Source organism: Candidatus Nitrospira allomarina (genome assembly GCF_032050975.1).
GTDB lineage: Bacteria > Nitrospirota > Nitrospiria > Nitrospirales > UBA8639 > Nitrospira_E > Nitrospira_E allomarina.
In genome coordinates this window covers 3,056,156-3,286,841 of sequence record NZ_CP116967.1, presented here as the reverse complement: position 1 = coordinate 3,286,841, position 230,686 = coordinate 3,056,156, and the positions used below count along the sequence as shown (strand labels likewise).

Below are 230,686 nucleotides of genomic sequence, written 5' to 3'. Positions count from 1 at the left end.
AAACGATTCAGTGATTTGTTAATTGAATTGAATCTCCTGCAGCCACAAAACGGTACCGCCCGGTCCTCACATGAAGCTCATATTATAGCCGTCAACATTGGTTATCCAGTGATGGTCCGCCCATCGTATGTGTTGGGGGGGCGTGCCATGCAAATTGTGTATGATGCCGACGCATTAGACGAATACCTTCAGAGACACGAGATGGATTTGGGAAGACATCCTTTGCTAATTGATGATTACCTTGAAGATGCCATAGAAGTTGATGTGGATGCCATCGCCGATGGAACAGACGTCGTGGTGGCTGCCATCATGGAACATGTCGAGATGGCAGGCATTCATTCAGGAGATTCAGCGTGTTCCTTACCTGCCCATTCCCTTAATGCCGATATTCTGAAGGCGATCAATCACCAAACCATACTTCTGGCCAAAGAATTACACGTGGTGGGCCTAATGAATATTCAATATGCCGTCAAGGGTGGGTCGGTATATATCTTGGAGGTTAATCCTCGCGCTTCCCGCACGGTCCCTTTTGTCAGTAAGGCCATCGGTGTACCTTTGGCCAAACATGCGATGAAAGTTATGGCAGGGCGAACCCTGAAAGACTTAGGCTTTACGCAGTGCCCACTTTTTTCCCACATTGCCATTAAAGAGGCCGTCTTTCCATTTACCAAACTTGGCGTCGCCGATGTATTGTTGGGGCCCGAGATGCGTTCGACGGGCGAAGTCATGGGGATTGATCGAAGTTTCGGTTGGGCGTTTGCCAAATCACAGGCCGCATCGGGAATGCCATTGCCTTTGGCAGGGACTGCCCTTCTCAGCGTGAAAGATGGAGATAAACCCGCGACGCTTGCTATCGCACAGCGACTTTCGCAGCTCGGCTTTTCACTGAATGCCACGAAGGGAACCGCCGCCTTTTTGCGGACCCATGGGATCACCGTGGTTACGGTGAATAAAATCAATGAGGCTCGGCCCCATATCGAAGATCTACTCAAAAATAAAGAGCTGTCATTAGTCGTAAATACGGTGGGAGGTGCCTCTTCACAGGATGATTCCGCGCCGATACGAAGGGCATCCGTCTTCGGCGGAATTCCTTATTTTACGACCATTCAGGCTGCGCAAGCCGCCATCTCAGGAATAGAGGCGATGAAGAAAACATCCATGGAGGTTCGCTGTCTGCAGGAATATCATTCTGCGATGCCAGGCAGGTAAGCCTAAATGGACGTGACGCGATGTTGGATGATTGACATCCGATTTCCATGCTTTAGAGAGGGGAGTGAGGGTTCATGAAAATTCCTATGACCAAAAAAGGGTATGAGGCACTGCAAGCAGAACTGGCCAGGCTGCGGCGGGAAGATCGCCCTAAAAACATTCAAGCTATCACCGAAGCTCGTGAACATGGTGATCTCAAGGAAAATGCCGAATATAAAGCCGCCAAGGAGCAACAACAATTCATTGACACACGGATGTCCGAACTTGAGCATAAACTTAGTATTGCTCAGGTGGTGGAAATTTCGCCCGGGCAGAGTGACACAGTCGTGTTTGGGGCCACAGTCACCATTTTAAGTTTAGAGTCACAAGAAGAAAAACGCTATACCTTGGTGGGACAAGAAGAAGCCGATATCAAAAATGGCTCGATTTCGGTTCAATCGCCTATTGGGCGTGCGCTGATCGGGCATCGAGTCGGGGATATTGTTGAAGTGCATCGACCCGCCGGAGTTATTGAATATCAAATCCAGTCCATTTGTTTTGAGGAGCTATAATCATGACTTCCGCCATTTCTTTGGTTACGTTGGTCACTGATTTTGGGGATGTCGATTATTTTGTTCCAAGTATGAAGGGCGTAATGCTCGGCATAAATTCTCAAATACGCATCGTCGATCTGACACATCGAATTCCGGCGCATGGGGTTGAACAAGCGGCATTTTTTTTGAAATCATGCTATCAATATTTTCCAGATGGAACGGTACATGTGGTGGTCGTAGACCCGGGGGTGGGGAGCTCTCGAAGACCAATTTTGGCCTCAACTTCCAGGCATTTTTTCCTGGCTCCGGATAATGGGGTCTTAACCTACGTACTTCAAGAGGAAAGCGCGGTTCAAGTTCGATCGATTGAAAATAAACAATATCGATTGGACTCCATGGGAGCGACGTTTGATGGACGGGATTTATTTGCGCCTTCAGCAGCCTGGTTGACGAAGGGGCAGGTTCCCGGTTCGTACGGGCGCCTCATTCATGATTATGTCAGACTTCCCCTTGATCCCCCACGTATGGAAGGGCATGCCCTACATGGGCGAATTGTCTATATTGACCATTTTGGCAATGCCATAACGAATGTGACCCTGACCGACATAGAGATGTTTCGATCAGTGACCAAGAAAGAATACTCCGGGCTCAAAATTGGAGAGGTGGTCATCAAGGGAATAAAAACACATTACGAAGAAGGTGCCTTGGGATACCCGGAAGGTCTCATAAATAGTAATGGGCATATCGAGATTTTTGTGAAGCAGGGACGGGCCGTGGACCGATGTCAATTGCGCATTGGTCAGACGGTTGAGCTGATCTAGTCCAAGGGCCGCTTCAATGCTTCCGGAGGTGATGGTATGGAGAAAGATGTGCCGGATGCACGGACCACTGATATGGCCAGTCTTAAAATAGACACCATTTGATCGAGTTCTTTGATACTTGCCGAAAGGGGAGGAATGAGAATCATAATGGTCCCGATGGGACGGATCAGCAGTCCTAATGTTCTCGCGGTCATGGCTATTTTCTGGCCAATACGTTCGGAGGCCGGGAACGGCATTTTTTGGGATTTTTGTTGAACTAATTCAATCCCAACCATAAAGCCACATTGCCGGATATCCCCAACCCAAGGGTCTTCGGTCAGGGAGGCTAGAGCTCTGCGAAATTTAGGGATCCGTCGTTGAAGCTTTGCGAGAGTTCGTTCACTTTTAAAGATGGCAAGGTTGGCCAGAGCCGCCGCGCATCCCAAGGGATTCCCCGCATAACTGTGTCCATGGAAAAATGTTTTGTTTTCGTGCCCTTCTCCCAAAAATGCCTCATAAATGGCGTTTGTCGTCAGTGTGGCGGCCAATGGGAGATAGCCTCCCGTTAAACCTTTGGCAATAGCCATGATATCCGGAGAAATGCCTTCATGCTCACAGGCAAACATCCGACCTGTTCGTCCAAACCCGGTGGCAACCTCATCGGCAATGAATAGGACATTGTACCGCGTGCATAACTCCCTGACACGTTTCAAGTATCCTGGAGGCGAAGGAATGATCCCGGCGACCGCTTGCACCATGGGCTCAAGAATGAGACCTGCAATTTCTTGATGCTGTGTGGAAAGAAGTTTTTCAAGCGGCTCAAGACAGGCGAGCCGACAGTGAGGGAAATGCAATTGAAGGGGACATCGATAGCAATAAGGGGGCTCCACGTCATGGCTTGCAAAAAGGAGTGGAGAAAAAGATCTGCGGAACAATTCGACTCCGCTGAGGCTCATTCCTCCCACCGTGTCCCCGTGATAGGACATGCCAAGATGGATAAACCGGGTTTTTTGTGGTTGGGGATTCGGACATTGTTGCCAATACTGAATAGCCATTTTGGCCGCCACTTCAACAGCGGTGGAGCCGTTGTCGGAATAGAAGACTTTTTGTAACCCTTTGGGCGCCAGGCGAATAAGAGCCTTCGCCAATTGAATGGCCGGTGGATTGGAAAGTCCCAGCAACGTCGTATGAGCTACCTGGGTAAGTTGATGACGAATGGCCTCATCAATGCGAGGATGTCGATGCCCATGAATATTGACCCAGATGGATGCTGTTGCATCGAGATAGGGGTTGCCATCCATATCATAGACATACGAACCTTTTCCGCGTCTGATGATGAGAGGAGGCTGCCGTTCCCATTCCTGCATTTGGGTAAAAGGGTGCCACACGTACTCGCGATCGTCTTTCTCTAAGGCTGTGCGGGTCGTCTTGAGAGTCATGGTTGTTTTAAGGGAATAACCTAGCGGAATCCATTGAATTTTGACAACCTTTTAGGGTCTCATTACAATCAGAGTCACTTCGAATGAGTAAAGCCTTTCCTCAAATCCACATCCGCAATTTTTCAATTATTGCTCATATCGACCACGGCAAATCCACTCTTGCCGACCGGTTTTTGGAGATCACCGGTGCCGTGTCTCCACGCGAGGCCCGTGCTCAATATCTGGATGCCATGGACCTGGAGCGTGAGCGCGGCATTACGATCAAAGCGCATGCTGTCACAACACGATTTCGGAGTTCGGATGGACAGGAATACCAGTTTAACCTCATTGATACTCCTGGACATGTAGATTTTGCCTATGAGGTCTCACGCAGCCTGGCTGCCTGTGAAGGAGCACTTCTGTTAATCGATGCCACCCAGGGAGTGGAGGCCCAGACGATCGCCAATGCCTATCTGGCAATTTCGAATGATTTAGTGATAATTCCTGTCATTAATAAAATTGATTTGCCGAGCGCCGATGTCGAAGGGGTCAAAGTCCAAATTCGAGATGTGTTGGGGTTGTCGAGTGAAGAGGCATTTTTAGTCAGTGCCAAAGATGGACGAGGGGTGAGGGAGGTGCTTGAAGGAGTGGTGAAGATTATCCCGCCTCCCGTCGGTTCAATTGATCACCCATTAAAAGCCCTGATATTTGATTCCTGGTTCGATAATTACCAGGGCGCCGTGGTGCTTCTTCGAGTCATGGATGGAGAAATCACCCCCAATATGATGATTAAGCTCATGTTTTCCGGACGCGAATTTGAAGTCCTGGAGGTGGGCGTTTTTTCACCGAAACGAACCAAGGTGAATCGCCTGGGGCCTGGGGAAGTCGGATACATTTGTGCCGGGATGAAAGAACTATCTGACACTAAAATTGGCGATACCATTACGGATTCAAAGCGCCCAACAAGCATGGCCTTGCCCGGGTACCGGGACGTCAAACCGGTAGTCTTTTGCGGGTTATATACCACCGACAATGCCAAGTTTGAGGACCTGAGGGATTCTCTGGAGAAGTTACAGCTGAATGATTCCTCCTTTGTCTATGAACCGGAAACATCCCTGGCCTTGGGATTTGGGTTTCGATGTGGGTTTTTAGGGCTTCTCCACATGGAAATTATCCGAGAACGTTTGGAGCGGGAATATGGACTGGATCTGATCAGTACCGCCCCGACGGTGGTTTATCGTGTGACGACCACCAAAGGCGAAACCCTGGTCATCGACAATCCCTCAAAACTTCCGGATCCTTCACAGATCGAACGGATTGAAGAGCCTTATATTAAAGCCACCATGATTACGCCTGAGCGCTATATCGGAAATGTCCTTCAGTTGTGTCAGGAACGTCGTGGCATTCAAGTCGGGCTGCAATATCTGGATCCAACCCGATCCATGTTAACCTATGAGATCCCGCTCAATGAAATTGTGCTAGACTTCTATGATCGCCTGAAATCTCGCACGCAAGGGTATGCATCCTTGGACTATGAATTGCTCGGCTATCGCGAGTCTGAATTGGTGAAATTGGACTTATTGCTGAATGGGGAGACAGTAGATGCGCTCTCCATTATCGCACATAAAGATAAAGTGCAAAGCCGCGGGCGACAATTAGCCGAAAAAATGAAAGAACTCATTCCCAAGCAAATGTTTGAAATTGTCATTCAGGCGACCATAGGCAAACGCATTATTGCCAGGGAAACCATTGGCGCACTCAAGAAAAATGTGACGGCCAAGTGCTATGGTGGGGATATTTCCCGAAAACGCAAATTGTGGGAAAAGCAAAAAGAAGGAAAAAAACGGATGAAACAATTAGGACGTGTCGAAGTCCCTCAAGAAGCTTTTCTGGCTATTTTAAAGACCGATCCGAATTGAACCGCTGATGACCACTCAAGATCCGCAACAACCCAAAATGACCGAATCTTCCGAAAAAAATCTTCAAGAGGAATCTTCGGTTACTTCAAGTTCACAGGATATGGAGATATCCAAAAAATCCATTTTTCGAGAATATGCTGAGGCCTTAATCATTGCGATTATTTTGGCACTCACCATTCGGGTCTTTGTAGTCCAGGCCTTTAAAATCCCATCAGGGTCGATGATTCCAACTCTGATGATTGGCGATCATATCCTCGTTTCCAAACTGGCCTATGGGTTTCAGGTGCCAAAAGACTGCGAGTTTCAGGTTTCGTTCCCCCCTGTGACGTGTTTTTCTTCTACGATCGTGATGAATTTTGATCCTCCGTCGCGTGGAGATATCATCGTGTTTCGTTACCCGGAGGATGAAAATAAGGATTTTATCAAACGGGTGATCGGGCTTCCTGGTGATACCATTCATATTCAAAATAAACACGTGATTGTGAATGGACAGCCTTTGTTGGATGAGGGTTTCACGCAGAGGGTCGACCCTGGAATTATTGATGGCCGCATCAATCCTCGGGATAATCTTGGGCCCCTAACCGTCCCTCCGGACTCCTACTTTGTGATGGGTGATAACCGTGACCAAAGTTTGGACAGTCGGTTTTGGGGGTTTGTGCGAATGGATAAAATTAAAGGCAGGGCCTTCCTCGTGTATTGGTCATGGAATGGGCAGGGAGCTTGGACCGATTGGATCCGATGGGAACGAATCGGGAAGATCATTGAATAGTGAGGACCAACTCACTCGACTCAACCAAACTTCAGGCTTGTGCTGACTCAAGGATGAAACCGCTATCTGTTGTCCCATCGATTTCCTCTCGGAAATTCAAGGAGTATATTCAACGCTTCTCCCGTGCTCGCATTCTGGTTATCGGAGATCTCATTCTCGATCATTATGTCTGGGGAAAGGTGCATCGCGTCTCTCCGGAAGCGCCCGTACCGATTGTTCATGTGGACTCTGAATCGTACAGAATGGGTGGGGCAGCGAATGTGTATCATAATATTCTGACATTAGGTGGACAAGCTGAATTGTGCGGCATGGTCGGTGCGGATCATGTTGGGAAACAATTCCTTGCTGACATTCGACGATCGTCCCCGTTTACTGCCGGTGTGTTCGTCGACTCTAGTCGCCCTACCATTAAAAAAACCAGAGTGGTAGCCCACAATCAGCAAATTGTTCGATTTGATGTGGAACAACGCCATGACATTTCGTCTCGACAGACCAAGAAAATGATAAAACATGTGGCTTCCCGTCTTCCTGAAGTTTCCTGCCTGGTGATTTCCGATTATGCGAAGGGCATGATCACCGTTGACCTGATGAAAGCCATTCATGTTCTGGCTAATCAATTCGGCGTTCCGGTCGTAGTGGATCCGAAGGTTGAGCATATGGCGTATTATCAGGGAGTGACAGTTATCACACCCAATCATTTCGAAGCCAAACAGGCAGCAGGATTCCTTCCAAGCCAGGATGTTCCGGTTGAACAAATCGGCCTGGCTCTCCAACAACAATTACAGTGCCAGTCAGTCGTGGTCACGAGGGGAGAAGAGGGAATGAGTATTTTTGAAAAGACGGGCCAATCATGGACCATCCCGGCCGTGGCTCGACAAGTCTATGATGTCACCGGAGCAGGCGATACGGTCATCAGTACTCTTGCATTAGCGTTAAGTGCAAAAGCCCCACTTCCTGAAGCTGCGGTATTAGCCAATCAGGCTGCAGGTATTGTGGTGGGCATGGTGGGTACCGCCACAGTGACGCGGGCGCAACTTCAAGAGGCTTTGTTCCATGGCCACAAATGATTCCCACGTCAGCCTGTGTATTCCTGCTCGTTACGGATCGTCACGATTTCCGGGGAAGCCACTCGCCCTCATAGCTGGAAAGCCCCTTATCCAGCATGTCTATGAAGGGGTTCAACAGGTTTCGCAGGTGGGGCAAATCCTGGTTATTACCGATCAGGAATCCATTGAACAAGGGGTTAAGAGTTTTGGTGGAGAAGTCTGTCTCGTTAAGGAATTCTGTCGAACCGGAACGGACCGGGTGGCGAAAGTGGCTTCCCGATTGAAATATGACGTAATTGTGAACTTACAAGCTGATGAAATTCCGCAACACCCTGGGTTGCTGGATGATCTCATTCTTCCTTTTTTAGCTTCTCCTGCAGGGATGGGGACGTTGAAAAGACAGCTACACCGCACACAGGATCTAACCAATCCGTCAATCGTAAAGGTGGTAACCGATATCAACGGGCAGGCCCTGTATTTCTCACGGAGCCCGATACCCTGCTGGCGCGATGGGGTACCTGCTGGGAATAATCAAATCGCCTATATGCATGTGGGAGTATATATTTTCAGAAAATCAGATCTATTACGATTTGCCGGGCTGCCATCGGGATATCTAGAAGAGGCGGAAAAATTGGAACAATTGCGGGCGTTGGAACATGGCCTTCCGATAATGGTTTGGGAAACGGAACACGAATCGATTCGTATAGATACTCCTGAAGATGTTTTGACTGCTGAGGGTCTTTTATCCAAGAACTTTTGTGAGCCGAAAGAGAGACTATTGGACCGGAGAGAGGGTTGAAAATAGATAGAACAATATGGTGGAGTCGACAGATCAAAGGAAGGCCCTGTGGGTCATTATCCAACTAACCAGAAAACATTATGAGTAAATTTCTTTTTGTGACAGGTGGAGTAGTTTCGTCCCTAGGGAAGGGATTGTCTTCTGCGGCGATCGGGCATTTATTGGAAAGCCGTGGCATGACAATCACCTTTCTGAAGCTGGACCCCTACATTAATGTCGACCCCGGTACGATGAATCCCTATCAGCACGGGGAAGTCTATGTCACCGATGATGGAGCGGAAACTGATTTGGACCTGGGGCATTATGAGCGATTTACCACCGTTCAGTTGCATCGGGAGAATAATTGTACGACAGGACGGATTTATGAATCGGTGATTCAAAGGGAGCGAAGAGGAGAATATCTTGGAGCGACGGTTCAGGTCGTCCCCCATATTACGGACGCCATAAAGCAGACAATTCTCAATGTGGCCCATGACGTGGATGTGGTGATCGTGGAAATTGGCGGGACTGTTGGTGATATTGAAAGTTTGCCTTTCTTAGAAGCCATTCGACAAATGCCCTATGAGGTTGGTCGGGAAAACGTCATATATATCCACCTCACTTTAGTGCCCTATATCGGAACGGCCGGTGAACTCAAAACCAAACCCACGCAGCATTCCGTCAATAAACTTCGTGAAATCGGCATTCAACCCAATATCCTGTTGTGTCGGACCGATCGATTTCTCCCTCCTGGCGTGAAAGATAAAATTGCCATGTTTTGTAACGTGGATAAAGGTTCTGTTATCACGGCCAAAGATGTGGATTCCATCTATGAGGTACCGATTATCCTGAGAAAAGAAGGCCTGGATGAACTTATTGTTCGTTTACTCCATCTTGAAACGCGCCCACCGAATCTTCGGGATTGGGATATTTTAGTCCAGAAGATTAAGCGGCCACGACATGAAGTCACCATAGCGCTGGTTGGCAAATATGTAGAGTCTCGAGAATCCTATAAAAGTGTGTCGGAAGCCTTAACTCATGGCGGATTACACGATGAAACAGGGGTTCATATTCAATGGGTGGAGTCGGGGGACATTGAAAAGGACGGCCCTGAGCGTTTGTTAGCTGATGTGGATGGAATCTTAATTCCTGGAGGGTTTGGCCTTCGAGGAATAGAAGGAAAAATCGATACGATCCGGTATGCCAGGGAGAGGCATCTTCCCTTCTTTGGCATTTGCTTGGGTATGCAATGTGCGGTGATTGAAATTGCCAGAAGTCTAGGCGGACTTCAGCATGCCAATAGTTCGGAATTCAATCCGGAGACGCCGTATCCCGTAATCGACCTCCTTCCCGAACAACGATCCATTCAAGAAATGGGGGGGACGATGCGATTGGGAGGCTTTCCCTGTCGGTTGACTCCCAATACGCTTAGCTTTGCAGCCTATGGGCACTCGGACATTCGTGAACGACACCGCCACCGCTATGAATTTAACAATGAATATCTGGAAGCTTTGACCTCAAAGGGTCTGACGGTTAGCGGGACATCCCCCGACGGAAGACTTGTAGAAATAATTGAATTGCACGGGCATCCCTGGTTTGTGGGTACACAATTTCATCCTGAGTTTCAGTCTCGACTGTGTTCTCCTCATCCTCTTTTTTCTGCATTTATTGGCGCCGCACTTCAAAGAAAATTCGGCACGTAACGAACTGGATTTATCATGGCTCAGCCAACTCAAGTCGACATTGGCCCGTTCTCCGTGGGCGGGAGTTGTCCCCATTTTTTAATTGCGGGACCGTGCGTGATCGAAAGCGAGAAATTGGTTATTGAGACCGCTGTTGCAATTGCGGAAATTGCCAAAGATCTCCGCATCCCATACATCTTTAAGGCGTCCTATGATAAGGCCAATCGCACTTCGATTTCTTCATTCCGGGGGTTGGGCCTCAAGGAAGGATTGAAAATCCTCAAGAAAATTAGCCGGGAGTTAAGTATCCCCATTCTAACGGATATTCACGAAGTTCAGGACGTGTCTCAGGTTGCTGAGATTGTAGATGTATTACAAATTCCGGCTTTTTTATGTCGACAGACCGACTTGCTAATTGCTGCCGCACAATCCGGTCGGGTGGTCAACGTGAAAAAAGGACAGTTTCTATCCCCTTGGGATATGGCGAATGTTGTCCATAAACTGCAAGAGGCCGGGAGTAGAAAAATTTTCTTAACTGAGCGGGGGGCTAGCTTCGGCTATCAAAATCTTGTCGTCGATATGCGCTCATTACCCGTTATGAGAAATCTGGGATATCCGGTGGTGTTTGATGCCACTCATAGCGTGCAATTGCCTGGTGGGGGGGGGACGGTTTCTTCAGGACAACGGGAATTTGTGGCGCCATTAGCCCGTGCAGCCGCTGCGGCTGGATGTGACGGATTCTTTATGGAAGTCCATCCTCGTCCTGAAGAGGCACTATCTGATGGGCCAAACATGATAAGATTGAGTGAGTTGCGAGGTTTATTAGCACAACTTCAAGCCATTTGGCAGGTAACCGGAAAGGGAGAAATCTCTCCTCTTACTTGAGTTTTTATAAAGAAATTTTTTAAATTTCATGAATCAATCTGAAGTAGTCAAAGAAAAATCTGAACAAAATGATGTAATTATGGGAGAAGTCTATCTCAATCTTCCAAATTCTCTGACTCTCTTGCGCATCCTGTTAATTCCTGTTTTTGTCTGGCTTTTCTCTGAATCTAGTCCTGACCGGGCACTGGCAGCGGCCCTTGTGTTTGCTTGTGCGGCTTTCACGGATTTTCTTGACGGGTATTTGGCCAGAAAAAGTGGTCAGATCACCAATTTAGGGAAATTGCTGGATCCGGTCGCCGATAAACTCCTGGTGGCCTCTGGACTTATTCTTCTTGTGCAATTTCAGCGTGTTGCGGTGTGGTTGGCTATTGTGATGATTGCACGCGAAATGATTGTGACAGGAGCCAGGGTGGTCGCAGCGAAAGAGGGATTTGTGGTTCCAGCGGACTCTCTTGGGAAATTCAAAGTCATCGGGCAAATCGGAGGGATTCTGTGCCTTATTCTTCAAGGCGTTTGGGCTCAAAGTGAGGGACCATTGGCTACTATTGGAACCGGACTTTTGTATATTGCCTTGTTTTTCTCTTTATTTTCCGGCTGGCGATATCTCATGCAAATCTTTAAGAAAATTAGTTCACAATATTGGTAGGAGTGTTCATAAGTCGCTCGGAATGGAACTATATTTATTAGGAGTGGTCGGCGCCTATCTCTTAGGATCTATCCCATTTGGCCTAGTCATTTCTCGCATTTTCGGAGCAGATGACCCCCGCACACATGGAAGCCAGAACATCGGTTTTACCAATGTTCTGAGAGTTTCAGGGAAAAAAGTAGGTATATTAACTCTCATTGGGGATTTAGGGAAAGGAACGGTTGCGACCGTTGTCGCTGGATTCGTCGGATTTCCTTGGCTCTGGATTCTTGTCATAGGCTTTTCGGTCATTCTTGGTCATATCTTTTCTATTTTTTTAGGATTTAAGGGGGGAAAAGGAGTCGCAACGGCCTTAGGAGCCATTCTTGGCATACATCCTCTGATTGGATGGCTTCTTGTTGGTATATGGTTAGGAGCAGTCTTGGTTTTTGGATATTCCTCAGGTGGCGCACTGCTGGCTTTTAGTGTATTTCCATTCTTGGCCTATTTCATGACTTTCGACTTCTATTTCTGCTTGTTTGCTTTCGGAGTGTCTGCTGTCATTTTTTTCTGTCACAAAGAAAACATTCTCCGTCTTAGGCAGGGGACCGAAAGCAAAATGAGGCTATTTTCTATTTAACATAATATTTATTATCCGACTCTGCACAAATGTAAGGTTTAGCATGAATTTTGTTTATTTTTCACCAATATTTTCATTATGTTGTCTTCTTTTGTGTATTTCTCCGTCAGCCGCAGTCAGTCAAACAGCCAAAGAACTTAGAGGACTAGAGCTTCTTGAAGATATCGAACAGGCCATCACCAGCCTGGCTGAACGTGTGACCCCTACGGTAGTCAATATTACACCGATTCGTGAAATCGCTCAGGGACAAGGGTTTCAGCGACGGGCGCCATTTTCTCAAGGGAGTGGCTCGGGTGTTATCGTGAGGGAGGATGGCATTATCGTAACCAACAACCATGTAGTTGGGGAAGACGCCAGGGAGGCAGATGTCCGGCTATCCGATAAGTCCAACATGGTTGCTCGGGTGATTGGACGTGATAAAGAAACCGATATAGCGGTCCTCAAAATTGAATCTGACCGGAAATTTCCAGTTGCTCATTTTGGGGACTCCGATGCCTTAAAAGTCGGTCAATGGGTATTGGCTGTCGGAAATCCGATGGGGTTAGACCGCACAGTGACCTTAGGTGTGATCAGTGGGATTGGAAGGGAACGACTCAATTTATCCCGGTATGAAAATTTCATTCAAACGGATGCCGCAATCAATCCAGGGAATTCAGGAGGGCCGCTCTTTAACCTTCGAGGTGAAGTGATCGGGATCAATACCGCCATAATCCATATGGCACAAGGCATAGGATTTTCCATTCCGGCCGATATGGTTTCGCGGGTGGTGGATCAACTGGTGTCCCGGGGACGAGTGGTTCGTGGGTGGCTTGGTGTCGGTATTCAATCTCTCACGAAAGAACTTGCGGAACAATTTGGGATTAAGGAAGGCCATGGGGTCCTCGTCAACGAAGTGTATGAACACGATCCCGCCCATGTGGCCGGGATTAAACCAGGGGATATCATTGTAGCGGTAGACGACAGCTCGGTTGATTCGCCTAACCAACTGTCGAGACTTGTTGCGCGTGTTGGACCTGGTGAGAATGCCAAAATTCTTGTGTTACGGGACGGAAAAGAATTGACCTACTTGGTGCCGATAGTGGAAAGACAGGAAAAATCCACGTTGGCCTCACTCCCCTTGGAAAAATCAGAGGTCTCCCTAGGGCTTGACGTCCAAGGGCTTACAGCTGCACTCGCTGAGCAATTTGAATTAGAAGAAACCGTGGGCGTGCTTGTGACCAAAGTTGAACCAGGTGGTCTCGCAAACTCCGAGGGGATTCAGGAAGGAGATTTGATTAACGAGGTTAATCGGAAAACGGTCCGGACCGTTACGCAATTTTCCGAGGAAGTCGCCAAAGTGAAGCCCGGTCAAACTATATTACTTCGAATTATTCGAAAGACAAGGGCATTTTTCATTGTGATCAAAACGCTGCCTTAAAACCTCCCACAGTATGACAGGGGGTCAGTGGGACGAAACAGTTTCCTTTTTATGTTCTTCCACAATACGATTAAGACAATCCTTCGGTACCTCCTCGTAGCCCGAAAACTCCATCACATAACTACCCTTTCCAGCCGTCATGGACGTCAAGGAAGGAGCATACTTCAGCATTTCCGCTAACGGCACAAAGGCCTTCACAATTTGATTGTGTCCCTTAGTCGCCATTCCCTGTATGCGTCCACGGCGCGAGTTAAGGTCTCCAATCACGGTTCCTACCAAATCATCCGGGACTAGCACATCTACGGACATGATGGGTTCAAGAATCGTGCAGTGAGCGGCCTCCAGGGCATGCTTGAGGGCCATTGATCCGGCCACTTTAAAGGCCAATTCCGAAGAATCAACTGGATGGTGAGATCCATCATAGACAGCCACGCGAATGTCCACGATGGGAAATCCGGCAACAATCCCATGTTGCAGAGCCTCGATCACTCCCTTTTCCACCGCAGGGATGAAATTCCGTGGTATGACCCCACCAACAATTTTGTTGTGAAATTCAAATCCAGCCCCTCGGGGAAGAGGCTCAATTTGTAGCCAACAATCTCCATATTGTCCATGTCCACCGGTTTGTTTTTTATATTTTCCTTGGGCCTGAGCCATACGATGGATCGTCTCCTTATAGGGGACTTTCGGCATGTGCAAGTCCACCTCAACACCATACTTGCGTCTCAGTTTGTCTAAAGTGGCATCGATGTGGCTCTGCCCTACTCCACTTAACAGCATTTCCTTTGTCTCTTCATTCCGGAGAAACTCGAGAGAGGGATCTTCTTCAACTAATTTATGAAGACCTAAACTGACTTTGTCAATTTCATTCTTGCTTTTTACCTCTAAGGCATACGACATGACCGGCCGCGCTATTTTCAGTCCTGGGAAAATAATGGAATGTCGTTCATCGCAAAGGGTATCGCCGGTTTGAGTATCTTTTAATTTACCAATGGCCACAATATCTCCGGCGGAGACCTGATTAACCTGGTGATGCTTCTTGCCCACCGAGAAAAAAAGATGTCCACCCTTCTCCTTGGTCTGCCGGGAGGCATTATAAAATCCTGAATCTGCCTGTAAGGTCCCGGACAGCACTCGCACAAATGATAGACGCCCCATAAATGGATCGATGGTGGTTTTAAAGACGAAGGCTGAAAATGGATCATGAGGATCAGATTTTCGTTGACCTTCGTCATGGGTCTGAGGTTGCAGGCCGATGTTGGGATGAAGACTGGAACGATCGGAAGGAGACGGGAGATAACGTTGTATCGCATCGAATAGGGTTGTGGTTCCAATATTGCGAATAGCAGATCCGCACAACACCGGAACAAACTTCCCGTCTAATGTGCCGAGCGTCAATCCATCCTGTAAGTCTTCATTTGAGATCTCACCTTGGGAGAGATATTTTTCCACCAATTGATCATTCGTTTCTGCCACCTGTTCCATAGCTCGGCGCCGGAATTCACTAGCCATGGATTGGTGTTCTGGAGAAATCTCTGTTTGGTGGGTTTTGGGCGTGCCGGAGGCCGGAGTTATGACACTCCTCGAAATGAGATCAATTACCCCAGTCAGCGTGCCTTCTTTTATAACAGGAATGGTGATTGGAACTGCGGTGAATCCCAATGTTTTTTCACACTCTGCCAAAGTCGAGCGATAGTCTGTTCGTTCTTTATCCAGTTCATTAACAAACAGGAGACAGGGAAGTTCGTGTTCCTGAATAAGGTCCCAGACTCGTTCGATTTCTGACCGTAGCCCTGTACTGGCCCCTACAACAAGCACCACGCCATCCACCGCCCTGAGGGCGGATTGAACCTCAAAGCCATAATCGCTCATTCCCGGTGTATCTATAATATTGACTTTTGTGCCCTGCCATTCGAACTGGCAGATGGTCGAACTAATGGAATGATGCCTGTGGACCTCTTCGGGTTCAAAATCACCCATGGTATTTCCCTGAGGAATGGACCCCATGGTCGGGATGACTCCCGTGGAAAAGGCTAGTGCTTCACAAAGGGTGGTCTTTCCTGCCCCCGGGTAGGAACAAATGACCACGTTACGGATGGGTGGGGCGGATTCGTGTGGCATGCGAACCTCCTCTCAATTTCCTTGAATTTTAGGTAGGAGAGGAAGGAGTGTCAATGAAAAAGAACAATGTCCTGTCAGGAGATCAACGCTCTTTTGATTTTATCGTCAGTAGACCGACAGATAAGACTTCAAAAAATCTGCACGGTGATTTGCGGTAAAAAATATTCAGGCAAAATTTTCCTAGTAAATTCTGAGATTTTCCCTTGAAAATGGATTCGAGCCTTTTGTTCGAAAATTCTGGCATTCAGGTTGCTCTAGTGTCGTATCCAAGAGAGTAAAATTGATGCCAATTCCGGGGTGGCCCATACACCGGTATCAATGACGATACGATGTAAGTCGTTTCATCTCTCGCCTGTCTACTAGTACAGGCTGATGCAGACATCAGGATCTAGTGGGATCCAGGGAAAGTCTTGCCTTAAAAAGTAGGTAATAACACTTATTTTCAGCGGGGGATCGCATGAGCACATTGACACCAGAGTTGGCAGGAATAACTTCAATGCATCAATTTGCTGGATTGAAGCAGGTATCTCAGGAGTTAGTTCCTGGTGATCCTTCTGGAATACGTGACCTCTCGCCACTTCCCTTCTCTTTGCATTGCCTGGGAGGGGTTTGGGACGGGTATCTTGTTGGAGGGCACAAAAACAATATGCTATTGCGTTTGACCGGATTCCCTCCCATAGAACTCTCGCAGATCATTGAGTTGGAATATGGCATTTCAGGTCAAGATCTCCCTCTCAAAAAGTTTCATGGAATGATTAAAGATATACAGGTGGAACCAGGTCAAACCGCTTGGGAAGGGACAACTAACATTCTTTTAGACTGCCCAACAGAGAATGATGCCATGGGTTCCTTTTCGTCCGGTACGAGAGTTCTGCTCCCTGAAGAAGAGAGTCTCATGGTACAGGGACATGTTTTGAATGGTTCGTTCAATTCATCCTGGAAAATGCTTAACCACGAACTCTCCGACGCAATATCAATTGTTTCTTTTCGTGAGAAGGAAAAAGAAGTGAAGGGTGGGTCCCTTATTCTTCAAAAAACGGGCGTATCCAGCAGTCGTCTCACCATTAAAAAAGGCAATGGGCAGCGGATTAGTGCCTACCATGACCAACCGATTGAGGGAAATTCAACAGAAAGACCTGTCGTCGTTATTGCCCCGGGGTATGGGGAAACAAAACGGGATTATTTGACCTTGGCGTATTACTTTGCCAGTAATGGATTTCAAGTCGTGCGCTATGACCATACCAATCATGTCGGCGAGAGTGATGGACTGCACTATCAGGTATCCCTTTCATCAATGAAAAATGATTTTCAGACTGTAACCCGATATGTGAAGGCTACTTGGCCGCACTCAGCCATAATCGGTGTGGCGGCCAGCTTGGCCTCGCGGGTCGCTCTCAGAGCCGAGGCCGAATGTCCATCATTATCCCTGTTGATCATGCTCATGAGCATTGTCAATGTCCAACGGTCTGCAGCCACGGTTCATCAGGAAGATCTCTTTGCAGCCTATGGGAATGAGCAGTGCCCTGCCTCGGCAAATTTTTTGGGCTTCAATGTGGGCAATCAATTTTTGGGTGATGCCATTGCCAACAAATTTGTCACGCTTGAGCACACACTGTTTGATGCGAAATCCCTAACCTCCCCTGTCATCCTGGTTTCCGCTGAAAAGGATGCCTGGGTTGCTCCCGATGATCTTCAAGCGTTTCGGAATGCATTGGATCGACATCTTGAGCATTGGATGGTGGTACCAGATGCCTTGCATCGCCTACAAGAAAACCCCAAAAGAGCCCGTGAAACCTATCAACGACTCATTGCACGATGCCATGAGCAAGTGAATCAGAAAGCAAAGCCGGATGTGATCCACACCCCCAATCGATTAGACCTGGGACGCCAAAATCGACGGGAAAAATCTGCTCAACAACAACAGGCCGAGACCGACGTCGGCACCGGCTTTTGGCAGGATTACTTGGGCCACTTCCAGTCGGTAGCCCAATGCCGGGATTATGTGAAACTTCTTGATCATGTATTTCATGTCTTAGGCCCCATCACTCCTGGCCAACGGTTTCTGGATGCCGGATGTGGAAATGGCAATGCCGGCTTATATTTTTTGAATAGGCTTTCCTCTACCATTTCGACTGGGATCCCGTTCCTAGAGAAGTACATTCAATATGTGGGGATTGATGTCGTTCCTGACGCGTTGAAACGGGCTAACAACGCCATGCGTGCCGCCACCACAAATTGCCAACATGGCATGACCTCGCCGACACCCTTCGTCTCAAAGGCATGGGCGCACGTAGATTTAGGTCAGCCGCTCCCCTTTCCCGACAACCGATTCGACCGGATTGTCTCCAATCTGGTGATTGGATATGTCCAGGATCCAGGCGCTACCTTACGAGAACTGTATCGTATTCTCGCTCCAGGGGGACGAATCGTTATTTCCAATTTAAAACCGAATGGGGACTTTTCCGGCATCTACCAGAGTCTGGTCAGTAGTGCTGTTCTCCCACAACAACGAGAGGAAGCACGGGATCTATTGAATAATTACGGGAAAATCCGACAGGCCGAAAAAGAAGGGCAATTTTGTTTTTATGATCAAACCCAATGGGAATCGATCATCGCCACCCTGGGCTGTACGAATGCGGGTATTTTTTCAACTTTTGCAGGACAAGCGTATCTCGTTGTTTTAGACAAACCTATTGTCTGCACACCAGCGCAAAAGCCAATCATCCAAAATGCAGAACCATGCTCTATCCGAAACCAGCTGCCAGAGATTCTGAAGCAAGTGGCATAAGATCGCCCCTTTCTATCTATCAAATATTTTTTAGGAGAACCGCATGGCGTGGATATGACCTCAGTATGACAATGACGGCCTTTGATTGTACAGAAGAGTGTCGTTCATGGAAGTATAAAGAAGAGACATCCCCCGACGACATTTCTGAACTTCACTCTTTTGACTTCTGCCTGCATTTATTGTCCAATAAGCCTTCAAAGATGTCAGAGCCAATGATTCTAGGGTAATCTCTCATCTGTCATTGTTTTAGACGTGAATTTTTACGCCTTCAGCGGACTCCTGAATGGTCTGGCCGCCACAGCCTCCGGCCTTATTGTCTATGCCAAAAATCCTCATAGCTCCAAGCATCAAGCCTATGCCCTGTATTGTTTAGCTGCCGCCATTTGGGGATACGGGTATTGCGCATGGCACCTTTCCTCCACTCACGACCTTGCCCTGCTCTTTGTTCGATTGTTAATGGCCGGAGCCATTTTTCTTCCCCCAGCCTACCTGTGGCACGTCCTGACCTTATTGGATGATGTGGAAGCAAACAGATGGATTATCCGTTTTGGATGGGGAGCAAGTCTTATTTATTTCGGCGCGAATTTTACCACCTATTTCGTGGCTGATGTCCATCATGTCGGTGATTTTCCATTTTGGCCGAAACCCGGTCCCTTTTTTCATGTCTATCTCCTGGGATTTGGCTTATCGACTATTTATGGCACGTGGTTGCTTTATCGGGGAGCTCGGACCAGAACTGGTCCTGAACGTTCCCGATTTTTCCTTCTCACTATCGGATCAGTCATTGCATACTTAGGGGGAATGACGACTTTTCCGCTCTGGTATGGAATTGAAATCCCACCAAACGGCACAATCCTACTGACGGTTTATACGTCGGTCGTCGCCTATACGCTCCTACGATACAGACTCATGGATCTCGGGACGGCTGTTGAAAGAAGCATCACGGGAGGCCTCTTGTTGGCACTCGTGGCTTTCCCTGCCTATCCGATCCTCCTCCTTGGCCAGAGTCTGTATTTTGGACAAATTAATATCGCCTATTCTTTTGTAGAACTTACCGTGTTGCTCATCTTGGTGCTTGGAGCGTCCTCCTTGAAGCGGGAAGCAAAAACATTAATCACGAAATCACTGTTCAAGGAACGATATAATCGACATGAAACTGTGGTACATTTCTCTAAGTCCCTCCTCTCCATCTTGGAATTAAAAGATTTGACGGCAACTATCGTGGAATCCATTTGTCCCACATTAGGATTGCAATGGGGAGTTTTATATTTACGAAGCTCCAGCAGTCAGGATTATCGACCGGTATCCAGCTTTGGAAAATCCACCACAGATCTTCCAGTTCTCTATTTGCATAAAACGCCTACGTTGCTCGAAATGTGGAGACAAGGCACGTCCTGTTTTGTCATCCATGAATTGGAACTCTCTACCATCAACTCCGACTCGGAAGCCGTCATCGCGCAGCTCGCCCATATTGGAACAGAAGTTTGTTTGCCCTTGGTTAACAAAACCCGGCTATTAGGTTTTTGTGTGTTTGGACCTAATACAAAAAGTGGAGGGGGGTACACGACCCAGGATTTGAATTTATTAACAACCTTATCCCAAGAAGCGTCCGTAGCGTTAGACAATGCCTTGCTTTATGAAGAGCTCAAGCGCTCCCAATCGTTAGTTCGTCGAACGGATCGCCTTCGTTCTCTGGAGACCATGGCCGGCGGATTGGCTCACGAAATTAGAAATCCCTTGACCTCGATTAAAGCCTTTGTGGATCTGGCACCTGAACGAAAGGATGATGAACAGTTTCTGGTTCGATTCAGTAAGGTCGTCAAAGAAGATGTGTTTCGAATTGAGCGGCTCACTCGAGAGATCTTGGATTATGCCAAACCCATCGAACCGTTTCTCAAGGAAGAAGATCTCAATGATATTGTGGAATCCTGTCTGTATACCCTCAGAATTCGACCCTCTCATGAATTAATTGTTGTCGAGACAGATTTGGCTCATGGGTTGCCAAAGGTATTTGCCGATCGGCAGCAATTGAAGCAGGTGTTCCTCAATCTGTTGTTTAATGCCGTGGAAGCCATGCTCCCGGAGGGTGGGGTGTTAACGGTGCGGACTCGAAAGATTGGATCAGGTGTGGCTCAGGGTTGGGTGCAGGTGGACATACACGATACTGGGAAAGGGATAAATCCGGAAGACATCGACCATATATTTGATCCTTTTTTCACCACAAAGCACTTGAGTCAGGAACATGAGGGAACAGGTTTAGGATTGGCCATTGCCCATCAAATCATTCAAGAACATCGGGGAAGTATTGAGGTCCAAAGTGTGAAAGGAGGGGGAACCACGTTTCTTGTGAATCTCCCAAGTTCTCCAGCACCCACATCAGTTTCTCCAGCCCAGAGTGTGTCCCCAACGTCCGAACTCCCCAATCTTGATTGAAACACCCCTATAAAATTACGAGAGGGAAGGACTCTGAATCAAGGCATATTCACGCTTTATAGGCCATAAGGAATTGGGATATGAATGGATATACAGAACGGCTATCCAGAACGCGGAAGGCGTCCTTCAACCAATTGACCCTCCCAATCCCCTGTTCCCTTTTTCAGATGAAGAAGCCGTGAATGAGTGAGTCCAGCTCTTTGAAGCCACTCTCGAACATTTCGCACGGAATAGGTGTTGCCCCGTTGGGTATAGAGCAACATGGAGACGGCAAAGAGATTGGCTTCAAGGGGCTGAAGTTCGTTTGGATCCTGCAAAAAGGTATCTTGAATGAGCAGCCGTCCACCAGGATTGAGAATTCGTTTAATTTTTTTGAAAATTTTCAAGTTGTCTGCAGGAGAATAGATATGAAGGACATTGGAATACCAGACAACATCATAGGTTCCTGAGATGCGTGCTGTTAAAAAATCACCAGCTTGATAGGTCAAGCGACTACCCAAAGAAGACTGTTCCGCCAGCGTACGCGCGACGTCCAGAGCGGCAGGCCTATCCATCACTGTAACGTGAAGTGTTGGATTTTGCGCTAAGAAGGCCAGAGCATAGGTGCCAGGTCCCCCGCCTAAATCCAGTAGGGTGCGATCCGCCTTCAGAGAAATCTGTTGGGCAACCTCCCTGGCCGGTTGGATCGACCGGTGATGCATGGCCCAGGAAAACGATCGTCGATATTCCGTGGTTTCCGGTTCCTGGCTGTCCAGTGGCTGACCGACACGAATCACTTCCGTTAAATGAGACCATTCGCTCCATTGACGCTGCATGAGCGCCAGATAGTCTCCTTGAAAGTCCCTGCTGGATTCCTGGAGATAGCGTTTGGAAAACGGAGCAAGACGGTATCCTGATTGTGACTTGACCAATAATCCGACACTGGCAAGATTCCGGCACAAGATTGCGAGTCCACGTTGGCTCACCCGTACTCGTTTGGCTAACTCCGGAATCGTCCAAACCCGATCATTCATCTTCGTAAATAAATTTAAATCTAATGCTGAGAAAATAATTCTTGGCAATCGAAAGGCATACACGGCCTCTCGAAATTGCTTGAAGGATTTAATGGAAATTGGAATCGGTTTCACAGAGATTTGGCTAATCTGAGTGAATGGCTCGCTGTGCGAATCGGATATGTAGTTAGTGCGTTGAGAACCATGTCAGACAGGTCTTGATTTGTTGATGGAGGTCAGCAAGGTCTCCGAAGTCCACCGGGCGTTCATAGTAAGCGGCCACATGCGACTCATTCATCTCAATCCGTTCGGTGAAACCGAGACGCATGAGCTTTGGCCGGTATTTGGAAACAGTCTGTTGTAGGTAAAATTTGGCTTGTTTGGCAAGTTCGTCGGTTCCTAAATCCTCTGGCGTCCCATCCGACAGCATGCTTTTCATATCCTCCAGGTCGTATCCCGCCATGCACACCAGCTTGCCGTCGGCAGTAATTTCAAGCAACCAGTCCTCGTCCGGTAAGGGAAGGGTTAAAGCTTCCATAGCATCGATATCCATCCACCCGTGAATTTCATCCACAAGATAAATTTTGGCATCAGGCCATAGAGTTGAAGGAGTGCAAGACTCACTCATGAGTTGTTCCAGTTCTGGCGCTCAGCTGGAATTCTAAAGCCCGTAGTCGCTGTGTATTTTCGTTGAGTTTTGGCAGTTGATATTTTTGGTCTATGCGTACAACTTTTTGTAAGTAATGCACGGCTTGGCTCCATTGACCTTGGGCTTCATGGCAACTGGCAAGAACATACCAGGCACCGCCCATTCGCAGTTCATCTTTCAACCGTCTGGCAACATCCAGGCTGGTCAAGATACAGGATTGCGCCTCCTCAAATCGTCGTTGACTTAAATATAACCGTGCCATCATACGAAAGACATCGGATTGTCCGGCCTCATTCCCGACCCGACGCATTAAGATCAAGGATTCCTGGTAAAAGGCGAGCGCATCCTCTTCCTTGCCCGTTTCCCTCGCGACTAATCCCAAATCGGAGAGTAACACTGCCTTTCCGGCATAGTCGGACAACTGATTCATTAAATCCAAAGCTTCAAGATAATACGCCCGGGCGCGTTCCCATTCGCCAGCATCGGCCGACAGGTTACCCAAATTGGCTAAAGTCGTACTAATCCCCCGTTCATCACCCAGAATTTTTTGCAGCTCTAACACCTCACTATAATAGGCTCTGGCTTGTTCCCGACGACCACTCACGGCGCAAATGTTACCCAAATTGCCCAGTGTGGTGGCCAACGACCGTTGGTCTCCATTTTGACGATCAACTTCTAGTGCTTGCGCATAACATTGAAAAGCCTCGGTATAAAAACCTTTGGAAAAATGGCGATTGCCTAAAGAGTTGAGATTGGCGGATTGAGACCAGGCCATGGGTGCTCACGTGTGGTCACAGTGCGGATGAAAAACCTTGCAGGCCATTTTGAGGTTTTCCATTCATTCATTTGCCAATAATTGTTCAAGTGCAGGCTTGGCTCCGGTTAGCAGGGATGTTCCATCTCCCACCAGGAGGCTATCAAAGGTATACTTTAATAATCGACGAAGACTGCCGCGGGCTTGAACAATATCAACATATTTTTCCGAAGGCAGAAGCCGGAGCGAACCTGGAGGATCTCCAATAATTCCATCTCCCACAATAAGTATCCCTTGACCCTGCTGCAAAAATAACGCACTTTCTCCTGGAGATTTTTGATGCGAAAGCTGAACAACCCAAATTCCCCCTGGAAGCAATTCCCCATCTTTAAAGGTTTTATCAACGGGAAGGGTCATCTCCTTGGCATCTAATTCCGGCGCCATTACCTGACAGTTAAACATTTTCCGGAAATTGGCTGCTTCCCGTTCATGGTCTCGATTGGTCAAGATTATATAATCTAGAGCCCCTCCCCGCTGCGTCATGGCCCTATCACTGTCATTCATGGGAGGTGGGTCGACTAATATTCGATGTTCCCCCACGGCCAATAAATGACCGTTAAAATTAAGCTGTTTTTCCTCAGAGAACCAGGACCATTCAGAAATATTGGGCAGAATGGTTTTCATAAGGTTTCCAGTGTTTCTTGGAGAAGGGCTGTGGTTTTGGCCTGGACCCCTGGTTCTTCTGGAAGATCCAACATGTCATCCTCATGGACCGTAATAAATTTACGATTGGAGCCTTTAGTAAGGGAAATGAGTAAAAGACTGCGCGAAGGAGTGGTGGGAATAACGACCTCAACGCCCGCATCAAGAGATTTCACGATCTCAAGAAATTTTTGTTTTCCGTCTTCTAGTTCGTCCATAGTGCCCTAACGTTCGGGTCAAGAATGTGAAAAAAGTAGTCCTCGACCTACATGGCCGAGGATGCAGGCGGTGCCTCCAACAATTTCTCTACTTCCTGAAGAATCGCTTCATGTCCGGCTAATGTACCGTCAGTAAAGAAATTCCCAACACGCTGCCAACGAATCAGGCCATTTTGATCAATGACATACACATTGGGAATAAATTTTCCCCCGCCATAGAGTTTATCTGTTTTCTTTTCGGGGTCAAGAAGATAGGGATATGTAATTTTCAAGGGAAATCCTTGTAGGAATTCCCGGACATCTTCCAGCGAATCTCCAGATGAATTAACTCCGATCACCGCTACAGGCTTGTCTTTTATGGCATCATGTACCCTCTGGAGATTAGTGCTCTGGATTAAACACGGCTCGCAAATATGAAAGAGTCCCAGAACCACCACCTTACCCTTAAACTGGTCAAGAGAGAGAGGTTGTCCATCCAGACCTGTCAGTGAGAAATTAGGAGCGGACTCCCCAACTTTAAAGAAGCTTCCCGCCTGTACGACAAAACCGGCACTCAGTATTAAGATGATTACGATCAATACCTGAAGAATATTCCTTTTCATAGGCTCCTCCTGTTCATGGTGCCTCCGAAGGCTTGTAACCAGAGATTGAACCTTCAATTCCTTGAAAGCCTAACACACGAATTTTTGGGGCGGCAACAAAGGGGAAATACATTTAAGAGCGAGAAAGTTGATCCGGTTCAAATAATCCGAGTTGCAGTTGTTCGGCTTTGGTCAACATGATGGGATAGTTATCAGTAAAACAGGCATTGCAATAATGATGGGAAAAGCCCGGAGCCATTGCCAACATACCTTCTAGACTAAGGTACCCCAAACTATCAGCCGTCACATAACGACGAATTTCTTCAATGGTGAGATTTGATCCTATGAGTTCTTTTTGAGTCGGCGTATCAATGCCATAATAACATGGGGCAATGACCGGTGGAGAACTGATGCGCAGATGAATTTCCCGAGCACCGGCCTGTCGAAGCATTTTGACAATTTTCCGACTGGTGGTGCCACGAACCAGGGAGTCATCCACAACCACAATCCGTTTCCCTTCCAGGACATCCGGGACCGGATTCAGTTTCAGCTTTACGCCAAAATGGCGAATGGCTTGTTGCGGCTCAATGAAGGTCCGTCCCACATAGTGATTTCGGGTTAGTCCGATCTCAAACGGTAACCCCATGCCTTCGGCATAGCCCAAGGCGGCAGGAACACCGGAATCCGGAACAGGAATGACCATGTCTGCGTCCGCTGGACACTCCTTAGCCAGTTGACGCCCAAAGGCTTTACGAACCGGATATACGGCATTCGGCCCAAAAATTTTCGAATCCGGTCTCGCAAAATAGACGTATTCAAATACACATTGGGCACGCGAACGTTGGAGAAACGGATGATAGGAGGTCAATTCGGTACCCTGAATGACAATAATTTCTCCCGGTTCAACTTCACGGACGAACTTGGCATCAATCAGGTCGAAGGCGCACGTCTCGGATGCCACGACCCAACTGCTTTTATACCGCCCTAAACACAGCGGGCGAAATCCAAACGGATCCCGGGCGGCGATTAATTGATCATCTGTCAACAGCACCAAGGAATAAGCCCCTCGAACCAGACTTAATGCGTCAATCACCCGATTCACAATTGTATCTCCCTTGGAGTGAGCAACCAGGTGAATGATGACCTCGCTATCGGAGTCCGATTGAAAAATAGCCCCATAGGCCTCGAGTTCTCCTCGAAGCACCCCGGCATTCACTAAATTTCCATTGTGGGCCAACGCCAAATTGCCAAACGCGAAGTTGACGGACAAGGGTTGAACATTTTGCAACTGTCCACTGCCTGCCGTAGAATATCGGTTGTGCCCGATCGCCTTTGTTCCCGGAAGTTCGCGTAACGTTTTTTTTGAATAAATATCAGCAACAAGACCTAGGCCTTTTTTTTGGAAGAACTGCTCTCCATCGGAAGAAACAATACCTGAGCCTTCCTGCCCCCGATGTTGTAGGGCATAGAGGCCCAGGTACGTAAAATTCGCAGCTTCTTTCGATCCCGCAATTCCAAAGACAGCACATTCTTCATGAAACCCGTCCGGGGAAGGCAGAGACTCTACCATCGGTAACTTTTTCATTGTGTCCTCAAACAGGCCAGATCGTTCTGAGCGGCCCTAAAAACCGACCAATTCAGATTTAAGGAATAACCAATCCTTGCTCATGATGCTTCCGCTCCAAGTTGTCGTGCAAGAGCATGGTGCCATTGGTCTGCCATTTCTGAAAGGGGCAGGCTTATCTGACACACTGGCTGGTCATGAGCTCCGCGAACAGTAATGTCCATATCTTCTTGAGTGACGTGGCCTAATTCTGTGCATGGCACGTCAGACCCTTGAACTAATTCCATCAATTGCTTGACATGCTCCGATTTAACCGAGACGACAACCCGTGAAGGACTTTCTCCAAAAAGTAAAGCATCTAGACGCAAACGATCCTGCTTTAGTATAACAGTTGCTCCGAATAGGGCGGAAGGATTGGTCAGACAGCATTCGGCTAATGTCACGAGTAACCCGCCTTCTGAGCAATCATGCGCTGATTGTATAAACCCCTTTTTGATTAAGGTGAGTAGAAATGAATAGAGAGCTTTTTCTCTATCCACATCCAACCAGGGGGGATTACCTTGTTCGCGAGAATGAATGACCTTGAGATATTCCGTCCCGCCTAAGTCCTCTTTCGTCTCCCCCAACAGGAAAATATGATCGCCTGATTGTTTGAACCATTGAGTGGTAATGTCCTCTGGGCGCTCAATAAGTCCCACCATTCCCAAAATCGGTGTTGGGTAAATGGACAGGCCATTGGTCTCGTTATAAAAGCTCACGTTTCCACTCACGACAGGAATTTGGAATGTTCGACAGGCATCAGCGATACCTTCGACGGCCATAATGAATTGCCACATAATGTCGGGACGCTCCGGGTTGCCGAAATTTAGGCAGTCTGTTACTCCGATCGGTTGAGCACCCGCACAGACCAAATTTCTCGCGGCTTCAGCCACGGCTAATCCTCCTCCTAAATAGGGATTTAGCAGACAGTAGCGACTATTGCCATCCGTCGTCATGGCCAAGGCTTTGGTGGTCCCTTTAATGCGAACCACGGCGGAGTCGGAGCCGGGACAGACAACGGTATTGGTTCCCACCATATGATCGTATTGTCGAAAGACCCAACGTTTGCTCGCAATAGTGGGTGAGGCTAATAATTTCAATAGCACCTCGGCAGGATTTTTGACATCTGGAAGAGTATCGATATTTAAGGATTGCAAAAACTCTTGATAAGGAGGAGGCGCAGCAGGCCGTTCATAGCGTGGACCTTCTTCAGCAAGAGCATGCGCGGGTATTTCCGCCACAATCTGGTTGCCCTCTCTAATTCGTAGGAATCCATCATCTGTCACCTGCCCGACCACGGCGGCATCAATTCCCCATTTTCGGCAGATTGCGAGCACTGACTTTTCCTTTCCAGGTTGAGCCACCAGGAGCATCCTTTCCTGGGATTCCGATAGTAAAATTTCATAAGGAGTCATGTGCGGTTCACGGCGAGGCACCTTAGCCAAATCCATGTCGATACCGGTTCCAGCGCGTGAGGCCATTTCGCAGGAGGAACTGGTCAGCCCGGCCGCCCCCATGTCCTGAATCCCAACTAAGAGGTCCTGTTCTAAAAATTCAAGGCACGCTTCAAGTAATAACTTCTCTAAAAAGGGATCACCGACCTGTACATTCGGACGCTTCCGGTCAGATGCATCGTCAAAACTATCCGAGGCCATGGTGGCGCCATGAATCCCGTCTCGTCCTGTTTTCGCACCAATATACAGCACTTGATTTCCGGTACCTTTAGCTAAGCCACGCAGGAGACGATCTTTTTTCACGATACCCAGACAAAAGACATTAACTAATGGATTTTTTGAATAAATATCGTTAAACGTAATTTCTCCACCAACCGTTGGCACTCCCATACAGTTCCCATAGGAAGAAATTCCAGAAACGACTCCTTTAAGAATATGCTGATTTTTGGGAAGGTCCAATTCACCGAATCGCAGGGAATTCAATAATGCGATCGGGCGTGCTCCCATGGTAAAAATATCGCGTAGAATGCCACCCACACCTGTTGCCGCCCCTTGAAACGGCTCAATATATGACGGGTGATTGTGCGATTCCATTTTAAACACTGCTGCAAGTCCCTCTCCAATATCCACAGCACCGGCATTTTCTCCCGGCCCTTGAACCACTCGCTCACCCTCGGTCGGAAATCGTTTTAAATGAATGCGTGAACTCTTATAACTGCAGTGTTCACTCCACATCACAGAAAAGATACCCAACTCAGTGAGATTCGGCTCACGACCAAGATGCTTGAGGATTTGCTGATACTCATCCTCGGACAGACCATGCTGTTCAATAATTTTTGAGGTAAGAGGTACCTGTGGCAAGACTTTTGATTCCGGGGTCATGGCAAACAACTCATTTTGTGTGAAAATCATTCCCAATGAGCAAAAAGGGGATGAAAGAGGTGAAAATCGAATGGGTCGCTATAATTTTCGGAACAAATCCACGAGGTTGGCTCCCTTAATGGTTCAGAAATGCACATTGGAAAGTCAGGAGAGTCCTTATTTCCATAAAAAAGAATTTAGCATAAACACCGTCATACTGTCCTGTGGGTTAACGACCTGAAGGGAGGCGAAGGGGCAAATGGTCCGTGACATACGAAGCATAGCGCAACGCCGTGAGCACTTGTTCATATGTCAGATTCAATGCTTCCTGAACATCATGAAAAGATTTTCCGATCCCAAGGGTTCCGACCACGGTAGCCACATCAACGGCTGTGCCTGCCACACATGGTTTTCCGTGGCAGATGTCTGGAGTCATCGTAATTCCTGGAAAAACTTCCATGATGGCTTTGACCCACAAAGGAGGGCGGATAATGGCAATCGAATCTATACCAGTTGAGGTGTTTTTTTGTGTGTTTCCAACGCTGAAATCATGGATCGAAAAATATATCGTCCATCCTCATTATTGAGCAGGTGTTCTGCGCCTCGTTCTGGATGAGGCATCAGGCCAAGGACGTTGCCGGCCGCGTTGCGAATTCCCGCAATATTATCCAGCGATCCATTGGGATTGGCTTGAGAAGTCACTTTGCCTTCACGATCACAATATCGAAAGACGATTTGCGCATTGGCCTGCAAAGCGGACAACGTCACAGGGTTGGTATAATAGTTTCCTTCAGCATGGGCAATCGGGAGCTTTAGAATCTGTCCGGGTTTACAGTCATGAGTAAATGGAGTATTCGCATTTTCTACGCGTATATAGTGATCTTCACAAATAAAGGAAAGATCCCTGTTGCGCAACATGGCACCGGGTAATATTCCAAGCTCTAAAAGCATCTGAAATCCATTACAGATGCCGAGGACCATTCCTCCCCGCCCAGCAAAATCAACGACGGCCTCCATGATGGGAGAAAATCTGGCTATGGCACCCGTGCGTAGATAGTCACCATAAGAAAACCCCCCTGGCAGAATGATGGCATCCATGCCTTTGACGGATCTTTCTTGATGCCAGATAAACTCAGCCGTTTGTCCCATAATTTCCGAAAAAACATGCGCACAATCCCGATCACAATTGGATCCGGGAAAGACAATGATGCCGATGTTCATATCGCTCTCTGCTCGTGGACATTCATAATAAAATAAGAGCTATCAGGAAAGAAAAGATCGCATGTAATCAGAGGGAGCAATGCAGCGCCCATTATGCCTCAAGGATCTCGTATTGATATTCTTCAATGACCGTATTGGCAAGAAGTTTTTCGCACATCGCTTTGATGGTCGTTTCACCGGACGTCGCGTCTGTTTCACAAAGATCCACCTCGATAAATTTTCCAATTCGGACCTCTCCAACCGATCCAAAACCAAGGGTTTGAAGAGATTGCTGAATAGCTCGACCTTGGGGATCAAGAATACCGTTTTTGAGTGTGATGTAAATTTTGGCTTTCATAATTTTCCGGAAGAAGTGACATGCACCCGGTGAATAAACGCTTTCCGATATAGATCTGTCACCAAGATAGTCGGTGGCAAAGCATGAACACAGGGCTCCCTACTTCGTGAATTATCCGCAAACACGCTTGAGAACTTCTTGATAGGTTTCCTCGATCCGGCCCAAATCCTTTCGGAAACGATCCTTATCCATGCGTTCTCCGGTTTGGATATCCCAAAAACGGCATGTGTCCGGAGAAATTTCATCTGCTAAAATAATCTGACCATTCCATAATCCAAATTCTAACTTAAAATCCACCAGAAACATGCCCTTTTTCTGAAAAAAAGGTTTGAGCACTTCGTTGATTTTGAGAGCCTGGTGTCGGAGTTCCTCGATTTGCCCGGGTGTGGCCAATTTCAACAATCGAATATGGTCTTCAGAGATAAGAGGATCGCCCAGTGAATCATCCTTATAGAAAAACTCGATCAAGGGAGGATCAATAATCATGCCTTCTTCTAAACCTAAACGTTTAACAATGCTGCCCGTGGCTCGATTACGCACTACCACTTCAACCGGAATAATTTTTACCCGGCGCGTTAACATCTCCCGGTCATTGATTTGCTGAATGAAATGACTTGGAATTCCGGCGTCGGCAAGATGTTGGAACAATTTTGCGGAAATCGCATTATTGACAACGCCTTTTTCCAGAATCGTTCCACGTTTTTCGGCGTTAAAGGCAGTGGCATCGTCCTTGAAGTACTGAATGAGCTCGTCGTCCTTTTCGGTCAGAAAAATCTTTTTGGCTTTTCCTTCGTAAAGCATATTTCCTTTAGTCAATGTATTTTCCTCTTTTTTGAAGTTTTCCTTGAAGGAGTAAGCCGGATTGGTGTTGAGCTCTTTCGTCGAACTTGCCTCCCAAACACGCGCGTAAAAATCTGCTGTTGATGGCGCAAGTAGGTTTTGGGATTAAAGCATGTCGCAATCTCTTTGGTACTGAGATGTTTGGCAATAAAGGGATCCTGCTCAATAAGGCCTTGAAAACTTCCCTCCCCCCTCCAGGCAGCCATGGCATGTTGCTGCACATGCTCATAGGCATCTTTTCTGATTGCACCTTTATCCACCAGCGCCAGCAGTAGTCGTTGCGAATAGATGAGGCCACCGGTTTGATTGAGAGTGGCCATCATTCGTTCGGGATAGACCACCAGTCTGGATAACATGTTCGTTAAACGGACCAACATGTAATCGATCAGAATCGTGCTATCGGGAAGGATGATCCGCTCCGCAGATGAATGACTTATGTCTCGTTCATGCCACAAAGCAACATTTTCCATGGCAGCCAGACTGTTACTGCGAACCACTCGAGCAAGACCGCATAAATTTTCCGAGCTGATCGGGTTTCGTTTATGAGGCATGGCAGACGAGCCTTTTTGTCCAGGCTCAAAGTACTCTTCCGCTTCCAAGACTTCCGTTCGTTGCAAATGACGAATTTCCGTAGCCACCTTTTCAATACTGGCCGCCATCAGGGCCAACGCCGAAAGGAAGGCCGCGTGCCGGTCCCGCTGAAGCACCTGATTTGAAATTGGCGCCGGCTTCAATCCTAACCGTTGACATACCGTTTTTTCTATCGAGGGAGAAAGATGGGCAAATGTTCCCATGGCCCCTGAAAGCTTGCCAACTGCAATGTCGGCTATTGCCGCTTTTAGGCGGAGTTCCTGCCTTTGAAACTCCTGATACCAAATGGCCACCTTCCATGCGAAGGAAATAGGCTCTCCATGGATCCCATGCGAACGCCCCACCATGAGAGTATTCTGATGCGCAAAGGCTAAATCCCGCAAGACACTGAGCAATCCCCCGACATCCTCACGAATCACATGGGCTGCTTCTGCTAATTGCAACGAAAGGGATGTGTCGACAATGTCCGAGGAGGTGAGCCCAACATGGAGAAATCGACTGTCCTTCCCTGCCTGCTCGGACACCGATTCCAGAAAGGCAATAACATCATGCTTAGTAACTTGTTCGATCGCCGCGATTCGTAAAGGATTAATCGTGACTTTTTTTCGAATGCGGGTTGCCACGCCATAAGGGACCTGCCCCATCTGTTCCATGGCTTCGCACACGGCAAGTTCAACCTGCAACCACAACTCATATTTGTGGATCTGAGTCCAAACGGCCCCCATACGGGGTAACGTGTAGCGGTCAATCATGGGACAGGGTAATTAAGCGGTAGGTGACGGATCAGAGAATTTCGGCGCAGGATTTTTTTGTTGAATCTGGCTTCGCTTGATGGCAAGCCTTGGTTCAGCCCGGAGCACATGGTCTAACAGTCCATTCACGAATCGTCTGGCCTCATCATCTGCAAATAACTTAGCCAATTCAACCGCTTCATTGATGGTGACCATGGCCGGAATATCGGGCTCCCACAATAATTCGTAAATGGAAAATCTGAGAATATTCCTATCCACGACCGGCATCCGCTGCAAAGACCAGCCGATGGCAAAATCACGAATAATCCGGTCAATTTCGGACTGATTCGTGATGACACCAAGAAAGAGGTTAGAGGTAAATGTTTGGACTTCCGGTGAAGCCGATTGACTTGCCCAAAACTTTTCTTGCCATGTAGGATTTTGATCCTGGAATTCATGTTGGAAAAGCATTTGCAACGCAAGCTGGCGGGCCAGGCGTCTGGATGGGCGCCCATGGGCTTGATTGGCTTGCGGTGTATCGGATGGAACAGTCATGGTCATGATGTGGTGGACTCCCTTAAAAAGCCAGACTGACGGAGGCTCGTTTTACTCAAACGTTTCATTAGGACGGCCATTTCAAGAGCCGAACGTGCTGCATCAGCCCCTTTATTTCGTTCAGGTGAACCAGAACGTTCCATTGCCTGATCAACCGTATCCGTAGTCAGCACTCCGAAAATAATTGGAATGCCAGTTTCCAGAGCTGCTTGACCGATGCCGCGACTAGTTTCGGCACAAATATATTCGAAATGTGGGGTGTCTCCGCGGATCACTGCCCCTAAACAGATAACGGCATCAAATCGATGAGATTGGGCCAGTGTTTTTGCAATTAAGGGAATCTCAAAGGCTCCAGGAACCCGAATGACCTGCCTGTGGTCTGGTGGGGTGCCTAATTGGGTCAAGGTGGATTCAGCTGCAGCCAATAAGCGGCTGGTCACAATCTCGTTAAACGTACTGACCACGATCGCAAATTGACAGTCTGCCTCCTCACCACGCTCCTGATTCGTCATGTTGGTTTAGTTATTCCTTTGAAACTCACTCTCTCATTGCAAAAATCAAGAGAGTTGCGATCCGCGATTCAGTGTGTACCACTTGCCAGAAAGAACCGCAAGACCCCACTACACATTATTCAAGAGGTGGCCTAATTTGGCCTTTTTCGTGCGCAAGTAGTGCACATTTGACTCCTGGGGAGTGATCTCAATGGACACTCTTTCCACCACTTCCAACCCATAACCCTCAATTCCCACAATTTTCCTTGGATTGTTGGTGATGAGTCTGATTTTTTTAAGACCTAAATTAACTAAAATTTGGGCGCCAATTCCGTAATCCCGTAAATCAGCCTTAAACCCCAATTGTAAATTGGCTTCGACTGTATCACTGCCCTGGTCCTGAAGGTGATAGGCCCGAATTTTATTGGTGAGTCCGATTCCCCGTCCCTCCTGATTTAAATACAACAGGACCCCTTTACCTTCCCGTTCAATTATTTCCATTGCTCGATGGAGTTGCTCTCGACAATCACAGCGCAATGACCCAAAAACATCGGCTGTCAGACAACCTGAATGGACTCGCACCAACGTTGGAAGATCATCGATCTCCCCTTTCACCAAGGCGATGTGTGTTCCGGCATCAAGTTCGTTTTCAAAAACGACCGACTGAAAATGACCAAATCGTGTGGGAAGATTTGCGGTGGCAACTTGCTTCACAAACGTTTCTCGATGCAATCGATATTGAATCAGGTCTTTAATTGTGATGATTTTCAGGCCATGATGCTTTGCAAATTTCATTAAGTGGGGAACCCGGGCCATCGTGCCATCATCATTCATAATTTCGCAGATCACTGCCGCGGGATACAGCCCAGCCAGCCGGGCAAGATCGACAGACCCTTCGGTTTGTCCGGCACGGCGCAATACTCCGCCTTTATTGGCTTTTAAAGGAAAGATGTGCCCAGGTCTGGCAAAATCAGTTGGCTTGGCTCTTGGATCTACGGCCAACTGAATCGTGGTGGCTCGATCAGCAGCGGAGATCCCAGTGGTAATATTCTTGGCGGCATCAATCGATACGGTAAAGGCGGTGCCATAAGGTGCGGTATTTTCATTCGTCTGTGGGGGAAGTTTTAACTCCTCAACTCGATCGGGGGTGAGGGCCAGGCAAATTAATCCTCGGCCGTATTTCGCCATGAAGTTAATATGTTCGGGCGTGACCTTTTCAGCTGCCATGACCAAATCGCCCTCATTTTCGCGATCCTCATCGTCAACAAGAATGATGCATTTGCCAGCTTGAATATCCTGTAAAGTTTCGGCAATGGTGTGAAATTGAGGTTTGTGTATTGGGGCCGTTTCTTTTTTCATAGGTAACTCCCTTGACGGGCAAACGTTTCAGGCACGCTCGTTAAATTTCTGGAATGGATTTGTGTTTGGTGAACCGAGTCAAACGCTGAAACATCATAACACTAATGCCTGCCAATCCCGAAACCATGCCCAGGGTAAAAAATCCTGAAGAGAAGGTTCCGGTTAGTTCCTTCAACCATCCAAACCCGTATGGTAGGAGGAATCCTCCAAGGCCTCCTGCCGCACCAACAAAACCGGACGCCGTACCCATTACGGATTTAAATCGATAGGAAACAACCTGAAAAATGGCTCCATTTCCAAATCCGAAGCAAAGCATAATTAGAAGAATCATGGCATAGCTCAAAACAAAACTATCAAGATTCCCCGATATCAGGCATAGGGCGGCTATTATCAGATAAAGCCCTTGCAATAAAGCAATGCCTCCGTGGCGATCCGCAAGAAATCCTCCCAGAGGGCGGACCACACTTCCTACTAGAGCGCCAAGTGCGGTTAATGTTCCAGCCTTTACCATGCCGATGTGAAATTGATCGTGAAGAAAAATCGGGAGATAACTCGAAAGCCCTACAAATCCTCCGAAGGTCACACCATACAAAAAACATAACCAGTACATGACTGGGTCCTGAATCCCTTTTCGCAAAAATACACCAATGCTGTCAGTTTTTGAAGGAGCGGTTTTATTCTTTACCGGAACTGATTGAACCAACCAGAAGAACAGGAGCGCTGTCCCCATAACAGGTAGGAGCATGATGCCGAAAACCTGATGCCATCCAACCCCTTCCGCAAGCCGTGGGGCCATAAACGCAGCCAACAGCACACCACTATTTCCAATCGCCACAACCCCCATGGCCAACCCCTGATGGGCTGCGGGATAGGCTTGGCTAGCTAAAGGCAGAGCAATCGCAAAGCTGGCTCCCGCAAATCCTAAAAAGAGTCCAATTCCCAGCATAGACTCGAAACTGGTTCCACCTAACCATCCCAACAGTAGCCCGATACCTTCCAAGCCCAGAATGCCTAATCCCACAACTTTAGCCCCGAATCTGTCCCCTAGCGGCCCCACGATAATTCGAAGCAATGCGCCACCCAGCAATGGGAAGCCGATTAAAAGGCCTTTTTGAGACGCTGAAAGAGAAAATTCTTCAGATATGGCAATACCCATGGCGCCAATAAGAAGCCACACCATAAAACTTATTTCAAAGTGGAGCCACGCACCAAGGAGAGTTGGCCAATGCCCGGAACGAAGTGACTGGCTTACCTCTTTTAACATAGTTCTTTCAAGGGCATGGGAGGCCTTTCTGTTGAATTTTTCAAACCTGCACGCAAGACCAGACTATAAAAAGATTTTCCTGAAATAGACAATATTTCTCTGAATTAGAAATTTCTGAGACATTTTTTTCATCTCGGAATTGGAAAAAATCGTCAATGCGTTTGGTGATCCAAGAAAAATTCATTACAATATATCAGAAGAATACGGCAAACCCTGCCTTCTTAGATCAGTAAGCCAAAGCATGACACAGAAATCATCCAAAAAGCGGAATCCCGATGTGATCGATGTCGTGGTCAAAAAATCGGTTTCTGAACTACCTAATGAAGAGGTCCGTGAAGAAATCATTCTTGATGATGCCAAGGAACAAGATAACCACCCTGAAAGTGAAGAGAACTCCAAAGACCAGTCGAAATGGGATCCAGTCTCAACGGCGCTGACTCCGACCACAACACTCAGTCGATACTTGGCCGAAGTCCGCCGGTATCCATTCCTTTCGAAAGAGGAAGAACTTCAACTCTTTCATGAATATCAGACGCTAGGGACACGGGAGTCTGCGGTGAAATTAATTTTAGCTAACCTTCGTGTGTGTGTCTCCATCGCCTCGGAATATGGTCTTGCCGGTATTGATCAAATGGACCTGATCCAGGAAGGGAATGTGGGGCTTTTGCAGGCCATGAAGAAGTTCGATCCGACAAAAAATGTTCGCTTTTATGCCTATGCAGCCTGGTGGGTTCGGGCCTTTGTGCTGCGGTATCTCCTCAATAATTTTCGTCTTGTCAAAATAGGGACAACCCAGGAGCAACGACGCCTTTTCTATAACCTTCGTCGCGAAAAAGCCAAGCTGGAACGACAAGGCTATGTCCCCGATCCAAAGTTACTGGCAGACCGGTTAAATGTGCGTGAACGAGATGTTGTGGAAATGGATCAACGTTTAGGAAGCTGGGAACTTTCCCTCGATCAGCCAATGACTTCGGACGGAGAAGGCACCTTTCATGACTTACTTCCCTCTACCCAAGCTCCCATTGATGACCAATTGGCTGATACACAGTTGCGTCTTCTCTTCCGAAAAAAGTTAGCAGAATTTGCACAAACACTATCAGAGCGAGAGGAGGATATTCTTCGCAATCGACTCCTATCCGAATCTCCCGTGACTTTAGAAGACTTAGGGAGAAAATATCTGATTACCAAAGAGCGGACTCGTCAACTGGAGGCTAAAATAATTAAGAAGTTACGAGAGCTTATGAAAAAAGATATTCAGGATTTTGAACATCTCAGGAAATAGTGCTTTAAGTTCATATACGTACTAAATCTTTTATCTCAAAAATTAAAGGTGCCTTCTTTATCTTAAAGGGGGGACCTCCGCCTCTCGTCCTTATTGAAAATCTTATCTTTCCCTCTTGACTTCAATTCAACCAGACTTATCTTTCCCTCCAAGTTGACACATTTTTGAATTATCAAACAGGTGTGCGTCACCCTAAAAGTTAGTACTCACCATTTTTTTAATCAATTAGCAACAACCAAAGAAGGAGGCAGACATGGCAGCCACAAAAGAGAAGGAAAAGAAGGAAGCCAAAGAAGGTAGCAGCGCGAAGGGATTCCGTCCTTTAGGGGATCGTGTGTTCGTAGCCTACACCGAAGAATTAGAGCGGACAGCAGGCGGAATCTACGTGCCGGATTCAGCTCGTGAAAAACCACAAAGAGGTACTATCGAAGCCGCAGGGCCTGATGTTGAAAATGTGAAAGTTGGCGATCAAGTCCTGTTTGATAAGTATTCCGGGACCAAAATTAAGGTTGAAAACGATGACTGTTTAATTTTGAAAGAAGAAGATATTTTGGGCGTCTTCGAAAATTAACACCACCATCAAGTTCGAACTCACTTTTTTAAGTGGCATTCCACATCACTAAAATATGTTTTTAAAGGAGGATATGTATGGCTAAGCAGTTGCAATACAGTGAAAAGGCACGTGCGTCTATATTGAGCGGAGTGAATCAATTAGCAGATGCCGTAAAGGCGACATTAGGGCCAAAAGGCCGAAATGCGATTCTCGATAAGAAATTTGGTGCTCCAACCATCACCAAAGACGGCGTGACGGTAGCCAAGGAGATCGAGCTAAAGAATCCGTATGAAAACATGGGCGCACAGCTTGTTCGGGAAGTGGCAAGTAAAACAAGTGATACTGCTGGTGATGGGACCACGACTGCGACAGTATTGGCCCAGGCCATTTACCGTGAAGGAGTCAAAAATATCACGGCAGGCGCCAATCCAATGGAGATTAAACGGGGAATTGATAAAGCCGTTGAAGTAGCAATTGAAGAATTGAAAAAGTTCAGCAAGCCCTGCCAGACAAAAAAGGAAATTTCTCAAATTGGTTCAATCTCCGCAAATAATGATCACACCATTGGTGACCTGATCGCCGAAGCAATGGATAAAGTGGGAAAAGATGGTGTCATCACCGTAGAAGAAGCCAAATCCATGTCGACCTCACTAGATGTAGTCGAAGGAATGCAATTTGATCGCGGGTACATCTCTCCCTATTTCGTGACCAATGCAGATCGCATGGAAGCTTCATTGGAAGACGCGTTTTTACTGATTGTGGAAAAGAAAATCAGCGCTATGAAAGACTTACTCCCTATTCTGGAGCAAGTTGCGAAAATGGGGAAACCGTTAGTCATTATCGCTGAAGATGTTGAAGGCGAAGCCCTGGCAACACTGGTAGTCAATAAACTTCGTGGCACACTGAATGTGGCAGCGGTTAAGGCTCCTGGCTTTGGTGATAGACGAAAAGCCATGTTAGAGGATATTGCCACTCTGACAGGCGGGCAAGTCATTTCTGAAGAAGTAGGCCTCAAACTCGAAAGTGTGAAGCTGACGGACCTCGGTCGGGCCAAACGGGTGAACATTGACAAGGACAATACCACGATCGTGGAAGGAGCTGGAGATCCGAAAAGAATTGAAGGTCGTGTCAAGCAAATTAAAACACAGGTTGAAGAAACCACATCCGATTATGATCGGGAAAAATTACAAGAGCGATTGGCCAAAATGGTTGGAGGCGTTGCTGTAATTAATGTAGGAGCCGCAACGGAAACAGAAATGAAGGAAAAGAAAGCTCGTGTGGAAGATGCCCTTCATGCGACCAAGGCCGCAGTGGAGGAAGGCATTGTTCCTGGCGGAGGCGTTGCTCTCCTTCGTTGTGTTCCGGCTCTGGAAAAAATGAAATTAGACCACGATCAACAAGTTGGAGTGAATATTGTCAAGCGTGCCCTGGAAGAACCAATTCGACAAATTTCCATCAATGCCGGCGCTGAAGGTTCTATTATTGTGGAAAAAGTTCGACTTGAATCCACCAATCGAGGATACAATGCCGGCACCGGAGAATTTGTGGATATGGTTGAGGCCGGTGTGATTGATCCAACCAAAGTGGCACGTTGCGCTTTGCAAAATGCTGCTAGTGTTGCGGCTCTCATGCTCACTACGGAAGTTATGGTCACTGAAATCCCAGAAGCGAAATCAGAAGGTGCTGGGATGCCTGGCGGCCATGATCACGGCATGGGTGGCATGGGCGGCATGGGCGGATTCTAAAATCCGACTCCCGAATTTAGTGCCCCCCTGCAGGATCCAATCCTGCAGGGGGGTTTCTATTTCTGAAACTTTAATTCCTTCGCCGGTCAGCCAGTAACCATCTAAGTTAATTGATAATTGCACTCCATAAAGTAATAGTTTTTTTGACAGATTGTTTGGGTGATGTGGTATAAGGAAATCCATCATTATGACATTATGAAACTTTTCTATATTGGTGTAGCTTTCCTCATCCGTTGATCTAGTTTCAGCAAACTATGAATTTATACTCAAACACAATCAAGCTAATTTTTGGTCAAACAAAAACCTATCGGATATTGATGTGGGCAATTGTGGTTTTTCTCGTGACCGAGAACGGCTTGCTTGGACTTATCAATAAGGGTGAAGCAACCGATGCCCAGTCGCGAACAGAAACGAATTGTACCATTGGTATGGTAAAAGGAGAGGCCAAGGCTGAATGTCGAGTTCCCATTCCCAATGGCTGCGCTGTTGCTCAGTTTCCTGGATATCCCGAACCGTGGGTGGATATCTCCAAAGGAGGGGGAACCTTTTGCCAATTTGACGAGAAACAAACCGACTGGAAAACTACAATTGTTGGTTCATGTCAAGCTTGCACCACCGAGCAATGTACGGGAAGATTTATCGTGATGTTTAATTGTGCGAACAATGTTCCTGCTGCTAATCCGGGAACCCCCGGACAAAATTAAATCTCGTTTTTATCCGGAGGAGAAGTAGCACTCATGTCTCCTCACTCGATCCCGACCAATGCCATCAAAGAAGAGGCCATCCGTTTAGGTTTTGATTCGGTTGGAATTGCTCGTCTGCCACCGCCTCTACTCGACACACCTTTCCCTCCAGCTCAAAATACGATTTCCCAAGAAGAGGAATCGATTACTTGGCGCTTATGGAAACGCCTAAAAAAATGGCTGGACTTAGGCTTTCAAGGAACTATGGAATGGATTGCCAAAGATCCAAAACGCCGCTCCAACCCAGAGGAAGTTCTTCCAGGTTGCCAATCCCTGATAGTCGTGGGGATGAATTACTACACCGGGCATACTCCGGATGAGTCAAAGGCTGCTGGACGAATTGCCCGATATGCCTGGGGGAAGGACTACCACGGGTTCATGAAGGACCGGCTTAGAGAGTTAGAAAGTTTCCTTCACTCACAGGTACAGGATATTCAGACCCGGAGCTATGTGGATACCGGGCCCATCATGGAAAAACCGTGGGCCCAGGAGGCCGGCATTGGCTGGATCGGCAAACACACTAATCTTGTTTCCACCGAGTTTGGATCCTGGCTGTTGCTCGGAGAAATTCTAACGACCATGCCGTTGGATCGTGACGAACCCGCCATGGATTTATGTGGAACATGCTCGCTCTGTATTCAGGCTTGTCCCACTGGAGCTATCGTGGAACCCTATCTCCTGGATGCGGAACGATGCATCTCGTATTTGACGATTGAATATCGTGGTAGTGCAGATGACCTGCCAGCCGAGCTGAGAAAAAAAATAGGCAATAGGATTTTTGGCTGTGACGATTGTTTGGATATTTGTCCGTTTAATGTGAATGCAAAAGCAACTACGGAGCCAGGATTCCAGCCATTTCCATGGACATTACATCCCCAATTACCTGAATTGGTTAAACTGACAAAGGATGAATTTCAATCACTCACGACAGGGAGCCCCTTGCGGCGCCCTAAGCATGAGGGCTTTATCCGAAATGTACAGATGGGACTCGATAATCACCCCCCACGGTTTCCTTTATCGTAATTCGATCACGGTCACACCGTCTCCTCCCTCCGCTGGATCACCGGGTCGAAAGCTTTGAATATAGGGAGAGGATTGACAAAAAGTTCGAATTCCTGTTTTGAGTGCGCCAGAACCCTGGCCATGGATGACTTTAAGATATTTGGCTTGGGTGACCAGGGCATGGTCTAGGGCCGCAAGTGTCATCTCCATCGCATCGTCCAACCGGAACCCACGAATACACAGTTCCTGTTGATATTGGCCGGTTGCCTGATGAGAGCTTGGGTGACTTGTCTCAGTGGAAATTGTGGAGAGAGACCGTTTCCGACTCAATTGTTGTGGACCTGACAAAGATTTATTGCTGGAAGAAGCCGTGGCTCGACGTACGGCTGAAGGAGCGGTTTTAATTGTCTGGGTACCCACACGAATGGATACCTGCTTTTTCCCTTCAAGACTTTCCTGCAAGATCCCTATCGTCCCCAATGGATCAATTTCCACAAGGTCCCCTTTTTGTGGAGGCTCAGATGATTCCAGGGAATTATTGGGGAGACAGGAGAGTATTTCTTGATTCACCGAACCAATGGTTTGCTGGATAGAACGAACCTTCGAGAGTGTTTTGTCCGTTTTTAAGTCATTGATGATTTGATTAAGTTGCCTTTGTGCTTTGGAAAATTCTTGTTGCCACTGCTTCCGATATCGTTGCCGGTCTTCTCGTTCCTGGGCTTGCAATTGATTGCGAGTGACTTCCGCCTCATCAAACAAGTGTTGGGCCTTTTGACGAAGGTGTTGGGCCTGCTCATATTCACGTTCTAATCGAGTATGTGTGTTTTGAAGAGCCCGGAAGATAGCATCAAGATCGTGGTCGTCTCTTTGTATCAAGAGTTGGGCGGATTGAATGATTGAAGAATCCAACCCTAATCGTTCGGCAATCTCCAAGGCTGAAGACCCCCCAGGAATTCCGTCTATGAGCCGGTATGTTGGAGCAAGAGTAACCATATCGAATTCCTGACTGGCATTCCGAACATGAGGATTTCGAAAAGCAAGGGTTTTCAATGTGGGATAATGAGTGGTCGCTATAATCATACATCCGAATTCGCAAAGACGGGTTAAGAAGGCTTCCGCTAACGCGGCGCCCTCAATGGGATCCGTCGAGCTCCCGACTTCGTCCAAGAGTACAAGGACATCCCTGTTCGCTGCGTTCGTTGGGGAACCAATATTTTTCAATAAGGCGATCATATTGAGAATATGGCCAGAAAAGCTGGATACATCTTTACGGAGATCTTGAGAATCCCCGATATCCGCATACACCTGTCCAAACAGGGCCATCTTAGAATCGGGGCCACAAGTCGGGAGAAGCCCAACTTTCACCATCATCGCGAATAATCCCACCAGCTTCAATGACACCGTCTTCCCACCCGCATTTGGTCCAGAAATGATGAGAACTGTGGTATCGCCCTCAATACGAATGGAATTGGGAATGACGTGTTCCTTGGTCAACGCCAGGAGTGGATGCCTGGCTTGTTGCAGATCAATACAAGGTTCTTGGGTCAGGTGAATGGGAGAGCCTTGAGTTTTAATGCTTAAGCGTGCTTTAGCCATCAGGCAATCGACATCGGCCAAGCAGGACAAGTTTTCACGGATGGCCCAAACATGGTCTGCGACACGACTGGACAAATCTTGCAGTATATGCCGTTCTTCCTGAGCCACCTGCAAATCGGCAAATTTAATGGAATTATTTAATTCTATGAGATGACGGGGCTCAATAAATACCGTGGCTCCACTACCGGAAATGTCATGGACAATCCCATCAATCGCATGTTGTCGTTCGGCTTTTACCGGAATCACGTATCGATTCTCACGTTCAGCAAAGTATTGTCCTTGAAGAAGATCCTCATATTCTTGAGAAGCCAACATCCCTTCCAACTGTCGACGCATGGTTTGACGGAGCCCCTGACGTTTCTGTGTCAATTGATAGAGCTCAGGACTTGCGGATTCTCGCAGACGGCCGTTGAGATCAATGCACGAATCAATCACTTGCCTGATCCACATCAGATCTTGAAGGTTTACACAACGAGCTCTGATCATCGGAAAGAGGGAGCCATGAATTTCCATGTGGCGTCTGATCGTATCCCCCAGGCCTATAACCAAAGCAATATCTCGAAGGTCAGGCCCGTCCAGAACGCCTTCTTTTTCAGCCCGTGCCAGCACATTTCTGATATCGGGAAACACCATGGAAGGCAGAGGATGAGTGCCTTCGAGGATATCAACCATTTCTGTGGTTTCTTGTTGTTGAATACGGGCAGTCTGAAGGTCAGCTGCGAAGACGAGCGCACGACAGCGTGCGGCCCCCATCGTGGAGGCGGCTTCATTGGCAAGACAATCGATTAAAGCAGGCCATTCCAAAACCTGTTCTGTGTATTGAACCATGCGAGGCACCATTTATTATAGCGCGTCAGGTCAAAAAGACGTTCCAATCGATGCAAACATTGGATTGAACCGTGAGATTTTCAGGAAAAAGAGTGAATAAGCAAGTTGTACGGGAAGGATATAAAAGCCAAGGGTCCCTGGCAAGTAATTTACTGCAAACGTGAAGACTACCCGAGAGTCCGGCGCAACGTTATTTTTTCATAGAATCAACCGAAAGCTTGAGATCTTCAATGGCCTTTTGAATGTTTTCCTTGATGTCCTGCCAAGCGGTTTCACTATTGTCACGAAGTTGCTCAATACGCGGGATGAGGGTATCTTGTTGCTTTTTAAAATTATCGAGTTGGGCTTGAAGTTTGGCTCGGGTTTTTTCTTGTAGCTCGATGCTTTGATCCCGAAGTTTCTGAATTTGTATTTCTAAATCAGTAATTTGTTTATTCAGACTTTCCGTCGATAATTCATCTCCTCTCGCTGCAACCGATCCCGTTTTCTTGCCAGGTGTATTCTCTGCCGAAACAAATGCCGCTCCGCTTCCCAGGAACAGACAGGCCAAAATCCATCCCATTCCCAGCATAGAGGCGGCACCTCTGGTTTTTAGCAAAAAGGCTTGGTGCATATTAAATCCTTTCCTTCCAAAACCTTGTTTTCTCGCAAGTTCAAATTTGATGATTCTCATGGTAATGAAAGCAACGAGGATTCCGAAAATTGCATGGAAATTGACACGATGCCTTGCTCCAATGACAAACTTACCTTAGAATGCCCTCCCGTAAAATAAGGATCCATATGACTCAAGAAGACGCTCGCGCCTATCTCAACTATCTCCTTACCCTCCATCTACGCCAGGAGGAGGCTTTTGGTCCGTTGGGTTTAGCATTTGTCAAGGAGAACGACCTGAACAAATTATCCCTCCTTCCTGAGGAACAATTTAATTTGTTGATGGCCATAGCCACGGTCTTCTCAGCTGAACCCAAACGTTACACCATGAAATTAGAATTACTGCAAAAAGCCTACCAACTCCTACCGCAAACACGCTACCACGATCCTGAATTAGGGCGGGACCTTGAGCATTTAATCAGAAAAACTCAAAGTGATCTTCATCGCTACAATGAAGCGATGAAGGTTGCCCGGCCACAATCACCAGATCGACAAAGCCTGATTGTCGAAACCGATATCCCTGAATATTTTCTCGAAACCGCACAAAAGCGGGCCTCGGCCTATTATCAAGAAAAATATCGATTAACCAAAGAGGCAAAAACTGCCCAGCATTTTGGTGGAGCGGCGAAAAAGTTTGAACCGGACAATCTGGCAATCCATAAAGAATTTCCTGGTGCTTGCGCTCCATTTATCAATGCCCGGACGAATGCTTTTCATATTGTTTTACCTTTTGACTTAAAAATCAGTCGAAGCCCGGAAGACCCGTTGGAAGCTGGGATTCGAATTTTCTATGGAAAAATGGGATATTCATTTCCTTTACGCTATGAGATGGGAAAATTATGCAGTTACCACGACGGCCAAGTACTGGATGTGGATCTCCACGATCCGAATCTTATCTTTTTCTCTGTATCGGGTATCAAGGACCCAGAGTTTATCACCCAAGCCTCTCAAACCGACCCCTCTCTCCCACCAGAACTGGTCTACCCCATGGCCGTCTTAGAACACACCGGTAGTTTGGGACCCTTTATTCAGGTTAGTTGTAATATCAAGGTGTGGTTCGATGCCTCTTTGGTTTCACTCCTCATTCAAGGTGCGCCGGATCTCCCCGATTATGGATTGCAAGGAGGAGCGGGCCTCATGACCAGAACGTATGCTTCCGATAAGGTTGAATCATATGTGCACAATTTATCTCAACCCTGGCAAGAAGGGTTGAGTTTTAACTTCATAAATCTCCATCTTCAATTAAGCCGTGGCATTGACAGTGCCGTTGTCCCCTGTGGAACACCGATCTTTTCAGTATATCCGGTGTTCAATCGACAGAGCTACCGCTTTGTCGACCGCCGAACGATGGACCAGGCTCCCAAGGGATCCATGGCTAACTGATGAGTCCAGGGGACTCATGCGCTTCCCAAGATTATAAACCTCGAAAAAACACCTTCCCTTCACACTCCGGCGGGGATTACGGAGCATGAATAATGGTATTCCAGTCAAAAGGATTTGTCTTATCCTGACTTTCCTGCTCACGGCTGGATGTGCAGGGGGCCAATCCCGTCCCGAGCCGATGATCTCGGAAACGTTTCAACGAGGAGAGGCTTCCTGGTATGGCCCAAGTTTTCATGGTAATCGGACTGCCAACGGTGAACCCTACGACATGTGGGCACTCACTGCCGCACATCGTACGCTACCCTTTGGAACACGGGTCCTTGTTCACAGTCTCGATACCGGGAAATCCGTGACTGTTCGCATCAATGATCGTGGTCCTTTTATTCGGGGCCGGATCATTGATCTGTCCTATGGAGCTGCCCGGGAGCTGGCCATGATTGGAAGAGGAACGGCGAATGTTAGTTTAACGATCCTCAAAGCGACAAACGCAAGTGCAGGCTATACGGGTGGAGGGCCTGAGAGTTACTGGGTGCAGGTAGGCTCTTTCACGACCTTAACCCAAGCGGTCGCCTTGCATAAACAACTGGCCTACCACTATCCCAATATACGATTGACGACCGTGGACCTTCCATCTGGACAATGGCACCGTGTCCAAATTGGGACATTTCCCTCTCAAGAGAAGGCCAAAATCGTGGCAATAGAACTGGAAAAACAATTCGACCTTGATTCTCTTCTGATACAAGGTAACTGACTGAAATAAAAGAGCTAATCTTAGAATTAATCCGGTATAATTGCCTTAAACCAATACCCTATGGTACCTTGGACCCAATCAAGCATTGAGGGCTCAAAACCTCTCATCAACAATGAGACTTTTGGCCTTATTATGAATCCCTCTCAAACTCTTCTGATACCAACTTCCCCCAAGACCAGACTTCCAGCTCTTGCAGCTAGCTTTGCTGTAACGACATATCTTTGTCACGTCGGAGCTCGCTAAGCCCTCTATGGATTTTATCGCCGTCCTTATTTGTCTAGGACTTTCCGCTTTTTTCTCCGGGGCCGAGATCGCATTTTTTTCCATAACGGAAAGCCGGTTGAAAGCCCTGGCCGATGAAGGCCATAAAGGGGCAAAACTTGCCCTGAAATTACGGTCAAATCCACAACGCCTTCTCTCGACAATTCTAATTGGCAATAATTTAGTCAATATCATGGCGGCCTCCATGGCAACCTTGATTGCCATTCGCATGTTTGGATCTGAGGCCGTGGCTGTGGCTACGGGTCTTTTGACCTTTATGGTCCTGTTATTCGGTGAAATTGTCCCGAAAACGCTTTGCGCCAAATATTCTGAAACGGCCGTGCAATTACTGGCATACCCCATATATCTCCTCGAACAATTATTTTTTCCGTTTCTCTATTTCTTGGAACCGTTTATTTTAAAACTCACAGGTGGTCGTGGCTTAACAGTTCCGTTTATTACGGAAGAGGAACTCAAAATTATGCTCGATGCCGGAGGAAAAGCGGGGGTCTTGGAAACAGATGAAGTAAAAATGATTAAAAACGTGTTTGATTTCAATGACGTGACGGCTGAAGATGCGATGACGCCGAGGATATATATGTTCGCGCTCGATGGCAATCAAACACTTGGAGAAGCCCGTGAAGAGTTATTTAAAGCGAAATATTCACGAATTCCCATTTACGAAGGAAATCCGGACAATATCACCGCCATTCTCTATCGCAATCATGCCTTAATGGAACTGGCTCAAAGTCATACAAACCTCACCCTCAAATCCTTAGCGAAACCGGCATTATTCATCCCCTCTACCAAAACGGCTGATGATTTATTGAGACAATTCCAGCAAGAAAAACGACATATTGCGATTGTGGTCAATGAGTTTGGAGGCGTGATGGGGCTAATTACCGTCGAAGATCTTCTTGAAGAGGTAGTTGGAGAGATTCTCGACGAAGGCGATCTCCATGAAGAATGGATTCGCCGGACGGGAAAAAATCAAATATTAGTCGATGGTCGCACTGAAGTCCGCCGTATCAATGAATTTCTTAAGGTTGAACTCGACGAAGAACAAAATACGATTAGCGGACTTATCCTCGAAGAATTAGGCCATATACCTGCTGTCGGGGAGAAAGTTCAAACGGACAATTGTCTTTTAATTGTCCAGGAAGCTGATGAACGTTCTATTAAAGGCGTCCAGATCATTAAGGAAGAACCTGTTCCCGAAACGCCTCCCACCGAACCGTCTACGGTGTCTTCAGAATCCTAACAAAAACTTCCCGGTTGTATCCTTTGTCCTGCTGATAAAATTTAACATCATCTCCCCTCTTACAATCCCAACAAAGAAATTGGTCTGCCCATTCTTTGCTACCCACTTTAGTTCATGAAGAGATAAAACCTTATTAATAATTATTCGATAGAAACCTTACTGATTGGATGATGAAGATAGACTGTTCCCGGATTGAATGATTATAGAGAATTCATTTTCATCTAAAATTTTAACTCCTAATGTGGTGGCCCTTTCATATTTAGAGCCGGGGTCTTCACCGGCTATAAGGTAATCTGTCTGTTTACTGACGCTGGCAGTGACACGTCCACCTAACTCTTCAATTTTGCGTGTCGCCTCCTGACGGGAATAGCCGTTCAACGTCCCGGTTAACACAAAAATCTTCCCCCTCAACGGTTGAGCATGCGGCTTTGGCATACTTGCTTCCTGTTGAATCCGAACTCCCAATGACTCCATACATTGCCAAACCTTTAAATTACGGGGTTCTTGAAAAAAATGGGTCACACTCGCAGCAATCTCCGGTCCAATGTCACGAATTTGTAAAAGTTCCTCTTCGGTAGCCTTCTTCAAATTATCGAGTGAACCAAAATTTTGGGCCAAAATTCTGGCGATATGAGTCCCCACATGACGTATGCCGAGGCCAATCAGAAGACGCGCGAAGGGAACCTCCTTACTTCTCTCGATTTCTCCCAAAAGTTGCCTCGCGGATTTATCTGCAAAGCCTTCTAATTGAAGAAGGTCGTCAATACCTAATGTATAAAGATCTGATAAGTCCTTGACGAAGCCCTTGTCGACCAATTGTGCTACCGTTTTTTTTCCAAGCCCTTCGATATTCAAGGCGCCTTTTGACGCAAAATGTTCAAGTGATCCTTTGAGTTGCGCGGAACATACCGTTTGGCCAGTACAATACAGAATCGGCCCTTCCTGAATCGTATGGGACTGACACACCGGACAGGTCGTTGGCGGCTGAAAAGGAGCCCCACGCTTTTCACCCGGCACAGGCACTCGTTCCACCACATCTGGAATGACGTCCCCTGCCCGTTCGACTTTTACGGTATCACCCACCCGTACATCTTTACGGGCGACTTCCTCCACGTTATGCAGTGAGGCCCGACTCACCGTCACACCACCGATTTCCACCGGATCCAGTAGGGCAATGGGAGTGAGCGCCCCGGTCCGACCGACCGACATGGCAATCTCCTGAACTTTGGTCAGTTCCTTTCTTGCAGGAAATTTGAAGGCAATGGCCCATCGGGGACTGCGTGACTTTTCGCCAAGAGCCTTTTGCCAATCGAACCGGTCAATTTTAATGACGATGCCGTCAATTTCGAACGGCAGGACGTCCCGTCGTTCAAACATTTCCCGATGAAATTCCAGAGCTTCCTGGATGGAGGGGCAGTGCCGACGAAATTGAGGGATCGGCAATCCCCATGCTTCTAAGCAGGTGACCGCATTATAATGGGTGCTGGGTCTAATTGATCCCGAGTTCATGAAATCGTAGCAGGTGATGGTCAACGGGCGGGTCGCGGTAATAGCCGGGTCCAATTGGCGCAATGTTCCGGATGACGCATTGCGCGGATTGGCAAAGGGTTCTTCCCCTTGTTCGGTTAAGCGTCGATTCAATGTGTGAAAATCCTGGAGTTTCATAAACACCTCACCCCGCACCACCATATGAGAGGGAAAAGTCCCGCCTTCCTTCAATTGTAATGGCAAGGCACGAATGGTACGAAGATTGTGCGTCACGTCCTCCCCTATAGCCCCATTTCCTCTCGTAGCTCCTCGTACAAATATGCCATGGTCGTAAGTGAGGGCCACAGATAATCCATCGTATTTGGGTTCAGCCGAATAGCTCGGTTGTTGCCCGTCTAATTCCCGGGAAACCCGCTGATCGAACGCCAAAACGCGCGATTCATCCATTTCCGAGTCCAAACTAAGAAGAGGAAATTCGTGTGTAATTTTATTGAATTGGGCAAGTGGCGCACCCCCGACCCGCTGGGTTGGCGACTCAGGTGTCCTGAGGTCCGGGTAGCGGCTCTCTAAGGATTGCAGTTCTCGAAAGAGTTGGTCATATTCAGCATCAGAGATTTCCGGTCGGCTTCGGACATAATACAATTCATCATGTCGACGAATGGCGTGTTTTAACTTTTCAAGCTTCAGTTGAACCTTTGCGGATGGCACAGCACGAGATTGAGGAGCCTTGGAAGAATCCTCTACTTTTGCCTCGTCAGGATTATTCTCGAATAAATTTGGCTGCATAACTTCGGATTTCGTGCCCATTTAACACGTGAAACTGCCGTAGACGAGCAATTGTTTGCCCTGAAAACCGATGTAAGGGAATGGGCAGGAGCTTCCGGCCGAAGCGACGGGCCATCTTTCGCCAGGCCCAAGTCAGCGGAACCGGCGAGACGACAGCCACAACGGGTTCTTGTGAATGGGCGCAGGCTCCCGCCAGCAATCGTTCTTCAAGCGACGTCGCAAAATCGAATAGGGGATTTTCCCATATATCAGGAATAAGCCGAGGGGGATACAGGAAAAGTGCGCCTCCATAGCATGCCTGTCCGATTCCTGGTCCGACCATATTCGGCGAAAAGGGGGTTGCGTAGAAACTGAGAGTGGACTCTTCTTGATGTTCGGCATACCAGGTCGTTTGCCAGGAAAACTTCTGAGGATCCGCCGGCACCTCAAAGAAAAACACCAACGATTCAATGGTTCCTCGCACGGGAGGAACCACTTTAACATGAATATCACGCACGGATCGTTGTGGGGTAATAGCCCACTGGCGCAAAGTCGCCCGCAGATCAATTCCATCTTCCAGCGAGTTGTTGAATCGTTCAATCCTGCCTAAATCTGCCCCCAAAACCTGTCGACTATGTTGTCGAACATGCGCCGCAAAAGATTCAATACGCTGATCTTCCGGAGGCCAGGAACACTGCCGATAAGGATTCCATTGTTGTGTCCAAGCCTGTGCTTTGGGCCTTGAGGGATCAGGCCGGAGGGTGACACGGCGCCAAATCAAAGGGTCTCCTTGCAGCCGATTTACAGCCGGGAGAATGTTGCCCCCAGGGTCTTGAAGTTCGCCAATTCCCATTAACACACCAGGCCTGGTATCCAATACGGATGGTTGAGTTTGGCAGTCATAGGTTTTGGCGGTTTCCAATAACCTGAGGGCAAATTCATCTCCAGCCATTTGCTTGGCAGCTAGAACCAAGGTATATAAATCCGGCTTCAGCCGATGCTCGAGAAGTGTCAGATTCCGCACATATTGAAAATAGCGTTGCAATAATTGTGGAGTGACCCAATTTGTTTCGTGCGCGATGGTGGTGGAACGAGACGCCAGCCACCTGGACCGTGCTTCCAAAACCAGTTCTTTGATGCCATCAATAGCCAAATGCGTATCGGCACGGGCTTCTTCCCGTCGTCGTTCATAGAGATGGGTGACATAGGGTAATTCGCTCAACGCAAAGTAGAGGGAAGACGATTCGACCTTCCACCACTCGGGAAGACTAATGTTCTGCTCGGGTGAAATATACGGCATCCGCTCATGATAGGCCTGACGCAACCAGGGCCAATCCGTCATTGGGCAGAGAAAAAGAATGGCCGAAAAGTCCAGTTCGAGTTCATGAAGTCGAAATGCCATCCAACGGATGCGTTCCCAACGAGAAGATGGGTCTTGAGGAGGCGGCAAAAAAGGCATAGTGGCAGCAGAGAAGGCTGCCAAAGGCATAGCCTTTAAAGAATAGGGATCAGGCCCGACCCAAGAGACGGGATGGTAGCGCCGGACCTCACGATCTATAAAGGCTCGCGGGATCATTTCCGACATGGCTGATCGAATCCCCATGATCACCGGTTGGCACGGATCAATCGGCACATAAGAGCAGCTCGAGGTTCCATCGTCATGTTGTTCTGGAAGAGCCACCAGACTGATGACAGGCAACTGGTCAATCCCCTTTTCTACGAAGGATTGCACCGATGGTGGTAGAGGAAGAACCACACAATCAATGTGGCGGGACACAATAATCTCGCGGACGACATGAGCCATATCTCCACTTCCATGCACCACAGGCAGGACGTGAATATTAGAAGAAAGAGCAAAGATCGTGTCTGGGGTCAACGAGGAGAGAGTCATGGTGCGTCCTGGGGGAAAAGCGGAAAGGCTTTCCCACTCAAGAATTAGAGGATGGGCCGTGCATCAGGGTCACCAAGGGTTACAGGTCTGAGGGCGGCCTACTGGTCTGGGTGCAGAGGATGATCCTCTTCAAAGAAGAAATCCCCCAATCCTTTCGGAAGAGCATGCCCGTGCAATGTTTGGGACCGGCGTTTCGCTAACACATCCAGATCTTGTGCTTCTTCTCCCAAAACATTGATCAGGGCTTCCCGCCAAGCCGGATCACGGGCCACGGGATGGTGAGGGTCTTGGGCCATCCGTTTCATCGCGTATTGCACCATGTGCATCCCGTCCCGAATGGAAAACGGGAGATCCAGTTGATGCGCTTTTTGAAGAAAATTCACCGTAAGTGTGATTAACTCCGCAGACGCAAACGGGAGGTGATACCGCAAAATGGCCAATTCATGTTCCTTATTAGGGAATTCAACTTTCAACGTCGGTTGGAGACGGGACAGGATATAATCCGGCACCTCATAGGTCGAGGCATCTTCATTCATCGTGACACAACATCGAAAATTCTCATGCGCATGAATTTGAACACCCGCCACAACCGAATCGACCGAGCGTCGATGATCAAGCAGGGAGGCAAGGGAGGCCCAACTCTTTTCATTCATCCGGTTGCCTTCATCGAGGAGACAGACATTGCCGGTCACCATAGCCGTGACTAAAGGAGAGGCTTGGTAGGTAATCGTGCCTCCCTCGGAAATGACCGGGGACACGAGAAGGTCTTCAGGTCTGGTATCAGCCGTACATTGATAAATGAAGAGTTCCTGCTTCCGCTCCTGAGTGGCCGCCATGGCGAGTGTGGTCTTCCCCACCCCCGGTTGACCGATAATTCTTGGTGATAAAGGCACATCTTTTTCATCCACGATAAACCAACAGGCGAGAAGCTGACGTAGAATTTCTTGATTGCCCATCCAGGCTTGTGTCTGTGTGAGGGGACGGGCCAGGCGAAGCGCAACCTGCCCGATGTGCATAACCGAAGGATCTGCAGAATGTGAAAATGGAGAGGTCATAGAAAAGGACGAAGGCAAATGGTAAGTGAAATTATCACAGCCATTTTTCCATGGTCAATGAATCGTGGTGTTCGGTAACTTCTACCGGTGTGCAAATAGTTGTTTGACATTATCCCTATTCCGAATTATTGTGTAGCAAAAGGTGACCAGATCGTAGAGATCTTCCCCTTCTCGTTATTGACCATTGTCCCTAAAGGAGGGATACATATGAACCTCAGAGGAGGAACGCGTAATATGGTGCAACCATTGTTCGGGGGACATCAAGGAGATCCCCAATCATCGGGCTGGTTTGGATACCTGAAAATTGCAGCTGGCGTACTGGTCTGTAGTGGAGTCTTGACCGGATGCGTCAGTACAGAAAAGTTCGAAGCCGAGAAGGCACGTGCGTTAAATTTTCAAAGGCTTTTAGCGCAAGAAGAAAAACGAACCGGTGAATTAAATGTGAAGTATCAAGACACGCAACGACAACTGGGGTCATTGGAATCGCAAAACCGAGATTTAAATGCCGAATTAGAAGCGTTGCGCGACCAATTGAACCGTTCCCATGACGAACTGTCCCGTGTAAGAGAGGGAGGGATGGGAAAATCAGATGATTTGAAACTTTCCGAACCTTCGATCTCTGAATTTGGGCTGAATGATCTTGACTTTAAAGATTCAGATATGACGAAACTTGATTCGGACTTGAATTTGGGGGACACCATTCCTTTGGATTCACCAAGTATGGATACCATGGGAAGTCTCGATGAAGGGTCACACATTGTAGCTAAAGGCGAGACCCTCTACCGGATTTCCAAAGAGTACGGCGTGTCGATCAATGATCTCAAAGCCTGGAATCAGTTGACGGATAACACCATTCACGTTGGACAAAAGCTTATCGTCAGCGGTCAGTAATTTCAGCTCCATTCATTCTTCAAGCTAAGGTCGGGATCCCAAGGAAAGCCGCTTCCTTCGGTTCCGGCCTTTTCTTGTTCTACCCTCGAGAAGACGTGTGTCTCACTGGCACTTTCGTTGACACCCCATAGGCCATATGCTACCGTCAAAATCATGAAAAATGCTTATTATTCAGTGAGTTTTGAGGAATTTTGCCAATTTGCCTCACAAGGAAACCTCGTCCCCCTTTATCGAGAAATTCTGGCGGATTTCGAGACGCCTGTATCCGCATTTTCCAAAATTAATACGGGACCCAATGCCTTTTTATTTGAAAGTATTGAAGGGGGGGAAAACTGGGCACGTTATTCCTTTCTGGGAAGTCACCCTTCCGTCATGTTGTGGGAGGAGAACGGCGAAGTGGTCACCCAAAAAGGCCGGAAACAGCACCGCGTCCCCATGCAGGGCACCCCTTTGGACCATATTCAGAATACCATGGCAGAGTATCATCCGGTTGTCGTTCCCGGGTTGCCTCGATTTGTGGGGGGTGCGGTGGGTTATTTGGGTTATGACGTGGTCAAGTCTTTTGAGCCAGTTCCGTCTCGAGCAAAACCCGGGATTAACACTCCCCTCTTTGCGTTTTGCATTACGGACACCCTACTCATTTTTGACAATGTCGCCCATACCCTCAAAGTTGTGGCCAATGCCCATATTACTTCTGCAAAGAAGACTCAACTTCGCCAAATTTATCAGGATGCTATTAAGCGGATTGAATCAATCATTGCCAGACTTCATAAACCAAGCCGGCGACCTAGGGCCTCGATTCGACGTGCACCACTCAAATTTCAATCCAACCTGTCTCCTGAGGACTTTGAAAAAATGGTGCTTCGGACGAAAGAATATATTCAGGCTGGGGACATCATCCAGGGTGTCATGTCCCAACGCTGGCACACTACCATCCACACTGATCCCCTGGAGATTTATCGAGCCTTGAGGGTGCTCAATCCCTCACCCTACATGTTCTATTTGCGCATTGCCGGCATCGAACTCGTGGGATCCTCTCCGGAAATCCTAGTGCGATGCGAAGAAGGCAGCATTGTGGTGCGACCCATTGCCGGAACCCGTCCCCGTGGAAAGACGCCACAAGCTGACAACGCATTGGAACAGGATCTCTTATCCGATCACAAGGAATTAGCCGAACATGTCATGTTGGTGGATTTAGGCCGCAATGATGTGGGCCGGGTGGCCAAAACCGGAACAGTCAAAGTTGAACGGTTCAAGAAAGTTGAACGGTATTCCCATGTCATGCACATTGTGTCTCAAGTCAAGGGAGAATTAGATCCGCGATACACCGCCTATGATGTCATGAAGGCGTGTTTTCCGGCCGGGACCGTGTCCGGTGCGCCGAAAATCCGAGCCATGCAAATCATTGAGGAATTGGAACCCACTCGTCGGGGACCTTATGCCGGAGCGGTCGGGTATTTTAGTTTTTCCGGGAATATGGATACCTGTATCAATATTCGTACGGTGGTCGTTCAAGGACAAAAGGCCTATATTCAGGCCGGTGCCGGAATTGTCGCCGATTCTGACCCTACCCGTGAATATGAAGAAACTCGAACAAAAGCCGGCGCCATGATGAGAGCCATTGAAATGGCCGAACATGGTCTAGCGTAAAAAGGCTTGAGAAGGACCCTATGATCCTGGTCATCGACAATTACGATTCGTTTACCTACAATCTTGTCCAATATCTTGGAGAGTTGGGAGCCGATCTCAAGATTTTTCGAAATGATGCCCTCACAATCGATGACATTCACCGCTTGGCACCTGAGCGAATATTAATATCCCCCGGCCCCTGTACCCCTAACGAGGCGGGCATTTCTGTTGCCATCATCAAGCACTTTGCCGGCCGTCTTCCGCTCTTTGGCGTCTGTCTCGGGCATCAATCCCTGGCCTTTGCTTTTGGAGGTCAAATTATTCGAGCCCCCAGGCTTATGCACGGGAAAACCTCCATGATCCATCATGACGGAAAATCAATTTTTGAAGGCCTCCCAAATCCCTTTGAAGCCACCCGATATCATTCCTTAATCGTCAAGCGTGAAACCTTACCCACGGACTTTGAAATTTCAGCCGAAACCGTGGAAGGCGAAATCATGGGACTTCGGCATACCCCAACCGGAGCGGAAGGCGTGCAATTTCATCCTGAGTCGATTCTCACCACGTCAGGGATGGACCTTTTGCGGAATTTTTTATTATTACCCGTCTGCTCCTCAACCGACCACTAGACCAAGATTCCCAGTCATCTGTCCATGAGCCTGTTCACATGCCCCTACTCAAAGACCACATCGCCAAATTAGCCGAGGGTCTCGACCTCTCGGAACTCGAAGCGGAAGAGGCCATGCGGGAAATCATGCAAGGAGAAGCCACTGAGGCTCAAATTGCAGCCTACTTAATGGGGTTACGCATGAAAGGCGAAACGATCGATGAAATCACCGGATCAGTGCGAGCCATGCGCGAACGGGCGATTCGGATCCCTATTGCCGATCCTCAGGTGGTGGATACGTGTGGAACCGGTGGGGACAAAAGCCACACGTTCAATATCTCGACGGCTGCCGCCTTTGTCGTAGCTGGAGGGGGAATGACGGTTGCCAAGCATGGAAATCGCTCCGTGTCCTCTCAATCAGGAAGCGCAGATGTATTGGCCGCCCTTGGCGTGAATATCGACTTGTCTCCTGAAAAGGTTGCCGATTGCATCAATGAAATTGGCATTGGGTTTCTCTTTGCACCGCTTTACCACGGAGCCATGAAGCATTGCGCCAAACCTCGGTCGGAAATGGGGATCCGTACCTTGATGAATATCATGGGACCGCTGGCCAATCCTGCACGGGCTACGATTCAGATTCTGGGAGTGTATGATCACGCTCTCAATGAAAAGTTGGCTCAGGTTCTATTGCGATTGGGCACACAGCATTGCTTTGTCCTTCATGGGATGGACGGGTTGGACGAAATTTCATTAACCAGTCGCACAGGGATTGCTGAAGGGAAAAAAGGACGAGTATTGAGTTATTCCATCGGGCCTGAAGATTTCGGTCTTCACCCGGTTTCGCCCAAAGACCTGTTGGGAGGAAACCCGGAAGACAATGCCCAGATCATTCGCGATATCTTTCGAGGACGAAAGGGGTCCAAACGGGATATCGTGTTAATGAATGCCGCGCCTGCTTTTATCGCCTGCCAGAAAGCGGCCTCGCTGAAAGAAGGATTCGAAGAAGCCGGTCGTGTGGTAGACAACGGAGCCGCATTTGAAATGTTGGACAAACTCATTTCCCTGACCAAAAAGTTGGCGGCATGATTCTTTCTCGCATTCTCGAACATAAAAAAGCCGAATTGCGTCGAAAACAGAGTCGGGGGTACCTGGCTGAACTCAAAGGCCGCATTGTTGATCGAACTCGACCTCTGGATTTTATTCAAGCATTACAGACAGGACTGACGTCAACAGCTCCGGCATTAATTGCTGAAGTCAAAAAAGCTTCACCCAGTCAAGGCCTGATGCGACCGGAATTTCACGATCAATTTGAGCCAGTGACCATCGCCTCTCAATATCGAGATCATGGAGCAAGTGCCTTATCCGTCCTCACCGATCAGGATTTTTTTCAGGGGAACTTGGAGTATTTGCACAAGGTCAAAGAGGCGGTTCACCTTCCTACGCTCAATAAAGAATTTATGGTTGAGGAAATTCAGTTTTATGAAGCACGGGCCTATGGAGCGGACTGTGTGTTGCTGATTGCGGCCGCGCTGGATCGATTTCAGCTTGAAGATTTTTTTACAGTTGCACGAGAGTTGTCGCTTGATGTGCTCATTGAAATCCATAATGAACGGGAATTAGATACCGTCCTTGAACGGGTGCCCTTGGCCAGACTTATCGGCATCAACAACCGGGATCTCAAAACCTTTCAGACTGATTTGAGTGTCACCGAGCGGCTGGCCAAACGTCTGCCGACGGACACACTAATTGTCAGTGAAAGTGGTATCCACAACCGTGAGCATGTTGTGCGGGTACTGGAAGCCGGAGCTAAAGCCATGTTGATCGGTGAGTCGTTATTGCGCGCAGACTCGATTCAAGCCAAAATTCAGGAATTATTACATCCCCCGTCACCTCCCAAAAAAGAAGAATCCACCACTCGTTGGGTCTAGGATTCAATTGCGGGGAAATCCTACTGCACCGGTTCTCTATTGCGAAAGACCGGCCGAATTTATTGAGAAGCCTCTCTAGGCAAGACAGAAAAATGAGCCTGAAGCCATATACCGTGGTATCTACGAACCTCCCCAACAAACGGCGAATCTTCCCATGGCCCCCAAAATAAAAATTTGCGGCATCACGAATCAGAAAGACGCTGAATTCGCAGTTCAGGAAGGAGCTGACGCGTTGGGTTTTGTGTTTTACGCCCAAAGCCCTCGATATGTCCAACCTGCTATCGCCCAACATATCATTGCCAGCCTTCCCCCTTTTGTGGTGACGGTGGGCGTCTTCGTCAATCACGATCTCGATATGGTGAGGCGCGTATTCGATGATTGCGGATTAAGTCTGGCACAACTTCACGGTGACGAATCGCCCAATTTTTGTGAATCGTTACAGCGTCCGGTGCTCCGCGCCATTCGGCTAAGAGATAAAAGCAGCTATCTCGCATTGGCAGAATGGAAAGGACGGATAGGCGTGAGAGGATTTATCATTGATGCATTTTCTACTACCGCGTACGGAGGAACCGGGCACACGACCGATTGGTCGCTTGCGGGCGAAGTAGCCAAAGCCGTTCCCATGCTGTTGGCAGGAGGATTAACTCCTGAAAATGTTCAAGAAGCCATTTGCCAAGTGCAACCTTATGGGGTCGATGTGAGTAGCGGTGTGGAACAGAGTCCTGGGCGTAAAGATCCGGCCAAAATTCGGGATTTTATCCAATCGGTTCGTCTTGTGTGTTAGCCATTCCATCGCTATACTCTTTTCTTTTTACCTCCTCTTTCAGTAGAACATTTTATGGCAATCATACCTGATAAACACGGGCGCTTCGGACAGTTTGGAGGCAAGTATGCTCCGGAAATCCTGATGCCTGCCATCCATGAATTGGAACAGGCGTATCGTGCCGCAAAAAAAAGCCGGCCCTTCCAACAAGAATTTCTGAATTGTTTGAAACAATTTGTCGGTCGCCCGACTTCCCTATTCTTCGCCGAACGTCTCACCAAAACACTTGGTGGAGCCAAGATTTACCTCAAAAGAGAAGACCTCTGTCATACCGGTGCGCACAAGATCAACAATACCGTCGGGCAAGCCTTGCTTACCAGACGAATGAAAAAGAAACGCGTCATTGCCGAAACCGGAGCCGGACAACATGGGGTAGCGGTGGCTACGGTAGCGGCCATGTTCGGTCTAGAGGCCGAAATTTATATGGGCACCGAGGATATGGAACGACAGGCATTGAATGTCTTCCGAATGCGGTTACTTGGATCAAAAGTGACGGGGGTGAATTCCGGAAGCCGCACACTCAAGGATGCCATCAGTGAAGCGATGCGTGACTGGACCACCAATGTCAGCACGACTCACTATTTGCTTGGATCGGTCCTGGGCCCCCATCCCTACCCCATGATGGTTCGGGATTTTCAATCCGTGATTGGTCGAGAAACCCGAAAGCAAATCCTTGCACTGGAAGGTCGTTTGCCTCACTGTCTTGTTGCCTGTGTCGGCGGTGGCAGCAATAGCATTGGATTATTTTATCCGTTTGTCAATGATACACAAGTCAAGATGGTCGGCGTGGAAGCCGGCGGGTACGGGATAGATAGCGGGAAACATGCCGCGCGCTTTGCAGGAGGAATACCCGGCGTTTTACATGGCACGATGACCTATCTTCTCCAAAACGAGGACGGTCAAGTCAATCCCACACATTCAGTGTCTGCCGGATTGGACTATCCGGCAGTCGGTCCTGAACACAGTTACTATCATGATACCGGACGAATCCGGTACACCTTCGCAACGGATGCTGAAGCCTTAGCCGCGTTCGACTTGCTCGCCAAGGAAGAAGGCATCATTCCCGCACTAGAAAGTGCCCATGCCATTGCAGAAGTCGTCAAGCTGGCGCCCACGATGAAAAAGTCACAGATCTTAATCATGAATCTCTCCGGGCGCGGAGATAAAGATGTTCAACAATTAGCCAAAATGCGCGGGATTCCTCTCTAGGAGCGGGCAAACTCAGTGGCCCGAGAATCACCAGGCCAGGAAAGCCGCCAGGTCTTCCATCACATTTGAAATGTTCTGATATGAGCAATCGCATTCAAGGCACATTTGCACAACTCCACTCCAAGGGCAAAAAAGCCTTTATCCCATACATCATGGCTGGCGATCCGACCTTGGCAATGACCGAATCTCTTGTATTAGCGTTGGAACAGGGGGGTGCCGACCTGATCGAATTGGGTGTGCCATTTTCGGATCCTATCGCCGATGGTCCGGTGATTCAACAAGCAGCAGAAAGGGCCCTGCACTCAGGGACAACGCTTAAAAATATCCTTGCCACTGTCGCCAACCTGAGAAAAACAACGTCTATTCCCCTTATTTTGATGACCTATTACAACAGCCTCATGGCCATGGGGATCCAAGATTTTTGTGCCAATGCCGTTGACGCGGGCGTCGATGGACTCATCGTGCCGGATTTGCCTCCGGAAGAATCCGACCTTCTTTATCACGCCACTCAAGCGGCGGGAGGACCGGTGTGTATTTTCCTGCTTGCTCCCACCAGCACGGCGGAACGACGACGTGCTGTGATCAAGCGATCACATGGCTTTATTTATTATGTCTCTCTTACCGGTATTACCGGTGCCAAGCTGACCGATCTCAGTGTGGTGCGCCAAAGCGTCCAACAGCTTCAACGAGCCTCACGAAAACCTGTGGCAGTGGGATTTGGAATTTCTTCCGCCGAGCAAGCCAGAGAAGTTGGACAATTTGCGGATGGAGTTATTATTGGAAGCGCCCTGGTTCGATACATTCATGAACACCATTCCGCCCAGACTTTTCTCACCGATATCCAGGGCATGGCACAACAATGGAAATCGGGCCTCTAGCCTATCACAGCAAATCGCCACCCGTGCTTAGTCAAAAGGCATAAGGTCCCCTGGCCTTCATAAATGCTAACTGGTTTCCACTAACACCTTCAATTCTCATATCGATATCTCACTTCTTATGTTCCGCGGCTTTTACTGCCACAATGTCTCGGAACTGAATCACCCCTTTCCTCATTCCTGGACTGATCTTTCCAACTCAGGGATATTGTATTTCCTTCAAGTATCCGCCAGGGAAAATTTCGCAAACATTCCACTCAAAGGTCCGAAAGAAAGGAGTCAGTGAGGGGCGCCCTGCATTTTTCAACTGATTATTCGCAGTTACGAACACCAACCCAACGGGTAGAGGGAAACACGGTCAGCTATCGAGAGACTACCAACAAATAATATTGAAACGTCCAACGATTCTACTCGGATTTTCACTGTATAACCAAACGAAACGTCCAATCCTCATTTGCCAGGGTGGCAAACACCTGGGCCAATGCCTCAGCCCATTTGGGCGGAGGGCAGTCTGCTGCATTAGGTTGCATTCCGATGGAGCCCTGCACCCGCACCACCTTAAGCTGAAGACCCCTAGGGACAAACCACTTTCCATCCCCTGATGAGGAACCCAAGGACACTGAACCGGTAGACTGCTGTCGAATGCCCTATTTCATTTCTCTCCTTCCGGAGCAAAGGAGAATATCGGCCCTCTTTTCCTGTTGTCATTATCCAGGGAAAATCCAGCAAATCGTTTTTACCTAGCCCTGGCAGTCCTTGCCCGGTGTCAAAATCCCCACAGCACAAAAAAGCTAAAACTTACCTGGTTTTCAAGTATTTCACCTATTTCTTTTCAGGAATTTCTGGCACGGTTCTTGGTCTATTGGAAAACAGACACATGGTTAAACGTTCAAAATTAACAAGGGGTTGTTCATGAGTGAAACTGAATACTTAGACAAGGAAGATCAGGAAAAAGCGGTGGAAATTCGCATTGAAGATGTCATTTATCGCTCTGATGAAAGCCCGGCAGTCGTGCTGGCGATCAAACGCACCTGTTCCCTTAGTGGAGAATGCAAAGTCGGACATGTCACGTTGGGACATGAAAATACCCTTCGTTTATATCTAGAAACCTAATCACGAATTCACCTCAATGCCTTTTTGTATTACGTCAATCGATCAACTCTATGGTCTTATCCTGGTTTCATGTTCACATCTCCAAGGGTTCTGGCAGAGCGAACCCCATTCCTCAGAGAGCAACCGGCAAAGCACTCAAGTCTCCAGGGTTTTAAGTGTCGACCAGGCCACTCCCAGAAGACTGATCACTTATCCCCTCTATCGCTTTATTTGGCAATCTTGATGATTTCAGGAGTAAGGCCGGAATCCGTCAAATGAAGACGGGCCACGGAAATTGGGAGAGTAAATCGACGAGGGCCGGCACTGCCCGGATTGAGATAGAGCACTCCCCTGCGTTTCTCGGCAGAGGCACGATGGGAATGCCCAAAAATGACCGCAGACAATTTCGCGGCAACCGGATCTAAATCCAAATGATCCAGTTCATGCACAACATACAAAACATACGACTGATGTTCGACGACATTCGTTAGGGGAATCCGCGCAGCCCAAGGGTCCTGATCATTATTCCCTCGAACGGCGACCACCGGAGCAATCGCCTCCAGTGTCTTCAGGACCTCAGGGCTTCCGATGTCTCCGGCGTGGATAATCAATTTCGCACCGGTCAAAGCCGCAATTACTTGAGGGCGCACCAGCCCATGCGTATCAGAAATGATCCCGATCATCTTCTCTCTCTTATTTTCGATATCCTCATCCTGCGTCTCAGGAGTCTATTGTCGGTCCGTCACCCGTTTTAAAAAATTCCCCGTAATGGCGTAGGCCACACTCCGGACAAAACCCATGCGTAAATTGGGCATTGGATCGATCACTAATAAATCGTTCGAGCGGTTGCCAGTTATTATTGTCGTCACGAATCTTTTTGCAAAAACTGCAAATAGGAAGACAACCCTCTAATATATTGACTCTGTTGGCTAATGCTCGTGTTTGCATAGCGGTTCGATTTACAAGGAAAGCGGCCCCACCAAGAACAAGGATTCTGATCACCGTGTTAATGGAGGCATCTAACAGGGTGAGGGAAACCGACCAAAACTGTATATTAAAAAGTAATCTGATCAGGGACAACGCCACGGCACATATCAGCCCCCATAAAAATCCCCGACACTGGAATAAGATACAAAATGGGAAATTGAATGTTGGGACCTGCTACGAAATCCCCAAGCAAAATTACAAGTGCTAACGCACTCAAATAGCCGGGGAATAATTTGGAATGCGTCCAAGCGTTGTTCCAAAAGCCTGTTTTGGCAGGAAGGAAAGAGAATGACTGAAAAGGCGGCATAGGCCTAAACAGAATCGTGTAAAAGAAAGTTTTTTTCTTATCATAGCATAAGTGTCATATGTCCAACATGGGGCTGAATCATAGCACCCTGCCCGCCTCGCCACCTGTCTATAGGAACTTGTATGGCAATTGTTGGGTCTACCCACGAGTAACCAGGTCGATCTTCTCGGGCAACAGAAAAAGATCTATTCCTAATCCGGGAATCTGACCACCCCCGTTTCTGAACCTTATTAAGACTTCCATGGCTCTTCAGTCGAACTAGCTTATTTTGGAATGATCACTCCATTTAAGAGACGCCTGTGTTCCTCCCTTTCGTAGGGTGTATCCGGACAGTCATTTGTGGATAGCGCTTATCCCTGGAAATGGTATAGTAATAAATAGACCGGTCACGGTTATAAAGGCTGCGACGCATGGTCGCAGCCTTTTTTATCAGGCAAAGACAATATGAGGAATCAAGTACCATTTCTCGGGTGGATGATGTTCACCATGGACCCTTGATGCGAATGACACGTCCGGAAAGGTAAGAGAGTCAGTGAAAACGTCCCATTCTGTGTTCGACCACGCCGATGAACTAAAAGAAAGTGCCCTCTTCCAACAGCCCAGTAATGGGCAAACGCGACCGCCGACGTTATTTATCATATTTGGGGCCCAGGGAGATCTCACGAAGAGAAAATTGATTCCCGCCTTATATAACCTGGCCTCAAGTCATCATCTCCCTCAAGAATTTGCCATCCTTGGGATAGATGGAATTCCCATGCATACGGATGACTTTCGGGAGAAGATCCGTCAGGACATCGAGGAATTATGTCCCCGTCCCATCGATGTCACCATCAAAGAATGGCTCCTTGATCGCCTGCATTATCTGGCAGGAGATTTCAGGGATTCTCAAACCTACGAACGCCTTCAGTCTCTGCTGACACAGCTAAATACCACACATGGGACTCAGGGGAATTACCTCTATTACATGGCCACGGCTCCAACATTTTTTGCGGAAATCGTTGCGCAACTTGGCGCCAAAGGATTAGTCGAACATCGAAAAGATTTTTCCCGTCGTATCGTCATTGAGAAACCCTTCGGTCATGATTTGCCATCGGCTCGATCACTCAATCAAGCCCTGAGACAGGTGCTCGATGAAAGTCAGATTTACCGGATCGATCATTACCTTGGCAAAGAAACCGTTCAAAATATTTTAATATTTCGCTTTGCGAACGGCATTTTTGAACCAATCTGGAACCGTCAATATATTGATCATGTCCAAATCACCGTTGCGGAAACCTTAGGGGTTGAGCATCGCGGGGCCTATTATGAAAAAGCCGGGGCGCTCCGAGACATGGTTTCCAATCACCTTCTGCAGATCTTGGCTTTCGTGGCGATGGAGCCACCGAATACGTTTGATCCCGAAGCGGTCAGGAACGAGAAAGCCAAGGTGCTCCGTGCCATCCAGCCAATGAACCCCGTCGAGGTCTTACAATCAACGGTTGCCGGACAATATGAGGCCGGATCGATTAATGGTCACAGTGTCCTTCCTTATCGAATGGAAAAGGATGTCCATCCAGCCTCCCTGACTGAAACCTTTGCCGCCATGACCTTAGGTATTGAAAGTTGGCGCTGGGAAGGCGTGCCCTTTTATCTTCGGACCGGCAAACGGTTACACACCCGAGTGACCGAAGTGGTCATTCAGTTTAAATCAGCCCCGCTGATGTTATTTCGTAAGACTCCAGTCGACAAGCTCACACCGAATGTGCTGGTCATTCGCATTCAACCGGATGAAGGCATTTCCCTAAGCTTTGGAGCCAAAATTCCAGGACCCAAGGTCAAGGTCGGGACGGTGGATATGGATTTCCAATATGCGGAATATTTCGGTGATGCCCCGAGCACGGGGTATGAGACGCTCCTGCACGACGTGATGGCTGGGGACGCAACACTTTTTCAGCGAAGTGATAGCGTCGAGGTGGGCTGGAGTATCGTCGATCCCATTGTCAAAGTGTGGGAGAGCCTAGGCTCGCATGCCATTCGTCCCTATAGCTCAGGGAGCTGGGGTCCCCCGGAAGCCGATGCCTTGCTGGCCAGGGACGGCCGAATGTGGAGAAATCATTGAATGCCCGAGAAATCCACGGGCTCTTACTAAAAAATTGCATTTATAAAATTGGTCCTCAGACACGACCAGTCACATTTTTCACACGACAGCCGGTTTAACCGGAGTCAGTATCATTTCTGAGCGTGGCCCCAGGCCGGATAAGACAACCTTTCCTTGTTCACACTTGAACGTGTGTCCAGTAAGCTGGTCCTCAAGCCATCGAGAGGTCTTCCCCACCCATGGGGTGATCATCATTATTATGAATAAGAATAAAGACAAAGGTTCTTTGCGTCTTTCTCACAAAGACACAACACTGGTGGTCAGAAAGTATCTGAACTACGGTCCAATCCCCTTCGCGTAACATGGGAAGAGATTTCCGGATGGCAATAAGCTGCTTGGTGAAATTCCGCAATTCATGATTCCAGTTGCGTTGATTCCATTCCATGCCCCGACGATTATCGGGGTCCTTCCCTCCCCTCATCCCGATTTCATCCCCATAATACACTGCCGGTATCCCTGGAAAAACAAACTGAAACAGCATGGCCAACTTCAGTCGTAAATCATTTCCCCGGGCTAAAGTATACAGGCGTTCAGTGGCATGGGACCCTATCACGTTCGTCATCTTTAAGGTCTTTTCCCATGGATACATCCGAAGAAGTTTGCTCACCCGTGACACGAATTGCCTGATTGAAATGGAACCGTGAATAAAGTAGTCCAAGACGATCTGACGGAGTACGTAGTTCGTTCCTCCGTCAAATTGTCCATCCCGAACCCAAGAACGACCAGGGCCCCAGATTTCTGCCACCAAATACGACGACGGGTTTATGTTCTTCACCTTCTGCCAGAGCGCCTTCCAAAACTGATGGCCCCGGACATCAGCCACGGCATCCAACCGCCATCCGTCTATACCCTGATTCGTCCAATAGGCTGCGACGTCCAGAAAGTACCGGAGAAGGTATGTCATCCTACCCGAAATTTTTATAGAACTATTATCATGGTCAATAACTGGAAAGAGAGTGCAACCCTATTGCGGAGGAGCAGCTCTGCCTTTCGGATCCTCTACGATTAACGTTCCGCCCATAATCGGATGAATTTGACAGTGGTATGAATAGCGTCCAGGGGGCAGCCCTGGAAGGGTGTACGTCTTTCCGGGTGCGACCTTCCCGGAATCGAACAGACACGGTTTCTCTGTTCCACAATCATCATGCTGGACAGTATGAGGAGACGCGGTCGCATTAATCCATTGAATGGGAACACCGGCCCAGACAAATGCTTCATGCGGATAATAATAGGGAGGGAAATGTTCCATCCGGATCGGTTCATTCACAAAATCGGTTCCTGACGTAACAGTGCCTAGCAGGGCGACATAGAGAAAAAGGACACACTGGAGTGTTTTCAGAGAATAACTCCTTTCCGATTGTATGGTTTTAGGGAATGTATGGTGTCTATTGATTTCAAACAAAATCTTTAATAAAGCAAGCAGTTGTAAGGAAGTTCCACGGCCTCTCCTCTCTCAAATCTTGAGCCATTAGCCATTTGATACCTTGTTCATTATAACTGACGCACCTCCGGAAGTTGGACTTAGCAAGGTCATAGAACTTCAAGAAAGGAATTTTCTCTGCCCTGGAAGAAAAAACGCTGCAGTCGTACCATTGGAAGTACTCCGAGTTCGTACGGTGGGAAACTCGAGATTACTCACGCTTGTGAGCCCGCTTCGCGATAAATTAAAAACTCACGCCCTGTCACCGCTCTGTTTTTTAATAGCAGGTCTTCCCATACGGCCTCTTTAGCTGTGCCTTGGTCAACTCAAAGATTTTCTTCCTCCCTGTTTTCTATTGGGCGAGATCCTTGAATCGGGAGGGAATACTTCACTTCGATTTTCTCCGGCCTCAATAGGTTGAAAGAGTGAAGATGGATTCCCGCTTACTACCGGGCGGATGACGACAATAGAGGAATGCCCGACTGAACATGTCGGGCATGACGAGGTTTCTGATGGGCAGATTTTGAAAGTGGGTCAGAATGAAACGTGTCGACCACTGGAAACGGATTTGAAACCTTAGAGAAACACAAAACGAGAAGGGAGATGATTACTTTCCCATGTCCACTCCCCATCTCTGAAAGAGAATCCCGACTTTTTTACTTCACTTGTTCTGGCTTATTACCTCAAGGGCATTAGGCACTTAGGAATATTTGCTTATAAGCCAACGTCCGGGCAGGTAAACCCTGATCCCATGGGCCAGGGGTCGGGCTGTTCCATTAAAACGTCCACTTGATTCCTAAGCCAAACGGAATAGAATAGTATCACCTTCGGCCAGAAAGAAAAGTAAGGACTGAACCTAGTGCTTCGCTTTCCTTTCAATATCTTCCAAAGAAAATTGCGAAGGATACTCGTTGCCTTTTTATTCGTTGGGATCTTCGTGATTGTGGATGGCAGGCCGGCTCCGGCTCAAACACCACCCATTACTTCATCCGGACTCAATACTCAGATCAGTGCGCCGAGGCATCTTCCCGGCGGAGCGGTTCAACATGATATTACCGGTGGAACAAGACCGGGTGGCGGAGGCAATCTCTTCCATAGCTTTGGGGAGTTTGGTGTTCCCACGGACAATATTGCCAACTTCCTGAACGATTCGGGGCTTCCGACTTCAAACATCCTTAGTCGCGTCACCGGCGGCAATCCATCCAATATTTTTGGAAATATTCAAACCCAAGGCTTCGGCAATGCCAATCTCTTTTTGATGAATCCCGCTGGAATAGTCTTTGGCCCCAATGCTGCCTTGAACGTGGGCGGGGCCACCCATTTTACGACCGCGGATTATGTGCGACTTGCAGATGGGGCACAGTTTACCGCCCTACCCGGTGCTCAGGATTCTCTTCTCAGCATTGCTCCGATTGCGGCCTTTGGATTTCTCGGTCCGAATCCAGCCGGTATTTCGGTTGAGGGCACCACGTTGTCGGTATCGGAAGGCCAAACGCTTTCGCTCGTAGGCGGCGACATCACCATTGGCCGTAGCAGTCTCACTGCACCCGGAGGGCAGATTGCCCTGGCTGGTGTCGGCTCGCCTGGAGAAATTCTGGCGAACACTTTGGAACAGACCTCCAATATTCATGGGCACACCATGGAGTCGGGTGGCACCATCCGGATCTCGGACCGGTCCGGCATGGATGCCGGCGGAGAACATGGTGGCACGGTGTTGATTCGGGGTGGTCGATTGGTCCTCGATCATGAATCCCAAATCCGTGCCAATACGCTGGGAGCGCAGGACGGTGGCCATGTCGATATTGAGGTAAGCGAGAATGTCCTGGTAGCGGGTACAGGCGTGCAAACGGACACTCCGAGCGGAATATTTGCCAGGACAGAAGGGACCGGGAAGGGGGGAACGATTACGATCAGTGCACATAATGTAAAGTTGACCGATGGCGGACACCTGTCAGTGAGCACCCGAGGGGAAGGTGATGCGGGAACCATTATGGTCACTGCCCCTGATGGCAAGATCATCCTATCCGGGAGTGATATGCGCTTGACTGATTTTTCGCCTGAGGAAGAAGCCGTTAGCGGCTTGTTTGCCAACACGGCGGGAACAGGTCGGGCGGGTACCATCACGGTGCAGACCGGGAATCTCACCATAAGTGAAGGGGCTCGCATTTCGGCCGGCACCTTTGGACGAGGCAGCGGCGATGCCGGAAAAATCTTTATTACCGCTACAGGAGACGTTCTTCTTTCAGGCACACATGCCAATGGCATCGCCTCATCGGGTCTCTTTGCTGGTGCCAGTGAATTGACTCTTCCCGGGAATGGACTTCTTGGTTCCGGCGGAACGATCAACATGACCGGTCAAACTGTCCGGATCCTGGATGGGGCAAAAATACATGTCGCCTCAATAGGACAGGAGCAACCGGACATGCACAGGCTCGATAATGCTCCATCTGCCGGGACCGTGAACATTAAGGCCACCACGCTGGACCTTACTGGAGCCGAAATAGACGGAACGGTCATCGACATTATTCCAAGTGAGATAACCGCCAGCGCGACTGGCCCGGCCTCGGCAGGACACATCCTGTTGGAAGCAGACAATATCACGATTAAAGATGGAGGGGTCGTCACGGCGGAAACGGAATCCACAACCAGAATAGAAAAAGCCGGGGGTATCCGGATACAGGCAAAAGAAAATCTTGTCATCTCGGGAACCGCGGTTCGAACGGAGTTTCCACCGAATCTTCTTCCACAAAACACACTTAACCCCCGATCCGTCGTTCCGAGTGCACTACGTGCTCAGACAAAGGGGGTGAATCGCGGAGGCGATATTCAGATCAGTGCGGAAAACCTATTTGTTGCCGGCGGAGGCCTCATTTCCAATGCGGCTCTAAATGGAGCGGGAGCTGGTGGAAACATACACCTTGACGTGGGAGATACGATTCGATTGTCAGGTGCGTACGAAAAAGTGGACAAGAACAGGACAATTTTTAGAAGTGAGATTTCCAGTGGCACAGAGGGTCCCGGTCGTGGTGGTGACATTACCATCACGGCCCAAAAATGTTGAAATGCTGGATGGTGCATGGATTTCATCAAGAACACGAGGCCGGGGAAGTGGTCATGCCGGCCGGGTGAGTATCACGGCCGAAGAAACTGTTTCTCTCTCGGGTTTCATGAGCGTGTATGATCCAGAAATCAATAACACCAGCAAAACCCAGGAAATATCAAGTCGAATTATTGCGCGCGCAGAGGAACACGACAATCGGCTAGCGGATTTACCTCTTGGTAATGCCGGTGATATTTCGATTACAGCGAAAAATGTGGTGATGAAAGATGGGGCGGAAATCATCGCCCCGTCATCCTCCGGTAGAGTCATCCCCATAACGGATGCCATAGAGGAAATCGTTGCCAACATGCCAAAGGAACAGCGCCCGCGTGCAGGAAATATCACTGTTAAAGCTGACACAATAATCCTATCAGGCGCGCGAACGGTTGGGGGATCGGGGAAATTCGGTTGGGCTCCAACCACCATCCGGGCTGGAGTAATCGGACCGGCAGGAACCGGAAACATTTCGCTAACAGCCAATACTATTGTTATCCGTGATGGAGCCGATGTCACCGCTGAATCTCAATCCGGTACTCCGGGGGTTCAGCGGGGGAACGTGACGATTACCGCCCATGACAGTTTAACTCTTTCCGGATACCTTATGCGTACTGAATTCCCGGAAAATCCAATAGGATCGGATCCCTTTCCTGAAGCCAATGGGCGGACGATTAGACCAACCAGCATTGGGACCAGAACGCACGGAATCAATCAGGCTGGAGATATTATTGTTTCGGCCAAAAATCTGACAATTGCAAATGGCGCGCAAATCACCAATGGCACGACCAATCTTCAGCCTGAGACTGCAGGGCCGGGCGGAAAAATTCTTCTCACAGCTGACAAGCTCATCATGTCGGGTATGGTCCCGTTCCCGGATGCCATCGGTAGACCCCTGCAAAGTAAGATTTCAAGCAGTACTGACGGGGCAGGTGACGCTGGGCAAATTGAGGTTATTTCGAAAACGATAGAAATAAAGAGCGGAGGGCAGATTTCCGCCAGCAGTATCCCTCGCGAGAATGCGATTGACGCGGGAGCAGGAGGCAATATTCGGATAGTGGCGACGGAAAGTTTCCTGGCAAAAGGAGTGGGAATTCTTGAGGGAACCAAGGTTGTCCGAAGTGGAATCTTTAGTAGCACGGAAGGACCTGGATTAGGAGGGAATCTGCGGATTACTGCCCCCGTGTTCAAAATGAAAAATGGAGCCGCGATTAGTGCATCCACGACCGGCACGGGAAATGCCGGAGATATTTTCATTACGGCCAGTGACTCAATCCTGCTTGACAAGGCTTCTGTGACAACAGAGGCGGGGTCGGCGGTGGGTGGAAATATCAAACTCACGGCCGATAACCGCATTGATGTGACCAATAGTCAGGTGACAAGCCGGGTTCAGGAAGGATCCGGGTCGGCCGGAAGTATCAATTTCGACCCCGACTTTATCGTACTCAAAAATAGTCAGGTTTTGAGTACCGCCGTTGCAGGATCCGGAGGTGATATCACCCTCACGGCCAATTCGGCGATTGTGATGGACCCATTCACGTTCTTGGATGCCCGTTCGCAGTTCGGGGGCAACGGCAGGATCAATATTGAATCCCCGGTTCAATTCCTCAGTAGTACCATTGTGCCCTTGCCGCAAAATCTGGTTCCAGTGACGACTTTGTATGGGACCAAATGTGTGGCGGAGCAAGGCCGGTTTAGTTCGTTTGTAAATACCAAGGCCGACACCATCGCGCCTACTCCTGGAACCTTGTTGGCCAGTCCCCTTCTGCCGTTTGCCTCTCATTCTGGTGCTCTGAATTCGTTCGATCTTCATGTAGGTTCAAACAATCGAGCCCAGGCTGTTCCCATTCGCGGGGCGGCATATTCCCCACCGGTTCTCTTTAGCCAAGCCACTGGTCAACGTGCAACATGCCCGTAACCATACTGAAACACTATCTCTCATAACACCTGCATTTCCAAAACTCCGAACTCCATCACCGTGTAGTGGCATGGCCGATACTTTTAATGGACTGATGCGGTCTTAGAAGAAGAGAACATGCAAAACCACAGCACAAAGCGAAATGGCGGAAAGGGCGATCGCCGCAAGACTGAGTTGCAAGGCACGCTGCTGATTGGATGTAGCCACTGAAGCGGCCTGTTCAATGGCCGCAACGGTGCGTTGCAATTGTTCGGCGAGTTCTTTGACATGTGTGGCATTTTGAGAGGCGGCTGCTTGTAATTCGCTAATTTGTTGCTGCAACAGATGCGTCTGATCGGTGGTGGGGGCCGTTCCTTTTTTTGTAAATGCGGGTGCGGTGGCCGAAATAATTGTCCCGATATGTGGAAGAACGGCTTTAAGTGCCGGAATGAGCCATGGTGCCATAAAAATGCCTCACAACAATAAAGGTCTGTCAGGTCGAATGAAGGACTAAAACCAATATGCTGAAAATGTAGACGTTTGTCAAAGACATGGGGATGAAGCTCATGAGACGTTCAATTCAGAATTGGTTGGGACGCGTGCAGTTACGGCGCGGCACCCATCCACTGCGGGAAACGTAAGCCATCCATGACGAATTCATTCGAAAACGGCGCTAATTTCCTATCCCCGTCATTCCAGCAGGGCACGCTCGGCCCGCTGGAGATCATCAGGTGAGCCGAATAACACCACGACATCCCATGCCTCCAGCCTGGCCTCACCTGACGGCATAAGCTGCCGTTGCCCTTGCCGCACCAAAGCGGCGATCGCAACGCCTTTAAGATTCAGTTCATGTAATGAATGTCCCACAAAAGAACTGTCCGGCGGCAGAACCACGGGGCGAAGGCGGTCGACATTGTGTTCTTCCCGTGTGTCAGCCAGAAGGCTATCGCCCAGAAAAAACTCACGTAATAAATGATACCGGCCATTGCGCTGTTCCCGCATACGGCGCGCCACACGGGAGATAGGCACATTCAGCAACACCAAGGCATGTGCGGCGATCATGAGACCTGCTTCCAGTGTCTCCGGCACCACCTCCGTCGCACCAGCTGCACGCAATTCCTCGACATGGGTTTCGTCGCGTGTGCGGACCATGATCGGAAGATCCGGACGTAAGGTGCGAAGATGATGGAGCGTTTTATGAGCCGAGGCCACATCTGCGTGGGCGATCACGACGAGCCGGGCGGTGCCAACACCAACCCCTTCAAGAATGGTGCGTTCCGAAGCATCGCCGTAAAAGACCCCCTCGCCGGCGATATTCGCGTCCTTTACTCTGGACGGATCCAGATCCAATGCCACATAAGGAATTTTTTCTTCTTCCAGTAAGTGGGCCACACTCTGACCGATGCGCCCGTACCCGCAAATAATGACATGGTCACGAAGAGGCCCGAGGGTATCGATACTGATTTGGGGCACCGCGTCCTTCCCCTCCCGGGCCGGACGCGGTGCGCACCAGCGGGCAAGCACCTGGTTATACCGAATAAGAAAGGGGGCAACAATCATTGAAAATAATACAGAGGTCAGCACAATCTGACCGATTTGTGCTTGAACTACACCCACATCCAGTGCAATTGAGAGCAGAGCGAACCCGAACTCCCCTCCTACCGCCAACAGCCATCCAGTCCGCCAGGCAGTCAAGGTGTCCATACCCGATAATCGTACCATCAGCGCCACCAGGGCAGCCTTGATGAGCAATAAGACTGTGGCTCCCACTAATGCCCAATGCCAAATGCCCGGGATTGACGACGGATCGACCAGCATGCCGATCCCGATAAAGAACAGACCCAGCAACACATCGCGGAAGGGGCGAATTGTTGATTCCACCTGATGTCGGAATTCGGTCTCACCCAGCATCATCCCTGCCAAAAAGGCACCGAAAGCCATAGACAGGCCAAGACTACTCGTGGTCCATGCCGAAACCAATGAAACAAACAGAACTGTCAGCGTGAACACTTCCGTAGAGCGTAGCTCTGCAACCAGATAAAATAAGGGACGCATTACCCACCGTCCGGCCAGAAAGACCAGTCCGAACGCAAGGGCTGCCTTTGCAAACGCCATCCCGAGTGAACCGGCCAGGACCACAACTTGGGTATTAGCCATAGCGAGCACAGGGATGACGACCACGAAAGGGACGGCTGTCACATCCTGAAAAACGGACATGGCGATCCCCAATCGTCCGTGCCGGCTATGCTCCTCGCCTTGTTCGATGAGTTGCTTGCTGATAATCGTCGTGGAAGACTGCGCAAAAACCGCTCCCACGACAAAGGCGGCGGCAATGGGTAAGTCCACGAGCCAAGCCAGGAAACCCACCGCAATCGTCGTGAGCAGGACCTGCCCCGTTCCCAGACCCAGTAACTGATGGCGCAAGGCATGGATTTGCGGCATCGAAAAATTCAGACCGATCGTAAACAATAAGAAGACAATCCCGAATTCTGCCAAGGCACGAACCGGTTGTGCCTCGATGACCGGCCCCGGGGTGTATGAACCAAGCAACACGCCAACGAGGAGATAGGCAAGTGGCGAAGGGATATGGAGTCTGTGGAATACAACCACAACGACCACGGCCGTGCCGAGTAAAAAAAGAGACTGGAGAAAAAACGGCTCAATCATTAGGGTCTTTCCGCAAACACAATGCCATACTGGAATGTCTTGGTTGTTGCGTCACCTGGGCCGGCCGCCAGAGACTTGAGGTGATGGCGCCGTTCCTCCAAAATCTATCATGAGAAAGCTCATCACAACTGACGGACGGTCATGCCTACTGGAATTGAACATGCAGCCCAAGAGATGCCACCCCATTCATAGTTACTATTAAGTATGATGTAATGGCAAGAGCCATGTTTTGAAAAAATCCCTTTCAGCAAAAAATTGATTTTGCCGTTCACTGGATATTCGGTAGCGACAACCAACGACGTGCCGAACCAATGCCCCCTGGTGATAGGATGGTGTCTCGCCCTGGTCCTATTTCTTCACAAAGAGATAAATGGCCAAACCCATGAGCATGACCGCAAAAATTTTCTTGAACAGGTCAGTGGGTAGACCTTCAACAAGGCGCGCACCGATTTGTGCGCCGATGATTCCGCCTAGACCGAGCAGGAGGCCATATTTGTAATCCACGTTGGCCATCCTCCCGTGGGCGATCAAGGCCGAGACCGCAATCACCAGGATCCCCACGAATGAGGTGCCGACGGCTTTTTGTGCCGTGAAACCGAGAAATAAGAGCAGGGGGACCATCAAGAACCCGCCACCGAGCCCGGTGAAGGAGGCACCCATACCCACCAATACTCCGCTCGCAATAATAGCTAACGATGTCCCATCCATGAAAATTTTCCTTTTTCGATCTTATTATGTGGAATAAAGAATCAACGGTAACAATGAACCGCCCAGTTGGATGCGAGCGTAATCAATGGGAACAGGTGATGTGCAAAATCCCTTTTCTCCTTCCTTCATCCCAGTAACCATGGCTTTCATAAAGGGGAAACAAGGGTGCACATGGAATGAGTATTAAGACATTCATCCGTTCCTGGCCCCTATCCCTGGAAAGAGACCACCGCATTCCCGTAAGATTGCAAAGCACAACAAGCAATAAATCGAGAGTTTCCGAATTTCAATCATACCCCACCCGACTGTTTGGCGAAATCTCAAAATAAATTCACTCTCTTAACCGAAACGAGGTTTTAATGATTTCTCCCGAATATGACTCACCCCAACCAGTTTCCATGGCTCAATTAGCCGACCCCCATCTTCTGTACCAAAAGAGCGTGCAAAGCCCTGAAGTGGATATACCGTTCCTCACCGAATATTTCGAGAGCTATACCAACACTCCCCTTCGCCAGTTTCGTGAGGATTTCTGCGGAACCGCCTTTTTATCCTCCCATTTCGTGACCCGGCATCCCGACAATCATGCCCTGGGCATTGACCTGGATTGGCCCACGCTGAATTGGGGTATCAAACACAACGTTTCTCATCTGACTCCCGAGCAACAGCAGCGGCTCACCCTCGTGAATGACAATGTCTTAAACGTCCAACACCCTCTCTCGCAACTCACCGTTGCCATGAATTTTAGTTATATGGTGTTTCGTGATCGCCCGACCCTTTTACAATACTTCAGGAATGCCAGACGGTCGATCCAGCCCGGCGGGTTGTTTATACTGGATATCTGGGGGGGGAGCGAAACGCAGGTGGAACAAGAGGAGCATCGAGACATCGACAATCCTGCTGACGACGGCATTGGCGATTTCATCTTCGTTTGGGATCAGGATGTCTTTGAACCCTCCACGTATTTCTGTACCACCCGGATTCATTTTCTCTTCCGCGATGGCAGTGAGCTTCGGAATGCCTTTGTCTATGATTGGCGCTTGTGGACGATTCCCGAAGTCACGGAACTCCTTAAAGAAGCCGGCTTTGAAGACGTGCACTTTCTCTGGGAAGGCCTCAATGCAGAAGCGAATGAAGGGACCGGCACGTATCATCGCGTCGAGAAAGGGGATTCCGACCCCTCATGGATTGCCTATTTAGTCGGAAAGAATCCAGAATAAGGGATGGTGTATCAACTTAGGCTAAGGCCTCATATCTCCAGGTCAATCTTTGCAACCGGCACAACCGCTGTCTGGAATGGTTCCGAAGAAATTGCCATATTCATTTCTTCTGTCCCCCATCTTTTTCCAGCCGGCACCACGTAACTATGGCTCTTTCCCTTTCTGAATGTGAGTCCATTGTCAGGGAATTACGCAAGGGTTTGGTCGGTGGGTTTATTCAGAAAATCCACCAACCCCGGGACTTGACCTTAACCCTCGATATTCGCTCCCAGGGACAGACAAGCCACTTACTTGTGTGCGCGGATGCCCGGTTTGCCCGCCTGCATCTGACCTCTCAGAAGTTTGAGAATCCTCCGACTCCCCTGCCCTTTTGTGCCTTTCTGCGTTCTTATGTGGAGGGTGGACGCATTGCGGAGATCAGCCAAGAGGCAGGAGACCGTATTGTGTTTATCACAATAGCCAAAGCCCAACAGATGTCTGTTTTGGTGATTGCCTTGACCGGCAATCAGGCGAATGTGCATGTCCTAAATGAGAAAAAACTGGTCTTGAGATCCTTACGGGATTCCCGCGTGAAGGCGGGAGAGCGCTATACACCTCCCACGATGCGACCGGGGCCCTCCTCGGAGGCTCTCCCTTCCTCCGCCATGGATGGTCGCATCTTTCAAGACGAGATCGTTATCCAGCAGGAAGGAAAAATTCGTGAACCGCTTTCTAAAGCTGCCACTCAGGGAACAGGTACCTTTGGCGAAATGTTTCCGTTATCGGCGGTACTGGAAGCCCGATATAGGCAGCGAGAACAGGAGGAAGGCCGGGAAACCATCCTTGAGCAGCAACTGGCGCAGGTTCGAAAAGCACTGAAACATGCCAAAAGAAAAATTCAGGCGTTACAAGAAGATTTCAAAAAGACCGAGCGGTTTCGGGAGTATGCCCGGTATGGAGAACTGTTGAAAAGTCATCTCCATGAGATCAAAAAGGGACAAGAGGCCATCACGATTGTTGATTATTATGATCCGGCCCTGCCGACCCTGACGCTCCCGCTTGACCCGGCTAAGGATGCGGTGTGGAACATGGAAGATTACTTTCGGAAATATCATAAATATATCGGGGCCCAGGAACATCTCCAACCCCGCGTAGAGGAGGCCCAAAAAGAGGTGGCCCGATTGGAGAGGAAGTTGTCTCAGCTAGAACAAGGGATTGTGGATCCTGAGGTCTTACCAGAAACGAAGAAAAAACCAGCTTCCTCGATTCCCCAGGGGACGGGGGTATCCAAAGGCCGACCGGCTCCAGCCCAGGGCTACCGGACGTATATCTCTGCCGATGGGCTTCCTATTTTAGTCGGAAAAACGGCGAAGGATAATGATCATCTGACATTGAAGGTCGCCAATCCGGATGATCTCTGGCTTCACGCTCGAGGGACACCCGGTTCGCACGTGGTTGTCCGCTTGGAGAAGGGCGCCATGGTGCCTCCGGAGACATTAAAGGATGCGGCGACGCTGACCCTGTGGTTTAGTGACTTGCGAAAATGCGGCAAAGGGGAAGTGATTTATACGTTGCGGAAATTCGTCAGGAAAGGCAAAGGCTTCAAACCCGGTTCCGTCACGGTGGAGAGAGAGAAATCACTCTGGATTGAATTAAAAGAAGATCGATTGAATCGGTTGAAAGGCGCCACCAACTAGAATATTTATTGGTTGGTAAAATAGATGAGCATACCAATGCGGCAATCGACTGAACGACGTGAGCCTGGGTTATTGAAAACGGATTGGATGAGTTGGTTGCCCGGAAAAAGTGAACTCACGAGGGAGTGATTGACCGAACAGCCTCCATTGAGGGCCTAAGGTAGACGAGCGGGGGGACTTTCATCGGATTCAGGGGAAACACCACCAGCGTCAGACCCATGATCACTGAGGAGCTGCTCGATAATGGTTTGAAATTTCGCCAGCGGTTGAGCTCCACGGATAATCGTTCCGGTGATGGAGTCTCCTGAGCCGCTTTTCCCAATAAAGAACGATGGGGTTCCTCTAATTCCCGCAGCTCCGCCATCATCAACGTCCTTCTGAATAGCAACTTGGTATTTCCCGCTATCTAAGCATTCCACGAACGTCGTAGAATCCAGTCCGAGGTCCGCCGCATATTGTTTCAACGAGGGAACGGTGAGATCATTCTGGTTTTGAAACAACGCATCATGCATCTCCCAGTATTTATTGAATTCTCCGGCGCAGTGCGCACTTTCATGAGCCTTTCCCGCTTGTTGATGAATGCTGCTCAAGGGAAAATCTCTGAAGACATACCGAACTTTTCCTGTATCAATATACTCACGTTTGAGCACAGGGAACACCGTCAATGAATACCGTTGGCAAAATGGGCATTGATAGTCCGAGAATTCCACGATCGTCACCGGCGCATCGGTTTCCCCCAGCATCGCACCCCCGGTCACACCCACGGTGCCAGTGCTTTTCTCGGGACTTGGCCGTTTTATCGCACTCTGAAGGATGCTCTTAATTTCAGCAAGATCCTTCTTCACCTGCTCCATATCCTCACGAAGGACTCTGACATCGTCTTCAACTACGGCCTGGCCGGGTCCAGGATTAATCATGAGCAGACCTACACACACCAGCAGGCCGATCAGTCCTCGGAAGATCCTGTTTTTTTCTCCTGGGCTGTTCTCCGGTTTCTTAATTCCCTGAATTCGTCGATTCATGTCCGCCTTTTCATAGCTTGCAATAAAGAGTTGCCCATTCATCGCACAGCCTGCCGTGCAAATGTTATTACAACCCACCTCGATTAAAACCCACTCTCAAAGAGAAGGTAACAAATCATGGGCTGAAGATCGAGGGATTCAATGAGATTGTTCATCACCGATTACACAACCACGGGAAAGCGAGCTCGACGAGAATTTCCTTGACTTTTCCTGCCGACCGATTAAAAATCCGGTTTATTCCGGTCAGATAGATGAACTTACAGGGAAGGCATCACATCAGATGCGTTGCACAATTGCGGATAAACGGCAATATACCAACAGGAAAAGCCTGATGAGTATTGTATAGAAAAAAATCCTGGTGCGCATCGGATTCGAAGCCTACGATCCGTTTACAAGGAAAAAAGCTGTAGAAAGATCATTAAGAAAGTGATCCACAAAAACCGGAAGCATTTCGAAGCGCTAGAATTTGTGGCTTAGGAATGTCCGGAATGGAGGTTGAATATGAAACACTTCATCAGTTTAGGCTTGGGTTGGCGGGAAGCGAGCCACTTATTTCTCGGATTGAGTATTCTTTTGGGTATCATGCTGGCGAATGGCAATGATCTCTATGCCGGCGACAGGGATCACCGTGACGGGATTTCTTCAAAGACCAATCCCAGTAACTATGGACATCGATATAGTAAGTCGATCCTCCGTGGCGTGAGACTCAGTGATGTATATACTTTCAATGATACGGTAACCACAGATTTTGGTCCTGCGTATGCGAATGTCTGGACGTCCGCAGCGAATTTTCTGCAATGTACCCCGCCATCCGGCAGACCATTTTCTTATGCCCTGTGCTATTACTCAGGCCCCGATGCCCCGACAGGGAATAGTGATGAAAACCCCTCTTTGCCCTGCACGCTTTCCCCTGATGGAACATTGGCTAATTGCACGTGTTTCGAAATCTCTACTGATGAGGTATCTCCTAAGATGTCCTACCTCGTCGATATTCATGCCATTTCCAATTTGGATATCTATCAGGAAACAGTTGAAGCCTGCGGAGAACAAGGAGCAGAATGCCTGAATAGCGGAAGAATCCCACCGGTATGTGAAGCGATCAATACCAATTTACTGGTTCCCGGCGCCGACCTGATATCCGTGTATTCAGAACGGTACAAACGCGATTACGTCAGCATGGGAGAAGACACTTCGACAGAGTGTACAGATAGAAGGGATCAAGGTGTCTATGCGGGTTGCATGACAGCGCCTTGCTACCGCACGGGAGAAAAAGATGCGGCCGGCCGTAACCTTGTGGAGTGCAAATGTCCGGTCTATGATGGACCGTTCCAAATTGGTCAAGGAGATCAAAGTTGCAACGCAAACGACCCGCCTCCCGTCACCACTTCCTCCCGTGCCAAAAAGCGCCATGGACGAGGCGACAATGTCTGGTCGGCAGCGTATAACCCCGCCGGTGGCCCAATAATACTCACCGACCTCCCCTGCATACCTGATTCACCTGGGGATAGTGGATGCCCTCTGTTCAACCCGGAAACAGACTACAAAATTGGATCCTGATGGGGCGCTCTGTCAAAGTGTCTGCGGTTATTATGAATCAAGCAACGAAAATAATCCCAATGATCCCAACATTCAGTTGGGGTATTCCTGCGATGCAACCTTATGCACCACCGTGGGGATCGGACAGAACGGCCCCCCGCCGGACCATCAAACTGAAGCTCAGTTATTGGGAGAGGCCTGCAGCGGCATCCAGGATATGAATGGATTGACAGAAATCACGTTGGTCGAGGCACTAGCCGAATGTAGTTGCTGTGCCAGCCAAATTTGTGGGTGCGATAATATCAACGACCAGACAAATGCGGCGATCGTGAACCTCAATGCCGAACAGACCAGCGCCGGCATTATGACCCAATGCGAAATTAATCACACCCTCTGTGGAAACTAATTCGCTGTCCGGAACGCCTAAATGATTCCGCGAACATAGTCTGGATGTAGAGGGACGGTATCCAACAAGGACAAATAAAAGATTTGCTCTGAAAAGGACGGAAACGAAATGTTACCATCGAAACATCTTGTTGCCATGGTGTCGTGTGCGGTCATTTTGGTCACCGCATTCTATGGTGAATCCACGGCAAAGGGTGGAGATTCGAAGCCACAATCTTCTCAGTGGGCCTGGCTGGGAGAAAACGGCGGCACCTACTGGTACGTGCCATCTGAGTATCTTAAGGCCTACACGTGGGACACGGATGATCCCAGCAATCCAAATACGACTGTGCCAATTGATGACCAGACGGTCTGGCATATCGAGAAATTCGATGACGGATTTTTCTTCGGGCCTGTAGTTGTCAAATTTGAAGGCCAGCCTCCTCTCTGTCAATACATGATCGGCTCGGTGACACCTGGACCACCGAGTACACCAGGTCAACCAGGCGGGCGAGTGGAAATCTCCTTCAATGGCATAACGGAGCTTCCCGGCCCGAAAAGCCCAACCATTACGACTGGCACCGGCGAACTCGTCAAACAGCGTGGCTCATGGACGTTCCTCATGCAAATGGCATCGGGAACTCAATCAACCCAGGTCGCACATTGGGCAGACATGCAGCAATGTATTGCCGGCGCTGATCAGCCATGCTGGGTCGACGTTTTGCCGGGCAAGGGGGTGGACAAAACGATTCAAGAGTTGCTCGCGGACTGCGATGCCATTTAGCGGAGACCGGTTTATCCAAAGCATAGTTGGGACATTAAAATGAGTCGCAGCAAGTAACGGGGGTAATGATTAGTAGGTTTAGCCTTGGCCTTTTCAACATTTTTACTGCTCTGCAAGAAACTTCGAAACTCTGGCACATGCCTATCGTTTTCGTTTGAGGCAAGACGAAGTTGGACAATCACTCTAAATTGAGGAAGTAAGGGAAGATGAACAGATTAAAGACCGTGCGAAGCATCATGATTTGTTGGCTAATCCTGAGTCTGTCCGGCTGCGCCATACCATCAAAAAAGGCGACGGATCCCCTGACACCCACCGAGCAATTGTTATTCAGCTCAGCAATCAACAAAGGCCTGAAGAATTATGATGTGGGCTTTCTCAAAGAAGCATCAATCCTCCTGACCGCTACAGATCTGAGGGTGGACCAGAGTTTAAATGGAGATGCCATCAATCATCACATGAGGCAGGTCGTGGCCGGTTGGCTAGGAAAACAGGGAGTGATCATTCGGGAAGAAGAAGAGGATGCAACCTATCGTGTGCATTTAATCGTTGAGTCTATAGGGACGACCCAAAACGCGAGGTTGTTGGGGCTACCGGCCACTCAGGCAACGATATTTCCCATAGCCACACCCGAATTGGCTTTCTATAAACGTGTGAAAAGCCAGGGCTATGTGCGCTTTTATTTTGATATTTTCGACAGAGCATCCGGTCGTTTTGTGCTCTCAACCGAGCCGCAGGTAGGATCGGTGACGCAAACTGTTTATACGGCATTTTTCTTTTTCAACTGGAGAGAAACCGATATGGAGGCCTCACCGCCGATATTTGAAAATAATTAGATGAAAAAATAAGAGTCAGGCCAATCTCACGACCATAGAGAGATTATTCACCTGGAGATTTTCCTGGCCCTATATGAGGGACAGGATCCGAATGTCAGACCAAAGCCGAAACTCAGTTTACCCGGCGATGACAGAGCGAATTTTCGGCTGAACCGTTTACGATGGTCCTTTCAGGACGTTGAGCCGGGTGAGCATTCCTCGATGATAGAGTCCATCATCCGCCACATGGGGCAACACATGGCAATGGAAGAGCCACGTGCCCAAATTTGATGGGACGAATTCGACCACTTTTATCTGAGCGGAAGCCAGGCTGACGACCCCATTGTAATCCTTGTCAATGGGAGTCAGATCATCCGGGTCAAGAACGGTCCATTTAACACCGTGCATATGGGGCGCATGGACCTCTGCACCGACATTGGCCATAACGAGGCGAACCGTCTCTCCAACCTTGGCGGTCAAGGGTTCTTCGTCCGGCGTGGATTTGGAATTGATCGTATGCGTGTCGTACCGTCCATCGCCATCTATGTCCCACTCGTCCCAAACTGTCAGTATTTCGCGGTCCACCTTAGGCCAGGCAGGATCTTCTACAATAAAAAAACCATACATCCCATGGTCCATATGATTAGCCGTATCGAAGTGACAGTGGTAGAGGTAATAACCTGGTGCAGCCGGAGTCCATTCATAGGTGTAGCTCTCTCGGGGCATCTGTAACTGTTCCTTGCCCAATTCCCGAATACCGTTCCCATCCATATTGAAGGGGTGTACCCCATGAAAGTGCATACTATGAGGCAACACATGCGTATTTTTAAAATGGACTCGCACCCTGGTCCCCATGGGTACTCGAATAACCGGACCCGGAACCGTGGCTTCCTGACCTTCAAATCCAAATGCCCAGACGGTCACTTCTTTTTTGGGTTGGCCTAACAGTTCAATGGTCTTTTCCTGAACAACCACCGTAAAATCTCTGACCGGCTGCGTTTTGGCGAGTGCCGTTCCATCAAGTGCCATCGCCAACAGCATACAACCGGTGAGGTGAATAGGCCGGAGCCACTTGTCCCACCACGATTTCAGTCCCATCGCCATGCCTCCTTTTCCTGGTTAGCTCATGCGCATACGGGCGCTGTGGATTGCACCACGCATGAGATCCACCGCTTCATTAGGTGAGCATCATAAGGATTTACAGGACTCAATGAAAGGGTGTTCTTACGCTCCAGAGTAATTAAGGGCACCGGCCAAGACAGAGGCATGTGTCCACCTCCACAACCCAATCATCCTTATTCTGACATGGCCTCATTGACTTGGCATCCCACCAAAAATAGACTCAGATATCCTTCGGACATTGACTTCGACTCCCCATTGTGGGGAGAGAAGGACCCTCCAGACGAATTGCGTTATGAAGAATGGCTCCGTCATACAACCATGTCGGGAATAGATGCCTTGTTGACATGTCGCAAGGAACGTGGCCCATTACCTTCCATCGGCCCTATCGGGCCAAGAAAGTTATGTTGGCGTGTTTGAGGTAGTACGGAAAGCCGGAACGACGGTCTTGATCGGCTCCGCGATCGCCGTGCTCCTATCTTTCATTCAAGTTACTGCAGTTGGAGGAACTGAAGGGGGCCCTCTGATTGGAGCCCTCTCTGACACAACGCCCGCCAACCAGTCAGGTCAACCCGATGAAGCGTCTCCGGGATTAAACCGGGAAATTTTAGATCAAGGAACCACCGAGCAGCGTGCGATCATGCGACCTGATGGATCAATACGCGTGCTGCGAAAAAGTCCTTTCACCATCGAAAACACGATTGACGGACCTCGATGGTTGCATCTGGGGGTTGAACATCGCACGCGGTACGAAACCTATAATGAGCCGTTTCGCCTCAATCAGGTTGGCAGCGATCAGCAGCTTCCCCTTCATACCCTCGTGCGATTGGGAATCCGATATGATCCGATCCGTTTCTTTACGGAATTTATCGATGCCCGCGCCTTCCTAACCGACAACGGATCCACAATTCCGAGCGGGACTGAAGATCAAACAGACATCCTCCAACTCTATGGAGGCTTGGGCTCGTCGAATCTCCTCGGACTCGGAGTCCCGGCCGAACTCACGGTTGGGCGTTTCACCATGGATTTCGGTAACCGACGATTAATCAGAAGAGGAAACTTCCGGAATGTCCCGGTTTCATTCACCGGCCTCCATTTGGCGCTGGGAGAAGAGAAATTACATCTCCGAAGCTTTGTCGTCGAACCGGTTTTCCAATTTGAAAATAAAGGCGATACTGAAGAACACGGAACGATGTTCTGGGGATTTTTTCTTGGGCAGCGACAGATCTCCTGGCTCCAAACCGATCTGTATGTGTATTTTCTCAATGAAACAGATCGCCCCCCCAATACCGACAGTCGAAGGCGTCATTTCCAGACACCGGGGTTACGCGTCTTTAAACCGAATGCCGTAGGACAGATGGATTACGAAATTGAATCAATCTGGCAATTCGGGAATCTGGCGGAAGCACCCGGGAGCGCTCAGACGCTTGATCATTTTGCCCATTTCCAGCATGTGGAGGTCGGCTATACCTTCGATATCCCTTGGACTCCCCGATTTTTGGTCCAATATGATTATGCCAGCGGTGACCGCAATCCCAACGACAATAAGGATCAACGATTCGATACCCTCTTTGGAGGTGTGAACTTCGAATTAAATCCGGCTGGTATTTGGGGCCCCTTCCGTCGTTCGAATATCAACTCGCCCGGTTATCGTCTGCACCTGACACCCAGTAAGGATTTTTCCTTCTTTGTGGCGCATCGTTTTTTCTGGCTTGCCCAGGCCAAGGACCAATGGGTCGGGACGGGCCTACAAGATCGCTCTGGCAAAGCCGGAAAATTTCTGGGACAACACTTCGAGGCACGAGCTCATTGGATCGCGACAGAAAACGTGGTATTTGAAACGGGCTTAGCGTATTTATTGAAAGGAAGTTTCATTGAAAACCTGCAACAACCGGGAAAACCCAATAACAAGAATTCAACGTATTTCTATGTTTCCACGACATTAACATTTTAATGCTGTCATGGCGGAATGTCCTTCGAGGACACGAGGCAGGTCGTTCAATTGGCTTGTAAAAATCATTGGCAAGAGATCAGGTTGGTTCTCACCTGAAGGGGCCAGGCCCTATTGATTCTGGATCAGAACAGTGGTGCCTTGTCCGGGTCATGCCCTTTCGGATAGTCATGAATTCGATCGGGAAAATCCGGACGAGGTTGGCTTAAAATAAATGCGGCTAGATCATAGGCCTCATCCTTCGTGAGCGTGTCTCCCTGGTCTCGCGGCATGTTGTGCCTGATGAATGCGGCCAGCGTGGGAATTCGTGCCATACCAGCCCCATTGTTAAAAGAATATGGACCCCATAAATGAGGAGCAACCGCGGTGTCTTCGCTATGAAGCCCATGACACACCGCACACTTCGCCGTAAACAGCTTCTTTCCTTGGGTTGGATCCGGCGGCCGGGTTGGCTCAATGCGTGGGAACCCGCGTTCTGGAATTTCAATCCCAACTGGAATTCCCTCAGACAGCCAGGCCATGTAACTAACCAGTGCCGTCATCTCTTTGCTGTCATATGGAAGAGGCTTGCCGTTCATGCTTCGTCGGAAGCAGGAATTAATTCTCATTTCGAGGGTCGTGACCTTGTCATTCTTTGTTCGATAGATGGGATATAGGGAATACAGCCCTACGAAGGGGGCGGCATGGGGAGTTCGCCCGGCACCAAGGTGGCAATTCTGACATGTCAGACTGTTTCCGACATACTCTTTTAAATGCTGCTGCGTGTGGACAATAAGTTCAAATCCGTACCGAATGGCCTCGCCCTTTGGGCCTGCAGGAACATCATCGACCGATGGAAGAGTACCCCTGTGTAAGAACTTCGCGGCGGGATCTCCGTGGGTGACATCCGTCACCTTCACAGGATTGCCTTCAGCTCCACCTGCAAAGGCCAATTGGAATGGCGAAAAAAGCACCACGATTAAAAGAGCAAGGAGAAGGACAGGAAGTCTCCATGCAGAAAGACCTGTGCGGACCATAAATACCCCATTCTTCTTACCGATCAACTAACGCTGATTGATAGTTGCTGAGTATAGACCAGGCTAAAAGCCCGGTAAAGTCACTTACCGCTTCGGTCCATTCCTGCCACACGTCAGCTTTTCAATACACCTGTTTGCTAGGCGAAGAAATTTCCCAACCAAGATGAAATGAAGAAGGTCCTGTCGGCTTACCGTCAAGAGGCAGCGGGAAGAACTTCCCAACAAACAATCCAGACCCTTAATGGAAGAGCGATTCCTCTTTGCTTATGAACGTACACGACACTTGGCAGCGCTAGTCCAACCACGCATACAATTCATGGGCGTCAAGGGCTTTCGCCCACAACCACCCTTGCCCCTTTTCAATCCCGATAGCCCGAAGAAAGTCCGCTTGTTCCGGGGTCTCAATGCCCTCGGCAACAATATCCACCTTGAGAATAGTGGCCAAGGCTGCAATCCCACGCACCAGACGTTCCGCCGCAACATTGGTTCCCAACTGCTGAATAAAGGATTGGTCAATTTTAAGGGTATCCACTTCCAAGTCAATGAGTTGTTGCAGTCCTGAATGCCCGGTGCCGAAGTCATCAATGGCCACTTTGGCACCCAATTGCCGAGCCAGGCGGATGGCATCCCGGCCTTTCTCATTGAGTGCTTGCCGTTCAGTGATTTCCCCGGTGAGCTGTGGGAGATGGGGTATCAAACCTAATTTTTCCAGCACCGGCAAGATCTTGTTTTTCCCCATCACAATGGGGGGCAAATTCACGCTTACTGAAAACGTGGGATGTTCGAGCAGCAGGGTGCCTAAATCCGCTTTAAGACAGGCAAACATACAGGTGGTTAACTCTAAGGCTAAGTCTTCCTGCGATTCGAACTCGTCAATGACGGGTTCTATACTGATCTCACGTCCGCCATCCGCTCGCCACCGGGCAAGGGCTTCACAGCCAACGATACGATTTGTGGTGAGATCAATGATCGGTTGATACTTAGCGAAAATGGAAGACCGAACGGTATGAGTAGAAAGAGTAGACATGACTGGTGAGCGTTTTTGTGTATGGATTGAACCCTCAAGATCCAGCAGATGATGAAATCACGGCTGGTCAAGTCCAGACAGTGTCATCCTACCTCAATTAGCTAGACGACTGCGAGCGAGCGATCTCTTTCGTCCTCAACATACGAGATAAAGTTGGAGGAGTCATACAGACACAACGCATGGTTTGTTCAGACTGGTCCATTCAACTAAGCGAGAGGCGAAAAGTTTGCTGTTAAAAACTTTGGCGTGATACCAGGAGAGGGTGTCTTACCTGAGTATTTGGTCGGGGCGAGAGGATTTGAACCTCCGACATCCTGCTCCCAAAGCAGGCGCGCTACCGGGCTGCGCTACGCCCCGACTCTTGTGCTAGATGGCGATGTGTGGTGAGAAGACTCTTGGCATTGGTCACCGCTTGAGCGCGATGGCTGATTCGATTTTTTTCTGCAAAGGTCATCTCGGCTAGTGTTTTTCCTAATTGAGGAACATAGAATACTGGATCATACCCGAATCCACCCGTTCCATGAAACTCCTGGGTAATAATTCCCTCTAACACGCCTTCAACCGTTTCCGTCTCACCATCCGGGTTGGCCAGGGCCACCACGGTGATAAAACGGGCGGTTCGCTGGTCCGAAGGCACCCCGTGTAATTCCTGCAACAGTTTTTGACAGTTATCCTCGTATGTTGCATGCTCGCCGGCGTATCGGGCCGCATAAACCCCTGGACGTCCCTGTAACGCATCCACTTCCAACCCGGTATCGTCCGCCAAGGCCCAGTGTCCGGTATATTTGGCTGTGGCCACGGCCTTTTTCACGGCATTGGCCTGACAGGTAAGCCCATCTTCATTAACAGCCGGAAAATCAGGAAATTCATTCAAGGTGAGCATGGGTATGCCCACATCATTGAGAATGGACTGAATTTCCTCAACTTTATGCCGATTCCCGGTTGCCAGAACTAAAGAATCAATGACCATCACCCTTATCCAACTTAGGCAATAGAGCCGATAAGCTCCTTCTGCAGGGTAATCAAGCGTTGAATCCCTTCCCATCCCAAGGCCAAAAAATCATCCAAATCTTTTTTGGAAAATGGAGATTGTTCGGCGGTTCCCTGCACCTCAACCATCCGCCCATTCCCGGTCATGACTAAATTCATATCCACGTCTGCTTGAGAGTCTTCGTCGTAGGCCAGGTCTAACCGGATCTCCCCGGCAATCTTTCCAATACTGATGGCCGCCAAATAATCCAGAAGCGGGCATTGCTTGATCAGCCCTTTCTCTTTCAAAGTCGTAAAGGCATCAGCCAGGGCAATGTAGGCACCCGTGATAGAGGCAGTCCTGGTTCCCCCATCCGCTTGAATCACATCACAATCAATCCAAATGGAGCGTTCTCCCATTTGATGCATATCCGTGACGGCCCTGAGCGATCTTCCCACCAGCCGTTGAATTTCCAGGGTTCGTCCACCCTGCTTGCCTTTGCTGGCTTCACGGGACATCCGGTCATGGGTCGACCGGGGCAACATCCCATACTCAGCGGTAATCCAGCCTTGTCCTTTGTCCCGTAAAAAAGGGGGAACCTTTTCTTCCACCGAGGCCGTACACACGACCTTGGTCTCTCCCATTTCAATAAGCACCGATCCTTCGGCATATTTGGTAAAGGGACGAGTAATTTTGACAGGCCGCAGTTCATCCGCCCGTCGATTATCTGTACGCGGGATTCCAAGTGTCGGTAACATTATTCCTCACATTAAAAAAAAGGGTTGAATTATAAAGAGGGCTCCTGCAAAACACAAATACACCACACACCTTGTCACATGAGGTTGAAAGAATGGCTGATCTATTTGGATGGCGAAGACGCACAATCTACATCGTTAATTTTGGGAGCCAGATGAATCATTTTTACGATCCTGAACGACATACCAGCGAAAGAACAGCAATCCCGCTATGATCAAACTCACCACGACAACAAACACGTCTTCATGAGGAAAGAGATACGGCATGGATGCTAGGCTGCGGCGGAAATGATAAAGGTTTTCTAGTTTGCATTCATTGACTGAGATGGGGACTCATGATAGATTCGGTCTCCCTGCCAGGCCACCATGCACGATATCCGAATCCTTAGCGACCAACTCGACTCTCTCCGCTCCCAACTCGGTGCCCGGGCTGGCGATATTCCCTGGGAAACCGTCCAGACCTTAGCGGCCCAACGACGTGTCCTCATCACCCAAACCGAAGAGCTTCGTCACCAGCTCAAAAAAGGATCGGATCAGATTGCCGAACTGAAGCGTAACAAACAACCGTGCGAGGATGCCACAACCGCTCTTCGAGAAATTCGCGACCGCATCCAGACCATGGACGTGGAATTGCGCACCACCGAAGAACAATTACAAGGCCAAGCTCTTAGGATCCCCAATATTCCTCACGAATCAGTTCCGCCAGGGAAGGACGAACACGAGAACATTGAAGTGCGAAAATGGGGAATTCCACCGGAATTTTCCTTTCCGGCCAAATCCCATCAGGACCTGGGAGAAGCCCTCGGCATACTCGATTTCAAACGGGCCACCAAAATTGCCGGAGCCAGATTTTGCGTGTCGATGGGCCTGGGGGCGTTATTGGAAAGAGCGCTGGCCAATTTCATGCTTGATTGTCACATCCAGGAACATGGCTACACGGAAGTGCTTCCACCTATGCTCGTCAACCGGCCCACGATGACCGGGACCGGCCAGTTACCAAAGTTTGCCGAAGATCTCTTTCATTTTCCTGAAGAAGATTTCTTTCTCATTCCCACGGCAGAAGTTCCCGTCACCAACCTGCTGCGAGAGGAAATCCTGGACGCAGAACAACTCCCATTACGCCTTGTGGCCTATACCTCCTGTTTTCGGCGGGAGGCCGGATCCTATGGTAAGGACACCCAAGGCCTGATTCGCATGCACCAATTCCAAAAAGTGGAACTGGTCAACTTTGTTCGTCCGGAGGACTCCTATGACCAGCTGGAACGCCTGACCCAAGCCGCGGAATCCATTCTCCAAAAATTGGCCCTCCCCTATCGTGTTGTCGCGTTATGCTCCGGTGACCTGGGATTTTCTGCGGCCAAAACATATGATCTTGAAGTCTGGCTTCCTTCACAACAGCGGTATAGAGAAATCTCCTCCTGCAGTAACTTTGAAGCGTTTCAAGCCCGTCGTGCCAATATTCGATTCCGCTCTAAAAAGGACAAACCTCAATTTCTGCACACGTTAAACGGATCAGGTCTGGCCATTGGACGAACAGTGGTCGCCATTTTGGAAAACTATCAGCAAGCCGATGGGACCGTGCATATCCCTGAAGCCTTGCAACCCTATATGAAGGGAGTCGACGTCATCCGTCCGGTTCCTTTTCCATAAGTGAAATTTTGATGAACCCTTTCCTCATGTGGGATCTTCGAGCTCGTGGATGACCCAAAAAATTTTAGTGGAGTCCCACCAAATTTCTTTATGCTAGAGAATTCACATTCCCGTTTCAGTCGGCTACTATAGCCTTGGATGGAGAGCTTTATGAGATTCATTGCATCCCGTGTCAAATGGAACGTCTTCAGGCAATTGGAGTTAGGGCCGCAATTGGGTGAAAATCAGTCCTACCAACAATCCTCAAGTTTTTGAATCTAAAAAATTCGGAGGGGTGCTAGAGTGGTCGAATAGACCGGTCTTGAAAACCGGCGTCGTGAAAGCGACCGTGGGTTCGAATCCCACCCCCTCCGCCAGCAACTAAACGACGTACTGAATTCTAAAATCACCAATTGGTCCAAGAGGCACGCAATAACTGAGTGGGATTCGAACGGGGGTATTGAAGGGGGTGTGCCCCCTTCATGGGGTGACCGAAGCCTGGCGAAGGCACGAGTGGGCATGGCCCCCTAGTGGGAGTGTGGGGATAGCCAGACCCGCACGACTTCGAATTCCCACCCCCTCCGCCAGCCTTCGCCAAGGCTTCGGCTGGCAAGCCAGCACAGAAGAGAGCCAAAATTCCACCGAGTAAAATACCGGCGAAAAGAGGGCGAAGGCTGTCCCCCGAAACTTTAGTGAATTAGGACACAACCACTCTTAAAAAATAGAATATACTGTTCACTATATCCCCATTAAGGAGCACACATGTCGAAGACTCTTCCATCCTGGGACCTTCAAGGTCTCTTGCGCCATCCGACCAAAGACTTCAAGCGGATCACCAACAAGCTTGACTCCCTCATTTCCGAACTCGAGGCAACACGACCGCAGTTATCCCCGGATATTTCTGCCGCCCGTTTCAAGAAAATCTGGGAGCAATACGAAACCGTCACCGAGTACATGACGACGTTGCGGGCCTTTTCGTTTTTATGGTTTTCAGAAAATACGAAAAATCAAGAAGCCCGCGCATTTGACACCCAGGTACGAAACAGACTGACAGACTGTTCTAATCGACTGGTCTTTCTTGACCTCTGGTGGCAAAGCCTCGATCCCACCAATGCGGCCCGGCTAACCGCAAAAGCCGAGCGGTTTCGGTACCATCTGGAGACCCTGACTCGTTTCACACCCCATACCTTGAGTGAGCCTGAAGAACGGATTTTAACCATTAAAAGTACGACCGGTCGCCAGGCTCTCGAAACATTGTATGGCGTCACCACGAATAGTTTGACATTTCCCATGAAAGTGAAAGGCCGGACGACCCGTCTGACCCGCGAACAACTCATGGGATATGTCCGGCATCCCCTGCCTTCTGTTCGTCGAGGAGCCTACCACGCGCTATTCAAGGTTTATGGTGAACACCGGGATGTCCTTGGAGAAATGTATAAAAGCCTGGTTCAGGATTGGGGAAATGAAGGCCTCACCTTGCGGCATTACGCTTCTCCTATGGCCGTGCGCAATGTCACGAATGATGTCCCCGAAAAAGCCGTCGATGCTCTGCTCAAAACCTGCCGAAAGAATGCCGTCATTTTCCAGGAATATTTTCGGTTAAAGGCACGGCTACTGAAGATAAAACAGTTTCAACGTTACGATCTCTATGCTCCCTTCGCGGCGAAGAAATCCAAATATTCTTTTGCCCGGGCGAAAGAGATAGTGATGGAAGCGTATCAAGCCTTTTCCCCGGAATTGGCCCAACGGGCGAAGCGGGTTCTTGAAGAGAATCACCTTGATGCCGCGATTCGGCCCGGCAAAATGGGCGGAGCTTTTTGCTATAGCGTGCTCCCCACGCAGACTCCTTATGTCCTGGTAAATTTCACCGGAGAGCCCCGTGATGTCTCGACCTTAGCACATGAACTGGGTCATGCCGTCCACGCGATGATGGCAAGGGAGCATTCCATCTTCACGTTTCATTCGTCGCTCCCTCTGGCGGAAACGGCCTCTGTGTTTGGCGAGCACCTGCTCTCCGATTTACTTCTCCAACAGGAAAATGACCCGAAGGTCAGGGCGGGACTTCTTGTCGATCAACTCGACGATGCGTATGCCACCATTATGCGACAGGCCTACTTTGTTCAATTTGAACGGCAAGCCCATCACATGATTCAACAAGGCGCGACCATAGATGCTCTCGCTCAAACCTATCTGACCCTTCTTCGTGAGCAATTCGGGCCTCGCCTACCCGTGGACAAGGAGTTTCAATGGGAATGGTTAGCCATTCCTCATATCTTTGCCAGTCCGTTTTATTGCTACGCCTACAGCTTTGGCAGTCTATTAGTCTTGTCGTTGTTTCAACGCTATCAAGCAGAAGGGCCTTCATTCGTCCCTCGATACCTGCAATTGCTGTCAGGAGGTGGGTCGGCCAGTCCTCAAGACCTGCTCAAACCCCTACAGGTAGATATGAACTCTACGACATTCTGGCAGGCGGGATTTACACGGATCCGTGGGCTAGTTACTGAACTGGAACGAAGTATGCCGTGAACGTTTTGGACGACATCCCGCGATGTCTGAGAGGCTGTTGAATATTTCTCATATTTTGCCTTAGATGAATGACGGAAACCCCAACGAGGAAAAATAAGGGAGTGTTCAAAATGGCTCGTCCAGCAAGGCCGCAGCCGCTTGGGCGAGCGTAGCGTACGGAGAAGTACGTGAGCACGTTCAAGCGGCGAGAACGCCGCTGGCGGCATTTTTCAACACTCGCTCTAGGAAATTCCAGCTTGGCGCTGAAGCCACCGAACATAGCCAATAATCTGCGTGACGTCATCTGCAGTCACGCCTTCGATCTTCGGCATGTTCCCAAACTTCCAATGGTGGGCTTTGACCCCTTGAGCCGCAGCCCGCTGAAACGCGAAATCCGCATGGTGACTGGGCTCATAGATTTTATTCACCAAGGGGGGACCTTGAGCCGTTCCCACGGCCTGCACTCCATGGCAGGGAGAACAAAATGTATTGAATTTTGTCTCGCCGTCTTTGAATTCTTCTGGCAGGTCTTTCTCTACCGATACTTGGGCGATGGTAGCAGGCGGAGAGGATTCCCGGGCATTCGTCCCATTCTCAGAACATCCAACGACAACCCAACAAAGAACCCCTGCCACACCGCTGAGTATTGTTCGCCTATAATGATTGTTCATGTCCACGTTCCTTTATACCAGACCCGTTCGCAATCAGAGGGGGCCACGGTCCCACATTTATCTGGCGAGTAGCGGATCAGGAAGTTGTGCCTCCTTAAATCCTTCTTGACGAATCACGCAACTATCACAGTGCCCGCACGGTTGGTTTTGTAGACCTGGATTATAACAACTATTGGTCCATTGAAAAGGCACCCCTAAGGCATGCCCTTTTTGGATGATCTCACGCTTGGTCAAAAAGAGTAGCGGGGCGAGAATGTCGACCGGTTGGCCTTCCAATCCCATTCGGGTGCCAAGACGAGCCACCTCCTTGAAGGCCTGAATAAATTCAGGCCGACAATCCGGATAGCCGGAATAGTCACGAATATTGGCCCCAAAAAATATGCTGGTGGCATTCAACACTTCCGCATAGGCCAGCGCCAGACTCAAGAATATTGTATTTCTGGCCGGAACATAGGTGACGGGAATTTGCTGTGCACGTTCCCGTCCGGTTCGATTAGTGGGGACGGGAATCTGATCGGTTAGCGCCGATCCACCGAAGGTTCGCAAGTCCAATCGAATAAGTTTGTGTTCTTTGACCTCAAAATATTCAGAAATTTTTTGCGCACATTCGATTTCCGTTCGATGGCGTTGCCCATAATCAACAGTTAAGAAATACAGCTCATCTCCTTCTGATTTAGCAATGGCGGCCGTCACCGTCGAATCCAACCCGCCACTTGCCAGAACAACAATCTTTGACATGAGCTTATCAGAGCCGCCCTTGCACTCTTTTTCTCCCGCCTATCAAATGGATCTGGATTTTTTTGTAAAGGAATGAACAGTCACAGGCTCAAGTGTTGGTGGGAGGATAGTTGAAGGTGAAAAACACCAATGCCAATTTGGATGGGTGTAAGCCAATTCCAGCTAGACATGAAAGAACAGAAGCGGCAAACCTGATAGTTATTGCCGCTGTTCCGATCGTTCAATCTTTTCCATCAGTTCACGTTTGGATTTACACTCGACGCACAAACGCGCAAACGGAAGCGCTTGCAAACGCTTTTCATTAATTTCTCCGCCACATTCCGCGCACACGCCATAGGTACCTTCATCCAAACTATCCAAGGCGTCATCAATCAATTGGCGTTCACGGTTTCGCATTTCCTGAAGCGAAATCCCCATTTCGCGATCCAAATCCACCAGCGCCTGGTCCCCGCTATCCATGGCGGCTTCCAGCCGGCGTTGTTGTTCTTCTGTCACTGATTGTCCAAGCTGTTGTTTGATTTCTTGAATCAGCGCTTCTCGTTTCGCCAGGAGAATTTCCTTTAATGCGACATGACGATCTTCTGTTGGCGCTTTCGCGGGCTTCCGCGAGGCGGGAGTTGGGGAAGTGGCTTTTGAGGGGCCTTTTGCCGGACCTTTTTTTGTTCCGGCGGAGGCCGTGGTTTTGGTTTCTTTCTTGACTGGTCTTTCGGCCATACTACATTCCTTTCTTCCTTCCAAAGTTAACCATTCTCTCACACGACAGGAGGATGTATTGCGGACACCTTCCCCGTTGCATCATGCGGCAATACGATAGTCTATGTTCTTACTCATAGGTAATCAGGGAGTGAATGTCACACCCGTTCAATTTGTTTCGTCCATCGAGCTTCAGCAATTCGACTAAAAATACCACGCCGGCAATATCGCCACCCAATTGCTGAATCAGATGGACGGTCGCCCCGGCCGTCCCTCCAGTGGCAAGGAGATCATCAACCACAAGCACTCGCTCTCCCTTTTGAATCGCATCACGATGAATCGCCAAAGTCGTCGAGCCATATTCTAAATTATAATTGACTTCAAACACATCGGCCGGCAATTTGCCGGGCTTCCGAACAGGAACAAAGCCGGCATTCAAGTGATAGGCCAATGGGCTCCCCAAGATAAATCCTCGCGATTCAATGCCAACCACTCTGGTAATACCGGCATCCTGATAGTGACGAATGCACTCATCGATGATGGATCGAAAACAAACAGGATTATTTAATAAGGGCGTAATATCGTAAAAAAGGATACCCGGCTTAGGAAAATCCGGGACCTCACGAATATGTGCTTTATAGTTCATGAAATCACGACTCAACCTTGATGACGCCCGTGAATGGTTCAATGTTTGAGATCGGAATTCCCCGATCCGCAAGGCCCCCATCCCTTACAGAGAAGTACGAAGGACATGAAACCCTTCAGTTTGCCTGTTTGGGTCTTTCCAGTCAACCGTTACCTGAAGAACTCGAGAGAGAGGAGGTCCTTCGTGAATGGCTTCAAAAAAGGTATGAACAGATGCTTGAGGCCCTTCTACTTCCAATTCGACTCCTCCTTCAGCAAGGTTTCGCACCCACCCATGTAATGCCATTTGGTTGGCCTGCATTTGCACAAACGCTCGAAACCCGACTCCTTGAACTTTTCCACTGACATGGACATGAGCCCGAACAATCGCTTCCATGTGCTCTTCCACGTTATCCGACCTGGCCCCCTCCACCGGATTCTGTGCTCCCAGAATTTTTTATTCCATGGTTCGCGGCATAATCCAGTAGCAGTTGCTTTCCAACCTTCGTGCCTTCCCGGATACAATCAGGGATACCGATGCCATACAAGCCAGCTCCCGTGACATAAAGACCCGGAGAATGGGCCAACTGTTCCTGAACCTTAGCCAACCGATCCCGATGTCCAAGTATGTATTGAGGCATTCCCTGCCTCCATCGATGGACTTCTGTATAGGTCGGGGCAGCTGTGATTCCGACCATAGAGAGCAATTCTCCACGAACACATTTCACAAGGGAGCTATCATCCTGCTCCACAACCGTCTCTCGCCCTCGCCCTCCGAGGTAACAACGGATCAGCGTTTCTCCAGCCCGGCTGCGATCGGGCCATTTCAACGAAGTCCAGGTTGCGGCTAGCAATGAGCGTTGTTCTTTCCGAGGCACCACAAATCCAAATCCTCGTATCTGTGAAGCAATAGACTCAGCGGAATAGGCCATAGAAATCGTCGCGGTCGAAGCATAGGGAATCCCATCTAACAGGTTCGCTGTTTCAGGGCGAATTACACGAAGTAAACGAGCGGTCTGATATGCCGGAGTGGCCAACACGACCGCATCAGCCGGAAGCCGATTTCCATTCTCCAACATGACGTGAAATTCCCCTGACTCCAGAGTCGGAGATTGAATTTCCAGACACCCGACCCCTGCCATCAACCCTACTCCACGTTTGCGCAACGCCTCCACCACAGCCTGAATGAGTTCACTTAATCCACCACGAAGCGACATAAACATGGTCATGGCTGCGCCGGAGGAAGGCGGGGCCGGGGGCGCGCTGGCCAGAGCCTTTCGCATGCCCTTAATGACACTGCCATGTTCGCGCTCTAATTCGCGAAATCGAGGAAAGGTCGACTCAATACTCAGTTCATCTGCATCCCCGGCATAGATACCTGCCACCAACGGTTCGATTACATTTTCAAAGGCTTCGGTGCCAAATCGTCGACGAAAAAACTTTCCCAAAGATTCGTCTGCCGTCCAGGGATTCTGCTTTGGCCAGAACCGTTCGGCAGCCATGCGAAGCATCCCCCCCCAGGATAAGAGCCCGCTGGAAACAAGCGTATCAATCCGTCGGGGCCGAAAGGCCAATAAGCCTTGTGGCAGTTCTCGCAAAGCTCCCCGGCAAAATGAAAATGTCCGATTGTGTTGGGGGTTGGTAGAAATCAACTGATCCTGAAGTCCTAACGTGCGACACATTTCCAGAGCCCAGGGCTTGGAAGTCAGGAACGAGTCAGGTCCACCTTCAATCAGATAGTTGTCTGTCACATGTGTCAGAATTTTTCCACCCCACCGAGGCTCTCGTTCAACGACTGTGCATTGAACGGGTGTCTGTGTTTTCGCACCCTCCTCCGTGAGAGCATAGGCCGTGGCCAGTCCGGATATCCCCCCTCCGACAATGACGACTTGGTATGGAATTTTCCTCATGAAGTCCCAAGCAATCAAAATGGAAATGCATGTATGTGGCTAAGACTTTGAAATAAACAGGTTTTCATGGAGGAAGGGAAGAAATCGGACAGGGGAAAAGTCCCGCTACATCATTCACGTGAGGAAGCCGTTGAAAACCGGCGAACACATTCAATGGCAAATTCAACGCTGTGTAAAGGGGTATTGGGAAGAATTCCGTGACCCAAGTTGAAAATGTGACCGGGCCTGCCGCCGGCTTGCTGCATAATATCCTTCACCCGGCGCTCGATTTCTTTTTCTGGGGCGAACAGAACCAGGGGATCCAGATTGCCTTGAATGCTCACATCAAACCCGATAGTGCCCCATGCTTCATCCAAACGAACCCGCCAATCGACACCCATCACGTCGCTTCCCGCCTTTCGCATCAGCGAGAGAAGGCCGGTCGTCCCCGTTCCAAAATAGATGAGGGGAATCCCCTCAACCCGTAAGGCGGAGAAAATATTTTGCACATGAGGAAGGACGTATTCTTCATAATCGCCAGGACTTAAACACCCGACCCAACTGTCAAAGAGTTGAATGGCTTGTGCCCCTGCTCGACTTTGTACTCGTAAATACTCCACAACAACCACGGACAGTTTGGACATCAATTGATGCCACACGGTCGGCTGCGAGAACATTAAGTGCTTGGTTCGGGCATAGTCACGCGAGCTTCCGCCTTCAATCGCATAACTGGCTAATGTAAACGGCGCTCCGGCAAATCCCAGTAACGGAACTCGATTATCGAGGGCCTGAAGTGCCTGGCGAATGGCTTCTCCGGCATAGGCAAAGGCCTCGCCATCGACCGGACGCAGATCCACTATTCCCATCTCACCTCGTATCGGGTTATCAATGACCGGACCTTTCCCCTCAACAAATTCCAGGTTTAATCCCATGGCTTGGAGGGGCAATAGAATATCCGCAAAAATGATCGCTGCATCCAGATCAAAGCGATTAATAGGTTGAAGCGTGACCTCGGCAGCTAACGCCGGCGTTTTGCATACTTCCAAAATAGAATGCTTGCGTCGGATAGCCTGGTACTCTTCCATGTATCGACCCGCTTGCCGCATAAACCAGACAGGGGTTCGGTCTACGGGTTGACGCAAGCAGGCTTTTAAAAATCGATCATTCATGGCGGGCATTCTACGAATGGAGAAAGAGTGAGTCAATCAATAACGACCACGGGTGGCGCAACTGGTCAATATGCACAGATCAATTTCCCGAGACCACCAATTACCATAAAAATTTGATTCCTGGCCTTGGGGTACAACAAGGCCACAACTTAAACTCGCTTCTGGTCATGGCAGGAGAGGTGTGAGCTCTTGCCGGATCCGCTGAGCCTGGTCTTCCACAGCATCTCGTTCAATTTCAGACAGAAGCCACGCCTCATCCGGCTGCAGCTCAATGCGATAATGTTGTTGATGAGCAGAAAACCATTCAAAGTAGGGATGGGGTTCAAGAAGAGGATGCGGATCAAACGACATGAGACTGACTTTCCCTAATTGAGGCACGGAAAAATCATATAACGATTCGCCTGCCTGAGGGTCATCCAAAAAGCGCGGGTTGCGAAAACCAATCACCTTTCCGGCAATCTCTCCGACAAAATCACCAACTAAATACACATCCACGTTCTCAAGACCGGCAAAGGTAATTTGCCCAATAACGGATCCGACAATCCGATTGTCTAAAAATCCCTCTTTGACCCAACGGGCATTCGCAAATTTCTCAGCCATACAAAAGATGTATTAAAAAATAATGACCAATCCTGTTCATGGACTGATGAACCGGTTATCCGCAAACACGAGTTAGGGCTTACATAAGGGACATTTGAGTTGGAGGGAGGCGTCAGTATTTTCCAAATATTCCAGAGCCGTATCCTTATCCGGATATTCGGTCCACCCACCCTCCCAAAAGTCAGACCGATGCGGTCCAGAAGGAACCTCCGGACAACGATCCCGGTGGATCATCGCTTCATCAAGTGATCGTTTCAAATGGATCCAATATCCCATAGTCGTGATGCTCCTTCACTGGATGGTGAGCCGAACCTGTCCCATAAGTACAATCAAAGATTGACATGGAAACAACCGCCAGGAATATAACGGAGAGGAAGCCTGCACTTCAGGGATTCAGTTATCAACAAACTGCCACTCATCCTTGTCTAAAAAAACTTTTTGGCCGGCATCAAGCTTGGCTTGCTGTTCCTTATCAAAAAACTGCATATACCGTTCAATGCGATCTGGATCGTCAATGCGCTCTTCCTTGACCATTCCAGTGGGCAATTTAAATTTCCGAATTAACACCGACATGACTCATTCCTCCAAAATTTGCCTGTAAAAAGACCAACGAAAAATTATAGTGAAATCATAAACTTGCCGTCAATCTTTTCTGAACAATTTCAGATACACCTCAATTAGCTATTGGCCACCTCAATATAATCTTCGATATACTCGAACACTGACGGAGATATTATTCATGTTCATCCTCGTATAATTTCAAAGGAGTTACTTATGCCATTATATGAATATGTCTGCGAAGGGTGCGATCATCGTTATGAGGCCATGCAAGCCCTGAGCGCAAAACCGGAAGAAACGCTTTGCCCAAAATGCAACACCACCCAAAGCCGACGAATTATGTCCTCGTTTGCGTCGAAAATTGTGGGAACACATAAACCAGGATTCGCTGAAGGCAAAGCCTATAATATGCTGAACGAACGAATGGATAAGTTTTCCAAACTCCCCCCAATTATGGGCCAGCGCGCGGCCCCGACCGAGGCCAATTCCCAACCCTCCGGAGGAGAATAGGATGAAGCTTGGGCGGCCCTTTGAATGGTCGTCGCCCAAGATTTTCTAACTTCCACATTCCTCTCCCCTTGACATTTATTTCCATAAACCGGAAAGATGTGCCCGTTTTTTATTCTTGGCGATAACTTTTTCTGTAGTTTCGACCACTTGCGCAATGGTTGTTCTTGCTAAGGAACCTAAGAAATATGGCGGCCACCCGGCTCTTTAATAAAATTGTGGGCAAGGTTTCTTGTGTGGTCGGGATAGGTTTTCTCTGTGGACTGATTCTTCCAGTAGTCCCTGTACATTCAAAAGAATCTTCTAACTCAGAGCCTCCCCCGACGGTTCCAACTCCGATTTCAGGGACCATTCTTATTGTTGGAAATGGACCAGAGCGATATCTTTTGGAAATTCTTGCTGCGGAATTTGAGTCCCGCCATCCCTCGGTTTCCGTTGATATTTTTTGGCATCCCAATGCCAAGCCAATCCGAACCATCGAACTCAACGAAGCCGACATTGGCATCACGGGGGAAGAGGTTCCTTCCCTCAGATCTACGGCAATTGCCAGAGACGGGGTCGCTGTCTTAACCAACTTTTCAAACCCGGTGAAAGAAATGACCACCCAGCAAGTTGCCGATGTCTTTTCCGGAAAAATCCGGTATTGGTCTCAGGTCTATGAGGAAGCCCCTCAAACCAAAATCGTGCTAATCAATCGAACCACGAATGAAAATATTCGACAAGGTTTCGAAAAGACCTTAGGCATTCAAGATGGTATCCCGCGTTCCGCCTATCGAGCGGGAACCGAGGATGAGGCCATTAAAGCGGTAAGTGGAAATCTGGAAGCCATCACGTTTGTATCCATGACTCCAGCTCTCCGGGCGAAAGAAGATGGAGTCGCGATCAATCTTCTGTTTATTAATCGCGTGGAGCCGGAAGTACAAACCGTACTGGATAATCGTTACCCACTCCAACGACCCGTGATGCTCATCACGAATGCCCAACTTTCACCTCAGGCCCAGGCCTTTGAACAATTTGCCCTCTCACGGGAAGGCCAAAAACTGATGCGAAAAGGTAAATTTTATCCACTTCTTACCAGTCAATAATTGACGGAAACCCTGATTCGGCGTCCATCTTCTGATACCATCTCAGCCTCATGAAAAAGACCGGAGGATTATCTGCCGCGGTCATTTATTTCAAATTATTTCGACACAACACTAGAATCGAATGTTAAAAAAAGTTTTAGTTGCCAATCGAGGAGAAATTGCGATGCGGGTCATCCGGGCATGTCGAGAATTCGGCATTGCCACGGCGGCGATTTATTCAGAAAGTGACGCCACCGCCATTTACGTCAAAAAAGCCAATGAAGCGTATTTAGTCGGTCCAGGTCCTGTACAAGGCTACCTTGATGCTCGACAAATTGTAGGATTGGCGAAGCGTATTCGAGCGGATGCCATTCACCCAGGATATGGATTTTTAGCAGAAAATGCCGATTTTGCCCGCCTCTGCGAAGAAGCCGGCATCCTCTTTATTGGCCCATCCCCTCATTCACTTGAACTACTGGGCGATAAGGTCCAGGCTCGAGCACTGGCTATTAAAATTGGCGTCCCCGTTGTTCCAGGGACAGATGGCAGTGTGGGTACCCTAGAAGAGGCACTCACGTTCTCCCATAAGGCGGGATACCCGGTTATGGTCAAAGCCAGCGCCGGGGGTGGAGGGCGAGGACTCCGCGTCGTGCGTTCGGATGATGAATTACAAGATGCCATGGAGGCAGGAGCCCGTGAAGCTCTGGCAGCCTTTGGAAACGGGGAATTGTTTCTTGAAAAATATGTGGAACGGCCCCATCATATTGAATTTCAATTACTGGCAGACAAAAACGGCTATGTGATTCATCTGGGAGAACGGGATTGTTCTATTCAGCGGCGTCATCAAAAATTGATAGAAATCGCCCCGTCACTTGTGTTAACCCCTCGACTACGGGCAGAAATGGGAGAAGCGGCCATCGCCATGGCACGGGCTGCCCAGTTTTATAATGCCGGGACCGTAGAGTTTTTGTTGGATCCCGATGGACGATACTATTTCATGGAAATGAACCCCCGCATTCAAGTGGAACACACCGTCACGGAACAGATTACCACCGTTGATATTGTGCAATCCCAACTTTGGATTGCCGCAGGACGCCCTCTGGTCTTCGGGCAGCATGAGGTCAATCTCCAGGGTTATGCCATTCAATGTCGGGTGAATGCGGAAGATCCCCAAAACGGATTCCGACCCTCCTCGGGAAAAATCACAGCCTATTTGTCCCCTGGCGGCGTTGGAGTCCGCATTGACGGAGCGGTGTACAAGGATTATACCGTCCCTCCGTATTATGATGCCCTGTTAGCCAAGTTGACGGTTCATGGCCGAACCTGGGACGAAACGGTTCGCCGAACTCATCGCTCACTCGAAGAATTTGTCCTGCGGGGCGTCAAAACCACTATTCCATTTATGACAAAGCTCATGGAAGAACCGGATTTCCGAGCCGGGCGATTTGACACATCCTATCTTGAACGCCATCCGGAACTCTTTGAATATGAGGAAGCAGAAGAACCGGAGGATCTGGTTATTGCCCTGTCCGCAGCCATCGCCGCATTTGAAGGACTATAACAACCGTCATGATAACGTTGTGATCCCGTTGCACATGTGAAAGGTCGCCTTATGTCACGAAAAACCACACACTCTGATAAAAGCAGGAAACCCAGTCGTCCCGTCCCTACCCGGACAAAATTGGATGCCGCTCCCGCTCTGGATATCGAAGCGTCTCCGAAGCGCCAGGTCTTTTTAACCGATGTGGCTCTTCGAGATGGACACCAATCTCTGTTGGCGACCCGCATGCGCACAGAGGATCTCTTATCCGTGGCATCGGAATTGGACGAAGTCGGATTTTGGTCACTGGAAGTGTGGGGTGGTGCCACCTTCGATTCCTGCCTCCGGTTTCTGAAGGAAGACCCCTGGGAGCGCCTACGAGCCTTCCGGGAGGCTATGCCGAAAACCCGTCTTCAAATGCTCTTGCGTGGGCAAAACCTTGTGGGATATCGACACTATGCTGACGACGTCCTTGAAAAATTCATTGAATTGTCTGCTCAAAACGGCATTGATGTCTTCAGGATCTTTGATGCGCTGAATGACATCAGAAATATCAGGCCGGCCATGGAAGTGGTGAAAGCTTGTGGCAAGCATATCGAAGCCACCATCTGTTATACCGTCAGTCCGGTCCACAGTCTGAATCATTTTGTGGAACAAGCCAAACAACTCGAAGATCTTGGGGCCGACACCATTTGCATCAAAGATATGGCCGGACTCCTTCCTCCCTTTGAAGCCTATGAACTGATTTCACGATTAAAGGCCACGGTTCGAGTCCCGATTCACCTGCACACACATTACACCTCCGGTATGGCTTCCATGTCTTCCCTCATGGCGATTATGGGCGGGCTGGATATTCTGGATACCGCCTTATCTCCCCTTTCCGGGGGCACCTCCCACCCTCCAACCGAATCGTTTATTGCCGCCCTGCGGAACACACCGTATGACACGAAATTGAATCTTGAGCAAATTGCTCCGGCTGCGGATAAATTACGCAAGGCCCGAAAACGCTATCGCCAATTTGAAAGCGATTTTACCGGTGTCGACACGGACATTCTTCTCTCCCAAGTGCCTGGTGGAATGCTTTCGAATTTGGCAGCTCAATTGGCCGAGCAAAATGCGTTGGGGAAAATCAAAGAAGTGCTGGAAGAAATCCCACGCGTGCGAAAAGACATGGGGTATCCTCCTCTCGTCACCCCCACCAGCCAAATTGTCGGAACGCAAGCGACGCTGAATATTTTAACCGGTGAACGCTATAAAGTGATTACCAATGAAACCAAAAATTACTTTCAAGGTTTGTATGGGAAACCACCTGGCACCCTCAACTCCAAGATACGACAAAAAGCTTTGGAAGGTGATGTGCCCGTGTCCGGTCGTCCCGCTGACAACCTTGACCCTGAACTGGACGATGCCAAACAGGAGCTCGTCGGGCGAGAGATGGCTGAAGAAGACATTGTCTCCTATGCACTGCTCCCATCAGTGGCGTTGCAATTTTTTGATGAACGGGAGCGAGGGGAGCTAAAACCCGAACCCCTTCATGACTCCTCGGAGAGTGGACCGGCCGTGGCTCACGATCTTCATTTAGCCCCGGTAGAATTTAACGTGACGGTTCACGGCGAAGCGTACCATATTCGAGTGTCGGGATCCGGCCAAACGGTTGACGGCGTGAAACCCTATTACATTAAGGTGAATGACAAACTTGAAGAAGTGTATCTCGAACCGATTCAAGAGGTCTTAGCCGGCTCACCTGACCCTCCACCGTCCCACACATCAAAGACGGAAAAGCGTCCCAAGCCATCACAACCCGGGGACGTGACCACACCCATGCCTGGCAGGGTGGTCAAGGTCCTTGTGACCGAGGGTTCAAGCGTCAATGTCGGTGATTCTCTGTTGGTGGTGGAAGCCATGAAAATGGAGAATCGCGTCCAGTCGCCTATTGCCGGGTCCGTCATCACCATCTACGTGAAAGAAGGAGATGAAGTGAATCCTGATGAAACCCTGATTCATCTGGAATAATAATGCGGGGCCGTTCTGATTTTCGATCCCGCCTCCTTCTTTTCATGGCTGCGCTTGGATGCTTGACGATCTTGGGTTGCTCCTCTCTCAGGACACTTCCTTCCGGAATCGAACTGATCCAACGTGTGCCCTATCAGATCACCAGAGTTAACACCCATCGCATTGCCTATCTTGACGTCGGGCAAGGTCCACCGCTTATCTTTATTCATGGATTCGGCGGGTCGATGTGGCAATGGGAACATCAATATTCTGTTTTGGCCCATACTCATCGGGTCATCATCCTGGATTTACTCGGCTCTGGGCTCTCTGATAAACCGGAAGCGGCATACACACCAAAATACCTCTTGGAGTTTTTTCGGGAATTCATGGATGCCCTCGATATTCCACGAGCCACCTTAGTCGGAAACTCCATGGGAGCCGGGTTGGCGATGGCCATGGCCCTTGACTATCCGGAACGTGTGGACCGACTTGTGCTCATTTCCGGATTTCCTGCCCAGGTTGAAACCAGCATCGCTTCCCCGCACTACAAAAGCTTTCTCTATCACCGCCCTCCCCTCTGGCTCGCAAAACTGGGGAATTGGATGGCAGGAAAAAAGACCACGGAACATATTCTCAAAGAAATCATTTATAATTCAGCACTCATTTCCCCTACGATCATTGACCGTTCATTTCACAATCGCCAACGGGGCGACTTTCTTGCCCCTCTCTATTCTTTAATGGACAATATCAAGACATGGGAGGGACAATATGGAAATAGGCTTCAAAAGATTTCTCATCAGGTCCTGCTCTTGTGGGGGGAGCATGATCGGGTATTTCCACTCGAAGTCGGTGAACGGGTAAAAGACCAGTTACCGCATGTTGAATGGCATGTCATCCCTGAAGCCGGGCACCTTGCACAATGGGAAGCACCCACAATCGTGAATCAATACATCCTCTCATTTTTGGAACGAAAATCCTGAAAAAACTATTATTCAACAGGCTATTCACTTAGGCTTGAAAGAACAATGATATTTTATACACACCACCGCATTTCAAGCTCGGATCACCGATCTGTATAGAAGGAGCATCCTTATGCCAAAAATTTCGATAATTTCATTACTTCTCATCTTAACCGCTGTTTCATTGCCGGGTTGTTCGACCCTTAATGGTCAGTCAGAACACGATTTCTCCTACAAATCCATTCCGGTTGACAAAGAAAGCGCCAGAACAGGAGAGGGTTCGACCATTCTATTTCGAGGCACCCCTTTGCCGCTAAGTGGCATGGAAGTGAAAGCCGGAGAGACCCTTCGTGCGGTCCCATTGGCAAAAGGCGATTTATCACTCATAAACATTCATGAAACGCAAGGAAAAGTCCGCATCATCAATATTGTGCCTTCCCTGGACACGAAAGTGTGCGAACAACAAACCCATTATCTGAGTGAGAAGAACCAGGGTCTTGATCAACAGGTGCAACTGATAACCATTAGTGTCGATACCCCTTTCGCCCAAGAACGATTTGCGAAAGAAGCGGGCATCACCAATGTTCAATTTCTGTCCGATTTTCGAGGCGGAGAATTTGGTTTATCCCACGGATTACTATTGGAGGGACCCCATGTCCTGGCACGAGCCGTCATGGTTGTCGATGCGAATAATGTGATCCGCTATCTCCAGGTCACTCCTGATCTCGGCCATATGCCGGATATGGAAAAAGCATTTCAAGTGGCTCGCTCCGTACTACCAACCTAGTGGCACCGCACACATCGAAAAAAAATTACCAGGGACTCTCATGACGTTTTCACAACAATTACGAAATCGTGCAGCGCCTATTTGGGCAGCCCAGTTAAAACATCCCTTCGTGGTGGCATTGGGGAAAGGCACCTTACCGGCAAAAAAGTTTCAATATTACATCCTACAAGATGCCAGGTATTTAGAAGAATTGGCCCGAGTCTTTGCCCTAGGATCGGCCAAAGCGACGGATGGAGATACGGCCCTTCGCTTTGCCAAACTCGTTGAAGACACGATTACCGTCGAACGAGGGCTTCATGAATCGTATGGAAAACAATGGGCTCTTTCCCTTAGGGACATGCGATCCACCCCCCTTTCTCCAACGAATTATGCTTATTGCCGGCATATGAGAAGTGTGGCTCAAGCCGGGACACTCGGGGAAATTACGGTGGTAGCTCTCCCCTGTGCATGGGTCTATTGTGAAGTCGGACAGCACCTCCTCGAAAAGGCAGCTCCCAAACCCTCACATCCGTATTATGAATGGTTACAACTATATGGGTCACCCGAATTTGCGGAAGTCACCCGATGGCTGCGCGACGTCGTCGATCGCTGCGCGAAAACCGCAGGCAGGACAGAAAAAGTCAGGATGGAGGAAGCCTTTCTCATCAGTTCGCAATACGAATGGATGTTTTGGGATATGGCCTGGCGTGAAGAAAAATGGCCTATATAGCCGATGGGGTATGTTTATCTTTTTAATATCATGACGTGGGCTGAATTCACCCATTTCAACACTCTGAGCTTTCTTTCACCCAACCCCTGTCTCCGAGAACGCAAACACATGAAAAGGAGCCTAACCGCCTTATTGTATTCTCTCGCGTTATTCAACCTTTGGGTAGGGCTTCAGTTTCCGGATCAGGTCAGCGGACAACCTCCCAAGGCTAAAGGCATCCAACCCCTTATCCAACTGGAAAGCCCTTCCTTGCACCAACTAATTCCTACGAATATCCGGCCCCTCCTGCTTCAAAAAGAACAGGAACAATTCCTTCAGGAACTTGAAGGGCACCCGCCGGATTGGCGCACCTTACAAAGCCTGGATCACACGGAGCAAAGCGAACGCCTGTTCCAATTGAATCGCGCACGAGACGAGGCCCGCCTCATTCACAAGGACATCCTTCAACAACCCATTGCCTTCTTATGGTCAGGCTTTCTCCGTAAATATATGCCCGAATACCAGGGATTTTTGGTGGCCCTTGGCCCAGAAATCACATCCACATCATGGGGTATTGTTCGCTTTAAGCCCATGGGATTGCCCGACTATCTGGTGGCCATCCCCTCTCTTGAATCGGCCAAGCAAATCCAGAGTCAGCAACAAAAGGGTGAGCAAATTGCCATCGGCGTCCTTTTTTTTGGTACTCTAGTTGCCGATGAATCACTCATCTATAGTTTTTCACATGATCAGAAAGGGGACGGGATGATCTTGCCCGTCGTGCAAATTGAAGACGTACGGTATTTCATTACCCGGCCAAACCGATTATCATCCAATCAATTAAGCCACCATTAAAAAAGGACGTGTCCGATTTCTCCGACTCAAACCATATCAAAACCATTCGTGATATTGAAGTATTGGGGACCAGTGGTCCTCTATGCGCTCGCTATTGTGTATCTATCCTCTCAATCCAATCCTGCCCAACAACTCCACCTTCCTTCCTTTATGTTCAATATTAATGATAAATTTTTACATGCCTGCGAATATGGCGTACTCGGGATTTTGCTCTATCGCGCATTCAAATATACCACCCCGAACGCGGGAAATATGGGCCTCGCCATCATCTGCGTTATTGCATTCGGGATTTCCGATGAGATCCATCAATGGTTTGTCCCTCAGCGTCAGGCTGACATTTTGGATCTAGTTGCCGATACTTTTGGTGCCGCATTTTTAATTTTTGGTTGGGTGCTTATAACAGAGAAAGGACGAAGACGGCTGACTATTCGCAAGTAACACTCACCCAACCCCATGACACAGTGGTCTGAAACTGATGCCTGCACCCCCACACGCAGACAGCATCACTCAATGAGAAAATTTTTCAAGGAATTTTCGGAAAGCCGGATGGCCTCTCTCGCGAACCAGAATGGGGTAACCTACCTTTTCGTCATGATACTGGTTGTCGTCATGTCCATTGCCACATTGGAAGTCACTCAACCATGGTCCGTCATCATGCAACGGGATCGAGAGGCTGAGCTACAATTTCGTGGGACCAGTATTGCGAAAGCGATTGAGCGATTTGTGGCGGACTGGGAAATTCAAAAAGCCACGCGACCCAACCAATGGCCGCGAACGCTTGAAGAATTAACGAAGAAGTCACCCAAACGGTATCTCAGGAAAGTCTACGCTGACCCCATGACGGGAGACCAGTTTGCGCTTATAAAAATTGGCCAGGAGATTCATGGAGTCAGAAGTACCAGCATCGAGACCCCATACAACCAGGATATCTTTAAGGGTGCCAAGACATATCAGGCCATCCGGTTCGAAGCCAAGGGAAGCACCAACTGCCAGGTCAACCCGCTCAATCCTAATGCGCCGACCAACTGTGCTCCCGCAGCGAACACCCCTCCTTCAGGGGCAACTCCCCTAGGGGATTCCCCTTCCACAACTTCCCCTGTTCAGGCTCCAGCAACAGAAGCCCCCGCAGAGGAACCCCCAACTTTTCAGTAAGATTAAACCATTAGAGTTTCCATGACGATTAAGTGTGATAATGCTCCTATTCGTACATCCTTCAGGTACTTCAAGGAGCGTAAACTTTCCCTGGCTCGTTCAGGCCCAAACGTGACCTCCTTTATTTTCCGACAACATGTTCCAGGCTTAATATTGACGAAGGGATATCCGATACAGAAACTAGAGTAGCTTAAAGAAACGAGCAGGGATCTCTAGCTCGAACTTGACAGATATGCTATGTTCAGGAGGATTTTTGATTTCTTCTGTCTTACCCCCCCGTCATTCTCATTAAAATATAGCGAAGGTTCCAATGCTTAGATTGAATCGGTTTTGCGTGTTGGCCATGGTCTTTATGATGGCTCTGATGTCCTGCACTCTTCGTGAAACACAACTTGGAGATGAACTTGAACAAAAGGGCGATTTCGATGGCGCCGTGGCGGCCTACCGGGAAGCTGTTCGAAAAGACCCCTTTAATACAGAACTCAATGAAAAACTGAAAACGGTAAAAATCCGGGCGGCAGAACAACATTTCTCCCGTGGAAAGCAAATGTTGAAAGAACAGAAAATTGGAGAAGCTCTTCAGGAATTCCAGATCGCTGTAGGGCTCGATCCTGAAAATACTGAGCACCATACAGCCCTCAACGATGTCTGGCGCTCCAAAACAGCCCAACAGACATTATTGGACGCTAAAGGTATGGAAAGTCTGGGACGATATGACGAGGCTTTACAACTCTATGAATCTGCCGTCGAAATGGATCACGCTCTGGTAGAAGCTGTTGAAGGCATCACCAGAGTGGTCCAATTGCAAAAAGCCACCCAAGCCATCGGTGGCTCGGCCGAGCCCGTCACGCTTCGATTCCAGAATACCCGACTCAAACAAGTCTTTGAAATTTTAGCGAGAACCGCCAATATCGATATTTTATTCGACAAGGATGTGCGAGATGACCTGGTTACTATTTTCACTAAGGACACGCCATTTGATGAGGCCTTAAATCTCATCTTGACGACCAATCAACTGTTTGCCAAGCGGGTAGGCCCTGACCGGCTTTTAGTCATCCCGGATACCAAACAAAAACGGGAGCAATATGATGACCTGCAAATTCGCACATTTTATCTCTCCAATGCCAAAGCCAAAGACATGGCGAACTTACTTCGTACGATTTTAGAAACGAAACGCGTCTATGTGAATGAGCCCTTGAACACTGTGGTCATCCGGGACGAACCGGACAAAGTCGGTCTGGCGGAACAGATCATTCTGGCCAATGATCGAAACGACTCGGAAGTCCTTTTTGAAGTGGAGGTCTTGGAAGTCAACCGTACCAACACTCAAAACCTGGGCTTGCAGTTTGCCAAAGAGGCTGGATTTGGTATTTTTCCCCCAGGCACGGAGTCTCCAAATTCCGCCGCATTTTCCCTCCCATCAACATTTTCGTTCAAACAATTAACGGACATTGGTCAAGAGTCTTTTCTTTTTCGGTTTCCCAGCAGTGTGTTATTGAATTTTTTCAAACAGGAGTCTCAGGCCAAAACTCTGGCTTCGCCTAAACTCAGAGTGCTCAATAATGAAAAGGCCTCCATCAATGTCGGAGATAAGCAGCCCATTCTTCTCTCAACCACCAACGTCTTACCGGGACAAGCGTCCACGGGTGCCGTTCCCACGACTTCAACCGTGACTTCCATTGAGTTTAAGGATACGGGCATCAAACTCACCGTTGAACCGACCGTACATTTAAACAGAACCATTTCCCTTCGATTGCAAATAGAAGTCACACGGCTCGGCGAGCGGGTTATTCTTCAAGCTTCTCCCCTCATTACCCAATTCAAGTTTGGAACCCGTACCGCGGACACGGCGCTCAATATGCGGGATGGTGAAACCGTCGTACTCGGCGGGCTCCTTGCCGAAGACAACACAAAGACGCGGGATTCCGTACCCGGAGTCGATGACATTCCAGTCCTTGGGGAACTCTTTAGTAATACCAATACCAATAAAGTTGTGACCGAGGTCATTTTGGTCATTACCCCGCACATCGTTCGCAGCGTCACTCCCCCCCAATTAGCGAAACATACGATGTGGTCAGGCACAAGCAACCAGTACAGCACGAAGCCGATGTTTTCACAACCCAATCCGGCGGTGTCACTTCTGAACACGCAGGACTTGCTCACAGACACTCCCGATTCTTCCGAATCGGCAGGATTCCCCAAAGATTCCTCATTAACTGAGGGGAAGACACCCATTACAACATCCGTGGAACCGGGCTCGGGGGATGCATCGCAGTCTGTGACCGATAGACCTCGTCTACAAGTCCTGCCGACCGCAGCGTCAGTTAAAATTGGAGATCAATTATCCATCACCATTCAAGGAGAAAACCTGTCATCGGTCGGAAAAACCTCTCTCACCCTGACCTATGACCCGGCGGTCCTTTCCTTTGCGCAGGCCAATGAAGGGACAGTATGGACATCTCAGCAGATGGCTCCAAGTATGACGGTTTCCGCCGTGCCACACTTAGGACAACTGGTCCTTCAGATGGGTCAGGAGGGAACAGCTGTCCAAGGAAGCGGATCACTTGCCACGGTGGTTTTTGAAGCTACGGGAACTGGAAACTCAAACATTCACATTCAACAATCAACCGTCTTGGGAGCCAATGGCCAATCTATCCCGGTCATGGTGGAACATGGCAGAGTGTTGGTGGAATAAATCCTCCCCAACTCAAGAGGGGGTAACCTTAATCGAACTCTTGGTCACGTTGGTCATTATGTTCATATTAGCCTCCGTCGCCCTACCCATTGCAAAAGTCAGCATTAAACGGTCGCAAGAATTGGAGCTTCGCCACACCTTACGAACGGTACGAACCGCAATTGATGCGTTTCAACAGGATTGGGCAAGAGATGGAACCGTGCGCACGGGAAAACTCTGCGTGGAAAATGTGACGACTTGTCAGGAGTCCACGGGAGTGACCGGTTACCCTAAAACCTTGGAAACTCTCTTGAAGGTTAAATTGACCGGCGAGAAAGCCCAACTCGGCGAGCAATCGGAAATTAAACGATACCTCCGGAAAATACCCTTTGATCCAATAACAGAGACCACGGAATGGGGGCTCCGGTGTTTCCAGGATGAACCAGACGAATCCCGGTGGTGCGGGGAAGATGTCTTTGACATCTATACCACCAGCGAAAAGAAGGCAATTGATGGGACCCCCTATCGTGAATGGTAATGACCCACTTTGTAGTTTTTGGCAAAAAGGGCTACACTTTACTCGAGCTCATGATTGTCGTGGCAATCGTGGGGATTCTGGTTTCTATTGCGATTCCCACATTTCAACACACGGCAATAAAAGCCAAGGAAGCGGCTTTGAAGCAAAATTTGTTCACAATGCGAGCGGTCATTGATCAATTTTATGCGGACAGAAAGGAATATCCGGCGACCCTAGAGGACCTGGTGGAAGAGAAGTATCTTCGAGCCATCCCCGTGGATCCTTTTACCCACTCCTCGACCACATGGACCGAAATTTATGAAGAACAGGAGGAGGGCGAGGACTCTCCTGCTGGAATATTTGATGTTAAAAGTGGGAGTGACGGCCAAGCGCTGGATGGCACTCCCTATAAAGAATGGTAGGTAGGAAATGAAATGTAATCATTGGACGCACATGATTCTGAGCGGAACATTTATTCTGATTTTAGGCGGCTGTGCTCAAAAACCGACAAAACCGGTCGCGGTCGATTCATCGATAGAGTATGCCTCCCAGACTTCTCACCAAGAGGTTCTCCTTCAAGAAGCCAGAATAGAAAATGAAAATTTACGGGCTGAAATAGGGGCATTAAAAATTCTCATGGCCAAACAAGCGGGTGAACTGCAATCGCTGAGAGGCCATACGCAATCCATTCAGCATCGGGAACAGGATCAAGGGCTTGAGCTGCAACATATTCGTGGAGAACTTCTGGACATTCAGGCCGAGCGAGATCAACTGCGAAAACACAACATGGAACTTGAGGGCCAGGTTGCCAGCATGCCGGATACCACGCAGCTCGTGTCAGATATTCAAATCCTCAACCAATCATTTCAGCAAATTATGACGAGCATGAAACAGCTTTCCACTGATATCACGCTGATTAAACAGGAACTCCACCGGTCCTCAGGTCAGGGACAACCCTTGCAAACGAAACACTCAATTTCCAAACCACCATCCTCGTCCGTGAATAAACGTCAACCGGATTCCCAGGGACGGATTGTCATTCAAAATGGCGACTCCCTCTGGAAGTTATCCCAAATGTATCATGTCTCCATTGCCCAATTACATGAATGGAATGATCTCGATTCTGACGTGATTATGACCGGATTCAAAATTCAAGTCACCCAGCCGATGGCATCTCAACCGAATGCCGTAAACACTTCGAGTCATCCAAATCAGGCAGCGGATACCCCCGTCATCCCAGAGGCCCTGGCGGAACCGGTACAACATGAAAGCCTTCCCCTACAGGACAATCGTGTGGAAAGTGCCCCTGAGCCAAAACATATACTCTCGCTTGGCAATCCTCATTTACCTGAGTCACCCTAGTGCCCCGGTTTCATTACAAAGCCGCTCGTCCGGATGGAACGATCATTGAAACCGATGGAGACGGCGAAACATCTCAAAGCCTTCGCTCTCAACTCGAGGCTCAAGGACTGCTTGTTCTTGACCTGGCTGGCTCTGGCGCCAGGCAGATCGTCTCACGAAAAAAACGGCAACGTCCTTTAGCGCTTAGAGATTTCCTGATTTTCAATCAGGAATTTTTAGCCCTACTCAAAGCCGGATTGCCCATGTTGCGGTGCTTTGATCTTCTGGCAGAACGAAACACCCAGGGGGGGTTCCAACAAGCTCTGCAATCCGTACGAGAGCATATTCGAGGAGGATCGGCCATTTCCGAAGCCATGACCCATCACCCCACCTACTTTCCGGAACTCTATCAAGCTTCCTTACGAGCCGGGGAGCAGGCTGGCAACCTCCCGGAAGTCCTCAGCCGATACATTGCGTATTTAAAAATGCTTATTGGGGTTCGGGAAAAAGTCGTGAAAGCGACCATTTACCCTATATTTTTATTGGGGTTTGGTCTCCTGGTGACCATGGGTCTGTTATTTTTTGTGCTTCCGTCATTCGCGGAAGTCTATCAAGAAAGTCGCGTGGAATTGCCCTGGGCCACCCAGCTTTTGATTGATCTGACCCATTCCGCCACCCAATGGATGATCGGACTGCTGATTTTCATAGGAATTGCGGGGATGGTGATCTATTGGTGGAAAAACACCCCTCAAGGTCAATGGCAAATACATTGGTTATTTCTCCATGCTCCGGTGCTTGGGCCTTTGTTTTTAAAAAATCAAGTGATTCGGTTAGCCAGAACACTGTCAACCATTCTTGGAGGCGGAATCCCCTTGTTATCCGCCTTGCAAGTCACAGCGAAATCCATGCCCAATAAAGTCTTTGCCAAAGCGCTCCAATCAGTCATTGTCCATGTTCGGGAAGGGACCAGCCTCTCCGCGGCATTAAAAAAAGAGAACTTTCTTCCTCGCCTCACCCTGGAAATGGTTGAAGTCGGTGAAACGACCGGATCGTTGGAAGCCATGCTTTTTGAGGTCGCCGAATTTCATGAAGGAGAATTGGATTTTCAATTATCTCGACTGATGACATGGATCGAACCTATGTTCATCATTCTGATTGGCGTAATTTTGGGAGGGGTGGTCATTGCCCTTTACCTTCCTATTTTCCAAATGGCAGGAGCGGTGTAACGACCCAGTGACCTCGACGAGAGAAAAACCATGACCACACCAGTTAAACGCATGCCATTCGAGGACCTCCTGGTGGAAAAGGGGCTCATCCTGGAACGGGAAAAAGAGACGTTGATCGAAACGGCCCGATCAACCAATCAGACTATTCCCAGCATTTTGTTAGAACGAGGCACCCACACGGAAGAGGTGATCGGCCAGGTCCTGGCTGATCAATATGGTTTACCATGGAATACGCTTAAGGAATTTCGTATCCCCTCACCGCTCATGGAGTCCATTCCGGTCGAACTCATGCATCGGTATGAATTCGTGCCCATTGAACAAGAAGGTCAGATTCTGACCATCGCTCTCGCAAAACCACATGACCTGCGAATGATCGATGAATTGGAGCACCAATTGGGATTTGAGTTGCGATTAGTGGTGACATCTCACTCGGCTATAGTTGAAGCCTTGAGCAATAGTGAAGGCAATAGCCAGGTGCTCACACGCATCAAAGCGGAATTGGATCCAGTGCTGATTAAAGAAGACGAGAAAGGCGAAGAAGTTCTCTCCGTAGAACGGATCACCAAGGACCTCAGCCCGGTAGTCAAGCTGGTCAATACGATAATCTTAACGGCTCTGCAAAAGCAGGCGAGCGACATTCATATTGAGCCCACGGAACGCACGGTGGATGTCAAGTTCCGGATTGATGGCGTCCTCTATTTAGCCATGGATCCTTTTGATACCGGCATTCACCCCTCTCTCATTTCCAGGCTCAAAATCATGTCGGAACTCGATATTGCGGAACGTCGAACGCCGCAAGATGGTCGTTTCAAACTGCTACTGAATCACCGAACCATTGATTTCCGGGTCTCCATATTGCCAAGTGTGTACGGAGAATCGGTAGTCATCAGAATTCTGGATAAACAACACATATCCGCAGGGGTCCAGGGGTTACGCCTGGAAGCCCTCGGGTATACCGGGGAAGACCTTCGCCGATTCCGGCGAGCCATTACCCGCCCCTATGGCATGGTGCTGGTCACCGGACCCACAGGAAGCGGAAAAACGACGACCCTGTATGCCGCGATCAATGAGGTGCACTCCGACGAAGATAAAATCATTACCATTGAAGATCCGGTGGAATATCAATTAAAGGGGATCGTACAAATTCCCGTCAATGAAAAAAAGGGACTCACGTTTGCCAGAGGCCTCCGATCCATTTTGCGGCACGATCCCGATAAAATCATGGTCGGAGAAATTCGGGACTTAGAGACGGCACAAATTGCCATTCAATCGGCACTCACCGGGCATTTGGTCTTTTCTACCGTGCATGCGAATAATGCTTTTGACGTCATTAGCCGGTTTGTGAATATGGGCATTGAATCGTATAACTTTGTGGCGTCCCTGAGTTGTATTCTCGCCCAACGCCTGGTGCGGTCCATTTGCCCAACCTGCCGGATCCCCGTTCAGATACATCCCGAGCAGTGCCAGGAATCCGGCATTGAATATGAAGACGTGAAACACCTGACCTTTTTCGAAGGAAAAGGATGCAATGAATGCCACGGATTAGGTTTTCGAGGTCGAAAAGCCATTACAGAATTTTTGGATATGACCGACTCCATCAAGGAAATGATTTTAAACGAGAAATCTATTTCGGAAATTCGCACGGCTGCTATGGCTCAGGGAATGACCTCGCTACGCCAAGCAGCCCTTGAAAAAGTCTACCGAGGAGAAACGACGCTCAAAGAAATTAATCGGGTGACTCCGATCGAGGAAATCTAATGCATTTTTTTCCCATCTCGGCCCCCACCGTCGCGCTCTCTCTTTCTGATGAAGAGCTATGCCTGGTGGAAATCAAAAAGCAATGGCGTAAAAGTTCGCTCCGACACATCGCCAGACTCCCGCTTTCCCCCGGGGTCCTCAGGCTCTCCTCGACCAAACCCAATATTGCCAATTCCGATGAGTTTCTTACTCAACTCAAGGCACTGGCCAAGCCCTATCGTCGCCCAATTTCCATTGCACTCAGTCTCCCGGACATATGCGCACGGACGAGCATTTTTGACTTTGCATCCTTTCCCACAAAAAAACCGGAGCAGACGGCACTGGTGAATTGGCGTTTTCAACAGGACCTCAAACTGGATACCTCCCAATCACGGCTGTCCTTCGGTCTCTATGTGCCCACTTCGGTCAGGGATTCCCTTTCCCCGGATACCACAGAACATGTCAGAGTGTTAGGCACGGCCATTCGCCATGAAATTATTGAACAATATGAGAACCTGTGCTTAGAGGCAGATCTCATCCCAACTGCTATTGGAGTGTCGGGGCTCGACGTCTTTGATCTGTACGGCCCCAATATCCAGGACCGGCTCACGGCTGAAAACTCTTCTCGGTCTTTTCATCCCCCAACATTCATGTTCCTCTTCATCAGTCATTGGGGGTTTACATTCTTGGCCTTTCAGGATGGCAGCCCACGCTTCATTCGGACGAAAGCTCTTGCCATAAAAACAGAGCCCCATGATCATCAAGACCCTTCACTGGATCCTGAGTCGGAGAAGTACAGGGAGACCGAAGATCATCGCCCGACATCGTCAGGAGGTTTCTCTTCTGACGCCCATCAAGATTACGCCACAGGACATACTCCCTACCCTTCGTACACTGCTATGAAGGTGGAAAAGGAAATCCTGGCAACACTGCAATATTATTTTGAAATGTTTCCCATATCCGTTGCCACGGCATCTTCCCCGGTTAATCTATTTATGACCACTGATCTGACCTTCGGGCAGAGCCTTATGCCGCCTCTCGAGCACATTCAACAGACCCTTAAGGCCAGTGGAGGACATGAGCCTCAAATTCGGATCACCTCACTATCCCCGGCCTCACATTTTCATCTATCAAATACACACCTGGCGGCGAGCCACCAGGAAGAAGCGGCATTGCCAGGCTATGCCAGTCTGATGGTGGCATGATGATCCCACGTGTACATAGAAATTTATCTGCACCCGGGATTCCTCTTCTTCAATTGTCCCAACTCGGACTCACCCTTCTCACCGCTGGGGCCCTTGCCCTGACCGCTTCATTCTGGTGGGAGGGAAACTCATTACATGAACAGATTGATGTCCTGGAAGAGCAAGCCGCCGGTGTCGAGGCGGCCAACCAACAATTGGTCGCTCAAGCCAGGGCGGCCGGGCTTGACCTTTCACACCAGGCCATTCGAAGCATTCCCTCAAAAGTCACTTTTGTGAAACAGGTTCGTGAACGGGTGGGATTTTCCTGGACACAATTATTGACGGATCTGGAAACAGCGATTCCCTCGGATATCACCCTGAACTCAGTGTCTCTCGATGAAAAAACCGACACAATCCTTCTCCAAGGATCGGCAGCATCTTTACCCGACCTCAATCGACTCATTCACCAGTTAGAGAAGCATGCAGCCTTTCAGAATGTGTTGCTATCGCAGCATTCCACAAAAACTACCAAAGAAGAGCAAGGTGGCTCACATAGCGTATTTTCGCTCACCGTCACCTATGATGCCCGACACCCAACTTCTCACCTGACAGGGGTCCCCAAGCAACGATGAATTCTTTCCAGATCATACAAGAATCCAGGACGACGATCCGGATTTCAAAATATTTAGGTCCGCTGTTCATCGTGACGGTCCTTGCCGGTTTGTCATCGGTCGGGATGTTTGCCTTCATCTTTTACCCGGCCCAGGACCGTTTTCAACATATCACGGCCATGAATCAAGCCTCTTTGCATACACAGACAACCATGCAGACAGCCCGGCAGACCCAAACCATTCTATCCACCATGTGGAATGCTCTTCCGGATTCCGGTGAATTCACAGATTTAAGTTTAGACATTGCCGATTTGGCGAAACAAAATCACGTACAAATTCCTGGTATGGGATACGACTTCAAACCCCTCGCCCATAAACTGGCCACAAAAGGCACGTTTGCGTTTGAAGCCGCAGGCCCCTATGAAGCTATTCGAAAATTCATTTTCGAACTGGAGCAACGCTGGCCTTATCTCTTTATCGAAAAACTGTCCGTTGAAACATCTAAAAAACAGAAAGGGGTTATCTTTAAACTGAAGGTCTCCACCTTTCTGAAAGAATTTCCTGAACCGGTTAAAAAAACAAAAGCCTAATGACGAATCAACGAAAATGGCTGGTGTTAGGAGGCTTATTATTGGCCTGGGGAATGGTGACGATCTTCCAAATGTGGGATTCTACGCCAACAGATCCCCTGCTTTCCTCTGCCACGTCAGGAGTCCCACTTCCACCGATTAAAGATCTGGAGTTAGATCCGGCATTTTCTAACCCTCGCCAAACCGCAAAATTCTCTCTACCCCGCAACATCTTTGCACCATTAGGCATGTCCCAGGTGGCCCACCAAAAAAAAATAGATAACGCCCCCACTCCTCGCCCTCCCAAAACAGCGCCCTCCCCAGCTCTGCCCCAACCGCCCCCCCCAGGTCCATCTATGGCCGATCTTGCAGGGCAACGGGCCAGGGAACAACTTAACCAATTCCGGTTCCTGGGGTATTTAACCAAAGGGGGAGAAAGTCAGGCCTTCCTGACCAATGGGCAGGCCATCTATATCGTCAAACAGGGAGAGATGTTGGAAGGTCGCGTGCAGGTGAACAAGATCGAACCAGAAACCGTAGTTCTGTCCACCCAGGTGTTGGAAACCGGCTCGCATGTGCAGGCCACCATTCCCTTAACCCCCGATACCAGCGGGTAATCTCTTCATAGCGTTTTCCCCCCGCATCTTGGTATTCTATTTTCCATTATGTATGAAGGTCGCCGTGTTTCGTTTCTGAGGAATCCTCACCACACCACCTTTTGGTGGGTGCCAGGATTGATGGTATATACTGCCCTATTGGTGTCTCCAGGGCATTCAGCGACATATGACTGTTTTGATGAGTCCAGAACACGCGTTTTAACAGACAATCCAGCCCAACTATTTAACTGCACGCTATTGCCATCACAAAGCCCTTCTCTCAGCAATCAAGCGTCATCCACGACTGCAACACTTCAAGCAACCCCAAAGTCCGTTCCTGAGCAAGCACCTCCTGACACTCAGATTTCTACTCAGATATCTTCCTTGAATGAGGAAGAGCAGGACAGACCTGTTAATCAGGAAATCACCATACCCCTTACCAAAAGTGGAGGGTCATTTGTCGTTCCTGTCATGTTAAATCAAGAACGATTGGCCCAACTCATTGTGGATACCGGTGCCTCCATGACAGTCCTTTCGACTCAGGTCGCCATTGATCTCGGAATCCTGGGAACCACCGACAATGAACTCTTGACCGTCAATACCGCAGGAGGGTCGGTGCAAGTCAACATGAACTATCTCTCTTCCATCACGGTCGGAACCGCACGGGCCACCAATGTCGCCGTAGCCCTTCACGATCTCCCGGATATTCCGGAACACATCGAGGGTCTGCTCGGGATGTCCTTCCTTAAACACTTTCTCGTGACGCTGGATGCGGAGCATGCTCAATTGATTCTCCGTCCCAAGCAAAAACCCTAATCCAAAATATTGTAGTTGCGGGATGTGCAGAATCCCTGGGTCCGCGTGGCATAGCGTTGATGCGAGGCGAGACAGGGGCAGATTATATATTCCTGCTCCAACGCTGTCCCGCCACAAAGAGGACTCTCAAAAGTTTTAAATATTCGTCTTCTCATTCACGCATGAGTGATAAAGCCAACCGTGGAAAACTCATGGCGTGTGGAAAAAGACTCAACCGGGCATGCACTAAAACCTCTCGAAGAGAAGGCCGCAGACACTTGGACAGCCGGAAAAGAATTTATGGGTTGGAAGAAACCGGAGGCAGAGCCCCTAAATATGGAAAGGCACCAACCTGGATCAAGGAAGAATCCGACTGAAGACGAAAATCCCCATTCTCAGGACTGACAAATCCTGGAGCAAATTGTACATCGGTTTTCCCTGCCCTATCCGGAGCCGGTGTGGGTGGAGTCCCGGTCATGACATAATCCCCCTGGTTGCCTGACAAGGCGTTAAAGGCCAGCGTGGTGTGACTCCCGGGAAAAAATAAGAAACCTACTGCGCTCTGAGTAATAATATTCCCCTGCACATCGGCTTGGGCATCATCATGAAAAGCAGCCCCGCCTCCGTTCTGAGCCAGGGTATTCTGAATCAACCGGGCTTTGGACTGATCGGTCATCAACACGGCTTCATATAGACTTCGGGTTATCACATTCTGTTTGAGGGTCACATCAGAGGTGCCTCCGATAGCCACGCCATGGTCATTATGGTAAATCAGGTTGCCCGATAGGGTGCCTGTAGAATCCGCAAATGCCACACCTGTTGTCTCACTGTCACCAATCACACAATCTTCCAAAAGAACATCCTGCACCTGTTGACTAAACACCATTCCATTGACTCGAATTCGTGTTAATCGCACGCCACTGCCATTAAAAATCCCAACTCCCAATCCTCCGTGTTGAATCACGGACAGATCTTGAATCGTCACATTCGTTGCCCCATACGGCCACTTACCAATATGCAGAGTCCCGACACGCTTTTTCCCGGTCAAGACTACCAGGTCCATGCCTTCGCCGATAATCGACAAACCCTCCTTGCTATGTACCGTAACATCCTCGGCATAGGCTCCCCGTTTAATCAAAATCGTATCACCTGATGCAGCCTGATCAATCGCTTCTTGAATCGAGGTGAAATGCCCTGATCCATCCAAGGCAACTTGCCATACTGACGAGACAACGGCCTCCGAGGGCGCAAGTTCCTCAGTATTGGCAGACGCCAATCCAGGCAGGACACACAGAATCAGAGCACATAAAAAGAAACCCGGTCGAATGGTGGTCGACATGCGTTGAACTCTCACGGTGTTCAATTCCTCCTGTCACGCTCTTGGCCGGCGGTCGGCTCACCCAAAGGAAAGGACTCTCATCGAGTCAATAACCCAAGGGGTTTGGCAGGGTCAAGCTGGTACCAAAATTTTTCCTCATTTATTGTCGCTCCCAACCCCCTATGCTATGGTTGGCTATGGTCGTCGTCGGATTAACTGGAGGCTTGGCATCAGGAAAAACGACCGTCGCCAAGATTTTTCAATCACTGGGAGCAAGAATTATTGACGCCGACGAACTGGCCAGAGCTGTTGTTAATCCTGGAAAACCTGCTTGGAGGGATATCGTCAAGGAATTCGGGACACAAGTGCTCGCCGAAGACCACACCATCAATCGCCAAGCTCTCGCTGATATCGTGTTTAAATCCCCTAAGAAATTACACGTTTTGCAAGCAATCATTCATCCCCGTGTCGCCCGAGAACAGGCCAAACAGGTCAGGAGCATGCGACACGAATATCCTCATGCGGTTATCATTTATGATGCTGCGCTATTATTGGAAGCCGGTGCACACAAGCGTATGGATCATGTCATCGTGGTCACCGCCGACCGGGCCACTCAACTCGCCCGCGCCTGCCGTCGTGATGGTCTGACCAAGGCCCAAGCCCTCCGGCGAATCAGACAACAAATGCCCCTTCGGCACAAGCTCGATTATGCCGACGCCGTATTGGATGGATCATGGTCCCGTACACAGTTGCGCCATGCGGTCCAGTCATTGTATAGGACATATGTCAGTGAGGCGAGGTCACGAACAGCCCGCCGCAGCCTCAACACCCCATAGACCGTTCACCTACATGTCTAACTGTAAGGAGTTTACGCATGGTGCATGACGTCATTATTCTGGGATCGGGACCGGCTGGATTAACCGCCGCCGTCTATACCGCTCGAGCCAATCTTTCCCCCTTGCTCATTGATGGTTCGCAGCCTGGCGGACAATTAACCATCACCACCGATGTGGAGAATTTTCCCGGATTTCCCAAAGGCATCATGGGCCCTCAACTCATTCAAGACATGCGGGCCCAAGCCGAACGGTTCGGCACCCAATTTCGCCAGGGCCATGTCACCAAGGTAGATCTCCAGGTGCGCCCCTTTCAGATCACGGTTGACGATGAAGCCACTTTAGAGACCCGAACCTTGATAATTGCGACCGGAGCCTCGGCCAATTTACTGGGTCTGCCCTCCGAAAGCCGTCTCATGGGTCATGGCGTCTCGACATGTGCCACCTGCGACGGGTTCTTCTTTCGTGGCAAAGAGATTGCCGTCATCGGCGGCGGTGATAGCGCCGTAGAAGAAGCGACATTCCTGACAAAATTCGCTTCAAAGGTCACCCTCGTTCATCGTCGCGATAAATTGCGTGCATCAAAAATCATGCAGGACCGGGCCATCAACAATGAAAAGATCGCCTTTCAATGGAATAGTGCTCTTGAAGAGGTCCTGGGTGATGAGGTCGTGGAAGGGAATCCGGGTCCGCAACGTCCAAACCAACCAGGTTGAAGAGATTCCGCTATCTGGGGTCTTCGTGGCCATCGGCCATACGCCGAACACCAGCCTGTTTACCGGACTCATCGATATGGACGAGCAAGGCTACATCCGCACTCAGCCAAATCGCTCTACCACCAACATCCCCGGCGTTTTTGCATCAGGTGATGTGCAGGATTCACATTATCGCCAGGCCATTACGGCTGCAGGGTCAGGCTGCATGGCGGCCATCGACGCCGAGCGATATCTAGAATCGCTCCACTAATGCTTCATGTTTTAGTGCATTATCATGAACTCGCTCTCAAGGGAGGCAACCGGAAACATTTCGAATACCGGTTAGTCCACCATCTGCGAGGAGCCCTGAAACCCCTGGCACATGTGCATGTCGAAGCACTCCAGGGACGAATACGGGTGAGCTTCGAGGAAGAGGCGGCGTGGCCGTGCTTGCAGGAACAGATCAAGCGCGTATTCGGTATCGTCAATTTTTCTTTGACCAGAGCCGTGCCATTGGCTTACAACCAATCCGATCTCACGGTTCTCAAAGATGCGATCATTGCACACCTGCCCACTCATCCTTATGCCACCTTTCGAGTCAGTGTCAAACGGGCAGACAAGCGATTCGTCAAAACTTCAATGGATGTGGAACGAGAAATTGGGGCCGCCGTCGCCGCCCATACCGGCAAGCGAGTCAACCTTTCACACCCCGATATGTCGATTTTTAGCGAATTAGTCCCGCCCTACGCCTACTACTCCTATCAACGGGAGGCAGGACCCGGGGGACTACCGACGGGGACCGGAGGAAAAGTCATTTGCCTCATTTCCGGTGGTATCGATTCTCCAGTGGCAGCCTATCGCATGATGAAACGTGGCTGTAAAGCCGTCTTTGTGCATTTTCATGGTCGTCCATATCTCTCACGGGTTTCTGAGGAAAAAGTCCGCGATCAGGTCGCGTTACTCACGAAGTATCAACTGTCTTCCCGTCTTCACCTCATTCCCTTTGGGGATATTCAAAGCCAAATCGTCATCAACACGCCGCCACCCGTGCGCGTCGTGCTTTACCGTCGCTTGATGCTCCGCATCGCTGCAAAAATTGCCGAGCAGGAGGAGGCATGGGCCCTCACGACCGGAGACAGCCTGGGTCAAGTGGCGTCCCAAACGCCGGAAAATATTTCTGTCATTAACGAAGCCACGTCACTTCCCATCCTTCGTCCGCTCATCGGGATGGATAAGTTGGAAATCACGCAACAAGCTCAAGCGCTGGGATCGTTCGAGACCTCCATCGAACCGGACCAAGACTGCTGCACGCTCTTTGTCCCAAAACATCCACAAACACGATGCCAGCTACCCCATATCCTCAAAGTCGAGCAAGCCCTAGACATTCCCAAGCTGGTTCAGCAAAGCCTACAAGAAAAGGAATTGGTCACTTTCTCCCATGCAGAACGGATGGATCGAAGGGCACCACAGTAGAATGCTTCTTCCCAGGTTAAAACCACCGCACACTATCAGACAGTACACGTCCATACACTGAATAAGCGATATGATCAGACATATTCAAATTTAGCGAAATGCTCGAATCTTATGTTCAATTTGCAGCATGAGATCATTCTTCAACCCCCCTACATTGGCAATACCATAACCAAAGGAAATCTTCAGTGAGGGAAACGTGAGCATCATGCCTTCTACTGTCCTGTTTATCTGGCTCTATCGGGTTTTTTTCGGGTTACTCCTTATTTTAGGCCTATGGGAACCAATAAACCACGAGTTGCACCTTGGGCTACCTTCCGCCTGGGCCGAACCACGCAACATTTCGAAGGAAGAAACTCACCACAATCACACCGTCCACCATCAGGACGCTGCTCCGCAGGTTGGACAGTGGGAAGGCTCCCCGGAAGGGATTGCCTATAGCGAATTCAACCATGCGTTTGTTGGAGTCGGTGTCATTCTGATGGGTTTCAGTGAATGGCAAAGAGTAATGGGCTGGCAGGCATTCATGTGGGTTCGTTGGCTCTTGCCGGGTTCACTAATAGGATCAGGAATCTTCCTATTGATCTGGAGCGATCATTTGGCATGGCCCATTGGCTCATGGACATTAGCCGACACCTTATCCGGCAAGGATCCTGAAATGCTGCAACACAAAATATTCGGCATCCTGGCCCTGGCTGTCGGCCTGGTGGAAGGGTTCCTTCGGGCTGGGAAATTTTCTCACGTGTTCTGGCGGTCGCTTCTGCCGGGTTTTGCACTGGTCGGTGGGCTTATGTTGTTTCGCCACATGCATGGCCTCCACCCAGGCGGCCACGACATTCAGACTCACCATAACATCATGGGCACATTGGCCTTGGCAGGTGGTCTAGCCTGGTTTGCCGGCGAGTTCATACCACGATCTCATGTCGCGTTGCAGACCAACGCCCGCGTCAAATTTGCATTCAAAATCCTCTGGGCTCTCCTGGTCATTACTATCGGCGTGCAATTATTTTTCTACTCGGAGTCCTAAAAAATTCCCGGCCAAACACCGAAAAAATGAGTATCATATTGATCATCCACATCCTGCCTACCCATTCACTAATTGGTCACCTTTATGGGGCAATCGCAAGGATATAAGTCTGCCTCCCAATGAAGTTGACCCGCATTAAAAAAACCAGTGAAGTGACTGGCCCTGAGGTACCAGTCCATGGCACAAAAATATCATTGTCGTGGCTAAAAACCGGCAACCATGGATTTGACCATCTTATGAAACACGCAGGCATACCCGTTTAGAGTTCACAGTCCACCATCTTATCTTGATTCCTGTCAGCGCTACCGCTTGGAGCGAATTCGCACTAAACGCGCGATGCAAAACCGCTCATGGCCTACCCAGAACTGAGAAATGAACTTTTTCTCTTTGTTCCTATATTCAGGGAACTCCAATGCTGTTGGACAAATATCATCCCTGGCTTCTGTGCCGGTTCCAAACACCCTGTCGTCTTCTGAGGTATCAGTTATGCAATTAATATCCGGTTACCCTACTAGTTCGGGCGAGTAAGGCCCAGAATCCTTGTACACCAAACACGCAAGGGAATGATGTTGGCGTTTTCCCACCCCCACCTCTATCAGCGAGAAACACTGTTGCCGCTTCACTCGAAGACGACAACCAGAAAGGCAAAAGGAAAAGTACATGCTGTCCCAGCATTCAGTAGCCCCTTCCATGGAAAAACCCCAGAACGGGGTGCGAGGGCTAAAACATTGGCGCTACGATCTCATGGCTGGCCTACAAGTCGCACTCATCGGGCTCCCACTCTCGCTGGGAATCGCGGTCGCATCGGGCGCACCGCCCATTACCGGTGTGATTTCCGCCATTATCGCCGGAGTCATCTTTCCCTTCCTTGGTGGAGCCTATGTGACGATCAGCGGACCGGCTGCCGGTCTTGCCCCAGCACTGTTGGCCGGAATGATTACTCTCGGCCATGGAGACTTAACTGTGGGATATCCGCTCTTACTGGTGGCGATTTGTCTGACCGGTGTGGTGCAGTTTTTGTTGAGTCTCTTTCGTGCAGGGAGATTCGCCCTTTACTTTCCCATCTCGGTAGTCGAAGGCATGTTGAGTGCCATCGGCATGCTGATTATCATCAAACAAATTCCGCAACTCCTGGGAGACCAGTTGCCGCCCGTCAAATCCATTCCAGAGGCTATTCTCGCAATTCCTCACGATATCCATGAGATGAATCTGGAGATCTTTCTCGTCGGCGGTCTCTCCTTGGCCTTGCTCTTTTCTCTTTCCAGTCGAAAAGAACGGTGGGCCAGGCTCATCCCGGCTCCTCTCCTTCTCACCAGTCTAGGCGGCATCGCCAGTTGGTTCCTGCAACTCCCGCAAGAATATCTGGTCCATGTCCCTCTGGATATTTTCCAACATGGCATTCACTTTCCTCATTTTTCTGAGGCCTGGCAAAATCAGGATTTATGGATGGCGTTCGTGATCACGATTATCACGCTCACCCTTATCGATGGTACCGAGTCGCTGGCCACAATCGCTGCGGTCGATAAGATTGATCCCTTTCATAGAAAATCAGATCCCAACGTGACCCTGCGGGCCATGGGCATCTCCAACATCCTCTCAAGCTTGGCTGGCGGTCTGACGATCATCCCCGGCGGAGTGAAAAGCACAACCAATATCATGGCCGGAGGAAGAACCCTCTGGGCCAACTTTTATTATGCCTGCTGCCTCGCGCTTATTTTGTGGTTCGGGACAAAGCTTATCAATTTCATTCCGCTTACCGTTCTGGCAGCTTTGCTCATCTGGATTGGATGGCAACTATGTGCGCCAAAGGTCTTTTGGAAGATCTTCGCAATCGGCAAGGAACAACTGTTGATCGCTGTGGTCACCGTCGTGGTCACCCTATACACCTCGGACCTGTTAGAAGGCGTCGCGCTTGGCATGCTGACGAAGATCATCGTGCTCTGTGGTGACCTTATACGGAACTCGGCCAAGGAAACTCAGGCCAAAAACTCTTTCCTCAAACGGTCGACCAGCCTACTATCGGCTGCACTCGTAGAATTGTTCAGCAATCCGGTTATCCGAATTGGAGACGGCCGCGGCTCTCGTGAACGGTACAGCATCATGACCGTTGCCACCGACGCGATACGAGGCACTGTCGAAGAGATGAAAAACCCGTATAAAATATACCTGTCTTCGGTCACCTGCATGAACCTGATGAAACTCGACAAGGTGCTCCACGAAACGCTCGTCGTTCCTTCAAACTCCAAAGCCGACTTTTTGATCATTTTGGCAGGAAGGATTATCGACCACACTTCGATGGAGTATTTATATCATTTCCAGGACCAATGTATTGAGGCGGGCAATACCTGCTCCATCGTCGGGATGGATCACTTTCGCTCATTTTCGGACCACGTGTTGGCTTACCGCGTGAATCCTCCACGAAGTCTCATGGCATTCGCGTAATGACCGATGGCTATCCAAAACCCCATAAAGGATAAGGCAATGAAAACCAAGATTTTGACTCAGATACCACCGAACCAGGAAGAGGTGGACATTCACGACTTGACCATCGGGCAACGCATCGACTGGCTAGTAGGCCATTCTCGGCGGCACTCCCAGGAATTCCAAAGTCCCGAGGCATGGCTCGCCCGCAGCCGATACCTCGCCCAACATCCGACCGCGATCGCCGCATTCATGTGCATGGATGGGCGAATCAATATTCCCGTCGCCACCAACACTCCACGCGGAATCATTTTCCCCTTCCGCAATCTCGGTGGACGATTTAACCTGGGGTGGCCGCACCTCGGCGAAGTCGTGACAGAGCATGTGCAAAACATGGTCAGACAGGGCCGCCGCACCCTGGCGCTCATTACCTACCATTATTCAAAGGGCAATCCCCATCGCGGATGTGCCGGATTTAACTATGACACCGTCGCCGCACGCACTTATAGTCTGGGTATTAAACAACAGATGGAGGCAGTCTTCGGCACGGCTCACGACACGGTGTATCCGATCGTGTGTGGATTTGAAACCGATGAAGACGCTCTGGTGTTCCACAGTACGAACGGGAAAACCCTGGACCTCTCATCTGTGTCCGTTTCCGATCAGGACTGCTTGCCCGCCTTACTGGAAGAGCTGTATCCGGATATGCCTCAACAGATCCAGCAGGACCTGTTGCCCCTGGTACGGGACAACATCACCCATGTCGCTGGCATCAAACAGGCCAACCGCACACTCAACATTGAGCATCGCGAATGGATTATTTGCGTCGGACGGGGGTTTGATTGGCTGCACACCTCAAATCTGGCGCTCATCATCGGACCCTACAGCCCGGACCTCGCCGATCCTATTAGAAAAGCCGCCGGCATCATTGAGGCCAACATGCAAAGCGGCCGTATCCCAAATGATGGCTTCCTGTTACTTGCCAAGTCGCCTTACCATGAAATCGGCGTTGACCGCGCCTGCGCCGAACTCAAGAGCGCGTTCCTTTCCGGATTCGCTGCCGAGGTCATCCGCACCGAATTTCCGAAACTGGCCGAGAAGATGCACGTACGCACAGCCGTCCTCGCCTGGCAATCACGGGTGATGGAGATGATTGATGCTCGGATATGAATCTGACGATCCCCTTCACCATACTTCGCTTCTGCAACAGCCATAATCAATGCCCGGTACCCTGAAACAGAAGCGAAACTCCACGCTTGTTTAGGGGTCTTTGCTCTAGAAAAAATTTTTTCCTGACACGCCCCGAGACTCCACAGTGACATGGTATGTTAGTGATAGCCTCACTGATATTTGAGTGAGCGCTTTTGCGTCGCTCTGATGAGACCAACATGTTGGTGTGCCCAATACGGTATCCTCACTTGAATATTGGCTCACATACACCACCGCAGAGGTAAACCATGAAAAAACTGTACGTTTCCCAAAGCCTCATCGACGTGGAATCCCGAAAGGAACTGTTGGATCAGGCCCAGATACCGTCCACGATTAAAAATCAACGCTCAGCGATGTTGGGAGGGGAAGTGCCGTTTGTTGAAGTTTTCCCGGAATTGTGGGTGCTGAAGGACGAGGATTTTGACCGGGCCAACACTCTAATCAAAGACTGGGAGCGCGCCAAACCTCTTGAAACAACGAAATGGACCTGCTCCGGATGCGGGGAATTGCATCAAAAAGAATTCACCGCATGCTGGAAGTGCGGGCTGGAAAGACGGTAAAAGAATTCACCCGGGTCTCACCAAGACTATTCCAACTTGACCCGGATTCTTTACCGTTGGCTCAGGAGGCCGGACTGGTTTAAGCTGAACCAAGGCTTTATGTGTGCTTCCAATCTCTACCCGTGGATATTCGTTTTATTTCATTCCCATGTCTTCCACAAAGGTAATCAACGGTAGCATTCTTATTTTTTTGCTTCTTGGGCTGCCTCCTCTGGGTATTGCCTTATCCGGCCAGGCTCTTCCCCACGATTTGACTCTATTAGCCATTCCCCTACAGTCAGGAGACCCCTCTCTGTCCTGGCCGATCTTCGGACTCCTGGCCCTGCTCATCTCCGCAACGGTTGCCCCGTTTCTTTGGCGATACCGGAAAACCCGGTCCCACAGCCCGTGCAAATCCACCTCTGCCAAAGAGTTTCCCTGGTGGGGGTGGATGGCCGTAGGATGGACGACTTTCGCTTCAATCCTCGCGTGGACACGTTTTTCCTGGTTCCAGGAATGGCAGCCCTATACGTTCCCCCTGCTCTGGCTTGGCTACATCGCGGTCATCAACGCCTTATGCTTTTCTCGAACCGGCAGGTGCATGATCACCCATCAGCCCGCTTTTCTTTTCAAACTCTTTCTCCTCAGCGCAGGCTTCTGGTGGACGTTTGAATATCTTAATCAGTATGTACAGAACTGGCACTATGTCGGTCTGGTACCAACTCAACCGCTTCTGACCTATTCCTGGTTCACTCTTTCATTTTCGACGGTTCTCCCCGCCGTTCTGGGTACCTATGAATACCTGTCTTCCTTTTCTTGGATAAGAGCACCATTTGAAAACTGGCGGGCCATCTCTTCAGTCAATGAATCGCACAACGGCTGGCTGATGTTTAGCCTTGGTTGTTTCGGGCTTCTGATGATTGGGATTTGGCCCACACTGCTGTACTCTCTTCTCTGGGTGAGTCCACTCCTGATCATGGTAGGCATACAAATAATACGGAGGGTTCCAACCCTTCTGTCCCCACTAGCCAAAGGAAACTGGAGTCCTGTGGTTCTTTCCGCTTTGGCAGCCCTGGTCTGTGGAGGCTTTTGGGAAATGTGGAATGCCCACAGCCTGGTCCATTGGGAATATTCAATTCCCTACGTCCACGCACTCCCGATGGGGGAAATGCCGATCCTCGGTTATGCCGGCTATTTGCCGTTCGGGATGGAATGTCTGACGGTCGCAGCCTTTTTTCTGGAAAATCCGTTCCGTCGAGTAGAGACGTATGCGGAAACCCTAGCAAGCTAATGAAGGTTGTATTAGGCTATTCCTCCTGAAACTACGCTACACAGAAAGAAATAAAACAATTTCTTATGAAAAAATTTCACTCGACTCCTGGCGCATCTATCCACAAACCGTCGCTTCTCCCTCCCGCAATTAAATCGGCCTCCACCTCAACTGCGGCCATCATCGGCTCATTTCCCAAGGGGTCGATGACGTCTCCACAACAGGTCCGGACATGGGAAGCATTTGAAAAAAAATATGGGGGACTTGAAACAGAGGCCCTTTTCTCCCTTTGCATCAAACAATTTTTTGACAATGAAGGAAAAGCCATTTGGGTGGTACGCATTGGAACAAGACAGATCAAAGCCGCGTCTCCCTTTCTGGAAGGCCTTTCTCTCCTCAACCGCGTAGGGGATTTCAATATTTTGTTCATTCCTCAAACCGAACAACTCCCGGATACCCATGCGATCAAAGTCATGCACGCAGCGATTGCTCTTGTTGCCAAGCACCGTGCGATGTATGTCCTGGATGTCCCTCAACGCGATGCCCCCCGACAAACGGTCAGGGCTCTGACCACCTGGTTAAATCAGCAATCAGGAATTCACCATCCAAATGTGGCCATGTACGTTCCACGTGTCCAAGTCCATCCGTCCCTTAAGAAGGCACCCCTGCACATCCCCGCCAGCGGAGCCATGGCTGGGGTATTAGCCAGGACCGATCAACAACGAGGAGTATGGAAAGCCCCCGCAGGAACGGAGGCCATCCTTCATGGCGTTCAGGGTATCGAGCAGACACTGACGCAACCGGAAATGGGACAACTCACTCAATCGGGGATCAATCCAATTCGACAAACCTCTCCGTCACAGGTTGTCGCCTGGGGTGCACGAACCCTTTCATCCAACAGAGAGTGGCAGTATCTTTCCGTCCGGCGTCTGGCCTTGTTTCTGGAATCAAGCATACAACAGGGATTAGGGTGGGTAGTAGATGAACCGAACGACCAAACCCTTTGGGCTCACATTCGTCAAACGATTGATGTGTTTCTCCAATCCCTCTTTCGGCAGGGGGCCTTCCAAGGACAAAAAGCCCAGGAGGCCTACTTTGTCAAATGTGGACCGGATACCATTTCATCCGCTGACCAGAATGCCGGGAGCGTCAACATCATGATCGGGTTCGCTCCCCTCAAACCAGCTGAATTCATTATTCTTACAATCCAACAGAAAGCCAAATCTGTCCGCCAAGCGTGATCCCTATTTTCATTGAAATTGCAAGCTCCTGCTTTTTAAAACTTCAGTGAATGGGAAATGCCTGTCCATACCCACACAGGATTTATGCGGCAATCTCAACCGAATCGCCTATCGATAGGGCCAAACCAAACAACCCCAGATAGTGAGCAGTGAAAACAACCCGACTTGCAGCATCACCTTCGGTATGAAAATGTTCAGAAACAATGAAGGGAAACCAGAAGCTGGTGGTAATGACAACTCGTGGATAGGCTTGTTGATCCGAATCGGAACGCAACACGGTATAGGAGGCATCGACCGCATCCAAAGCTCGACGAACATGATCCTGCCCCCGTTCCAGTTTCACAAAAAACGGCTGACTCGACATCATCACGTGGGAATACCAGAGCGTCGCATTCTCAAGACAGGCCCCTTGGCTAAACACATTGGACACATACCCGACCATCACCACCACCAACAGTACGAGGATCTTACGCCACATTCTGATTCATTCTTTCTCAATATGTATTGATTACAGTAATCCCTAGCCGCCCAACCTGTCCCAACCCAGAAGCTCACGTCAGGTGAAACTCCCTTCAGGGCTCTTTCTCGATTGTAACGGTCAGATGAGAAAAAACTTGACGAGGATTAATGAAATATTCAGGAGATGAACAAAGATATGTCCATTCACTATTATTTGTTGAGGAACGCCTGACACATCTCTTGCATGTCCAACGGAAAGCCTACGGAATATTCCTGAAACTTTCCGGATACGGGATGTTGGAATCCTAGTGTGCCTGCATGGAGCATCACCCGTGGAATGTCGATCTCCATAATCCGGCATACTTTCTGACCGCCATACCTCTCATCCCCCAAAATGGGGCACCCTAAAGACGCCAGATGAACTCGAAGCTGATGTGTTCGCCCTGTGCGTGGAAACAACACGACCTGTGAAGCCAGTTCACCAAATACCTGTTCCACCCGATACTCCGTGACCGCTCGTTGCGGTTGCGCGGTGTTGGATGAAACCTTTTTCGGTTCTCCCCGATCCCGACCGATGGGCAACTCAATCATTCCCTGTTCATGGCCAGGTCTGCCCAAGACGTATGCCTCATAGATCCGATTGATCGAGTGTTTTTCAAACTGTGTCGCCAGAGTACGATGGGCATGATCGGTTTTGGCAACCACCATCACTCCAGAGGTGTCCTTATCCAGTCGATGAACCAGCCGTGGTAGCGCCCTTTTCCCATTGAATATTTCTGAATCAGCATGGTTGGGAATATGGGCCAACAGCGCATTGATCACGGTGCCCTCCCAGTTCCCTGCCGCGGGATGCACTACCACACCCGCAGGCTTGTTCAACACCAGGAGGTCTTCATCCTCGTAAAGGATTTCCAATGTCATAGCCTTCCCGTCGACCAGGAGTGGTCCCGGCTGGGGAACATCCATCGTAATGTGATCGCCTGGTTTAATGGTATGACTCGGCTTGACCATCCTGTCATTGACACGGATCCGTCCCAACTCAATCAACCGCTGTAACCGTGAACGGGATATGTCCCGCTCACGGTTGACCAAAAATTGATCAAGGCGCTTGCGGGCTTCACCCTCCGTCACGATAAATTCCGTAATCATCTTTGTGAATCAGATGTGGGAGAAAAATACAGGGTCAGACAAAGGTTCGTTGATAGCTTCCTTACTAACCACCATAATAATTGCGAAATCCATGCGTCCATCCCATGTGAGCATGCCATTACAAGCCTTTGTCTAAGCATTTTTTCCTCTTTACCTACATTCCACACATGTCGATGTCCGCTTACCTATTCAGAAGATGCTGAAAAATCAGTTCAAAAAAATAACAATACAGAAAAATAGGAAGGGGCAACCCTACAGCAGTTCCAACCAGATAATCGCGAAAGCGAATGTCCGCTAGGGCCAGGGCATAATTTAGAGCGGGCAAGGTCTGGAACAGCAGACGCAAGAACGCCACCGACAGAATTGGACGCTCATCCAGATGGGCAAAAACCCTGTCGGCCCACCGATGATTGAAGCTGCGAAGCGCCGTTCCACCAACCGCACGAATCAGGAGAAAACTGATCGTCGAAGAACGCATCGCGGCCAACAAAGTCGCAACCCCACCCCATTCTTTCCCCAACGCAAAGACGGCCCCGACTAAAAAGATCCATCCTGGCACATACAGCAGATTGCCGAAGCTGAAGGCCAGACAAAACAGCACAAGACCCCAAACCGGATACGCAAAAAATAGTGACTGAATGACATCAGGCGATAGATGAGATCGCAGGCCGGTCAGTGTAACTATCACATACAGCAGGAGAAAGAACGCAATGATGTAAAGAAGTTTTTTCTTAGAATCGGTGATAAGAGAAAACGTCATTTTCACACGCATCTTACGGATGCATGCTGAAAAACTCAAAAAACCACGGATACCCACAAGCGGGTTAAGTGAGAGGAAAAAAGACCAATACCAACTCCCAAGATACATTTGAACCCGTTGACATGGCCGGCTCAAGAACCTTTGCGGTCACCCCTGAATAAGCTCGGACTTCGTCAACCGTTGCAGAGTCAACCGGGAAATTTCCAGCTCCCCTGATACACCTAACACGAATTCAACGGCGTTGGTGCTCTTTCACACCGCCATAGGTAGACAAAAGTCCACAAAGTATTCATTTTTCCAAACGTATACCATCCCCGATTCGAATTGCGCCGCCCTGCATGACTGAAGCATAGACCCCGACATTGCCAAGATTGTGTTGGACCGCCGTGCGTAAAATCCCGGGGTCCTTTGGAAGTTCTCCCTGCGCGAGCGTGGTCATGACACACCGACCACATGAGCCGGCAATCTTCAATCGCACGTTTTCCCCAATGCCTAGCGTCTGACCAATCCACCCCTGTTCGATAAAGCCTTGCTTATCAACTCCAGTGTCCACAACAATGTTCGGCCGAAACCGCGGCACCTCAAAACGCCCTTCCGGATACGCTTCACGAAGCTGATTAAGCGTGCCGGTGGACAAAAGGTGTACCATTGCGGCATCGAAAAACGTGCCGGTCGGAAGAGAGAAATCCGTCACGGTATCCCGTTTCTCCCGACCATCCATGTCAGGCCAGTATTCCTCAGACTGCGCAATCCAGGTTTCAGGCATGGGTGATTGGACGCCGGTCACCTTCCCACCCTCGATGAGCGCCAGAGTGACCTTACGGTTCAGAGCTTTGGAAAGGACCTGAGGCAGATCCTGTTGCTCACTGGTAACCATTGTGCCGTCAGGCAGCGTGATGCGGATGCGAGATCCGGATTCTTTATCTCCAGACGGCTCCAGGAATGTTGCCTGAAAGGCAAACATATTGGGCCATTTTTTGGGATTTTTGGCTGTGGCCACTTTGCCATCGGCACGATCCAGGATGGCATAGGCACGATCTCCGACAAGTCCATGATCAGTAACCTGAGCAAGGGACAAGGCCTCACCTCTCATCGACTTGACTGGATAGCGCCACAACGACTGAATAACTCCCATTTCGGATTGCAAACCGTTTGTCACTTCTCACTCTCCTTTTTTGAATAGTGATCTCCCGGGACGGCCAAGCAGCCATTCTCAGGAATAGCTGACTCTGAAGCAAGACTCCGCCGGCGTGCTCTATTAAGAAAGATCCAGGGTACTTGGGAGGATGAGACCTCATCCCCCCAAGACTTTTACAGAACCAAATATTCCAGGCAGTATTATGGAATTTCGACAATATCAGATTTCATGGAACCGAGCAGCCCAAGTAATTCATCCTGTTCCGGTTTCGGAACCTTGAATGTATTGAGTGCCGTGACCAGGTCCTCAACCATAGCCGTAAAGTCGGCATTGGTAATCCGCATTCCCGCATGCGTCGACTTCATGTCCCTGCCCGTATAGGTGCAGGGCCCACCAGTCGCTTCACAGACTTGATCCACCAGATGTCCCTTCAGTTTCGGAATATCGGTAGTGGCAAAGCGACTATTAATACGGGCATCGTTAGCAACATTGCCCACAAATTCATCGATGACCGCCGTGATAGCCGGCTTTCCCCCTAACCGGTCGTACAACGATGCACTCGCCTTTCCCGCCGGGGGTTCAACCGTTGAACAGGCCGCCCCACTCATGGACAACCCTAGAGCGAGCCCGAGACACACATTCCTCACCCATGCACGCATACGATTTACTCCTTTCGTTGATAACCGGGAGTCGGCGTTCAGGCTATCCCTAGCTACCCGTCTTACTCCCGTACATAAAGTCTTTCGCCTTAAATACTGGCTTTCACATCGTCCATGGATGCACCAAAATTCACGTGAAATACCTGCCCCTCTAACACCAGGGCAGGAACAGACTTCACACCTGCCGTTTCAGCCTCAACCACCCGACCTGGTGTTTGTGCAAAATGGACGATTTCCAAATCGTATTGCTGACGATCGATGGCCTGAGTCACCATGGTTTCCGCAGAAACACAGACCGGGCACCCTGCATGATAAAACACGGCCTTCTTCATACACTGCCTCCTTTTGAAAGATTGTAATTAGTATTGAGTCGAAACTAAATGGAATTTAGCAGCAATATCCGCATTTGTCAAATCTGTATCGAGACGATACAATTGACCTATGAGCGCACAAGAAGCCAATGATGTCTTAGAACGATTGTGCAACCTGCAACGGATGGAGGCACGGGCGTTTGGCCTGCGTTACGGATTACAACCCGTGCAGATGGAAGCGCTGACGTATCTGACGCAATGCAATCGCTATTCAAATACGCCGCAAGCCGTGGCGGAGTATCTGGGTCTCACGAAGGGAACCGTCTCACAATCGCTCAAGGTCTTAGAGCAGAAGGGATTCCTGCGGAAGCAGGCGGATAATGAGGACAAACGAATCGTACGCCTTGCGCCGACCGCCAAAGGGAGCAATCTCATAAAAAAGGCCCTTCTCACCAGAAGCCTGGAACCGGCACTGGCGAGGACGGATTCAATAAAAATCGCTGAACTGACTTCTGCATTGCGCTCAATCCTGCGAGGAATGCAGCAGGTCAATGGACGAAAAGCCTTCGGTGCCTGCCACACCTGTCGTTTCAATGAGGATCATGAGAAGAACGGGTATGTCTGCGGTTTGACACGAGAACCGTTAAGTGTGCAAGACATTCAATTGATTTGCCGCGAACACCAATATCCGCATTAGCGCATCTTGCACCACATTATCAGGGACCTCCCCCACACAGACGGGTGGCCGAAATCATCTCCTCTTCCCTCTTCCGCGAAGGACTTCCCACGCGTCCTGTGGCGTCCGCGTATTTCCGGCTATTCGGAAATCGTCTTGTACAGTTTGACCGGGGCCCGTTTTTTCCGCATGCGAATATTGAGCATTTCCACCGTGACGGAAAACGCCATCGCAAAATAAATATAGCCCTTCGGGACATGCACCTCGAACCCCTCCACCATCAGGGTCACACCCACCAGAATAAGAAAGGAGAGGGCAAGAACTTTGATGGTCGGATGCTCATCGACAAAATCTCCAATCGCTTTTGCGGCCATCAGCATTACGAGGACGGCCAGGATGATGGCGATCGCCATGAGAGAAACCTGATCCACCAGACCGACCGCCGTGATCACCGAATCCAGTGAAAACACAATATCCAAAACCGCAATCTGGACAAGAACCATTCCCAAACTGGCAGCCACAATCGTGTGACCCCTCTCTTCTTCCAGCCCTTCCAGGCTGTTATGAATTTCATGCGTGGCTTTCGCCATGAGAAACAGTCCACCGCCGACCAGAATAATATCGCGCCCTGAAATCGCGTGGGTGAACACCGTCACCAAGGGTTCGGTTAACCCCATGACCCATGAAATCGAAAACAGCAATGCCAGGCGTGCCACCATGGCGAGACCAAGCCCTGCTCTTCTGGCAAACCCCCGCTGATTCTCGGGAAGACGTCCGACAAGGATGGAGATGAAGATAATGTTATCGATCCCCAGGACAATTTCTAACGCGGTTAACGTGCCTAATGCGATCCATGCTTCAGGACTTGTCAGCCATTCAAACATCAGATTCTCCTCTTCTTTCTTTTGATCATCGAATGCGTTGAGCCATCCCGGCAGCAACATTCCTCCGTAGCGATGCGCGACCATGCAGGATGCGCCGGCATGAATATGTGCGCCTTTTTCTAGGGTGGACCCTGATCACTTCTTGGTTCCTGAACAGGAAACAGTGCTGACCTGCACGATGAGCTGCCCTAAGAGTGACATTCCCCAGGAAACTGTCCCTAGATGGCATGAGAGACTCGCCCTATTGGCAGAGTGATTTATTAAAAAACAATTAATAATCAAATACTTACACTATTTTAACTCGATGTAGTCATGAGTGGGTCGGTGGCAACCACCTCTCTTGACACCTCACATACCATAATGTAACCATTGGTTACATGACGCCTGAAGCCTTCAAACAGATCCGGCAACGCCTGGGATTAACCCAAACCCAACTAGCTGAACGTCTCCGCACCACTCGTATGACCATTACCCGCTATGAATGCGGAATGCGCCGAATTCCTGGAGTGGTCGAAGCCATCCTCTCCCAACTGGATTCTCCGACACAGATTCCCATGGCCGGCATCGTCGCGGCCGGCAACCCGATTGAGCCCATTCCCCAAACTGAGCTGGTGGAGGTTCCACCTTCCATGCTGCGAACGGGCGACAATTTCGCATTACGAGTGAAAGGTGAATCGATGCGGGATGAAGGCATCCTGCCGGGTGACCTGGTGATTGTACACAAGCAACGAATGGCGCGAAATGGACAAACCGTGGTCGCGCTGGTGAATCGGGAGGCGACGATTAAGAAATATTACAACAAAGAAGGGCAAATAGAACTGCATCCGGCGAACGCAACCATGACTCCGATTCTGGTGACTCCGCAGGATGAATTTGTGATTGAAGGAGTGGTGATCGGGGTCATTCGGCATTGTGGCTAGATGAAAAATGATGGACCGTCAAATTGTCTGTTTATGTATTCCTCGATTCGAAGTGGCTCTGGCACGCCTCGACGCCCCCTCCTTACGCACCAGACCTGTCGCGGTGGCTTCTGCCCATGCGTCCCGTGCCATCATCCGTGAAGTTTCTCCCGAAGCTGAAGACGCCGGAGTCATACCCGGGCTTCAGGCCGATCGGGCCAGACGACGCTGTCCCTCGCTTCAACTCGTGCCTCCCAACCCTACTCGCGTTGCCCAAGCCCATCATGCTCTCGTGTCGTGCATGATACCGATCGCACCCATTTGGGAGTCGTTTAGGCCTGGCCATTTTTATTTAGATTTGACCGGCACCACTCGACTGTTTGGCGCAACCTGTGACACCACGATGCGTTTAGAGCGCGATCTGACATCGCGACTTGGGCTACAAGCCGTCGCCGGTATCGGGACCAATAAGCTTGTCGCACAAATGGCCAGCTCCATCCTCACCCCGCCCCAATTATGTGATGTCCGGGCAGGCTCCGAACAGGACTTTTTATCGCCTTTACCCGTCTCAATACTTCCCGGGCTCCAAGGTCCTGGAGGGTCCGCACTCCACACACGCTTGATCGATTTGAATCTACAGACCATCGGCGACGTGAGCGACGTGAGTTTGGAAGCCTTGGAGACCGTCTGCGGTCGATGGGGCCACCGGCTCTATCAGTGGGCACGGGGGATTGATTTTTTGCCGGTCGTTGCTCCTGAGGCCTCGTTATCGCTGACCCATTCCTATCTCTTTGAGCCGGATACAATTGACTATGACCGGCTCCTTGGAGGCCTGTCATGTCTTCTGGATTCTCTCTGCCATGATCTACGTCGGCGACAGCGCCTGTGTCATCGCCTCAGACTGACGCTGCTCTTTAGTGATCAGCTCACGGTTCACCATTCATCTGTCTTATCCACACCCACACATTGGGAGGTTGATATGTTTCCATCAGCTCAGACCTTATTCCGTCGGTGCTTTCAACGACGCGTCCGCGTGCGCTCACTGACCATTCGAAGTAATAGCTTTCGTCCTCCACCCGAACAACTATCGCTCTTCCCATCACCTGCCCTGGAAGAACCTCAGGCACTCCCCCGTCCCCATCGATTGGCATTAGCCCTTGATCGTTTGCATACCCGGTTCGGCATGAAAGTCATTCAATGGGGACGCTCACACCTGGCCTCTCGTTTAGATTGAATAGGTGAATCTTGAAAAATTCTCAAGCGATGCTCCCACCTCTGTGGCATGAGCACCCTCATTTTTTGGCCTTATTTAACATGCAAAATAAGCAATGAATAATAGGTGTTTTGCATTTTAAAATGATAAAAATTAACCAAAAACTTTAATTATTTAGTTATGCACAGGCAGAAAAAATAAGGCATTACTTTAATCAACAGGTTATCAACATTGGCGTAAAGTAAAGCGATACTTTAATTAAAAATGGGTACGCAATTTACCATTATTGCCGCATTATTTCATGTCAGCCTTTGTCCATTTACACGTTCATTCGGAGTACTCACCGATGCAAGGAGTGGCTTCACTGGAAACCTTGTGCCAGACGGCAAAGGGACAGGGAGCCGAGACACTTGCCCTGACCGATACGAACGGCTTGTATGGTGCCATTCGCTTTATCGAAGTTGCACAGGCCCATGGCTTACGCCCGATCCTGGGAGCCGAACTGACCCACAACCGGCACCGCGCCGTGCTCCTGATCAAAGATTCTTTTGGCTATACCAATCTCTGCCGCCTACTCTCCCAACGCCATTGCGATGCCGACTTTGACTGTATCGCCGCGGTCCAGGAGCATCGCCAAGGACTGATCATTCTCTCTGATGATCTTTCCGCACTGACGGCCTGGAAACGTCACTCCCCTAGCGATCTGTACGTAGAGCTCTCGCCTGGTGCACTCATGCACCAGGCCCTGGCCTTTAGCCGCCGCACACGCCTTCCTCCCGTCGCGACCAACCGGGTGCATTTCGTGACCCCCCAGGAATTCCTCTTCCATCAAATTCTCCGCGCGATCGACTTAAATACCACCCTCTCTCAATTACCGCCGGAGGCCTGCTGTGCACCCCATCATTGGTTGATGCCACCTGCGAGACTGGCTTCACAGTTTCCCCATGTGCCTCACGCGATAGCCAACACCTGGAAGATCGCGCAGCACTGCCAGACCGAGTGGTCGTTCAAAGAGACGATTTTCCCGAGTTTTCGCCAGCTCTCCGATCCCCATGCCTTCACTCTGCTACGCGAGAAGACCTACGACGGGGCCCGATGGCGGTACGGCTCACTGACACCGGTCGTGAGTGGTCGTATCGAACGTGAGTTGAGCGTCATCGGGGATAAAGGTTACGCCCATTATTTTCTGGTGGTTGACGAGATTGTCCGCCAGGCGCCTCGCACCTGTGGCCGGGGATCGGCGGCGGCATCCATCGTGTCCTATTGCCTGGGCATTACCCATGTGGATCCCATCCGGCACAATCTGTTCTTTGAACGTTTTTTAAATCCCGGGCGTCACGATCCGCCGGATATCGACGTGGATTTTCCCTGGGATGAGCGGGACCGCATTGTGGATTTTGTCTTTGCCCGCTATGGCAGCCGGCAGGCCGGCATGGTGGCCAATCAGAATACACTGGCGCTTCGGGCAGCCGTGCGGGAAGTCGCCAAAGTCTATGGCATGCCTCCGGCGGAAATTCAGCAGGTGAGTCGACTGTTGACCCGTCTCCCGCTCACCGATCTTCCGGCTCAAGAGTTCTCTGTCTCCCCATGTAGCCAATCTGCGATCCGGCAGACTCCCCGCCTTCCCAATATTCGAGAAAATGGAAAGCTTCGCTCTTTCCCACCTTCGCCGTCTTCGAGACCACACAATAGAAAGAGACTCGACTCCCACCTTGATGGGGCCCAGGCGTTCACCGATTTACGCGAGCCATGGCCGGAAATTGTCAGACTCGCTCTTCAACTTCAGGGACGGTTTCGTCATCTGTCGCTGCATTGCGGGGGCATCGTGATTGTTCCTGACGATATCCGTCGCTATGTCCCGGTAGAAGTGGCCGCAAAGGGTATTCCGGTCATTCAATGGGAAAAGGATCAAACGGAAGATGCCGGCCTGGTCAAAATCGATCTCCTGGGCAACCGATCATTAGCCGTCATTCGGGATGCCCTTGCGGCAATTGCAGAACACACCGGCCGACACATCGACTATGCCACCTGGGATCCATTAACCGACCCCAAAACGCAACAGCTCATTCAACGGGGCGAAACCATCGGTTGTTTTTATATTGAATCGCCTGCCACCCGACTGCTTCTCAAAAAGCTCTGGACGGGCATGCCGGCGGATCGGCGCATGCATGCGGACGTCTTTGAGTATCTCGTCATCGTCTCATCATTGATTCGTCCCGCCGCAAACCGGTTCATTCAAGAATTTGTCCGGCGGGCGCATGGAGGCGCCTATCGTCCCCTGCATCCGTTAGTGGAAGACGTGCTCGGGGAAACCCATGGCATCATGGTGTATCAGGAAGACGTGACCAAAGTGGCCATGGGTCTGGCGGGGTTTTCCGTGGAAGATGGCGACCAACTGAGGAAAATCCTCAGCAAAAAACATAAGCAACGCCGGCTTCGCGATTATCAATGCCAATTTGTCGACGGCGCGCGCGCGCGCGGTGTGGATGCGCGAACGATCGAGCGAGCATGGGCAATGACGATGAGTTTTACCGGCTATAGTTTTTGCAAACCGCATTCGGCCAGTTATGCGCAGGTGTCATTTAAGTCGGCCTATCTCCGCGCCCATTATCCTGGGGAATTCATGGCCGCCGTCATCAGCAACCAGGGTGGATTTTATTCAACCTTCGCCTATCTGTCAGAAGCCCGCCGGATGGGATTGACCGTGCTCTCCTCGGACATCAATGCCAGTGGATGGGCATACGAGGGAGAAGGAACGACCATCCGCATGGGCTTCATGCAAATCAAAGGCATCGTACGGGGATTCATTGATCGGCTTCTCGAAGAACGATCCCGCCACGGCCTGTTTCAGTCGTTTCATGATTTTTTGAGCAGGCTCAACCCCGAACCGGCGCAGACGCGTTTATTGGTTCTGGCAGGTTGCTTCGATGCTATTGCCGGTGAGGTCACCCGCCCCGGCCTGCTGTGGCGGGTCTATGCCGAGCATCCAACCTTTGGCGTCTCCTCACCCAGATCAGTTGCACAACACGCCACCCCGCTGTTGCCATCCGTTCGTCTGATTCCGATTCCGGATGAATATGACATTGAACGGCTGATCCAGCATGAGATTGAGCTCTTCGGCTTCCCTCTCCGTTGTCATCCGTTGACGCTCTATGCGAGACATTTGCAAAGCCTGCACATCACTCCCGCAACAGAGATGGCTATGCATATCGGCCGTCGAATCATGATGGTTGGCTGGCTGATCACGGAAAAAGCCGCCTTGACGAAACATGGCAACCCCATGGAATTTATTACGCTGGAAGATACCACGGCACTTTACGATGCCACGCTGTTCCCCGAAATATTCCAACGATACGGACCGTTACTCACGAACGATCGGCCGCTTCTTCTGGAGGGATTGGTGGAAGAAGACTTCACCGCCACCACACTGACGGTGCAGCATATGCGAGTGATCGGTTAATACCCAAGCTGTCCAAACATAGCTTTCACCATTTAAGCATGGGCCGACACATCCTGGTTCAGGAAACCCCACACCATATTGTCACCCTGAGCCAACGGGGAAGGGTCAATCTTCAAATAGAGAGGTTATTTGTTAGGAGACATTGCAGCCTGCAGAGGCCAACTTGCCTTCAAACGGATGGTGCCGACATCACGGGCCCTTTACGATTCTTTTTTCTTCGGCGGGTCAAACTCTTCCAGCGGTTGGAAATTGACGGGAAGTTGAAATAAATAATCGGTTACGGGCCGCAGCTTCACATGTCGATACTCGACACTCCAGCTTCCGTCCTTCCTGGTCAACTGCATCGGGAACTGAATGTCGGTGGCAAACCATTGGTAGTAGACATCGATCTCATCGCCCTGCTTCACCGTCACCTCATATAGGATCGTCGGATGGCCCTCGCGCGTCTCCCTGCCGATCTCTTCGCGCGAGATCTCTCCTTCCAGATGCTCACTCAATTTTGGCTCCTGAGCAGGATCGTAGGGGAGCGTCTTGAAGTGTCTCACGCGGGAGAGCAGCAGCCACATGAGCTGCTTGTCTTTACGCACAATGGTGACATTGACCGGACCCATCGACTGATGTTCCAACCGCCACCGGTCATCCCGATAGTACAGATTGGCCTTTTGAGTCTGCCGCCCGAACTTCAGGATCTGATCTGCAGTAAATTCCAGTCCCCAAACCTCAAGGCCTGAAAAGAGGCCACTGACGATCAGTACTCCGGTGAGAATCCAACAACGCATAGACTTATATTACCATAGTCGAGTCGAGTGCCTCAAAAGATTATTGCCTTGGCACCAGGATAATCTTTTCATGCCGAATATTCTCCTCCCCAGTTTGTCCATTTCGACGAGCCTGCTTTCAGCTGTAGATCTCTCATCAAAAATTTCTGCCCAGGTTATTTGCAAATTAGTGAATTTGAACAGTGCGCGGGTTGCGATTTCGCTCAGGTAAGAGGAGGTCAACTTCCAAGTCCAAGAATTAAAAAGTCATCTCGATGGACCAACGCCTATGTTTAGTGGGGTTAGGCAGATTTTTCTGTGGTGACATCTCAATGAATAATCATGGACCTTATTTTGCAAAAGACGTGGAAGGGCAAAAATTAGATGCCCGAACAATGAAACCTTTATTCTCAGAAGGTTTGGGAAAGCATCCGAAATCTCAACCAATTCGTGAACATGCAAGGCAGACTTCATAGTTAAAGGAGCGATGTATGCTTGAAGAATTTATATACAACTTTACCCATAACTTATTCAAACCGTTGTTACTATTTTTCTATCTTGGATTTTTAGTCCCCATCCTCAAAGTACCGTTTGAATTTCCACACGTCCTGTATAAGGGATTAACCATTTATCTTTTGATCGCTATCGGTTGGCACGGAGGCGAAGAACTGGCTTCTCTCTCAATGGCGGAATTGCAACATGCTCTTGGATTCATGGTAATTGGTTTTTTCACAAACCTGATCATCGGCATCGCCGCCTATATGATCCTTCGAAAAACAAATTTGCGGCGAATTGATGCTGCAACCGTAGCCGGATACTATGGCTCTGACTCAGCAGGGACTTTTGTCACCTGTCTCGGCGTACTGGCCGCGGCGAATATCGCCTTCGCAGCGTACATGCCGGTTCTTCTTGCCGTCATGGAAATCCCCGGCTGCCTGGTGGCCCTTTACCTCGTATCGCGCCTTCGGGCCTCCGGCCGGCTGGACGCTCTTGGGAATATGCCGGATGAGCCGGGATACAATCCTTACGCCCGCAAACTCGTAGACCCCACAACTGAAGACGAAGACAGTCACAGCAACCATGTCGAGCAGATTCCGGATTCTTTGCCGGCCCAGTCGCTGGGTGCGGCAGCCGCGGCCGACTACGAGGAACCAAAACCGATCTTTAGTGGAAAGATGCTACACGAGATTTTTCTGAACCCTGGACTGTATTTGCTCTTCGGGGGAATCTTGATTGGATTTATCAGCCGGCTCCAAGGTGTGAAGGTCACAGAAGTCGACGACAGATTCTTTGTTGCCCTCTTCCACGGCATCTTATCTCTCTTTTTATTGGAAATGGGAATGACCGCTAGCAGACGACTCAAAGACCTTAAACATGCAGGCCTCTCATTCATCCTATTCGGCCTCATCGCTCCAAACGTGTTTGCCACGGTTGGGATCGTGGTGGCTCATGGTTACAGTATGCTCCTCGGAGTACCCTTTACGCTCGGCACCTATGCCCTTTTTGCCGTGTTGTGTGGGGCAGCGTCATACATTGCAGTTCCGGCGGTTCAACGGCTGGCGATTCCAGAAGCGAGTCCGACCCTGCCATTGGCAGCCTCGTTAGGTCTGACGTTTTCATATAACGTGACGATCGGCATCCCCGTTTATATTATGATTGCCACGGCACTGACCAGAGCGATACCCGTTGGTTAACCATGGAATTGTTAAGGAAAAGTAAAAACGGCCACCACCTGTTACATGAATTAGGTCTATTTCTTGTAACAAATCGATCCCAGGGAGAGGTTTTCACACACTCCACGGGAACGGGGTGGTACTCCGTTGAGACTGGGTAGATATAATCTGAACAACTCTGGTTATTTGAAACAAGTTATTTTAGATTTGATAAGGGCTTCGGCAATTCCCCACCCAATTGTGTGGCTTCTTTAACAATCTCCAATTTCTGACTCGGGACCTCAAACTCGCCCCGGATTGCTATTCACCATCCTGCAAAGCAGGGGGGGCTCTGGCAGATGATCGTAAAATGTTCAGTGGGGTCATATGAGAATTTCTACAGCTCCCCTACCGCCCGAATAGGGTGGATGGCTCATTCAGACGGATTTCGTGTAAGAAAACAATATGATCAAGCACTCCATTTTCATCAAGGGAAATACATTTAAAAAATCGACAGATTTCATATCCAACCATGATCATCGGACTTTAATTGAATTGATAAACATGGAGGTACAAAATGCCCGCAGTCAAGGCAGTTCTGGTTACCATCATTGCCGAAAGTGGTTTGGTACCGAATCTCAAGGATCTGGTGAAACGGGCGGGAGCGAAGGGCTATACGATCGAAGAGGTCGCTTCAGGATTCGGCACACATGGACACCGAAGCGGCAATCTGGAAAGTGACCAGACAACCAAGATGCTCCTAGTGGTTTCTGAATCAGTTGCGCACAGGATCTTTGAAGAGATCGAACGAACATTGGAACCACTTTATGCCATTACAGTATTCAGGCATGAGGTTGACGTCCTCATGCCCCTCGTCGAGAATTAACCAACCTGTTTCATTCGAAGGGGTGTTTCCTGGCCGAATCCAGAACTGGAGTTCCGGTGGAGAATAACCACTTATTCATGACTTGTTGCAAGCACCTCCTGCACAAAAGGCAAAACGGAAAAAGCCCTGGATTTTACCAGGCATAAGACAAAGGGGAATGTCATGCAGTTTTATGGACGAGGACTATTGGCAAGTGTCATTCTCAGCTTATTCATCTTATCGAATCCGATTGCCGGAATGAACATGTCGGCCTATCAAGCAGAGGAAGAAGCCCGGCTTATTGCTATGCTCCTCAGCGCAGGTCGGGTCGTCATTGACCGGAATCAATACTTAATCAATGATCCCAATCGAGACAACAAAGGATTCACCCCTGAGGTGTTTGAACGACAAGTGATTGAGGAATTTCGTATCCGCACAGGAGTCGACCTCACGAAACCAGCCCTGACCCATCTGCGAGAAAACGTGATTGTAGCCTTAGGTGAGTTATTGAACTCAAGCAAAGAAATCGTCGCTGAAGCACAGCCGGTTATAAACCAAACGGGAGTCGGGTTTAAAAATTTCATTCCCGCCACATTTGGCAGTCGCGTCTCTGAACGGTTTACTAGTAGGTCTGGCATTGGACTCAAACAGACCACCCTGCAACCACGAAACCCGAAGAATGCCCCGGATCCCTATGAAGCTGCCGTGTTACAACGATTGTTGACCCAACCAAGTCAATCTGTGACGATTAGCGAGGTGCCCGGAGGAGATAACAACCTCCGCCTCCTCATTCCGATCTATTATGAGAATGATTGTCTGCAGTGTCATGGGGAACCAGCCGGGCAATTGGACATTTCCGGATATCCAAAAGAAGGAGCGCACGAAGGTGATTTAGCCGGAGCGATTAGCGTGTCAATGCCACTGGACCAACGATGAGCAGGCCGAGGTTGCCCATTAACTTGAAAAAGCAACGAACCAGATAGGTTAACCGAACATATTTGTCAACTCATCAGTAGCCCAGGCATTGGACAGTGAAAGGGATAAAAAAATAATGACTTGGTTGGTGGATCGATTTCTTTTGCCTATTCTCACGGCCTCCATTGCCCTTACTACCCCTGCTACAGCCGGGGAAACCTACGCAATCCGGGATATCGGAGTGCTCGTGACTGGCGGCACGGTTGAGGATATGACCAATGACGGGCAGATCGTGGGTACAGCACCGCTCAGTTTGACGAGAAACCATGGCTGGTGGTTCGACGGAAAAAAAAACATCGACCTTGGGGCATGTGGTGGAGTTGGCTGTCGGATAATGGGTATCAATTCCAGGTCTCAAGTAGTGGGAAATATTGGACGTGATGCATTTATTTACAGTGATGGGAAATTTATAGATATTTCACTCTTTGCCAAGTCTCCCGGAATGGCTCTTGCCGTCAACAATGCCGCGTTCATCGTGGGGTGGTATACGCTCATTCCCCATTTAGAGAGAAATTCATCCGTTCCATCAGAACGACACGCCTTCCTCTATCGCGGGCGAAGGCTCACGGACCTGGGCACACTGGGAGGGAAAGAAAGCGTGGCCACAGATATCAATAATCACGAACAAGTGGTTGGCTATTCGAGCACGTATCGCGATGAAACCCATGCCTTCTTGTACACACAAGACCGGATGATAGATTTGGGGACCCTTGGGGGAACCGAAAGCAGGGCAAATAGTATCAACGACCTTGGCAAGGTGGTTGGAAGTGCCACCGTGGCTGGTTCCAATCGAAACCATGCTTTTCTCTATGCGGATGGGAAAATGTTTGACCTTGGCACCCTCGACGGTCAGGAAAGCACCGCATTGGATATCAATCAATCAGGATACATCGTGGGGATGAGCGGTTCCCGTGGCTTTCTTTATAGGGACGGGAAAATGCTGGACCTCAAATTGTTACTGGCTCAAAAAGCAGACTGGAAATCCATTCACCCCTGTTGCATTAACGATGGCAACCAGATTGCCGGAATTGGAAATTCTCACGACGGCAAATCCCATATCATTCTTCTCACTCCCATACCATAGAGATACCGTTCATTCCCCTAAAAAATCATAATCCTTTCTTGCCTAGTTGGATCATGTTTAAAAGTGCCCACATTCGCCTAAGGATAAGACTAAGTATTTCATGTGATGTACCCACCCTCAAACCCTTCCGTCTTTGAAGGTTAGAAAAGAGTGAGCCTGTGGGTTCTGGCTTTCCATTTATCTCACTAACAACACCAAGCGGCTTCTCCAATAAAACAAGGCATGACATGCTTGTTCCGGCCTAGCCATGTATTTGATTCAAAAACATTTCGTTGAGAGGCCATTTAACATAGTGAAATTTCTTTTTTTAAAAGGATCACGATCAATATGAGCGATATCGCAACATGCGGTCTGTTCATTTTTGTTCTTATCCCGTTTTCAATCAATTATGAAAGCATAGTGAACACTTCCCCAACCCAAACGTACATCCAGGAAGTGGCTATTGACTTCCCGCAACCAGCATGAAAATTCTTTTAAAATTGGGTTTTTATGGATTTTTCATCTCCTCTTGGACGGACATTCCGAGATAAAATAATCGCTCTTTCAAATAGAAGTAGAATCTACTTTTTCGATATTTGGGTACAATGTTTGCGTATATTTACTTCAAACAGAGCGGGAGACTTTAAAAAATGATGGGATCTGTAATCAAGCAACGAAAGGCTTCGCCTGAAATTACAACTCTTTTTAAAGGAGAAATTCGTTATGTATGAGGACTATTTTTTTCGGGAGGATCGCGGGAAAATTTCCCTTGAACGGAGGGATAAATTTCAAGCAGATGTAGCCCGATCGCGGAAGAATCCCCAATCATTCACGGAACGAATAATTTTAATTATCTTCGGGATATTGTTTTTTATATTTGCTACTCATTATCTGGAAAGTATGGCACCGCCCGAAAGCCTGTCAGCTTATCACTGGATGTGGCAATAGGCGTTTAATTTGTGAGCCGAAGAATGGGTACGGCGCCATCTGTCGCGTTAGAGCGAATGGAAGGCTAAGAGGGGGCAGGAAAACCCTGGTAGGTTGATTGCTCTTATTTAGGAAAAATGGAACTCCAGTGTGAGCAAAAAAACAAAGTTGCCAATCTCTCCCTAACATGAGAGAGTGGGTTTGGTTCAAAATTTTATTATTCATTTTACACTCATTCGATTTTCAACCAAACCCACTCCCTCAATTTCTCTGGATAATTTAATCGCCTGTTCTATTTGCTCCATTTCATCAACAAAGCCACTAAGTTGCACGCGATTTTTAAACGTCTCGACATGGACTGCAGTGCCGGACACCATGGGACAGCGGAGAAGAGCGGTCTTTACTTTGGTCGTTATAACGCTATCATCAACATACTCTCCCGTGCTTTCATGGAGGTGGGTGCTCGCGCAACCCATGGAAATCCCCATCATGAGAGTAAGCCCGACCATAAGCAAACCGCTTTGCATATTGACGTTTCCTCTCAGTAAAAAGTTCCGCTATCCCTGGTGTCCCATGCGAAAAGAGTCACATTATTTGATGGACAGATTGTTCTCGACTGCCCGGACCCCACCCACTCGCCTGGCCAATTGCGCAGCCTGTTCGATTTGCTGAGCATCATTCACTAGACCGTTTAATTGTACACGACCTTTGAAGGTCGTCACATTAATATCCATGCCCGACACTTCCGGATCACTTAAGAGAGCGGATTTGACCTTTGTCGTGATGACACTATCGTCAATATGTTCTCCAAAGCTTTCCGATTGAGGTCCGCCCGCGCAGCCCACCATCAGCAGAACGAAGAACAGACAGGCGACCATTCTCAAATCCTGAGAGTATTTCATAAAATGTTTCCCCTTTTGTAGCAATTCACATTCGTGAAAGAAAAAGAAATGTATAAGTAAAGTTGCATTGAATGGTTGTTAACACGAGAACTTTTCTGTTCTCTCCTGAGGACGAGCAAGCTTTTGTTTTATCGACCCGGTTTGCCTTCCATGCGGTCGGCATTTGACTTGTTTGCTGCATTGATCGAACTACCAAAAAAGGTACCCCGAGCTTCCTGAAATCTCTCTCGGGCACCCACAAATTTATCACGAGCCTCTAAATACCGATCCCGCTCTCGGCTAAATTTTTCATACGTTTTATTAAATTGGTGTTCTTCCTGCTCATACAGAGATCTGGCTCGATCAAATTTCGCTCTGGCTTCGTTGTACCGCATCCGATCATTCATAAATCGATCCACATTTTCATTGAAATTGTCCTGAGCTTCTTCATATCGATCTATGTCCCGTTGGGCTTCACCCAGCTCTTTAAGGGAAGGACCGACGTCTGAAAAGGCTGCCGAGTCTTTTGAAGTTTCCGATTCCTGAGCAAACGCACAGGTCCCCCCTATACCAAGGAAAAACACCATAAACAGGGGGAAAGACAAAACAGTCTTCAAGGTGTACATTTTCATAAAACCTCCATTTGGCTTAAGTGGGTTATTCTGACCGGGGGTGAAACTCTTTCTGTGGGTATAAGTATCACGACAGAATGCGCAGACAAACTGGCAGAAACCCTTGTTTGCTTGATTTTTCAATATAATATGATGTTACAAAGGGAACGTCGTTGTTAATAACGCCCCTAGCAATGAGGGAGAAAATCCGAAAGGAAGGAAATTATGTGGTGGGGGATAAGGCAGACAGATTGGCCGTGGGTCCCCTTTCAAAAATGAAGTGAGCAGGACAGGCCTTATTCGAAAATTAGATAGTTCTTTTCATTTCTCTTACTAAAATGAGAAATACGAAACTTAGAGGGTACGATAGAACACAAATAATGACATAGATTTCCATCCAACTATGGAATCGTTATATTTTCAGATGTCCTTGATTAAATTCGACTTGCTCTCGATACCAACAATATCCCCATGGACTTCCACATGGAAACTTCACGGATAAATTCACGGCTAACAAGGATTCAGGCCTGGTTTTCCTTTCTGAATAGCAGTCTACCAATCTGCGCATTGCTCCAGCTCTCGCAGCATGCCGGCCAAGTTTTTCCTTTCATTCAATAGGAGCCACACATTCAGGCCGATCATTTCTGGGACTATTCACAAGCTGACTGACGGGATAAGCTTCCATCTCCTCAGGTGGAAACGGACGGAGCAACGCGTTGAATTGCTCAACAGCTTGCAAAGATGGATCGAGCCAATCGGCATAATCGTTGAAGTTTAAAATGACCGGCATTCGATGATGGATAGATTCCATGACTGCATTGGGAGCAGTCGTAATGATTGTGCAGGTTTCAAGAGGGTCCGCCTCGTTTTCCTTCCATCGCTCCCACAAGCCCGCGAACGCAAACAGCCGTTGATCTTTAAATCGAACGTAATAGGGTTGTTTTGTGTTCCCGTCCTGTTTCCATTCGTAAAAGCCATCGGCCAAGACCAGGCAGCGTTGTTGTTTAAATGCTTTGCGGAAAGCCGGCTTCTCCGCCACAGTCTCTCCGCGGGCATTAATCAACTTATTTCCGATGCTGGGGTCCTTAGCCCAGGAGGGCACCAGTCCCCACTTCAATTCCGTACATTCTCGTTGTTCTGATTCAAGATTTGTGCGCACACAGGCCACCAACTGCGATGGAGCAATGTTGTAGCGTGGGCTCAATGGCGGGAGGACCTTTAGACCCAACTGTTCCGCCAAATGCTGGAAATTCTCTTTGCGTGTGAAGCGACCGCACATAATGGGGGTTTTGAAATTTCCAGGTTCAACCTAACCCTACAAAATTCCCTAAATAAAGGGAAGAAGTTTCAATTTGAGGGGCACAAATGGCATAGGCCAGTGAGATTTCCAGCCTTTTTTAAATGAATCGCCTGAATATTAAGTTTCTTACGTCTCGCCCCACGAATGCAGCCAGGGATTACCTTTGATTCTTCACTCTAAAGCCGTTTTCATGATGAAGGCAAAAAGCGTATGGACATTTTAAAATAATGTAAGAATAAACACAGCTGGGAATCATTCAATTGCGAAGACAACGGGGTGGGTTTGAGAAAATCACAACCGCGTATGAATGGCTTGTAAGATCTGTCGGGAGCGGGCTTCATCTCCAAGAAATCCCACCCGAATTACGATTGTTGACCGGGAGGAAGTGAGCGAAGTGATCGAGACCCATATTTTCTTTTGATCTGCCGTTTCTGACTCCAACTCCGCCGCCAATTTATCTCCCCGCTCTTTGTTGACAGGAAGTTCCAATGATTTCAGAGCGGCCACGGCAGCCCGCTGAACCTTTGGGACAGGAGCATTGACTTCATCTTCCAGCTTACCCATTACATAGGTCGCGCCTGCAACACCGGCTCCAGCACCTGCACCAAACAGCGCCACGGCACATCCGGACATGATCGGCATGGCCCACAAGACAAAAAGAAGCATGATGCCATAATTCTTCATCAAAAATTTATTTGTGCCCGGTTTCATTGCCTGATCTGTCCTTTCAATCATTGAAGTATTGTAAACTCCGTCAGAACCATTTCAAAGTCACGTATATGGTGTTATCGGATGCAGGTTAATAGAGTTAAATGAAATCATTCCCAAAAACCTGCCAACACGTGGGACGAAAACGCCTAAACTCTCGTCCAACTACCGAGCCAGCCTTTCAGCCTCATGATCCCAGTCCCCAGGCCCCATGCTCCCTAGGGGGAAACGTCCCCCACCTCAAGAATTCATCTGGGAATGGATTGTTATATGCCTAGAGTTAAAGTGGGACGAGAAAACCGATTGATTTTTACATATCGTCTTAATTTCCAAAAGGTCTAATTGAACGGAAAACAATCTTCTTCTGAGCGAATTTCAGGCGATCTTTAAAAAATGTGAATGATATGTTTCCCCGTTCCTGGTATGATTTTTTTTGTTTGTTTTCAGTAATCCGTATAAAAGGTACTTCTTATGGGTCAAAAAAATTTTCATTGTAAATACCCTACATGTGCCTTGGAATCAGTCTATCCTGATGGCTTTTGTATCCTACATGATCCGAATCCTGAAAAGAATTTTCATAAATTTCAAGAAGCAGTGGATAAAGTACAGGAGGCAACTCCAAAGCGTAACGTTATTAATCTCTCTGGAGTCATATTCCCAGCAAATTGGTCAATGAACAAATGGAAAGAGACGGCATCTTTAGATCGAAACGTATCCTTTTGGAACGCAACCTTCCAGGGAGAAGTTGGGTTTGACCATGATTGGTTTGAGGGTTCTATTTTTGATTATGCCATTTTTGAAAAGAAAGTTTCTTTCTCGCAATGTGGAATCCAGGGAAATCTTTCTTTTCGCTATGCAAAATTTAAGGAAGGCATTCTTTTCGATGATGCTGCATTGCCTCATATTACCTTCGATCATGCTTTTTTCCAAAAAGAAGTCATTGTTGGAAAGGATTTTTCTCTCACCGTATATTTCATGGAGATGGTTAGTTTTGACAACGCAACATTTCAAGAAGAGGTTTCCTTTACAAATACTATTTTTCATAAAGGCGTTACCTTCAAAAATGCTATTTTTAAAGGAAAAATTCTCCTTATTCCTACCCATCTCAAATTTCATGCAGAAAATATCGACACCCAAAATTTCCCTCCTGAAACATGAGAAGTCAACTATGATGGAGCACAGTTCCAACAGGAAACTTCCTTCGATAATCTCATATTCAAGGGAGAGGTTTCCTTCCGCAAGGCCATATTCATGAAAGAAACCTCTTTTAATAATACCAAATTCCAAAAGAAGGCCGACTTCAATGGGGTCAAATTTGAAGCTGAAGTATCCTTTGACGAAACTGACTTTATGAGTGAAGTTTCTATTGGAGCGCAATTTAAATTGCGGGCTCTTTTTAGAGGAAAAAAAGACGCACTGTTATTTGCAAACAGCGTAATGGTTGATTTTAAGAATGCAATATTCTACCGCCCTGATATTATCCGATTTTCCCAGGCAGACCTCTCGCGCTGCAAACTATTTGAAACGAATGTTCGAGGTATTGATTTTGCCGAAGTGGAATGGGCAGAGAGCGTTACAGGTAGCCCTACCCTTAAATGGATTTGGAATCAACTCTGTCAGAGGGAATTGTCCTCATCTGTCCTATTTAAACCAGGAACGGATTTTTCCAGAAGCAATGGGAATGATTGTCGGACCCGTTTTGGGAATTTTCTATGGAAGACGTTAAGTCGGAAGGGAATTTATGAACCTACAGATAAAAAACCTGAAGAATTGGAAAATGCATATCGCCAGATCAGGCAAAGTTACGAGGATCACAGAAACTATCCTGAAGCAGGTATTTTTTATTTTGGTGAGATGACAAACAAACGAAAACGACTCTCGTCAATTAGGCAATACCTTTCACTTATCGGTTTGTATGGTGTACTCAGCGGCTATGGGCAAAAACCTATCCAAGCCAGCATTTGGTTAATTGTTTTTCTGTTGGGATTCAATGGCCTATTGATTGGAGCAGGAATGAATAATATTCCTTCTGGGAAGCCTGTTTCCATTTTTGGTTTCTGTACGGTCTTATGGGCTTATACTTTCAACGTAGTAACGTTCAAATCGCCTTTATATTTCACTCCCGATTCCAAATGGTCAGAGTTCCTCACCATATTTGCAAGAATCCTCGTTCCCATTCAAGCCACCCTTTTTGTGCTAGCAGTCGGGCCTTTAAAAGATGACTTTTAAATTCATAAGAAAGATGAAACCCCATCTGCTGTTTCTTCGGTTAAAAGAAACATAGCGCCATGCATATTAATTAGGCGTGAAAAGTTTGTTAAAACTGTTCAAAACTTTCGCTGACAACCTAAGTGATATAAGCGAAGGCCTAAGCCACAGTTGCATCTGAACGGACCGTTTAAACGCACTCGGCGATACTGGTGGTTCAACCAAATCTCACTGAGTTATCCGACGCCTGCCGTCTGGCCACAGGGAGGGACGCTCTGAGCATCTGGCGGGCCTTGTTTGAGCGGAGCGAGTTGGTCCGCCCTTCTCTGTCTGGCGTCCGTCCCCTCCAATAAGGCCGGACGGGGCGTCACTGGTTTTGGGCCCTTTTGCCGGAACAAAAGGGCCTCGCCTGCCGGGGCGAAACCCGGCAACACAGGACAATCTCGGTGACACGAGTGCTGGACAGACGTGCGATGCATTCACTTCCAAAAAATCTCTCCTGTTTACCACAAGATGAATACTTGATTGAAGCGAAAGTTCATCAAGGACCACCGACCATCCGCAAAACAAGACGGCTAGGGTACGGTCTCCGTTTACTCCCGGGATATACTGGGGCGCTTGCTAAAATAGCAATCCAGCAAAACATTATGAGTTGGGTACATTTCGAAACAGACAAATAACCGGTGTCGGGAGCGACTAACACGACTCACTCGCCCGTCACGGCACTAACATCATCATAGTATTGTTCAATGCGGATGGGACAGAGGCCCTTTTTTCTCACAATTGCCACCGCCTTTCGAATCATGCGTTCGTTTCTGCAAAGAAAAAATGTGCCCTTGCTCACTGATTCTCCACTAATGTTGTCACCCTTTCGGTCGAACCCTTCCAGCCATTTGGGGGACGGAGAGAGTTGTGAGCCCCTTCTATTTTCCTTGCCCGTCGTCAACAGGGATTGTTCCTTTTTTTACATTCGATTAGAAGTGAAATGTCTCTTTTTCGAAAGTTACACAATTTATTCAGTCTGTCACTATATTGGGGTAGCTTTGCTGTGAATCTGTGGCTATAATCCCAAACTTTTCGGGTACCGTGCACTGTTAGTGGGCTCCATCTCAACTTCCGCTCACGCCAAATCTTTCAGTTGCAGACCCAATTTCTACACAGTGTTTCGTAAAGTTGTCCGAAATCGCTTTAAATAGGAATGATTGTTGATTGTCCGTGATTTGTGATGAAGCATCCAACTGATCACGCACAAGGCTATTTTCTCTATCAAGGAGAATCGTTGCATTGAAATTGAAGCTCTTCTTCGTCCTTCTTAGTATGACCCTGATTTGTGGGAGCGGTCCTCTTTATGCCGCCGTCACAGGTCAGATTTCTCTCAAAGATGGCACCATCCTCAAAGGCAAGATATTTGGCATGACGAATGGTGTCCTTCGGGTGAGGGCGTTGGCGAGTATGCACAATCCAATTCCTCTTCGTTGGAAAGAGGTGACGGGATTGACAACTGAAGAGCCGGTCACGGTGGTTCTGGATAACGGCGATATCTATGAAGGCCGAATCCAATTGGTTGAGTCCGGGACAATTCAGGTGTTGAAAGACCAGGACTCGGCTCCCCCGATTATCAACCTCAATTCCGTAAAGGCTATCAAAAGCTCAAAAGAGAATACCTTGGCGGGTGAAGAGAGTGAAGAGTTAGATGAAATCACTCTCAAGAATGATATGCATCTGATCGGAACCATCGTCTCGATGGAAGAAAAAACCCTTACTATCGAAACTACATATGCGGGAAATATATCGGTTCAGTGGGATGAGGTGGATCAACTCCAGTCCCGAACACCGCTTTCCATTCAGGTCTTTGAGGAAGAAAAAGATTCCGATGGAGATGATTTTCTAAAAACCTCCCGTACGACTGTGACCGCCTTAGGCGGAAGTGAAGGCATATCGCCGGCGCGTGTGAAAACCATCAATATTCCAGAACTTCGCTATAAAGGAAATTTCGACCTGGGAGGTAACCGCACGAAGGGAAATACGGACACTACGGCTGTGAACGCCTCAACGGACAATACCATTTGGACCGAGCGACACCGGGGCCTCTTGAATGGTAAGTACGCCTTTGCCTCGGCCGATGGAGAGAACACAGCCAAAAATGCCAGAGGCACATTAGGCTATGATTATTTTTTCAACAAAAGGTTGTTCGCCAACAGTTACGAATTCCTCGAATATGATAAGTTTCAAGGATTGGATCTTCGGAGTACGACCAGCCTGGGACTCGGGTATCAATTTTTTGATACCCCAAGCCATAGTTTAAGTGGGTCCATCGGTCCGGCGTTTGTTTACGAAAAATTTCAAGAGACCGGAACAACCAAAACCGTCACCGCCGCGTGGGGGGTGGATTGGGAGTATGATCTGATTTCAGATCGAATACGGGTGTATCACCGTCAAAAAGGATTTCGCGATCTGGGAGTTGGAGGAAGTACTGCCCTACGGTGGACATCCGAGCAGGGAGCCCGAATAAAAGTGTATGGGAAATTGTATCTGAAGGTGGCATTCGAATACCGGTACAACAGCGACCCGGAGCCAGGGAAGAAAAAATCGGATGAAACATTCATATGGGCCTTGGGCTATGAGTTTTCGAGTTAAATGACAATTAGTTTCCCGCCTTTCTCTCTCAACCACCGCGCACGACAACTGAACTCTCCGTCACTTAGAAATAGGCCCCTGGGTTCCCAAAAATGGCGGAGAAGTTTTCCGGAAATCTCCACTTGTTGTTTGGTTCGACAATTATTGCCATATCCTTTTTTATTCGTAAAGTCGGGATAGATTCAGACGTCTGTTCCGGCCCCGGCTTTATCATAGTATTGTTCAGTGCGAATGGGGCAAAGGCCTTTTTTTCTCACAATGGCCGTCGTGTCTCGTATCATGCCGCCATTTCCGCAGAGATAAAAAGTCACATTGCTCACTGAGGCAATGTGATTCTCAACTAAAGTTGTCACACGTCCAATGGGACCTTTCCAACCCTTTTCTGGCCTGGACAGGATTGTGATAAATCTGAAATTCGGATGCCGCCGTGCAAGGGCTTCCAATTCATGTTGGTAGTAAAGGTCTCGCTGGCTCCGCAAGCCCCAATATAACGTCAAAATTCCAGCTTCAGGTTCCTCCAAAAAGGTAGAGAGCATTGAACGGAATGACGCAATCCCGGTTCCCGTGGCTACAAGGACGAGGTCTCGTCCGGATTTCTCCTGGAGAAAAAACGATCCATTTGGCCCTTGAAATGTTACGGGATCCCCTTCATGAAGACCAAACAAATAGTTTGAGCCTGGACCATCGGGTACCCGGTTAAAAAGAAGGGTGATCTGTTGATATTGACTTGGTGGGGAGGCAATTGAATACTGCCGCTGAACATGCTGTTTCAATCCCGGATTCCAAACAGTCAGAGAGATCCACTGCCCCGCCTTAAAGTCGATTGCATCCGGGGCGAGTAGGGTGAGTGCCAACTCACGGACATCATGGGTCAGATCCTTGACTCGACTGACACGGGCATTAAACTCTTGCATTATTGTCGGTTCCTGCCGATTGAGGGTATTCTCTTGAGAGCGACATTACACATTACCAAGCTTAAAAACCGCCTGCAAAATTTAAGCGAAATTGCCGCACATCACAACAATGAGAGCGACCGGCCATCAGTGCTCAATTTCGGAAAGAAAAAAGCGCATATGAATAAGGAAGCCAGAAAGAAACATGGAGGATGAACAGAGATAGCATCCCTTGAAACAGAACAACATCCCAAGAAGAACCACAAAGGTATGCTCTTCACCTCATTTGTAGCACCCATCCCGGGTTACCCTTTCCTTTAATAATCCGTTGATCCCTCGCCTTGGCCAACGGATACTTCCCCACCACCACAAAATCACCAGATTGCCCGGAGCCAATTTAAGGCCGGCTTGAACTTTCAAGATGCCTGCATTTTAAATTCCGGATGAATTCGTCTAGAATCAACTCTCTGGACATAACCGAATGCATGTGTCTTTTCCAATAGTGGAAATGATCCTTTTTTGTATTCCACTGATTCATTTGGATTGATTTGTTGGGAGCCAAGCATGGACTTTCCTAAGTTTATCGAGCAGATCAAAAAAACCTATGGCATCACGAACGATTACGCCCTGGCAAAAAAACTCAAAGTGAGCCAACCTGAGGCCAACTGGTTTCGCCGCGGCAAAAAAGTACCGAATGCCACGGTTTGCATCCGGATAGCCAATCTTCTCAAAAAAAATCCAGTCGAACTCTTAATCGTTGCCCAGAAAGACCGGGCCGCCCCCGAAGAAAAGAGCCATTGGGCCATGGCGTTATCAGCCGTCGATGTCATGATGCATGTGCCGGAACGACCGAGATACATTCCGCAAAAAGTGGAGGCCATAGGCCAGGAACTCCGCCAGCTTGAATCCCAAATGCTGTCCTATGAGGGAACCATTGCTCAGAATGAAGCCATTCAACTATTGAATACCGTGGAATCCACCATTGATTCGATGATGGAACGATGGCAGATATGGAAACGGGATGGCCCCCTCTTTCCCAGTTATTTACTGGCAAATCAGGCAGCGGTTCAGCGGGGAGTCAAAATTCGGCGGGTATTTATCTTCAACAGAGAGCAGATGAACGATGCCTCTCAAATCGAAGACTGCCTTCAGGTATTAAACGATCAACGACACGCGGGGATTGCCGCGTTTTACGGATTTCGCGAGCAGCTAGCCACGACCCTCATTTATCAACGATTGGTTGCAGAATTCCGAACCCGTGGCGTTAAAGAGGAGATTAATGCCGCGTTATTCGATAACGAAATTCTCATCTTTTCCCGATCCTATGCCTCTAGGAATTTGGGCATGAACAACAGTGGTTCGATCTCTATCACCGTCATTGACCAGTTGAATATTTCCTGGAAACCGGACCATTTACGGGATCTGAATCCAAGCCCTCTCTTTGAAACCCGCTTTGTCTTTGAATATCAAGGAGAACGACAATTCAAAACACAACTTGGTCGGTTTCTTCGGACTTACGGTGAAGACAAGGACTAAATTATTCTTCCCGGCTCACACCGGCTGCGCGGAAGGCGGCAGAAGGGCTCTCGCCCGAAATTCGGATCCTCTTGAGACCTAAGCCCCTTACAAAAAAGAATGCCTGAGGCCACACCTCTCAGCACAGTTTCTTCGCTTTACCGTTGATGACAGCAGAGTAATGGGGCGGTTCTTGTCTCTTATCGGTCCCCGATAAAGAGAAATTCCCGCGCAGGAGGGCCGATGTAGGAGGCTCGTGGCCGGATCAGACGATTGTGATCCTGTTGTTCGATGATATGGGCACACCATCCACTCAGCCGGCTTGCGACAAAAATTGGCGTGAAGGCTTCTTTTGGAATTCCGATGAAGAGGTAGACCACTGCCGTATAAAAATCCAGATTCGGGAGGAGCCCCTTTTCTTCCTTCATCGTCTGTTCAATGATTTCCGCAATTTCGTACCACCGCGTCCCATCCGCATGTTGACTCAAGGCTTTCGCCCGTCGTTTGATAATAGCCGAACGCGGATCCTCGTGTTTTAAGACTCGATGGCCAAACCCCATGACCCGTTCCTTCCCGGACAATTTTGAATGGACCCACCCTTGCGCGTTTTCCGGGTCCTGAATGGCGTGGAACATCTCCGCCACAGCTTCATTCGCTCCACCATGAAGGGGGCCTTTGAGCGTAGCAATAGCCGCCGTGACAGCTCCATAAAGATCAGCCCGGGTTGAGGCCGTGACCCGACCAGCGAACGTTGAAGCGTTCAACTCGTGCTCGGCATAGAGATTAAGAGAAACCTCCAGTTCTTTCGCATGATCTTCCCGAAGATTCCCTGTCAACAGATACAAGAGGCTTTGGGCAAACGACGTTGTGGCAGGAGCCTGAAAAAAAGGACGATCGAATCGAGTCCGACTCGCCCAGGAAAGAAGTAGGGGCATTTGTGCGAGTAAACGGACGGCCTTTCGAAGATTGGCCTCATGGGAGATATTCTGAGCTTCATGGTCGATCATCCCGAGAAACGACACCCCGGTTCGAAGCACATCCATGACATTCGCAGAAGCTGGAACCGTTGACAGAAATTGCCCGACGACCGGGGGTAAGGACCCGGCATGAGCCAACTCGGCCTGCCACTCCTGAAGATCGCGGGATAACGGCAGATCTCCATGCAGTAATAAATATGACACTTCTTCAAACGTCGCCTGCTCGGCCAGCTCTTCAATGGCATATCCTCGATATCGTAAACTTCCCCTCGTCTCGTCTATTTGGCAGATGGCTGATTCACCCACCACCACCCCATCAAGGCCGGGATTATGAACAGCCGTTTCCATGGTACACCTGCCTTTCTTTACAGGCCTGTTGGAAAATTTTGTCCTGAGGCGGTCCAAAGAGACCGTGAATGCATTCTTAGGGCTCGGAGAATTCAACGTTTCTCTTTCATTCCGTTGGCACACGTTCATACTTTTGATATTCCAACAACTCGTACAATGCCTGCCTGGTTTGCATGCGATCGAGAAAAGCTTGTTGGGTTCCCTGTTTTTGTAATTCCAGGAGAGCTGCTCGGCCTTCCTTTGCCATCACACGAAATACGGTCATGGGGAACAGCACGATGTGATATCCCATTCCGGAGAATTCCTTGACGGTCAAATAGGGAGATTGTCCCCATTCAGTCATATTGGCGACCAGAATGCTCCCGGAATATTTCAGGGCTTTAGCTGCCGTTTGAAATTCTTTGGCTGACTGGAGGGCCTCCGGGAAAATCGCATCAGCGCCGGCTGCCCTGTAAGCTCGAGCCCTTTCAATGGCCCCATCCAGACCTTCCACAGCCCGGGCATCCGTCCTCGCAATGATGACGAGATCCCGATCCTGTTTTGCTTCAACTGCCGACTGGATTTTTTGACACATGCCCTCACACGAAATCAGGGTTTTTCCGGGCAAATGACCGCAACGTTTTGCCAATACCTGGTCTTCCAATTGGACTCCCACCGCTCCGGCTGATTCTAATTCCTGAACCGTGCGATACACCTGGTGCCTCTCTCCAAATCCCGTATCGGCATCGACGATGACCGGAATTTGAACCCGTTGAGTCACGTACCGGGTTTCTGTCACCACCTCCGTCATCGTTAACAGACCGATATCAGGTAGTGCCCGGGAAGCCGCCAGACCCGCTCCTGACAGGTATGCTGCCGGAAAACCGGCATCCTCAACCAATCGAGCCGAAAACGCATTAAAGACACCCGGCACCGCCAACGTGTCCCGTTGAAGCTCGGTTCGAAAGCGGCGCGCCCTACTCTGGGAGGTTATTGGTTTCCCACTCATCGTCCATCCATAACTGGTAATGCCGATACCAGGACATTAACGTTTTTCAGACGGTCCAGTTCCCACACGGTTTGGATAACCTTTGTCATATCTTTCCGGCCGATTTTCCGTGAAGACAACTTCTGAAACTTCAATTCCAGTTCGCGATCGGTGAGCGGACGTCGTGGATGACCTTTGGGATGGTCAATCTGAGCCGTGAACGTCCTGCCATCCATCAGGGTGACATCAATTCTGTTGGCCATGGCATCCGGATAACCCTCGGAAAACTCTTTGACCTCCTCAACACGGATTTTCTGCATGAGATTAAACAGAACGGTGTCGTTCAGGCGACGCGGGGAAAATGACCGGGGAGATATTTCCCCATCCGTCAGAGCGACTGCCACGCAGAAGGGGAGACTATGATCAGCAGTCTCACGGGTTTTAGGATGCCATTTTTCCTGGTCCCGTCCAATGATTTCGATCGCCACATCACCACTGCCGACAATAATGGCTTTGATTCGGTGGACAGGCCATTCCCCACACGCAGCAATCAGTTGTTCCCGAATGGCGAATGCCGCCTCCACTGCCGACTGAGCATGATATTCCACCGGATGGGGCTTGATGTAGGTGTCAAGAATTTTATAGGAAGAGCCGTGACGTCCTCCCATTTCGGGTAAAGAGAATGGTCCGGAAATCACCTTCATAAATCCCTTTTCCCCTTCAAACATGGCCTCCGGTCCGGTCATACCCTCGCGAGCTGCATACCCTGCGAAGATTCCATTCCTGCCTGCATTGGCAAACGCGCAGGCTTTCCATAGGGAAACTTCTCCCACTCTGGTCTGACGCAGTGCTCCAGCCGTAATTCCCGCCAGATTGAGCGCATGCACGATCTGTTTTTTAGGAAGTTTGAGAAGGCTAGCTGTGGCAACCGCGGTAGAAAACGCTCCATAAGTGACGTGATCCCATCCTCGAGGGCGGAGCGCGGCGGCGTCACAAAGACGGCACTGAATCTCATAGGCCAGCACGATGGACTGAATGAATTGCCGGCCATGAACATGAAGACTTTCGGCCACCGCCAGACAGGCCGGAATATTGTCTGACGGATGAGCCGGCTCCTTGGAGAGGTAGGTATCGTTGCAGTCGAGATACCGCACCGCCGTACCATTCGCAAAGGCGGCCAGATCCGGACTGGTTCGATGGGGGGTTCCCCATACCGTTGCGCCGTCTTTGACCATCACCCGGGTCGCCAGGCGTCTCGCAATCCTGCATGGGGGTGCCGTGGTGGCACCATATGCACAGGCCAGGCTATCCAACACCCGTCGCTTCACCTCATGGATCACGTCCGAAGGAAGGTTCTGGAAGGTTAACAACTCCGCATACTCGGCCAGGCGGTCAGCAAGCATCATCCCCTCTTGCCCTGAGATCGGACGGCATCTCCTTCCAGGAAAAGATTTCTTCTCCGGCTCGACAATTCGGGCAGTCCTGAATGTCCCATTGAGGCATCGTCACGTTCGTCCCGTAGTAAAATGGATAACGAGACATCAAGTCATCCATCAAAGGAAATTGCCCGCTATCCCGACGGGCAAAGACCATCATTCCTACGACATGACCGCCATGATCGTTCACAATGGTTTTGAGTTTGTTGACGCAGCTCCCTCGCGCGGTCACGTCATTGATCACCACAAAATTATCCCCTTTTTGTATCGAGCCTTCGGGAATCTCCACTCCAATCTTTCCTGTATCCTGATTGAAAGGCGCATATACCACTCTCATCGTCATCTGAGGGCTAATGCTGGTCGCGATACCCTCTGCCAACAAACGTGCATCCGATGCCGGCACGAGGAGTCCGTCGATTCGATGGTGTTGGCTCAGGCCTAAAACCCAGTGGCCCATATCCGCACTGATAAGGGAAAGCAGATCCGCATCACGTGCGATGGACTCAAATCCTAAATAGGTCGCGGTATGGTGGCCCGACACGACGGCTACATGCGTATCAAACAGAACCGCCATTGAATCGCGAAGTATCCGAATGACCTCGTGTTTCGACAGGGAAGAGGATGGGGACTTTCCGACAATCGCTTGAAGCCGTTCTTCGACGGTTGAATCCGCGTAGAGCCTTCGCTGATAATCGACCAATTCCGATATGCGTTTGTGTTTCTCAAGCACCAGATTCATGCTCAATGCTCCTTGGTAATCTTCGTTTTCAATGTTCCAATAGGCTGAATTTCCAGCTCCACGACATCATCCGGCTGTAAAAACCGATCCATCTCCAATCCACATCCCCCACCCACGGTTCCAGAGCCGAACACTTCGCCCGGATAGACCGTTTCTCCCCTGGACACATGTTCAATCATTTGAGCGAACGACCAGTAAATGGTTCCAAACGACCCTTTCGACCAGACTTCTCCGTTGACACGAGCCACCATGGCGACCTGCTTCAGGTCTGGAATCTCCTCCGGCGTCACCAGGCAGGGTCCCAACGCCGTGGCAAAATCCTTCCCCTTCGCGGGTCCGAGCCGACAGGCCATTTCCTGGAATTGAATATCCCGGGCACTAAAATCATTCATGATGGTATAGCCGGCAATGTAATCCCACGCCTTATCCGCCGGAATATCTCTCCCCTTTCGACCAATGACGCAGGCCAACTCCAGCTCATAATCGAGTTTTTGTGTCTGTAACGGCCACACCAGAACGTCTTCGGGCCCGATGATGGTCTGTGGATTGCCTTTATAATAGACCGGCGCCTTGTACCACTCCGGGGGTATCGGTTGACCTCGTTTTTTGGAAGTCGCGGCGATGTGCGCCTCAAAGGCAATAAAATCACGAAGAAGAGGGGGATGAGGGATCGGCGCAAGCAACGAGACCTCTTCCCTGTTATAGACAATCGTTTCATCATCAGGGCCATGGATCACATGATCGTTGTCACGAATATAATGAAAGGCCTCCCGGGCTCTATTCATCGCCGACACTTCCCCCTGAAGGAGCTCCAGCATAGAGGACGGGACTTCCGATGTGGCCAGCCTGTAGGGTTGCGCCTCCCCTTGATCCGCCAGCATCCGCGTGTATGCCATGTTCAGATCCACAATGGACTCATGGTGGAATGCTCCGACCCGCGCAAATTTTCCGACTGGTGTGTGAACCTGGAAGGTGACAAGTTTCATGGTGTGCTCCAACTCATGGAATAGTTTTTTAATTCAACAGCCTCAGCCTCAAGCATCACGCAGAAGGGTTGCCGTGACTCCACCATCACCGCAATTTCATTCGTCTGTGTCTGTGTTTTACTGGCCTCAACCGCCCCTGGATGGGGTCCATGATGTATGCCCTGAGGATGTAAGGTCAGGGTTCCGGGATGAATGCCCGACCGGCTGAAGAAATTTCCCTCGTGATAAAACAGGACTTCATCAAAATCCGTATTCCGATGATAAAAGGGAATTTTCAATGCACCCGGCTCACTCTCCAGCGGTCTGGGGGCAAACGTCGAAATCCACACCCTTCCCGCCTGGAAGGTCGCGTGCACGCTCGGAGGTAAGTGATAGCGGGGACTGGTCACCGGCCGAAAATCCCGAACGTTGAGTTTCGTCGGCCAAACCTCTCCCTTCCACCCGACTACATCCAACGGAGAAAAAGGATAAAACACCTTGGTATACGTTCCATCACGTTTGATGCGAAGCTCCCATTCCTGTTGACCCTGTGTGGGGACGGGCGCTGAAAGTTCGGGGACCACAAGGACCTCGGGATCGAATAGAGCATGCTGTCCCAGCAACCCCCGTTCGGGCAGCATGACAGGTTCAGAAGTTTCCATGATCAACATGACACCGGGTCCTTCTTCAACCACCATACGGTAGGTCGTCCCTTTGGGAATGACCAGATAGTCTCCGGGTTCATACGTCAGCACGCCGTAATCGGTTTCCAGCAGACCTCGCCCTTTATGTACAAAATGCACTTCATCGCCATCCGCATTGCGAAAAAAATACGGCATCGTTTCTTTCCGACGGGAGATAGAAACCTGGACATCCGGACTTCGTAATATTTCCACCGGTCGGCTTTCCCTGGTGAAAAAATCTGGAGGGGTCAGGTCGCTGCACTGGAAGGCGCGAGGCCGACAGGGCCCATCGATCCGAAGCCAGTTGGTGGGAGGATGCGATCGATAGAGATGGGAAGCCGGCCCGGCAAATCCCTTGCGCCCATGTTCCTCTTCATACAGCCCTGCTGGAATATTGACGTGCGCTTGCCGGGGTGATTGACCTTTCCGTGTTAAATACATGGGGTCCTTTCTGTCAGCATGAATCCACCATGGCCATAGCGGCTTAGGGAATATGCCCAAAATCAATAATAGTCTGTTCCACGCCCTGCGTTTGATCCCGTTCAATATCCTGATATAAGGACTCGACTGTGCTCTTCACAAAAGTCTTTGACTCCTCCTTTCCCTGTTTACGCTGAGTCAGTTCGAAGAAAATTCCACTGCCGGGAAACAGTGGATAAGTAAAACGCTGGCGGAGCGGACCGAATCCATCCCGACCTTCCTTCACGGGCCCGCTGAACTTCACGCCATGGGCTTCCCATTCCTGGCACACGGTTTCGATATCGTCTACTTCCAATGCGACATGCTGTATACCTGGCCCAAAACGTTCGACAAATTCCGTAATCTGTGATTTACCGGTTTTATCCCGGCCTTGCATGAGGGCCACTCGAATATTGTTCCTTTGAACCACAATGGTATCCATGCTTGACCTATCGGATCCCACATCATCGGCAGACCAGATCGTTCGGAAGCCGAGAATGTTATTGAACAGGTATTCGGCAGCATGAAGATCATTCACACAAAGGGTAATGTGATCAATTCCAACCGTGTCACCCATGGGATTCTCCTTCCCTATCAATAATTCGAAAGGACTCCTGCAGACCGTTCATGTTTTCCCGTATCTTCCGGTCCGTTATTAGGCTTAGCTACCAAATTAATTTCAATTTACCATTAAAAAATAATCTTTTGCAATCTTTTGATAAAGCAATGAATAAAATGGCCAATGCGACATCCTTCCCATTCCCCCTCATTGCTTGTAGTCCATAAAAGTTTTATTATGATAATAATATTTTATCATCAAATTCTTGACTGGCAATCACAGATAACAATTACTTGAAAATGGGACTTACTTATGTGTTCAGCCTAAGGAGGCCACCATGTCAGGATTTTATCGGGAGATGCGGGAATTCGTACTTCACCATGGTGCCATCAATAACTCTTATCTGAATTGGTTTAAGAAGGGGGACGCATCCGATGAAGAACTCCATGCGTTTGCGGTGGAGTTTTATAATTTTGCCCGATTCTTTCCAAAAATTCTTGTCGCACAACTGGTCAACACCGAGGACGAATCCGTCGCGGAGGAATTGACACGGGTTTTGTATTCAGAATTAGGGGAGGGAAATCCTGAAAACAGACATGAGTTACTCTATCGGCATTTCCTGCGTTCCATCGACATCGATCTTCATCAAGCCCTGACTACACCGATGATGCCTTCTACCCGGGCCTATATCGAAGGGCTGGAAGAATTGTACAGCAGCGGACTTCATGAACAAGCCTTAGGAGCTTCCTTTGGCCTGGAAAACATGGCCATTACCATGTGGGATCACCTCATTCCCGGCTTACAGTCTTTGCGTCGTCAGCGACTTCCTGGTCTTGATATGAGGTATTTCACTTTCCATCGTGAACTTGAATCCACTCATGAGGAAGCCATGGTGCATGCCGTTGCAGCCATGGAAGGACATGGCTCCGCTCAGGGGACACTCTCCACTCAAGAGCGACAGGATTTTCACGACGGCGTCCGACAGGTTCTGAACTTTTTAGAGGGGTTCTGGTTGGGTCTCGAGCATCAACGAACGATGAAAAACCCCAACCACAACGGGGCGCATTCCAGGAACAGGCATGTCACACTCGGGGATGCGCGATGAAGGAACTCTTGGATGCTAACGGCTATCGCTCGCGAGGCCTCATGCTCACAGGGGAATGAGTCATTTCCTTAGAGGGTAAAACGGATGATTGAAACGATTTCCATGAATAACAATATTCAGGAGGCGCATCGGAACGGAAACCCGCTCCTCGAATTCCCATATTCTTCGTTTACGCAATTTTTTCAGCAGCGGGTGGCCGATCCGGCACTCATGAAAGACGTGTACTTAACATATTACGACGATTCCGGAATGGCTCGAAGCTATACCTATGAGGAATTCGGAAACGCCGTCAATCGGACCGTAACCTTCCTGCGTGAGCAACTGGGGATCCAACGAGGTGATCGCATTGCCACCCTGCTGTTTAATCACGACTTTACCGTGGTGATGTATTATGCCGCATGGGTCCTGGGAGCCGTGGTGGTGCCGATTGACCTCAATGAATCTGGAGACCGTCGCTTCTATATTCTAGAACATTCAGAGGCCTGTGTGGTTTTTTGTTGGGGAACCGAATACGAAGCCCTCCAGGATATCCGGAATCGACTACCCCACCTCCTGCATCTCGTCTCTCTCGGGAATGGAACCTCACCGCTCATGGACATGATGAGTCAACCTCACCCCGCTCAATCATACAACCACGGATCTCTCGATCAAGCTGCTCTCAAGGATGAAGCATTAATTGTCTACACCTCCGGAACGACGGGACCGCCGAAAGGGGTTGTGCTCACGATTGAAAATCTTCTCGTCGATGCCCACGGCATTGCACGATGGCACGGATTAGAAAAAGGTCATTGCCTCATGTGTGTGCTACCGATCCATCATGTGAACGGGATCGTTGTCACGCTCATCACACCATTTTATGGACAGGGCAGATCCGTACTGAACCGGCGTTTTCGTCAGTCCGCGTTTTGGAACCGAATCCGGGATGAAGGGGTTACCTGCGTGAGTGTGGTCCCTACCATTCTGGAGTTCCTGCTGGAAGGAGCCCGGGATAACCGGCAATACCAGCTTGACCATTTTCGTGGATTGATTTGTGGTGCCGGCCCTCTCTTAAAGGACACGGTGTCACGGTTCGAGCATCAATTTCATGCTCCGGTTCGTCATGGATACGGCCTATCTGAAACCACGTGTTATGCCAGTTTTCTCCCCGTTAACCTTTCCGAACAGGAACACAGGCACTGGCTCACGGACTATGACTATCCATCCATTGGCCTACCGATTCCTCACAACGACATGGCGATTCTCAATCCCCAAGGACAACCGGTCGGCGAGATGGAAAAGGGGGAAATTTGTATCCGCGGACAAACGGTGTGTTCGGGTTACTTGAAACGACCGGATGCGAATGGGGAAAGTTTCCGGTGGGGATGGTTTCGGTCGGGAGATGAGGGGTTTTTCGTTCGTGATCAGGGTGATCGCCCGTACTTTTTCATATCCGGGCGAATGAAAGAATTAATCATCCGTGGCGGTGTGAATATTTCACCCTTGGAAATTGATGAAGTACTCAGAAGGCACCCTTCCGTCAAATTCGGTATGACCGTTTCCTTTGAAAACCGTTTCTACGGAGAAGAAATCGCCGGATACCTCGTTCTCAAAGAACATATGCCGCAACCTTCGGAACATGAGATGGTCACATGGTGTCGCCAGGCGTTGCCCTATGCCAAGTGCCCCAAGGTCATCATATTTGGCCAGGAAATACCCTATACGACAACGGGGAAACCCAAACGTTTGGAGTTAAAGGCCCGGTTGAGCCCCACATTGGCACGCTACCGGGACGTCCAATTCCGCTCTTTGCAAGGCGGCTCGGCTTGAGGAGGCCGCCATTGAATGAGTAGTGGACATGACGGATCACCCATACCACACCCAATGACCAACAAGAGGATAATTATTCATGTCTAGACAGAAGGAGAGTGTTATGGAGATTTCACAATCTGAATTTCTCCACCTCTATTATTTCCTTAAACTCACCAGAGCGTTGGAGGAACGAGTGACCACGCTGTACCGGCAAGGTCGCATCGTCGGTGGTGCGTACACCAGCCATGGAATGGAGGCGATTTCGGTGGGCTATGCTTCCGCCCTGCAGGCGGATGACATTATCGCCCCCTTCCATCGCGATATGGGTGCGTTTTTAGTCAGAGGCATTACGCCGGGTGAGGTCTTAGCGCAATATCTTGGCAAGCGCACCGGACCCACCAAAGGGAAGGACGGCAACGTGCATATGGGCGATCTGAAACGTGGCATCATCGCCTTTGTCAGTCATCTGGCTGACAATCTTCCCGTTGCGACCGGAGTGGCTCTGGCGTTTAAGCTCCGTGGCGAAACCCGTATTGTCGCCGCGAATACAGGAGATGGAGGGACCAGTCGCGGGGATTTTCATGAAGCGTTGAACTTCGCGTCCGTTCGCCGGCTGCCGGTGGTGTTCTTTTGCAATAACAACCAATACGCCTACTCCACCCCTCTTCACCATCAGATGGCCATCAAAGATGTCGTCGAGCGGGCAAAAGCCTATGCCATCCCCGGTGAAATTGTGGACGGAAACGATGTCGCCTCCGTCTATCTGACCGCACAACGGGCCTTTCAACGTACAAGGGACGGAGGGGGTCCCACCTTTATCGAATGCAAAACCATGCGTATGCACGGGCATTCGGAACATGATTCCGCCAAATATGTGCCTCGGGAACTCCTGGAGGAGTGGAAGAAGAAAGACCCCATTCTGCAGGCGGAACGTCGGCTGAAAAAATTGGGGTATGCCGGTCAACCCGAATTCCAGGAAATTCATATGAGGGTTGAAAAGGAAATTGAATCCGCTTTGGAGTTCGCGGAACAAAGCCCTCTTCCGGAAGGTCCGGAAGCGTTGGAAGGCGTCTTTGCGGCTAATCCCGTGGAGGTACTGATATGACCACATCCGCCATCACACATGAAGTGACCTATCTGGAAGCCATCTCGCAAGCCCTTGATGAAGAAATGAGCCAGGATGAGCGGGTCTTCCTGATGGGAGAGGATATCGGCCCTTACGGCGGGGCATTTCGTGTCACCGAAGGGTTCCAAGATAAGTATGGTGAATGGAGAGTGCTGGACACCCCTCTGGCGGAATCGGGAATGGTCGGCGCCGCGATCGGAGCGGCGATGATGGGCATGAGACCCGTGGTGGAAATGCAATTTGCGGATTTCATTTCCTGTGCGTTCGATCAAATTACCGAGATGGCCGCCAAGAATCATTATCGCTGGGGAGCAGAGGTGCCTCTGGTCATTCGCGCACCCTTCGGGGGAGGGACTCATGGAGGGCCGTTCCATTCCGTGTGCCCGGAAGCCTGGTTCTTTCATACCCCCGGGTTGAAACTGGTGGCGCCCTCAACCGCCTATGACGCCAAAGGATTGTTGAAAGCCGCTATCCGTGATCATAACCCCGTCATTTATTTTGAGCATAAATTTCTGTATCGGCGCGTGAAGGAGATGCTTCCTGCTAAAGATTATATCGTCCCGATCGGAGAAGCGGAGATCAAACGGACAGGAAGCGAGATGTCCGTCATCACCTATGGAGCCATGGTCCACGTGGCATTAGAGGCAGCAGAGGCCTTGGATCAGGAGGGGATCGACATGGAAGTCGTGGATCTTCGTACCCTGAGCCCCCTTGATACCGACACGGTCAAAAACTCTGTTCGAAAAACGGGCAAAGTGATTATTCTCCACGAAGATACGAAGACCGGAGGCATCGGTGGAGAGATTGCCGCGATTCTGGCTGAAGAATGCTTCAACGCGCTTGATGCGCCGATTATGCGGATCGCAGCCCCCGATATTCCCGTGCCCTATAGTCCCCCGCTGGAAGACTTTTTTCTTCCGAACGCTCATGACGTCATCACTGCCGCCCGCCAATTGGCGGCCTATTGATTACACAGGGGAGCAATTCATGGCCACCGACATCGTCATGCCGCAGTTAGGTGAAAGCATTGCCGAAGGCACCATTGTGAAATGGCTCGTTCCGCTGGGGGCACAGGTGAAAAAAGATGAATCCCTGTTAGAGGTGGAAACCGATAAGGTCGCATTGGATATTCCTTCACCGGCGACCGGAGCCTTAACCGAGATTTTGATTCAGGAAGGGGAAACGGTCCCGGTGGGCACTCTTCTCGCGCGACTCGATTACCATTCCGAATCCGGAAACGGTGATTCCCCGACAAGCACAATTCAATCACCGGTATCGTCCGGTCACGGCCAGTCAACGATCTCAGGATCCCCTGAACTCCTTTCACCGGCTGTTCGAGACCTTGCCGCGAAGCACCAGGTGGACCTCAGCCGCATCACCGGAACCGGCATGAATGGACGGATTACCAAAAAGGACATCCTGGAGTACCTGGACAAGCAGGGCCTGCCCGGAAAAGAGTCCGGCGATTCGCTAAAGGGACAACCCGCATCAGTGTCCCCTTCCCTTGATGAAGAGGTGATTCCCTTAAGTTCCATGCGACGAACGATTGCGGAACGCATGGTCAAGAGTCGACAGACCGCAGCCCACGTGGTGACGTTTTTTGAAGCCGACTTCACAACAATCGAACCCCCTAGACAGAAGTTGCACCTGACCTATCTGCCTTTTGTGATCAAAGCGGTCACGCAGGGAATCAACGCCTTTCCGATTCTCAATTCCTCCTGGTCTGCCAAAGGTCTGATCCTCAGGCATGCCGTGCATATCGGTATAGCTGTCGCCGTAGAAGAAGGATTATTGGTTCCCGTTGTCAAACATGCCGCTCAAAAAGATCTTCGGCAATTGGGTAAAGAAGTCGCTGATCTGTCTCAACGGGCACGAAGCAAACAACTCCAGCCCGAGGAAGTCCAAGGAGGAACCTTCACCATCACCAATCATGGAGGGACTGGCAGCCTCTTTAGCACTCCGATCATCAACCAACCGCAAATCGCCATTCTTGGAGTTGGCGCTGTTCAGCGGCGAGCAGTGGTCGTGAACGAGTCAATTGAAGTCCGCCCCATGGCCTACTTGAGCCTTGCCTTTGATCATCGGGTCATCGATGGAGCCACGGCAGATCAATTTATGCTCATGGTGAAATCTGTCCTGGAACAACCGTCCTGGGAGGTCACCTCATGAAGGATGTTAGACATGCGGTTATTGTGAGTGCGGTCCGCACTCCCATGGGAAGCTTTCAGGGGGTCTTCAGCCCGGTTCCCGCGACGAAACTCGGAAGCCTGGCCATTGGGGAAAGCTTACATCGCGTTCACTTGTCAGGGGCGTTGGTGGACGAGGTCTATATGGGTTGCGTGCTGGCTGCCGGTCTCGGACAGGCACCCGCTCGGCAGGCCGCGCTTGGAGCCGGCCTGCCCGACTCAGTGGGCGCAACCACCATCAACAAGGTCTGCGGATCCAGTCTCATGGCCATCATTATGGCCACTCAAGCCATCAAATTAGGGGAAGCCCGCATTCTGGTTGCCGGAGGCATGGAAAGCATGACCGGCGCCCCCTACCTCCTGACCAGGGCCAGACAAGGCTACCGGCTGGGCCATGGGGAACTGGTCGATAGCCTGATTAAGGATGGACTCTGGGACGTCTATAACGATTTCCATATGGGTCAGGGTGGGGAACTCTGCGCGTCCAAGTATCAACTGAGCCGGCAGGCCCTTGATGACTTTACGATTGAAAGCTACCGCCGGGCCCGCATGGCCATCGCGAATGGCGCATTCAAACAGGAAATTGTTTCCGTCGAAGTGCCTCAAAAAAAAGGCGAGCCCCTTCTCGTCACCGACGATGAGGAACCGAATCGCGTGAATCTTGAAAAACTTGCCAGCTTGAAGCCGGCGTTCAAAGAAGACGGCGTGTTGACAGTCGGCAATTCCCCATCTTGCAATGACGGTGCGGCTGCCCTTGTTCTGATGGAAGAAAGAGAGGCCGAACGCCATGGCATCAAACCGTTGGCACGAATCATCGGGTATGCCGGCGCCGCATTAGCACCGGAGTGGTTTACCATGGCCCCGGTTCACGCCATCACAAAAGTTCTAAAGCAGACAAACCTGTCGATCGAGCGGATTGATCTCTTTGAAATCAATGAAGCCTTTAGCTCGGTGTCTCTTGCAATTAACCGGGAACTCAGCCTGGACCCGGCAAAAGTCAATGTGAACGGAGGCGCCGTGGCGCTTGGCCATCCAATCGGAGCTACCGGCTCACGGATTATGACCACACTGCTTTACGCACTGGAAGCCAGAGGTGGCCGTTTGGGGCTTGCCAGTCTCTGTATTGGTGGAGGCGAAGCCCTGGCTGTGGTGATCGAACGCATGACCTAGCGCATAGTATTCTCGATCACGTTTCTGTTTTGACTGGAGAAGAAGCGAACATGCCATCACAGGCCATACAAACCATGGGTGTCGTAGGAGCCGGTCAAATGGGTGCGGGCATTGCGTTTGTATCTGCGCTCGCAGGCTGTGAGGTCCTCCTCTACGATATCCACACCGGATCCCTGGAAGCGGCACTTGAACGCATTCACAAGGGATTCGACAAACAAATTCAGGATGGCATCATCCCGGCTTCGGAGGGGGAAGCGGCCTTGAAACGAATCCGGACCACCCAATCCCTCGGGGACATGACTGATCGTCACCTGATCCTGGAAGCCGCACCCGAAAATTCTGAAATGAAATGCGAGCTGTTCCGACAGCTTGGAGCCATCTGCAAACCGGATGTGATCCTGGCCAGCAATACCTCCTCGATATCCATCACAAAATTAGGGGCCATGTCGGGGCGGGACGCTCAGGTAGCCGGCATGCATTTTATGAATCCGGTCCCGGTCATGAAATTGGTGGAACTCGTTCGAGGGTTGCGCACCAGCGATGAGACCATCTCTCTTCTTGCCGGATTTGCCGACCGCATGGGAAAAGTTGTGGTGGAATCCAAAGATTCTCCAGGTTTCATTGTCAATCGCCTGCTCATGCCGATGGTCAATGAAGCCATCTTTGCGTTCGCCGAAGGCATTGCCACTGCGGACATGATCGACAAGGCCATGACTCATGGCACCAACCATCCCGTAGGGCCGCTGGCGTTAGCCGATCGGATCGGTTTGGATACCGTGCTCAACATTTGCGAAATTTTATATCAAGAATTTGGCGATCAAAAGTTTCGCCCGTGTCCGCTTCTTCGAAAATATGTTGAGGCGGGTTGGTTGGGTCGAAAGTCAGGAAAAGGATTCTACAGCTATCACCCTTGATTCCCTTGTCAGGATATGACGCCATGAAGATTGCTCACGATTCACCGGTAGGCCATCAGAAGTGTTCGGCTGAAGAACATCCGGCCTCTCCCCATCCTCAGGACAGAAAGACGCCGTGTACCTCCTTGTCCGGACTGCCGATTGCCGATCGGTATACGCAGGAAGACCTCAAAGATTGGGATCCTGAACGTGACCTCGGGCTTCCTGGAGACTTTCCCTACACACGTGGAATTCATCCGGCGATGTACCGCAGTCGGCTATGGACGATGCGCCAATTCGCGGGATTCGGGACGGCTCATGACACCAATGCCCGTTTCAAATATCTCCTGGATCAGGGACAGACCGGTCTTAGCGTCGCGTTTGATATGCCGACCCTCATGGGGCTGGATTCCGATGATCCGCAGGCTCTTGGGGAGGTAGGCTATTGTGGAGTTGCGGTCTCGTCACTGGAAGATATGGCCACACTCTTCAACGGAATCCCTTTGGATCGGGTATCGGTTTCCATGACGATTAATGGCCCGGCCGCGGTAATCTTCGCCATGTATCTCACTCTGGCTGAACGGCAAGGCATCCCCCTGAATCGGCTCAATGGCACCCTTCAAAACGATATTCTCAAAGAATATATCGCACAAAAAGAATGGTTGTTTCCGCCTGCTCCCCACATGCGATTGATCACGGACACCATCGGCTACTGCAGTGAATACGTACCGAAATGGCATCCCATCAGCATCAGCGGGTATCACATTCGGGAAGCAGGATCCACGGCCGTGCAGGAACTGGCCTTTACCCTGTATGACGGGCTGACCTATGTCGATGCCGCCGTTCAGGCAGGATTGCCGATCGACGCCTTTGCCCCGCAACTGTCCTTTTTCTTTAATTCGCATAACGACTTTTTTGAGGAAATTGCCAAGTTTCGTGCTGCACGACGCGTGTGGGCGCAGGAAATGAAAGACCGATACCACCCCAACAATCCACGCTCGCTTCAGCTCCGCTGCCATGCCCAGACAGCAGGCTGTTCCCTCATGGCCCAGCAACCCATGAACAATGTGGTGCGCACAACCCTTCAGGCTCTGGCGGCTGTGCTCGGCGGCACGCAATCGCTCCATACCAATTCCATGGATGAGACGCTGTCTCTGCCCACTCAGGAGGCCGTAACGCTGGCGTTACGGATCCAACAGATCATTGCTCATGAGAGCGGGGTCACCAACACGGTTGATCCTCTGGCCGGTTCCTACTTTATTGAACACCTCACCAACCGGATGGAAGAAGATGCCCGCGAATACTTTCGCAAGCTGGATGCCATGGGTGGCATGTTGGCCGCCATCGAACGGGGGTTCCCACAACGAGAAATTCTGGAGGCGTCCCAGCACTACCAGGAAGAAATCGACCGGAAAGAACGCATCATCGTCGGGGTCAATGAGTACGTTGAGTCGGAGCAGTACACCATTCCCACCCTGCGAATCGGGAAGGAAGTCGAACAGTATCAGCGGGAACGATTACGTTCGTTTCGCGCCAAACGGGACCCCAAGAAAGTGACTGAAGCGCTTCATGGAATTCAATGGTTCGCGCAATCCGGCGAAAATCTGTTGCCACACCTGATGCACGCGGTCAAAGCCAAGGCCACATTGGGAGAAATGTGTGGAGCCTTAAAGGAAGTCTTTGGAACCTATCGTGAACCTGTGGTGTTATGAACTGTTGTCGCTGCCTGAGGACCATAAGCCATGTTGGCCTTTAGGACCCAATTCGCAAGGAGGTAACAGAGCAAACCGGCATACAGATCTCATCCTTGTTCCTGTAGCCGGAAAACCCTTAACTCAAAACAGAAGGGACCAATCCTGTGAAACTTGGACAATTTAACATTTATCCTGTGACAGACGGCCGGTTCCGGCTTGACGGCGGAGCAATGTTCGGGGTGGTCCCCAGAGTGCTCTGGGAGAAATGTTGTCCCGCCGACGATCACCACCGCATCCCGCTCAGCTTGACCTGTCTGCTGATTCAGGCACATGGGAAGAACATCCTCGTCGATACGGGACTGGGCTCAAAACAGGACAAAAAATTTCATCGAATGTTTGCCGTAGATCAATCCTTCTCCCTTCATGATGCCTTACACCACTTCCGCCTTGCCCCGAAGGATATCGATATGGTGATCAATACCCATCTCCATTTCGATCATGCCGGAGGCAACACGCGGTGTAATGAAAAAGGACAGACGATCCCGACGTTTCCGATGGCCCGCTATCTGGTGCAACGCGGAGAATTTGAGGATGCCATCAAGGCGAATGAACGGACCAAGGCCAGTTACCGTCAGGAAAATTTCATTCCTATTCTGGAACATCACCAGTGTGAGTTTGTCACAGGTACGACCGAGTGGCTGCCCGGTGTCTCGATGGTGGTTACCCCCGGTCATACCAAATACCACCAAAGCATTAAAATTGAATCCGAAGGACACACGGCCTTCTTTTTAGGTGATTGTATTCCCACGGTCTCTCACCTGCCGCTCCCCTACATTATGGGCTACGACCTCTTTCCGCTACAGACGCTGGAAACCAAACGATGGATTCTTGATCAAGCCTACGAAGAAGGATGGCTCCTGATTTTTGAACATGACCCCCGGATCGAGATGGGGTACGTCCACAAAGACACGGAAGGCAAATACTTCTTGAAACCTGCAGAGGAAGCGAGAACAGCATGACCACAGCGACGACGCCCATTCGAGTCCTGATCGGAAAGGTTGGTTTGGATGGCCACGATCGCGGCGTGAAACTGGTGGCACGAGCCCTACGAGACTCCGGCGTGGAGGTCATTTATACCGGGTTACATCAAACCCCCGAGCAGGTCGTCAATATCGCCATTCAAGAAGACGTGAACGCGATAGGCCTCAGCATTCATTCCGGTGCCCATTCCTCTCTGTTTCCACGGGTACTGGAATTACTAAAAACGCATGATGCCGAGGATATCGTCGTCTTCGGTGGAGGCATTATCCCCTCTGATGATGTCGGCCCTCTGATGGAAAACGGTGTGCGGGCCCTGTTCCCTCCCGGTACCTCGATGTCACGCATTGTGGAATTCGTAAAAGGACTGCCCCGATGAGACCGGTCTATATGATCAGTGGTGGGATCACAAAATTCGCCAAAGCCCATCCGGATAAAGATTTCCGTCTGATGGTCAAAGAAGCCTATGACGCCGCCCTCCAGGACGTACCTGGCTTATCGAAAGACATGGTTGATGGCGGGGTCGGCTCCTATTTTTCAGATCATTTCACCCGACAGCTCAAAGCCGCCAGCATGGCACACGATTACCTGGGACTGTGCCCTAAACCGTCAAAACGGGTCGAAGGGGGCGGAGCCACGGGAGGCCTGTGTTTTCAATCAGCCTGGGAAGCGATCGCCTCCGGACGAATGCATTGCTGTGTGGCGTATGGATTTGAAACCATGTCCCGGGTCAACACCTGGAAGGGAAACGAATTTATTGCGTTGGCTTCCGATACGAATTTCGACTTTCCGGTCGGCGGGTTTTACAGCGGGTACTATGCCATGATGGTCAATCGCCATATGCATGAATTTGGCACCACGGTTGAACAGATGGCTATGGTCTCCGTCAAAAATCATCTGAATGCCCTGTACAATCCCTATGCGCAGAAGGCGAAACGTCTCACCGTCAAACAGGTTCGGGAATCCCCAATGGTAGCCACCCCATTGACCATGGAAGATATCTGCACCATGTCCGATGGAGCAGCCGTCTGCATTCTGGCTGACGAAACCATTGCGGAACAGGTCTGTGACCGGCCGGTGCACATCACCGGCATAGGATCAGGGTCAGATGCCATGCGCATGGCTGACCGGCCGCATGGAAAAGTTCCGCTGCTTCCGCACGAGCAGGAATCCGATTATGCCCGGCTCAAATACCCCGGGGTGCATTCCTTTCGCGGTGGTCGAATGGCGGCAAAACTGGCCTACGAAATGGCCGGCATCCGGAATCCATTGGAAGATTTAAGCTTTGTCGAACTTCACGATGCGTATACCTCCTCTGAAATTCAAACCTATGAAGACCTGGGGTTGTGTAAATATGGGGAAGGCGGCAGTTTTATTGAAAAGGGTATCCCGTTCATGCCGGGGATTGAGTATGACTTGCCGTTACCGGATCAAGGGCGATTCCCCGTGAATCCATCCGGGGGACTGTTGGCCTGCGGCCATCCGGTCGGAGCCACAGGTCTGATGCAGGCCGTCTTTGCGTTTTGGCAACTACAAGGCACGATCGAGAAGCATTTAGGCAGTCCGGCATTACAACTTCGCGATCCCCGACGTGGACTCATCCATAGTCATGCGGGCACCGGGACCTATATCACCGTTTCGATCTTGGAGAGGACATAACCACACCATGAAACACTCTGAAACAACCGGCAAACCCATGGAGAAACGCCAGGAGACGAATCTACCGGAAGGCGCCCCGTTGATCATCCAGGACCACTACGAAATCGACTACCGGCATAGTTATGCCCAGGATTCCCCCTTCTTTGTGGGTTTGAGTCAAGGCCGCTTGCTGGGATCGCGATGTACGGGGTGCCAGTATATGTATGCGACACCACGGGCACATTGCATGGAATGCGGGGCGCCCACGACGTGGGAAGCACTTCCACCAACCGGACGCGTGCATACCTTCACGGTCTGCTATTACGGCGGGGAGAGTTTTCTGAAAGAAACCCCCTTTCTGTTGGTGTTGGTGGAATTTGATCAGGTGAATACGCTTTTTCTCTCCCGGCTCAAAGGCGTGCCACCGGAAGAGATTCACATTGGACTCCCGATTCGTCCACAATTCTCCGACACCCCCACTTACAAGGTGACCGATGTCTGGTTCGAACCCCTTGACCGTACATGAATTTCCCACGATTCCTTCCTTACTCAAGGAAGTCCGAACGGGAAACATCCGGGCAATATCCCGCGCCATCACGTTACTGGAAATGAATGGGCCGGAAAGAACAGCGGTCCTGGAGGGGCTAGAGCCTTTCCCCGGCCATGCAAGCACCATCGGGGTCACCGGATACCCCGGCGCGGGAAAAAGTACCGTGATCGACCAATTGATTACGGCGTACCGGGCACAAGGGAAAAAGGTCGGCGTGCTGGCCGTGGATATCAGCAGCTCATTAACCGGCGGCGCCATTCTGGGAGATCGAATTCGCATGCAGCACCAATCGTTGGATGAGCGTGTCTACATCCGGAGCATGGGCACGAGAGGACACCGGGGTGGCCTGGCCCTGGCGACACAGGACGCCATTCATGTGCTCGACGCCGCCGGGTATGATGTCGTGCTGATTGAAACCATCGGGATGGGACAAGAAGAAGGTGAAATTGCCCAGATAGCCCAAACAGTGGTAGACGTCGTCGCTCCCGGTCTTGGCGATGACGTGCAGGCTATGAAGGCCGGGATTTTTGAGATTGCCCATATCGTCGTCGTTAACAAGGCGGATCATCAGGGTGCTCACGAAACCCTTCAGTCGTTGCGGGAATGGGTGCCACAGGTGCTGCTGGTGACGGCCACGACCGGAGAAGGCATCCCATCGTTGGTGGAGGCCATCACCCGCCACCAACAGTCCCTTGAAGTTGAGGCTCCCGTTTCCGGTTGAATGTGCGTATTCCCTGCTGCGGGGATCTAAATTAAAAAGGGTTCTTCTGGTTTTTCTGTGGGTAGGAGAATGGGTTACGCGTTCGTTAGGTTCAAACTCTTTGGGTAGGCGAAAGACAGGAGAGAGGAATGACCTGGTTGACTGCTCTATTGGCTACCCCGCTCCTGGTTCCTTTAGAGGTAGGACGCCTGCTACCTGGCCTCTGGGCGGACGCTGGAATCAATCGGCGGGCCTTGTCTGAGCCCAGCGAGTTGGCCCGCCCTCCTAGTCGTCGCGTCCGTCCGATCTGATGAGCCAGGTGGGGCGTCAATGGTTTTGGGTCCTTTTGCCAAAACAAAAGGACCTCGGCTGCCGGGCCGAAACTCGGCGACTTAACAATTAAGTCTCATGCAACCTCCATCGCTTCAATATCGTTCGTTATCACATTTTGAAATGTCCGAACAGCGCGGATTTTTGCCCGTCCCGGATCCTCTTTCTTCCTGCTCACTCTGCCCTGATCTGGAATGGCTCGGGCAGCAACTGCCCAAGTTGCTGGCGGCCCGCCAACTCCGGAACACCATCAACAGAATGCAAAACCTTATCCCCGGCAAGAAAGACGAATGGACCGTCGAAACCTACCGATACGCCAATCGCATTCTTTCCTTTGCGGCGCATGGCTACATTTGGGAAAATCCGGATCACCCCCTCGACCATCTCCCGGCCAACCTGGCCGTGCCCTGGTGTGAAGTGTCACGTCGGTTAGGCCGGCCTCCGGTTTTGTCGTATGCCTCCTATGCGTTGGACAACTGGCGTCGTCTCGACCCGGACCACGCGATCCAACTCGATAATATTGTCCTGTTGCAAAACTTTCTTGGAGGATTGGATGAAGAGTGGTTCGTGGCCGTCCACGTCGACATTGAGGCAAAAGCGGGCCCGGCCATGGCCGCCATTCTACGCGCGCAGGAAGCAGCGGAACAGGATCATGCAGATGAAGTGACCAAGGAACTCATGACTTTGGCTTCAATGATGGAAGGCATGTGCGGAACGCTGGATCGCATGCCCGAGCGGTGTGATCCCTATATCTATTATCACCGCGTGAGGCCGTTTATTCACGGCTGGAAAAATAATCCGACCCTTCCCAATGGGCTCGTGTATGAAGGAGTGAAGGAGTTCCAAGAAGCTCCACAATATTTTCGAGGAGAAACCGGGGCACAAAGCTCGATTATTCCTGCGCTGGATGCCGCACTGGGCATCAGGCACGCGGAAGATCCCTTAACCGTGTTTCTCACCGAAATGCGTCACTACATGCCACCTGCCCACCGCGCGTTTCTTGAGAAGTTGGAACATCAGCAGGACCATGCCGGCCGGCCGCTGCTGTCCGGATATATTATGAACCACAAATCCAGCAAACCAGATTTATGGCAGGCCTATCACGAATGCGTACAACTTCTGGCACGATTCCGGGCCACACATCTGGACTATGCCGCAAGCTATATTCATCAGCAAAGCGAGAAACAATCCACTAATCCAACCTCGGTAGGAACCGGCGGCACCCCGTTTATGGAATACCTGAAGAAACACCTGGAAGAAACGAAGACAATCATTCAGTGATCCAGCGTATGTAGTCATTTTAATAAACTTCCTATTTTTTTAGGAACGAAAAAACTAAAGTGCCGGGTTTCGGCCCAGGAGTGAGGTATTGCCTGGTGCGTCCCGAAGGGCGCCTCCTTTGTTGTGGAGGCAAAAGGACCCAAACCATTGACGCCCCTTTCGGCCTCATTGGATTGGGCGGATGCAGGGAAGAGGACGGGCCAACTCGCCAGGCTCAGACAAGGCCCGCCAAGAAAAAGCGCATCCTCCCATGGGGCCGAACGGCAGGCGTCGGACAATGGGAAAAATAGAAACGACAGGGAATTCCATGACGGTGATCCTTGGGGAATTATTTGGAAACACTATAAATACCTAGGCGGACAGGCAGGGTCACGTTATCTTGGGAATGTGTTGAAGAGTAGGTGGTTCGATTCGGATGGATGCAACAAAATGTTTGAGTCAAGCTGTATTCGAAGGCCGCACGACCTAAGACGTCGGCTGGAAAGAATTTAGGTCCCTGTTTGTTTACCCCTCGCGCGACATGCAAGAGCTGCATTCACCACTTCTGCGACGGATTCCGCCGTATTCCCACGGGTACTACAGTACTTTCATTCAAGCCAATCGGCTAGCTCCTTGGTGCCCTTGCTCGCATTGCATGAGATGCAGCACCTGGCAATGTTTCCTCGAGTGAGTATCCGCGCATTATTGATGATGTGCTCCCAAGATGACCTGAATCGCCTTGATACGTTCGTAGTTATGAACTCAACTCCGCAATAGACACAATAGCGGTCTCGTTTAATAACCTCTCGCTCGAGCCAATCAGGGATGTTCCATCTGTTCACGTCAATTCGCTCCTCCGCGGGGATCCCTTGGGGTGCAGCTAAGGGACTCTTCATTTGAAACCGAATAAATCGACGGCTTCAGTGCATGGACTCGTTCTGGTGACTTCAGGGGTTTGAGCCGTTGAAGGCTTGCGTTAAGACCTGGGTCAGCACCTCGATTTGTTTCTTCAGGTCGCTGGGAGTTAAGCGAATACGATAACGGCCCCACCGATCATCGTAATCCATGACATCAAGTCCAGCAGTCTCAAGTTGTTCTTGCGTCAGGTCCGATTTCGCCAGGCGGGGCTCAAGCCGCAAAAAACTTTTCTTGGGGCGAAAAACAACAAAGTTGCAAGGTTGCCCGTTCTTTGCCAAACCGATGTAGAACTTGTTGTATTTCAATTCGAGCGCAGGATCGAGCGTCTTGACAATTTCAAGCAATTCTTCGCACATCCCCACCGTTTTCTGCGAACCACGCTTGATCCAGTAAGCACGATCCGTTGCCTCTTGCACTTCTTCGTCTTCATCGACAAGGCCAAGTGTCATTTGGTCGAGAACCTTGGTGAAAACAAGCCCAATTTTGTCGTTGAATTTCAGTGCATTCATCTGAATTGCCACAAGCGGGATCATTCCGTTGAACAAGCTAATCACGTTCAGGAATCGAGCTGTTATAATTTCGGCTACAATCACCGCGGTATGTTCGTATTGTGGGTAGCGTTTCCGCTCGATGTCCCAATACTCGATGGTCCGAATGATGTGGCTTTCGTCCGTGCCGCCCAGTTGGACCTCGACTTCGTAGCGGTGATTTGCTTCCGCGTCCTGCAACAAGAGATCAAGTCGACCAGCTCGCGGTTGGATGCGCTCCTTGTCCTTCAACACGACATCGCCGAGACCAAGAATCACCGGATCTTCAGCGATGCGATCCTGCACCCACCGCTCGTTGAGTTCGTCATGCCCCTTGAGCAAGACGGTCTCGAATTTTGCGTAATACGTCATCAGCAGTCCCTATTATGCAAACTTGTCAGCACAACGCCAACCATTAAGCGCGGCAAACTCGCAGGTCGCCTGCGTGGCATTGTTAATGTTCTTTCTTCTCTTGTGACCATGACACGATGGCATAGACCCAAGGCTGAACAGACGAAATGATCATTCCTTGAGTTGTGGAAAAAGATAATCCACCAAGGTCCCCTGAAAGAGAAAATAGCCATGCCAAAGCTTCACCGTTCCTGGGTTCCACAAGGCCCACGGCTATATTGGTTTGTGTATTGGCAGGTATAGATCGCGCGTCGATCAGCAACACGGCATCACTCGAACGACCAGAATATTCGAATGCGTCCTTAGCCCACTCTACATATTTTGCTGCATCACCTATATTCACAGAAACCAGGTGAAACTGACCTTTCAGATCCCTCAATGGTACGTGCCGCACTTCATTTGCTCTCGATCCTGAAAATGTATCATGTATTTGACCAGACTCATGGTACGATCGCTTTCCCTGGCCTCTGGTTATTCCGCAATACACGTCGGAGCCCCGGTGCTCGACCCAATAAAGGTCTACGGTTCTGAGGCCATTCATGACTAGTAAGCGAGTTCGCATAAAAAATTAATAAGGTTTAGGTAAATCCGCGCAAGCCCGGATCTGCGTATTCCTATCAAAAAAACACTTCATCACTGGTTGTGAGCCATATGCCATCATCGATGCTCTTTCATAACTTTGTTCCTGCACTTTTACCCACTCAGGAATTCCCGAGGAATTCCATGAGTGCACAAAAGAAGTCAGTCTCAATGTCGGAAGATTCTTGAACAAGGCAGGAAAAATGTCAAGAAACTTTTGATTGGGATTTTTGGCGAATGATTAAGGAAATGAGAGATTATTCACAATTTATGGTTCTGACCTTATAGCTTGACGATGTGGATCGGAAATCCATCTAGGGGCAGAAAAAAACCGCTGGCAGGGGAATGCATCGCATGTGTGTATCCAACTCTCGTGTTCACGTGATGTGCTGTGTTGCCGGCTTTCGCCCCGGCAGCGAGGTATTGTTTGGTGCGTCCCGAAGGGCGGCTCCTTTGTTGTGGAGGCAAAAGGGCCCAAAACCATTGACGCCCCATTCGGCCTCATCAAATTGGGCAGATGCAGGGCAGAGGGCGGGCTAACTCGCCAGGCTCAGACACGGCCCGCCAAGAAAAAGCGCATCCTCCCATGGGGCCGAACGGCAGACGTCGGACCAGGGAGAAAGAAAGAATCTCCATCTCTGTTGTGAATGGCATGATGCTTTTGGGGTTCGTTGGGACCGGAAGCAATCCTTTAAGATCTACTTAAAGAAACATCAGGAAGGAACCCGATCAGTCCATTCCCACCGTGATTACGAAGCGCTCGTGGCCGCAGGTCACCTATCAGGCGATCAGGCATGGGGAGTGAGAACGGTTTTCTCTGAGTGTTGCTTCTTATAGGCATCTTTCTCTGGCCGAACTGATGCCGGCACTGGAGACAGGTAATCGGTGAGTCCCCGTTGAATGATGCCGTGATTTAGGAACGGGTATTGCCCCAGGAACGCCCGCTTTCCGACCTTTGCGGCGACGGGATCATCATTATGAATAATTTCCGGAATCATCCGGTCAATCCGCTCACGAGCGGCATGAAATATTTCATCCGACAAGTCCCAGACCCGGGGATCACCTTCCCGGCTATACTGCCGTTCAGCCCATAACGCCGTGGTCGCCATAATCAACAAATCTTCCCCGACTGACTCAATCCTATTTTGCCTGCCCTGATCATCACGAATCCCTTCCTGGTGAATCGCCAGAATGTAGAAGATGGCTCTGGCCAGACGGCGGCTTGCCCGTTCGACATATGTGAAGTGCTTGCGAATTTTGGGATGACCGATTTCCAGACGGGAAGGAAGTGGCTTCCGTTTCCACAGATCAAGGTATCGGGGTAGATACCATTGGGCGACATGCACCCCTTCCCGGATACGTTCAAGGGCTTTGCCTTTTGCGTCCAGATAATTCCTGGCTTGCTCCAAATGCGGGTTCAGGGCTTCACGGGCCACAAAGGGTCGCAGAATATCCGTGGCTCCCTCCCCGATACGGTACATTTCGATATCCCGAACCAATTGTTCAATCCCGAAGGCCGGCTCTCCCCGAACCCGCTTGGAATCAGCCTTTTCGTATCCCATCCCTCCAAAGATTGTTTGCGCACCTTTGAGAAAATTAATCGCCTTTTCCGAACACGCGATTTTGGCAATGGCGGCTTCAATACGAATGTCATACGCATGTTGATCGGCCATACGCCACACCAGCCAGGACAGGGCCTCCATGGCAAAAAGATCCGCAGCCATCTGTCCTACGCGCCTCATTTGGGTTTGCCGCCGGCTGAGCGGCTGCTGAAAGGTGACGCGTGAATTTGCCCGATCCAACGTGGGTTGCCAGGCCTGCTTGGCCATCCCCAAACACAACGCGGGAATGCTAATGGCCCGCCCGACGTTCAGGATGGTCAACGCGTATTTCAGGCCTTTCCCGATTTCTCCAATGAGATTCTCCACTGGAATTTGCACGTCGGTGAATGTCATGTGGGCGTTTTCAATGCCCCGGCACCCTTCAAATTGACATCGCTGTTGAATCTTCACGCCTGGGCTGGCCATGTCCAGGATGAACGCCGTGTGGATGGAAGCCTCTGCCCCTATTCCTTCGGGCACGGGGACCCATTTGGTCTTTCCGTCCAAGAATATCCGTTTTGCCGGCACGCGGGCCACCAGTGTTATCAGGCTGGCGAGGGAGCCATTCGTGCACCAGAGTTTTTCGCCATTTACCACAAAATGTGTGCCCAAGGCATTGAGGACGGCATTCGTTTGAATATTGGCCGCATCCGATCCGGTGTCGGGTTCCGTGAGCGCAAAAGCCGAGATTTCCTTTCTTGCCACCCGCGGGAGAAAGGCCTTTTTTTGTTCCTCGTTTCCGAAGAGAAGAATGGGCATGGCAATCCCGATGGACTGTGGCACCGCAACGGTAAGGGCCAGGATATTGCTCCAGCTGGCCATCAGCATCAGCACCCGCCCGTAGTTCGTATACGAGAATCCCAGCCCGCCATATTCTTTGGGTATTTTCATCCCGAATGCCCCAAGGTCCAGCAGGCCCTTGAGCACATGCTCCGGGATTTTAGCGGTTCGTTCGATGTCGTCCGGATCCACATGCTGCTTCAGAAAATCTTCAATTTTCTGGCAATATTCTTCCCCGATTTGCTCTTCCTGGTCGGGCTCTTCCGGCGGAAACAGCAGATTGAAGTCCGGATTTCCCATAAACAGGCCCGCCATAAAACTCTCACCGGCCATTTCCTGGCGCGCTTCTTCTATTCGCTCCATGCCTTTGAACAGTTGTGACATGTCCTGACCTCCTTACTATGAATTCTGAGGGAAACCAGTTTTACTACTGACTCTAGAATTCTCGCAGGATTCTAGATAGGTTTTTCAGCCAGATGGTCTTTTAAAAAAATTTTCTTTTTTACAGTCCGCAACTAATGATATTAAACTAATAATATTCTATCATTATGTTATAATAAATTTATATTATTAAAGTATGGCTTAAGGCTTCGGCTATGGCATGCAGGCCAAAGATGCACGACTCTCCAGAGGAGACAAGACCATGAGTGGACTTCCTCGCATATGGCTAACCGAACACCCGGCAGATCATGTCGCGACGGTGACGATCAACCATCCTCCCGCAAATGTGCTTACACCCCAAGGGATTAGTGAACTCGAATCAACCCTGGACGATCTGGCCAATCATGATCCAGTCAAGGTCATCATCATCACCGGAACAGGACGGTTTTTCATTGCAGGAGCCGATATCCGGATGTTGGCAGAAATCGGATCCAAGCCAAAAGGGAAAAAACTGGCCCTCACCGGCCAAAGAATTTTTAATAAAATCGCGGCTTCGCCAAAACCGATTATCGCAGCCATCAATGGCATCTGCCTCGGCGGAGGCTTGGAATTGGCATTGTGTTGTCATCTCCGATTAGCTGCTGAAGGAATTCAGCTCGGGCTACCGGAGGTTAATCTTGGTCTGATCCCTGGGTTCGGCGGGACCCAACGCCTGCTTCGCCTCATCGGCCAATCGAAAGCTACTGAAATGATTTTGACGGGGGATTCGCTCTCAGCAGAGGATGGCAAAACATGTGGACTGATGTCTGAGGTTTTCTCTGATAAAGATTTGATGCCGCAGGCTATCGGACTTGCCAGTCGGATTGCCTCAAAAAGTCAAAGTGCTGTTCGAGCAGCCCTTCAGGCCATTCAGAGGGGATCGGATTTGAAACTTCGTGAGGGTTTGCTGGTAGAAGCAACCTTGTTTGGAGAACTTTGCGAATCCGAAGATAAACAAGAAGGGCTGGCAGCCTTTCTAGAAAAGCGCACTCCGCATTTCAAGGACCTCTGATCCCCCAAGTCTTTTAGCGAATCTGTCAGGAAACGAAGGGGGGATAGATCAGTTGGTTTTGAACGATTCCTGCTAAATGCAAACACCATTTTCCCTATATACACAATAATCGGGAGGTAGTGAGAGACTGGTGGATTTCATGAAAGGGAGGCACACGATCAATTAACCTGATCTTTTCTTGGTATCGTTCGACTTCAAAGGTATTCCGGTTACACCATTGTTTTGACATGCCTGTTGCTCCCCTAGCCCATCCACTCGTTATTGGTGTGGTGAGCATCCCAATGAGTTCCTTGCCCTTTTTGGCAAATAGCTCACGTTCTATGCCATTTCATAAAATCCACCCATTCTCGCGCCGCAAGCATTATGGGCACATACCGATACAGAGATTGTAATGGGAGTCTCGAACTTATTCAGAAGAGCAAAGGAGTACTGACCATGACATTACCGGAAGTAGGAGCTATTCAATTTCTGCAACCCGCATCATCGGGGGATCATTCACGAAAACAGGTGACCGCCGTGAGCTCCGATGAGGAGAGTGGCAAAGCCAAAAGCCATCGGGAACGAGGTGCCCCCTCTCCCATCCAGGACCAGGTGACCTTGTCGAAGGAGGCTCAGGCATTGTCCACATCAAGGCATCACCCCTCAAAAGGCAATCCCTTCCAGCAACCCTCTTCTCCCTTTGATCGCTGAGGATTGCGAAACGGCGATAATCCGGCAAATGGAGCGTCCCATTTGCTGGTATCGGATTCTGAATAAGACTTGTCTCCTCATTGTTGATCATTTCCCTTAGCCACTCCCATTTGTGCTTTTCTCAATGTATCCGTCCTGATTACCGGCGCTCGTAGAGGAGTTCACAAGCTTGTTCGTATCCTTGGATCCATCCTTCCTGATACGCCTGTCCTAAACTTCGTCGTACCTGATCCATTTGCTCTTCGCCTCGAAACGAACCTGGAACGGCCGAGCACACCATCTCCACGGCTACGTCTACGAGTCGCTCTCGGCGCTGTTTGAGTTCCACGGACACGAGTTCATCTAACGCTTCCTGGCCTCGCTGCATGACAATTTTCTCCAGAAAGGTATCATATCCCTGGGCACGAATGACCCTTTCCCGAATAATACCTAATTCTTCTTTGATTCTTTGTGTATTGCGTATCAAGACCATAAACAGCTGTTTGCGGGATTCCTCTCGAAGGGTTTCTTCCATTCGTTGTAGTACCACCGACGGAGAAATGGATTCTTCCGGCTCGGGATCCGGATCCCTATCCCGTCGGTGGACCATCGGCTCGACATAGCCCAAACGCATTCGATCATACGTTTTTCTGGCATCCGGATCACCCAAGATTTCATAGGCTGCATTGACTTCACGAATTTTTTGTTCGGCCTGACGATTTCCTCGATTGCGGTCAGGATGATACTGAAGGGCTAATGCGCGATAGGCTTTTTTTATCTCATCTTGCGATGCTTGAAGAACAACACCGAGAACCTCATAATAATCGACAACTGGCATTGACATGTTCCTTACAGAAGAAAATTCTTCACCTGATTATTTGCGTAACTTTGGCGAATATCCACGTTAACGCGTCCCTGCATGTTATTTTTAAAAAACAGCTTTTCCTTCATGACCATTTTTTCAAAAGTTCTGTTAATTGGAGCATGGAATGCTTTCCTGTTCGTTGGGACGGACATTACGCATCAACCGGCATTTCCCTTGGAAGCTTCCCTTGAAAGAATTGCCTCGGCACCACCCACACCCAGGCTCCTCTGCCAACTCTCAGCCCGCCTCCCCTCCTCCACTTTTACCACATCACCCGAACCCGTCTCCATTGCCATGCTGTTGAGTCAACCAGATTCCTATCATCAACGTCTCGTGGCCGTTCGTGGAGTGATCACCCAACCGGAAATGCACCTTGATGACTCAGAGTTAGCCATACGCTTTGTCTTTCGTCTGGTCGAGGGGGAACAATCCATTGTCGTTTTTGGTCAACACGATCGCACGCAAGGCTCACCGTCGATTTCACTGGATCTTTCCGTGGAAGTGATCGGAGTATTTTGGAAAGAACGAGAATTGAATGCATCACGTGTCTTCAATGCCATTGAGGCCCTTACAGTCTCTCCCTATCCCTCTCTGATCCCGGATAGTGCTTGAAAAGATCCCCGGCCCATTTTCCTTCAGCACGACAAATATGTTTTTAACTGATGAACAACGTCACCCGTGCCCGGTGAAGGATGTGCCACAGACGGAACCGCTACTTTAAGCACAGCTCGAAGAGTCGGTTCCCAATTGCCCGATTCAAAGTCATCACGGGATAACTCCATTCCTCGCCCGTGTCGATGGATATATTCCACCAAACTCTGTTCGTCAATGAAATTATGTCGACGGACGTAGACCAGTGCCGTCTTATCCTGGACCGCAGCGGTCACGGTGCCATACCCCGGCTTGGTCATGATGATATCCGCCTGTTGACTGATTTCCCCAAATGGCATCGCAAGATCTTCGACACGATGCACCGAGGTATAAGAAGAAAAAGATGGGAGGTCGCTTACTAAAAAGTGGAACCCGGCCATGGCGGACATCTGCTTAAGCGGAAGACGGTTGAGCGGCACACCCCCAAAGGCAATGAGGACTATCAATTCATGCTCTTCCACCCCCAACGCTTTTCGCAGATCATATCCATTCGGTTCTCTTAAGGGTGCCGAAGGCCCTACATCAACCGTCGAACCAAAGGCCGGCATCTCGATACCCGGATGAAGGCGGATGAGAAAGTCTGCCAACCCATAGCTGTTACGAATGGTTTCGAGAATCGAACGATGTATACCGGAATCGGCCTGGGCAAATGGCTCTAACACCCGATCCCAGGATAGCGAGGCAATTCCCACCACCGGGCACTTCACTTGAGCTGCGGCAGCTATGGCAAGAGGCGAAATATTGGAGATGACCAGACGCGCCTTGGACAATCGGATGGCCTGAGCTTCCTCCTCAACCTTGGACTCCCACTGTGCGTGAAATTTGGTGTAGGCCTTCCATGTTTCCTCCACATCAATATGCAAGGGCCCTCGCTGGACACATCCCACATCTTGTTGGACATCCTGCAACTCCCATCTCACGCGGAGATGACGTTGAAAGAAATCAGCAGGGACCTGGGTGCGTAGAATCACATGCAGGTCTTCAATCGCCCCACCTAATTCATTCAAGATTGGCATTAATTGCGCGGCATGCCCAAAGCCATGGGCCGAAATCGAACACCACAGGACCGTCATCGTGTATTCTTCTCCATTAAAAAGCACAATGAATTGGTATTTGATAAATCATAAACCGGGGAGTTCACTTGCGAGAACAGGCTCAGAGTTCATAGAATCACTTCTGACTTTCTAATCGTAATCGGGGATTTTTTCAAGATGCCTTGGTCAGGGTGTAATTCTATGAATCGGAATATACGATCTATTTTTAAGATGATGTGGACCACCACGCTTTTGATTGGCCTACTCAGCGCATGTACCTCCCATTCAAAAACACCTTCGCCTTCTTCTCGGACCTCGCTTCCGGCAATAACCGGAGAAGCACCCACCCCTGCGTTAGAAAACCAGTTATTGGCCACGGTTAAACATGCTGAAGGGTTAGGACCGGGAAATCCCCTGCTTCTAAGTAGTCTATATAGTTTGGCCACCTATTACGAAGATCGGAAAGAATATGACAAATCCGCTGCGCAATATGAACGGGCCCTCAAATTAAAGGAAACCGCGAATGGCCCAAACCATCCGGACGTGGCAGCCATCCTTCAACGATATGCTCGAATGTTGCAAGCAGCGAATCGACCATCGGAAGCAGCTAATCTCCGCCTACGTTCTGAGGCCATCCTCTCTCGCCCCTCGACTCCCATTCCCAGTCAATAAATTTTAGTCGGCCAACAGCACGTCAGCTCAGCATTTTTGACCCTGTTCCTCGGGAAAATTTTACCCAGTGTCAGCCTCCTTTCCCCTATTTCTAGGTCGTTTTTGGACTTTCCTGTCACTTTTTACTCCGAATTTTTGGCACAGGAATTGGTTATAACCAGATGGGTTCTTCTATTACCTTGACCAAGGATTCAGTCATGAAAAAGTCAACACAGCCGGACCAACCAATCGGCAAGTCACGCAAGACCTCTCCCAAAAAGACCTTGACCCAAAAGGCCTCCTCCGACAAGTATCCTCGTTGTTGTCGATGTGGGTCGCGAACAGTACAATTAGAACAGTTGGAGCAGGAACTTCTTGTCACACTCAGCTTGCACTGTCTGATCTGTGGACATTACACCTTCCTTGGTCGGCCTGTGATTCGCTTATTACGCCGTCCAAATGTCACGATTCCAGATTCCATTACACGGCCCGCAGGGGAATAGGGAATCCATCCACACCAAATTCCTCTGTCTTTCAGCATGGATTTCTTCTACCAGGACTCCGTGCGCAGCGTCAGCGGAACCAACCCGCCTTGTTCAAGCCCCAGAGTGAGCTGCCGGCAGGCCGTGACGCTCCCACATATCCGTAAATGCGATTGAGCTAATTTCGGCACAATAGTTTGAAGCGGTGAAATGTCAACTTGCTCGTGTCCGGAGACGGAGTGTACCACTCGCTGGATTCGACCTTTCGGATATCCCCAGGAAATCGGCCAGGATCGAGTTAGAACTGGTTGATATCGAAAATGTTCGGGGAATTGGTGCTCAAGCGCAACCATTTCCTCATGGAGCATTAACTGCCCCTCATGGCGAACACTAACCACCAGCGTCAGGTGGGCTCCAACTCTCCCTCCGTTTCGACCAAAATTTTTGGCTTTTAAATATCGGGCATACGATAAGAATGGCGTAATGCCCGTGCCAAAGGCCACACAAACCATTCGCATTCCCTCCCATATCCCATCGTCTTCCAAGCGAAGATTCGTAGCCTTACATACCTTGGTATTTTCATACACCAACGCGCTCCCCTTCTCTTCGTCCATTTGCAGACGAACTTCTACAGTTTTTCCCTTCTCAAACCAGTCGGTGGCCATTTCCGATTGCCACCAACTGGAGGTATCAGACTGTTCGAGATGGGTATAATTGATGAACGTCTCCAACAAGCGTGGCTCGTTGAAGGAGGCATTTGACCGGGTATACATCCGTCTTCGATATTTGCCCGTCCGGTCTCCCCAGGGCTTTGCGAGAAAGGCTGTTCCTGGACGCATGGTATCTCGGAGGGCGTATAGTTTTCCCGCTATCTCAACTTCCTCAGGCAGTGCTAACTGGATCAACCGGATTTCTCCTGGATCAATGGTCTGCAATTGATGAATACGGGCGCCCACAACATATTCCATTATTATCTCAATCCTCCATGAGAACCGCTCAAAAGGTGAGGAGGGATTTTCTCGAAAGAATTAGACGGCCAAGAGGGACGACGATGCCATTTGATTCTTCTATTCATCTTTAACTAAGATTCCATCTCATCCTGAGTACCCTTAAACCACCAATGAATCAACTTTCCTCCATCCCACCAAAACCACCAGGAGATGTCCCATCGTGTCCTCCTAAGGAAATGGCCTTGTCATCTCCCGATGATTGCCAAGAGGCTTCTGCTTTAGCTTCAAACTCTGCCAAAGATGACAGAACATCCCCCTCCATTCCTAGCCGAAAAGATTCTTTTTACCTCGAACAAATGTCTCAGATTCCGGATGTTCGACAAGACAAAATCGCACATTTCCAACAGGCCATTGACTCACAGAACTATGTCATCTCTGCTGAAAATTTAGCGGATTCACTCATTCAAGAACTTCATCCCCACCCAGAAGAAACCTGACCGCCAACCACAAATTAGTTTCATTGCCGCTTAACGGCAGAGTCTTTCCCTTATTCCCCTTCCAAGCCGATGGAATGTCCGTCTACCTGGGCGATAAGCCTTCAAAAAACATTCTAGAGTTTTTAGCCTGTTCTTGTATATTAAGGTCGGTCCTTTTCCGTTCTCCCCTCCTCATCTTGTCGGTCGGAATTTGGCCTTGTAACATGGCCTCACACAACCGAAAAGGGAATCATGCTTTCGACATCTCCGCACCTATCCATCGGCTCAAACTCCATTTGGTTGACCTTTCCCTCTACACCTGAAAAATTGTTAATCCAAACCTATTTATTGGGACTGGGAGCGGATCACTCCCTCCTTTGTGCACTCCCAAAAGATCCGGCACTCAGCAGTCTCAGTTGCGGGATTCCCTGTAAAGGTCGTTCATGTATCGATGAGGACATTTATGAATTTGAAACGGTCATTCAAGAAATTCTCACACAGCCTCCGACAATTCGATTAGGTGCCCCACCAAACGTTTCACGTCAACACCCTCGCTCATTTCCTCGTTTGACGGTCAATATGACTGGAGCCGTTCGACCACTCAGTGACAAAGGAAAAATCCTTGCTGTGCTACCTGTTCAGCTCAGCAATCTCTCCCCGACGGGTTGCCAGTTTCGCGTCGCACCTTCCGCATGGCCACTCGTCTCTTCATCACATCTCCACATTAGTTGTCGTTTGCCAGGATTTAGCCACTTTTCCAAATTTTCCGGAACGATTGAGTGGGTTGATCCCACGGTGGATTTAGTCATTGGCACCAAATTTTCATTTACCTCTACTCAAGACCCCGCCAATCAAGATGTCATGCGGTGGTATAGTTCTCAACGTGCCAATTTGATTAACACCACAGCTTGACGGGCTTTGAAGTTTAAAAATTCCTTCCTCATTGTGCTCCCAGAATAAGTGTTCTTGTTTTCTTCCCATTTAATTGCCAGGGAATTATTTCACCTACCTCACATCCTTCCCTTTTTGCACGGTATTGCTCGCCACCCTTATCAACCCTATTCTTTAGTGGCGTATTACAGATTACCAATGACGGTTGCCTGGATATAGGGTTTCTTATTACAATGTTGTCAATTCCCGCATAATTTGGTTACGGTACTTAATTCTGCAATTCCAGATATTCTCTCATTTTACCCAGGACGTCTCGCATGGCCGAACCAATTAATAACCGAAACATTATCGATATTACCCCACTTCCGACCCCAAAACAGATGCAGAGTTCTCTCCCCCTGCCCGAAAAAACCGGACAGATGGTTCTCCAATCTCGGCAAGCCATTCGAGATATTCTTCATGGACGAGACTCACATCGCCTGTTAGTCATTATTGGCCCATGTTCGATACACGACCCGGAAGCGGCCATTCTCTATGCTGAACGCCTCAAACTGGTCGCTGATCGCATTCAGGAGCATGCCCTGATTGTCCTTCGAACCTATTTTGAAAAGCCCCGCACAACGGTGGGGTGGAAAGGACTTATCAACGACCCCCATTTGGATGGCTCCTGCGAAATTGGGGGAGGATTTGAACTGGCCCGTTCTATTCTACTGCGGATCAATAACCTAGGATTGCCATGCGCTACAGAATTTCTTGATCCTGTAACCCCCCAGTATATTTCCGACTTAATTAGTTGGGCGGCTATTGGCGCACGCACCACCGAAAGCCAAACCCATAGAGAAATGGCCAGTGGCCTATCCATGCCCGTTGGTCTTAAAAATGGTACGGATGGGGGACTCCAAGTCGCTCTCAATGCCATGATTGCAGCCCGACATCCTCAAAGTTTCATTGGGGTGAACGCCGACGGCCTTACCTCAGTAATCAAAACAAATGGCAATCCGGACCGACACCTTGTTCTTCGTGGAGGTGGTGGACGAGTCAATTATAATCCGGAAGATATCTCTGAGGCCGTGCGTTGCTTAACGAATGAAGGGATTCGTCGTCCGGTAATGGTTGACTGCTCTCATGGCAATTCAGAAAAAGACCATACCCGTCAGGTTCCCGTGGCTCAATCAGTTATTAAACAATTCACCAAGGGCCAACTCGCCATCATGGGCTTGTTAATTGAGAGTAATCTGAAGCCGGGCAATCAAAAATGGGAAGCAGGGAAACCCTTGGAGTGGGGAATATCAATCACAGATGCCTGCATCGGATGGGAAGAGACAGAACAACTTCTTGAGGATTTGGGGGAAGCCTTGGATAAGTCGGCTAAAAGTAAGATATTGACTTCATAACCAATTTAATGTTCCTCGACGAAAACAAGAATCTTCCTCTTAGTTACTTATGACACCTGACCCCATTTTAAAAACGGGCGTTTAAATCCAACCCTTACATTCCCCACAGGCCTTGGTTCGGAATTAAAAGGTAACACCGTGATTCCAAGGAATTAACAAAGAAAATTTCATTAGGCGAAGCCTGCGGTAAACAAGCTAAAGGTATTGAGGCTTAAGAATTGGAGGATAAATCAGGAAGGGGTTGAATTTTAGAACCGCTGGTTTCATGTGTGTGCTCGTGAGTATGGCAGCCTAAATGGTGGCATAACCGGCGATTCCAAAAGCCAGCCATTGCGATCATAGAGGCTCCGGTTACATCTAGAATAATCTCTAACCCACCGCCTGATTCGATCAGGAGATGAGCGGTCATTAACACCACAAGTCCGCAAGCAGTCAAAAGGGCAGGACGGCTATCGCGATGCCTAGGATAGGTCGCCAATAATCCAAAGCCTGCCAATAAGGCTATTACTCCCAAAAACATCCATTCAGTAGTATCGGCCCAAAAGGCTCCTATTATTCCATCAAGACCATCCCAGGAATGTGCGGCAATGACGGGAAGGGCAAGCAATGCCAAAGGCGTCACCGCACAGTGCACAGCACATACCAGAGAAGCGATAGAGCCGGCTTTTGAAAGCCTCGGTCCAAGAGTTTTAATCATCTTATTGGCATTGTGGACACAATCCCGTGAATTCCAATGTATGATCATCCACGATAAATTGGGTCCGTTGTTCAATCAATTTTGTGACTTTTTTTAACGGGCATAACAACAAATCCTCGATCTGACCACAGATCTGGCAACGAATATGATGGTGATGTTCCCGCCCCTCCTTCAGTTCATATCTGGCGAGACCTTCCTGGTGAAGGTCCAATTGGAGAACAAGACCTAAATCTTTCAGCACATGCAAGGTTCGGTACACGGTCACTAGATCAATTGCCACTTTTTCCTGGTGCAATTGTTCAAAAATTTCCGTGGCACTTATTGGCTGGCGAGTCCTTTGCAGTAATGCCAGAACCGCTTGGCGTGTACGGGTCATGCGTCGCCCTGTAGCTCGCAGATCTTTTTTGATGCTAGGTTCCAATTTCAACAAAAGATGTAAGTCTGGTCTTTAGATTCCTTATTGCAAGTTTATTGCAAATAACATATCGGTAAAAGATTGTCAATTACGAGGAGAAAACCGGGAAAGCAACTCAAGACATCCCCTCATCAAGAATGACTCGATGCCATACCCAACACATACGTATAAGATTTACAAATTGAGTTCTTAAGAACTGATTTGGATCCGGAAAATCCAGGAAGAAGGACTGGAGGACCTATTAAATGGGAATTTTACAAAAAGTCAAACTCACGCATTTCGACTAAGGGGAGGCATTTTCCAGTAGGAAAAGTTTTACTCCAGAAGCAAGTCAGCACGTCGGTTAAATTGATGGCATTGATGTTCGTCATCGACTTCACACAGAACCAAGGTATTCCCAAAGGAAACCACATCAAGACGTTTGCGTGAAATTCCTAAATTGGCCAGATATTCTTTGACGGCTTTTGCTCGTCTTACCCCCAGAACCATATTATAACTTTCTGTTCCACGTACATCCGTATGCCCCTCAATTATGAGCTCATAATTGGGAAAGCGGTTCATCCAACTAGCCGTGGCATCCAGACGATCTTGAACATCTGATGAAATCTCCCAACTATCGAATGGAAAATACACAGTGGGGAAAGGATCTACTTGGGACTTTTCCTGAGTTATTCCCGTCTTCGGGCCTTGAGGAATGCTCATGCGTTGGGCAAGTGACGAGGAGTCTTCAGTTTCCCTTGGCGAAAGAGAGGTCAAAGTGGCCGGGGGTGGCCCGGGCGTCAAAACATCCGCAGACTGATGGGTCATTGAAAGCGATTCACAGCCCCATGTCGCACACATCATAAGAATCCCAAGAAATCGTACAAACATATCTAAACTCCCTTCTTTTTCTCATTTTTTCGGCAAAGCACCACCGGGACTTAAGATTTAAAGGTGACAGTCCCATTTTTAGCGGACTATTTGATCCCATGTACAGATTTGAGGAGAAGAAGGTGCATAACCACCTCCAAACAATTCCAAAACCCGTTTCCCGAAATAATGGCGAATTAAATCAGATTTTTTTAAATCAAAGTGAAGAGAAACAGATGGGAGGTACAACCCTAGCGAGCAGGGTGCTAAGAAATGGTAGGAGCTTTCTACCTATGGGTGATGCAACAGGTCATCCTTAAATTGAGTCGATACAAAAACATGGTCTAGCGCCGAAAGCCCATCAAACAGATTGGAGCCTAGCGCCTGAAAAATTCCGATAACGATCATACCGATTAAACTCAGAAGTAAGGCATATTCCATCGCTGCCGCCCCATGCTCTTTGAAAAAAAATTCACCCATTTCGCAATCTCCTTCTGAAACTACGTTTCTCTATTGATGGAATTCCGCCACCCCACCTTATATGCAATATGCAATTGGTAAACCGGTCACACACGACGCCCCATTTTCATCAATTTCCCTTGCTTGTCTTGAATTTCTTCTCCCACCTAGTCCATACGAGGAAGACGTTAAATCAGCCCTCTTTTTCCTCTTTTGACAAATACTTCGACGCTTTGGGGGATAGCCCATGGAAGTCCACCACCATCTAAAGCGAAGTTTCTGATAATCAATAAAACAGCCTCAGAAACTGTCAACCAACACGACAAATTTGGAATGAATGCCCCAAAAGGCCTAATAGATAATGGACTTTAAAATTAGAGTCAAAGAGAGGAAAAAATAATGTTGAAGATGCCTCAGGGCAATCTGAAATACCAAGATAATCCCTATCCCGTGGCAGGAGATCAAAATTATCCTCCTCACGCAGCTTTTACCAGGGATTCTCCAGACTTGCGTTCCTAATCTTCCCGATTGTGATACCGGAAATATTTGAGTTGAGAGTCATAACATAGGATGAATCAATCTATTCAGATCCCTTAATGCTCCGTTATTACGGAAATAAAAAACCTCGAAAAAATCAGATAAACTGCCAAATAATATTGGCACGGGGAAAAATGAAAAAAAGGATTGGATCCCTTGGCTCAATGAGGGAGGGAAGGAGTCAACGCAACTTGAAGCGCTTGCTCCATATCGCCCATTAACACCGGCTTGGCTAAATAGGCTCGGAAACCCATCGACAAGGCTTTATCTTTATTCATGGTGTAACTAAACCCTGAACACAAAATAACGGGAAACCCAGGACGAATGCTCATTACTTGACGAGCCAGAAATTCTCCCGTCATGCCTGGCATGGTTTGATCCGTTACAAGTACATCAAATTGATCAGGATTCTCTTTAAATGCCTGCAGCGCTTCAGGACCGTTGGTAAATACGACAACCCGGTAGCCCATATTTTCCAACATATCCTTGGCCCATTTAGCAATAGATACCTCATCATCCACAAAAATCACTGTTCCCTTCTTACAATTGGAAGAAAACGTTGATTGAACCTGCTGAACTTCGACTGGGAGAGAGGAACAAGGGAAGTAAATGGTAAAGGTCGTGCCCTGTCCTTTCCGACTATCGACCCGAATCACTCCTCCATGACTCGTCACGACCCCATGAATAACGGCCAATCCCATCCCCGTGCCTTCTCCAACATCCTTGGTAGTAAAAAACGGATCAAAAATTCGTTTCGTAACACTCGGTGACATCCCTTGCCCGGAATCAGTAACATTTAGACGGATATAAAGCCCCGCATGCAACCCTTGAACAAGAGATGCTGTCGTTTCATCAACCGCTACTTCTTCTAATGTGACCATCAACCTTCCGCCCATCGGCCGCATGGCATATTCTGCATTAGCCCCCAAATTCATGACCACCTGATGGATTTGAGTCGCATCAGCCAGAACCGGCGCAGTGCTTGGTTGGAGTTCTGCATGTAGGGAAATTGTAGACGGAAGAGAAGCACGAAGGAGGTTCAACGCTTCCCGCACAATCGGCTGTAAATGCATCACTTTTTTCCCAGATTCATCTCGCCGGCTGAAAGTTAAGATTTGCCGAACAAGATTTTTGGCGCGATAACCTGCTCGTAAGACTTCTTGCAATCGGGGCAAAACCGGGCTTCCCACCCCAATTTGAGTCATGGCCAGTTCGGTATACCCTATTATGGCCGATAAGATATTATTAAAATCATGGGCAATCCCACCGGCCAAGGTCCCTATCGCCTCCATTTTTTGGGCTTGACGACGCTGCTCTTCACTTTTCAACAAGGCTTCTTCTGTCTGTCGTCGCTCGGTTAAATCGCGGAGAAACCCACTCACAATTGTTTTCCCTTGTGATTGAACAGCCGAAATCGCCAATTCCAGGGGAAACTCATGGCCATCACGATGCAACCCGGACAATTCAATCCGTTTATTTAATATTGCACTGACTTCTGACGTGATATAGTGTTGAATTCCCTGTGGATAGGCCTCCCGGTATTTCGGTGGGATTATAGTAGTTACCACTTGTTGCCCAATGATTTCTTCCCTGGACCATCCAAACATGCGTTCCGCCTGTGAGTTCCACCCAATAACATAGCCAAGCTCATCTAGGGTGACCACCGCATCAAGGGCCGTGTCCAAAATGAGCCGTGTTCGTTCTTCACTTTCCCGTAGAGCCATCTCTGCCTCTTTTCGTTGCATAAACTGCCCAATCTGGCTTCCAACAGACACCATTTGGTGCAACAAGGGCTCATCAGGCTCCTGGATTTCCCGGCTAAAAAACTCCATTACTCCAAGAATTGTCTCGCCTAGCCTGATAGGAAAGGCAAATGCCGCATGTAATCCTGCCTGAGCGGCCATTGGTGCACGAGGAAAATTAGGGTCCTTGACCGCATCAGGAATCCATATCGGGGTACCTGTCTCCCAGATCCTTCCAGGCAGGCCAACTCCCTTCGAAAAGGACATACTTTGCGTCACAGTAACAAATTCAGAAAACCGTTCATGGGAGGTTCGCCACACTTCCACACAAAACAGGATTTTGGTCCCAGGCTTCACTTGCCAGAGTACCCCCACTTGCCATCCTAAACTTTTACAGACCGCCTGAAGAATTTCAGGAGTGGCTTGTTGAATGGTCGTGCAATCGGCCAACACCCTGGCGATGGCATATTGGGCGGCTAACCGGCGTTCAGCTAGTTTTTGTTCTGTCTCATCCCGTAATAACGCTGTGAACAGGCGCTGGCCCGCTAGCGGCGACTCGCTCAAGGTCAACGACAGAGGAAAAACTGTTCCATCTTTTTTTTGGGCCTTGAATTCCTTCCGCAAACCACCAATACGCTCTACGGTCAATTGCCCATAGGACACAACAAATAGGTCCCACACGTCCTGTTCCGGAGGAACAACCAGACTTCTAAAGGGCCTGCCTATTACCTCTGAGGCTTGCCAAAAAAACATGGCTTCCGCCGTTTCATTAAATGTTTCGATCTTTCCATATTCATTGAAAGTCACAATTCCCTCTCCCTCACTCACTACGACTCCTCGGATTTTTTCTCGATCTTTAGGCCATTGCTGCCTACTAGCATTTTTACCTTGAACCAGGATAAATCCGACCACCATCATGAACCCTACTTCCAGTATTCCAATGGCTCCTCCACCAAGAAAATAGAGAAATTGGATTTCCTGAATATTAATTTTCGCTATCACTCCCAGAGGAAGACCTTTAAGGGGTTGATAGGCTAGTAAGACCCTGTTCCCTCGACTATCAGGCAAAATTTGCGGCCTGCTATCGACGGATAAATCCAGTTGAAATTGGGAAGACCTCTGCCCTCCATTTTCATGCCGGCGAACTAGAAGCACCTCCCCTGTTTGCCCAAAGTGATGTTGATCCCTCAGAGAATCAAATTCCTGTTGAATGCGATTTGCGAAGAATTCTTGAGGCATTGCCCCTTCGTCCCACCCGGGAGTCAATTGAGTCATGCCTTCCAAGTAATGAACGTATATGCTGGTCAAATGAGTCAGTCGATTTTTTTCATCTTCGACGGCTTCAGAATAAAGCCCAATAAGCACAAAAACGCTAAGGGACAGGATCAACACTGTCACCATCAGAACGATTTTTAGGATTCTTTGCTGAGCAGGAACCATCAATCACCGAGAAAGGAACAGAAAAGAAAGGCAGGACAGGCAGCAGGGCTACAGGAACCATGCGTAAAAGCACGAGGAAAAACGCCAAAGAGAATCAATGATTCCCTCCCTCAATCGAATGGAAGTCACCAACCATCCACAAAGTGAAGAGAATATCCTATGCTTTTGCGTAAAAAATGTCTATTCGATAAATGGGAGGATTATTGCAGAAGGAAGACAGAAGCCCTGCTCAGGGTTCTATAACCCCATTGGATAGCAAGGCCAAAACATCTTGAAAAAACTATTCTGCCCCCCGCTTAGTGCCTATATGGATCAGAAATAATTTACTGAGTACGAAAGTGAATACGGAGTGAGACTTCACCATCGATTGGTTCATCTCCATTCATTTGAGGTAAAAACGTCCATTGCTTGAGAGCTGCCAATGAGGATTGAGTGAGTTCTCGATGCGTGGCAGGTTGAATGATCACGACCGTCACCTCGGAAGATTTACTAACCAAAATTCGAGCTTTGAGCCAATCATCTAGGACCTGCCCATCTAAGGTGGACGGAACCGTCGGCCAGGGCGTCAGCTGAGGAACCGGCCCAGCTTGCTGATCTTTATTGAGTCGTAGCCCATGGACATGGACGGTGTCGAGGGTTTCCACCTGTACGTCTTCCTCATGGTCAGATTGATGCGTCGCAGAATCAGATTCGGCCGCATAGGAAAGCGACGGACCACTTAGAAGCCAGAGCATGGACATGCAGAAACCAAGGTTCCGGAAAACGCTCATAGAATTATGCACCAAAGAAAAATTGTCCACGAAAGAAAAATGATCGGGGCATATTAGCATGTGCCACACCAAGCCCAATACTCCCCTCTCCATCATTTAAAAACACCCGTTGGTCGAGCAGATTAATGACATCAAACCCAAGCAACAGTTTGTACTTATCCCAAAGAGGAAGTAGATGCTCAATGGAAAGATTATATGTGGTATATGACGGGCTATGGGTGCCATTAGTCTTTCCTCCCTCGTCTGTTGTCCGCATCCCGGACCCAAATAACATTTGCCCAGTAATGGTTGTTTTCGTGAACGGACGATAAGTTAGGACAGCCGAACTGGTGACTAGTTGCATATGATCACAATATACTCCACTGCTGGAATTGATATCATTAATTTCATCCTGCTCTAACAACATAAAACCTGATTGAAGTTTTTTCCCTCGACACTGGCCCCATGCGACATTACCGCGCCCATACAGATTATCTAAAAACTTGGTTTTTACAGCCAGGTCAATTCCCCGCTGCCAACCGCGTTTAAACGCAAAATAATTAAGAAGCGGGGTTGTGCCGAATTGTCCGGCATCAGATAAATTTTTACTCAATTTATAATAACCGGTCAATTCTATTGACAATGAATCCCCCAAGGCATGGGCAGAACCAACCTCAAAATAATGAGCCCGTTCAGGCTTCACCGTGGTATTCTTCAAATTCTCCGGCTGCGCCGTAGTTCCCACCGTGTTCAATTGAAGAAAAGGCACACTTTCTAAATTTGGCGGAGTAAACATTCTCCCGTAGAAGGCATGAAAGACATGATTTGGAGTCATGGCGTAGGTGGCTCCTATCCTCGGGCTCACTTGCCCATCATTGGTTAACGCCTGAATTTGATCGAACCGAACACCAAGATTAAAGGTCCATTGAGCCCAGGGCGTCCATTGGTCTTGAATCCAGAATTCCTCGCGCCATCCAATGGTGCGGTTATCGGCATTGCGAGAAATGACTCCCCCCACCGGATCGCCTGCTCCATCCCTCAAAAAAGCCGACAGCCGGGTTTTATTGACAGTCTGGGTCCTTTGAATCTGGAATCCCGTTTTAATCAAATGATCGGGATTTAATCGATGACTGTAATCAAACCGTATCCCTCCAGTATAGGCCCATCGGTCCTGATCTCCGGCCGAAAAAGGTTCGTCAGTATCTTGTGTATAGGATAAGGCATTGAAAGGGTCGGTCGTGAACGTGGCTCGGGAATGCTGAAAAAATCCGGCCAGACTGAAAAACTGATCATGACTCCAATCCTTGCGCCAGACGAGCTGGGAATATTGATTATTTTCCTTTTGGTATTCATCGATATTTTGAGAAGTCACCGGTTCAAAACCCGAATCAGTCCCTTGGATTAGCCCCACAATAGTGGGATTTGCCGCTAACCCTGGTCGAGTTGGAATTTGAAATTTGGCAATTGAGTTAAGAAATAACCACGTCACGGTATTCTGGTTATCGATCTGCCAATCTCCACGAAACAAGGATTGATTTTGGTTACTTTGGTCGTGAAATGCGGTTTTTCCTAAAGTGGGCGGATTAATTCCTCTGTTTGTCGAGATAAAGCTATTCATGAGGTAATATCGAAATTCCGAGCCAACCGTTCCCCCATATTCAAAAGCAGGATTCAGTGTTTCGTTGGATCCACCAAAGAATTGCACTGAGCCAGAGTCGGGTTGTGTCCCGCTTTTCGTCGTTACGTCAATGACCGCAGCGGTTTTATTCCCGAATTGTGCTTCCGGCCCCCCCAAAATTATATCTGCACGCTCCCAGGTACGTGGGGAAATGACATCCATAAAGACAGAAGAAACGGTATCCGGAACGGGGACCCCATCTATCCGGAATTGGAAATTAGCGTGGTCCTGACGAATGTGCACTTGCTTCAGTCCCCCGTCTACCGCACTAGGAAGTGTTAAAAGCAGATCATTCAGAGCAATATTATTCCCTCTGGGTAATTCCTCGATATCCTTGCGACTCACCGAATAGGATTCTCCGGAGAGCCGACGCTGAATAGGAGGCAAAGAAGCCACAACCTCAAGAGTAAGCTCCTGACGATGTGCCAGGGTTAACTTGACCTCAAGAAATGGATCGTCTTCAATCTTAAGAATCGTTGATTCGCTCGATAAGTCTGATTGAATGGCTCGAATGGAATAAACACCAGACTCCGGAGGAGCCAAAATAAACTCACCCCCTTCATTCGTCACTTGAGTCTCAATGAGCGTGCCTTCTTGATCCCGCAATTCTACTGTTGCCTGAGGGACTCGGCGAAGATCCTCATATTGCACTAAACCGGATACAATCCAGATTTTTTTGTTAGGGTCTTTTTCCATAGCTTGAACAAAGCTAACACCCACAAACGTCCCCAATCCGAGAATCCAGAAAACAAGTCCACCCCATACCACACATTTATCATCCCTAATCAACATCCAGAAACCTCCAGCATCTAACAAGCGATTAGCAGGCTGTCTCCCCTTGCGTCATTCACAAGCACCCTTCCGCTTTGGAAGGCTGCGCAAGGCCGACTTGAGGGTGAAAGACAGTTGTCAAAAAAGAAAATTAGGAGTAAGAGGAAACTGGAGGACCGCGAGGGTTACCGAAGGGAAGGGTCAGAGACGCATACGTCTCGTTTCGATCAAAGGAAAGGAAGCCGGCAACAACAGACCAATGAGATAAACCCGAGGCATCCCAAACTAGAGAATTGGAAGTATGGTGCTGTACCCATTGGCACAAATCATCATCAGAATGTTGATGCCCATCATAATCCACCTCAGCAAAGACATGATGGATTTCTAAGGCCTGCACAAACGGTATTGAACTCAACAATACCAAAGCAAGCGCTAGAGCCAATCTGATATTACATCGAGAGATGAGAGAGGGCGGTTTTCGGATCATCAATTTTTTGCCAATAAAAGCCTTGCGGCCAAAAATACCAAAGGCCTTTAGGTGTGTCAACATTAATTGCAACTAAATTGCAATAATGACTTTCTGAAGTACGGCAACCACAACATTGCCTTGCATGGATTAGCTTCGATGAAAGTCCTGTCAACGGCAATAAAGTCAATAAAATTCACAGACCATCCCATCAAGATAAACCATTATCATTTCCAATGTTCAACTCAGTCTTCAAGGCTTGCTCGGTCCCAACCGAAAAGCCTACTGAGGTCCATCCTAAGGATACCAGCGTTAAAATCTGCTCCTTGATCGAGGAATTTAAGAATTGGGGACTGCCAACAAACTTTTAATTACCTTTATGGTAATAGCGATCGGTACAGTGGTGGGTGGACAGACTATTCTCAGTCGATTATCTTTAGACCAATCTCTTCTTCCCACTCGGTCGTTTCCTCCCAAATCAGACCAAATAGCGTCTGGAGCAGAGGATTCTGTGATTTCCCTGGAACATTTAGGAGGTGTTTGGGTAGCTAACGTGGAGTTGAATGACTTCCATGAAGCCAGACTCATAGTTGATACGGGGGCGACATTTACAACCATTTCAGAAGATTTGGCATTTGATGCGGGAATTCGATCAAATACCGCCAATTCGCCGATTAACCTCCTTACTGTCGGGGGGAGGGTTCAAGCCGAGCTAGGTGTCGCACGAAGAATTCGTGTGGGAAATACAGGCAGAGATGATGTCCAAGTGGTCATACATACCATACCGAACCTCCCAGACGGGATCGATGGCCTCCTCGGACTCAGTTTCTTTGATCGTTTTCTTGTTCGTCTGGACCATTCCAACAAACAGTTACACCTCTCGCCAAGGACGTAGGCTCCAGAGTCCACTTTAGCTCTACCTTGATGTTCTTTGGCTATTAATCTTGTCTAGGTCCCATCCCCCATCCCTTGACTTGGAGTTTGGGGCAAGGGCATAAACTTTCCTTGATCCTTCCTAACCTTACAAAAAAAAGCTCCTACTTTTAGGATACAGAGAATCAGTCCTTGACAGTTCTCGAAGGCAGTATGGTAATACTACCTTTCCCCTAAACAGACAGGACTTAACCCATGCGATTTTTTATTTATGCGGACAATTTGAATCCCACACAGCTCAAACGACGTGCTCCTGAAGCACAATTTTTATTTATGGCATACGTCCCAGACCACACCATCAAATTCGGGCGGTGGTCCAACCAATGGCGTTGTGGATTAGCCACCATTGCCCCTTCTGCTGGTGAGCGAGTGTGGGGAGGTGTTTTTGAGCTCACCCAGGAGGATGTCCAAGAAATGGACAAATTCGAGGGCGATCTTCCAGAGGGAGCATTTCGTCATGTTGAGGTCCATGTGTTCACTCAGGAAGGAGAAAAAGAGTTCGTAAGCACGCACGTAGCCCAAAGCATTGGAAAATTTAAAGCCAAAGATCATTATTTAGATTGGATTCTTGCGGGAGTTAAGCATTGGAAGTTACCGGATGAATGCGTGGACATGTGGAATCTGTTTCGCTCTCAATGAGCCTTTCGTTCATTTTTTCGATTGAATTTTTCTCTCTTTCACCTATTCGTTGAGAAGGAGTATTTATGCCAAAACCGAAGTATCATATTCTGGTATGCACGAATTCCCGTCCTCCTGGTCACCCCAAGCCTTCTTGTGGAGCTGCGGGTGCTCAAAATTTATTGATGGCACTCAATATGGGCTTGATTGAACGTGGCGTCCAACCTGGCGAGGTACTAGTCACTGGGACAACTTGCCTCGGGCCCTGCGAAAGTGGCCCTAACGTTGTCGTCTATCCGACAGGAACCTGGTACTCTCAAGTTAAAGACTCCGATGTGGCGGTAATTTTGGATGAGCACATAAAAAAAGGAGAGCCTGCGGCCCAGCTCAAACCGGATTCCGTTTGGTCTTAATAGTCAGGTTTTTCCTATATGGGTAAAGCATGGATGAACATCAACATCATAAAGAACATGGATTACATACCGACCAATCTCAACCGTCTCATCTCACACACAAAGCACAGAGGTCATCATTTTTGGTCTGCATGGTGCTCACATGTAGTGATACCCGATCGCCAGATTCCGATACCAGTGGAAAGCTAATCTGCCATCTTTTAGAAGAGCAGGGACACTCCATCTCAGAGTACCGAATCATTAAAGATGAACCGGCTGATATCAAAGGCATGCTCCTCCAAGCCAGCGGTCAAGAGGCGCTTCAGGTCATTATTATCAATGGCGGGACAGGTATTTCCCGGCGAGACTCCACATTTGAAGCCGTTGATGATTTATTGGAAAAACGACTTGATGGATTTGGAGAGCTTTTTCGGTATTTGAGCTATCAAGATATTGGATCGTCTGCCATGTTAAGTCGGGCCACCGCAGGAACCTACGGGAAATTGGTGGTATTTTCTATTCCTGGGTCTCAGGGGGCCGTTCGCCTGGCAATGGAGAAACTTATTCTACCTGAGATGGGGCATATAGCTGGAGAACTCGCCAAATAGGAATATTTAGAAAATTTCTCTTCCATTCCCATTCAGACAACTTTCCCTCAAGAATGCAGAGCTGACAAAAAACAATTTTATAGGCTAATAGACCATCTTTCCTTCAGCCACCATTACCACCTGACCTCCCACTTTAATTTCTTTAATCACATCATCATCAGAAAAAATCTGCACCAAAATGCGTGACGGCCGGTCAATTTCATATCCTTGTTCCATAACCACCTCAGTAGTCGGACCAACTTCAACGACTCCATTCTTGACTAAATAGGCACCCAGGGCGCCACTTGCGCTGCCTGTTGCAGGGTCCTCCGAAATACCAATGGGATCGGCAAACATTCTCGTATGAACAGTGGCGCTTTCCTCCACTGTCATCGTTGTAAAGATCATAATTCCATTAGCCCCAAATCGAGCACAAATCTCTAAAACTTCAGAATGATCAACTTCCATGGATTTTGCCGCTGTCAGGCTCCGAATGGGCACAATTAGTACCGGCAATCCTGTTGATACCAATTCAACAGGGAAAAGGGTATCGGCAATGAGCGATCTGTGAATTCCCAAAGCCCTGGCAATATCATAAATGGCTTCTGCCTGTGAGATGACATCTATAAATTGTGGAGAGGGTTGCGACATAATGACCTGTTCAATTTGTCCCTTCAGGACAATAAGGTCAAGCGCATACAGGCCCAGGGTACATTCATAAAAAACTTTCGTCACGGGCTCCTGCAAGGCAAGATGCTTCAGTGTCCCAAGCACATAAAATGTTCCCAAAATGGGATGGCCGGCAAACGGAATTTCTTGAAGAGGGGTAAAGATTCTCACCTTGGCCGCAGCCTTGGGATCGGTGGGCGGGAGTACAAACACCGTTTCAGACAAATTCATTTCACGCGCAATTTGCTGAAACTCCCGCTCGCTAAGCTCTCCTGGGGACGGAAATACTGCCAAAGGATTGCCGCCAAACGGCTCACTTGTAAATACATCAACCTGATAAAATTGAAGCCAGTTTTTAGAAGAATTCATAATCAACAAGAAAACATTTCAGGTGGGATTAAAAATATGTTAGGCGCATCTCAAAATCACAAAACCATAGAAGGTATTTCATCTATAAAGGGGAATTTTACTGACCTCCCGTAACCATGCATTCCTCATAAGCTCTTTGCCAGCCAGGAACTCCTCTACCCCCCATTCTTCCATCAGTGATTTTTTCACACATTAACGAATCGTTTTCATTTTTTTGTTGACTGAATGTCTCTTGGCTTTCCAAATTTCCGGAACAGCCTATAGCACCCACTAATAACAAAAAAAGGAACAATCCTCTAAATCTTTTCACCAATATAAACTCCAAAAACTTGATTGGTTCAGTAGTTCTGGATCACCTACCTTCCCATCAACTTAGGCTATTAATGGGGTCGCTTCATAAGAACGTGCCATGGAATTACGCACATAATCCTCCACGTAATTTTGTAGTGACCCATTTCGATACAATCGATTATTGGCAAACTTCGTGCTAATTTTTGGCAAAATTCTCACCTTCACTCCGGTCTTATTTACAAAGTCGTCAACATGAACCCCGGCAATATCGCGATTCGGACCTCTGCCAGACTCCACAATACATTGGGGAACATAAATAAATTTTTCTTTTGTCAGCCGTTTGGCAATGTCATTCAACGTCAACAGCACCGTACAATCAGAATCTCCTCCAAGGGTGGCATTCGGCACATGGAGAAACCTTGCTCGATTTTTCCTGAACATAGACAATATCCGATACACACTTCCCGCCATGACAACCGAATCCCGTTTTTCTAATTCCAAAGAATCAAATAGACTGAGAATTCTCTTTCGGTTCAAAAAAGCCGTCACATAGGCTTCAGTATGAATGGTCGTAAAATTTGGAAGGCCGGCATCGTATATCTTTTCCGCCTCAACAGCAAGATATTTTCGACCTTGCCTCATCACCCGACTTGTTGCCTCTTGAATTCCGCCCACCGGCGTCAAACATCCCATCCACAATACACACCGAGAATTGATTCGAGAAATCGTTTTCGCATCTGCAGACATCGTGTTTTCATCAAAGGCATAAAAATTTGCAGAGGAAACTGCAGGGCCATCCAGGACCTTCATCAGATGTTTAACCGATGGAGCATGCGGCATCAGTTTTTGTCTATACTCCCCAAGGGTAATGACGGATAACTCAAAATTTATTCTCCCGGGATATTGCTCGACCAACCGATGAATCTTGGGAACATGGACAAAACCAACCGTGAAAAATTGAATGCTTTTATCGGTAAATTTCAAAAAATCTTCGATCCATTCCATGGCTTTTGGATGAAGAAACAAATCGGTCCATTCCATGAATTCATTACCGCCCAGGCACCAGAACTGAAGAGGATCTGTTGGCTTGGAGTTAATATAATTCAACATAAACTCCCAGTCTTCCTGGGAGGTTTTTGGTGGATCCAGCGTTTCCCGGTAGGAATGGTCTAATTCATAACAAAATGCACATTTGACGGGACATTCTTTCCCTAGGCTTAACGGAATTTTCCCTGCATCCATTTCCCGCATCAACACATCGCGGTAATCCTGACTGCCAAATAACTTTGGAGCTTCTAGTATGGGAAGTTCACGGAGCATCGTCAAAAATTTCTAAGAAAAAGACTGGCTGTGGTTAAATCAGAAATCCAATTGACAGTATCACTGTTCTTTTGAAACACTTGAGCATATCAATCAGGCTGCTGAGCAGCATAAAACCTTCTGATGAAAAATTCATGATTTCCTCAAGCGACCCAAACTCGATGACCGTCGAACGGGCACTGCTGCTCCTAAATCTAACAGAGCCATTCTCGCCTGATGCCTTACAGCAACGATATGAGGAAGCCAGGCGAGTCTGGTATCCATCACGTTACGCAGGCCTCACCAATAATCCAGCGAAGTATATGGAAATGTATAAAAAGGGAGAGGCCAAAACTAAGGAAATCCATGCAGCCTATCAAATTCTATCCAATCATCTGCAGAATAGCCGTCCTCTCGACAACAGGATGATCACGGAGCAGCATGACTAACCACACGGGACATTCCTGACTCACCTTTTGAATTTTTCTCGGAAGGCGCATTAGCCACAGGCCAGGTAATCAAACCTTGCACCCCATCAGTTCGTGGTTCATCCTGCCCGGCTTTCATCGCATAGATCTGGGGCAGGTAATTCGTACCAAATTTGGAAATATAGAGGAATACATGTTCCCGGGCATTGACTCTAACAGCCCATGGCTCAAAGTCTTTCTGATAAAACTCCTCTGCCAATTGCATCGCCTCCAAACAAGTGATTCCACCAGGTTCTTTCAACGTGTAATAGTAATCGAGAGGCATATCATACTCTTCCTGCTTATGAATGGTGATACCAAACTTATCAGGATTCCGAACCATTGGTGTATGCCGGTAGGCCACAAAATAGAATAATTCCACCGAATGAATATACCGTTTATTTTCAAGGAGAAATTCCCGTGTCTCCTCGGCTTCTTCCCGAGTTTCACCTGGAAATCCATAAAAAGCCATTACATGATTCCAGATCCCGGCTTTGGCGGCCTCCCGTAGATTATTTTCAATCACAGCCTTTTTCGCATGCTTATCCATGAGCTCCAAAACACGCTCATTTGCCGATTCCATCCCATAATACAGCGTGCAACAGCCAGCTTGAACGGCTTGTTTCCATATTTCGGGATCCTGCAATGACTCTTCAAACCGGATTAAGGTCGTCCATTTTATCCCCACCTGCTCCTCAATCAGCAATTGCGAAACCTTTTTCAATAAGGCGGGAGGATAGGATTCATCTGAAAATAAAAAGTGCTCTGCCTTGTATTTCTCCTTCAAGGCTTTGATTTCTCGGACTACATCATGCGCGGGCTTTCCACGGTACTGATCGAAATATCCCTGCCCATGATCACAAAAGGTACAACGTCCCCAGTAACACCCTCGAGTGGCCAAGTAAGGTAAAATTCGAACCGGGACAAAATAGGCATCCAAGGGTAACCCCTCAAAATCCGGAAGAGGCAAGGCCGTCGTCTTTTCGGTATATATTTCATCGTTCACACGAACCTCCCCCCCTTGATGCCACATCAAGTTAGGGACCTTGCCCCAGTCACGTTCACCCGCCAGCGCTTCCAACAACCAAACCAACGCATGTTCACCTTCGTACAATATGGCCGAATCAAAGACTTGTGTGAAAAATTGCTTCCGTTTTGGGAGATCATCTTTTAACCGGGTAATCACATTGCCACCCACGGTCACATGAATATCAGGAAATTCCTCTTTAATCATTTTGCAAAAGGTCATACCCGCCAGAAGTTGCATTTGGGTTCCGACGGAAACTCCTATCACTTCCGGTTGTTCTCTCTGAATAGCAGGCAGCACTAACTGACGGCACACATCCCGATACACGTTAACAAGATCGTCATCCAGGCATGCCAATACTTCAGTCGAAACTCCCGAGCGATACCCCAAATTACTTTCCATGGGATAGAATACAAGGGAAGCGGGGAAATAGGCGGCAGAAATAAACTGCATAACATCGCGGAATGTTTGTAAGGCCCATTCCAGTTTTCCTGCATCATAAAATGACTCGCCTCGCACAATGGCTTTGGCCTCCGTAGCTCGTTCAGCCAATTCCATGACATCTATCGCATCTTGCGATGTCAAACAAGCCAGTCGGTCTCGTTCCAAATCGGTCAATTCATTGCGGGCCTTTCGTTCCTTCAAACCTCGCCGCTGCTGATCCATTCGAAGCTTTACCCAGATTAAAAAGGTATCACTGAAAAACCAGTCGTACATTTCAATGTTGACATCTTTCTGTACAACCTCATGGCCATAGGACCGAAGTACGGCGGTCAGACTGGGTAAAGCAAGGTATGGAGCGGTAGGAACCCATTCCGGAGGAAAGAGCAACATCGTTTTAAACGTCCGTCTGAATTTATCGGTCGAACCACCACGCTCGATTTCAATTAAGGTATCAGTCATAGGGTCAACGCTCCTGACATTAGACAGAGGCTAATTTCGTTGAAGAATCGTGCGAGTCGAGCCGAAATTGCAGCGAAGGTAACTTATTGGTCCCGAAGTGGGCCACGTATAAAAACACATACTCCCGCACGAAAATTTTCAAATCCCACCCAGCATAATGATTTTGCTCAAATTCCTCGAATACCCGTTCGGCATCCTCAATACTCAACCCCTCTTTTACCGTAAAATAGTAATCCAAGGCCAAATCCCATTCCGGGTTTTTATAATAGGTGATGCCAAATTTTTCAGGATTCTTCGCGACGGGGGTATGTTTGCTCAAATCAAATGTCCCAAATCCAATCGAATGGACGTGTTCCCGATTATCTTCTAAAAATTGAATAGAGAATTTGGCCTCTTGGTAAGTTTCACCAGGGAATCCAAAAAATCCCATGACATGATTCCAAACCCCGTGTTTGGAGGACAACTCCAAGCTTCGCTGAATCACCTCCGTCGTGGTCGCCTTATCCATGAGTTGAAGCACCCGCTCACTTCCGGATTCATAGCCCATATGAAGGAATTTACATCCCGATGTCCTGGCATCCGCCCAAACTTGGTCCTCAAGAAGACTCTTTTCGAAACGGATATGTGTGGTCCAGGCAATATCTAAATTTGACTCAATCAATTTTTTGGTGAGTTTTCGAAATAAGGCAGGGGGATATGACTCATCGGTAAAATGAAAATGTCGGGCCTGATATTTATTTTTTAAATAGGTGAGTTCTTCAATAATCTGCCAATCCCTTTTGGTCCGATACCCTGCTGTATAGCCCTCACCATGATCACAGAACTCACACCGCCCCCAGTAACATCCACGAGTGGCTAAGTAGGGAAGAATCGGCTCGGGTACAAAGTATTTCTCTAATGGCAATCCGTCGAAATCTGGAGGAGGTAACTCGCCCATATTTTCGGCGTAGGATTCGGAATTTACATGAATCCCCGCTGCATCTCTGAATAGTAAATTAGGTACATGTGATAAATCCCCATTCGAGCCTATGGCTTCCACTAATCGCAACAGGGCAGTTTCACCTTCATAGACGATCGCGCTATCAAATAATGCGAAGAGATTTGGGATATCTGGAAGCACTTCCCTCAGGCGGGTGACAGTATTGCCTCCGATGGTCACATGAATTTCGGGAAATTGCTCCTTAATGAGTGCACAAAATGTCATAGAAGAAAACAATTGCTGGCGAAGAACAATTGAAATCCCAATGACGTCAGGCTTTTCGGCCAGAATGGCCGGCTTCAGAATTTCCTCAAACACATCCCGATAAATATTGACTTGGGTATCTTCAACGGCCTCAAGCACTTCAGACGACATAAACAGTTTATAGGATAAATCGGTTTCCATTGGAGGCATGCAGATTCTTGCCGGGGCATACACCAAGGATATCGTGGCCGTCACTTCCCTGAATGTGTTCATCACCCATTCCAGCTTGTCACTCTCGTAAAACTCTTGGCTTCGAACAATTTCCTTTGCTTTCTCGGCTCTTTCCGCTAAATCGCTGATGTAGCCTCGGGTACAATTGCAGAGAGCTAACTGAAGATCCACTTCCTCATCCGTTAACTCACGACTCTTTCTAATCTTTTTGAGACGATCAAGTTGCTGGGGAACTTTTTTTAGAATGCGACGGAGGAAGTCCCGGCTAAAATACCAGTCGTACATTTCTAGATTGACATCTTTTTGGACTACGTCATGGCCGGCAGATCGAAGAAAAGCCGTTAAGGTCGGAAGGCTTAGATAGGGTTCTGAGGGGTACCAGTCTGGGGGAAAGACCAACAGGATCTTGGACTTGTTGGTTGACTCTTTGAAATCAGTCGCTCTTGGTAATTGAATCTTAGAGGGGCGAATCAACCCACCTTTATCATAATTTATCCTCATTTTTACACCCTAGGTAAAATTATTTATTCGCGTTTAAGTCAATCAAACGACATCTTGAACAACCTATTTCATCAATTATTCTTATCATAAAATAACTCATTGATTTTTATTAGTTTTTTTCATTAGATAGATTCCACATTCTAAGTCCTTGAAAAAACCATGGTCAAGGCCAATCGCACGGTCAACTAGTATTGAAAGAAATTAATATTTGACCGAATAATATCTTCATATTAGAATGACTCATCTGCCCTGGGAATTCCTTCCTTGTCTGGTAGCGTACTCTTCATCAACAACTCTAAAATTTCTTAGAACCCCTAAGAAATGGCTGTGAGGAAATGTCCATGAGCAATACAATCATGCCTGAATGTCGGAACTGGATGTCGTACTTAATGGATTCGCTGGTCAATTCTGGGGCTATGCCCTCATGGGAAGCCCTCCAATATCTAGTAACGAATCTGCTAGGTGAGGCGCCCAATCCCCATCTCCATCAAAGCAAATCGCCTTATGAAACGACACAACAACTCCTCCATCGTATTTATGGACCAATCGTTGAAGCCGCCTCCCGCACAAATGAGCTTCCAGCCCAAGCCATGATTCATATGTTTACGGATATCAGTCTCATGGGAAAATCTGCAGTCTTGGTGGTATATTTCCCAGGACATAACGCTCCCCATCAATTGTTGCTATTGGACTCAGTTCCCGCCTGGGACTTGGTATTTGAAAATTCTTCTGCATTTGATAATTGGGCCGAAGAACGATATCAATGGATCGTGAAAGCTCTTCAGAGCATAAGCCACCCAATTGAATCTTTAATGGTTGAATCCCCCGACAAACTCCAACCGATCCTGGTCTAATCTTAGCATGCTTATTAGGACGTAGACGGTAGAGCGAAGTTGACAGAATTTTCTCCGCTTTAGGGACAATCCAGAAGGCAACCTTGGCTAAACCGCTACCAGCCCGGGACAATAATTTTCATGGGTTTCATTGAAAGGTACGATGCCCAAGGAACTAAGAAAGTCTCACGTAGATGGGACATTCACAACCGGCCATTCTGGCAGACAAGTCCTTTCCTTCGTCAGACTTGACAGTCCACGCGACGAGGCGCTATCCATGAAACATTAAGATACAACATGAGGTAACTATGCCAATCAATGTGTTACTCAAAAACTCCCCGCGAGGGCGAGGCCCAGAGCCAAGCCAAGCTCTTTCAAAAGAAATTCAGAAATTACCAGAAGGTGAAGAGCGGACAAAAGAAGCGGATTTGGCAGCTCAAGAAATTCAGGCCTTATGGGAATCTCAAGAAATTGGGATCAGCCGTTGGTCAGGTGAAAGTGGTCAACGATATTCTGATCCAGATTAGCACTCGTAGATTTCAGACCGACTTTAAAATACTCCTCCTGTCTCTCCCCCAAATGATTACGGAACCCCGCTACTCACAAAAATTGGAAATCAAAATTCTCTATATCCTCAAGTAGGGTCATAGGACAAGTTTGGGGAAAGCCAGCGTTCCATCACCGAGACATCCATCCCTTTCCGCTTGGCATAATCTTGGATTTGATCCTGCTGCACTTTTCCAACGGAAAAGTATTTGGCTTGGGGATGCGAAAAATAGAAACCACTGACTGACGCAGCCGGATACATGGCATAGGATTCGGTCAGCTGAATACCTACGGCTTTCTCAACCTGCAACAACTCAAACAAATGCTGTTTCTCAGTATGGTCCGGACAGGCCGGATACCCCGGCGCGGGACGAATTCCACGATACTTTTCTTGAATGAGCTCCTCGTTGGTCAATTGCTCATCTTGGCCAAATCCCCATTCCTGCCGCACTTCACGGTGGAGCCATTCGGCAAAGGCCTCGGCTAATCGATCGGCCAAAGACTTAGCCATAATAGCGTTATAATCATCATGATCCTGTTCAAACCGCTGACAGAGGGCTTCGATACCAAGGCCGGCCGTGACGGCAAAACCACCGATATAGTCCGCTTTTCCGCTGGACTGCGGGGCCACAAAATCAGCCAATGCATAATAAAAATCCCCTCGAGGCTTTTCTATTTGCTGGCGCAAAGTATGAAAGACTGAAACACGCTCCGAACGCGTCTCATCTTTGTAGATGATAATGTCATCGCCCTGACTATTGGCTGGGAACAATCCATAGACACCTTTGGCCGTAAGCAATTTTCGGTCAATGATTTCTTGCAAGAGCTTTTGAGCGTCGTCAAAGAGTTCTTTGGCCTTTGGCCCAACCACGGGGTCTTCAAAAATTTTCGGAAATTTCCCGCGCAATTGCCATGCGTGGAAAAAGGGGGACCAGTCAATTAGGGGAACAAGCGTTTCAAGTGTCACATCCTCAAGAACTTTGCAACCAAGAACACTAGGCTTGGCAATGGACGCCGTCTCCCAATGAATGTCGAAGGGCTGCTTTCTCGCTTCTTCCAATGATACAAATTTTTTGGCCGTTGTCTTGGCTAGATAGGCTTCCCGCGTTTTCTGTTGTTTCGCCTGCACATCCTGCACAAAAGCGTTTTTATCATCAGGGCTCATTAACTTGCGTACGACATTAACCGCTAAGGACGCATCTAATACATGCACGACTGGGCTGGTATACCCGGGCGCAATCTTCACCGCGGTATGGGCCTTGCTGGTGGTGGCTCCGCCAATTAGCAGAGGGATAGAGAAGCCTTCTCGACTCATTTCTCGTGCATTATGAACCATTTCATCCAAGGAAGGAGTAATCAGTCCACTAAGGCCAATCAGATCCACATTTTCTTGGCGAGCGGTTTGCAATATTTTGTCACAGGAAACCATCACACCCAGATCGAGAACTTCATAGTTATTGCAGGCTAGCACCACACCGACGATGTTTTTTCCAATGTCATGCACGTCGCCCTTTACTGTCGCGAGCAGGATCTTACCCTGGCTTCGACTCTCACCTTCAACCTTTTCCGCATCCATAAACGGCAACAAATACGCCACAGCTTTTTTCATGACTCGCGCGCTTTTGACCACCTGAGGCAAAAACATTTTTCCCGCGCCAAACAACTCCCCGATCACATTCATCCCATCCATTAAAGGCCCCTCAATGACATCCAGAGGCTTAGGGTATTTCTGACGGGCTTCCTCCACATCGGCATCAATGAATTCGACAAGTCCCTTCACCAACGCATGCGAGAGACGTTCTTCTACCGTGCCCTGGCGCCACTCATCATCAATTACAGTTGCTTTGCCCTGTTGTTTGACCGTCTCCGCGAAGGTAACCAATTCCTCAGTAGCTTCCGGCCGCCGATTCAACAAGACATCCTCTACTAATTTGAGGAGATCTTTGGGAATTTCTTCATAAACTCCCAATTGGCCGGCATTCACAATTCCCATGTCCATCCCCGCCTTGATAGCATGGTAAAGAAACGCGGAATGTATAGCTTCGCGAACCGTATTATTCCCTCGGAAGGAAAAGGAAATATTGCTGACTCCACCACTGACTTTACAGAAAGGCAACGTGGCTTTGATTTGTCTCGTGGCCTCAATGTAATTCACGGCATAGGCATTGTGTTCCTCCATGCCAGTTGCAACAGTCAAAATGTTGGGATCAAAAATAATGTCCTCCGGCGGAAAGTTCAGCTTCTCGGTCAGAAGACGATAGGCCCTCGTACAGATCTCCACTTTTCGGTCAAGCGTATCTGCTTGACCTGTTTCGTCGAATGCCATAACCACCACGGCAGCACCAAAGCGACGAATCTTCCGAGCCTGCTCCAGGAATTGGTCCTCGCCTTCCTTGAGACTAATGGAATTGACAACACCCTTACCTTGAATACACTTGAGTCCCGCCTCAATGACCGACCACTTTGAGCTATCAATCATAATGGGAACACGGGCAATATCCGGCTCGGATCCGATCAGATTTAAAAACTCAACCATGGCTTTCTGGGAATCCAAGAGCCCTTCATCCATATTCACATCGATGATTTGCGCACCTCCTTCGACTTGCTGGCGCGCCACAGCCAAGGCTTCCTCAAGATTCCCGTTGAGAATCAATTTTGAAAATTTCGGTGAACCCGTTACATTGGTCCGTTCACCAATATTGACAAAATTTCCTTCTGGCCGAATAGTCAGTGGTTCAAATCCGCTCAACCGGGTGAGACGCGGAACATGTGTTTTTTTGTGCGGAGCATAATCTTTGACCCCTCCCGCAATCGCTCGAATATGCTCTGGCGTACTTCCGCAGCACCCACCCACAATATTGACCCAGCCTTGGCTGGCAAAATCGCGAAGGTCTCCGCCCATTCGCTCTGGCGTCTCATCGAACCCGCCAAAGGCATTAGGCAATCCCGCATTGGGATAACAACTGATATAGACGGGCGCCACTTTAGAAAGCTCTTCAATATAAGGGCGCATTTGTTTGGCCCCTAACGCGCAATTTATCCCCACACTCAAAAGATTGGCATGAGAAATAGAATTCCAAAACGCCTCGATCAGTTGCCCTGATAACGTCCGGCCACTGAGATCCGTAATCGTGACCGACGCCATAATTGGGAATTGGCGGTGCACTTCTTCGCTATACTGAGCAATAGCATAAAAAGCGGCCTTCGCATTCAACGTATCAAAAATGGTTTCGACCAGAAGAAGGTCGACGCCACCTTCCACCAATCCCCGAACCTGATCATAATACGCTGCAGCTAAGTCATCGAAGGTGACCGCTCGAAATGCCGGATTATTTACATCAGGCGACATCGATGCAGTTCGATTGGTGGGGCCTAAGGCCCCGGCGACCCAACACGTCCGACCAGGTTTCTCTGCCTGTACCCGAGCCACCGCACGCTTAGCCAATTGGGCCCCTGCCAAATTTAAATCATAGGCCAAAGCCTCCATCTGATAATCGGCTAGAGAAATAGCATTGGAATTAAAGGTATTCGTTTCAATGATATCGGCGCCAACCTGAAGGTATTGCACATGGATATCTTCAATAATTTTTGGTTGCGTCAGGCTTAGCAGATCATTATTGCCTTTGACATCACAGGCATGGTCCAGGAAACGCGTCCCGCGAAAATCCCCTTCACTCAGATTATGGGCCTGAATCATGGTACCCATGGCTCCATCTAGCACAAGGATTCGAGATTCTAAAGCCGCTTCTAATGTGCTCATTCTTACCCCCTCATCATTCAAAAACATCCCAACTCACGGTCAACTTCTCAAGGCCTATCAGCCATTTCTCATCCCCCATTCTTGACTTCCAGGAATTTCAAGAAATAGGATTACGAAATTCACTCTCTTTTTATGACATTTTCCTTCCCACTTTGTAAAAGGCCGCTTATATGGGTGGCCTTTGCCGCGTTAATTACAATACTTTGTAGCATAGGGGGAATCTTGTGGCCTACCCCTGGTTCAGCCAAACCCTATTTTGAAGACGGCTATTTAGGTTTAACACAAGAAGAGCTACGCCAAACACTAGGAACTCCGATGGCGGTTCGATCCCGAAAAGCCGCCCTCCGTGTTTTCAGCTACTACACGTTCCCCGATTGGGAAAAATATTTCAAAAATTTGGTTTCACCAGGAAATGGCGAAGATGTTTACACCTATACCCGGAATGGCATCCAAGTTCGCTATTCCTTCTCCTATATTCCCGATTTAAATGAAGGCAAGAACATTCCGACCTTGTATGTTCAGCGATGCGAAGTGGAATTTTCCCCTGCGGTTCCCTTACAAAACATTCCTTCCCTTGTCCCTGAATTTGTTCCTCCGACAGAACCGTCAGCGCCAACCTTCCGATCCAATCTCTGGGTCCTGCTGTTTAAGGGGCCTCCTTCACCGGAAGCCGATTTCATTGTCAAAGAACAAGGAAAAGAAAAGCTCACCTGGTCGCTGGCCTACCAAATGTTCGCCATTAATGGGATTCCCAATATCCTCTCTCTCGACATCCCGATTGACCGGCTGGAAATCACGACTCAAAGCCTGCAACTCGTCAGGACTCAGCAACGATTAACTCATGAACCCATCCTCAACCCCTTTTCACCAGAATTTCAGAAACGGATGCCTGCTCCATCGGCACCGATCAAATCTGTTCCTCAACCCCACTATGAAGATTGATCTTCTGCCCGAATAATGTTTGGAGTTTGACCTATCGACGACCTTACTCAAATCTAAGATCCCGTTCTTCTCCTAATGATAAGTAGCCCTCGCCCCATTGATTGGCGTCCTCAATATTCCAATCATTGGCATCGGTTGCGAGTTTTAGCCGAATACCCCAATTTCCTCCAAAAACAATAAAGGCTGAACCTGCACCTGAATCTTCTACCCTTTGCGCATAAGCCGGACACAGTGGTTGATCAGGATCATCACACCACCCCGTCACCACACACCATTCTCCCTGGGAAATCCGATCATAGGATTTTACATGGGATACCCGCCGCGGAGGTCCTAACGCCTTAAACCTTATGAAATATGAACCCTCAAAATTCGGGTTCTGTTCAACTTCCAAAAACATACAATTTCACCTTGACCCGCCTGGAAATCCACTGTTAGATTAATGAGTAAATCACCTTAATAAACCTTATTAATGATAACACACGAAAATCTAAAAATGTCTTCACCGTCACTATCTGCAGAGAGAAACATTTCACGTCCGGAGACTGAACAGATTTCCCAGCCGACAAGGGACGGATCTCAAACCACCCCATGGATCTGTCGACGCCCGGTTAGGCTCACAATATATAGTTTGTTGGTAGCTTTTGGGCTCTGGATGGTCGGATGGGGCGTTGTACCACGATTACTTGACCCAACCTTTGAACAGCACCTACAAGATAAATCTGTCATGGCTGGCATGAGTCGCGAGCAAGTGATGGATGCCTGGGGTTCCCCTTATCAAATGAATGTCAGCTATACGGAAAAAGGAATACGACGAGAAGAATGGATCTATGAAGACTGGCTGGACTCAAGCACGATTAAGCACAGATATCTCTACTTCGAAGAAGGGAAATTAATAGGAGGCTGGTATTAAGAAACGTTCTGTTCCAATATACGGTTGGAGTAAAACGCGACTCATAAGAAAAATTGAGCCATTCCTCACTAATTAACTAAACCTTACTCAAAGTTTGTTTAAGCTTAAGGAGTTTCGGTAATTTGGGCTCGCCTTATCTTTCCTGTTCCCCCAGAAATTATTAAAACCCTTTTCCATTCGCGGATTTGATAAATCCCCCAGGCATTGGGTTGTCCTTTGTAAAATGCCAGAGGATCTTCGCCTTTGGCACTTAAGTACGTGGGCTCGGTGAATCCCTCATCCATAACATATTCCATTAAATTTTCGGCTGTGACCCCTTCGCCCCGTAGAGTCACGCTCGCTAAAAATTCTAAAATGGCATCAGGATCGGCCAGGTTAATTGGTTGCATTGTTACTGACTCCTTTGATATGTGATAATGTGATATCAATATGTAGGCATGTAGGATGTCTATCATAATCCTATATTTACTAAAAAGCCCACCTTTTCATTTCAAGCAAATAGACCGTTGTAAGGGATAACCCCTCTATATGAGAAAACTTTCACCAGAACAATTTCGTGACCGAATATTTGATGTGCTTCGCCGAAAACACCATTGGGCCACTCCCTTTCTTGAAGGTAGCACGATTACTAAAGAAAAATTGAATATTTTTTTTCATCAGGAATATGTTGTCTATGTTCGCGATTTCTCTGTACTCCTCGCTCAGATTCTTGGGAAAAATCCGCCATGGGAAGCACGCCGGCTGCTTGCCACTATTATCTACGAAGAGGAAACAGGAGGATTCTCCCTTGGACAGCCTCACCAAGAACTATTTCTTCATATGATGAATGGATTAGGATTTGATAGGGCTGGATTTCGGGATGTGGAACTGTTGGCATCAAGCCGTGGATATCGAGAATGGTTAAATCAAATATGCCAGGAAGAAGAGTGGTCGGTGGGGGCGGCGGTTCTTTCAATTTTTATAAAAGGAACGGCCAATGATCCGGAAGAAGTGCTATATCCCCAGCCAGCACAAAACCAGGATGAGATTGAAGATATTGTCCGGAAACATTATCTCAGTCAGCACCAAGGCTTATCACCGGCATTTATGGATTATATTCGTGCCCAACATATGTTTTCCGCAGGATCTCGGAAAACGGTGTATGACATGGTGACGCATCATACCGATGAAAGCGGTGATCAGATCAAGGTACTCTCCCTATTAGAAGAGGCATTGAACTTGTGGTCACGATATCAGGAGGGGATTGCCCGTGCCTGTGGTATTCGACAAACCTGATCAATTCCATCGGTTTTTTTGGTCTCCTTTGCCGTCATGATAATTCTGGCTCTTATTTCCTGAACATCTGGCGAAGTGATCCAAGCACCGCCACATTCATTCACACCGTCTTTAGGTCATATCAAGCCGCTGGGATTCACTAAACGATGTTTGATCATCGTCATCGCTATCCTGGCCATCTTCAATTTGCAGTGCTCTTGGACTCCTGAAGTAGAAACGGTTCTTTTTGAGGGACCTGAGTGCGTTATTTCCCTAAAAACATCCAACGCTCTAAAGCAGGCCCCAACGCATCCAGCCTCTCTTTCTGAATCTCTTATTGCCAAGATTTTAAATGGCATGACCATCAGCCAGGAGGAAGGCATACTCCAACAATTACTGCTTTCAAATCACCACCCCGTTCCAGCATTCTCTCCATCTCAAATAATTTTTTTGGCACCCCATGTATCCATGGCATTTTCTCAGGTCACACCAGAAGAAGTTATCCATTTTAAGTGTCCACCGACTAATGAGCAGCATTTTCCGACTCAGGGAATGCTCGCCGCTTTTCCTCCATCCACTCTTCTGTTGACTTTGGAAAACTTAAAATCCTACCCAGGGGTATCTCCAAAAATGCAAAATTCTCCTCAAAAATTCCAGCCAACCTCTCTGGTCTTTTCCCACCAGGAAGCTAGCATAAGGGCGGAAAACATCCAAAACTTCATGGCAATTCCCTCGACGTCCCATGGGATTATCATCAACTATCAAAATCTTGAACATCTAAACCCAATTAACAAAGAGAATATACGCACTCAGCCTCGCACACAGACGACCCCTCAAAAAAATATTGAACCACCCATGACCATAGATTCACTGAACTCCCAGTTGCGAGACCTTCAAAAAATCGTAGACCAACAAGCTGAAGAAATTCGTCGCCTTCAAAACACCTCCGGTCAATAGATAAATCATGATCCTAACTACATAGATTGCCTACCTCGGAAGACTTCATTCGGCCATATAATTATGGAAATGTCATTTGGCACTGGCAGACATTGATTAAATAGTTATTCCAAAGACAACTTGGCTGTTTCTTTACCACTTATCCGCCATATCCGGCTTTTTCGTCACCCCAATTCAGGACATTGCATTAGTAATGTGCGTCCATTTCCCCATTTCGCATATCCCCATACTTCAAATGGCCGCCGTCTCGGACATAGGTTTAGTCCGAAATTTTCCCGATTGATTTAAACGGCAGTTACCTAAAACTGCCAAAAAGTCCCTAGCATTGTATGGGGGGAAAAAGCAGCCCAGAGCGAGGCGGGAGAATCGAGAGGTGAACCGCAATGAACACCTTGCGGATGGGTCATTAAGGAATCTCACGCCCCATGAGTTGGCCGACCAGGCACCTTAGCCGGACCGCAGAAGGCATCGCATTTCCAACATGGCGCAGTCAAGTTTTCTGGGAGGGTTCACAAACGTCAAACAGCCAACCACCCTACTTAAGAACTGTCTCCTCATTGGGAAAGCGTAAAAATTGCCCATTGGAGAACCATGGCATCTGAGAAACCCACGGTACCAATAATCACAAATCGACTGAGGGCTGGAAATTGAAAGCGTCACCTTATTTTCCTTTATGGATACGCCTTTGAGAAAGCCAGAAAAACTCATTCGGCCAGATGCCCAGAATGAAGGATTTTGTGTACAACAGGGATATCGGCGGGAGGAAAAGCAAAGGAATTCAATTCATGTTTGTAAACCCAGGCGATCTCAGCGCACTCTAACGGTTGAGGAATGCCCTGAATGATGGAACAGGTAAAAAAATTCAACTCCACCACTTTTTCTGGATATTGATAATGGAGAGCATGGAACGGCAGAGGCTCACTAATATCCACCCCTAACTCCTCCCTCACCTCCCTGCGCAGGCAATCTTCCAGAGTCTCTCCAACTTCCTTTTTTCCCCCTGGAAATTCCCAAAGCCCCCCTAGATGGGATTCCGGCTTTCTCCTTGCCAAAAGAATCATATCTTTCCGGCAAATAATGGCGGCAGCCACAACAATAGTCGATGACTGCTGCAGATCACTACCTTTCGTCCGAAGAAACGGTGAGGCAAATATTCCTCATTGGACACAATAAACAAGTGGGTTTTCTGGCCGTACACATCATGGCTCCAAAATCCATTAAGGCCTGATTAAAATCATACCCTTTGCCTCTGGGAATAAGTGTTTCAGAGAGAACCCATAACTCCGTCTTCTGCTTCTTAGCCTCCCCTTTCCCAATAAATATCCGATGCAATACCCGCATCACGTTAGTGTCTAAAATAGGGGCGTCTTTATTAAACGCAAATGATCTGATGGCTCCTGCGGTATAACGACCAATGCCCTTCAGAGAAAGCAGCTCTTTTGCCTTACTGGGAATGGCTCCGCCATAACGCTCAATCGTCTCACAGGCAATGCCATGAAGTCGGTATGGTCGAATATTGTACCCCAGGGGATACCACGTTCTGCGAATATCATCGGGGTGAGCGACCGCTAAATCCTGCAGAGTAGGATATTTCCCAAGGAATTCATGGAATTTTGGTATAACCCGATCCACCTGTGTCTGTTGCAACATGACCTCAGAAACCAAAATTTTATACGGATCGCTGGTCCTCCTCCATGGAAGATCCCGCCCGAATTCCCCATACCACGTCAGGAGGCGTTTCTGAAATTGTGTTTTTTTTGATTTTGGAATGCCCTGAATAGCCTTAGCTTGAGGCCTGGATTTTTTTTTTGTTTTGATGTTTTATTATCTTCGTCATCAACCAGAAGTTCTTTCAAGTTTGATCCTAGCCAAGTCTAGGGCGTCACCACATTCGCCATACATTCTCAAAAATTAAACTAAAGCATCACTTTATCTTAACAGGCAATAAAAATTCATCCACTACATGAGATTCCATGAAACCGTCACGTTAATTTCCTAGACAGGGGTCTCTAAGATCGGGTAATGTCCCGCACATTAAGCAGGACCGTTATGTTCCTTTTCATGTGTTCCCCCATCCACATGTTCCTTCTATTTGAAAAACTGAGGGAATAGACGAGGTCCTATGAATTCCCTAAATCTTTCTTAGCGGTCAACCTTCAAGTATCCCGGGTCTTTGTCCAACTATGCGGACGAATTCCGGACCAGGAACTGCCTCTCCCCTGCCCCCTCTCAGGGGAACATTAAGATATTCTTCCGTTCACATTTTTTCCCAATTTTCATTCCATGCATTCCAGTCCTTACCGTCTCTGACGTGTAGGGATATGTTCAACATTCAACATTATATTTCTCCCTTACAACAAACAGGAGGTTTCCTATGCTCCCACACACTATCCCACTTTCCCAATTTTATCCAAGTGGAACCACAGAGATTCAAAAACTTGCCCAAAGCACAGCTGAACTCATTTCCGGATTCTCAAAAAAAGGAGGACCAAATCTATCAGACTATCCTTTGCTGAATACCCTCCTTCAACAGTTTTCCCGAGAAAATATACACAAGATCTTTTCCGCCGATCAATTAGGATTAATTCGAGCGGCTTTTGGAGAAGCCCTTTCACCCGCAACCATTCAGGGTTGGGCGTACCATAAACCGTTAGGATATGCAGGCGACTATCAAATTATTGAAAAAATTTACAATTACGAGACATCTTCGAACCCTCAGTTATCTAAGTGGGACGAG

Annotated in this window: 209 protein-coding genes, 2 tRNA genes and 3 pseudogenes (2 of these 214 cut by a window edge); 122 read left to right on the top strand and 92 right to left on the bottom strand. The window is 49.0% G+C overall.

Annotated features, from left to right (window positions below):
* The 3 genes from carB to PP769_RS14610 form a co-directional block, all read left to right on the top strand.
* Window positions 1-1,209, top strand: partial view of a carbamoyl-phosphate synthase large subunit gene (carB, locus tag PP769_RS14620; protein WP_312641408.1) — the end only. 2,094 nt of this gene lie to the left of the window's left edge; the window shows 1,209 of its 3,303 coding nt (coding positions 2,095-3,303); its start codon lies off the left edge, out of view; its stop codon occupies window positions 1,207-1,209.
* 74 nt (window positions 1,210-1,283) lie between these two features.
* Window positions 1,284-1,760 (top strand): transcription elongation factor GreA, encoded by a 477-nt coding sequence (gene greA / locus PP769_RS14615; protein ID WP_312641406.1) that lies wholly within the window; start codon window positions 1,284-1,286, stop codon window positions 1,758-1,760.
* 2 nt (window positions 1,761-1,762) lie between these two features.
* Window positions 1,763-2,563 (top strand): SAM hydrolase/SAM-dependent halogenase family protein, encoded by an 801-nt coding sequence (locus PP769_RS14610; protein WP_312641404.1) that lies wholly within the window; start codon window positions 1,763-1,765, stop codon window positions 2,561-2,563.
* Here PP769_RS14610 and bioA read toward each other — a convergent pair.
* Window positions 2,560-3,981, bottom strand: a complete 1,422-nt coding sequence (gene bioA / locus PP769_RS14605) for an adenosylmethionine--8-amino-7-oxononanoate transaminase (protein WP_312641402.1) — start codon at window positions 3,979-3,981, stop codon at window positions 2,560-2,562. The genes PP769_RS14610 and bioA overlap by 4 nt on opposite strands.
* An 83-nt stretch (window positions 3,982-4,064) precedes the next feature.
* Between bioA and lepA the strand changes: the two genes are divergently transcribed.
* From lepA to PP769_RS14560, 9 genes are all read left to right on the top strand, one after another.
* Window positions 4,065-5,879 (top strand): translation elongation factor 4, encoded by a 1,815-nt coding sequence (lepA, locus tag PP769_RS14600; RefSeq protein ID WP_312641400.1) that lies wholly within the window; start codon window positions 4,065-4,067, stop codon window positions 5,877-5,879.
* Window positions 5,880-5,979: 100 nt separating this feature from the next.
* Window positions 5,980-6,648 carry a signal peptidase I gene (lepB, locus tag PP769_RS14595; RefSeq protein WP_376753450.1) on the top strand — a complete coding sequence of 223 codons (669 nt, stop codon included), beginning with the start codon at window positions 5,980-5,982 and terminating at the stop codon, window positions 6,646-6,648.
* Between the two features lie 53 nt (window positions 6,649-6,701).
* Window positions 6,702-7,715 carry a D-glycero-beta-D-manno-heptose-7-phosphate kinase gene (gene rfaE1 / locus PP769_RS14590; protein ID WP_312641395.1) on the top strand — a complete coding sequence of 338 codons (1,014 nt, stop codon included), beginning with the start codon at window positions 6,702-6,704 and terminating at the stop codon, window positions 7,713-7,715.
* Window positions 7,702-8,493 (top strand): 3-deoxy-manno-octulosonate cytidylyltransferase, encoded by a 792-nt coding sequence (gene kdsB / locus PP769_RS14585; RefSeq protein WP_312641393.1) that lies wholly within the window; start codon window positions 7,702-7,704, stop codon window positions 8,491-8,493. Before rfaE1 ends, kdsB begins: the two co-directional genes overlap by 14 nt.
* Window positions 8,494-8,573: 80 nt before the next feature.
* A complete protein-coding gene (gene pyrG, locus PP769_RS14580; RefSeq protein WP_312641391.1) occupies window positions 8,574-10,175 on the top strand; it encodes a CTP synthase in 1,602 nt (533 codons plus the stop codon).
* A 15-nt stretch (window positions 10,176-10,190) separates the two neighbouring features.
* A complete protein-coding gene (gene kdsA / locus PP769_RS14575; protein ID WP_312641389.1) occupies window positions 10,191-11,039 on the top strand; it encodes a 3-deoxy-8-phosphooctulonate synthase in 849 nt (282 codons plus the stop codon).
* Between the two features lie 28 nt (window positions 11,040-11,067).
* The gene (gene pgsA, locus PP769_RS14570; protein ID WP_312641387.1) at window positions 11,068-11,685 is read left to right on the top strand and encodes a CDP-diacylglycerol--glycerol-3-phosphate 3-phosphatidyltransferase; all 618 of its coding nucleotides are present in this window, start codon (window positions 11,068-11,070) and stop codon (window positions 11,683-11,685) included.
* Window positions 11,606-12,304, top strand: coding sequence for a glycerol-3-phosphate 1-O-acyltransferase PlsY (gene plsY / locus PP769_RS14565; RefSeq protein ID WP_312641385.1), 699 nt, complete (start codon window positions 11,606-11,608; stop codon window positions 12,302-12,304). Before pgsA ends, plsY begins: the two co-directional genes overlap by 80 nt.
* 43 nt (window positions 12,305-12,347) lie before the next feature.
* Window positions 12,348-13,721 (top strand): trypsin-like peptidase domain-containing protein, encoded by a 1,374-nt coding sequence (locus PP769_RS14560; RefSeq protein ID WP_312641384.1) that lies wholly within the window; start codon window positions 12,348-12,350, stop codon window positions 13,719-13,721.
* Between the two features lie 24 nt (window positions 13,722-13,745).
* On the opposite strand, the gene fusA is transcribed toward PP769_RS14560, so the two are convergent.
* A complete protein-coding gene (fusA, locus tag PP769_RS14555; RefSeq protein ID WP_312641383.1) occupies window positions 13,746-15,842 on the bottom strand; it encodes an elongation factor G in 2,097 nt (698 codons plus the stop codon).
* A gap of 457 nt (window positions 15,843-16,299) precedes the next feature.
* Between fusA and PP769_RS14550 the strand changes: the two genes are divergently transcribed.
* Entirely contained in the window at window positions 16,300-18,630 is a 2,331-nt protein-coding gene (locus PP769_RS14550) for a methyltransferase domain-containing protein (RefSeq protein ID WP_312641382.1), read from the top strand.
* Window positions 18,631-18,882: 252 nt separating this feature from the next.
* Window positions 18,883-21,063, top strand: a complete 2,181-nt coding sequence (locus PP769_RS14545; protein ID WP_312641381.1) for an ATP-binding protein — start codon at window positions 18,883-18,885, stop codon at window positions 21,061-21,063.
* Between the two features lie 101 nt (window positions 21,064-21,164).
* On the opposite strand, the gene PP769_RS14540 is transcribed toward PP769_RS14545, so the two are convergent.
* From PP769_RS14540 to PP769_RS14460, 17 genes are all read right to left on the bottom strand, one after another.
* Window positions 21,165-22,190, bottom strand: coding sequence for a class I SAM-dependent methyltransferase (locus tag PP769_RS14540; RefSeq protein ID WP_312641380.1), 1,026 nt, complete (start codon window positions 22,188-22,190; stop codon window positions 21,165-21,167).
* A gap of 52 nt (window positions 22,191-22,242) precedes the next feature.
* Window positions 22,243-22,683: a hypothetical protein gene (locus PP769_RS14535; RefSeq protein WP_312641379.1), complete on the bottom strand. Its 441-nt coding sequence runs from the start codon at window positions 22,681-22,683 to the stop codon at window positions 22,243-22,245.
* Window positions 22,676-23,479, bottom strand: coding sequence for a tetratricopeptide repeat protein (locus tag PP769_RS14530; protein ID WP_312641377.1), 804 nt, complete (start codon window positions 23,477-23,479; stop codon window positions 22,676-22,678). The genes PP769_RS14535 and PP769_RS14530 overlap by 8 nt, the downstream gene beginning before the upstream one ends.
* Before the next feature lie 63 nt (window positions 23,480-23,542).
* The gene (locus PP769_RS14525) at window positions 23,543-24,142 is read right to left on the bottom strand and encodes an MBL fold metallo-hydrolase (RefSeq protein WP_312641375.1); all 600 of its coding nucleotides are present in this window, start codon (window positions 24,140-24,142) and stop codon (window positions 23,543-23,545) included.
* Window positions 24,139-24,378: a hypothetical protein gene (locus PP769_RS14520; protein ID WP_312641374.1), complete on the bottom strand. Its 240-nt coding sequence runs from the start codon at window positions 24,376-24,378 to the stop codon at window positions 24,139-24,141. Before PP769_RS14520 ends, PP769_RS14525 begins: the two co-directional genes overlap by 4 nt.
* A gap of 47 nt (window positions 24,379-24,425) precedes the next feature.
* The gene (locus PP769_RS14515; protein WP_312641372.1) at window positions 24,426-24,980 is read right to left on the bottom strand and encodes a peroxiredoxin family protein; all 555 of its coding nucleotides are present in this window, start codon (window positions 24,978-24,980) and stop codon (window positions 24,426-24,428) included.
* Between the two features lie 112 nt (window positions 24,981-25,092).
* The gene (gene purF / locus PP769_RS14510) at window positions 25,093-26,544 is read right to left on the bottom strand and encodes an amidophosphoribosyltransferase (protein WP_312641370.1); all 1,452 of its coding nucleotides are present in this window, start codon (window positions 26,542-26,544) and stop codon (window positions 25,093-25,095) included.
* A gap of 80 nt (window positions 26,545-26,624) precedes the next feature.
* Entirely contained in the window at window positions 26,625-28,898 is a 2,274-nt protein-coding gene (gene purL, locus PP769_RS14505) for a phosphoribosylformylglycinamidine synthase subunit PurL (RefSeq protein WP_312641368.1), read from the bottom strand.
* A 208-nt stretch (window positions 28,899-29,106) separates the two neighbouring features.
* Entirely contained in the window at window positions 29,107-29,313 is a 207-nt protein-coding gene (locus tag PP769_RS14500; protein ID WP_312641366.1) for a DUF433 domain-containing protein, read from the bottom strand.
* A gap of 68 nt (window positions 29,314-29,381) precedes the next feature.
* Window positions 29,382-30,098: a phosphoribosylformylglycinamidine synthase subunit PurQ gene (gene purQ, locus PP769_RS14495; protein WP_312641364.1), complete on the bottom strand. Its 717-nt coding sequence runs from the start codon at window positions 30,096-30,098 to the stop codon at window positions 29,382-29,384.
* 91 nt (window positions 30,099-30,189) lie between these two features.
* Complete coding sequence (purS, locus tag PP769_RS14490) at window positions 30,190-30,435, bottom strand: phosphoribosylformylglycinamidine synthase subunit PurS (RefSeq protein ID WP_312641362.1); 246 nt, start codon at window positions 30,433-30,435, stop codon at window positions 30,190-30,192.
* Window positions 30,436-30,546: 111 nt separating this feature from the next.
* On the bottom strand, window positions 30,547-31,251 hold the full coding sequence (gene purC, locus PP769_RS14485) for a phosphoribosylaminoimidazolesuccinocarboxamide synthase (RefSeq protein WP_312641360.1): 705 nt from the start codon (window positions 31,249-31,251) through the stop codon (window positions 30,547-30,549).
* On the bottom strand, window positions 31,248-32,618 hold the full coding sequence (gene purB, locus PP769_RS14480; RefSeq protein WP_312641358.1) for an adenylosuccinate lyase: 1,371 nt from the start codon (window positions 32,616-32,618) through the stop codon (window positions 31,248-31,250). The genes purC and purB overlap by 4 nt, the downstream gene beginning before the upstream one ends.
* A 12-nt stretch (window positions 32,619-32,630) precedes the next feature.
* Complete coding sequence (gene nusB / locus PP769_RS14475) at window positions 32,631-33,158, bottom strand: transcription antitermination factor NusB (protein ID WP_312641356.1); 528 nt, start codon at window positions 33,156-33,158, stop codon at window positions 32,631-32,633.
* Window positions 33,155-33,664: a 6,7-dimethyl-8-ribityllumazine synthase gene (gene ribH, locus PP769_RS14470; protein WP_312641354.1), complete on the bottom strand. Its 510-nt coding sequence runs from the start codon at window positions 33,662-33,664 to the stop codon at window positions 33,155-33,157. Before ribH ends, nusB begins: the two co-directional genes overlap by 4 nt.
* A gap of 108 nt (window positions 33,665-33,772) precedes the next feature.
* Window positions 33,773-35,002, bottom strand: coding sequence for a bifunctional 3,4-dihydroxy-2-butanone-4-phosphate synthase/GTP cyclohydrolase II (locus PP769_RS14465; protein WP_312641353.1), 1,230 nt, complete (start codon window positions 35,000-35,002; stop codon window positions 33,773-33,775).
* Window positions 35,003-35,042: 40 nt separating this feature from the next.
* Window positions 35,043-36,266, bottom strand: a complete 1,224-nt coding sequence (locus PP769_RS14460; RefSeq protein ID WP_312641351.1) for an MFS transporter — start codon at window positions 36,264-36,266, stop codon at window positions 35,043-35,045.
* Window positions 36,267-36,507: 241 nt separating this feature from the next.
* Between PP769_RS14460 and PP769_RS14455 the strand changes: the two genes are divergently transcribed.
* The 5 genes from PP769_RS14455 to queG all read left to right on the top strand — a co-directional run bounded on the left by PP769_RS14455 (window position 36,508) and on the right by queG (window position 41,612).
* The gene (locus PP769_RS14455; RefSeq protein ID WP_312641349.1) at window positions 36,508-37,548 is read left to right on the top strand and encodes an RNA polymerase factor sigma-32; all 1,041 of its coding nucleotides are present in this window, start codon (window positions 36,508-36,510) and stop codon (window positions 37,546-37,548) included.
* Window positions 37,549-37,801: 253 nt separating this feature from the next.
* Window positions 37,802-38,119, top strand: coding sequence for a GroES family chaperonin (locus PP769_RS14450; RefSeq protein WP_312641348.1), 318 nt, complete (start codon window positions 37,802-37,804; stop codon window positions 38,117-38,119).
* 77 nt (window positions 38,120-38,196) lie between these two features.
* Window positions 38,197-39,846 carry a chaperonin GroEL gene (gene groL, locus PP769_RS14445; protein ID WP_312641346.1) on the top strand — a complete coding sequence of 550 codons (1,650 nt, stop codon included), beginning with the start codon at window positions 38,197-38,199 and terminating at the stop codon, window positions 39,844-39,846.
* A gap of 317 nt (window positions 39,847-40,163) precedes the next feature.
* Window positions 40,164-40,550: a hypothetical protein gene (locus PP769_RS14440; protein WP_312641344.1), complete on the top strand. Its 387-nt coding sequence runs from the start codon at window positions 40,164-40,166 to the stop codon at window positions 40,548-40,550.
* A 33-nt stretch (window positions 40,551-40,583) separates the two neighbouring features.
* Complete coding sequence (gene queG, locus PP769_RS14435; protein ID WP_312641342.1) at window positions 40,584-41,612, top strand: tRNA epoxyqueuosine(34) reductase QueG; 1,029 nt, start codon at window positions 40,584-40,586, stop codon at window positions 41,610-41,612.
* On the opposite strand, the gene PP769_RS14430 is transcribed toward queG, so the two are convergent.
* Window positions 41,604-44,015 carry an endonuclease MutS2 gene (locus PP769_RS14430; RefSeq protein ID WP_312641340.1) on the bottom strand — a complete coding sequence of 804 codons (2,412 nt, stop codon included), beginning with the start codon at window positions 44,013-44,015 and terminating at the stop codon, window positions 41,604-41,606. The genes queG and PP769_RS14430 overlap by 9 nt on opposite strands.
* 190 nt (window positions 44,016-44,205) lie before the next feature.
* Entirely contained in the window at window positions 44,206-44,628 is a 423-nt protein-coding gene (locus PP769_RS14425) for a sll1863 family stress response protein (protein WP_312641338.1), read from the bottom strand.
* Between the two features lie 167 nt (window positions 44,629-44,795).
* On the opposite strand from PP769_RS14425, the gene PP769_RS14420 reads away from it, so the two are divergent.
* From PP769_RS14420 to PP769_RS14410, 3 genes are all read left to right on the top strand, one after another.
* Window positions 44,796-46,049, top strand: a complete 1,254-nt coding sequence (locus PP769_RS14420) for a hypothetical protein (RefSeq protein WP_312641336.1) — start codon at window positions 44,796-44,798, stop codon at window positions 46,047-46,049.
* Between the two features lie 85 nt (window positions 46,050-46,134).
* Complete coding sequence (locus tag PP769_RS14415; RefSeq protein WP_312641334.1) at window positions 46,135-46,800, top strand: septal ring lytic transglycosylase RlpA family protein; 666 nt, start codon at window positions 46,135-46,137, stop codon at window positions 46,798-46,800.
* Between the two features lie 250 nt (window positions 46,801-47,050).
* Window positions 47,051-48,322: a hemolysin family protein gene (locus PP769_RS14410; RefSeq protein ID WP_312641332.1), complete on the top strand. Its 1,272-nt coding sequence runs from the start codon at window positions 47,051-47,053 to the stop codon at window positions 48,320-48,322.
* 156 nt (window positions 48,323-48,478) lie between these two features.
* Here PP769_RS14410 and ligA read toward each other — a convergent pair whose 3' ends face one another.
* The 3 genes from ligA to PP769_RS14395 form a co-directional block, all read right to left on the bottom strand.
* Window positions 48,479-50,596, bottom strand: coding sequence for an NAD-dependent DNA ligase LigA (ligA, locus tag PP769_RS14405; protein ID WP_312641330.1), 2,118 nt, complete (start codon window positions 50,594-50,596; stop codon window positions 48,479-48,481).
* Window positions 50,571-52,466, bottom strand: coding sequence for a hypothetical protein (locus PP769_RS14400; RefSeq protein ID WP_312641328.1), 1,896 nt, complete (start codon window positions 52,464-52,466; stop codon window positions 50,571-50,573). Before PP769_RS14400 ends, ligA begins: the two co-directional genes overlap by 26 nt.
* Before the next feature lie 98 nt (window positions 52,467-52,564).
* Window positions 52,565-53,482 carry an AAA family ATPase gene (locus tag PP769_RS14395; RefSeq protein ID WP_312641326.1) on the bottom strand — a complete coding sequence of 306 codons (918 nt, stop codon included), beginning with the start codon at window positions 53,480-53,482 and terminating at the stop codon, window positions 52,565-52,567.
* Between the two features lie 246 nt (window positions 53,483-53,728).
* On the opposite strand from PP769_RS14395, the gene PP769_RS14390 reads away from it, so the two are divergent.
* From PP769_RS14390 to PP769_RS14350, 9 genes are all read left to right on the top strand, one after another.
* Window positions 53,729-54,412, top strand: coding sequence for a LysM peptidoglycan-binding domain-containing protein (locus tag PP769_RS14390; protein WP_312641324.1), 684 nt, complete (start codon window positions 53,729-53,731; stop codon window positions 54,410-54,412).
* A 153-nt stretch (window positions 54,413-54,565) separates the two neighbouring features.
* On the top strand, window positions 54,566-56,062 hold the full coding sequence (gene trpE / locus PP769_RS14385; protein WP_312641322.1) for an anthranilate synthase component I: 1,497 nt from the start codon (window positions 54,566-54,568) through the stop codon (window positions 56,060-56,062).
* A gap of 20 nt (window positions 56,063-56,082) precedes the next feature.
* On the top strand, window positions 56,083-56,670 hold the full coding sequence (locus PP769_RS14380) for an anthranilate synthase component II (RefSeq protein WP_312641320.1): 588 nt from the start codon (window positions 56,083-56,085) through the stop codon (window positions 56,668-56,670).
* A gap of 38 nt (window positions 56,671-56,708) precedes the next feature.
* Window positions 56,709-57,734 (top strand): anthranilate phosphoribosyltransferase, encoded by a 1,026-nt coding sequence (gene trpD, locus PP769_RS14375; protein ID WP_312641318.1) that lies wholly within the window; start codon window positions 56,709-56,711, stop codon window positions 57,732-57,734.
* Complete coding sequence (gene trpC, locus PP769_RS14370; protein ID WP_312641316.1) at window positions 57,731-58,576, top strand: indole-3-glycerol phosphate synthase TrpC; 846 nt, start codon at window positions 57,731-57,733, stop codon at window positions 58,574-58,576. The genes trpD and trpC overlap by 4 nt, the downstream gene beginning before the upstream one ends.
* A 154-nt stretch (window positions 58,577-58,730) precedes the next feature.
* Complete coding sequence (locus PP769_RS14365) at window positions 58,731-59,360, top strand: phosphoribosylanthranilate isomerase (protein ID WP_312641313.1); 630 nt, start codon at window positions 58,731-58,733, stop codon at window positions 59,358-59,360.
* 54 nt (window positions 59,361-59,414) lie between these two features.
* A complete protein-coding gene (gene trpB / locus PP769_RS14360; RefSeq protein WP_312641310.1) occupies window positions 59,415-60,608 on the top strand; it encodes a tryptophan synthase subunit beta in 1,194 nt (397 codons plus the stop codon).
* A gap of 80 nt (window positions 60,609-60,688) precedes the next feature.
* Entirely contained in the window at window positions 60,689-61,486 is a 798-nt protein-coding gene (trpA, locus tag PP769_RS14355) for a tryptophan synthase subunit alpha (protein WP_312641308.1), read from the top strand.
* Window positions 61,487-62,395: 909 nt separating this feature from the next.
* Window positions 62,396-62,596 carry a hypothetical protein gene (locus tag PP769_RS14350; protein WP_312641306.1) on the top strand — a complete coding sequence of 67 codons (201 nt, stop codon included), beginning with the start codon at window positions 62,396-62,398 and terminating at the stop codon, window positions 62,594-62,596.
* Window positions 62,597-62,802: 206 nt separating this feature from the next.
* Here PP769_RS14350 and PP769_RS14345 read toward each other — a convergent pair whose 3' ends face one another.
* The gene (locus PP769_RS14345; protein WP_312641303.1) at window positions 62,803-63,258 is read right to left on the bottom strand and encodes a metallophosphoesterase family protein; all 456 of its coding nucleotides are present in this window, start codon (window positions 63,256-63,258) and stop codon (window positions 62,803-62,805) included.
* 45 nt (window positions 63,259-63,303) lie between these two features.
* Window positions 63,304-63,444: a hypothetical protein gene (locus PP769_RS14340; RefSeq protein ID WP_312641301.1), complete on the bottom strand. Its 141-nt coding sequence runs from the start codon at window positions 63,442-63,444 to the stop codon at window positions 63,304-63,306.
* Window positions 63,445-64,401: 957 nt separating this feature from the next.
* On the opposite strand from PP769_RS14340, the gene zwf reads away from it, so the two are divergent.
* Window positions 64,402-65,967, top strand: a complete 1,566-nt coding sequence (gene zwf, locus PP769_RS14335; RefSeq protein ID WP_312641299.1) for a glucose-6-phosphate dehydrogenase — start codon at window positions 64,402-64,404, stop codon at window positions 65,965-65,967.
* A 190-nt stretch (window positions 65,968-66,157) separates the two neighbouring features.
* Here zwf and PP769_RS14330 read toward each other — a convergent pair whose 3' ends face one another.
* Both PP769_RS14330 and PP769_RS14325 read right to left on the bottom strand, forming a co-directional pair.
* Window positions 66,158-66,910, bottom strand: coding sequence for an alpha-amylase family glycosyl hydrolase (locus PP769_RS14330; RefSeq protein WP_312641297.1), 753 nt, complete (start codon window positions 66,908-66,910; stop codon window positions 66,158-66,160).
* Between the two features lie 60 nt (window positions 66,911-66,970).
* A complete protein-coding gene (locus PP769_RS14325) occupies window positions 66,971-67,273 on the bottom strand; it encodes a cupredoxin domain-containing protein (protein ID WP_312641295.1) in 303 nt (100 codons plus the stop codon).
* Window positions 67,274-68,285: 1,012 nt separating this feature from the next.
* Here PP769_RS14325 and PP769_RS14320 point away from each other — a divergent pair.
* Window positions 68,286-70,487 carry a two-partner secretion domain-containing protein gene (locus PP769_RS14320; protein WP_312641293.1) on the top strand — a complete coding sequence of 734 codons (2,202 nt, stop codon included), beginning with the start codon at window positions 68,286-68,288 and terminating at the stop codon, window positions 70,485-70,487.
* A complete protein-coding gene (locus PP769_RS14315) occupies window positions 70,429-72,438 on the top strand; it encodes a hypothetical protein (RefSeq protein ID WP_312641291.1) in 2,010 nt (669 codons plus the stop codon). The genes PP769_RS14320 and PP769_RS14315 overlap by 59 nt, the downstream gene beginning before the upstream one ends.
* 102 nt (window positions 72,439-72,540) lie before the next feature.
* Here the strand turns inward: PP769_RS14315 and PP769_RS14310 are convergent, their stop codons facing one another.
* The 3 genes from PP769_RS14310 to PP769_RS14300 form a co-directional block, all read right to left on the bottom strand.
* Complete coding sequence (locus PP769_RS14310) at window positions 72,541-72,882, bottom strand: hypothetical protein (protein ID WP_312641289.1); 342 nt, start codon at window positions 72,880-72,882, stop codon at window positions 72,541-72,543.
* A 225-nt stretch (window positions 72,883-73,107) separates the two neighbouring features.
* The gene (locus tag PP769_RS14305) at window positions 73,108-75,084 is read right to left on the bottom strand and encodes a monovalent cation:proton antiporter family protein (RefSeq protein ID WP_312641287.1); all 1,977 of its coding nucleotides are present in this window, start codon (window positions 75,082-75,084) and stop codon (window positions 73,108-73,110) included.
* Between the two features lie 348 nt (window positions 75,085-75,432).
* On the bottom strand, window positions 75,433-75,792 hold the full coding sequence (locus PP769_RS14300) for a sulfite exporter TauE/SafE family protein (protein WP_312641285.1): 360 nt from the start codon (window positions 75,790-75,792) through the stop codon (window positions 75,433-75,435).
* A 359-nt stretch (window positions 75,793-76,151) separates the two neighbouring features.
* Here PP769_RS14300 and PP769_RS14295 point away from each other — a divergent pair, with 359 nt between their 5' ends.
* Complete coding sequence (locus PP769_RS14295) at window positions 76,152-77,009, top strand: class I SAM-dependent methyltransferase (protein ID WP_312641282.1); 858 nt, start codon at window positions 76,152-76,154, stop codon at window positions 77,007-77,009.
* A gap of 146 nt (window positions 77,010-77,155) precedes the next feature.
* Complete coding sequence (locus tag PP769_RS14290) at window positions 77,156-78,685, top strand: Rqc2 family fibronectin-binding protein (RefSeq protein WP_312641280.1); 1,530 nt, start codon at window positions 77,156-77,158, stop codon at window positions 78,683-78,685.
* Between the two features lie 155 nt (window positions 78,686-78,840).
* Here PP769_RS14290 and PP769_RS14285 read toward each other — a convergent pair whose 3' ends face one another.
* Window positions 78,841-79,707: a DsbA family protein gene (locus PP769_RS14285; RefSeq protein ID WP_312641278.1), complete on the bottom strand. Its 867-nt coding sequence runs from the start codon at window positions 79,705-79,707 to the stop codon at window positions 78,841-78,843.
* A gap of 501 nt (window positions 79,708-80,208) precedes the next feature.
* On the opposite strand from PP769_RS14285, the gene PP769_RS14280 reads away from it, so the two are divergent.
* From PP769_RS14280 to PP769_RS14265, 4 genes are all read left to right on the top strand, one after another.
* Window positions 80,209-81,264 (top strand): hypothetical protein, encoded by a 1,056-nt coding sequence (locus PP769_RS14280; RefSeq protein ID WP_312641276.1) that lies wholly within the window; start codon window positions 80,209-80,211, stop codon window positions 81,262-81,264.
* A complete protein-coding gene (locus tag PP769_RS14275) occupies window positions 81,254-81,649 on the top strand; it encodes a hypothetical protein (RefSeq protein WP_312641274.1) in 396 nt (131 codons plus the stop codon). Before PP769_RS14280 ends, PP769_RS14275 begins: the two co-directional genes overlap by 11 nt.
* Window positions 81,650-81,757: 108 nt before the next feature.
* Window positions 81,758-82,411, top strand: coding sequence for a hypothetical protein (locus PP769_RS14270; RefSeq protein ID WP_312641272.1), 654 nt, complete (start codon window positions 81,758-81,760; stop codon window positions 82,409-82,411).
* Between the two features lie 206 nt (window positions 82,412-82,617).
* Window positions 82,618-83,244 (top strand): hypothetical protein, encoded by a 627-nt coding sequence (locus PP769_RS14265; RefSeq protein ID WP_312641270.1) that lies wholly within the window; start codon window positions 82,618-82,620, stop codon window positions 83,242-83,244.
* 156 nt (window positions 83,245-83,400) lie between these two features.
* Here the strand turns inward: PP769_RS14265 and PP769_RS14260 are convergent, their stop codons facing one another.
* Entirely contained in the window at window positions 83,401-84,321 is a 921-nt protein-coding gene (locus PP769_RS14260; RefSeq protein ID WP_312641268.1) for a multicopper oxidase domain-containing protein, read from the bottom strand.
* 433 nt (window positions 84,322-84,754) lie between these two features.
* Between PP769_RS14260 and PP769_RS14255 the strand changes: the two genes are divergently transcribed.
* Window positions 84,755-86,296, top strand: a complete 1,542-nt coding sequence (locus PP769_RS14255; RefSeq protein WP_312641266.1) for an alginate export family protein — start codon at window positions 84,755-84,757, stop codon at window positions 86,294-86,296.
* 122 nt (window positions 86,297-86,418) lie between these two features.
* Here the strand turns inward: PP769_RS14255 and PP769_RS14250 are convergent, their stop codons facing one another.
* From PP769_RS14250 to rph, 5 genes are all read right to left on the bottom strand, one after another.
* Window positions 86,419-87,309, bottom strand: coding sequence for a c-type cytochrome (locus PP769_RS14250; protein ID WP_312641264.1), 891 nt, complete (start codon window positions 87,307-87,309; stop codon window positions 86,419-86,421).
* Window positions 87,310-87,601: 292 nt separating this feature from the next.
* Window positions 87,602-88,336, bottom strand: coding sequence for an EAL domain-containing protein (locus PP769_RS14245; RefSeq protein ID WP_312641262.1), 735 nt, complete (start codon window positions 88,334-88,336; stop codon window positions 87,602-87,604).
* Window positions 88,337-88,616: 280 nt separating this feature from the next.
* A tRNA-Pro gene (locus tag PP769_RS14240) sits at window positions 88,617-88,693 on the bottom strand.
* Window positions 88,671-89,306 (bottom strand): XTP/dITP diphosphatase, encoded by a 636-nt coding sequence (locus PP769_RS14235; protein ID WP_312641260.1) that lies wholly within the window; start codon window positions 89,304-89,306, stop codon window positions 88,671-88,673. Before PP769_RS14235 ends, PP769_RS14240 begins: the two co-directional genes overlap by 23 nt.
* A gap of 14 nt (window positions 89,307-89,320) precedes the next feature.
* Entirely contained in the window at window positions 89,321-90,046 is a 726-nt protein-coding gene (gene rph / locus PP769_RS14230) for a ribonuclease PH (protein ID WP_376753449.1), read from the bottom strand.
* A 381-nt stretch (window positions 90,047-90,427) separates the two neighbouring features.
* Here rph and serS point away from each other — a divergent pair, with 381 nt between their 5' ends.
* From serS to PP769_RS14215, 3 genes are all read left to right on the top strand, one after another.
* A complete protein-coding gene (serS, locus tag PP769_RS14225) occupies window positions 90,428-91,711 on the top strand; it encodes a serine--tRNA ligase (protein WP_312641256.1) in 1,284 nt (427 codons plus the stop codon).
* Window positions 91,712-91,979: 268 nt separating this feature from the next.
* Window positions 91,980-92,067, top strand: a tRNA-Ser gene (locus PP769_RS14220).
* Window positions 92,068-92,452: 385 nt separating this feature from the next.
* A complete protein-coding gene (locus tag PP769_RS14215) occupies window positions 92,453-94,216 on the top strand; it encodes a M3 family oligoendopeptidase (RefSeq protein ID WP_312641254.1) in 1,764 nt (587 codons plus the stop codon).
* 221 nt (window positions 94,217-94,437) lie between these two features.
* On the opposite strand, the gene PP769_RS14210 is transcribed toward PP769_RS14215, so the two are convergent.
* The 10 genes from PP769_RS14210 to PP769_RS14165 form a co-directional block, all read right to left on the bottom strand.
* Window positions 94,438-94,866, bottom strand: a complete 429-nt coding sequence (locus tag PP769_RS14210; protein WP_312641252.1) for a c-type cytochrome — start codon at window positions 94,864-94,866, stop codon at window positions 94,438-94,440.
* A 57-nt stretch (window positions 94,867-94,923) separates the two neighbouring features.
* The gene (gene queC / locus PP769_RS14205) at window positions 94,924-95,604 is read right to left on the bottom strand and encodes a 7-cyano-7-deazaguanine synthase QueC (protein ID WP_312641250.1); all 681 of its coding nucleotides are present in this window, start codon (window positions 95,602-95,604) and stop codon (window positions 94,924-94,926) included.
* A 198-nt stretch (window positions 95,605-95,802) separates the two neighbouring features.
* The gene (locus PP769_RS14200) at window positions 95,803-96,318 is read right to left on the bottom strand and encodes a TraR/DksA family transcriptional regulator (protein WP_312641248.1); all 516 of its coding nucleotides are present in this window, start codon (window positions 96,316-96,318) and stop codon (window positions 95,803-95,805) included.
* A 109-nt stretch (window positions 96,319-96,427) separates the two neighbouring features.
* Window positions 96,428-96,943: an adenine phosphoribosyltransferase gene (locus PP769_RS14195; protein WP_312641246.1), complete on the bottom strand. Its 516-nt coding sequence runs from the start codon at window positions 96,941-96,943 to the stop codon at window positions 96,428-96,430.
* 84 nt (window positions 96,944-97,027) lie between these two features.
* Window positions 97,028-97,318: an acylphosphatase gene (locus tag PP769_RS14190; RefSeq protein WP_312641244.1), complete on the bottom strand. Its 291-nt coding sequence runs from the start codon at window positions 97,316-97,318 to the stop codon at window positions 97,028-97,030.
* Window positions 97,319-97,331: 13 nt separating this feature from the next.
* Entirely contained in the window at window positions 97,332-98,831 is a 1,500-nt protein-coding gene (gene hemG / locus PP769_RS14185) for a protoporphyrinogen oxidase (protein WP_312641242.1), read from the bottom strand.
* A gap of 110 nt (window positions 98,832-98,941) precedes the next feature.
* Complete coding sequence (gene hemE / locus PP769_RS14180; RefSeq protein WP_312641240.1) at window positions 98,942-99,979, bottom strand: uroporphyrinogen decarboxylase; 1,038 nt, start codon at window positions 99,977-99,979, stop codon at window positions 98,942-98,944.
* Window positions 99,980-100,144: 165 nt separating this feature from the next.
* Window positions 100,145-100,579 carry a hypothetical protein gene (locus tag PP769_RS14175; protein WP_312641238.1) on the bottom strand — a complete coding sequence of 145 codons (435 nt, stop codon included), beginning with the start codon at window positions 100,577-100,579 and terminating at the stop codon, window positions 100,145-100,147.
* A gap of 72 nt (window positions 100,580-100,651) precedes the next feature.
* Entirely contained in the window at window positions 100,652-100,855 is a 204-nt protein-coding gene (locus PP769_RS14170; protein ID WP_312641236.1) for a hypothetical protein, read from the bottom strand.
* A gap of 117 nt (window positions 100,856-100,972) precedes the next feature.
* A complete protein-coding gene (locus PP769_RS14165; protein ID WP_312641234.1) occupies window positions 100,973-101,152 on the bottom strand; it encodes a hypothetical protein in 180 nt (59 codons plus the stop codon).
* A gap of 201 nt (window positions 101,153-101,353) precedes the next feature.
* Here PP769_RS14165 and PP769_RS14160 point away from each other — a divergent pair, with 201 nt between their 5' ends.
* The 22 genes and pseudogenes from PP769_RS14160 (at window position 101,354) to PP769_RS14060 (ending at window position 121,949) form a co-directional block, all read left to right on the top strand.
* Complete coding sequence (locus PP769_RS14160) at window positions 101,354-101,647, top strand: FmdB family zinc ribbon protein (protein WP_312641231.1); 294 nt, start codon at window positions 101,354-101,356, stop codon at window positions 101,645-101,647.
* Between the two features lie 185 nt (window positions 101,648-101,832).
* The gene (locus PP769_RS14155; protein ID WP_312641229.1) at window positions 101,833-102,729 is read left to right on the top strand and encodes a substrate-binding domain-containing protein; all 897 of its coding nucleotides are present in this window, start codon (window positions 101,833-101,835) and stop codon (window positions 102,727-102,729) included.
* Window positions 102,730-102,850: 121 nt separating this feature from the next.
* Window positions 102,851-104,269, top strand: coding sequence for an acetyl-CoA carboxylase biotin carboxylase subunit (locus PP769_RS14150; RefSeq protein ID WP_312641227.1), 1,419 nt, complete (start codon window positions 102,851-102,853; stop codon window positions 104,267-104,269).
* Between the two features lie 51 nt (window positions 104,270-104,320).
* Entirely contained in the window at window positions 104,321-106,261 is a 1,941-nt protein-coding gene (oadA, locus tag PP769_RS14145; RefSeq protein WP_312641225.1) for a sodium-extruding oxaloacetate decarboxylase subunit alpha, read from the top strand.
* Between the two features lie 2 nt (window positions 106,262-106,263).
* Window positions 106,264-107,220 (top strand): alpha/beta fold hydrolase, encoded by a 957-nt coding sequence (locus PP769_RS14140; protein ID WP_312641224.1) that lies wholly within the window; start codon window positions 106,264-106,266, stop codon window positions 107,218-107,220.
* Between the two features lie 112 nt (window positions 107,221-107,332).
* A complete protein-coding gene (gene tpx / locus PP769_RS14135) occupies window positions 107,333-107,986 on the top strand; it encodes a thiol peroxidase (RefSeq protein ID WP_312641222.1) in 654 nt (217 codons plus the stop codon).
* A gap of 40 nt (window positions 107,987-108,026) precedes the next feature.
* On the top strand, window positions 108,027-108,695 hold the full coding sequence (gene tenA, locus PP769_RS14130; protein WP_312641220.1) for a thiaminase II: 669 nt from the start codon (window positions 108,027-108,029) through the stop codon (window positions 108,693-108,695).
* 108 nt (window positions 108,696-108,803) lie between these two features.
* Entirely contained in the window at window positions 108,804-109,526 is a 723-nt protein-coding gene (locus PP769_RS14125) for a hypothetical protein (protein WP_312641218.1), read from the top strand.
* A 48-nt stretch (window positions 109,527-109,574) separates the two neighbouring features.
* Window positions 109,575-109,964, top strand: a complete 390-nt coding sequence (locus PP769_RS14120) for a VanZ family protein (RefSeq protein ID WP_312641216.1) — start codon at window positions 109,575-109,577, stop codon at window positions 109,962-109,964.
* 72 nt (window positions 109,965-110,036) lie between these two features.
* On the top strand, window positions 110,037-110,678 hold the full coding sequence (locus tag PP769_RS14115) for a hypothetical protein (RefSeq protein ID WP_312641214.1): 642 nt from the start codon (window positions 110,037-110,039) through the stop codon (window positions 110,676-110,678).
* Between the two features lie 310 nt (window positions 110,679-110,988).
* Window positions 110,989-113,373 carry a secretin GspD/PilQ domain-containing protein gene (locus PP769_RS14110; protein WP_312641212.1) on the top strand — a complete coding sequence of 795 codons (2,385 nt, stop codon included), beginning with the start codon at window positions 110,989-110,991 and terminating at the stop codon, window positions 113,371-113,373.
* Window positions 113,351-113,890 carry a type II secretion system protein gene (locus PP769_RS14105; RefSeq protein WP_312641210.1) on the top strand — a complete coding sequence of 180 codons (540 nt, stop codon included), beginning with the start codon at window positions 113,351-113,353 and terminating at the stop codon, window positions 113,888-113,890. The genes PP769_RS14110 and PP769_RS14105 overlap by 23 nt, the downstream gene beginning before the upstream one ends.
* Window positions 113,890-114,291 (top strand): prepilin-type N-terminal cleavage/methylation domain-containing protein, encoded by a 402-nt coding sequence (locus PP769_RS14100; RefSeq protein WP_312641208.1) that lies wholly within the window; start codon window positions 113,890-113,892, stop codon window positions 114,289-114,291. Before PP769_RS14105 ends, PP769_RS14100 begins: the two co-directional genes overlap by 1 nt.
* A gap of 7 nt (window positions 114,292-114,298) precedes the next feature.
* Complete coding sequence (locus PP769_RS14095) at window positions 114,299-115,231, top strand: LysM peptidoglycan-binding domain-containing protein (RefSeq protein ID WP_312641206.1); 933 nt, start codon at window positions 114,299-114,301, stop codon at window positions 115,229-115,231.
* Window positions 115,231-116,436, top strand: a complete 1,206-nt coding sequence (locus PP769_RS14090; protein ID WP_312641204.1) for a type II secretion system F family protein — start codon at window positions 115,231-115,233, stop codon at window positions 116,434-116,436. Before PP769_RS14095 ends, PP769_RS14090 begins: the two co-directional genes overlap by 1 nt.
* Window positions 116,437-116,466: 30 nt before the next feature.
* Window positions 116,467-116,889 (top strand): annotated as a pseudogene (locus PP769_RS19795) (GspE/PulE/PilB domain-containing protein); the annotation flags it as partial.
* Window positions 116,890-116,910: 21 nt separating this feature from the next.
* Window positions 116,911-118,194: a GspE/PulE family protein gene (locus tag PP769_RS14085; protein ID WP_376753448.1), complete on the top strand. Its 1,284-nt coding sequence runs from the start codon at window positions 116,911-116,913 to the stop codon at window positions 118,192-118,194.
* A complete protein-coding gene (locus PP769_RS14080; protein ID WP_312641200.1) occupies window positions 118,194-119,378 on the top strand; it encodes a type IV pilus biogenesis protein PilM in 1,185 nt (394 codons plus the stop codon). Before PP769_RS14085 ends, PP769_RS14080 begins: the two co-directional genes overlap by 1 nt.
* The gene (locus PP769_RS14075) at window positions 119,375-119,989 is read left to right on the top strand and encodes a PilN domain-containing protein (protein ID WP_312641198.1); all 615 of its coding nucleotides are present in this window, start codon (window positions 119,375-119,377) and stop codon (window positions 119,987-119,989) included. The genes PP769_RS14080 and PP769_RS14075 overlap by 4 nt, the downstream gene beginning before the upstream one ends.
* Window positions 119,986-120,558, top strand: coding sequence for a hypothetical protein (locus tag PP769_RS14070; RefSeq protein WP_312641196.1), 573 nt, complete (start codon window positions 119,986-119,988; stop codon window positions 120,556-120,558). The genes PP769_RS14075 and PP769_RS14070 overlap by 4 nt, the downstream gene beginning before the upstream one ends.
* A complete protein-coding gene (locus PP769_RS14065) occupies window positions 120,558-121,154 on the top strand; it encodes a hypothetical protein (protein ID WP_312641194.1) in 597 nt (198 codons plus the stop codon). Before PP769_RS14070 ends, PP769_RS14065 begins: the two co-directional genes overlap by 1 nt.
* A 120-nt stretch (window positions 121,155-121,274) precedes the next feature.
* Complete coding sequence (locus PP769_RS14060; RefSeq protein ID WP_312641192.1) at window positions 121,275-121,949, top strand: retropepsin-like aspartic protease family protein; 675 nt, start codon at window positions 121,275-121,277, stop codon at window positions 121,947-121,949.
* A 277-nt stretch (window positions 121,950-122,226) separates the two neighbouring features.
* Here the strand turns inward: PP769_RS14060 and PP769_RS14055 are convergent, their stop codons facing one another.
* A complete protein-coding gene (locus PP769_RS14055; RefSeq protein WP_312641190.1) occupies window positions 122,227-123,282 on the bottom strand; it encodes a right-handed parallel beta-helix repeat-containing protein in 1,056 nt (351 codons plus the stop codon).
* 161 nt (window positions 123,283-123,443) lie between these two features.
* Between PP769_RS14055 and coaE the strand changes: the two genes are divergently transcribed.
* The 9 genes and pseudogenes from coaE to PP769_RS14005 all read left to right on the top strand — a co-directional run bounded on the left by coaE (window position 123,444) and on the right by PP769_RS14005 (window position 133,951).
* Window positions 123,444-124,082 carry a dephospho-CoA kinase gene (coaE, locus tag PP769_RS14050; protein ID WP_312641188.1) on the top strand — a complete coding sequence of 213 codons (639 nt, stop codon included), beginning with the start codon at window positions 123,444-123,446 and terminating at the stop codon, window positions 124,080-124,082.
* A 41-nt stretch (window positions 124,083-124,123) separates the two neighbouring features.
* Window positions 124,124-125,045 (top strand): annotated as a pseudogene (trxB, locus tag PP769_RS14045) (thioredoxin-disulfide reductase).
* Window positions 125,045-126,247: a tRNA uracil 4-sulfurtransferase ThiI gene (gene thiI, locus PP769_RS14035; RefSeq protein ID WP_312641182.1), complete on the top strand. Its 1,203-nt coding sequence runs from the start codon at window positions 125,045-125,047 to the stop codon at window positions 126,245-126,247. The pseudogene trxB and the gene thiI overlap by 1 nt, the downstream one beginning before the upstream one ends.
* Before the next feature lie 205 nt (window positions 126,248-126,452).
* Complete coding sequence (locus PP769_RS14030; RefSeq protein ID WP_312641180.1) at window positions 126,453-127,271, top strand: hypothetical protein; 819 nt, start codon at window positions 126,453-126,455, stop codon at window positions 127,269-127,271.
* Between the two features lie 690 nt (window positions 127,272-127,961).
* Entirely contained in the window at window positions 127,962-129,713 is a 1,752-nt protein-coding gene (locus PP769_RS14025) for a SulP family inorganic anion transporter (RefSeq protein ID WP_312641178.1), read from the top strand.
* 39 nt (window positions 129,714-129,752) lie between these two features.
* Window positions 129,753-130,862 carry a hypothetical protein gene (locus PP769_RS14020; RefSeq protein WP_312641176.1) on the top strand — a complete coding sequence of 370 codons (1,110 nt, stop codon included), beginning with the start codon at window positions 129,753-129,755 and terminating at the stop codon, window positions 130,860-130,862.
* Between the two features lie 287 nt (window positions 130,863-131,149).
* Window positions 131,150-131,461 carry a putative signal transducing protein gene (locus PP769_RS14015; RefSeq protein WP_312641174.1) on the top strand — a complete coding sequence of 104 codons (312 nt, stop codon included), beginning with the start codon at window positions 131,150-131,152 and terminating at the stop codon, window positions 131,459-131,461.
* A gap of 103 nt (window positions 131,462-131,564) precedes the next feature.
* The gene (locus tag PP769_RS14010; RefSeq protein ID WP_312641172.1) at window positions 131,565-132,731 is read left to right on the top strand and encodes a hypothetical protein; all 1,167 of its coding nucleotides are present in this window, start codon (window positions 131,565-131,567) and stop codon (window positions 132,729-132,731) included.
* A 65-nt stretch (window positions 132,732-132,796) separates the two neighbouring features.
* Complete coding sequence (locus PP769_RS14005; RefSeq protein WP_312641169.1) at window positions 132,797-133,951, top strand: phage tail sheath family protein; 1,155 nt, start codon at window positions 132,797-132,799, stop codon at window positions 133,949-133,951.
* 82 nt (window positions 133,952-134,033) lie between these two features.
* Here the strand turns inward: PP769_RS14005 and PP769_RS14000 are convergent, their stop codons facing one another.
* From PP769_RS14000 to PP769_RS13975, 6 genes are all read right to left on the bottom strand, one after another.
* Window positions 134,034-134,429, bottom strand: coding sequence for a hypothetical protein (locus PP769_RS14000; RefSeq protein WP_312641167.1), 396 nt, complete (start codon window positions 134,427-134,429; stop codon window positions 134,034-134,036).
* Between the two features lie 191 nt (window positions 134,430-134,620).
* Window positions 134,621-135,559 (bottom strand): RluA family pseudouridine synthase, encoded by a 939-nt coding sequence (locus tag PP769_RS13995; protein ID WP_312641165.1) that lies wholly within the window; start codon window positions 135,557-135,559, stop codon window positions 134,621-134,623.
* 181 nt (window positions 135,560-135,740) lie between these two features.
* Window positions 135,741-136,319 carry a TVP38/TMEM64 family protein gene (locus PP769_RS13990; RefSeq protein ID WP_312641163.1) on the bottom strand — a complete coding sequence of 193 codons (579 nt, stop codon included), beginning with the start codon at window positions 136,317-136,319 and terminating at the stop codon, window positions 135,741-135,743.
* Window positions 136,320-136,608: 289 nt separating this feature from the next.
* On the bottom strand, window positions 136,609-137,478 hold the full coding sequence (locus tag PP769_RS13985; protein WP_312641161.1) for an MOSC domain-containing protein: 870 nt from the start codon (window positions 137,476-137,478) through the stop codon (window positions 136,609-136,611).
* A 179-nt stretch (window positions 137,479-137,657) separates the two neighbouring features.
* Complete coding sequence (locus PP769_RS13980; protein WP_312641159.1) at window positions 137,658-138,116, bottom strand: group I truncated hemoglobin; 459 nt, start codon at window positions 138,114-138,116, stop codon at window positions 137,658-137,660.
* An 89-nt stretch (window positions 138,117-138,205) separates the two neighbouring features.
* A complete protein-coding gene (locus tag PP769_RS13975; protein WP_312641157.1) occupies window positions 138,206-138,448 on the bottom strand; it encodes a thioredoxin family protein in 243 nt (80 codons plus the stop codon).
* A 109-nt stretch (window positions 138,449-138,557) separates the two neighbouring features.
* Between PP769_RS13975 and PP769_RS13970 the strand changes: the two genes are divergently transcribed.
* A complete protein-coding gene (locus PP769_RS13970; RefSeq protein ID WP_312641155.1) occupies window positions 138,558-139,124 on the top strand; it encodes a MarR family winged helix-turn-helix transcriptional regulator in 567 nt (188 codons plus the stop codon).
* 119 nt (window positions 139,125-139,243) lie between these two features.
* Here the strand turns inward: PP769_RS13970 and PP769_RS13965 are convergent, their stop codons facing one another.
* Window positions 139,244-139,987 (bottom strand): TerC family protein, encoded by a 744-nt coding sequence (locus PP769_RS13965; protein ID WP_376753447.1) that lies wholly within the window; start codon window positions 139,985-139,987, stop codon window positions 139,244-139,246.
* A 377-nt stretch (window positions 139,988-140,364) separates the two neighbouring features.
* On the opposite strand from PP769_RS13965, the gene lexA reads away from it, so the two are divergent.
* The 3 genes from lexA (at window position 140,365) to PP769_RS13950 (ending at window position 145,559) form a co-directional block, all read left to right on the top strand.
* Window positions 140,365-140,907, top strand: a complete 543-nt coding sequence (gene lexA / locus PP769_RS13960; RefSeq protein ID WP_312641151.1) for a transcriptional repressor LexA — start codon at window positions 140,365-140,367, stop codon at window positions 140,905-140,907.
* A gap of 7 nt (window positions 140,908-140,914) precedes the next feature.
* Complete coding sequence (locus PP769_RS13955) at window positions 140,915-142,120, top strand: DNA polymerase Y family protein (protein WP_312641149.1); 1,206 nt, start codon at window positions 140,915-140,917, stop codon at window positions 142,118-142,120.
* 280 nt (window positions 142,121-142,400) lie between these two features.
* On the top strand, window positions 142,401-145,559 hold the full coding sequence (locus PP769_RS13950) for a DNA polymerase III subunit alpha (RefSeq protein ID WP_312641147.1): 3,159 nt from the start codon (window positions 142,401-142,403) through the stop codon (window positions 145,557-145,559).
* A 200-nt stretch (window positions 145,560-145,759) separates the two neighbouring features.
* On the opposite strand, the gene PP769_RS13945 is transcribed toward PP769_RS13950, so the two are convergent.
* A complete protein-coding gene (locus tag PP769_RS13945; RefSeq protein ID WP_312641145.1) occupies window positions 145,760-146,338 on the bottom strand; it encodes a hypothetical protein in 579 nt (192 codons plus the stop codon).
* Between the two features lie 470 nt (window positions 146,339-146,808).
* Between PP769_RS13945 and PP769_RS13940 the strand changes: the two genes are divergently transcribed.
* From PP769_RS13940 to PP769_RS13925, 4 genes are all read left to right on the top strand, one after another.
* Window positions 146,809-148,011: a sodium-dependent bicarbonate transport family permease gene (locus PP769_RS13940; RefSeq protein WP_312641143.1), complete on the top strand. Its 1,203-nt coding sequence runs from the start codon at window positions 146,809-146,811 to the stop codon at window positions 148,009-148,011.
* Window positions 148,012-148,546: 535 nt separating this feature from the next.
* Complete coding sequence (locus tag PP769_RS13935; RefSeq protein ID WP_312641141.1) at window positions 148,547-148,855, top strand: P-II family nitrogen regulator; 309 nt, start codon at window positions 148,547-148,549, stop codon at window positions 148,853-148,855.
* Between the two features lie 162 nt (window positions 148,856-149,017).
* Complete coding sequence (locus PP769_RS13930) at window positions 149,018-149,770, top strand: Tll0287-like domain-containing protein (RefSeq protein WP_312641139.1); 753 nt, start codon at window positions 149,018-149,020, stop codon at window positions 149,768-149,770.
* A 115-nt stretch (window positions 149,771-149,885) separates the two neighbouring features.
* Window positions 149,886-150,893 (top strand): hypothetical protein, encoded by a 1,008-nt coding sequence (locus tag PP769_RS13925; RefSeq protein WP_312641137.1) that lies wholly within the window; start codon window positions 149,886-149,888, stop codon window positions 150,891-150,893.
* 1,127 nt (window positions 150,894-152,020) lie between these two features.
* Here PP769_RS13925 and PP769_RS13920 read toward each other — a convergent pair.
* The 5 genes from PP769_RS13920 to PP769_RS13900 all read right to left on the bottom strand — a co-directional run bounded on the left by PP769_RS13920 (window position 152,021) and on the right by PP769_RS13900 (window position 155,302).
* Window positions 152,021-152,326, bottom strand: a complete 306-nt coding sequence (locus tag PP769_RS13920) for a BON domain-containing protein (RefSeq protein ID WP_312641135.1) — start codon at window positions 152,324-152,326, stop codon at window positions 152,021-152,023.
* A 63-nt stretch (window positions 152,327-152,389) separates the two neighbouring features.
* Window positions 152,390-152,701: a BON domain-containing protein gene (locus tag PP769_RS13915; RefSeq protein ID WP_312641131.1), complete on the bottom strand. Its 312-nt coding sequence runs from the start codon at window positions 152,699-152,701 to the stop codon at window positions 152,390-152,392.
* A gap of 128 nt (window positions 152,702-152,829) precedes the next feature.
* Complete coding sequence (locus tag PP769_RS13910) at window positions 152,830-153,312, bottom strand: hypothetical protein (RefSeq protein ID WP_312641129.1); 483 nt, start codon at window positions 153,310-153,312, stop codon at window positions 152,830-152,832.
* 586 nt (window positions 153,313-153,898) lie between these two features.
* Window positions 153,899-154,570 (bottom strand): SOS response-associated peptidase, encoded by a 672-nt coding sequence (locus PP769_RS13905; RefSeq protein ID WP_312641127.1) that lies wholly within the window; start codon window positions 154,568-154,570, stop codon window positions 153,899-153,901.
* Between the two features lie 312 nt (window positions 154,571-154,882).
* A complete protein-coding gene (locus PP769_RS13900) occupies window positions 154,883-155,302 on the bottom strand; it encodes a DUF3568 family protein (protein ID WP_312641125.1) in 420 nt (139 codons plus the stop codon).
* Between the two features lie 468 nt (window positions 155,303-155,770).
* On the opposite strand from PP769_RS13900, the gene PP769_RS13895 reads away from it, so the two are divergent.
* The 3 genes from PP769_RS13895 to PP769_RS13885 all read left to right on the top strand — a co-directional run bounded on the left by PP769_RS13895 (window position 155,771) and on the right by PP769_RS13885 (window position 160,144).
* Window positions 155,771-156,457, top strand: coding sequence for a pentapeptide repeat-containing protein (locus PP769_RS13895; protein ID WP_312641123.1), 687 nt, complete (start codon window positions 155,771-155,773; stop codon window positions 156,455-156,457).
* A gap of 93 nt (window positions 156,458-156,550) precedes the next feature.
* Complete coding sequence (locus PP769_RS13890; RefSeq protein ID WP_312641121.1) at window positions 156,551-157,528, top strand: pentapeptide repeat-containing protein; 978 nt, start codon at window positions 156,551-156,553, stop codon at window positions 157,526-157,528.
* Window positions 157,529-158,791: 1,263 nt separating this feature from the next.
* On the top strand, window positions 158,792-160,144 hold the full coding sequence (locus PP769_RS13885; protein WP_312641119.1) for a DUF481 domain-containing protein: 1,353 nt from the start codon (window positions 158,792-158,794) through the stop codon (window positions 160,142-160,144).
* Window positions 160,145-160,326: 182 nt separating this feature from the next.
* Here PP769_RS13885 and PP769_RS13880 read toward each other — a convergent pair whose 3' ends face one another.
* Window positions 160,327-161,058: an FAD-binding oxidoreductase gene (locus PP769_RS13880; protein WP_312641116.1), complete on the bottom strand. Its 732-nt coding sequence runs from the start codon at window positions 161,056-161,058 to the stop codon at window positions 160,327-160,329.
* Between the two features lie 543 nt (window positions 161,059-161,601).
* Between PP769_RS13880 and PP769_RS13875 the strand changes: the two genes are divergently transcribed.
* Window positions 161,602-162,573: a DNA binding protein gene (locus PP769_RS13875; protein WP_312641113.1), complete on the top strand. Its 972-nt coding sequence runs from the start codon at window positions 161,602-161,604 to the stop codon at window positions 162,571-162,573.
* 179 nt (window positions 162,574-162,752) lie between these two features.
* Here the strand turns inward: PP769_RS13875 and PP769_RS13870 are convergent, their stop codons facing one another.
* The 7 genes from PP769_RS13870 to PP769_RS13840 form a co-directional block, all read right to left on the bottom strand.
* Window positions 162,753-163,877 (bottom strand): citrate/2-methylcitrate synthase, encoded by a 1,125-nt coding sequence (locus PP769_RS13870; RefSeq protein ID WP_312641111.1) that lies wholly within the window; start codon window positions 163,875-163,877, stop codon window positions 162,753-162,755.
* Window positions 163,878-163,983: 106 nt separating this feature from the next.
* Window positions 163,984-164,865 (bottom strand): methylisocitrate lyase, encoded by an 882-nt coding sequence (gene prpB / locus PP769_RS13865; RefSeq protein ID WP_312641109.1) that lies wholly within the window; start codon window positions 164,863-164,865, stop codon window positions 163,984-163,986.
* Window positions 164,862-166,250, bottom strand: a complete 1,389-nt coding sequence (locus tag PP769_RS13860; RefSeq protein ID WP_312641107.1) for an MmgE/PrpD family protein — start codon at window positions 166,248-166,250, stop codon at window positions 164,862-164,864. The genes prpB and PP769_RS13860 overlap by 4 nt, the downstream gene beginning before the upstream one ends.
* On the bottom strand, window positions 166,237-167,019 hold the full coding sequence (locus PP769_RS13855) for a hypothetical protein (RefSeq protein WP_312641105.1): 783 nt from the start codon (window positions 167,017-167,019) through the stop codon (window positions 166,237-166,239). Before PP769_RS13855 ends, PP769_RS13860 begins: the two co-directional genes overlap by 14 nt.
* 2 nt (window positions 167,020-167,021) lie before the next feature.
* Complete coding sequence (locus tag PP769_RS13850; RefSeq protein WP_312641103.1) at window positions 167,022-168,005, bottom strand: fumarylacetoacetate hydrolase family protein; 984 nt, start codon at window positions 168,003-168,005, stop codon at window positions 167,022-167,024.
* Window positions 168,002-169,108, bottom strand: a complete 1,107-nt coding sequence (locus PP769_RS13845; protein WP_312641101.1) for a homogentisate 1,2-dioxygenase — start codon at window positions 169,106-169,108, stop codon at window positions 168,002-168,004. Before PP769_RS13845 ends, PP769_RS13850 begins: the two co-directional genes overlap by 4 nt.
* 43 nt (window positions 169,109-169,151) lie before the next feature.
* Window positions 169,152-169,703 (bottom strand): VOC family protein, encoded by a 552-nt coding sequence (locus PP769_RS13840; protein WP_312641099.1) that lies wholly within the window; start codon window positions 169,701-169,703, stop codon window positions 169,152-169,154.
* A 319-nt stretch (window positions 169,704-170,022) separates the two neighbouring features.
* Between PP769_RS13840 and PP769_RS13835 the strand changes: the two genes are divergently transcribed.
* The 15 genes from PP769_RS13835 to PP769_RS13765 all read left to right on the top strand — a co-directional run bounded on the left by PP769_RS13835 (window position 170,023) and on the right by PP769_RS13765 (window position 185,184).
* On the top strand, window positions 170,023-170,790 hold the full coding sequence (locus tag PP769_RS13835) for an iron-containing redox enzyme family protein (protein ID WP_312641097.1): 768 nt from the start codon (window positions 170,023-170,025) through the stop codon (window positions 170,788-170,790).
* Between the two features lie 84 nt (window positions 170,791-170,874).
* Complete coding sequence (locus PP769_RS13830; RefSeq protein ID WP_312641095.1) at window positions 170,875-172,596, top strand: class I adenylate-forming enzyme family protein; 1,722 nt, start codon at window positions 170,875-170,877, stop codon at window positions 172,594-172,596.
* 103 nt (window positions 172,597-172,699) lie between these two features.
* Entirely contained in the window at window positions 172,700-173,683 is a 984-nt protein-coding gene (locus PP769_RS13825; protein WP_312641093.1) for a thiamine pyrophosphate-dependent dehydrogenase E1 component subunit alpha, read from the top strand.
* Window positions 173,680-174,672: an alpha-ketoacid dehydrogenase subunit beta gene (locus tag PP769_RS13820; RefSeq protein ID WP_312641091.1), complete on the top strand. Its 993-nt coding sequence runs from the start codon at window positions 173,680-173,682 to the stop codon at window positions 174,670-174,672. The genes PP769_RS13825 and PP769_RS13820 overlap by 4 nt, the downstream gene beginning before the upstream one ends.
* Before the next feature lie 19 nt (window positions 174,673-174,691).
* Window positions 174,692-175,873 (top strand): dihydrolipoamide acetyltransferase family protein, encoded by a 1,182-nt coding sequence (locus tag PP769_RS13815; protein WP_312641088.1) that lies wholly within the window; start codon window positions 174,692-174,694, stop codon window positions 175,871-175,873.
* On the top strand, window positions 175,870-177,060 hold the full coding sequence (locus PP769_RS13810) for a thiolase family protein (RefSeq protein WP_312641086.1): 1,191 nt from the start codon (window positions 175,870-175,872) through the stop codon (window positions 177,058-177,060). Before PP769_RS13815 ends, PP769_RS13810 begins: the two co-directional genes overlap by 4 nt.
* Window positions 177,061-177,110: 50 nt before the next feature.
* Window positions 177,111-177,974 carry a 3-hydroxyacyl-CoA dehydrogenase family protein gene (locus tag PP769_RS13805; RefSeq protein WP_312641084.1) on the top strand — a complete coding sequence of 288 codons (864 nt, stop codon included), beginning with the start codon at window positions 177,111-177,113 and terminating at the stop codon, window positions 177,972-177,974.
* 23 nt (window positions 177,975-177,997) lie between these two features.
* Complete coding sequence (locus tag PP769_RS13800; RefSeq protein WP_312641082.1) at window positions 177,998-179,665, top strand: acyl-CoA mutase large subunit family protein; 1,668 nt, start codon at window positions 177,998-178,000, stop codon at window positions 179,663-179,665.
* A gap of 146 nt (window positions 179,666-179,811) precedes the next feature.
* Window positions 179,812-180,666, top strand: a complete 855-nt coding sequence (locus tag PP769_RS13795; RefSeq protein WP_312641080.1) for an MBL fold metallo-hydrolase — start codon at window positions 179,812-179,814, stop codon at window positions 180,664-180,666.
* Window positions 180,663-181,064 (top strand): cobalamin B12-binding domain-containing protein, encoded by a 402-nt coding sequence (locus PP769_RS13790; protein WP_312641078.1) that lies wholly within the window; start codon window positions 180,663-180,665, stop codon window positions 181,062-181,064. Before PP769_RS13795 ends, PP769_RS13790 begins: the two co-directional genes overlap by 4 nt.
* Window positions 181,061-182,344 carry a thiolase C-terminal domain-containing protein gene (locus PP769_RS13785; RefSeq protein WP_312641076.1) on the top strand — a complete coding sequence of 428 codons (1,284 nt, stop codon included), beginning with the start codon at window positions 181,061-181,063 and terminating at the stop codon, window positions 182,342-182,344. The genes PP769_RS13790 and PP769_RS13785 overlap by 4 nt, the downstream gene beginning before the upstream one ends.
* A 7-nt stretch (window positions 182,345-182,351) precedes the next feature.
* Entirely contained in the window at window positions 182,352-182,849 is a 498-nt protein-coding gene (locus PP769_RS13780; protein WP_312641074.1) for a Zn-ribbon domain-containing OB-fold protein, read from the top strand.
* Window positions 182,818-183,594: a methylmalonyl Co-A mutase-associated GTPase MeaB gene (gene meaB, locus PP769_RS13775; RefSeq protein WP_312641072.1), complete on the top strand. Its 777-nt coding sequence runs from the start codon at window positions 182,818-182,820 to the stop codon at window positions 183,592-183,594. The genes PP769_RS13780 and meaB overlap by 32 nt, the downstream gene beginning before the upstream one ends.
* A 128-nt stretch (window positions 183,595-183,722) precedes the next feature.
* Entirely contained in the window at window positions 183,723-183,884 is a 162-nt protein-coding gene (locus PP769_RS13770; protein WP_312641070.1) for a hypothetical protein, read from the top strand.
* A gap of 97 nt (window positions 183,885-183,981) precedes the next feature.
* Window positions 183,982-185,184 (top strand): PrnB family protein, encoded by a 1,203-nt coding sequence (locus PP769_RS13765; RefSeq protein WP_312641068.1) that lies wholly within the window; start codon window positions 183,982-183,984, stop codon window positions 185,182-185,184.
* Window positions 185,185-186,110: 926 nt separating this feature from the next.
* Here the strand turns inward: PP769_RS13765 and PP769_RS13760 are convergent.
* The 3 genes from PP769_RS13760 to PP769_RS13750 all read right to left on the bottom strand — a co-directional run bounded on the left by PP769_RS13760 (window position 186,111) and on the right by PP769_RS13750 (window position 190,363).
* Window positions 186,111-186,980 carry a hypothetical protein gene (locus PP769_RS13760; protein ID WP_312641066.1) on the bottom strand — a complete coding sequence of 290 codons (870 nt, stop codon included), beginning with the start codon at window positions 186,978-186,980 and terminating at the stop codon, window positions 186,111-186,113.
* 82 nt (window positions 186,981-187,062) lie between these two features.
* Entirely contained in the window at window positions 187,063-187,398 is a 336-nt protein-coding gene (locus PP769_RS13755) for a hypothetical protein (RefSeq protein ID WP_312641064.1), read from the bottom strand.
* A gap of 988 nt (window positions 187,399-188,386) precedes the next feature.
* Window positions 188,387-190,363, bottom strand: a complete 1,977-nt coding sequence (locus tag PP769_RS13750) for an acyl-CoA dehydrogenase family protein (RefSeq protein ID WP_312641062.1) — start codon at window positions 190,361-190,363, stop codon at window positions 188,387-188,389.
* A gap of 259 nt (window positions 190,364-190,622) precedes the next feature.
* Here PP769_RS13750 and PP769_RS13745 point away from each other — a divergent pair, with 259 nt between their 5' ends.
* Both PP769_RS13745 and PP769_RS13740 read left to right on the top strand, forming a co-directional pair.
* Window positions 190,623-191,411 carry an enoyl-CoA hydratase-related protein gene (locus PP769_RS13745; protein WP_312641060.1) on the top strand — a complete coding sequence of 263 codons (789 nt, stop codon included), beginning with the start codon at window positions 190,623-190,625 and terminating at the stop codon, window positions 191,409-191,411.
* A 435-nt stretch (window positions 191,412-191,846) separates the two neighbouring features.
* Window positions 191,847-192,101, top strand: a complete 255-nt coding sequence (locus PP769_RS13740) for a hypothetical protein (protein ID WP_312641058.1) — start codon at window positions 191,847-191,849, stop codon at window positions 192,099-192,101.
* Between the two features lie 613 nt (window positions 192,102-192,714).
* Here PP769_RS13740 and PP769_RS19790 read toward each other — a convergent pair.
* Window positions 192,715-192,918 (bottom strand): annotated as a pseudogene (locus tag PP769_RS19790) (DnaJ domain-containing protein); the annotation flags it as partial.
* A gap of 111 nt (window positions 192,919-193,029) precedes the next feature.
* On the opposite strand from PP769_RS19790, the gene PP769_RS13730 reads away from it, so the two are divergent.
* Window positions 193,030-193,557, top strand: a complete 528-nt coding sequence (locus PP769_RS13730; RefSeq protein WP_312641054.1) for a hypothetical protein — start codon at window positions 193,030-193,032, stop codon at window positions 193,555-193,557.
* Window positions 193,558-193,580: 23 nt separating this feature from the next.
* Here the strand turns inward: PP769_RS13730 and PP769_RS13725 are convergent, their stop codons facing one another.
* Window positions 193,581-194,669: a hypothetical protein gene (locus PP769_RS13725; RefSeq protein ID WP_312641052.1), complete on the bottom strand. Its 1,089-nt coding sequence runs from the start codon at window positions 194,667-194,669 to the stop codon at window positions 193,581-193,583.
* A gap of 162 nt (window positions 194,670-194,831) precedes the next feature.
* Here PP769_RS13725 and PP769_RS13720 point away from each other — a divergent pair, with 162 nt between their 5' ends.
* Together PP769_RS13720 and PP769_RS13715 are read left to right on the top strand one after the other, a co-directional pair.
* Complete coding sequence (locus PP769_RS13720) at window positions 194,832-195,302, top strand: tetratricopeptide repeat protein (protein ID WP_312641050.1); 471 nt, start codon at window positions 194,832-194,834, stop codon at window positions 195,300-195,302.
* A 197-nt stretch (window positions 195,303-195,499) separates the two neighbouring features.
* Entirely contained in the window at window positions 195,500-195,784 is a 285-nt protein-coding gene (locus tag PP769_RS13715) for a hypothetical protein (RefSeq protein WP_312641048.1), read from the top strand.
* 47 nt (window positions 195,785-195,831) lie between these two features.
* Here PP769_RS13715 and PP769_RS13710 read toward each other — a convergent pair whose 3' ends face one another.
* Window positions 195,832-196,731, bottom strand: coding sequence for a hypothetical protein (locus PP769_RS13710; RefSeq protein ID WP_312641046.1), 900 nt, complete (start codon window positions 196,729-196,731; stop codon window positions 195,832-195,834).
* 152 nt (window positions 196,732-196,883) lie between these two features.
* On the opposite strand from PP769_RS13710, the gene PP769_RS19785 reads away from it, so the two are divergent.
* From PP769_RS19785 to PP769_RS13700, 3 genes are all read left to right on the top strand, one after another.
* Window positions 196,884-197,210: a flagellar biosynthesis anti-sigma factor FlgM gene (locus PP769_RS19785; RefSeq protein WP_376753384.1), complete on the top strand. Its 327-nt coding sequence runs from the start codon at window positions 196,884-196,886 to the stop codon at window positions 197,208-197,210.
* A gap of 231 nt (window positions 197,211-197,441) precedes the next feature.
* Window positions 197,442-198,101, top strand: a complete 660-nt coding sequence (locus PP769_RS13705) for a PilZ domain-containing protein (protein WP_312641044.1) — start codon at window positions 197,442-197,444, stop codon at window positions 198,099-198,101.
* A 296-nt stretch (window positions 198,102-198,397) separates the two neighbouring features.
* Window positions 198,398-199,474, top strand: coding sequence for a 3-deoxy-7-phosphoheptulonate synthase (locus PP769_RS13700; RefSeq protein WP_312641042.1), 1,077 nt, complete (start codon window positions 198,398-198,400; stop codon window positions 199,472-199,474).
* A 211-nt stretch (window positions 199,475-199,685) separates the two neighbouring features.
* Here PP769_RS13700 and PP769_RS13695 read toward each other — a convergent pair whose 3' ends face one another.
* The 7 genes from PP769_RS13695 to PP769_RS13665 all read right to left on the bottom strand — a co-directional run bounded on the left by PP769_RS13695 (window position 199,686) and on the right by PP769_RS13665 (window position 208,832).
* Window positions 199,686-200,171 (bottom strand): MerC domain-containing protein, encoded by a 486-nt coding sequence (locus tag PP769_RS13695; RefSeq protein ID WP_312641040.1) that lies wholly within the window; start codon window positions 200,169-200,171, stop codon window positions 199,686-199,688.
* A gap of 1 nt (window position 200,172) precedes the next feature.
* Window positions 200,173-200,547 carry a Fur family transcriptional regulator gene (locus PP769_RS13690; protein ID WP_312641038.1) on the bottom strand — a complete coding sequence of 125 codons (375 nt, stop codon included), beginning with the start codon at window positions 200,545-200,547 and terminating at the stop codon, window positions 200,173-200,175.
* A 354-nt stretch (window positions 200,548-200,901) separates the two neighbouring features.
* A complete protein-coding gene (locus PP769_RS13685; RefSeq protein ID WP_312641036.1) occupies window positions 200,902-201,456 on the bottom strand; it encodes an OmpA family protein in 555 nt (184 codons plus the stop codon).
* 270 nt (window positions 201,457-201,726) lie between these two features.
* Window positions 201,727-201,915: a Flp family type IVb pilin gene (locus PP769_RS13680; protein ID WP_312641034.1), complete on the bottom strand. Its 189-nt coding sequence runs from the start codon at window positions 201,913-201,915 to the stop codon at window positions 201,727-201,729.
* A 677-nt stretch (window positions 201,916-202,592) separates the two neighbouring features.
* On the bottom strand, window positions 202,593-205,574 hold the full coding sequence (locus tag PP769_RS13675) for a PAS domain S-box protein (RefSeq protein WP_312641032.1): 2,982 nt from the start codon (window positions 205,572-205,574) through the stop codon (window positions 202,593-202,595).
* Window positions 205,575-205,936: 362 nt separating this feature from the next.
* Complete coding sequence (locus PP769_RS13670) at window positions 205,937-206,353, bottom strand: energy transducer TonB (RefSeq protein WP_312641030.1); 417 nt, start codon at window positions 206,351-206,353, stop codon at window positions 205,937-205,939.
* A 34-nt stretch (window positions 206,354-206,387) separates the two neighbouring features.
* Window positions 206,388-208,832 (bottom strand): TonB-dependent receptor, encoded by a 2,445-nt coding sequence (locus tag PP769_RS13665; protein ID WP_312641028.1) that lies wholly within the window; start codon window positions 208,830-208,832, stop codon window positions 206,388-206,390.
* An 824-nt stretch (window positions 208,833-209,656) separates the two neighbouring features.
* On the opposite strand from PP769_RS13665, the gene PP769_RS13660 reads away from it, so the two are divergent.
* The 4 genes from PP769_RS13660 to PP769_RS13645 all read left to right on the top strand — a co-directional run bounded on the left by PP769_RS13660 (window position 209,657) and on the right by PP769_RS13645 (window position 211,828).
* Window positions 209,657-210,172: a retropepsin-like aspartic protease family protein gene (locus PP769_RS13660; protein ID WP_312641026.1), complete on the top strand. Its 516-nt coding sequence runs from the start codon at window positions 209,657-209,659 to the stop codon at window positions 210,170-210,172.
* A 233-nt stretch (window positions 210,173-210,405) separates the two neighbouring features.
* The gene (locus PP769_RS13655; RefSeq protein WP_312641024.1) at window positions 210,406-210,849 is read left to right on the top strand and encodes a gamma-glutamylcyclotransferase family protein; all 444 of its coding nucleotides are present in this window, start codon (window positions 210,406-210,408) and stop codon (window positions 210,847-210,849) included.
* A 65-nt stretch (window positions 210,850-210,914) separates the two neighbouring features.
* A complete protein-coding gene (locus PP769_RS13650; protein WP_312641022.1) occupies window positions 210,915-211,241 on the top strand; it encodes a (2Fe-2S) ferredoxin domain-containing protein in 327 nt (108 codons plus the stop codon).
* A gap of 29 nt (window positions 211,242-211,270) precedes the next feature.
* Entirely contained in the window at window positions 211,271-211,828 is a 558-nt protein-coding gene (locus PP769_RS13645; protein WP_312641019.1) for a MogA/MoaB family molybdenum cofactor biosynthesis protein, read from the top strand.
* Window positions 211,829-211,912: 84 nt separating this feature from the next.
* On the opposite strand, the gene PP769_RS13640 is transcribed toward PP769_RS13645, so the two are convergent.
* Window positions 211,913-212,845, bottom strand: coding sequence for a PhzF family phenazine biosynthesis protein (locus PP769_RS13640; protein ID WP_312641017.1), 933 nt, complete (start codon window positions 212,843-212,845; stop codon window positions 211,913-211,915).
* Window positions 212,846-213,217: 372 nt separating this feature from the next.
* A complete protein-coding gene (locus tag PP769_RS13635; RefSeq protein WP_312641015.1) occupies window positions 213,218-214,456 on the bottom strand; it encodes a hypothetical protein in 1,239 nt (412 codons plus the stop codon).
* Between the two features lie 134 nt (window positions 214,457-214,590).
* On the opposite strand from PP769_RS13635, the gene PP769_RS13630 reads away from it, so the two are divergent.
* Window positions 214,591-214,884, top strand: coding sequence for a hypothetical protein (locus PP769_RS13630; protein WP_312641013.1), 294 nt, complete (start codon window positions 214,591-214,593; stop codon window positions 214,882-214,884).
* Here the strand turns inward: PP769_RS13630 and PP769_RS13625 are convergent.
* A complete protein-coding gene (locus tag PP769_RS13625) occupies window positions 214,865-216,832 on the bottom strand; it encodes a B12-binding domain-containing radical SAM protein (RefSeq protein ID WP_312641011.1) in 1,968 nt (655 codons plus the stop codon). The two genes, PP769_RS13630 and PP769_RS13625, sit on opposite strands and share 20 nt — an antisense overlap.
* A gap of 19 nt (window positions 216,833-216,851) precedes the next feature.
* A complete protein-coding gene (locus tag PP769_RS13620; protein WP_312641009.1) occupies window positions 216,852-218,747 on the bottom strand; it encodes a B12-binding domain-containing radical SAM protein in 1,896 nt (631 codons plus the stop codon).
* A 341-nt stretch (window positions 218,748-219,088) separates the two neighbouring features.
* Here PP769_RS13620 and PP769_RS13615 point away from each other — a divergent pair, with 341 nt between their 5' ends.
* Entirely contained in the window at window positions 219,089-219,601 is a 513-nt protein-coding gene (locus PP769_RS13615; RefSeq protein WP_312641007.1) for a hypothetical protein, read from the top strand.
* A 287-nt stretch (window positions 219,602-219,888) separates the two neighbouring features.
* Complete coding sequence (locus tag PP769_RS13610; RefSeq protein WP_312641006.1) at window positions 219,889-220,107, top strand: hypothetical protein; 219 nt, start codon at window positions 219,889-219,891, stop codon at window positions 220,105-220,107.
* A 107-nt stretch (window positions 220,108-220,214) separates the two neighbouring features.
* Here the strand turns inward: PP769_RS13610 and metH are convergent, their stop codons facing one another.
* Window positions 220,215-223,886 (bottom strand): methionine synthase, encoded by a 3,672-nt coding sequence (gene metH / locus PP769_RS13605; RefSeq protein ID WP_312641004.1) that lies wholly within the window; start codon window positions 223,884-223,886, stop codon window positions 220,215-220,217.
* A 222-nt stretch (window positions 223,887-224,108) separates the two neighbouring features.
* Between metH and PP769_RS13600 the strand changes: the two genes are divergently transcribed.
* Complete coding sequence (locus PP769_RS13600) at window positions 224,109-224,828, top strand: hypothetical protein (protein ID WP_312641002.1); 720 nt, start codon at window positions 224,109-224,111, stop codon at window positions 224,826-224,828.
* A gap of 43 nt (window positions 224,829-224,871) precedes the next feature.
* On the opposite strand, the gene PP769_RS13595 is transcribed toward PP769_RS13600, so the two are convergent.
* The gene (locus PP769_RS13595; RefSeq protein ID WP_312641000.1) at window positions 224,872-225,225 is read right to left on the bottom strand and encodes a hypothetical protein; all 354 of its coding nucleotides are present in this window, start codon (window positions 225,223-225,225) and stop codon (window positions 224,872-224,874) included.
* 327 nt (window positions 225,226-225,552) lie between these two features.
* On the opposite strand from PP769_RS13595, the gene PP769_RS13590 reads away from it, so the two are divergent.
* Window positions 225,553-225,738: a hypothetical protein gene (locus PP769_RS13590; RefSeq protein WP_312640998.1), complete on the top strand. Its 186-nt coding sequence runs from the start codon at window positions 225,553-225,555 to the stop codon at window positions 225,736-225,738.
* Between the two features lie 104 nt (window positions 225,739-225,842).
* On the opposite strand, the gene PP769_RS13585 is transcribed toward PP769_RS13590, so the two are convergent.
* Window positions 225,843-226,127: a hypothetical protein gene (locus PP769_RS13585; RefSeq protein WP_312640996.1), complete on the bottom strand. Its 285-nt coding sequence runs from the start codon at window positions 226,125-226,127 to the stop codon at window positions 225,843-225,845.
* Window positions 226,128-226,266: 139 nt separating this feature from the next.
* Between PP769_RS13585 and PP769_RS13580 the strand changes: the two genes are divergently transcribed.
* Both PP769_RS13580 and PP769_RS13575 read left to right on the top strand, forming a co-directional pair.
* Window positions 226,267-227,013 carry an iron-containing redox enzyme family protein gene (locus PP769_RS13580; RefSeq protein WP_312640994.1) on the top strand — a complete coding sequence of 249 codons (747 nt, stop codon included), beginning with the start codon at window positions 226,267-226,269 and terminating at the stop codon, window positions 227,011-227,013.
* 699 nt (window positions 227,014-227,712) lie between these two features.
* Window positions 227,713-227,949 (top strand): hypothetical protein, encoded by a 237-nt coding sequence (locus PP769_RS13575; RefSeq protein ID WP_312640991.1) that lies wholly within the window; start codon window positions 227,713-227,715, stop codon window positions 227,947-227,949.
* A gap of 704 nt (window positions 227,950-228,653) precedes the next feature.
* On the opposite strand, the gene mutT is transcribed toward PP769_RS13575, so the two are convergent.
* On the bottom strand, window positions 228,654-229,040 hold the full coding sequence (gene mutT, locus PP769_RS13570; protein ID WP_312640989.1) for an 8-oxo-dGTP diphosphatase MutT: 387 nt from the start codon (window positions 229,038-229,040) through the stop codon (window positions 228,654-228,656).
* Window positions 229,041-229,068: 28 nt separating this feature from the next.
* The gene (locus PP769_RS13565; RefSeq protein ID WP_312640987.1) at window positions 229,069-229,599 is read right to left on the bottom strand and encodes an HhH-GPD family protein; all 531 of its coding nucleotides are present in this window, start codon (window positions 229,597-229,599) and stop codon (window positions 229,069-229,071) included.
* Window positions 229,600-230,323: 724 nt separating this feature from the next.
* On the opposite strand from PP769_RS13565, the gene PP769_RS13560 reads away from it, so the two are divergent.
* Window positions 230,324-230,686, top strand: partial view of a class I SAM-dependent methyltransferase gene (locus PP769_RS13560; RefSeq protein ID WP_312640985.1) — the 5' end (the start) only. Its footprint extends 591 nt past the window's final position; the window shows 363 of its 954 coding nt (coding positions 1-363); its start codon is at window positions 230,324-230,326; the stop codon falls past the right edge of the window.

Coding starts and splice junctions, on each gene's coding strand:
- greA (WP_312641406.1), top strand. CDS start 1,284: ATGAAAATTCCTATGACCAAAAAAGGGTATGAGGCACTGCAAGCAGAA.
- PP769_RS14610 (WP_312641404.1), top strand. CDS start 1,763: ATGACTTCCGCCATTTCTTTGGTTACGTTGGTCACTGATTTTGGGGAT.
- bioA (WP_312641402.1), bottom strand. CDS start 3,981: ATGACTCTCAAGACGACCCGCACAGCCTTAGAGAAAGACGATCGCGAG.
- lepA (WP_312641400.1), top strand. CDS start 4,065: ATGAGTAAAGCCTTTCCTCAAATCCACATCCGCAATTTTTCAATTATT.
- lepB (WP_376753450.1), top strand. CDS start 5,980: ATGGAGATATCCAAAAAATCCATTTTTCGAGAATATGCTGAGGCCTTA.
- rfaE1 (WP_312641395.1), top strand. CDS start 6,702: ATGAAACCGCTATCTGTTGTCCCATCGATTTCCTCTCGGAAATTCAAG.
- kdsB (WP_312641393.1), top strand. CDS start 7,702: ATGGCCACAAATGATTCCCACGTCAGCCTGTGTATTCCTGCTCGTTAC.
- pyrG (WP_312641391.1), top strand. CDS start 8,574: ATGAGTAAATTTCTTTTTGTGACAGGTGGAGTAGTTTCGTCCCTAGGG.
- kdsA (WP_312641389.1), top strand. CDS start 10,191: ATGGCTCAGCCAACTCAAGTCGACATTGGCCCGTTCTCCGTGGGCGGG.
- pgsA (WP_312641387.1), top strand. CDS start 11,068: ATGAATCAATCTGAAGTAGTCAAAGAAAAATCTGAACAAAATGATGTA.
- PP769_RS14560 (WP_312641384.1), top strand. CDS start 12,348: ATGAATTTTGTTTATTTTTCACCAATATTTTCATTATGTTGTCTTCTT.
- fusA (WP_312641383.1), bottom strand. CDS start 15,842: ATGCCACACGAATCCGCCCCACCCATCCGTAACGTGGTCATTTGTTCC.
- PP769_RS14550 (WP_312641382.1), top strand. CDS start 16,300: ATGAGCACATTGACACCAGAGTTGGCAGGAATAACTTCAATGCATCAA.
- PP769_RS14535 (WP_312641379.1), bottom strand. CDS start 22,683: ATGAGTGAGTCTTGCACTCCTTCAACTCTATGGCCTGATGCCAAAATT.
- PP769_RS14530 (WP_312641377.1), bottom strand. CDS start 23,479: ATGGCCTGGTCTCAATCCGCCAATCTCAACTCTTTAGGCAATCGCCAT.
- PP769_RS14525 (WP_312641375.1), bottom strand. CDS start 24,142: ATGAAAACCATTCTGCCCAATATTTCTGAATGGTCCTGGTTCTCTGAG.
- PP769_RS14520 (WP_312641374.1), bottom strand. CDS start 24,378: ATGGACGAACTAGAAGACGGAAAACAAAAATTTCTTGAGATCGTGAAA.
- PP769_RS14515 (WP_312641372.1), bottom strand. CDS start 24,980: ATGAAAAGGAATATTCTTCAGGTATTGATCGTAATCATCTTAATACTG.
- purF (WP_312641370.1), bottom strand. CDS start 26,544: ATGAAAAAGTTACCGATGGTAGAGTCTCTGCCTTCCCCGGACGGGTTT.
- purL (WP_312641368.1), bottom strand. CDS start 28,898: ATGACCCCGGAATCAAAAGTCTTGCCACAGGTACCTCTTACCTCAAAA.
- PP769_RS14500 (WP_312641366.1), bottom strand. CDS start 29,313: ATGACTCCAGACATCTGCCACGGAAAACCATGTGTGGCAGGCACAGCC.
- purQ (WP_312641364.1), bottom strand. CDS start 30,098: ATGAACATCGGCATCATTGTCTTTCCCGGATCCAATTGTGATCGGGAT.
- purS (WP_312641362.1), bottom strand. CDS start 30,435: ATGAAAGCCAAAATTTACATCACACTCAAAAACGGTATTCTTGATCCC.
- purB (WP_312641358.1), bottom strand. CDS start 32,618: ATGATTGACCGCTACACGTTACCCCGTATGGGGGCCGTTTGGACTCAG.
- nusB (WP_312641356.1), bottom strand. CDS start 33,158: ATGACCATGACTGTTCCATCCGATACACCGCAAGCCAATCAAGCCCAT.
- ribH (WP_312641354.1), bottom strand. CDS start 33,664: ATGACGAATCAGGAGCGTGGTGAGGAGGCAGACTGTCAATTTGCGATC.
- PP769_RS14465 (WP_312641353.1), bottom strand. CDS start 35,002: ATGAAAAAAGAAACGGCCCCAATACACAAACCTCAATTTCACACCATT.
- PP769_RS14460 (WP_312641351.1), bottom strand. CDS start 36,266: ATGTTAAAAGAGGTAAGCCAGTCACTTCGTTCCGGGCATTGGCCAACT.
- PP769_RS14455 (WP_312641349.1), top strand. CDS start 36,508: ATGACACAGAAATCATCCAAAAAGCGGAATCCCGATGTGATCGATGTC.
- PP769_RS14450 (WP_312641348.1), top strand. CDS start 37,802: ATGGCAGCCACAAAAGAGAAGGAAAAGAAGGAAGCCAAAGAAGGTAGC.
- groL (WP_312641346.1), top strand. CDS start 38,197: ATGGCTAAGCAGTTGCAATACAGTGAAAAGGCACGTGCGTCTATATTG.
- PP769_RS14440 (WP_312641344.1), top strand. CDS start 40,164: ATGTGGGCAATTGTGGTTTTTCTCGTGACCGAGAACGGCTTGCTTGGA.
- queG (WP_312641342.1), top strand. CDS start 40,584: ATGTCTCCTCACTCGATCCCGACCAATGCCATCAAAGAAGAGGCCATC.
- PP769_RS14430 (WP_312641340.1), bottom strand. CDS start 44,015: ATGGTTCAATACACAGAACAGGTTTTGGAATGGCCTGCTTTAATCGAT.
- PP769_RS14425 (WP_312641338.1), bottom strand. CDS start 44,628: ATGCACCAAGCCTTTTTGCTAAAAACCAGAGGTGCCGCCTCTATGCTG.
- PP769_RS14420 (WP_312641336.1), top strand. CDS start 44,796: ATGACTCAAGAAGACGCTCGCGCCTATCTCAACTATCTCCTTACCCTC.
- PP769_RS14415 (WP_312641334.1), top strand. CDS start 46,135: ATGAATAATGGTATTCCAGTCAAAAGGATTTGTCTTATCCTGACTTTC.
- PP769_RS14410 (WP_312641332.1), top strand. CDS start 47,051: ATGGATTTTATCGCCGTCCTTATTTGTCTAGGACTTTCCGCTTTTTTC.
- ligA (WP_312641330.1), bottom strand. CDS start 50,596: ATGCAGCCAAATTTATTCGAGAATAATCCTGACGAGGCAAAAGTAGAG.
- PP769_RS14400 (WP_312641328.1), bottom strand. CDS start 52,466: ATGACTCTCTCCTCGTTGACCCCAGACACGATCTTTGCTCTTTCTTCT.
- PP769_RS14395 (WP_312641326.1), bottom strand. CDS start 53,482: ATGCACATCGGGCAGGTTGCGCTTCGCCTGGCCCGTCCCCTCACACAG.
- PP769_RS14390 (WP_312641324.1), top strand. CDS start 53,729: ATGAACCTCAGAGGAGGAACGCGTAATATGGTGCAACCATTGTTCGGG.
- trpE (WP_312641322.1), top strand. CDS start 54,566: ATGAAAAATGCTTATTATTCAGTGAGTTTTGAGGAATTTTGCCAATTT.
- PP769_RS14380 (WP_312641320.1), top strand. CDS start 56,083: ATGATCCTGGTCATCGACAATTACGATTCGTTTACCTACAATCTTGTC.
- trpD (WP_312641318.1), top strand. CDS start 56,709: ATGCCCCTACTCAAAGACCACATCGCCAAATTAGCCGAGGGTCTCGAC.
- trpC (WP_312641316.1), top strand. CDS start 57,731: ATGATTCTTTCTCGCATTCTCGAACATAAAAAAGCCGAATTGCGTCGA.
- PP769_RS14365 (WP_312641313.1), top strand. CDS start 58,731: ATGGCCCCCAAAATAAAAATTTGCGGCATCACGAATCAGAAAGACGCT.
- trpB (WP_312641310.1), top strand. CDS start 59,415: ATGGCAATCATACCTGATAAACACGGGCGCTTCGGACAGTTTGGAGGC.
- trpA (WP_312641308.1), top strand. CDS start 60,689: ATGAGCAATCGCATTCAAGGCACATTTGCACAACTCCACTCCAAGGGC.
- PP769_RS14350 (WP_312641306.1), top strand. CDS start 62,396: ATGAGTGAAACTGAATACTTAGACAAGGAAGATCAGGAAAAAGCGGTG.
- PP769_RS14345 (WP_312641303.1), bottom strand. CDS start 63,258: ATGATCGGGATCATTTCTGATACGCATGGGCTGGTGCGCCCTCAAGTA.
- PP769_RS14330 (WP_312641297.1), bottom strand. CDS start 66,910: ATGACATACCTTCTCCGGTACTTTCTGGACGTCGCAGCCTATTGGACG.
- PP769_RS14310 (WP_312641289.1), bottom strand. CDS start 72,882: ATGGCACCATGGCTCATTCCGGCACTTAAAGCCGTTCTTCCACATATC.
- PP769_RS14305 (WP_312641287.1), bottom strand. CDS start 75,084: ATGATTGAGCCGTTTTTTCTCCAGTCTCTTTTTTTACTCGGCACGGCC.
- PP769_RS14300 (WP_312641285.1), bottom strand. CDS start 75,792: ATGGATGGGACATCGTTAGCTATTATTGCGAGCGGAGTATTGGTGGGT.
- PP769_RS14295 (WP_312641282.1), top strand. CDS start 76,152: ATGATTTCTCCCGAATATGACTCACCCCAACCAGTTTCCATGGCTCAA.
- PP769_RS14290 (WP_312641280.1), top strand. CDS start 77,156: ATGGCTCTTTCCCTTTCTGAATGTGAGTCCATTGTCAGGGAATTACGC.
- PP769_RS14285 (WP_312641278.1), bottom strand. CDS start 79,707: ATGAATCGACGAATTCAGGGAATTAAGAAACCGGAGAACAGCCCAGGA.
- PP769_RS14280 (WP_312641276.1), top strand. CDS start 80,209: ATGAAACACTTCATCAGTTTAGGCTTGGGTTGGCGGGAAGCGAGCCAC.
- PP769_RS14270 (WP_312641272.1), top strand. CDS start 81,758: ATGTTACCATCGAAACATCTTGTTGCCATGGTGTCGTGTGCGGTCATT.
- PP769_RS14265 (WP_312641270.1), top strand. CDS start 82,618: ATGAACAGATTAAAGACCGTGCGAAGCATCATGATTTGTTGGCTAATC.
- PP769_RS14260 (WP_312641268.1), bottom strand. CDS start 84,321: ATGGGACTGAAATCGTGGTGGGACAAGTGGCTCCGGCCTATTCACCTC.
- PP769_RS14250 (WP_312641264.1), bottom strand. CDS start 87,309: ATGGTCCGCACAGGTCTTTCTGCATGGAGACTTCCTGTCCTTCTCCTT.
- PP769_RS14245 (WP_312641262.1), bottom strand. CDS start 88,336: ATGTCTACTCTTTCTACTCATACCGTTCGGTCTTCCATTTTCGCTAAG.
- PP769_RS14235 (WP_312641260.1), bottom strand. CDS start 89,306: ATGGTCATTGATTCTTTAGTTCTGGCAACCGGGAATCGGCATAAAGTT.
- serS (WP_312641256.1), top strand. CDS start 90,428: ATGCACGATATCCGAATCCTTAGCGACCAACTCGACTCTCTCCGCTCC.
- PP769_RS14215 (WP_312641254.1), top strand. CDS start 92,453: ATGTCGAAGACTCTTCCATCCTGGGACCTTCAAGGTCTCTTGCGCCAT.
- PP769_RS14210 (WP_312641252.1), bottom strand. CDS start 94,866: ATGAACAATCATTATAGGCGAACAATACTCAGCGGTGTGGCAGGGGTT.
- queC (WP_312641250.1), bottom strand. CDS start 95,604: ATGTCAAAGATTGTTGTTCTGGCAAGTGGCGGGTTGGATTCGACGGTG.
- PP769_RS14200 (WP_312641248.1), bottom strand. CDS start 96,318: ATGGCCGAAAGACCAGTCAAGAAAGAAACCAAAACCACGGCCTCCGCC.
- PP769_RS14195 (WP_312641246.1), bottom strand. CDS start 96,943: ATGAACTATAAAGCACATATTCGTGAGGTCCCGGATTTTCCTAAGCCG.
- PP769_RS14190 (WP_312641244.1), bottom strand. CDS start 97,318: ATGGAAGCGATTGTTCGGGCTCATGTCCATGTCAGTGGAAAAGTTCAA.
- hemG (WP_312641242.1), bottom strand. CDS start 98,831: ATGAGGAAAATTCCATACCAAGTCGTCATTGTCGGAGGGGGGATATCC.
- hemE (WP_312641240.1), bottom strand. CDS start 99,979: ATGAATGATCGATTTTTAAAAGCCTGCTTGCGTCAACCCGTAGACCGA.
- PP769_RS14175 (WP_312641238.1), bottom strand. CDS start 100,579: ATGGCTGAGAAATTTGCGAATGCCCGTTGGGTCAAAGAGGGATTTTTA.
- PP769_RS14170 (WP_312641236.1), bottom strand. CDS start 100,855: ATGGGATATTGGATCCATTTGAAACGATCACTTGATGAAGCGATGATC.
- PP769_RS14165 (WP_312641234.1), bottom strand. CDS start 101,152: ATGTCGGTGTTAATTCGGAAATTTAAATTGCCCACTGGAATGGTCAAG.
- PP769_RS14160 (WP_312641231.1), top strand. CDS start 101,354: ATGCCATTATATGAATATGTCTGCGAAGGGTGCGATCATCGTTATGAG.
- PP769_RS14155 (WP_312641229.1), top strand. CDS start 101,833: ATGGCGGCCACCCGGCTCTTTAATAAAATTGTGGGCAAGGTTTCTTGT.
- PP769_RS14150 (WP_312641227.1), top strand. CDS start 102,851: ATGTTAAAAAAAGTTTTAGTTGCCAATCGAGGAGAAATTGCGATGCGG.
- oadA (WP_312641225.1), top strand. CDS start 104,321: ATGTCACGAAAAACCACACACTCTGATAAAAGCAGGAAACCCAGTCGT.
- PP769_RS14140 (WP_312641224.1), top strand. CDS start 106,264: ATGCGGGGCCGTTCTGATTTTCGATCCCGCCTCCTTCTTTTCATGGCT.
- tpx (WP_312641222.1), top strand. CDS start 107,333: ATGCCAAAAATTTCGATAATTTCATTACTTCTCATCTTAACCGCTGTT.
- tenA (WP_312641220.1), top strand. CDS start 108,027: ATGACGTTTTCACAACAATTACGAAATCGTGCAGCGCCTATTTGGGCA.
- PP769_RS14125 (WP_312641218.1), top strand. CDS start 108,804: ATGAAAAGGAGCCTAACCGCCTTATTGTATTCTCTCGCGTTATTCAAC.
- PP769_RS14115 (WP_312641214.1), top strand. CDS start 110,037: ATGAGAAAATTTTTCAAGGAATTTTCGGAAAGCCGGATGGCCTCTCTC.
- PP769_RS14110 (WP_312641212.1), top strand. CDS start 110,989: ATGCTTAGATTGAATCGGTTTTGCGTGTTGGCCATGGTCTTTATGATG.
- PP769_RS14105 (WP_312641210.1), top strand. CDS start 113,351: ATGGCAGAGTGTTGGTGGAATAAATCCTCCCCAACTCAAGAGGGGGTA.
- PP769_RS14100 (WP_312641208.1), top strand. CDS start 113,890: ATGACCCACTTTGTAGTTTTTGGCAAAAAGGGCTACACTTTACTCGAG.
- PP769_RS14095 (WP_312641206.1), top strand. CDS start 114,299: ATGAAATGTAATCATTGGACGCACATGATTCTGAGCGGAACATTTATT.
- PP769_RS14080 (WP_312641200.1), top strand. CDS start 118,194: ATGCATTTTTTTCCCATCTCGGCCCCCACCGTCGCGCTCTCTCTTTCT.
- PP769_RS14075 (WP_312641198.1), top strand. CDS start 119,375: ATGATGATCCCACGTGTACATAGAAATTTATCTGCACCCGGGATTCCT.
- PP769_RS14070 (WP_312641196.1), top strand. CDS start 119,986: ATGAATTCTTTCCAGATCATACAAGAATCCAGGACGACGATCCGGATT.
- PP769_RS14065 (WP_312641194.1), top strand. CDS start 120,558: ATGACGAATCAACGAAAATGGCTGGTGTTAGGAGGCTTATTATTGGCC.
- PP769_RS14060 (WP_312641192.1), top strand. CDS start 121,275: ATGGTATATACTGCCCTATTGGTGTCTCCAGGGCATTCAGCGACATAT.
- coaE (WP_312641188.1), top strand. CDS start 123,444: ATGGTCGTCGTCGGATTAACTGGAGGCTTGGCATCAGGAAAAACGACC.
- thiI (WP_312641182.1), top strand. CDS start 125,045: ATGCTTCATGTTTTAGTGCATTATCATGAACTCGCTCTCAAGGGAGGC.
- PP769_RS14030 (WP_312641180.1), top strand. CDS start 126,453: ATGCCTTCTACTGTCCTGTTTATCTGGCTCTATCGGGTTTTTTTCGGG.
- PP769_RS14025 (WP_312641178.1), top strand. CDS start 127,962: ATGGAAAAACCCCAGAACGGGGTGCGAGGGCTAAAACATTGGCGCTAC.
- PP769_RS14020 (WP_312641176.1), top strand. CDS start 129,753: ATGAAAACCAAGATTTTGACTCAGATACCACCGAACCAGGAAGAGGTG.
- PP769_RS14015 (WP_312641174.1), top strand. CDS start 131,150: ATGAAAAAACTGTACGTTTCCCAAAGCCTCATCGACGTGGAATCCCGA.
- PP769_RS14005 (WP_312641169.1), top strand. CDS start 132,797: ATGAAAAAATTTCACTCGACTCCTGGCGCATCTATCCACAAACCGTCG.
- PP769_RS14000 (WP_312641167.1), bottom strand. CDS start 134,429: ATGTGGCGTAAGATCCTCGTACTGTTGGTGGTGGTGATGGTCGGGTAT.
- PP769_RS13995 (WP_312641165.1), bottom strand. CDS start 135,559: ATGATTACGGAATTTATCGTGACGGAGGGTGAAGCCCGCAAGCGCCTT.
- PP769_RS13990 (WP_312641163.1), bottom strand. CDS start 136,319: ATGACGTTTTCTCTTATCACCGATTCTAAGAAAAAACTTCTTTACATC.
- PP769_RS13980 (WP_312641159.1), bottom strand. CDS start 138,116: ATGCGTGCATGGGTGAGGAATGTGTGTCTCGGGCTCGCTCTAGGGTTG.
- PP769_RS13975 (WP_312641157.1), bottom strand. CDS start 138,448: ATGAAGAAGGCCGTGTTTTATCATGCAGGGTGCCCGGTCTGTGTTTCT.
- PP769_RS13970 (WP_312641155.1), top strand. CDS start 138,558: ATGAGCGCACAAGAAGCCAATGATGTCTTAGAACGATTGTGCAACCTG.
- PP769_RS13965 (WP_376753447.1), bottom strand. CDS start 139,987: ATGTTTGAATGGCTGACAAGTCCTGAAGCATGGATCGCATTAGGCACG.
- lexA (WP_312641151.1), top strand. CDS start 140,365: ATGACGCCTGAAGCCTTCAAACAGATCCGGCAACGCCTGGGATTAACC.
- PP769_RS13955 (WP_312641149.1), top strand. CDS start 140,915: ATGATGGACCGTCAAATTGTCTGTTTATGTATTCCTCGATTCGAAGTG.
- PP769_RS13950 (WP_312641147.1), top strand. CDS start 142,401: ATGTCAGCCTTTGTCCATTTACACGTTCATTCGGAGTACTCACCGATG.
- PP769_RS13945 (WP_312641145.1), bottom strand. CDS start 146,338: ATGCGTTGTTGGATTCTCACCGGAGTACTGATCGTCAGTGGCCTCTTT.
- PP769_RS13940 (WP_312641143.1), top strand. CDS start 146,809: ATGCTTGAAGAATTTATATACAACTTTACCCATAACTTATTCAAACCG.
- PP769_RS13935 (WP_312641141.1), top strand. CDS start 148,547: ATGCCCGCAGTCAAGGCAGTTCTGGTTACCATCATTGCCGAAAGTGGT.
- PP769_RS13930 (WP_312641139.1), top strand. CDS start 149,018: ATGCAGTTTTATGGACGAGGACTATTGGCAAGTGTCATTCTCAGCTTA.
- PP769_RS13925 (WP_312641137.1), top strand. CDS start 149,886: ATGACTTGGTTGGTGGATCGATTTCTTTTGCCTATTCTCACGGCCTCC.
- PP769_RS13920 (WP_312641135.1), bottom strand. CDS start 152,326: ATGCAAAGCGGTTTGCTTATGGTCGGGCTTACTCTCATGATGGGGATT.
- PP769_RS13915 (WP_312641131.1), bottom strand. CDS start 152,701: ATGAAATACTCTCAGGATTTGAGAATGGTCGCCTGTCTGTTCTTCGTT.
- PP769_RS13910 (WP_312641129.1), bottom strand. CDS start 153,312: ATGAAAATGTACACCTTGAAGACTGTTTTGTCTTTCCCCCTGTTTATG.
- PP769_RS13905 (WP_312641127.1), bottom strand. CDS start 154,570: ATGTGCGGTCGCTTCACACGCAAAGAGAATTTCCAGCATTTGGCGGAA.
- PP769_RS13900 (WP_312641125.1), bottom strand. CDS start 155,302: ATGAAACCGGGCACAAATAAATTTTTGATGAAGAATTATGGCATCATG.
- PP769_RS13895 (WP_312641123.1), top strand. CDS start 155,771: ATGGGTCAAAAAAATTTTCATTGTAAATACCCTACATGTGCCTTGGAA.
- PP769_RS13890 (WP_312641121.1), top strand. CDS start 156,551: ATGAAAGAAACCTCTTTTAATAATACCAAATTCCAAAAGAAGGCCGAC.
- PP769_RS13880 (WP_312641116.1), bottom strand. CDS start 161,058: ATGCAAGAGTTTAATGCCCGTGTCAGTCGAGTCAAGGATCTGACCCAT.
- PP769_RS13875 (WP_312641113.1), top strand. CDS start 161,602: ATGGACTTTCCTAAGTTTATCGAGCAGATCAAAAAAACCTATGGCATC.
- PP769_RS13870 (WP_312641111.1), bottom strand. CDS start 163,877: ATGGAAACGGCTGTTCATAATCCCGGCCTTGATGGGGTGGTGGTGGGT.
- prpB (WP_312641109.1), bottom strand. CDS start 164,865: ATGAGTGGGAAACCAATAACCTCCCAGAGTAGGGCGCGCCGCTTTCGA.
- PP769_RS13860 (WP_312641107.1), bottom strand. CDS start 166,250: ATGATGCTTGCTGACCGCCTGGCCGAGTATGCGGAGTTGTTAACCTTC.
- PP769_RS13855 (WP_312641105.1), bottom strand. CDS start 167,019: ATGAATCTGGTGCTTGAGAAACACAAACGCATATCGGAATTGGTCGAT.
- PP769_RS13850 (WP_312641103.1), bottom strand. CDS start 168,005: ATGAAACTTGTCACCTTCCAGGTTCACACACCAGTCGGAAAATTTGCG.
- PP769_RS13845 (WP_312641101.1), bottom strand. CDS start 169,108: ATGTATTTAACACGGAAAGGTCAATCACCCCGGCAAGCGCACGTCAAT.
- PP769_RS13840 (WP_312641099.1), bottom strand. CDS start 169,703: ATGGGTGACACGGTTGGAATTGATCACATTACCCTTTGTGTGAATGAT.
- PP769_RS13835 (WP_312641097.1), top strand. CDS start 170,023: ATGTCAGGATTTTATCGGGAGATGCGGGAATTCGTACTTCACCATGGT.
- PP769_RS13830 (WP_312641095.1), top strand. CDS start 170,875: ATGATTGAAACGATTTCCATGAATAACAATATTCAGGAGGCGCATCGG.
- PP769_RS13825 (WP_312641093.1), top strand. CDS start 172,700: ATGGAGATTTCACAATCTGAATTTCTCCACCTCTATTATTTCCTTAAA.
- PP769_RS13820 (WP_312641091.1), top strand. CDS start 173,680: ATGACCACATCCGCCATCACACATGAAGTGACCTATCTGGAAGCCATC.
- PP769_RS13815 (WP_312641088.1), top strand. CDS start 174,692: ATGGCCACCGACATCGTCATGCCGCAGTTAGGTGAAAGCATTGCCGAA.
- PP769_RS13810 (WP_312641086.1), top strand. CDS start 175,870: ATGAAGGATGTTAGACATGCGGTTATTGTGAGTGCGGTCCGCACTCCC.
- PP769_RS13805 (WP_312641084.1), top strand. CDS start 177,111: ATGCCATCACAGGCCATACAAACCATGGGTGTCGTAGGAGCCGGTCAA.
- PP769_RS13800 (WP_312641082.1), top strand. CDS start 177,998: ATGAAGATTGCTCACGATTCACCGGTAGGCCATCAGAAGTGTTCGGCT.
- PP769_RS13790 (WP_312641078.1), top strand. CDS start 180,663: ATGACCACAGCGACGACGCCCATTCGAGTCCTGATCGGAAAGGTTGGT.
- PP769_RS13785 (WP_312641076.1), top strand. CDS start 181,061: ATGAGACCGGTCTATATGATCAGTGGTGGGATCACAAAATTCGCCAAA.
- PP769_RS13780 (WP_312641074.1), top strand. CDS start 182,352: ATGAAACACTCTGAAACAACCGGCAAACCCATGGAGAAACGCCAGGAG.
- meaB (WP_312641072.1), top strand. CDS start 182,818: ATGTCTGGTTCGAACCCCTTGACCGTACATGAATTTCCCACGATTCCT.
- PP769_RS13770 (WP_312641070.1), top strand. CDS start 183,723: ATGACCTGGTTGACTGCTCTATTGGCTACCCCGCTCCTGGTTCCTTTA.
- PP769_RS13765 (WP_312641068.1), top strand. CDS start 183,982: ATGCAACCTCCATCGCTTCAATATCGTTCGTTATCACATTTTGAAATG.
- PP769_RS13760 (WP_312641066.1), bottom strand. CDS start 186,980: ATGACGTATTACGCAAAATTCGAGACCGTCTTGCTCAAGGGGCATGAC.
- PP769_RS13750 (WP_312641062.1), bottom strand. CDS start 190,363: ATGTCACAACTGTTCAAAGGCATGGAGCGAATAGAAGAAGCGCGCCAG.
- PP769_RS13745 (WP_312641060.1), top strand. CDS start 190,623: ATGAGTGGACTTCCTCGCATATGGCTAACCGAACACCCGGCAGATCAT.
- PP769_RS13740 (WP_312641058.1), top strand. CDS start 191,847: ATGACATTACCGGAAGTAGGAGCTATTCAATTTCTGCAACCCGCATCA.
- PP769_RS13730 (WP_312641054.1), top strand. CDS start 193,030: ATGACCATTTTTTCAAAAGTTCTGTTAATTGGAGCATGGAATGCTTTC.
- PP769_RS13725 (WP_312641052.1), bottom strand. CDS start 194,669: ATGACGGTCCTGTGGTGTTCGATTTCGGCCCATGGCTTTGGGCATGCC.
- PP769_RS13720 (WP_312641050.1), top strand. CDS start 194,832: ATGAATCGGAATATACGATCTATTTTTAAGATGATGTGGACCACCACG.
- PP769_RS13715 (WP_312641048.1), top strand. CDS start 195,500: ATGAAAAAGTCAACACAGCCGGACCAACCAATCGGCAAGTCACGCAAG.
- PP769_RS13710 (WP_312641046.1), bottom strand. CDS start 196,731: ATGGAATATGTTGTGGGCGCCCGTATTCATCAATTGCAGACCATTGAT.
- PP769_RS19785 (WP_376753384.1), top strand. CDS start 196,884: ATGAATCAACTTTCCTCCATCCCACCAAAACCACCAGGAGATGTCCCA.
- PP769_RS13705 (WP_312641044.1), top strand. CDS start 197,442: ATGCTTTCGACATCTCCGCACCTATCCATCGGCTCAAACTCCATTTGG.
- PP769_RS13700 (WP_312641042.1), top strand. CDS start 198,398: ATGGCCGAACCAATTAATAACCGAAACATTATCGATATTACCCCACTT.
- PP769_RS13695 (WP_312641040.1), bottom strand. CDS start 200,171: ATGATTAAAACTCTTGGACCGAGGCTTTCAAAAGCCGGCTCTATCGCT.
- PP769_RS13690 (WP_312641038.1), bottom strand. CDS start 200,547: ATGACCCGTACACGCCAAGCGGTTCTGGCATTACTGCAAAGGACTCGC.
- PP769_RS13685 (WP_312641036.1), bottom strand. CDS start 201,456: ATGTTTGTACGATTTCTTGGGATTCTTATGATGTGTGCGACATGGGGC.
- PP769_RS13680 (WP_312641034.1), bottom strand. CDS start 201,915: ATGGGTGAATTTTTTTTCAAAGAGCATGGGGCGGCAGCGATGGAATAT.
- PP769_RS13675 (WP_312641032.1), bottom strand. CDS start 205,574: ATGGTGACAGTGTTGATCCTGTCCCTTAGCGTTTTTGTGCTTATTGGG.
- PP769_RS13670 (WP_312641030.1), bottom strand. CDS start 206,353: ATGTCCATGCTCTGGCTTCTAAGTGGTCCGTCGCTTTCCTATGCGGCC.
- PP769_RS13665 (WP_312641028.1), bottom strand. CDS start 208,832: ATGTTGATTAGGGATGATAAATGTGTGGTATGGGGTGGACTTGTTTTC.
- PP769_RS13660 (WP_312641026.1), top strand. CDS start 209,657: ATGGTAATAGCGATCGGTACAGTGGTGGGTGGACAGACTATTCTCAGT.
- PP769_RS13655 (WP_312641024.1), top strand. CDS start 210,406: ATGCGATTTTTTATTTATGCGGACAATTTGAATCCCACACAGCTCAAA.
- PP769_RS13650 (WP_312641022.1), top strand. CDS start 210,915: ATGCCAAAACCGAAGTATCATATTCTGGTATGCACGAATTCCCGTCCT.
- PP769_RS13645 (WP_312641019.1), top strand. CDS start 211,271: ATGGATGAACATCAACATCATAAAGAACATGGATTACATACCGACCAA.
- PP769_RS13640 (WP_312641017.1), bottom strand. CDS start 212,845: ATGAATTCTTCTAAAAACTGGCTTCAATTTTATCAGGTTGATGTATTT.
- PP769_RS13635 (WP_312641015.1), bottom strand. CDS start 214,456: ATGCTCCGTGAACTTCCCATACTAGAAGCTCCAAAGTTATTTGGCAGT.
- PP769_RS13630 (WP_312641013.1), top strand. CDS start 214,591: ATGATTTCCTCAAGCGACCCAAACTCGATGACCGTCGAACGGGCACTG.
- PP769_RS13625 (WP_312641011.1), bottom strand. CDS start 216,832: ATGACTGATACCTTAATTGAAATCGAGCGTGGTGGTTCGACCGATAAA.
- PP769_RS13620 (WP_312641009.1), bottom strand. CDS start 218,747: ATGAGGATAAATTATGATAAAGGTGGGTTGATTCGCCCCTCTAAGATT.
- PP769_RS13615 (WP_312641007.1), top strand. CDS start 219,089: ATGAGCAATACAATCATGCCTGAATGTCGGAACTGGATGTCGTACTTA.
- PP769_RS13610 (WP_312641006.1), top strand. CDS start 219,889: ATGCCAATCAATGTGTTACTCAAAAACTCCCCGCGAGGGCGAGGCCCA.
- metH (WP_312641004.1), bottom strand. CDS start 223,886: ATGAGCACATTAGAAGCGGCTTTAGAATCTCGAATCCTTGTGCTAGAT.
- PP769_RS13595 (WP_312641000.1), bottom strand. CDS start 225,225: ATGTTTTTGGAAGTTGAACAGAACCCGAATTTTGAGGGTTCATATTTC.
- PP769_RS13590 (WP_312640998.1), top strand. CDS start 225,553: ATGGCTGGCATGAGTCGCGAGCAAGTGATGGATGCCTGGGGTTCCCCT.
- PP769_RS13585 (WP_312640996.1), bottom strand. CDS start 226,127: ATGCAACCAATTAACCTGGCCGATCCTGATGCCATTTTAGAATTTTTA.
- PP769_RS13580 (WP_312640994.1), top strand. CDS start 226,267: ATGAGAAAACTTTCACCAGAACAATTTCGTGACCGAATATTTGATGTG.
- PP769_RS13575 (WP_312640991.1), top strand. CDS start 227,713: ATGGCAATTCCCTCGACGTCCCATGGGATTATCATCAACTATCAAAAT.
- PP769_RS13565 (WP_312640987.1), bottom strand. CDS start 229,599: ATGTTGCAACAGACACAGGTGGATCGGGTTATACCAAAATTCCATGAA.